221 protein-coding genes, 1 other RNA gene and 2 pseudogenes (1 of these 224 running past the window's edge) are annotated in these 225186 nt (G+C 47.7%); 137 read left to right on the forward strand and 87 right to left on the reverse strand.

Annotation, left to right across the window (positions count from 1 at the left end; genetic code table 11):
• The 9 genes from metG to OEZ43_04270 all read left to right on the forward strand — a co-directional run.
• A protein-coding gene (metG, locus tag OEZ43_04230; GenBank protein ID MDH5544775.1) for a methionine--tRNA ligase crosses the window boundary here: on the forward strand, window positions 1-127 show its 3' portion. 1919 nt of this gene lie to the left of the window's left edge; 127 of the gene's 2046 nt are visible here — the last part of the coding sequence; its start codon lies off the left edge, out of view; its stop codon occupies window positions 125-127.
• A gap of 35 nt (window positions 128-162) precedes the next feature.
• Complete coding sequence (rsxA, locus tag OEZ43_04235; protein ID MDH5544776.1) at window positions 163-744, forward strand: electron transport complex subunit RsxA; 582 nt, start codon at window positions 163-165, stop codon at window positions 742-744.
• A 2-nt stretch (window positions 745-746) separates the two neighbouring features.
• Window positions 747-1310 (forward strand): electron transport complex subunit RsxB, encoded by a 564-nt coding sequence (gene rsxB / locus OEZ43_04240; protein MDH5544777.1) that lies wholly within the window; start codon window positions 747-749, stop codon window positions 1308-1310.
• The gene (gene rsxC / locus OEZ43_04245) at window positions 1310-2959 is read left to right on the forward strand and encodes an electron transport complex subunit RsxC (GenBank protein MDH5544778.1); all 1650 of its coding nucleotides are present in this window, start codon (window positions 1310-1312) and stop codon (window positions 2957-2959) included. The genes rsxB and rsxC overlap by 1 nt, the downstream gene beginning before the upstream one ends.
• Before the next feature lie 41 nt (window positions 2960-3000).
• Window positions 3001-4017, forward strand: a complete 1017-nt coding sequence (gene rsxD, locus OEZ43_04250; GenBank protein MDH5544779.1) for an electron transport complex subunit RsxD — start codon at window positions 3001-3003, stop codon at window positions 4015-4017.
• Window positions 4010-4675 carry an electron transport complex subunit RsxG gene (gene rsxG, locus OEZ43_04255; GenBank protein ID MDH5544780.1) on the forward strand — a complete coding sequence of 222 codons (666 nt, stop codon included), beginning with the start codon at window positions 4010-4012 and terminating at the stop codon, window positions 4673-4675. Before rsxD ends, rsxG begins: the two co-directional genes overlap by 8 nt.
• Entirely contained in the window at window positions 4672-5364 is a 693-nt protein-coding gene (locus tag OEZ43_04260; GenBank protein ID MDH5544781.1) for an electron transport complex subunit E, read from the forward strand. The genes rsxG and OEZ43_04260 overlap by 4 nt, the downstream gene beginning before the upstream one ends.
• 62 nt (window positions 5365-5426) lie before the next feature.
• Window positions 5427-6062, forward strand: coding sequence for an endonuclease III (gene nth, locus OEZ43_04265; GenBank protein MDH5544782.1), 636 nt, complete (start codon window positions 5427-5429; stop codon window positions 6060-6062).
• Window positions 6063-6065: 3 nt separating this feature from the next.
• A complete protein-coding gene (locus OEZ43_04270) occupies window positions 6066-6494 on the forward strand; it encodes a DUF1841 family protein (GenBank protein ID MDH5544783.1) in 429 nt (142 codons plus the stop codon).
• 55 nt (window positions 6495-6549) lie between these two features.
• Here OEZ43_04270 and OEZ43_04275 read toward each other — a convergent pair whose 3' ends face one another.
• Window positions 6550-6789, reverse strand: coding sequence for a hypothetical protein (locus tag OEZ43_04275; protein ID MDH5544784.1), 240 nt, complete (start codon window positions 6787-6789; stop codon window positions 6550-6552).
• Between the two features lie 200 nt (window positions 6790-6989).
• Between OEZ43_04275 and recG the strand changes: the two genes are divergently transcribed.
• The 22 genes from recG (at window position 6990) to OEZ43_04385 (ending at window position 24894) form a co-directional block, all read left to right on the forward strand.
• The gene (gene recG, locus OEZ43_04280; protein MDH5544785.1) at window positions 6990-9113 is read left to right on the forward strand and encodes an ATP-dependent DNA helicase RecG; all 2124 of its coding nucleotides are present in this window, start codon (window positions 6990-6992) and stop codon (window positions 9111-9113) included.
• A 16-nt stretch (window positions 9114-9129) separates the two neighbouring features.
• Window positions 9130-9690, forward strand: a complete 561-nt coding sequence (locus OEZ43_04285) for a chorismate lyase (GenBank protein ID MDH5544786.1) — start codon at window positions 9130-9132, stop codon at window positions 9688-9690.
• A 32-nt stretch (window positions 9691-9722) separates the two neighbouring features.
• Window positions 9723-10583: a 4-hydroxybenzoate octaprenyltransferase gene (ubiA, locus tag OEZ43_04290; GenBank protein ID MDH5544787.1), complete on the forward strand. Its 861-nt coding sequence runs from the start codon at window positions 9723-9725 to the stop codon at window positions 10581-10583.
• Window positions 10584-10600: 17 nt separating this feature from the next.
• On the forward strand, window positions 10601-11578 hold the full coding sequence (locus OEZ43_04295; GenBank protein ID MDH5544788.1) for a calcium/sodium antiporter: 978 nt from the start codon (window positions 10601-10603) through the stop codon (window positions 11576-11578).
• A gap of 59 nt (window positions 11579-11637) precedes the next feature.
• Window positions 11638-12585: a KpsF/GutQ family sugar-phosphate isomerase gene (locus OEZ43_04300; GenBank protein MDH5544789.1), complete on the forward strand. Its 948-nt coding sequence runs from the start codon at window positions 11638-11640 to the stop codon at window positions 12583-12585.
• A 27-nt stretch (window positions 12586-12612) separates the two neighbouring features.
• Window positions 12613-13134 (forward strand): 3-deoxy-manno-octulosonate-8-phosphatase KdsC, encoded by a 522-nt coding sequence (gene kdsC / locus OEZ43_04305; protein MDH5544790.1) that lies wholly within the window; start codon window positions 12613-12615, stop codon window positions 13132-13134.
• Window positions 13135-13137: 3 nt separating this feature from the next.
• A complete protein-coding gene (gene lptC / locus OEZ43_04310; protein MDH5544791.1) occupies window positions 13138-13710 on the forward strand; it encodes an LPS export ABC transporter periplasmic protein LptC in 573 nt (190 codons plus the stop codon).
• Window positions 13697-14182 (forward strand): lipopolysaccharide transport periplasmic protein LptA, encoded by a 486-nt coding sequence (gene lptA / locus OEZ43_04315; protein ID MDH5544792.1) that lies wholly within the window; start codon window positions 13697-13699, stop codon window positions 14180-14182. The genes lptC and lptA overlap by 14 nt, the downstream gene beginning before the upstream one ends.
• Window positions 14183-14197: 15 nt before the next feature.
• Entirely contained in the window at window positions 14198-14923 is a 726-nt protein-coding gene (gene lptB / locus OEZ43_04320) for an LPS export ABC transporter ATP-binding protein (protein MDH5544793.1), read from the forward strand.
• A 108-nt stretch (window positions 14924-15031) separates the two neighbouring features.
• Window positions 15032-16519: an RNA polymerase factor sigma-54 gene (locus tag OEZ43_04325; GenBank protein MDH5544794.1), complete on the forward strand. Its 1488-nt coding sequence runs from the start codon at window positions 15032-15034 to the stop codon at window positions 16517-16519.
• Window positions 16520-16539: 20 nt separating this feature from the next.
• Window positions 16540-16833 carry a ribosome-associated translation inhibitor RaiA gene (gene raiA / locus OEZ43_04330; protein ID MDH5544795.1) on the forward strand — a complete coding sequence of 98 codons (294 nt, stop codon included), beginning with the start codon at window positions 16540-16542 and terminating at the stop codon, window positions 16831-16833.
• Window positions 16834-16900: 67 nt separating this feature from the next.
• Window positions 16901-17362, forward strand: coding sequence for a PTS IIA-like nitrogen regulatory protein PtsN (gene ptsN / locus OEZ43_04335; GenBank protein MDH5544796.1), 462 nt, complete (start codon window positions 16901-16903; stop codon window positions 17360-17362).
• 15 nt (window positions 17363-17377) lie between these two features.
• Window positions 17378-18136: a hypothetical protein gene (locus tag OEZ43_04340; GenBank protein MDH5544797.1), complete on the forward strand. Its 759-nt coding sequence runs from the start codon at window positions 17378-17380 to the stop codon at window positions 18134-18136.
• Entirely contained in the window at window positions 18133-18987 is an 855-nt protein-coding gene (rapZ, locus tag OEZ43_04345) for an RNase adapter RapZ (protein ID MDH5544798.1), read from the forward strand. The genes OEZ43_04340 and rapZ overlap by 4 nt, the downstream gene beginning before the upstream one ends.
• Entirely contained in the window at window positions 18984-19382 is a 399-nt protein-coding gene (locus OEZ43_04350; protein MDH5544799.1) for a PTS fructose transporter subunit IIA, read from the forward strand. The genes rapZ and OEZ43_04350 overlap by 4 nt, the downstream gene beginning before the upstream one ends.
• Before the next feature lie 12 nt (window positions 19383-19394).
• The gene (locus OEZ43_04355) at window positions 19395-19664 is read left to right on the forward strand and encodes an HPr family phosphocarrier protein (GenBank protein ID MDH5544800.1); all 270 of its coding nucleotides are present in this window, start codon (window positions 19395-19397) and stop codon (window positions 19662-19664) included.
• An 86-nt stretch (window positions 19665-19750) separates the two neighbouring features.
• Window positions 19751-21106, forward strand: a complete 1356-nt coding sequence (gene mgtE, locus OEZ43_04360) for a magnesium transporter (GenBank protein ID MDH5544801.1) — start codon at window positions 19751-19753, stop codon at window positions 21104-21106.
• A 129-nt stretch (window positions 21107-21235) separates the two neighbouring features.
• Window positions 21236-21529, forward strand: a complete 294-nt coding sequence (locus tag OEZ43_04365) for a DUF3047 domain-containing protein (protein ID MDH5544802.1) — start codon at window positions 21236-21238, stop codon at window positions 21527-21529.
• Window positions 21530-21631: 102 nt separating this feature from the next.
• Window positions 21632-22204: a cupin domain-containing protein gene (locus OEZ43_04370; GenBank protein MDH5544803.1), complete on the forward strand. Its 573-nt coding sequence runs from the start codon at window positions 21632-21634 to the stop codon at window positions 22202-22204.
• 149 nt (window positions 22205-22353) lie between these two features.
• Window positions 22354-22980 carry a methylthioribulose 1-phosphate dehydratase gene (mtnB, locus tag OEZ43_04375; protein ID MDH5544804.1) on the forward strand — a complete coding sequence of 209 codons (627 nt, stop codon included), beginning with the start codon at window positions 22354-22356 and terminating at the stop codon, window positions 22978-22980.
• Window positions 22981-22988: 8 nt separating this feature from the next.
• Complete coding sequence (locus OEZ43_04380; GenBank protein MDH5544805.1) at window positions 22989-23519, forward strand: TRAP transporter small permease subunit; 531 nt, start codon at window positions 22989-22991, stop codon at window positions 23517-23519.
• Complete coding sequence (locus OEZ43_04385) at window positions 23512-24894, forward strand: TRAP transporter large permease subunit (protein MDH5544806.1); 1383 nt, start codon at window positions 23512-23514, stop codon at window positions 24892-24894. The genes OEZ43_04380 and OEZ43_04385 overlap by 8 nt, the downstream gene beginning before the upstream one ends.
• Window positions 24895-24900: 6 nt before the next feature.
• Here OEZ43_04385 and OEZ43_04390 read toward each other — a convergent pair whose 3' ends face one another.
• Both OEZ43_04390 and OEZ43_04395 read right to left on the reverse strand, forming a co-directional pair.
• Window positions 24901-26550, reverse strand: coding sequence for a FapA family protein (locus OEZ43_04390; GenBank protein MDH5544807.1), 1650 nt, complete (start codon window positions 26548-26550; stop codon window positions 24901-24903).
• A gap of 79 nt (window positions 26551-26629) precedes the next feature.
• Window positions 26630-27505, reverse strand: coding sequence for an SDR family oxidoreductase (locus OEZ43_04395; GenBank protein MDH5544808.1), 876 nt, complete (start codon window positions 27503-27505; stop codon window positions 26630-26632).
• Window positions 27506-27544: 39 nt separating this feature from the next.
• Here OEZ43_04395 and OEZ43_04400 point away from each other — a divergent pair, with 39 nt between their 5' ends.
• On the forward strand, window positions 27545-28570 hold the full coding sequence (locus tag OEZ43_04400) for a CDP-6-deoxy-delta-3,4-glucoseen reductase (protein ID MDH5544809.1): 1026 nt from the start codon (window positions 27545-27547) through the stop codon (window positions 28568-28570).
• 7 nt (window positions 28571-28577) lie between these two features.
• Here the strand turns inward: OEZ43_04400 and OEZ43_04405 are convergent, their stop codons facing one another.
• Complete coding sequence (locus OEZ43_04405; GenBank protein ID MDH5544810.1) at window positions 28578-29561, reverse strand: TIGR00341 family protein; 984 nt, start codon at window positions 29559-29561, stop codon at window positions 28578-28580.
• Between the two features lie 173 nt (window positions 29562-29734).
• Here OEZ43_04405 and glcD point away from each other — a divergent pair, with 173 nt between their 5' ends.
• From glcD to OEZ43_04445, 8 genes are all read left to right on the forward strand, one after another.
• Window positions 29735-31192 (forward strand): glycolate oxidase subunit GlcD, encoded by a 1458-nt coding sequence (glcD, locus tag OEZ43_04410; GenBank protein MDH5544811.1) that lies wholly within the window; start codon window positions 29735-29737, stop codon window positions 31190-31192.
• A 38-nt stretch (window positions 31193-31230) separates the two neighbouring features.
• Window positions 31231-32292 (forward strand): glycolate oxidase subunit GlcE, encoded by a 1062-nt coding sequence (gene glcE / locus OEZ43_04415; GenBank protein MDH5544812.1) that lies wholly within the window; start codon window positions 31231-31233, stop codon window positions 32290-32292.
• 137 nt (window positions 32293-32429) lie between these two features.
• Window positions 32430-32690 (forward strand): hypothetical protein, encoded by a 261-nt coding sequence (locus OEZ43_04420; protein MDH5544813.1) that lies wholly within the window; start codon window positions 32430-32432, stop codon window positions 32688-32690.
• Between the two features lie 75 nt (window positions 32691-32765).
• Complete coding sequence (locus OEZ43_04425; protein ID MDH5544814.1) at window positions 32766-34043, forward strand: citrate synthase; 1278 nt, start codon at window positions 32766-32768, stop codon at window positions 34041-34043.
• Between the two features lie 86 nt (window positions 34044-34129).
• On the forward strand, window positions 34130-34726 hold the full coding sequence (locus OEZ43_04430) for a glutathione S-transferase family protein (protein ID MDH5544815.1): 597 nt from the start codon (window positions 34130-34132) through the stop codon (window positions 34724-34726).
• Between the two features lie 143 nt (window positions 34727-34869).
• On the forward strand, window positions 34870-35658 hold the full coding sequence (locus OEZ43_04435) for a hypothetical protein (protein MDH5544816.1): 789 nt from the start codon (window positions 34870-34872) through the stop codon (window positions 35656-35658).
• Window positions 35659-35737: 79 nt separating this feature from the next.
• Window positions 35738-36529 carry a dioxygenase gene (locus OEZ43_04440; protein MDH5544817.1) on the forward strand — a complete coding sequence of 264 codons (792 nt, stop codon included), beginning with the start codon at window positions 35738-35740 and terminating at the stop codon, window positions 36527-36529.
• A gap of 85 nt (window positions 36530-36614) precedes the next feature.
• Complete coding sequence (locus tag OEZ43_04445; protein ID MDH5544818.1) at window positions 36615-37034, forward strand: hypothetical protein; 420 nt, start codon at window positions 36615-36617, stop codon at window positions 37032-37034.
• A gap of 46 nt (window positions 37035-37080) precedes the next feature.
• Here the strand turns inward: OEZ43_04445 and OEZ43_04450 are convergent, their stop codons facing one another.
• The gene (locus OEZ43_04450; protein ID MDH5544819.1) at window positions 37081-37989 is read right to left on the reverse strand and encodes a delta-class carbonic anhydrase; all 909 of its coding nucleotides are present in this window, start codon (window positions 37987-37989) and stop codon (window positions 37081-37083) included.
• Window positions 37990-38303: 314 nt separating this feature from the next.
• Here OEZ43_04450 and OEZ43_04455 point away from each other — a divergent pair, with 314 nt between their 5' ends.
• The 5 genes from OEZ43_04455 to OEZ43_04475 all read left to right on the forward strand — a co-directional run bounded on the left by OEZ43_04455 (window position 38304) and on the right by OEZ43_04475 (window position 50084).
• Entirely contained in the window at window positions 38304-39068 is a 765-nt protein-coding gene (locus OEZ43_04455) for an N-acetylmuramoyl-L-alanine amidase (protein MDH5544820.1), read from the forward strand.
• Window positions 39069-39489: 421 nt separating this feature from the next.
• Complete coding sequence (locus OEZ43_04460; GenBank protein MDH5544821.1) at window positions 39490-42822, forward strand: PQQ-binding-like beta-propeller repeat protein; 3333 nt, start codon at window positions 39490-39492, stop codon at window positions 42820-42822.
• A 64-nt stretch (window positions 42823-42886) separates the two neighbouring features.
• Window positions 42887-44776, forward strand: a complete 1890-nt coding sequence (locus OEZ43_04465) for an ATP-binding cassette domain-containing protein (protein ID MDH5544822.1) — start codon at window positions 42887-42889, stop codon at window positions 44774-44776.
• A gap of 327 nt (window positions 44777-45103) precedes the next feature.
• The gene (locus OEZ43_04470; GenBank protein MDH5544823.1) at window positions 45104-47224 is read left to right on the forward strand and encodes a carboxy terminal-processing peptidase; all 2121 of its coding nucleotides are present in this window, start codon (window positions 45104-45106) and stop codon (window positions 47222-47224) included.
• A gap of 157 nt (window positions 47225-47381) precedes the next feature.
• Complete coding sequence (locus OEZ43_04475) at window positions 47382-50084, forward strand: hypothetical protein (protein ID MDH5544824.1); 2703 nt, start codon at window positions 47382-47384, stop codon at window positions 50082-50084.
• Between the two features lie 66 nt (window positions 50085-50150).
• On the opposite strand, the gene OEZ43_04480 is transcribed toward OEZ43_04475, so the two are convergent.
• The 5 genes from OEZ43_04480 to hemC form a co-directional block, all read right to left on the reverse strand.
• Complete coding sequence (locus OEZ43_04480) at window positions 50151-51635, reverse strand: hypothetical protein (GenBank protein ID MDH5544825.1); 1485 nt, start codon at window positions 51633-51635, stop codon at window positions 50151-50153.
• A gap of 218 nt (window positions 51636-51853) precedes the next feature.
• Entirely contained in the window at window positions 51854-53056 is a 1203-nt protein-coding gene (locus OEZ43_04485) for a tetratricopeptide repeat protein (protein ID MDH5544826.1), read from the reverse strand.
• A complete protein-coding gene (locus OEZ43_04490; protein MDH5544827.1) occupies window positions 53056-54261 on the reverse strand; it encodes a uroporphyrinogen-III C-methyltransferase in 1206 nt (401 codons plus the stop codon). The genes OEZ43_04485 and OEZ43_04490 overlap by 1 nt, the downstream gene beginning before the upstream one ends.
• A 4-nt stretch (window positions 54262-54265) precedes the next feature.
• Window positions 54266-55063, reverse strand: a complete 798-nt coding sequence (locus tag OEZ43_04495) for a uroporphyrinogen-III synthase (protein ID MDH5544828.1) — start codon at window positions 55061-55063, stop codon at window positions 54266-54268.
• The gene (gene hemC / locus OEZ43_04500; GenBank protein MDH5544829.1) at window positions 55056-55988 is read right to left on the reverse strand and encodes a hydroxymethylbilane synthase; all 933 of its coding nucleotides are present in this window, start codon (window positions 55986-55988) and stop codon (window positions 55056-55058) included. Before hemC ends, OEZ43_04495 begins: the two co-directional genes overlap by 8 nt.
• A gap of 346 nt (window positions 55989-56334) precedes the next feature.
• Between hemC and OEZ43_04505 the strand changes: the two genes are divergently transcribed.
• The 11 genes and pseudogenes from OEZ43_04505 to argH all read left to right on the forward strand — a co-directional run bounded on the left by OEZ43_04505 (window position 56335) and on the right by argH (window position 66190).
• Window positions 56335-56799, forward strand: coding sequence for a hypothetical protein (locus tag OEZ43_04505; protein ID MDH5544830.1), 465 nt, complete (start codon window positions 56335-56337; stop codon window positions 56797-56799).
• Window positions 56800-57193: 394 nt separating this feature from the next.
• Complete coding sequence (gene sat, locus OEZ43_04510) at window positions 57194-58411, forward strand: sulfate adenylyltransferase (GenBank protein ID MDH5544831.1); 1218 nt, start codon at window positions 57194-57196, stop codon at window positions 58409-58411.
• 86 nt (window positions 58412-58497) lie between these two features.
• Window positions 58498-59321 (forward strand): annotated as a pseudogene (locus OEZ43_04515) (adenylyl-sulfate reductase).
• Window positions 59322-59364: 43 nt separating this feature from the next.
• On the forward strand, window positions 59365-59847 hold the full coding sequence (gene aprB, locus OEZ43_04520; GenBank protein ID MDH5544832.1) for an adenylyl-sulfate reductase subunit beta: 483 nt from the start codon (window positions 59365-59367) through the stop codon (window positions 59845-59847).
• Window positions 59847-61712 carry an adenylyl-sulfate reductase subunit alpha gene (gene aprA / locus OEZ43_04525; protein ID MDH5544833.1) on the forward strand — a complete coding sequence of 622 codons (1866 nt, stop codon included), beginning with the start codon at window positions 59847-59849 and terminating at the stop codon, window positions 61710-61712. The genes aprB and aprA overlap by 1 nt, the downstream gene beginning before the upstream one ends.
• Window positions 61713-61877: 165 nt before the next feature.
• Window positions 61878-62246, forward strand: coding sequence for a hypothetical protein (locus tag OEZ43_04530; protein ID MDH5544834.1), 369 nt, complete (start codon window positions 61878-61880; stop codon window positions 62244-62246).
• 73 nt (window positions 62247-62319) lie between these two features.
• A complete protein-coding gene (locus tag OEZ43_04535) occupies window positions 62320-62832 on the forward strand; it encodes a peptidylprolyl isomerase (GenBank protein MDH5544835.1) in 513 nt (170 codons plus the stop codon).
• A 12-nt stretch (window positions 62833-62844) separates the two neighbouring features.
• Window positions 62845-63258, forward strand: coding sequence for an HIT family protein (locus OEZ43_04540; GenBank protein MDH5544836.1), 414 nt, complete (start codon window positions 62845-62847; stop codon window positions 63256-63258).
• 82 nt (window positions 63259-63340) lie between these two features.
• Window positions 63341-63502, forward strand: coding sequence for a hypothetical protein (locus tag OEZ43_04545; protein ID MDH5544837.1), 162 nt, complete (start codon window positions 63341-63343; stop codon window positions 63500-63502).
• Between the two features lie 147 nt (window positions 63503-63649).
• Entirely contained in the window at window positions 63650-64726 is a 1077-nt protein-coding gene (locus tag OEZ43_04550) for a DUF4931 domain-containing protein (GenBank protein MDH5544838.1), read from the forward strand.
• Window positions 64727-64798: 72 nt separating this feature from the next.
• On the forward strand, window positions 64799-66190 hold the full coding sequence (argH, locus tag OEZ43_04555) for an argininosuccinate lyase (protein MDH5544839.1): 1392 nt from the start codon (window positions 64799-64801) through the stop codon (window positions 66188-66190).
• 36 nt (window positions 66191-66226) lie between these two features.
• Here argH and OEZ43_04560 read toward each other — a convergent pair whose 3' ends face one another.
• A complete protein-coding gene (locus tag OEZ43_04560) occupies window positions 66227-67057 on the reverse strand; it encodes a diguanylate cyclase (GenBank protein ID MDH5544840.1) in 831 nt (276 codons plus the stop codon).
• Window positions 67058-67347: 290 nt separating this feature from the next.
• Here OEZ43_04560 and OEZ43_04565 point away from each other — a divergent pair, with 290 nt between their 5' ends.
• Window positions 67348-70161, forward strand: coding sequence for a class I adenylate cyclase (locus OEZ43_04565; GenBank protein MDH5544841.1), 2814 nt, complete (start codon window positions 67348-67350; stop codon window positions 70159-70161).
• Between the two features lie 146 nt (window positions 70162-70307).
• Here the strand turns inward: OEZ43_04565 and OEZ43_04570 are convergent, their stop codons facing one another.
• Window positions 70308-70835 (reverse strand): alpha/beta hydrolase, encoded by a 528-nt coding sequence (locus tag OEZ43_04570; protein ID MDH5544842.1) that lies wholly within the window; start codon window positions 70833-70835, stop codon window positions 70308-70310.
• An 89-nt stretch (window positions 70836-70924) separates the two neighbouring features.
• Here OEZ43_04570 and OEZ43_04575 point away from each other — a divergent pair, with 89 nt between their 5' ends.
• Together OEZ43_04575 and lysA are read left to right on the forward strand one after the other, a co-directional pair.
• The gene (locus OEZ43_04575) at window positions 70925-71068 is read left to right on the forward strand and encodes a lipopeptide precursor (protein MDH5544843.1); all 144 of its coding nucleotides are present in this window, start codon (window positions 70925-70927) and stop codon (window positions 71066-71068) included.
• A 4-nt stretch (window positions 71069-71072) separates the two neighbouring features.
• The gene (gene lysA / locus OEZ43_04580) at window positions 71073-72323 is read left to right on the forward strand and encodes a diaminopimelate decarboxylase (GenBank protein ID MDH5544844.1); all 1251 of its coding nucleotides are present in this window, start codon (window positions 71073-71075) and stop codon (window positions 72321-72323) included.
• A gap of 3 nt (window positions 72324-72326) precedes the next feature.
• Here the strand turns inward: lysA and OEZ43_04585 are convergent, their stop codons facing one another.
• From OEZ43_04585 to purM, 5 genes are all read right to left on the reverse strand, one after another.
• Window positions 72327-74192, reverse strand: a complete 1866-nt coding sequence (locus OEZ43_04585) for a methyl-accepting chemotaxis protein (GenBank protein ID MDH5544845.1) — start codon at window positions 74190-74192, stop codon at window positions 72327-72329.
• 64 nt (window positions 74193-74256) lie between these two features.
• Window positions 74257-74688 carry a rhodanese-like domain-containing protein gene (locus OEZ43_04590; GenBank protein MDH5544846.1) on the reverse strand — a complete coding sequence of 144 codons (432 nt, stop codon included), beginning with the start codon at window positions 74686-74688 and terminating at the stop codon, window positions 74257-74259.
• 134 nt (window positions 74689-74822) lie between these two features.
• Window positions 74823-75575: a DUF3108 domain-containing protein gene (locus tag OEZ43_04595; GenBank protein MDH5544847.1), complete on the reverse strand. Its 753-nt coding sequence runs from the start codon at window positions 75573-75575 to the stop codon at window positions 74823-74825.
• Entirely contained in the window at window positions 75496-76191 is a 696-nt protein-coding gene (purN, locus tag OEZ43_04600; GenBank protein MDH5544848.1) for a phosphoribosylglycinamide formyltransferase, read from the reverse strand. The genes OEZ43_04595 and purN overlap by 80 nt, the downstream gene beginning before the upstream one ends.
• 6 nt (window positions 76192-76197) lie before the next feature.
• A complete protein-coding gene (purM, locus tag OEZ43_04605; protein ID MDH5544849.1) occupies window positions 76198-77238 on the reverse strand; it encodes a phosphoribosylformylglycinamidine cyclo-ligase in 1041 nt (346 codons plus the stop codon).
• Between the two features lie 36 nt (window positions 77239-77274).
• Between purM and OEZ43_04610 the strand changes: the two genes are divergently transcribed.
• The 4 genes from OEZ43_04610 to hda are packed head-to-tail and all read left to right on the forward strand — an operon-like array spanning window position 77275 to window position 80786.
• Window positions 77275-78447, forward strand: coding sequence for a DUF2066 domain-containing protein (locus tag OEZ43_04610; GenBank protein ID MDH5544850.1), 1173 nt, complete (start codon window positions 77275-77277; stop codon window positions 78445-78447).
• Window positions 78444-79004, forward strand: a complete 561-nt coding sequence (locus tag OEZ43_04615; protein MDH5544851.1) for a CDP-alcohol phosphatidyltransferase family protein — start codon at window positions 78444-78446, stop codon at window positions 79002-79004. The genes OEZ43_04610 and OEZ43_04615 overlap by 4 nt, the downstream gene beginning before the upstream one ends.
• The gene (locus OEZ43_04620; protein MDH5544852.1) at window positions 78991-80052 is read left to right on the forward strand and encodes an AI-2E family transporter; all 1062 of its coding nucleotides are present in this window, start codon (window positions 78991-78993) and stop codon (window positions 80050-80052) included. The genes OEZ43_04615 and OEZ43_04620 overlap by 14 nt, the downstream gene beginning before the upstream one ends.
• The gene (gene hda, locus OEZ43_04625) at window positions 80052-80786 is read left to right on the forward strand and encodes a DnaA regulatory inactivator Hda (protein MDH5544853.1); all 735 of its coding nucleotides are present in this window, start codon (window positions 80052-80054) and stop codon (window positions 80784-80786) included. The genes OEZ43_04620 and hda overlap by 1 nt, the downstream gene beginning before the upstream one ends.
• Here the strand turns inward: hda and wrbA are convergent.
• The gene (gene wrbA, locus OEZ43_04630) at window positions 80783-81373 is read right to left on the reverse strand and encodes an NAD(P)H:quinone oxidoreductase (GenBank protein MDH5544854.1); all 591 of its coding nucleotides are present in this window, start codon (window positions 81371-81373) and stop codon (window positions 80783-80785) included. The two genes, hda and wrbA, sit on opposite strands and share 4 nt — an antisense overlap.
• Before the next feature lie 86 nt (window positions 81374-81459).
• Here wrbA and OEZ43_04635 point away from each other — a divergent pair, with 86 nt between their 5' ends.
• Together OEZ43_04635 and OEZ43_04640 are read left to right on the forward strand one after the other, a co-directional pair.
• Entirely contained in the window at window positions 81460-81987 is a 528-nt protein-coding gene (locus OEZ43_04635; protein MDH5544855.1) for a YqhA family protein, read from the forward strand.
• Window positions 81984-82430, forward strand: a complete 447-nt coding sequence (locus OEZ43_04640) for a hypothetical protein (GenBank protein MDH5544856.1) — start codon at window positions 81984-81986, stop codon at window positions 82428-82430. The genes OEZ43_04635 and OEZ43_04640 overlap by 4 nt, the downstream gene beginning before the upstream one ends.
• Before the next feature lie 9 nt (window positions 82431-82439).
• Here the strand turns inward: OEZ43_04640 and OEZ43_04645 are convergent, their stop codons facing one another.
• The 13 genes from OEZ43_04645 to OEZ43_04705 all read right to left on the reverse strand — a co-directional run bounded on the left by OEZ43_04645 (window position 82440) and on the right by OEZ43_04705 (window position 93635).
• Window positions 82440-82787: a DUF6488 family protein gene (locus tag OEZ43_04645; protein MDH5544857.1), complete on the reverse strand. Its 348-nt coding sequence runs from the start codon at window positions 82785-82787 to the stop codon at window positions 82440-82442.
• A gap of 43 nt (window positions 82788-82830) precedes the next feature.
• Window positions 82831-83310, reverse strand: coding sequence for a hypothetical protein (locus OEZ43_04650; protein ID MDH5544858.1), 480 nt, complete (start codon window positions 83308-83310; stop codon window positions 82831-82833).
• Entirely contained in the window at window positions 83307-84029 is a 723-nt protein-coding gene (tsaA, locus tag OEZ43_04655; protein MDH5544859.1) for a tRNA (N6-threonylcarbamoyladenosine(37)-N6)-methyltransferase TrmO, read from the reverse strand. Before tsaA ends, OEZ43_04650 begins: the two co-directional genes overlap by 4 nt.
• Window positions 84030-84038: 9 nt before the next feature.
• Window positions 84039-85421, reverse strand: a complete 1383-nt coding sequence (locus OEZ43_04660) for an SPOR domain-containing protein (GenBank protein ID MDH5544860.1) — start codon at window positions 85419-85421, stop codon at window positions 84039-84041.
• Between the two features lie 17 nt (window positions 85422-85438).
• A complete protein-coding gene (locus OEZ43_04665; GenBank protein MDH5544861.1) occupies window positions 85439-85681 on the reverse strand; it encodes a WGR domain-containing protein in 243 nt (80 codons plus the stop codon).
• Window positions 85682-85703: 22 nt separating this feature from the next.
• The gene (locus tag OEZ43_04670; protein ID MDH5544862.1) at window positions 85704-86855 is read right to left on the reverse strand and encodes a deoxyguanosinetriphosphate triphosphohydrolase; all 1152 of its coding nucleotides are present in this window, start codon (window positions 86853-86855) and stop codon (window positions 85704-85706) included.
• 10 nt (window positions 86856-86865) lie between these two features.
• Entirely contained in the window at window positions 86866-87957 is a 1092-nt protein-coding gene (aroB, locus tag OEZ43_04675) for a 3-dehydroquinate synthase (protein ID MDH5544863.1), read from the reverse strand.
• Window positions 87958-88033: 76 nt separating this feature from the next.
• Complete coding sequence (aroK, locus tag OEZ43_04680) at window positions 88034-88576, reverse strand: shikimate kinase AroK (GenBank protein ID MDH5544864.1); 543 nt, start codon at window positions 88574-88576, stop codon at window positions 88034-88036.
• 45 nt (window positions 88577-88621) lie between these two features.
• Window positions 88622-90775 carry a type IV pilus secretin PilQ gene (locus OEZ43_04685; GenBank protein ID MDH5544865.1) on the reverse strand — a complete coding sequence of 718 codons (2154 nt, stop codon included), beginning with the start codon at window positions 90773-90775 and terminating at the stop codon, window positions 88622-88624.
• Between the two features lie 61 nt (window positions 90776-90836).
• Window positions 90837-91388: a pilus assembly protein PilP gene (locus OEZ43_04690; GenBank protein ID MDH5544866.1), complete on the reverse strand. Its 552-nt coding sequence runs from the start codon at window positions 91386-91388 to the stop codon at window positions 90837-90839.
• A 2-nt stretch (window positions 91389-91390) separates the two neighbouring features.
• Window positions 91391-92017, reverse strand: coding sequence for a type 4a pilus biogenesis protein PilO (pilO, locus tag OEZ43_04695; protein MDH5544867.1), 627 nt, complete (start codon window positions 92015-92017; stop codon window positions 91391-91393).
• On the reverse strand, window positions 92014-92574 hold the full coding sequence (locus tag OEZ43_04700; protein ID MDH5544868.1) for a PilN domain-containing protein: 561 nt from the start codon (window positions 92572-92574) through the stop codon (window positions 92014-92016). The genes pilO and OEZ43_04700 overlap by 4 nt, the downstream gene beginning before the upstream one ends.
• Window positions 92574-93635, reverse strand: coding sequence for a pilus assembly protein PilM (locus tag OEZ43_04705; protein MDH5544869.1), 1062 nt, complete (start codon window positions 93633-93635; stop codon window positions 92574-92576). The genes OEZ43_04700 and OEZ43_04705 overlap by 1 nt, the downstream gene beginning before the upstream one ends.
• Before the next feature lie 330 nt (window positions 93636-93965).
• Here OEZ43_04705 and OEZ43_04710 point away from each other — a divergent pair, with 330 nt between their 5' ends.
• Window positions 93966-96470, forward strand: coding sequence for a penicillin-binding protein 1A (locus OEZ43_04710; GenBank protein MDH5544870.1), 2505 nt, complete (start codon window positions 93966-93968; stop codon window positions 96468-96470).
• Between the two features lie 85 nt (window positions 96471-96555).
• Entirely contained in the window at window positions 96556-97164 is a 609-nt protein-coding gene (locus tag OEZ43_04715; GenBank protein MDH5544871.1) for a hypothetical protein, read from the forward strand.
• A gap of 4 nt (window positions 97165-97168) precedes the next feature.
• On the opposite strand, the gene OEZ43_04720 is transcribed toward OEZ43_04715, so the two are convergent.
• The 3 genes from OEZ43_04720 to rpmE form a co-directional block, all read right to left on the reverse strand.
• Window positions 97169-98419: a malate dehydrogenase gene (locus OEZ43_04720; protein ID MDH5544872.1), complete on the reverse strand. Its 1251-nt coding sequence runs from the start codon at window positions 98417-98419 to the stop codon at window positions 97169-97171.
• A 63-nt stretch (window positions 98420-98482) separates the two neighbouring features.
• A complete protein-coding gene (locus tag OEZ43_04725; protein ID MDH5544873.1) occupies window positions 98483-99304 on the reverse strand; it encodes a thermonuclease family protein in 822 nt (273 codons plus the stop codon).
• A complete protein-coding gene (gene rpmE / locus OEZ43_04730; protein ID MDH5544874.1) occupies window positions 99267-99470 on the reverse strand; it encodes a 50S ribosomal protein L31 in 204 nt (67 codons plus the stop codon). Before rpmE ends, OEZ43_04725 begins: the two co-directional genes overlap by 38 nt.
• Before the next feature lie 226 nt (window positions 99471-99696).
• Between rpmE and OEZ43_04735 the strand changes: the two genes are divergently transcribed.
• Together OEZ43_04735 and OEZ43_04740 are read left to right on the forward strand one after the other, a co-directional pair.
• Window positions 99697-100215 carry a cbb3-type cytochrome c oxidase subunit I gene (locus OEZ43_04735; protein ID MDH5544875.1) on the forward strand — a complete coding sequence of 173 codons (519 nt, stop codon included), beginning with the start codon at window positions 99697-99699 and terminating at the stop codon, window positions 100213-100215.
• The gene (locus tag OEZ43_04740) at window positions 100202-100741 is read left to right on the forward strand and encodes a hypothetical protein (protein ID MDH5544876.1); all 540 of its coding nucleotides are present in this window, start codon (window positions 100202-100204) and stop codon (window positions 100739-100741) included. Before OEZ43_04735 ends, OEZ43_04740 begins: the two co-directional genes overlap by 14 nt.
• Here the strand turns inward: OEZ43_04740 and OEZ43_04745 are convergent.
• Entirely contained in the window at window positions 100730-102061 is a 1332-nt protein-coding gene (locus OEZ43_04745) for a DEAD/DEAH box helicase (protein MDH5544877.1), read from the reverse strand. The two genes, OEZ43_04740 and OEZ43_04745, sit on opposite strands and share 12 nt — an antisense overlap.
• A 280-nt stretch (window positions 102062-102341) precedes the next feature.
• On the opposite strand from OEZ43_04745, the gene trxA reads away from it, so the two are divergent.
• From trxA to OEZ43_04780, 7 genes are all read left to right on the forward strand, one after another.
• Entirely contained in the window at window positions 102342-102668 is a 327-nt protein-coding gene (trxA, locus tag OEZ43_04750) for a thioredoxin TrxA (GenBank protein ID MDH5544878.1), read from the forward strand.
• A gap of 183 nt (window positions 102669-102851) precedes the next feature.
• Entirely contained in the window at window positions 102852-104108 is a 1257-nt protein-coding gene (gene rho / locus OEZ43_04755; protein MDH5544879.1) for a transcription termination factor Rho, read from the forward strand.
• Between the two features lie 87 nt (window positions 104109-104195).
• Window positions 104196-104933 (forward strand): 16S rRNA (uracil(1498)-N(3))-methyltransferase, encoded by a 738-nt coding sequence (locus OEZ43_04760; GenBank protein ID MDH5544880.1) that lies wholly within the window; start codon window positions 104196-104198, stop codon window positions 104931-104933.
• Window positions 104934-105234: 301 nt separating this feature from the next.
• The gene (locus OEZ43_04765) at window positions 105235-105690 is read left to right on the forward strand and encodes an Rrf2 family transcriptional regulator (GenBank protein MDH5544881.1); all 456 of its coding nucleotides are present in this window, start codon (window positions 105235-105237) and stop codon (window positions 105688-105690) included.
• A 60-nt stretch (window positions 105691-105750) separates the two neighbouring features.
• A complete protein-coding gene (gene iscU / locus OEZ43_04770; protein MDH5544882.1) occupies window positions 105751-106152 on the forward strand; it encodes a Fe-S cluster assembly scaffold IscU in 402 nt (133 codons plus the stop codon).
• 205 nt (window positions 106153-106357) lie between these two features.
• Window positions 106358-107083, forward strand: coding sequence for a hypothetical protein (locus OEZ43_04775; GenBank protein MDH5544883.1), 726 nt, complete (start codon window positions 106358-106360; stop codon window positions 107081-107083).
• A gap of 115 nt (window positions 107084-107198) precedes the next feature.
• Window positions 107199-108248, forward strand: coding sequence for a porin (locus OEZ43_04780; GenBank protein ID MDH5544884.1), 1050 nt, complete (start codon window positions 107199-107201; stop codon window positions 108246-108248).
• A gap of 11 nt (window positions 108249-108259) precedes the next feature.
• Here OEZ43_04780 and OEZ43_04785 read toward each other — a convergent pair whose 3' ends face one another.
• Window positions 108260-108742, reverse strand: coding sequence for a DsrE family protein (locus tag OEZ43_04785; GenBank protein ID MDH5544885.1), 483 nt, complete (start codon window positions 108740-108742; stop codon window positions 108260-108262).
• A 41-nt stretch (window positions 108743-108783) separates the two neighbouring features.
• Here OEZ43_04785 and OEZ43_04790 point away from each other — a divergent pair, with 41 nt between their 5' ends.
• The 3 genes from OEZ43_04790 to OEZ43_04800 all read left to right on the forward strand — a co-directional run bounded on the left by OEZ43_04790 (window position 108784) and on the right by OEZ43_04800 (window position 111048).
• Window positions 108784-109233, forward strand: a complete 450-nt coding sequence (locus tag OEZ43_04790) for a DUF1499 domain-containing protein (GenBank protein ID MDH5544886.1) — start codon at window positions 108784-108786, stop codon at window positions 109231-109233.
• Window positions 109234-109360: 127 nt separating this feature from the next.
• Entirely contained in the window at window positions 109361-110542 is a 1182-nt protein-coding gene (locus OEZ43_04795) for an alanine--glyoxylate aminotransferase family protein (GenBank protein ID MDH5544887.1), read from the forward strand.
• 137 nt (window positions 110543-110679) lie between these two features.
• Complete coding sequence (locus OEZ43_04800) at window positions 110680-111048, forward strand: DUF3135 domain-containing protein (protein MDH5544888.1); 369 nt, start codon at window positions 110680-110682, stop codon at window positions 111046-111048.
• 203 nt (window positions 111049-111251) lie between these two features.
• Here the strand turns inward: OEZ43_04800 and OEZ43_04805 are convergent, their stop codons facing one another.
• Window positions 111252-111728 carry a GNAT family N-acetyltransferase gene (locus OEZ43_04805; protein ID MDH5544889.1) on the reverse strand — a complete coding sequence of 159 codons (477 nt, stop codon included), beginning with the start codon at window positions 111726-111728 and terminating at the stop codon, window positions 111252-111254.
• A 109-nt stretch (window positions 111729-111837) separates the two neighbouring features.
• On the opposite strand from OEZ43_04805, the gene OEZ43_04810 reads away from it, so the two are divergent.
• From OEZ43_04810 to OEZ43_04825, 4 genes are all read left to right on the forward strand, one after another.
• Entirely contained in the window at window positions 111838-113178 is a 1341-nt protein-coding gene (locus tag OEZ43_04810; protein MDH5544890.1) for an MATE family efflux transporter, read from the forward strand.
• A gap of 61 nt (window positions 113179-113239) precedes the next feature.
• Window positions 113240-115207, forward strand: coding sequence for a bifunctional aldolase/short-chain dehydrogenase (locus OEZ43_04815; protein ID MDH5544891.1), 1968 nt, complete (start codon window positions 113240-113242; stop codon window positions 115205-115207).
• Window positions 115191-115994: a glycerophosphodiester phosphodiesterase family protein gene (locus OEZ43_04820; GenBank protein ID MDH5544892.1), complete on the forward strand. Its 804-nt coding sequence runs from the start codon at window positions 115191-115193 to the stop codon at window positions 115992-115994. Before OEZ43_04815 ends, OEZ43_04820 begins: the two co-directional genes overlap by 17 nt.
• On the forward strand, window positions 115985-117160 hold the full coding sequence (locus OEZ43_04825; protein MDH5544893.1) for a glycerol-3-phosphate dehydrogenase/oxidase: 1176 nt from the start codon (window positions 115985-115987) through the stop codon (window positions 117158-117160). The genes OEZ43_04820 and OEZ43_04825 overlap by 10 nt, the downstream gene beginning before the upstream one ends.
• Window positions 117161-117173: 13 nt before the next feature.
• On the opposite strand, the gene OEZ43_04830 is transcribed toward OEZ43_04825, so the two are convergent.
• A complete protein-coding gene (locus tag OEZ43_04830; GenBank protein ID MDH5544894.1) occupies window positions 117174-118109 on the reverse strand; it encodes a CPBP family intramembrane metalloprotease in 936 nt (311 codons plus the stop codon).
• Window positions 118097-119470 (reverse strand): NAD-dependent succinate-semialdehyde dehydrogenase, encoded by a 1374-nt coding sequence (locus OEZ43_04835; GenBank protein ID MDH5544895.1) that lies wholly within the window; start codon window positions 119468-119470, stop codon window positions 118097-118099. Before OEZ43_04835 ends, OEZ43_04830 begins: the two co-directional genes overlap by 13 nt.
• 33 nt (window positions 119471-119503) lie before the next feature.
• Between OEZ43_04835 and OEZ43_04840 the strand changes: the two genes are divergently transcribed.
• Both OEZ43_04840 and OEZ43_04845 read left to right on the forward strand, forming a co-directional pair.
• Window positions 119504-121462 (forward strand): transglycosylase SLT domain-containing protein, encoded by a 1959-nt coding sequence (locus OEZ43_04840; GenBank protein ID MDH5544896.1) that lies wholly within the window; start codon window positions 119504-119506, stop codon window positions 121460-121462.
• Between the two features lie 59 nt (window positions 121463-121521).
• Window positions 121522-122028, forward strand: coding sequence for a heme-binding protein (locus tag OEZ43_04845; protein ID MDH5544897.1), 507 nt, complete (start codon window positions 121522-121524; stop codon window positions 122026-122028).
• A 274-nt stretch (window positions 122029-122302) separates the two neighbouring features.
• Here OEZ43_04845 and OEZ43_04850 read toward each other — a convergent pair whose 3' ends face one another.
• From OEZ43_04850 to OEZ43_04885, 8 genes are all read right to left on the reverse strand, one after another.
• Window positions 122303-123955 (reverse strand): response regulator, encoded by a 1653-nt coding sequence (locus tag OEZ43_04850; protein MDH5544898.1) that lies wholly within the window; start codon window positions 123953-123955, stop codon window positions 122303-122305.
• Complete coding sequence (locus tag OEZ43_04855; protein ID MDH5544899.1) at window positions 123952-124317, reverse strand: response regulator; 366 nt, start codon at window positions 124315-124317, stop codon at window positions 123952-123954. Before OEZ43_04855 ends, OEZ43_04850 begins: the two co-directional genes overlap by 4 nt.
• Window positions 124318-124419: 102 nt before the next feature.
• On the reverse strand, window positions 124420-124797 hold the full coding sequence (locus OEZ43_04860; protein ID MDH5544900.1) for a response regulator: 378 nt from the start codon (window positions 124795-124797) through the stop codon (window positions 124420-124422).
• Complete coding sequence (locus tag OEZ43_04865) at window positions 124794-126755, reverse strand: GAF domain-containing sensor histidine kinase (GenBank protein ID MDH5544901.1); 1962 nt, start codon at window positions 126753-126755, stop codon at window positions 124794-124796. Before OEZ43_04865 ends, OEZ43_04860 begins: the two co-directional genes overlap by 4 nt.
• Window positions 126756-126887: 132 nt before the next feature.
• Window positions 126888-128297 carry an FAD-binding protein gene (locus OEZ43_04870; protein MDH5544902.1) on the reverse strand — a complete coding sequence of 470 codons (1410 nt, stop codon included), beginning with the start codon at window positions 128295-128297 and terminating at the stop codon, window positions 126888-126890.
• Window positions 128272-128946: a BON domain-containing protein gene (locus OEZ43_04875; protein MDH5544903.1), complete on the reverse strand. Its 675-nt coding sequence runs from the start codon at window positions 128944-128946 to the stop codon at window positions 128272-128274. Before OEZ43_04875 ends, OEZ43_04870 begins: the two co-directional genes overlap by 26 nt.
• Window positions 128947-129026: 80 nt before the next feature.
• Entirely contained in the window at window positions 129027-129392 is a 366-nt protein-coding gene (locus OEZ43_04880; protein ID MDH5544904.1) for a YraN family protein, read from the reverse strand.
• 4 nt (window positions 129393-129396) lie between these two features.
• Window positions 129397-131319 (reverse strand): penicillin-binding protein activator, encoded by a 1923-nt coding sequence (locus OEZ43_04885; GenBank protein MDH5544905.1) that lies wholly within the window; start codon window positions 131317-131319, stop codon window positions 129397-129399.
• A gap of 44 nt (window positions 131320-131363) precedes the next feature.
• Here OEZ43_04885 and rsmI point away from each other — a divergent pair, with 44 nt between their 5' ends.
• Entirely contained in the window at window positions 131364-132209 is an 846-nt protein-coding gene (rsmI, locus tag OEZ43_04890; GenBank protein MDH5544906.1) for a 16S rRNA (cytidine(1402)-2'-O)-methyltransferase, read from the forward strand.
• A gap of 668 nt (window positions 132210-132877) precedes the next feature.
• Here the strand turns inward: rsmI and OEZ43_04895 are convergent.
• Complete coding sequence (locus tag OEZ43_04895) at window positions 132878-133171, reverse strand: YcgL domain-containing protein (protein MDH5544907.1); 294 nt, start codon at window positions 133169-133171, stop codon at window positions 132878-132880.
• Between the two features lie 116 nt (window positions 133172-133287).
• On the opposite strand from OEZ43_04895, the gene rnpB reads away from it, so the two are divergent.
• Window positions 133288-133630: RNase P RNA component class A (gene rnpB / locus OEZ43_04900), an RNA gene on the forward strand.
• Window positions 133631-133839: 209 nt separating this feature from the next.
• The gene (locus tag OEZ43_04905) at window positions 133840-134436 is read left to right on the forward strand and encodes an OmpA family protein (GenBank protein MDH5544908.1); all 597 of its coding nucleotides are present in this window, start codon (window positions 133840-133842) and stop codon (window positions 134434-134436) included.
• Between the two features lie 50 nt (window positions 134437-134486).
• Here the strand turns inward: OEZ43_04905 and yeiP are convergent, their stop codons facing one another.
• On the reverse strand, window positions 134487-135050 hold the full coding sequence (gene yeiP, locus OEZ43_04910; protein MDH5544909.1) for an elongation factor P-like protein YeiP: 564 nt from the start codon (window positions 135048-135050) through the stop codon (window positions 134487-134489).
• Window positions 135051-135412: 362 nt separating this feature from the next.
• Between yeiP and mraZ the strand changes: the two genes are divergently transcribed.
• From mraZ to lpxC, 17 genes are all read left to right on the forward strand, one after another.
• Window positions 135413-135865: a division/cell wall cluster transcriptional repressor MraZ gene (gene mraZ, locus OEZ43_04915; GenBank protein ID MDH5544910.1), complete on the forward strand. Its 453-nt coding sequence runs from the start codon at window positions 135413-135415 to the stop codon at window positions 135863-135865.
• 4 nt (window positions 135866-135869) lie between these two features.
• Window positions 135870-136799 carry a 16S rRNA (cytosine(1402)-N(4))-methyltransferase RsmH gene (gene rsmH / locus OEZ43_04920; protein MDH5544911.1) on the forward strand — a complete coding sequence of 310 codons (930 nt, stop codon included), beginning with the start codon at window positions 135870-135872 and terminating at the stop codon, window positions 136797-136799.
• Entirely contained in the window at window positions 136799-137092 is a 294-nt protein-coding gene (ftsL, locus tag OEZ43_04925; GenBank protein MDH5544912.1) for a cell division protein FtsL, read from the forward strand. The genes rsmH and ftsL overlap by 1 nt, the downstream gene beginning before the upstream one ends.
• On the forward strand, window positions 137089-138801 hold the full coding sequence (locus tag OEZ43_04930) for a penicillin-binding transpeptidase domain-containing protein (GenBank protein MDH5544913.1): 1713 nt from the start codon (window positions 137089-137091) through the stop codon (window positions 138799-138801). The genes ftsL and OEZ43_04930 overlap by 4 nt, the downstream gene beginning before the upstream one ends.
• Window positions 138798-140327, forward strand: a complete 1530-nt coding sequence (locus tag OEZ43_04935) for a UDP-N-acetylmuramoyl-L-alanyl-D-glutamate--2,6-diaminopimelate ligase (GenBank protein MDH5544914.1) — start codon at window positions 138798-138800, stop codon at window positions 140325-140327. Before OEZ43_04930 ends, OEZ43_04935 begins: the two co-directional genes overlap by 4 nt.
• Window positions 140327-141691 carry a UDP-N-acetylmuramoyl-tripeptide--D-alanyl-D-alanine ligase gene (locus OEZ43_04940; protein MDH5544915.1) on the forward strand — a complete coding sequence of 455 codons (1365 nt, stop codon included), beginning with the start codon at window positions 140327-140329 and terminating at the stop codon, window positions 141689-141691. The genes OEZ43_04935 and OEZ43_04940 overlap by 1 nt, the downstream gene beginning before the upstream one ends.
• A gap of 3 nt (window positions 141692-141694) precedes the next feature.
• Complete coding sequence (gene mraY, locus OEZ43_04945; GenBank protein MDH5544916.1) at window positions 141695-142783, forward strand: phospho-N-acetylmuramoyl-pentapeptide-transferase; 1089 nt, start codon at window positions 141695-141697, stop codon at window positions 142781-142783.
• A 7-nt stretch (window positions 142784-142790) separates the two neighbouring features.
• On the forward strand, window positions 142791-144149 hold the full coding sequence (murD, locus tag OEZ43_04950) for a UDP-N-acetylmuramoyl-L-alanine--D-glutamate ligase (GenBank protein ID MDH5544917.1): 1359 nt from the start codon (window positions 142791-142793) through the stop codon (window positions 144147-144149).
• Entirely contained in the window at window positions 144146-145342 is a 1197-nt protein-coding gene (gene ftsW / locus OEZ43_04955) for a putative lipid II flippase FtsW (GenBank protein ID MDH5544918.1), read from the forward strand. The genes murD and ftsW overlap by 4 nt, the downstream gene beginning before the upstream one ends.
• Window positions 145339-146409 (forward strand): undecaprenyldiphospho-muramoylpentapeptide beta-N-acetylglucosaminyltransferase, encoded by a 1071-nt coding sequence (gene murG / locus OEZ43_04960; GenBank protein MDH5544919.1) that lies wholly within the window; start codon window positions 145339-145341, stop codon window positions 146407-146409. The genes ftsW and murG overlap by 4 nt, the downstream gene beginning before the upstream one ends.
• Entirely contained in the window at window positions 146402-147877 is a 1476-nt protein-coding gene (gene murC, locus OEZ43_04965) for a UDP-N-acetylmuramate--L-alanine ligase (protein ID MDH5544920.1), read from the forward strand. Before murG ends, murC begins: the two co-directional genes overlap by 8 nt.
• A gap of 26 nt (window positions 147878-147903) precedes the next feature.
• A complete protein-coding gene (gene murB / locus OEZ43_04970) occupies window positions 147904-148836 on the forward strand; it encodes a UDP-N-acetylmuramate dehydrogenase (protein ID MDH5544921.1) in 933 nt (310 codons plus the stop codon).
• Between the two features lie 9 nt (window positions 148837-148845).
• Window positions 148846-149799 (forward strand): D-alanine--D-alanine ligase, encoded by a 954-nt coding sequence (locus OEZ43_04975; protein MDH5544922.1) that lies wholly within the window; start codon window positions 148846-148848, stop codon window positions 149797-149799.
• Window positions 149789-150553, forward strand: coding sequence for a cell division protein FtsQ/DivIB (locus OEZ43_04980; protein MDH5544923.1), 765 nt, complete (start codon window positions 149789-149791; stop codon window positions 150551-150553). Before OEZ43_04975 ends, OEZ43_04980 begins: the two co-directional genes overlap by 11 nt.
• On the forward strand, window positions 150553-151794 hold the full coding sequence (ftsA, locus tag OEZ43_04985; GenBank protein ID MDH5544924.1) for a cell division protein FtsA: 1242 nt from the start codon (window positions 150553-150555) through the stop codon (window positions 151792-151794). The genes OEZ43_04980 and ftsA overlap by 1 nt, the downstream gene beginning before the upstream one ends.
• 25 nt (window positions 151795-151819) lie before the next feature.
• On the forward strand, window positions 151820-152971 hold the full coding sequence (gene ftsZ, locus OEZ43_04990; GenBank protein MDH5544925.1) for a cell division protein FtsZ: 1152 nt from the start codon (window positions 151820-151822) through the stop codon (window positions 152969-152971).
• A 124-nt stretch (window positions 152972-153095) separates the two neighbouring features.
• On the forward strand, window positions 153096-154010 hold the full coding sequence (gene lpxC / locus OEZ43_04995; protein ID MDH5544926.1) for a UDP-3-O-acyl-N-acetylglucosamine deacetylase: 915 nt from the start codon (window positions 153096-153098) through the stop codon (window positions 154008-154010).
• Between the two features lie 21 nt (window positions 154011-154031).
• Here the strand turns inward: lpxC and OEZ43_05000 are convergent, their stop codons facing one another.
• Entirely contained in the window at window positions 154032-154484 is a 453-nt protein-coding gene (locus OEZ43_05000; GenBank protein MDH5544927.1) for a DUF721 domain-containing protein, read from the reverse strand.
• A gap of 107 nt (window positions 154485-154591) precedes the next feature.
• Here OEZ43_05000 and OEZ43_05005 point away from each other — a divergent pair, with 107 nt between their 5' ends.
• Both OEZ43_05005 and secA read left to right on the forward strand, forming a co-directional pair.
• On the forward strand, window positions 154592-155515 hold the full coding sequence (locus tag OEZ43_05005; GenBank protein MDH5544928.1) for a M23 family metallopeptidase: 924 nt from the start codon (window positions 154592-154594) through the stop codon (window positions 155513-155515).
• A 176-nt stretch (window positions 155516-155691) separates the two neighbouring features.
• Complete coding sequence (gene secA, locus OEZ43_05010; GenBank protein MDH5544929.1) at window positions 155692-158412, forward strand: preprotein translocase subunit SecA; 2721 nt, start codon at window positions 155692-155694, stop codon at window positions 158410-158412.
• 94 nt (window positions 158413-158506) lie between these two features.
• Here the strand turns inward: secA and OEZ43_05015 are convergent, their stop codons facing one another.
• The 5 genes from OEZ43_05015 to OEZ43_05035 form a co-directional block, all read right to left on the reverse strand.
• Window positions 158507-158902: a cytochrome c gene (locus OEZ43_05015; GenBank protein MDH5544930.1), complete on the reverse strand. Its 396-nt coding sequence runs from the start codon at window positions 158900-158902 to the stop codon at window positions 158507-158509.
• 326 nt (window positions 158903-159228) lie between these two features.
• Window positions 159229-160401, reverse strand: coding sequence for a hypothetical protein (locus tag OEZ43_05020; GenBank protein ID MDH5544931.1), 1173 nt, complete (start codon window positions 160399-160401; stop codon window positions 159229-159231).
• Between the two features lie 13 nt (window positions 160402-160414).
• The gene (locus tag OEZ43_05025; GenBank protein ID MDH5544932.1) at window positions 160415-161704 is read right to left on the reverse strand and encodes a multicopper oxidase domain-containing protein; all 1290 of its coding nucleotides are present in this window, start codon (window positions 161702-161704) and stop codon (window positions 160415-160417) included.
• A 160-nt stretch (window positions 161705-161864) separates the two neighbouring features.
• The gene (locus tag OEZ43_05030; protein ID MDH5544933.1) at window positions 161865-162752 is read right to left on the reverse strand and encodes a tetratricopeptide repeat protein; all 888 of its coding nucleotides are present in this window, start codon (window positions 162750-162752) and stop codon (window positions 161865-161867) included.
• A gap of 284 nt (window positions 162753-163036) precedes the next feature.
• Entirely contained in the window at window positions 163037-164095 is a 1059-nt protein-coding gene (locus OEZ43_05035; protein MDH5544934.1) for a porin, read from the reverse strand.
• Between the two features lie 441 nt (window positions 164096-164536).
• On the opposite strand from OEZ43_05035, the gene OEZ43_05040 reads away from it, so the two are divergent.
• The 11 genes and pseudogenes from OEZ43_05040 to OEZ43_05090 all read left to right on the forward strand — a co-directional run bounded on the left by OEZ43_05040 (window position 164537) and on the right by OEZ43_05090 (window position 176662).
• Window positions 164537-164743: a cold-shock protein gene (locus tag OEZ43_05040; GenBank protein ID MDH5544935.1), complete on the forward strand. Its 207-nt coding sequence runs from the start codon at window positions 164537-164539 to the stop codon at window positions 164741-164743.
• Between the two features lie 477 nt (window positions 164744-165220).
• The gene (locus tag OEZ43_05045) at window positions 165221-166429 is read left to right on the forward strand and encodes an outer membrane beta-barrel protein (GenBank protein ID MDH5544936.1); all 1209 of its coding nucleotides are present in this window, start codon (window positions 165221-165223) and stop codon (window positions 166427-166429) included.
• On the forward strand, window positions 166426-167217 hold the full coding sequence (locus tag OEZ43_05050; protein MDH5544937.1) for an SLBB domain-containing protein: 792 nt from the start codon (window positions 166426-166428) through the stop codon (window positions 167215-167217). Before OEZ43_05045 ends, OEZ43_05050 begins: the two co-directional genes overlap by 4 nt.
• Window positions 167217-169364, forward strand: a complete 2148-nt coding sequence (locus tag OEZ43_05055; protein MDH5544938.1) for a polysaccharide biosynthesis tyrosine autokinase — start codon at window positions 167217-167219, stop codon at window positions 169362-169364. The genes OEZ43_05050 and OEZ43_05055 overlap by 1 nt, the downstream gene beginning before the upstream one ends.
• A complete protein-coding gene (locus OEZ43_05060; GenBank protein ID MDH5544939.1) occupies window positions 169351-169986 on the forward strand; it encodes a hypothetical protein in 636 nt (211 codons plus the stop codon). Before OEZ43_05055 ends, OEZ43_05060 begins: the two co-directional genes overlap by 14 nt.
• A gap of 311 nt (window positions 169987-170297) precedes the next feature.
• Entirely contained in the window at window positions 170298-171488 is a 1191-nt protein-coding gene (locus OEZ43_05065; GenBank protein ID MDH5544940.1) for an O-antigen ligase family protein, read from the forward strand.
• Window positions 171485-172117: a hypothetical protein gene (locus OEZ43_05070; GenBank protein ID MDH5544941.1), complete on the forward strand. Its 633-nt coding sequence runs from the start codon at window positions 171485-171487 to the stop codon at window positions 172115-172117. The genes OEZ43_05065 and OEZ43_05070 overlap by 4 nt, the downstream gene beginning before the upstream one ends.
• Before the next feature lie 157 nt (window positions 172118-172274).
• Window positions 172275-174701 (forward strand): MMPL family transporter, encoded by a 2427-nt coding sequence (locus tag OEZ43_05075; protein ID MDH5544942.1) that lies wholly within the window; start codon window positions 172275-172277, stop codon window positions 174699-174701.
• Window positions 174702-174956: 255 nt separating this feature from the next.
• Entirely contained in the window at window positions 174957-175853 is an 897-nt protein-coding gene (locus tag OEZ43_05080) for a DMT family transporter (protein MDH5544943.1), read from the forward strand.
• 79 nt (window positions 175854-175932) lie between these two features.
• Window positions 175933-176154 (forward strand): annotated as a pseudogene (locus OEZ43_05085) (ester cyclase).
• Between the two features lie 217 nt (window positions 176155-176371).
• Window positions 176372-176662, forward strand: coding sequence for an EF-hand domain-containing protein (locus OEZ43_05090; protein MDH5544944.1), 291 nt, complete (start codon window positions 176372-176374; stop codon window positions 176660-176662).
• Window positions 176663-176679: 17 nt separating this feature from the next.
• On the opposite strand, the gene OEZ43_05095 is transcribed toward OEZ43_05090, so the two are convergent.
• The gene (locus OEZ43_05095) at window positions 176680-177150 is read right to left on the reverse strand and encodes a retroviral-like aspartic protease family protein (protein ID MDH5544945.1); all 471 of its coding nucleotides are present in this window, start codon (window positions 177148-177150) and stop codon (window positions 176680-176682) included.
• 96 nt (window positions 177151-177246) lie between these two features.
• Window positions 177247-178098, reverse strand: coding sequence for a DUF4382 domain-containing protein (locus OEZ43_05100; GenBank protein ID MDH5544946.1), 852 nt, complete (start codon window positions 178096-178098; stop codon window positions 177247-177249).
• Window positions 178099-178399: 301 nt separating this feature from the next.
• Here OEZ43_05100 and OEZ43_05105 point away from each other — a divergent pair, with 301 nt between their 5' ends.
• The 7 genes from OEZ43_05105 (at window position 178400) to msrA (ending at window position 185429) form a co-directional block, all read left to right on the forward strand.
• Window positions 178400-180211, forward strand: coding sequence for a hypothetical protein (locus OEZ43_05105; GenBank protein MDH5544947.1), 1812 nt, complete (start codon window positions 178400-178402; stop codon window positions 180209-180211).
• Window positions 180212-180216: 5 nt separating this feature from the next.
• The gene (locus tag OEZ43_05110; GenBank protein MDH5544948.1) at window positions 180217-181419 is read left to right on the forward strand and encodes a DUF6175 family protein; all 1203 of its coding nucleotides are present in this window, start codon (window positions 180217-180219) and stop codon (window positions 181417-181419) included.
• Window positions 181420-181473: 54 nt separating this feature from the next.
• Window positions 181474-182055 carry an LPP20 family lipoprotein gene (locus OEZ43_05115; GenBank protein MDH5544949.1) on the forward strand — a complete coding sequence of 194 codons (582 nt, stop codon included), beginning with the start codon at window positions 181474-181476 and terminating at the stop codon, window positions 182053-182055.
• Window positions 182056-182082: 27 nt separating this feature from the next.
• Window positions 182083-183189 (forward strand): hypothetical protein, encoded by a 1107-nt coding sequence (locus OEZ43_05120; GenBank protein MDH5544950.1) that lies wholly within the window; start codon window positions 182083-182085, stop codon window positions 183187-183189.
• A gap of 101 nt (window positions 183190-183290) precedes the next feature.
• Window positions 183291-183995 (forward strand): type 1 glutamine amidotransferase, encoded by a 705-nt coding sequence (locus OEZ43_05125; protein ID MDH5544951.1) that lies wholly within the window; start codon window positions 183291-183293, stop codon window positions 183993-183995.
• A 9-nt stretch (window positions 183996-184004) separates the two neighbouring features.
• The gene (locus tag OEZ43_05130; GenBank protein ID MDH5544952.1) at window positions 184005-184781 is read left to right on the forward strand and encodes a methyltransferase domain-containing protein; all 777 of its coding nucleotides are present in this window, start codon (window positions 184005-184007) and stop codon (window positions 184779-184781) included.
• Between the two features lie 15 nt (window positions 184782-184796).
• The gene (gene msrA, locus OEZ43_05135; protein ID MDH5544953.1) at window positions 184797-185429 is read left to right on the forward strand and encodes a peptide-methionine (S)-S-oxide reductase MsrA; all 633 of its coding nucleotides are present in this window, start codon (window positions 184797-184799) and stop codon (window positions 185427-185429) included.
• Here the strand turns inward: msrA and OEZ43_05140 are convergent.
• Window positions 185426-186421, reverse strand: a complete 996-nt coding sequence (locus OEZ43_05140) for an HD-GYP domain-containing protein (protein ID MDH5544954.1) — start codon at window positions 186419-186421, stop codon at window positions 185426-185428. The genes msrA and OEZ43_05140 overlap by 4 nt on opposite strands.
• A 182-nt stretch (window positions 186422-186603) precedes the next feature.
• Window positions 186604-187413, reverse strand: coding sequence for a phosphatase PAP2 family protein (locus OEZ43_05145; protein MDH5544955.1), 810 nt, complete (start codon window positions 187411-187413; stop codon window positions 186604-186606).
• A 132-nt stretch (window positions 187414-187545) separates the two neighbouring features.
• On the opposite strand from OEZ43_05145, the gene OEZ43_05150 reads away from it, so the two are divergent.
• The gene (locus OEZ43_05150; GenBank protein MDH5544956.1) at window positions 187546-187854 is read left to right on the forward strand and encodes a PilZ domain-containing protein; all 309 of its coding nucleotides are present in this window, start codon (window positions 187546-187548) and stop codon (window positions 187852-187854) included.
• 21 nt (window positions 187855-187875) lie between these two features.
• Here OEZ43_05150 and OEZ43_05155 read toward each other — a convergent pair whose 3' ends face one another.
• Both OEZ43_05155 and OEZ43_05160 read right to left on the reverse strand, forming a co-directional pair.
• Entirely contained in the window at window positions 187876-189027 is a 1152-nt protein-coding gene (locus OEZ43_05155; GenBank protein ID MDH5544957.1) for a flagellar assembly protein FlgT, read from the reverse strand.
• A gap of 8 nt (window positions 189028-189035) precedes the next feature.
• Complete coding sequence (locus OEZ43_05160) at window positions 189036-189755, reverse strand: LPP20 family lipoprotein (GenBank protein MDH5544958.1); 720 nt, start codon at window positions 189753-189755, stop codon at window positions 189036-189038.
• A 288-nt stretch (window positions 189756-190043) separates the two neighbouring features.
• On the opposite strand from OEZ43_05160, the gene OEZ43_05165 reads away from it, so the two are divergent.
• The gene (locus OEZ43_05165) at window positions 190044-190880 is read left to right on the forward strand and encodes a hypothetical protein (protein ID MDH5544959.1); all 837 of its coding nucleotides are present in this window, start codon (window positions 190044-190046) and stop codon (window positions 190878-190880) included.
• A 7-nt stretch (window positions 190881-190887) separates the two neighbouring features.
• Here OEZ43_05165 and OEZ43_05170 read toward each other — a convergent pair whose 3' ends face one another.
• On the reverse strand, window positions 190888-191826 hold the full coding sequence (locus tag OEZ43_05170; protein ID MDH5544960.1) for a bile acid:sodium symporter family protein: 939 nt from the start codon (window positions 191824-191826) through the stop codon (window positions 190888-190890).
• Between the two features lie 35 nt (window positions 191827-191861).
• On the opposite strand from OEZ43_05170, the gene OEZ43_05175 reads away from it, so the two are divergent.
• Both OEZ43_05175 and uvrD read left to right on the forward strand, forming a co-directional pair.
• Window positions 191862-192755, forward strand: a complete 894-nt coding sequence (locus OEZ43_05175; protein MDH5544961.1) for a hypothetical protein — start codon at window positions 191862-191864, stop codon at window positions 192753-192755.
• Window positions 192756-192795: 40 nt separating this feature from the next.
• On the forward strand, window positions 192796-194994 hold the full coding sequence (uvrD, locus tag OEZ43_05180) for a DNA helicase II (protein MDH5544962.1): 2199 nt from the start codon (window positions 192796-192798) through the stop codon (window positions 194992-194994).
• A 6-nt stretch (window positions 194995-195000) separates the two neighbouring features.
• Here uvrD and OEZ43_05185 read toward each other — a convergent pair whose 3' ends face one another.
• A complete protein-coding gene (locus OEZ43_05185; GenBank protein MDH5544963.1) occupies window positions 195001-195741 on the reverse strand; it encodes a DUF2236 domain-containing protein in 741 nt (246 codons plus the stop codon).
• A gap of 150 nt (window positions 195742-195891) precedes the next feature.
• Between OEZ43_05185 and tssH the strand changes: the two genes are divergently transcribed.
• Window positions 195892-198642 (forward strand): type VI secretion system ATPase TssH, encoded by a 2751-nt coding sequence (tssH, locus tag OEZ43_05190; protein MDH5544964.1) that lies wholly within the window; start codon window positions 195892-195894, stop codon window positions 198640-198642.
• Here tssH and OEZ43_05195 read toward each other — a convergent pair whose 3' ends face one another.
• Window positions 198643-198897 (reverse strand): hypothetical protein, encoded by a 255-nt coding sequence (locus OEZ43_05195; GenBank protein ID MDH5544965.1) that lies wholly within the window; start codon window positions 198895-198897, stop codon window positions 198643-198645.
• A gap of 111 nt (window positions 198898-199008) precedes the next feature.
• Complete coding sequence (locus OEZ43_05200) at window positions 199009-200052, reverse strand: hypothetical protein (GenBank protein ID MDH5544966.1); 1044 nt, start codon at window positions 200050-200052, stop codon at window positions 199009-199011.
• Between the two features lie 443 nt (window positions 200053-200495).
• Between OEZ43_05200 and OEZ43_05205 the strand changes: the two genes are divergently transcribed.
• From OEZ43_05205 to OEZ43_05215, 3 genes are all read left to right on the forward strand, one after another.
• Entirely contained in the window at window positions 200496-201527 is a 1032-nt protein-coding gene (locus OEZ43_05205) for a hypothetical protein (protein ID MDH5544967.1), read from the forward strand.
• Window positions 201528-201655: 128 nt separating this feature from the next.
• Complete coding sequence (locus tag OEZ43_05210; protein MDH5544968.1) at window positions 201656-202684, forward strand: acetylserotonin O-methyltransferase; 1029 nt, start codon at window positions 201656-201658, stop codon at window positions 202682-202684.
• A 125-nt stretch (window positions 202685-202809) separates the two neighbouring features.
• Complete coding sequence (locus OEZ43_05215) at window positions 202810-204111, forward strand: hypothetical protein (protein MDH5544969.1); 1302 nt, start codon at window positions 202810-202812, stop codon at window positions 204109-204111.
• Between the two features lie 104 nt (window positions 204112-204215).
• Here OEZ43_05215 and OEZ43_05220 read toward each other — a convergent pair whose 3' ends face one another.
• From OEZ43_05220 to imuA, 4 genes are all read right to left on the reverse strand, one after another.
• The gene (locus OEZ43_05220) at window positions 204216-205853 is read right to left on the reverse strand and encodes a methyl-accepting chemotaxis protein (GenBank protein MDH5544970.1); all 1638 of its coding nucleotides are present in this window, start codon (window positions 205851-205853) and stop codon (window positions 204216-204218) included.
• Window positions 205854-205936: 83 nt separating this feature from the next.
• Window positions 205937-206497 (reverse strand): hypothetical protein, encoded by a 561-nt coding sequence (locus OEZ43_05225; GenBank protein MDH5544971.1) that lies wholly within the window; start codon window positions 206495-206497, stop codon window positions 205937-205939.
• 334 nt (window positions 206498-206831) lie between these two features.
• Window positions 206832-208277: a DNA polymerase Y family protein gene (locus OEZ43_05230; GenBank protein ID MDH5544972.1), complete on the reverse strand. Its 1446-nt coding sequence runs from the start codon at window positions 208275-208277 to the stop codon at window positions 206832-206834.
• The gene (gene imuA / locus OEZ43_05235; GenBank protein ID MDH5544973.1) at window positions 208213-208884 is read right to left on the reverse strand and encodes a translesion DNA synthesis-associated protein ImuA; all 672 of its coding nucleotides are present in this window, start codon (window positions 208882-208884) and stop codon (window positions 208213-208215) included. The genes OEZ43_05230 and imuA overlap by 65 nt, the downstream gene beginning before the upstream one ends.
• 413 nt (window positions 208885-209297) lie before the next feature.
• On the opposite strand from imuA, the gene OEZ43_05240 reads away from it, so the two are divergent.
• From OEZ43_05240 to OEZ43_05255, 4 genes are read left to right on the forward strand one after another with little or no spacing between them, the layout of a single operon-like run.
• Window positions 209298-209963 (forward strand): NUDIX hydrolase, encoded by a 666-nt coding sequence (locus OEZ43_05240; protein ID MDH5544974.1) that lies wholly within the window; start codon window positions 209298-209300, stop codon window positions 209961-209963.
• A gap of 15 nt (window positions 209964-209978) precedes the next feature.
• Window positions 209979-210911: a quinolinate synthase NadA gene (nadA, locus tag OEZ43_05245; protein MDH5544975.1), complete on the forward strand. Its 933-nt coding sequence runs from the start codon at window positions 209979-209981 to the stop codon at window positions 210909-210911.
• 47 nt (window positions 210912-210958) lie between these two features.
• Window positions 210959-211837: an SPFH domain-containing protein gene (locus tag OEZ43_05250; protein ID MDH5544976.1), complete on the forward strand. Its 879-nt coding sequence runs from the start codon at window positions 210959-210961 to the stop codon at window positions 211835-211837.
• The gene (locus OEZ43_05255) at window positions 211834-212805 is read left to right on the forward strand and encodes a hypothetical protein (GenBank protein MDH5544977.1); all 972 of its coding nucleotides are present in this window, start codon (window positions 211834-211836) and stop codon (window positions 212803-212805) included. Before OEZ43_05250 ends, OEZ43_05255 begins: the two co-directional genes overlap by 4 nt.
• A 236-nt stretch (window positions 212806-213041) precedes the next feature.
• Here the strand turns inward: OEZ43_05255 and OEZ43_05260 are convergent, their stop codons facing one another.
• The 18 genes from OEZ43_05260 to OEZ43_05345 form a co-directional block, all read right to left on the reverse strand.
• Window positions 213042-213353 carry an antibiotic biosynthesis monooxygenase gene (locus OEZ43_05260; GenBank protein ID MDH5544978.1) on the reverse strand — a complete coding sequence of 104 codons (312 nt, stop codon included), beginning with the start codon at window positions 213351-213353 and terminating at the stop codon, window positions 213042-213044.
• A 27-nt stretch (window positions 213354-213380) separates the two neighbouring features.
• Entirely contained in the window at window positions 213381-213755 is a 375-nt protein-coding gene (locus OEZ43_05265; GenBank protein MDH5544979.1) for a VOC family protein, read from the reverse strand.
• Window positions 213756-214130: 375 nt separating this feature from the next.
• On the reverse strand, window positions 214131-214562 hold the full coding sequence (locus OEZ43_05270) for a hypothetical protein (protein ID MDH5544980.1): 432 nt from the start codon (window positions 214560-214562) through the stop codon (window positions 214131-214133).
• Window positions 214563-214732: 170 nt separating this feature from the next.
• Complete coding sequence (locus OEZ43_05275; GenBank protein ID MDH5544981.1) at window positions 214733-215887, reverse strand: hypothetical protein; 1155 nt, start codon at window positions 215885-215887, stop codon at window positions 214733-214735.
• A gap of 326 nt (window positions 215888-216213) precedes the next feature.
• Entirely contained in the window at window positions 216214-217563 is a 1350-nt protein-coding gene (gene chrA / locus OEZ43_05280) for a chromate efflux transporter (GenBank protein MDH5544982.1), read from the reverse strand.
• A gap of 93 nt (window positions 217564-217656) precedes the next feature.
• Window positions 217657-217884, reverse strand: a complete 228-nt coding sequence (locus OEZ43_05285) for a class I SAM-dependent methyltransferase (GenBank protein MDH5544983.1) — start codon at window positions 217882-217884, stop codon at window positions 217657-217659.
• Between the two features lie 59 nt (window positions 217885-217943).
• Complete coding sequence (locus OEZ43_05290; protein MDH5544984.1) at window positions 217944-218300, reverse strand: hypothetical protein; 357 nt, start codon at window positions 218298-218300, stop codon at window positions 217944-217946.
• A 208-nt stretch (window positions 218301-218508) separates the two neighbouring features.
• Window positions 218509-219036 (reverse strand): hypothetical protein, encoded by a 528-nt coding sequence (locus tag OEZ43_05295; GenBank protein MDH5544985.1) that lies wholly within the window; start codon window positions 219034-219036, stop codon window positions 218509-218511.
• Between the two features lie 740 nt (window positions 219037-219776).
• Window positions 219777-219980, reverse strand: coding sequence for a cold-shock protein (locus OEZ43_05300; protein ID MDH5544986.1), 204 nt, complete (start codon window positions 219978-219980; stop codon window positions 219777-219779).
• A 202-nt stretch (window positions 219981-220182) separates the two neighbouring features.
• Window positions 220183-220314 carry a hypothetical protein gene (locus OEZ43_05305; protein ID MDH5544987.1) on the reverse strand — a complete coding sequence of 44 codons (132 nt, stop codon included), beginning with the start codon at window positions 220312-220314 and terminating at the stop codon, window positions 220183-220185.
• Window positions 220315-220378: 64 nt separating this feature from the next.
• The gene (locus OEZ43_05310) at window positions 220379-220963 is read right to left on the reverse strand and encodes an FMN-binding negative transcriptional regulator (protein MDH5544988.1); all 585 of its coding nucleotides are present in this window, start codon (window positions 220961-220963) and stop codon (window positions 220379-220381) included.
• 116 nt (window positions 220964-221079) lie between these two features.
• Complete coding sequence (locus OEZ43_05315; GenBank protein ID MDH5544989.1) at window positions 221080-221418, reverse strand: hypothetical protein; 339 nt, start codon at window positions 221416-221418, stop codon at window positions 221080-221082.
• A 79-nt stretch (window positions 221419-221497) separates the two neighbouring features.
• Window positions 221498-222223 carry an alpha/beta hydrolase gene (locus OEZ43_05320; GenBank protein ID MDH5544990.1) on the reverse strand — a complete coding sequence of 242 codons (726 nt, stop codon included), beginning with the start codon at window positions 222221-222223 and terminating at the stop codon, window positions 221498-221500.
• Window positions 222224-222322: 99 nt separating this feature from the next.
• Window positions 222323-222838 carry an ATP-binding protein gene (locus tag OEZ43_05325; GenBank protein MDH5544991.1) on the reverse strand — a complete coding sequence of 172 codons (516 nt, stop codon included), beginning with the start codon at window positions 222836-222838 and terminating at the stop codon, window positions 222323-222325.
• A 252-nt stretch (window positions 222839-223090) separates the two neighbouring features.
• A complete protein-coding gene (locus OEZ43_05330) occupies window positions 223091-223651 on the reverse strand; it encodes a hypothetical protein (GenBank protein MDH5544992.1) in 561 nt (186 codons plus the stop codon).
• Window positions 223652-223755: 104 nt separating this feature from the next.
• Window positions 223756-224097, reverse strand: coding sequence for a hypothetical protein (locus OEZ43_05335; GenBank protein ID MDH5544993.1), 342 nt, complete (start codon window positions 224095-224097; stop codon window positions 223756-223758).
• A 77-nt stretch (window positions 224098-224174) separates the two neighbouring features.
• Entirely contained in the window at window positions 224175-224882 is a 708-nt protein-coding gene (locus tag OEZ43_05340; protein ID MDH5544994.1) for a DUF2971 domain-containing protein, read from the reverse strand.
• Between the two features lie 168 nt (window positions 224883-225050).
• Window positions 225051-225186: transposase (locus tag OEZ43_05345; protein ID MDH5544995.1), on the reverse strand; the 136-nt coding region annotated here is incomplete at its 5' end.

The raw sequence follows: 225186 nt of genomic DNA on the forward strand, positions 1-225186 counted from the left end.
TCTGGCGCCACGTAAAATGCGTTTTGGTATGTCGGAAGGCATGGTGCTTGCGGCGGGACCAGGGGGCAAAGACTTATGGATACTTGAGCCTCATGAAGGCGCGCAACCGGGTATGCGTGTTAAATAGCTCAATCCTGATGTGTGATTCTTGATGGAGAGTCGATGACGGAAATATTCCTTTTGCTGGTTGGCACCGTGTTGGTCAACAACTTCGTGTTGGTGAAGTTTCTTGGTCTGTGTCCCTTTATGGGTGTATCGCGAAAACACGAGACGGCGGTAGGGATGGCCCTGGCGACAACGTTTGTTCTGACCTTGTCGTCCGTGTGTAGTTATCTGGTGAATACCTACTTGCTGCAACCCTTCGACCTGGAATTCTTGCGCACGATCACCTTTATCCTGGTGATCGCAGCGGTTGTTCAGTTGACCGAGATGGTGGTGCATAAAACCAGTCCGCTGCTTTACCGCGTCTTGGGTATATATCTGCCTCTGATTACAACAAACTGTGCGGTGTTAGGTGTGGCCTTGCTCAATGTGCAACAGGAATTCGGATTTATTGAGTCGGCGGTTTATGGCTTCGGCGCCTCAGTTGGATTTTCTCTGGTACTCATTTTGTTCTCTTCGATTCGTGAACGCTTAATTGTGGCCGATGTGCCGGTGGCGTTTCGCGGTTCGGCAATTGCCCTGATCACGGCTGGTTTGATGTCAGTTGCATTTATGGGTTTTGCCGGCCTGGTAAAAGGTTGACGATGCTGACCCCTGTAATCGTCATCGGATTGTTAGCATTGGTGTTTGGCCTGGGTCTTGGCTATGCGGCGGTACGTTTTCGCGTCGAAGGTGATCCCCTTGTTGAAAAAATCGACTCGATATTGCCACAGACGCAATGTGGTCAGTGTGGTTATCCCGGATGTAAACCCTACGCAACAGCGATAGCCCATGAAGAGGCAGAAATTAATCGCTGTCCGCCCGGAGGCGAGGCAACAATACACGCACTTGCAGATTTATTGGATCGCGATTTTGTTCCACTCGATGCTGAAGTTGGCGAAGAGAAGCCAAAAGAAGTCGCCATTATTCGCGAGGCTGAATGTATTGGCTGTACCTTATGCATACAGGCCTGTCCTGTCGATGCGATACTCGGCGCGGCCAAGCAAATGCATACGGTGATTGAATCAGAGTGTACGGGTTGCGTGCTGTGCGTGCCGCCTTGTCCGGTTGACTGCATCGACATGGTGCCATTGATTCAGGATATAACCAACTGGCGTTGGCCATCACCGACAGATAAGAAAGCGCCTAAAACATTGGAGGCCGGTTGATGCGTAGTTTGAGCCGGTTTCTCGGTGGAGTGAAGCTTCCGGGGCAGAAGCAGATGTCAACGCAGTTGCCGGTTGAGAAAGCCGCTGTGCCGCGAGAGCTAGTGTTGCCCATGCAGCAACATATCGGCAAACCTGCCGAGCCAATAGTTGCTGTTGGAGACAAGGTGCTCAAAGGGCAGAAAATCGCACGTGCTGTTGACTATATTTCTGCGCCGATACATGCACCGACCTCTGGTGTTGTGATAGCGATCGAAGCTCGTAGCGTACCGCATCCATCTGGAATGACAGCCTTGTGTATCGTTATCGAAAGCGATGGTGAAGATCGTTGGTGCGAATTAACGCCACACGAGCAGGATTTTCGAAATCTTGATCCTAGCGCGTTGCGTAATTTAGTGCGTGAAGCAGGAATTGTGGGTCTCGGCGGAGCGGGATTTCCCAGTTATGTAAAACTCAATCCGGGACCGGATCGGGTAATAGAGACGCTCATCATTAATGGCGCTGAGTGCGAACCTTATATTACTTGCGACGACATGTTGATGCGTGAACGTGCGGACGAAGTCATTGCCGGCATTGGCATTATTCGCCATGCAGTCCAGGCACGAGAAGTGGTAATTGCGATTGAAGATAACAAGCCGCAGGCACGCGAAGCGATCGAAAAAGCCATTGCGACTGCCAACGTATCATTTGATGTCGTCAGTGTGCCAACGATTTATCCAGCAGGTGGAGAAAAACAACTCATACACACTGTTACCGGCAAAGTGGTGCCCGCAAATGGATTGCCTGCGCATGTCGGTGTGGTCTGTCAAAACGTAGGAACTTCGGCCGCAATCTATCGCGCAATTATGCTTGGCGAACCACTGATAAGTCGGTATGTAACTGTGGCTGGTGATGTCACTCAGCCAAGGAATCTTGAAGTGTTGTTTGGAACTCCGCTTAAAGACCTAATCTCTCAGGCAGGAGATGCGACCGACAATTTAAGACGCCTCATCGTCGGTGGCCCAATGATGGGGTTCGCGATGCATAGTGATCTCGTGCCGGTAATCAAGACATCGAATTGCTTGTTGGTAGACTGCGGCAAAACGCAGGTGCTTTCTGAGAGCGCCTATGTGATGCCCTGTATACGTTGCGGAAACTGCGCCGAAGTTTGTCCAGTGAATCTGTTGCCACAACAGCTTTACTGGTATTCGCGTGGCGAAGAATACGAACGCTTACTGGAGTTCGATCTGTTTGACTGTATTGAATGTGGCTGTTGTGACTATGTTTGTCCCAGCCGGATTCCTCTGGTCCAGTATTTTCGTTTTGCTAAGGCAGAAGTATGGCATCGTGAAGGCGAACGCAAGAAATCGGATATCGCACGTCAACGACATGAGTTTCGGCAGTTGCGTCTCGAACGTGAGAAGCTTGAACGTTCCGCAAAGCACAAAAAACGTATGGCGGCATTAAAAACTGACGAGCCTAAGGCGGAACAGGAAAAGACTGCTGAAGATCCGAAGAAGGCGGCGATCCTCGCTGCGATGGAGCGTGTAAAAGCGAAGAAAGCCGCGCAAAGCGTAATGCCAAAAAATACTGAAAATCTTACTGATGCGCAGCAGCGGCAGATTGCCGAAGCAGAACAACGGCGCACGCAGGCAGAATCGGAAAAGGATTAAACACTGAACAACAAAAACACCAATCAAGCGGTAAGTGGCACGTGTTAACGCCGAGCTCTCCGCATATTCATGGAGGCAATAGTGTAAGCAAGATCATGCTTACCGTTGTCGCCGCGCTAATTCCAGGTATCGTGTTGGAGACCTATCTGTTTGGATGGGGCGTGATATTTAATGTCTTCTTGGCGAATGTTACGGCACTGGTTTGCGAGGCGATAATGTTGCGTGTGCGCAAACGCCCACTCTGGCCATTTCTTAGTGATGGCAGCGCGATAGTTACCGCGACTTTGTTAGCGATTTCGATTCCGCCGATCGTTCCCTGGTGGGTAGTGGTTGTGGGAATGGTGTTTGCCATTGTTGTTGCCAAACATCTGTATGGTGGTCTGGGTTACAACCCGTTTAATCCCGCCATGGTTGCCTATGCCGTATTGCTGATTTCCTTTCCCAGGGAAATGAGTACCTGGCTGCTCCCTACGACGCTGCGCGATGCAACTATCACATTTCAGGATTTTACCCGTATGAATTTTGGGTCGGGCCTGCCGAATATGGATGGCGTTTCCGGGGCAACTCCCCTCGACTATCTCAAAACGCAGTTGGGGCTCGGTCAAACGGTGGATGGCGTCATGCGTGACAATCCCTTGTTCGGAATGTTGGCTGCAAATGGTATTGAGTGGCTGAACGTTGCGTTTCTTGTGGGCGGTTTATGGTTGTTATATAAGCGCGTCATATCGTGGCATATCCCGGTTGCCAGCCTGCTTTCTCTGGTGTTCATTGCAGGTTTCTTCTATTTGCTCGACGCCCAATCCTTTGCCTCACCGCTATTCCATTTGTTCACTGGCGGTACGATGCTGTGCGCCTTTTTTATCGCGACTGACCCGGTGAGTGCGTCCACTACTCTGAAGGGCAAGATCTACTACGGTATAGGCATTGGTCTGCTTATTTACATCATCCGAACCTGGGGAGGCTATCCGGATGCCATTGCTTTTGCAGTCCTGTTGATGAATCTCACTGCGCCAACAATAGACTACTACGTGAGAACCAAGGTGGTTGGGCGTGGCTGAAAAGATTGGAATGGGGCGGAGTATTTTGATCGGGGGCGGCGTGTTGTGGATGTTTGCCATCGTCGCTACGGCAATTGTGGCTTTTATCTACGACGGTACGGCAGAACGGATTGCAAAAAACGAAAAAGCAGCTCTGTTAAGAGGGTTAAATCAATTGGTTCCGCGGGAAAGATACGACAACGACATACTGTCGGACTATATTTATGTGAATGCCCCCGGGCTTGAGAAAAAAGACAAACCGATTTTGATCTATCGTGTTCGTCGTCAGCAGGAACCAGTAGCGGCTATATTACAGGTGATCGCCAGCGATGGTTACGGCGGTCCGATCAAAATGCTGGTGGCAATAGATGCTGACGAACGGCTTGCTGGTGTGCGAGTTATCGCACATCGTGAGACCCCGGGTTTGGGAGATGGAGTTGAAATTGATCGCTCCAGATGGATATTGAGCTTTGATGGTAAATCTCTGGACAATACCGGCGAGGAGCGGTGGCGCGTGATTAAAGACGGCGGAATATTTGATCAATTCACCGGTGCGACAATTACGCCACGCGCAGTAGTAAAAACAGTACATATGACCTTGCGGTTTTTTCGTGAAAACAAACGTGATTTGTTCACGATGCCGGCATTTCTTTCGGACGAGACGAGGATTAGGAAATGATTAGTGCGCGTATTCGCCAACTTACTGCCGACGGTCTCTGGCACAATAATCCTGGACTGGTTCAGTTGCTGGGTTTGTGTCCCCTTCTCGCCGTATCATCGACATTTGTGAACGCATTAGGCTTGGGCTTGGCAACTATCCTGGTTATGGTCGGTTCCAATATGACGGTTTCGATGATTCGTAATTGGGTCGGCAAAGATTTGCGTATCCCGGTTTTCGTGATGGTAATTGCATCGTTTGTCACTGTGGTTGAGCTGTTGATGAGCGCCTATTATCACGAGCTGTATAAAATTCTGGGGATATTTATTCCACTCATCGTAACCAATTGCATCATCATCGGTAGAGCAGAAGCATTCGCATCTAAGAACAATGTTGTCCATTCTGCTTATGACGGTTTTATTATGGGTGCCGGATTTACCCTGGTGTTGCTGGTTGTAGGGAGTATTCGAGAGATTATTGGTCAGGGCACTTTGTTTACCGGTGTGCATTTGATGTTTGGTCCTGCGTTTGAGGGTTTGAAGATCACTTTGATCGAAGACTATCGTGGATTTCTGCTTGTGGTTTTGCCGCCTGGAGCTTTTATAGTGCTAGGGCTTTTAATAGCGCTGAAAAATATCATTGATGATCGACTGAAAAAGCCAATAACGAAATCAGTGACGGTTGCCGAGCCTGTCGTCGAACAGCAATAAACATTTTAGAACGGGATAAGTGTCACTGCACTGTTAGTGCAGAGTGGATTTTTATTTGAAAAATGAATAAACACAAAAGAACTGAAATTTTTACGCGTCTACGTGCCGAAAATCCCAAACCGACAACGGAATTAAACTACTCAACCCCTTTCGAGTTGTTGATAGCGGTAGTGTTGTCGGCACAAGCGACGGATAAAGGGGTGAACAAGGCAACGGCGATATTATTTCCCGTCGCAAACACGCCGCAGGCGATACTCGATCTCGGCCTTGATGGCTTGAAGGAATACATAAAAACTATAGGCCTATTTAATAGCAAGGCGGAAAATGTCATCAAGACCTGTCGGCAATTATTGGATAAGCATAACGGCGAAGTGCCGTGTGCGCGGGAGGCGCTTGAGGCCTTGCCTGGGGTTGGTCGAAAGACGGCGAATGTTGTCTTGAATACCGCTTTTGGTGAACCAACCATTGCGGTTGATACGCATATTTTTCGCGTATCCAATCGAACTGGTATCGCGCCGGGAAAAAACGTGGATGAAGTTGAGCGTAAACTGATGAAATTCGTGCCTGAGGAGTTTCGGCTCGATGCACACCACTGGTTGATTCTTCACGGGCGTTATACCTGTATTGCGCGTAAACCCCGCTGCGGTTCCTGCTTAATTGAAGATCTGTGCGAATTTAAACAAAAGACGGAAGAATAGAAGATGTTATTTACCCAAGACCGCGACAAGCTGCGTCAGTTTTATATCGATGCCTGGAACAAAGCACAGGCGAAACAAGCTATGGAGCCCTTGGAGGAAATGGTCGCACAGGTAGTTGCTATGCATCCGGAGTTTCATGCCTTTTTGCAGAAAGGCAATGCCGCGCTAGCGCGTGAGTTCATGCCCGAACAGGGAGAAACGAATCCGTTCCTGCATATGGGTTTGCACCTGGGCATCCGTGAACAGTTATCGACTCAAAGACCCGACGGTATCGCTGGAATCTACCAGAAACTTGTGAAGAAACTCGGCGACGCCCACGACGCGGAACACCGATTGATGGAATGTCTTACAGAGATGATTTGGACGGCACAAACAAACAATACCATGCCGGACGAAGCGCAATATTTGGAGTGCATCAAGCGCTTGATCTAGTCACAGGGCATACGCGCCTGTGACAAGAGACCTTATGCGATAACTCCTGGGCGAATCAGAAACTGTATTCCTGATTGGACTGGCCAGAACGATGCGCGTAAGAATGTCTAACCAGCTTGAGGCATTCCCATTCATGCATGTTAATGGTCTGACACGTGCCATTAACATATTCGATCATGATGTGAGAAATGCGTGCATCGCTATACAGAATGAATCTCACTTTGAATAGTTGGCCTGTCAGATTGGTATACCAGGCATTTACCAGAGGTTTTTGATTTTTTGCAGCTTCCACCATTTCCTCCCATATCTAATATAGATTCTTTCTGTGAGTTTTTCGGTCATCCTAGGCCTGACAGATTAATCGCTGATTAACCCGAAAAAATGAGGACGAGTGGTCATTTGGTAATCAGCTTTGGTCAACAGCATAGCAGACAGATACTAGCAAAATAATTTCACGGCGTGTTTGCTTTTTATTGTGAGCTGGTTCGTGATGTAATGCGTCTACGTACAAAACGGGTTAGAAAATTGGTGGGGACTACTGAAGAAAAAGCGCTTTTCGGTCTAGAGCGGATAGACGTTGCGCAACTGAAAGGCGTGGGCAGCAAGCTTGCGGAAAAGCTGGCTTCAATAGATATCCGATCACTCCAGGATTTGTTATTTCACCTGCCTCTACGCTATCAGGATCGTACACGATTTCATGCCATTGGGAGTTTGCGCCCGGGAAGCGAGGGCTTAGTCCAGGGCGAGATTTTGTTGTCCCAGGTCAAATTTGGTCGGCGCCGGAGTCTACTGGTACGAGTTTCCGATGGAACCGGTACGCTCACGCTACGGTTTTTTCACTTTTCGCGTACCCAGGAACAGGGTTTTCGTCGCGGTATGTTTGTCCGTTGTTACGGCGAGGCGAGGCGTGGGCCGGACAGTCTGGAAATCGTCCACCCGGAATACACCGTAGGTGAGACACCGTTTACCGATGCACTGGAAACAACACTGACGGCGGTCTATCCCACCATTGAAGGTATCGGCCAAAAGGTTTGGCGTAGTCTGATCCATCAGGCACTGGTACACCTGCAACAGGCGCCAAATATGTTAAGAGACCTGTTGCCTCAGGATATTGGTAATACAGTACAAATGGCGTCTCTTGAAGCCGCCGTATACCAGTTACACTCACCAGGTGAGGTCGACGCTCGTTTGCTGGCGCGGGCGCGCAGTCGCCTCGCCTTCGAGGAATTGCTGGCACATCATTTGAGTTTACGTCGACTGCGTGTGCGTAATGCGCGGCGACAAGCCCCGGTATTGTCAACAAACCAATCACTTAGGGAAGGTTTTATGGCTGGCCTGGCGTTTGAGTTGACCGCCGCCCAAGTGCGTGTGTTGAGCGAAATTGAGACGGATCTCCGTGCCGGTTTTCCAATGATGCGTCTGGTGCAGGGCGATGTGGGTAGTGGCAAGACCGTTGTTGCGGCGATTGCTGCCCTGGCTGCCGTATCTCAGGGATTTCAGGTGGCGATTATGGCACCGACCGAAATTCTGGCAGAACAACACTATCGCAATTTTGCGCACTGGATGCAGCCGTTAGCCCTGGAGGTGGCCTGGTTGGCCGGATCTCAGAATGCTGCAGATCGCAGAGCTGCTCTGGCTGCGATCGCTGGTGACGCTCAAATAATTGTCGGCACCCATGCTCTTTTTCAGGATGGCGTGGATTTTCGTCAGCTCGGTCTGGTCATTGTGGACGAGCAGCACCGGTTTGGCGTTCATCAGCGGCTGGCACTGCGCAATAAGGGGCACAAGAACGGTCTTTTTCCCCATCAACTGGTCATGACGGCCACGCCTATACCGCGCACGCTTGCGATGACAGCCTATGCGGATCTGGAGGTGTCTATCATTGATGAATTGCCCAAGGGTCGACAGGCGATAAACACCGTTGTCGTTTCCCAGCAGCGCCGCCCAGACGTAATGGCGCGGGTATATCAGGCCTGCGGCGAGGGGCGTCAGGTCTATTGGGTATGTCCCTTGATCGAGGAATCAGATCTGCTGGAGGCGCAAGCGGCTCAGGAGACATATGCCACTTTCCGTGAGGCCTACCCCGAAATCCCTGTGGGACTTGTCCATGGCCGGATGAAATCTGTAGAAAAAGAACAGGTTATGTCGGAGTTTAAGTCCGGTGAGATACACTTGCTGGTGGCAACCACGGTGATTGAAGTTGGCGTAGATGTCCCGAATGCCTCACTGATGGTCATTGAGAACGCCGAGCGCCTGGGGCTTTCACAACTGCATCAGCTGCGTGGGCGCGTGGGCCGTGGTGCGGTGAAGAGTGATTGCGTACTGCTGTATAAAGCCCCGCTTTCGAAACAAGGTAAGGAGCGTCTGGCCACTATGCGTGAAACCCAGGACGGCTTTCGTATCGCAGAAAAAGATCTGGAGTTGCGCGGCCCTGGGGAATTGCTTGGGACTCGTCAAACCGGCATGCTTAATTTTCGGATCGCCGATCTCGAAAAAGATAAACACTTGCTGGATAAAGTCGACCTCGCCGCCAATTTACTCTTGAATAAATATCCGGAAAACACAGCGCCATTGTTACGACGGTGGCTGGGCCAGGGTATGAAATATTCGGACGCGTGATATCAATAGGAATGTTATGTATTTAAAAGCCTGGCAGCGCCGGGATGTGGAATGGAAATTAGCCACCCCGATGGAAAAAAACACGACTCCGAAGGCTCTGCGCCGGTGGCTGTACGATGTGGGATCGCTAACACGTCAGCTCAGAATGTACTGTCATAAAGATTTCTCTGTGCGCCTGATTTCACAAACCTGGGAAACACCGCTACCCAGTGAAGCAAAAGCCTTGAACATTCCACAAGGCCACTATGCATTTGTACGACAAGTACACCTGCTGTGCGGTGGACACGCCCGAGTCTACGCGCGCACAATTATCCCGGTGCCAGTGGCCATGGGGCGTTTACGTGGGCTGACTCACTTGGGGACTCGGCCACTCGGGGAAGTTTTGTTCAGCAATCGGACCATGCAGCGTGGCCCCATAGAGGTGGCGAAAATTGCCAGTTGCAGAGAATTGAATCGCCTAGCGCATGGGGCAGCTGGTGATAGCACCGGTACAATTTGGGGCAGACGTTCTGTGTTTCATCTGTATAATCTGCCCTTACTGGTTAGTGAAATCTTTTTATCTGATTTTCCCGCGTAGGATATTTCTTGGAGACTATACAAACACCGACGCTGACATGGCGACAACGTTTGCGCGAATACGGTTTGTTAATGCGCATCGATCGGCCGATCGGAATTTTACTGTTGTTATGGCCGACTCTGTGGGCATTGTTTATCGCTGCCCGTGGTATGCCGGATTTATTGGTGTTGTTTGTGTTTTCGACGGGCGTGTTTCTGATGCGTTCGGCAGGATGCGTCATAAACGATTATGCAGATCGTGATATCGACGGTCACGTAGAGCGCACGCGAAATCGGCCGTTGGCGCAAAAACGGGTTTCCACGAAAGAGGCGATACTCCTGTTCGTGGTGTTGTCACTGACGGCGTTTGCGCTGGTACTGAGCATGAATACGCTCACCATCATGATGTCTTTCGTCGGCGCTGCCCTGGCCGCCAGTTATCCTTTCATGAAACGCTTTACTCATTTGCCACAGATTCATCTCGGCGCGGCATTCGGTTGGTCGGTGCCTATGGCCTACGCCGCACAGGCGGAAGCGGTACCGGTCGAGGCATGGCTGCTGTTTTTAGTCACCCTGTTGTGGACCACCGCCTACGACACGATGTACGCCATGGTAGACCGAGAAGACGATCTTAAGATCGGCGTGAAATCCACTGCTATTCTGTTTGGCGAGGCGGACCGCGTCATTATCGGTGCGCTACAGTTTCTGGTTTTGCTTGGGCTTGCATTGATTGGTTACCGTATCGGTGCGGGTATTGCCTTCTATTGTGGTCTGGTGGTTGCGGCAGGTTTCGTTATCTATCAACTTATTCTTATCAAGGACCGTGATCGCGGACTTTGTTTCAAGGCCTTTTTGAATAATAACTGGTTTGGAATGGCTGTGTTCGGCGGGATTTTTGTCAATTTTCTTTTTTAACTTAGGTCAATAATTTTATGGCTGTCTCATGGGTGGAAATCTGCGCGGTGATTGGCGGTTTTGCCTTGCTGGTATGGTCGGCAGATAAATTTGTGCTCGGGGCGGCGGGCTTGGCGAGAGTTTTAGGTGTGCCCTCGCTGATCGTTGGCCTGGTAGTTGTTGGCTTCGGTACTTCCGCGCCAGAAATGTTGGTTAGCGCCTTGGCGGCAGTGGATGGCAATCCTGCCCTGGGAGTTGGTAATGCCATTGGATCGAATATCACTAATATTGGTTTGGTGCTCGGTGCAACGGCGATATTCGCGCCCCTAACCGTTCATTCAAAAACCCTGCGACGGGAGTTTCCGGTATTGTTCCTCGTTATGGCGGTGGTGTTAGGTTTGTTGTATGACAATAACTTCAGTCGTGTCGATGGAACGATTTTATTGCTGGGGCTGTTTGCTTTCGTTGTGTGGATGGCGCATCTCGCCCTCAATAGCCGTAAGAGTGATCCTTTGGCGCAGGAAGTCATAGAAGAGTTGCCAGAAAAAGTTTCACTGTCTGCCGCGATCATGTGGCTAATAGTCGGTTTGTTGGTATTGCTCGTCGGTGCAAAACTGGTGGTGTGGGGTGCGGTAGGCATTGCCCAGGCCATGGGCGTAAGTGATCTGGTGATAGGTCTTACAATCGTTGCCGTCGGGACCAGTCTGCCAGAACTGGCAGCGAGTATTGCAGGTGCCCGTCACGGTGAGCACGATCTGGTTATCGGCAACATCATCGGTTCCAACTTGTTTAACTGTCTTGGCGTACTGGGTTTGCCGGCACTTATTCACCCCGCGACATTAGAGTCGTTTGTGCTCTATCGGGACTACCCAGTGATGTTATTGCTTACCATTGCGCTATTCCTTATGGCGAGGGGGTTTCACGGGGAGTTTGGAAAAGTTACACGTGTTGAAGGCGGAGTGCTTGTGGTAGCCTACTTCGGATATCTGGCTACATTGTATGTAACAACTGTTTGAATCAGAACTGGGAATACATGGAGTATACGCGCGAAATCAGTGATCAGGCCCTGGTTGAGATGGGGAAGGCAGTCATCAATACCGAATCGGCTGCGGTCCACGCCTTATTGTCAAAAATCGATCAATCCTTTGTTGCCGCCTGTCGTTTTATGCTCGCCTGCGAAGGACGAATAGTGGTAACTGGCATGGGAAAGTCGGGTCATATTGGCGGCAAAATTGCCGCTACATTGGCCAGCACCGGTAGTCCTGCATTTTTTGTTCATCCTGGAGAGGCCAGTCATGGTGATCTGGGAATGATTACACCTCGCGATGTTGTGATCGCAATTTCCTATTCCGGTGAAACCGATGAATTGCTAACCATCGTACCTCTCTTAAAACGTCAGAATGTTCCGTTGATTGCAATGACGAGCAACGCAAAATCCACATTGGCTCGACATGCCAATGTCTTTATCGACATCAGTGTTGCCAAAGAAGCGTGTCCGCTAGGATTGGCCCCGACCGCGAGCACTACTGCTACGTTGGTGATGGGTGATGCATTAGCCGTCGCTCTGCTGGAAGCACGCGGATTCACAGAAGAGGACTTTGCCTATTCCCATCCCGGTGGCTCACTGGGGCGCCGATTGCTCTTACGCGTGGATGAACTCATGCACAAAGGGATGGATATGCCTATGGTGCCTGAAACCGCAAGCGTGGGAGAGGCTTTGGGTGAAATGACACGCGCGCGACTTGGATTTACCAGTGTCGTGGATCTGCAGCAAAAAGTTGTTGGCATCTTTACTGATGGGGATTTGCGTAGATTGTTGAGTGAGCCGAAAAACATTCACGGCATCCCAATTACTGATGTCATGATTAGTGGTTGTGCGACACTTCGAGCAGGGGTTCTGGCGGCAGAGGCCTTACAGATAATGGAACAGAAAAAAATCAGCGCGCTCCCTGTTGTAGATGAACACGGCGTATTAGTCGGTGCGCTGAATATGCACGATTTGTTGCGTGCCGGAGTGGTGTAGTACGCGAGTTGAATTTAGGGAGAGTTTATGCAGGATATTCTCGAGCGGGCAGCTAAAATAGAGCTGGTGATTTTTGATGTGGATGGCGTGTTAACAGATGGGCGTCTCTATGTCACCGACAGTGGCGAAGAGATAAAAGCTTTTCATTCCCGTGACGGCCACGGCCTAAAAATGTTGCAGCAAAGTGGCGTCACGGTTGGCATCATCACCGGTCGTACTTCCAATATTGTGACTCACCGTATGAGCGAGCTCGGCGTCGAACATGTTTTCCAGGGGCAGCGTGACAAGATTCCTGCTTTTGAGAAGATGATCGCAAATCTTTCATTGCAGCCAGAACAGGTTGCTTATGTCGGCGATGATGTTGTTGATTTGCCAGTGATGCGCCGTGTCGGTCTGGCGATAGCTGTTCAGGACGCGCACCCGTTTGTCAAACAGCACGCGCATTGGCAAACGCCAAACTGTGGTGGGCGCGGCGCGGCGAGAGATGTGTGTGAGTTACTAATCGAAGCGCATGGGAAGTTAGAAACCATGTTGGCTGAATATTTGTAAATAATGAATACGGCAACAGCGGGCGACAGAATTCCGTTACCTTTCCTTTTTTTTCTCGGAATTTTATTGCTTGCCTCGTTGTTGTATTGGCTGGTTTCCGAAGTTGCGGACAGGCCTGTTAGCAAAGAAATCAGGCCAAATAATTCTCCTGATGTTGAATTTCAGAATTTGAATATGGTGTTGTTATCAAAAGATGGCACTCAATTTTATATCGAAGCAAAAGGTCTGAGCCACTTTGAGCGTGAAGTCTCTACGCTTGTACATCCGAAGCTCAGTTTTCGGATAGGTAGCTCCCAATGGCAAATTGACGCTGATTCGGGAGCTTTAGGCGCTGAACAAAAGCTGTACTTCAATGGCGAAGTGCAGATCCAGCAGTACGACACCTTCGATGGTCATCGAAAATTACAGGCCGCGAAGGCCGAAATTGATTTACAGCGGCAAATTCTCAATGGGGAAGGTGATGTTAAGGTCACGATGGATGGGCTGGATGTGGTAGCGGCCTCGATCACCGTAGATTTGCTTCACGATAAGTTGGCCTTGGAGGGGAATGTGCGAGGCGTATATGTGCTCGACTAAGGTATTGAAGGCTCTGCTGCTGATATTAATGTTTGTGAATGTCGAGATAGCATGGGCGGACAAGCGTCTCCAAATAGAGGCGGACCGTGTGGAATATGATCAAGCGGGTAAATTGAGTCAGTACACCGGTAATGTCCGCGTGATCGCCGCAAGACTGGAATTAATGGCAGATAATATTCGTGTTACCCATCTCGAGAAATCCATTACCACTATCCAGGCCTGGGGAGCACCGGCTGTTTTCAAGCGTACATTGCTCAGTAATCGCGTGAACCGGGCCAGCGCAAAAGAGATAGTGTATGACGTCAGCCAACAACAGGTGTTTTTTGTCGGCGAAGTTGAGGCCGAATACGACGGTAGCAGTCTGCGTGGTGAGCGTCTACGCTATGAGTTGGTAACAGATCGTATGCGGGTAGAAGGCTCTGGCATTGGTGCGCCGGTGCGTATCGAAATCGATGCTGAAACGGCGCCATAGTTTTTGTAGCTATTTATGACCAAGCTTATCGCAAACAATCTGGCCAAACGATATAAACAACGACAAGTCGTTCGCAATGTGTCGCTGGAGGTGAATTCAGGCGAAATTGTTGGTTTGCTCGGTCCGAATGGGGCAGGTAAAACAACCAGTTTCTACATGATTGTCGGCTTGGTGTCGTGCGACGAAGGCAAGATTATGATCGATGATCATGATGTGTCGCGTTTCCCCCTGCACCAGCGCGCCCGTCTGGGACTAGGGTATTTACCACAGGAAGCCTCGGTATTTCGTAAATTGTCGGTGAATGACAATATTCTGGCTATACTTCAAGCACGAGGCGGAATGAGTAAGTCTCAGCAACAGCAACGCGTCGACCAGCTGCTGGAAGAGTTTAATATCGAACACATCCGTGACAGTATTGGAATGAGTCTGTCAGGTGGCGAGCGGCGTCGGGTTGAAATTGCTCGCGCTCTGGCGGTTGAGCCCAGATTTATTCTGCTTGACGAGCCTTTTGCTGGAGTTGATCCGATTTCAGTGACCGATATCCAGCAAATTATTGAACAGCTGAGAAGTAAAGATATTGGCGTATTAATAACCGATCATAACGTTAGGGAAACCTTGGGCATCTGCCAACGTGCGTACATCATCAGCGAAGGAGATGTCATTGCGCAGGGAAGTTCGGTAGAAGTGCTGGAGAACCAGATGGTTCGAGAAGTGTATCTGGGTGAGGGATTTCGGCTGTAGATGAAAATATTTGTGCCGAATTTGGCATGGATGTGGCAAATGGACTATGTTTTTTTTCGGAAAACGGCTTAAAATAACAGTCAGTTAAAGCAGGGTAGAGAAAATAGCGTGAAACAGTCTTTACAGCTAAGGCTAGGACAGCATTTAACCATGACCCCTCAGTTGCAGCAGGCGATTCGTCTGTTACAGCTGTCGACACTGGAATTGCAAACAGAAATCCAGCAGGCGCTGGAAAGCAATCCCATGCTCGAGGTGAATGAGGACGGTGATGCCACTGAGCATGATGAAGCGGTGGAATCTCAGGAAGCTGCGGCCGCAGCGGAAACAGCCATAGAAACTGACTTTGACCGGGAGTCCTCGGAAAGCATCAGTAATGATTCCCTGCCCGATGATCTACCCACCGATAGTAACTGGGAAGACACCTATGATCTGACCAGTTCCTATACTTCTACCGGCTCAGGGGTTTCCAGCGATGATCTCCCCGATATCGAAAACCGCAATAGTGAAGAGGAAACTCTTCAGGATCACCTCGTCTGGCAGGCGCAGTTAACGCCGTTTAGCGAGACCGATTTTGCCATCGCCATGGCTATCATCGACTCTATTGATGATGATGGATATCTGAAAACCTCAGTCGAGGAAATTTGGGAACAATTAAAAGACGAGCTGGAAATCGAAACCGATGAAGTGGAAGCGGTATTGCGACGCATCCAGACGTTTGACCCTGTTGGCGTAGGTGCGCGCGATTTACAAGAGTGTCTTAGTATTCAACTGCGTCATATTGATGCTTCTGTGCCCTGGTATGACGAAGCGCGTCGCCTGATTGATGACTATTTCAGTTTGCTTGCCGGCCGTGACTACAATCAGCTCATGCGCCGTATGAAGTTAAGTGATGAGCAGTTGCGCGAAGTTGTAAAACTCGTCCATACACTGTCACCTCGCCCCGGCAGTCTTGTTTCCTCTGGGCAGGCTGAATATATCGTTCCTGACGTGTTCGTGCGCAAAGTCAGTGGCAGGTGGCAGGTCTATCTCAACGGCGATGCCATTCCAAAACTCAATATTAATTCCTTTTACGCCAGTATGATCCAACGCGCCGATAAAAGCGCGGACAACACCTATATGCAGGGCCAGTTGCAGGAAGCCCGTTGGTTGATCAAGAGTCTCAATAGTCGCAACGATACCTTGCTCAAAGTGGCAACCTGTATCGTGGATAGGCAAAAAGATTTTCTCGAACTGGGCGAAGAGGCAATGAAGGCCCTGGTGCTGCACGATGTGGCCGAGGAAGTCGGCATGCACGAATCCACAATATCGCGTATTACCAATAAAAAATATATGCATACTCCTCGCGGTATTTTTGAATTAAAATACTTTTTCTCCAGCCATGTTAGTACGGCCAATGGTGGAGAATGTTCTTCGACAGCGATTCGCGCTTTGATCAAGAAACTGGTGTCTGCGGAAGATGCTCGCAAGCCCTTGAGCGACAGCAAGATCGCCAAGATACTGTCGGAACAGGGTATAAATGTCGCAAGACGTACGGTGGCCAAATATCGTGATGCGTTGGCAATTCCGCCTTCTAATGAGCGCAAGCGCATCGCATAGTAGATTTACTGGAGAAATTTATGCAGGTAGACATTACTGGGCATCATGTAGACCTAACGGATTCTATGCAGGCCTATGTCAATGAAAAAATGGAACGCGTTACGCGTCATTTCGATCATGTAACCGATATTCATGTGATTTTGAGTGTCGAGAAACAATCGCAAAAAGCCGAGGCTACGTTGCAACTTAAGGGTAGTAAGATTTTTGCCGATGCGGTAGATGAAGATATGTATGCTGCGATCGACGCACTGGTGGATAAGCTGGATCGCCAGGTGTTAAAGCACAAGGGTAAGCTGAAAGACCACCGTAGCTAATGTGCGCGGTGGGATGGCAGTTTGAAGTTGTAATCGAGACTTTTTAACAATAACAAGCCTGGTTCCTATGTCACTATCCAGCCTGCTCGATCAGGAACACGTTGCCAGTCATGTACAGTCCGCCAGTAAAAAGCGGGCCCTGGAAGAACTTAGTCAGCTCATTGTCAAAGGCGAGCCTGGCCTGAGCCAGACCGAAGTGTTTGAATGTTTAATTGCTCGCGAACGTTTAGGCAGTACGGGGTTGGGGAAGGGCGTCGCCATACCACATGGTCGCCTGAAGAGTGGCGAGAAAGTTATTGCCGCCTTCGTCCAATTGGCAGATGGTGTGGACTTTGATTCACCCGACGGTCAACCTGTTGATCTGTTATGCGCATTGATGGTTCCGCCTGATTCCACTGATGAACACCTGCAGACGCTTGCCGCACTTTCCGAAATGTTTCGCAATGAACAACTGCGCGACGCTTTACGAGGTGCGAATAATGACGAGTCGCTTTTCCAGGTGCTTCAAGAGTGGCTGCCTAAGAATTGACGGGCATCAGTGGTTGTGAAATGTCACCGGGCGCAAAAGTTGGAGTGGGCACTGGGGGCAGAAATAGTTGTTGACTTCCCCTTCCACGTCTTTCCCCACGCGATTACTGTTATAGCCAATAATTGCTATCAGAATTTTGTTTCTCCGGGGATTCGAACGACGAAGAGTCCGGTGTTGATATTACAATGTGAAGTCGAAGATAGCGTCCCTGCGATTCCTGTCCTCCAAACCTCTACCAGCCTGTGGCGAAGCGCGTGCTCAAGCGACCAGGTGATCGACATTTTACAAAATCAATTTCATTATCATGCCGAAGTCGTGGAGAATTGCCACGCCTGTATGGTTGTTGTTGATGATGTAGGTGTGTTGATTTGCGGAGATGCGGGCGCCGGTAAGTCATATTTGGCTAAGCAAATTCTTAATGATGGGCATCAGTTGGTGAGTGACGACGTCGTGGAACTTTTTACCGCCAAAGAAGGCCAATTGTGTGGTAAGGCACCGCTCACACTGTATGACATGATTCATTTGGACGGTGTGGAGTTTGCTCAGGTGTCGCTCAAATGGGGGCGATCTTCGCTGGCAGCGAGCGCGACTGTTGATCTGGTAGTGGAAAAAGTTGGCCACACAAGCCCGGTTGAATTGCCTGCAATTTCCAAGTGTATAGGTAGTCGGTCATTTATTTGTCCGCGGATACGAAATTCAGATGATGTTTACCAGATTGTCAGAAACTATCGAATATCTTGTGGACGTACGAAAATCGGGAAGAAGGTTGGATGAAACTGTTCATCGTAAGCGGATTGTCGGGTTCGGGAAAAAGTACGGTATTGCATGTGCTGGAGGATCTGGGCTTTTATTGCATCGATAATCTTCCCTTAGGTTTACTCGCCAATTTTGCGGCACATATGGCGAGTACGCCGGAGAAATCCTATGAGAACGCAGCCGTCGGTATCGACGCGCGTAATCGCTCCGGCGATCTGCGACGATTCCCTTCCATATTGGCGGGTTTGAGAGAATCCAAACTCGAGTGTGAAGTCATCTTCCTGGACGCGGATGATCACATACTGATAAAGCGCTATAGCGAAACGCGTCGTCGTCATCCGCTTTCCTCTAAGGCAACTTCACTTGCCGAGGCAATCGGCAAGGAACGCGAACTACTGGAGCCGGTAATACGGCAGCGTGATTTGTACATCGACACAAGTCACACCAATCTGCACCAGCTACGTGATTTGGTGCGTGAGCGGATTGCACACCGAGGGCAGCAAACTTTATCACTGATGTTCCAATCTTTTGGCTTTAAGCATGGTGTGCCGGTGGATGCGGATTTCGTGTTTGATGTGCGATGTTTGCCTAATCCCTATTGGGATCAGCAATTGCGCGAATATACAGGGCGCGATAAGCCGGTGATTGAGTTTCTGGAAGATCACGATGTGGTGGACGAGATGTATCAGGATATCGTGAAATTTATTACAAACTGGGTACCAAGATTTCGTGCTGCGGACAGAACCTATGTTACGATTGCAGTAGGTTGTACCGGCGGGCAACATAGGTCGGTTTACTTTGCAGAGAAGTTAGCGCAGCATTTCAGCACGGACTATGAAGTACTTGCGCGTCACAGAGAGTTGGCATGAGTGTAGGCCTGTTAATAATAAGCCACGAAAAACTGGGCCAGGTTTTGCTTGAAATAGCAGTTAACGCAATTGGCAAAAACCCAATGAGAACCGAATGCGTTTCGGTTACTGCTGCATCGGCGCCAGAAAGATTGACGCAGTTGGCGCATGAAAAGGCTGATTCGCTGGATCAGGGGCAAGGAATACTGGTACTAACGGATTTGTATGGTTCTACGCCAGGTAACATCGCATGCACCCTGATGAAACGTCACCGGACGTCGGTAGTGTCCGGTATCAATTTACCTATGCTGTTGCGTGTGCTCAATTATCCTCAGCTTCGTTTGGAAGAACTGGCAGACAAGGCTGTTAGCGGCGGCAAAGAAGGTATCATGGATTGCCGTGCACACGTTTTTTAATGGGATAATAAAGTGCTGACAAAAGACGTTACCATTATTAATTTATTGGGTTTACATGCGCGCGCGGCGGCAAAGTTTGCGACACTGGCGAATAATTTTTCGGCCGACATCAAGGTCGTGCGTGGATCACGTGAGGTTAACGGTAAAAGCATAATGGGTTTGATGATGTTAGCAGCCAGCAAAGGTACGCAACTCACGCTCATTATTGATGGTGATGACGAACAACAAATGCAGGAAGCTATCTGCACTCTGATCAATAACCGTTTTGAAGAAGACGAGTAGTCCTGACTCACGCCTGATATAATCGCCCATCCGTTGCCGACGTGAATTGTGTTCGGCTTGTATACGGCATTCATCACAGATGGCACATGAATCAGGAATCAACAGAACCCAAGACCGAATTTCGTGATGAGCTGAATCACCTGCTTGGGCAGCGTGATGAGGCGGGTATTGCGCGTCTGATTGCTGATTTACACCCTGCCCAGCTTGCTGATTTACTTGAGTCACTCCCGCACGATGAGCGCGCCCAGGTTTGGGATCTGACCGATCCGGATAAATTCGGCGATGTACTCCTTTTCGTTAACGATGCCGTTCGCTCTGGTCTGATCGAGCGACTGGACGAGCATGCGCTAATCGCTGCTACCGGTAATCTCGAAGCAGACGATCTTGCTGACATTCTGCCAGATCTCCCTGGGTCGGTTATCAGCGAAATCCTGCAATCGATGGATGAGCAGGATCGCCAACGCCTCGAGACAGTTCTCAAGTATCCGGAGGATACCGCTGGCGGTCTGATGAATGTGGATACGGTAACCGTCAGACCAGATGTTTCGTTGGAAGTCGTTTTGCGATATTTGCGATATCGAGCCAGTTTGCCTGATATGACCGACAAATTATTCGTGGTGAATCGCCAGGATATCTATCAGGGCTATCTTAGTCTCGCGGATTTGGTATCCAAAGACCCCGAATTGACGGTTGCCGACGTGTTGAGCAATAGCATCGACCCGATTACCGTTGATACAGAAGATGGAAAAGTTGCGCACTTATTCGAAAAACTGGATCTGGTGTCCGCACCTGTTGTGGATACTGATGGTAAGTTGCTTGGTCGTATCACCATCGATGACGTGGTCGACGTAATCCGCGAAGAGGCCGACCATACCATTATGAGTCGTGCCGGTCTGGATGAAGAGGACGACATGTTTGCGCCAGTGGTGCGTAGTACCCAGCGGCGCACTGTCTGGTTAGGTGTAAACCTTTTGACGGCCTTGCTTGCGTCCTGGGTAATCGGCTTGTTCGATGCCACGATTGAGCAACTGGTAGCCTTGGCAGTATTAATGCCCGTCGTGGCCAGCATGGGAGGCATTGCGGGAAGCCAGACGCTGACGCTGGTAATCCGTGGTCTGGCTTTGGGCAAAATCGGCACGACTAACCAGAATTTACTGCTTAAGAAAGAACTGTCAGTTGGCGCACTCAATGGCGTCATGTGGGCGACAGTGATTGGTTTTGTCGCCTATGTCTGGTTTGAAAGCGTGGGCCTGGGCATCATTATTGGTTTGGCGATTCTGGCAAATCTTATTGTTGCTGCGTTTTCTGGAGCGACCATTCCCTTGCTGCTCAAGCGGTTTGGCGCCGACCCGGCGCTTGCAGGTAGCGTCGTGCTAACCACCGTGACTGATGTGGTTGGTTTTTTCGTCTTTCTTGGTCTGGCCGCGGTGTTCCTGGTGTAACCAAGCCCCATTCCGCTGCGGTTATCCTCTTCGCCACAATTAACGTGTCGTATCGTGATGAAATAGAAGATGTGGTGACGTGCGGCGGTATCGTTCGCTTATGGCATTTCCCACGCTTTGCTGATATCCATGAGGGTTGTTTGTGCTGCAGATCTCAATAGTTGCCCCAATATCCTGTTGACGCCTATGGATTTTGCCGAAGGTGACACGTATTCTTTTAAAAGCAAAACTCTCTATAAGATTACTCAGATCGACGGTCCCATGGCCCTTTTTGCCAAAAAACACAATGTGGGTATAAACCTGAAGACTGCGTTTGCTGAGGAATTTACGCATATCAACGGTATTGCTGTATGGAGCGACACCGATAATTCGGGCTCTTACACCCTTGGCTACTATGGCAATCTGATGTTTTCTGGCGAATAATATGCCTCTTTCAGGAAGTCTCCGAATAGGTCAGATTAGCGACGAGGGCATATTCAGAGGCTCGCTGGCCACCAGGACAGGAACACAAGGGGAGAAAAGATTATGGCACGTATTATTTTTGCGGACGGCAGACAGGAAACCGATATGGCTGTCATAGAGCCGATACTCGCAAATATCGGTGTTGCACTCAAACAGTGGCCGACGCCTGAGGCTGATGATATTCAAGACCTGTTAGAGAGCAAGGCGCTTGATGATGGGCAAAAAGAAGCCGTGTTGAAATCAGTCGACAACCGATTCGAGACTCTGAAGCAGGAATATGGCTATACCACTCGCGATATGATTGTGTTGCACGAAGATATTCCAGGTTTGGGCGAAATTCTCGCTAAATTTGAATCCATTCATTATCACACGGATGACGAAGTACGCTACATCGTTGGAGGTAAGGGCTATTTCGGATTTGTAGACGGCGAGGGTACCCAAATGTTAGTTGAGGTGGTTGCCGGTGATTACATCAATGTGCCCGCCAATGCCGAACACTGGTTTACGTTAGGCGATTCCAGACGTATAAAAGCCGTGCGTTATTTTATAGATACCAGTGGCTGGACGCCGGTTTATACCGAGCGCCCCTTGCAGTTCGATGAGTCTAATCTGCCTTGGAGTGTCACAACAGCCTAAGACCGTTGAGGTGTTCCAACTTAGGTCGCCTTGCGCGGATTGATAGCGTAGATATTCACTCGAAACGATATTTACTTCTCTTTCGGTGTTGGTGACCGTTTTTGTCTTGTTTTTGTCACAGGTGTTGGCAAGTCAGAGGATGCACATAAATGACGCAAAAACTCAATTCACTGAGTCCTTGTGAAGGGCTCACCTGCGCCGCCCGTGATTTTCATCAACGTGGTTGGATGGCTGGTACCGCCGGTAATATGAGTGTACGCGTAGATGAAAACAGTTTTTGGCTTACCGCCAGTGGTAAGCCCAAAGGTAGCCTGGATCAGAAAGACTTTGTTAAGGTCTCGCTGAATGGCGATCTTATTGAGGAAGTAGCCGTAGGCAATAAGCCTTCAGCAGAATCAAGCATACATCAGGTGGTGTACCGTCTTTTCCCAGATGCAGGGGCCTGTTTGCATGTACATAGTGTTGACGCCTATATTGCTACGCGTCGATTCTGTACTGAAAATCTTCAGATGATGTTGCCAGATATCGAAATGATCAAAGGATTCGATGTGTGGGAACAAAACCCAGGCATTCTTCTTGATGTTTTTGAGAATCATCGGGACGTAAAAAAAATTGCCGCAGACATTGAGGCGCGTTATCGGCAAACCAGCCCGCGTATCACTGCCTTGATGATACGAGACCATGGTGTTACGGTGTGGGCACCGGATCTGCAAACGGCCTACAATCGTGTCGAGATACTGGAATTTATCATGTCGTTTATGGCCAGATCGGCCTGACTATATTCATGCTGGATAGACTGAGACAATTCGCTTCCATAGTTGAACAAATCACCGAATGGACGGGACGGCTGATTTCATGGCTGGTTTTGTTTATGGTGGTGGTGATGTTCATCGTTGTGGTACTCCGCTACATGTTTAATGTGGGTTGGATTGCCATGCAGGAGTCCGTGACCTATGCCCATGTTCTGGTGTTTATGTTGGGTACGGCATTCGCCATGAAACACAATCAGCATGTCAGGGTGGATATTTTCTATCAACGCTATTCTCCTAGTGGACGAGCTTGGATCAATATTTTTGGTAGTGTATTTCTATTGCTGCCGGTAGCTGTCTACATTTTTTCCAGCTCTTATGAATATGTTTTGGATTCTATTTCACTTAAAGAGTCTTCCCGTGAAGCAGGGGGCTTGCCTTTCGTCTATTTATTGAAGTTACAGATGCTTATTATGGCTGGCCTGCTGGTGTTGCAGGCACTAGCAGAAATCATTCGTAATGCATTCATTGTTGTCGGCATCGAACAGGAAGGCGAGCATGGCTGAGTATATTCCACTCGTCATGTTTGCCGTTGTCTGTCTGGTGTTGCTACTCGGTTACCCAGTCGCATTTACTTTGGCAGGTACTGCTTTAGGTTTTGCATGGTTCGGTACTACCTTGGGCATGTTTGACGCAGCATTTCTCGACGCCTTGCCCAATCGTCTGTTTGGGATTATGACGAATGAAACGTTGATTGCAGTTCCTTTGTTTGTTTTTATGGGCGTAATGCTTGAGAAATCCCGTGTAGCCGAATCTTTGCTCGATAATATGGCTTCACTTTTTGGTAACGTACGAGGCGGCCTGGGATATTCTGTTGTGCTAGTGGGTATGTTGCTCGCTGCGAGTACCGGGATTGTCGGTGCAACTGTCGTTACCATGGGTTTGCTGGCATTGCCGACGATGTTGAAGCGTGGTTATGATCCTGCGCTTTCATCTGGTGCCATATGCGCTTCCGGCACATTAGGTCAGATTATTCCGCCATCGATTGTCTTGGTCTTGTTAGGAGATGTGATGTCGTCTGCCTATCAGCAGGCGCAATTGGATATGGGGATTTTTTCGCCTGATACAGTCTCTGTGGGTGACTTGTTTGCAGGTGCGTTAATTCCCGGATTGTTATTGGTCGCCTTTTATATACTTTACTTGGTGATCATTGCCTTCATCCGTCCAGATAAAATGCCGCGTCCTGAAGCGGTATCTGCGACAGACAATAGTGCGGCGTGGCGTCATCTCCTTAGAGGCCTGTTGCCGCCTTTGTTGCTTATGGTTGCGGTTCTCGGTTCGATTTTAGGCGGTATCGCAACACCGACAGAGGCTGCATCGGTAGGCGCGGTTGGTGCGATCTTGTTGGCGCAATCACGTAAACAGCTTAACTGGAAGGTGCTTTTCGAAGTCGGGCGGCAAACGACGCTGGTGAGTAGTATGGTGTTTATGATACTCATCGGCGCGTCGATTTTCTCGCTGGTGTTTAGAGGTTTCGGTGGTGATGAGCTGGTAAAAGATTTATTGAGTGACTTGCCTGGCGGCGCGTTCGGCGCGATGTTGATCGTTATGCTGATTATGTTTTTGCTCGGTTTCGTTCTCGACTTTATCGAAATCATTTTTGTGGTGGTGCCTATCGTCGGGCCTGTGTTGCTGGCGATGGATCTTGATCCAGTATGGCTGGGTGTCATGATTGCGTTAAATCTACAGACATCATTTTTAACGCCGCCTTTTGGATTCGCTCTTTTCTACTTGAGAGGCGTTGCCCCGGCAGCGGTTACAACACTGCATATCTATCGAGGTGTCATTCCATTTATTGTGATTCAGCTATTCACGCTGATGATGGTTGCCTGGTGGGGAGATTTGGCAACTTGGTTGCCGAGATGGTTGTATGGGGATTAGCGCAAACTACATAAACGTGAGCTTGCCATCACGAATGCGGAATGTTCGCGTGGTCGCCATTTCTCGGAATTCCTTTTTTAATTTTCCAATTTGAATAGTGCATGCCGGATGGATCTGTCGGCCGATGACGATACGGCCGTTGACGAGTCTTCGTAGCTCTAAGCGCAGCAATTCCTTCTTGTATTTTAGTCGATCGAGTTCATCTTCCATGATGCGTACTTCTCTTCTCGCTTCGTTGTAATCGCCTGGATTGAATGAGGCTAGATCCTGGTTCTGCATGTTGAGCTTTTTGGTGCGCATAAAAATCTGAGATTGGTTTTCTTCTATCTGACGATTTAGCTGTTCGATATTCTTGTGTATCTTCTCGTCTGCGGAAACTTCGATATGGGTTTTTGCTCCAGCAGGAGAGCCAAATGTGTTTGCTCTAACCAATATGCCAGAGCGTATGTGGCCACCTATGATGTGCCCGGATTTTGCCGACTTGCTTCCAACGATGATTTCATTGGTGGCGTATAATTCACTTCGGATGGATTGTTCACGTATCATGATGCAATCACCGGCAACTAGCTTTATGTTTTCCACATAGTTGGCGAGTATGCTTCCTTCCGCTGTCAGAATGCTAATGTCGGGTTTTAACTGTCCTTGTTGATCATATATATCGCCATGCCCTATTACCGATTGAGCGATTTGAATGTTTCCACCAGCAACTAATGTGGCGGCCTCGACGATGCCAGCGACGATGATATCGCCGGTGACCTCGATTTTCATGCCTGGCGCCACATCCCCGTTTACGACAACGCTACCGTCAAATACGACATTTCCGATAGACATATCGATTTTATCGTAGGTGATGATTTTCTCTACGACGACACCGTCTTCGACTTGAATGGGCTGTCCAGTATCGAGAGCGATAAGCAGATTCGCGTCATTAGTGTGCGTTTGTACGCCATAGAGTTTGTTGGAATAGAAACTGTCTATCCCATCTCTAGGCGATATGACATTGCCAAAAATATCCTTGCCGTCTTCGCCTTTGGTTGCAGGTATGCGGCGCATGAGTTGCGTACCCGCTTGCACAACCTGAATGTCTCCAAGGTCTCGAAAATCGATCATGCCGTCTTCCCGGATTTGCGGCATCCGAGATTTTGTCTCAGGAATAAGTGAAACGAACATGGCGTTTTCGCCAGGTTTGGGCAAGGTTCCCTTCGCTACAACGACATTTTTGCCTTCGCCCTTAGCGATAAGCTTAGCCACGGTTTGTTTGTTAATGCCGTGGATGATGCTCCGTTCAACGAGCATGCGATAAATATCGTTTTCGGTGACGTGTTTGCCGCCGTAAGCACGAGTTAGATGGACAACAGCGGACATATGGTCGTCGGTGACTTCGACCTCCGCAACAGCATCGCGTTTTTCCGCAATGGGAATGAGGCGCTTGCTATGCACATGGTGATTGTATAGTTCAACCAATTTTTCAATGGATTCATCGAGTGGAAATAGATATTCGAATCGCTTACGGGCGATTTGCCTTTTTACCCAATCAGTATCGATATGAGCGTCCTGCTCATATTGATCAGGCAATAGGGCAACCAAGTATTGTTGGTCTTTGGTTAAACCAATTCTCAACATATTGGTGTTGGGCTTGGGAGCTGGAGCTTCCATTCAAAGAGATCCGTTCGATTTTTGACTAGTCAAGATCATATATCGACAATTTGCCCCAAAAATTCAGGACAGAAGCGCACTAAATCGACAGTTTTAGGCCTGTTTCCAAATCAGTGGCTTGGAGGGTGAATCCGAGATACCTTACAAGTTTATCACTCTTGATTCTTTTGTTTTCAACAAGATAGGAAATCATCTCAGGTGACATGGTGCGCCTGGCCTGTTCCCAGTCGACTCTCTCAGGAGCCGGGAGCCCGGCGAGTTGAGCGATTCGGCTAAAGTAATCCGTCATTGTTGTGGGTTTATTGTCGGAGAGGTTATAAATTTCATTAGGCTGGCTGTTTCTTAGCGCAAACAGGCTGGCTCGAGCCAGATCCTGTGAAAATATGCGGTTACTTGCTGGCGCAAGATCCTCGCGCAAGACCGTCATGCCTTTTCTGATTCGTTCCAAGGGTAATTTCCCTGGGCCATATATGCCGGTGACACGAAAAATTATCCACGGGCAGGCACTGGATTCGCACCAGTTACGGACTTGTTCCTCAGCATCGTAGCGGCGTTTCCCGCGGTCTGTTTGTGGTGCGGCGGGGGTGTTTTCGTCTATCCACTCCCCATTGCTGTCGGCATACACTGCCGTCGTACTGAAATACAACACTTGTGATGGGCGTATGTGTTGTTGCGACATATGAGCGAGGAATCGTTCTACTCTCGAGTCACGCAGGGAATTTGATGGTGGTGGCGCAAGATAGATAATTTGCGCGGCAGACATATTTGGCACAGACTGCAAGGATTCCGCTTGATCGATGTCGCAAACATGGTGAATAAATCCATCATGAGCAATGACACGACTCGCTGTGCGGGATAAAGCATGAACACGTCTGCCCTCCGCCAGGGCATGTTGCGCGATCAACTGTCCAACATAGCCATAACCTATGATATAAATGTCTGCATCTTGCTTCATGTGAATACTTCCAATCTGTCATCATCAAACGGTAGTTTTATGAAATATACAATAAAGGTTGAACCCAGCGGTCATGTTTTTGAGGTCAATGAGGGTGAAAAGATACTTGACGCTGCATTGCGCCAGGGTTTTGCATTTCCCTATAGCTGTCGTGGTGGTGCCTGTGGTTCCTGCAAGGGAAAAATAGTTGAAGGTGATGTGGAATATGTAGATAGAGAGCCGCGTGCTTTATCTGAATACGACAAACAGACCGGCATGGCGTTGTTTTGTCAGGCGCGACCGACGGCTGATATGGTAATTGAAATGCGTGAAATTAGCGCAGCGAAAGATATCCAGATAAAAATACTGCCCTGCCGTGTATCGAAAATGGAACGGCTTGCGCATGATGTCATGCGACTCTATTTGAAACTTCCACAGGTTGAACGCGTGCAATTTCTTGCCGGCCAATATCTCGATATTTTACTTCCTGGTGGTAGACGGCGAAGTTTTTCTCTGGCCAATCCTCCGCACGATGATGAATTGTTGGAATTGCACATACGACGTGTCGAAGGTGGTGAATACACGCAACATATTTTTGAAAAAATGAAAGAAAAGGATTTATTGCGCATCGAGTTACCGCTTGGAAATTTTTATCTGCGCGAGGATTCAGGTAGACCGATTATTCTAATGGCGGGTGGAACGGGTTTTGCGCCAATTAAGGCGATTATTGAACATGCCATCGCGGAGAAGACCTCACGCAAGATTTTTCTGTATTGGGGCGTGCGCGATAAAGCGTCATTATATCTGCCGGATTTGCCGCAGCAATGGGCAGCTCAGCACGATAATATCTCTTTTATTCCAGTATTGTCGGAACCGAAACCGGAGGATAGTTGGCAAGGAAGAACGGGCTATGTACACCAGGCCATTGCCGAGGACTTTTCGGATTTATCTGATTACGAGATATATGCCTGTGGGCCACCGGTGATGATTGAGTCTGGGCAGACGACGTTCGCTGGGATGGGTTTGAAAGATGATAATTTTTATTCGGATGCATTTAATTATGCAGGAGACACACCTACTGCATAGCGTTTGACTATTGTAGGGTGCGCAGATAAATAACACCGATTAACAGACCTAGAGATAACAACCATACAATTATATATAACCACATGGATTGCCGAGCGCGCCGCTTTTCCAGCCAGGTGCGTGGTCGTATTCCGCGATAAAGAAAAACCAGTTTGGCGGAAAGGTTAACGCAAACGATGTTTACTGCTAGCAGTATCAAAGCCCCTAATGCTTGATCCCATTGCTGGCTACCTACCATCAGACCAAAAGTCGCTGTTGGTGGTAATAGAGCCACCGCAACCATTACACCTACAAGAACGCTGGATAGTCCGGTAGTTAAAGATAATACAGCGGCGGCACCAGATGCCAATGCCAGAGCAACTGAGTCCAAGCCTACAACAGTTCGTGCGTGCAATTCGCTGCTCTCTAAATCAACCGGCCAGAGCAAGGCAATGCTGATCGACAACAGTGTGGCCACAGTCAAACCACCGAGATTGGTGACGAGGGCCTTGCGTATTAATTCTCCATCGCCTAGCGCTGTGCCTAACGCAAGCGCGAGGTTAGGCCCAAGCAATGGTGCGATAACCATCGCACCGATGACAACCGCAACATTGTCTTCGATTAATCCGATCGCTGCGACGATGGTAGAGAAGAATACGAGAATAAGAAAATTGCTATCGAGTCGCGCATTTTTTTCAACGTTGTTATACAACTCTTCGCGCGACGTGGAAGTACCTTTTGGAGACGGCTCGGCGTCCTCGTCTTTCTTTCGTCGAGGTAGGCTGACTTCTGGCTGTATGATCACAATGCGATAGTCTTCGCTCTTGGCCAGTAAACCCTGCAAGGCATCGAGTACGGGCTGTGCATTTTCTGCTTCAACAAGAATACGACAGGCGCGACGGTCATCTTTTCCTATTGGACCTTGCCAATAATCCACTACGTGAAAGTGCTCGGCAATACCGGTAATGGCGATGTTGTAACTTTCATTGGCGACGACTTCAATTATCTTCATGCGACAAGGTCTGTTTGGATTTAATAGAAAGCCATTTTAACGACTTTTTAGCAGACTTTCCTCCTGCTATTTCCCTTAAGAGCTATGTGCATGAACTGGTCGTGGATCAAGACGACAGAACCAGAATCGGCTACAATAAACAGCCTTTTTAAGAACAATTCAACCTACGCAGCATGATTGATAAATCGACGTTGATAGCCGAACTGCAGCGCATTGTTGCCTGGGATGCGGTGTTATATGAAGCAGAGGACTTGCGTCCCTACGAATGTGATGGTTTATCGGCCTATCGCAAATTGCCTATGGTCGTTGTTCTGCCTGAAAAGATAGAGCAGGTGCAGGCTATCATGCGTTTATGTCACCAGCACGAGGTGCCTGTGGTCGCGCGTGGAGCGGGAACAGGTCTTTCAGGTGGGGCCTTACCGCATGAACAAGGTGTTTTACTCAGCCTGTCCAAATTCAAAAATATTCTTGCTCTTGATCCGGTGAAACGTACCGCTGTTGTGCAGCCAGGTGTGCGCAATCTCGCGATCTCACAGGCAGCGAACATTCATGGGCTCTACTATGCTCCCGACCCGTCGTCACAAATTGCCTGCACCATCGGCGGTAACGTTGCCGAAAACTCTGGTGGCGTGCATTGTTTGAAGTACGGATTAACAGTGCACAATATTCTGCAACTCAAAATAGTTGCCGTCGACGGCGAGTTGTTGAACATCGGCGGTAGCGGTCTCGATTCACCCGGGTATGATTTGCTGGCGTTGATGACAGGCTCCGAGGGAATGTTGGGCATTATCGTCGAAGTCACAGTAAAACTTTTGCCAGTACCGGAGCGCGCCCAGGTGTTGCTCGCAGCATTTGATGATGTGGTTAAGGCTGGTGAAGCAGTTGGCAATATTATCGCTGCCGGTATTATCCCCGGTGGCCTGGAGATGATGGACAAACTGGCGATTAAGGCAGCTGAGGATTTTGTGCACGCGGGTTACCCTGTCGATGCTGAAGCGATTTTGTTGTGCGAGCTAGATGGGACGAATGAAGAAGTCTCGCAACAGATATATGTCGTACGCGATGTGCTCAAAAACAGCGGTGCAACAGAAGTGCGAACCGCCAAAGATGAGCATGAGCGCATGATATTTTGGAAAGGGCGCAAAGCCGCCTTTCCCGCAGTTGGACGCATCTCTCCCGACTATTACTGTATGGACGGCACTATTCCACGCAAACAATTGCCTCGTGTCCTCAAAGAAATCGCGGGCTTGTCTGAACACTATAATTTGCCCGTCGCAAATGTATTTCACGCGGGTGACGGCAATCTGCACCCGTTGATTCTTTACGATGCAAACAATCCTGGCGAGTTGGAACGCACTGAGGAATTTGGCGGCAAGATTCTCGAGTTGTGCGTAGAGGTCGGAGGAACCATTACGGGTGAACACGGCGTGGGCATGGAAAAGATAGATCAGATGTGTGTGCAGTTTGCGCCCCAGGAGCTGGAACAATTTCATGCGGTAAAGGCGGCATTTGATCCGCAGGGTCTATTGAATCCAGGTAAGGCGGTACCGACTTTACATCGTTGCGCAGAATTTGGCGCGATGCACGTACACAAGGGTGAATTGAAATTTCCGGAACTGGAGCGATTTTAGTGGAGCGGAATGTCTGCGCGAATTTTTAAATTATGAATATGAACACAGATCATAGCCAGGTATTGCAGCAACAGGTTCAGGATGCATTTGAACGAGGCGCGGCGCTTAAGATTGTTGGCGGCAATACAAAGACATTTTACGCACGGCAGATAGAAGGTGAAGTGCTTTCCACATCGTCGCATAGTGGAATTATTTCCTATGAGCCGACGGAATTGGTGATTACCGCGCGCGCGGGCACTTTACTGCAGGAGCTCACTAATACGCTGGACGAGAAACACCAGATGCTCGGATTCGAACCACCCGCATTTGGTGAACTGGCAAGCCTGGGCGGAACCGTTGCCTGCAATTTTTCGGGACCACGTCGCGCCTATATGGGGGCGGCGCGCGATTTCGTACTGGGTTGTCGCATCATCAACGGTAAGGGTGACATTCTTTCCTTTGGCGGTGAGGTGATGAAAAATGTTGCAGGTTACGATGTTTCCAGACTGATGGCCGGCGCGATGGGGACGCTCGGGGTGTTGCTCGAAATATCGCTCAAGGTCTTACCGAAACCTGAGCGAGAAGTGACGCAAGTCCTGGAGTGCGATGCACCCTCTGCATTGGAAAAAATGCATTCCTGGGCTCGGCAACCGTTGCCAATTTCGGCGACCTGCTTTGCTGATGGTCAGCTTTTGGTGCGGCTATCAGGTTCGGTGAATGCTGTTGATGTCGCAGCGAAACGTCTCGGCGGCGATACCCTGGCTGGTGGGCGCGAATTTTGGCGCCTATTACGTGAACAACAACTGGCTTTTTTCAAAACAGATCAGCCGATCTGGCGACTGTCACTGGCATCTGACGCCCCCCCGTTGTCGATAGAAGGGGATCAGCTTTATGAATGGGGAGGCGCCTTACGTTGGATACGCACGAGTGCAGGCGCGGAAGTAGTGCGTAGCAGTGCGTCGGAATTTGGAGGCCATGCGAGCGTTTTTCGAAACGCATCAATCGAGGCGGATGTTTTTCATCCTTTGTCTGCTGGACTTGTACAAATCCATAAAAATCTGAAACAGGCCTTCGATCCCGGTGGAATACTAAATCCAGGCAGGATGTACCCAGGGCTGTAGTCTCTCATGCAGACTACCATCGAAAAAATTCTAACATCATGCTAAAGATGAAACTGCTGCAATTGCAACAGCAGAAAAAAGTAGATGTTTTTCACAGAAACGAAAAATGCTGACCTTACAGGGTAGCGAGAAATCGCTTGTTGCGGCGCAGTGAGTTATCACATGTCGGTTATCAATTGGCAGAAGTTAAGGAAGCGCCTCTCTGTTTTGGTTCGGTAGGTACTTATTCGCTACTACAGGCGAAACTGTCTCAGGAACTGTTGTCAAATAAACGGGAATCCCTGCTGGCTGATAAGCCTCAGTTGATTGCAATAGTCAATATTGGTTGTCAGATGCATATGGCGAGCAAGGCCGATGTCCCGGTAAAGCATTGGATAGAACTGCTGGATATCGAGTAGTGCCGTCGTTAGACGGTACAAACCTTGAATAGTTGTCAGGATTAATCTCAACCTATTCATGTCAAAGGGACTTTTATGGATAAGACAGTTACCTTCACCGACAACAGTACCGGTAAATCTGTTGATCTACCCGTGTATAGCGGTTCTCACGGCCCGGATGTGGTTGATATCACCAGTTTGTACAAGCAAACCGGGATGTTTACGTTTGATCCTGGGTTTCAATCTACGGCGAGCTGTCGAAGTTCAGTAACCTATATTGATGGTGACAAGGGCGAATTGCTTTATCGTGGTTATCCGGTAGAACAATTGGCGGAAAAGAGTAGTTTTCTGCGTGTGGCCTATTTGTTGATGTATGGCGACCTGCCGACCAAGCAAGAGCATGAGTCGTTTATCTACGAGATTGGTCAACACAATATGATCAAGGAAAGCCTCAAGCGTTTTTATGATGGCTTTTATCATGATGCCCATCCTATGGCGATTATGGTCGGAGTTGTCGGTTCACTTTCAGCTTTCTATCATGACTCTCTCGATATCTACGACCCCGAGCATCGTCGCACAGCAGCCTATCGTTTAATTGCGAAAATGCCTACGATTGCCGCTGCGTGTTATAAGCACAGCATTAACGAACCTTTCGTTTACCCGCGCAACAATATGAGTTACGCCGGGAATCTGTTGAATATGATGTTTTCCGTACCGACAGAAGATTATGAAATGGATGCGGTGGCCGAGAAGGCGCTGGACCGCATATTTATATTGCATGCCGATCATGAACAAAACGCGAGTACCTCGACGGTGAGGTTGGCAGGTAGCTCTCAAGCCAACCCATTTGCCTGTATTGCTTCAGGTATTGCAGCCTTGTGGGGACCGGCCCATGGTGGGGCGAATGAGGCAGCACTCGATATGCTGGAAGAGATCGGTGATGTTAAAAGTATTCCCAAATTTCTGGCTAGGGCGAAAGACAAAAATGATCCATTTCGCTTAATGGGCTTTGGTCATCGTGTATATAAAAATTATGATCCTCGGGCAAAAATTATTCGTGAAACTTGCCACGAGGTATTGAGTAAGCTCAACTGTAATGATGATCCACTCTTTGAAGTCGCATTGCGTCTGGAAGAAACGGCTTTAAAAGAGGATTACTTTATCGAACGTAAGCTATATCCAAATGTGGACTTCTATTCTGGTTTGATCTACAAGGCGATTGGCATCCCAACCAATATGTTTACCGTTATGTTTGCAATTGCGCGGACTGTTGGCTGGATTGCTCAATGGATGGAGATGATCGCTGAGCCTGATCAGCGCATCGGCCGTCCACGACAGCTGTACACTGGCAGCAAGCGTCGCGACCATCCATAAAAGCTGAAGCAGTTTTTTACGCTAGAACCTTTTGTTTCGAGCTAGCATAATAACGTCGTTATTATGATGATACGAAAGGTGTAACCATGATTGTTTACGGCGATATCTTATCTGGCAACTGTTACAAGGTTAAACTGGTCTGCGCGCTATTGGACCTTCCTCATCAATGGGTCCATGTGAGTATTCTGGCAAAGGAAACCAGGACCGATGAATTTTTAGCAAAAAATCCCGCCGGCCAGATTCCCCTATTAGAAACTGACGATGGAAAGTTTCTGGCTGAATCAAACGCAATCTTACACTTTCTTGCCGAAGGCAGTAGTTTGTTGCCTAAGGATAGGTTCCAGAAGGCCAAAGTGTTGGAATGGCAATTTTTCGAACAATATAGCCACGAACCTTATATTGCCGTTGCGCGATATATCGCCAAGTATCTGGGTTTGCCACAAGAGCGCCAAGCAGAATATGACGCAAAGCAATCTGGTGGGCACAAAGCCTTACAGATTATGGAGCAGCAATTAGTGTGCACGCCATATCTCCTTGGTGAGCAACTCACTCTCGCCGATATTTCTCTGTTTGCATACACCCATGTCGCCGACGAAGGGGGTTTTGATCTGAGTCGATATCACGCGATTACTGAGTGGGTTAAGCGAATAAAGAGCGAGCCCAAGTTTATTGCTATGGCGTAATCAAAGCTGGATTGCGGGACGGTGTTTCGCGCTGCGCCTGACGTTGAATCGCCTGTAAACGCCTTGTAAGAGTATCCACGTAGCATTGATAAAAAATCTCATTTTTGAATAACGAAAAATGATATTGAGAGGCTTTGGGGCTTATGCTGAAAAAAATATACATCTACTTTCTCATTACAGCGGTAATGCTGGCTTGTACGCCTACCTATAATGTGTCCGACATAAAACTGAATACAGCGCTTCTCGATCGATACAATAGCCTTTCTATAGAAGACAAATTTCTTCGTTTTGAACAGGGAGGGTTTGAATTTGCCTGGAGAATAATGAATCAATCCACGAATGATATCTATATCGATATGGCAGAGTTTGAATGCGTGAATTCTCAGAATGAAAACGCGATAAGCAAAGTGGCGTTTGTTCCCGGTCGAACGCCATCGCAGTTTTCCGATGATGCCTACTATATCGATAAAACGGTAGGAACCGTCGTGGCAGTGTTGGGCGTGATCCTTATCATTGGTGTGTTAGCTGCGATTTTCTCTGATGACGACCAGGATGATGCGCCGGTACAAGAACACCAGAGTCATCAATATGCCAACCATGAAAGTCATAGGCATCACTATGATCACAGTTCGGTTGAAGTGAATATCATCAACAGCGCAGCGGTTACTGTCGTCGATTCCTATGGTGACCAGGGGCGAAGTATGACTGTAAATGATGATTACGGTCGAGTAGATGATAGTGTCTATTTTGTAGATGATTCCAAAACGCTGAAATCCGGCGTTAGCGGTGTTTTTAGAATACGTTGCCCCATAATCCCCTATGTCGGAGAATCGAATTTGGTGGTGAAAGCAAAGTTGGGTGATGAAATGGTTAAGAGAAATTATCAAGTATTACGTAAAGACATTCAATCTGAAGAATGGGATGAAATCTGATTCGTGTTTCAAAAACATTTATGCTAAAAATAATTGCGAGACGCGTTGGTTTATACTGAATCCTTAGTGAGGTAGATAGTTGCCACGAAAAGCATTATTTGTTTCCCATGGTGGTGGTCCCCTACCTTTATTAGGGGATGTTGGACACCAGGATCTCGTCAGCTGCCTGAAACGTATTGCCGGTCAGATAGATAAACCGTCGTTGATTGTTGTGGTCAGTGCGCACTGGGAAACTGCTGTACCGCATATGACCGCAGCACCACAGCCACCTCTGCTATATGATTATTACGGTTTTCCTGAGGCGTCTTATCGCATCACTTACCCGTGTCCGGGTAGTCCGGCTTTAGTCGATGCGCTCCAAGCCATGTTGTCAAAAAATGGGTTTGAGTCGATTGCAGACAGGGAGCGCGGATTTGATCACGGGCTGTTTGTACCGTTGAAGATTATGTATCCGGAAGCGGACATTCCCTGTGTTCAGCTATCACTTTTTGAAGACCTGGACGCCGAAAAACATATCCGGCTGGGCAAGGCCTTGCAGCAGATTACGGACGATAACATTCTACTGCTGGGTTCGGGTTTTTCATTCCACAATATGAAAGCATTTTTCGCCTCCACATCTCCTGAGACAGAGAATATGAACAAGGTTTTTGAGCGTTGGTTAATCGAAACCATGTCGAGTAAAGACATTAGTGAGTCAGAGCGGCGCAAACGACTTGTGCAGTGGGATGAAGCACCGCACGCGCGTTATTGTCACCCCAGAGAGGACCATCTCCTACCGTTACATGTGTGTTACGGGTTTATGGAACGTCCGTGTTTGCAGGCCTATGAGATATCTGTGCTGAACAAAAGAGCGAGTATGTATCTTTGGTAGCCTATCGTGAATGTTTTTTGTTATGGCTAGTCGTTCGCCTCAAATCATGGTTGAGGGCTTGGATTAAATATCGTGGTGCATGTTTGTGAAAAAACTGGAAACAGATTTTGGTAAGTTTACATTCCTGGATGAATATATCGTCGTTGCCGAGGCATATTCTGGTGTCAATATTGATGCTTCGAAAGTCAGCCGAGCAATTGCGTTAATTGAAAACGAAATCAACGGCGACTACGCCATGATCCTCGATCGAAAATCCGATTATTCGGTTGTCCCTATTGAGGTGTATAACTATTTTGCCAGTGTAAAGCGTTTAAAGATGATCGCGATAGTAAGTTATCGTTCCCCCGATTTTCTGCCCAATAATATGGAAAATCGGATTTACAAGGGACGCATGAAAAAGTTTGCGAGTATCGGTGAGGCTCACAGCTGGATTAAAAAGTGTCTCGCAGATTTAACGCCAGAAAACTTGGTAACAACGCCTAATGACACAAAAGAGTGCGTCTAAGCCTTTTGCTATCGCTCGTCATTTTTCAATGACCAATAGTTGATTGCTAATGTATTGTTGATAGTAACTTCGGGTTTGTCACCAGCTCACGCACGCCATGCGCGTGGTCCTCTTTGAACACGTTCCCTTTACACCACTCCCCAACACTATTGATGTCTAGTTTTGCGCACTCTGGTCTAACACTCCAGGTAACCTGGTAAGGTGAGCATGATTGTTCAGAATATTTGGGGCCGGTCGTGGAGCCGAGAAATTCAACCGGCCTTCCAGTATTGGAAGGAATATTCTTGGCTTGATGCAAGCCTCTGCGTTTAAAGCCGCCATAAGTTAGATCGAGGAAATCCAAAGCCTTGTGATCATTTACCAGGGTAAATACCTGGGTCTCGACGCGAAGACTGGGATTGGAGCAGGTGTCGGTAACGCAAGCGCCTAATGTTGGGCCTGGTTTCACGTCACAAGAAGTATGCACCCAATGCACTTCGATGGTATCGCCGGGCTGCAGATCTCCATGTGCTCCGTTGCAAATGGCTTGTAGGGGAGAGCGCAATTCTTCTTTGCTTAGTTGTTTGCTGATACCGCATTGGTAACCACTGCCATATCCATCATGTCCATCTCCGGCATAAATAGAAAACGCGGCAGCTCTGTGTTCTGCGCTTTCATGAAAATGAATATTGCAAAGGTTTAATTTTTCTCGCGGTGGTGCGACTGGAAACACGGCGGGATTTAAACCTGCGCGTATGTCGATATCACGAGGAGTTTGCGGTCCAAATCCTTCACAGGCGGGACCAGTATTTCGATGTTTTTTTTCAGGTGCTTCGACGGTATGTGTTACGGCAGTCTGATGTGTATTTGGTTCGGCGTGTCCAGGTGAAGGATGATTTTCAGCAGCGTTGCAATTTACCGTATAAATCGCCAAAACAATAGAAATTGAAAGGCTTCCAAGTGTGGCGTAGTTCATCCTCTATCCTCGTAAAACAGTGCAAACACAGTATATTTCCTGGAATAGTAAACACCTTTTCTTGATTATGCAAAGGCATTGTAACGCCCTAATACAGGCAGTTTTCCTAGTAGTCGCGTTATTTAGGGGATATGTTGTCAGTTACAATTCCGCAAATCAGTCTGGAAGCGTCCAAGGAATGATTCGAAAGGCACGATTGTAAGCCTGATGTGATTTTTTACACTTTTCCTTTGTTGTTTAGCCGATAGTATGTGGTTAAATCCAAAGGGGATGACTATTGTTCACTTATTCGCGCTCGAATCTGAGAGGCAATCATGGATATCAAAGTTCCTGGTGTTACATTGCGCGATAGACGCGTTGCTGCGGCGGATGAATTTCAAACTCGCGATGGCCGCGTTATTTATCGGAGTCACTTGCGTCGAGGAAGTGCAACAGGAGATTCCCGACGGCCCGATGCGCGCAGCGGGTTTGATGCCAGAAGTCGAGACGCGCGTACTGGGCTAACCGCTAGCGGGAGGCGCGATCCGGGTTCAATAACGCGTATTATTCTTCACCAGATGGGTATTTCGTCTTCAGAAGACTTTCCTGAAGCTTCGGATCCTGAGGATTTTCGACGAGACGATCATCGTCTTGATGTTGTTATTGCACACTTCGTTATTCGTCAAAACGGCGTTATCGGCTATACGCATGATGTAGAGACCTTGCTGAATGGTACGGCAGGCCTGCGTGATGCTATCGAAATTGAATTTGAAGGACACTACAATCATAGACGACGTGATCGTCCCCGCGGTCCTCGCGTTCCTGAGGCGGCATTGCGCGCAGGCAGATTGCTAGTTCAAGCCTTGGTCTATCACCCACTTTTATATATTCACTCTATACACCCTCATCAACAATATAGCCCGTCCAGCCGCCCCAATTGTCCTGGTCCAGATATCTGGGTGAATGTTGGTGAGTGGGCTGTAAACACGCTACGCTTGAGCACTAATGCGGGAAGAGCCAGTCGACAAATATCGGATTACATGTCAGATCAATCGTATAGCATCGACATGTCGCCGCTGGCGAGTGCAGCCACGCTTTAATACACCTAGGTGCGGTGGTGTGATGATTTTGCTAGTCAGCACCGTTTCATACGCGACGAATTGACAGGTACCATCTCTATCCATATATCTTCGTAAGAATGTCGTGAGCGGTAAATCGACTTTTGTATCCAGTTAAAACGACTGTTGTTAGTGCTGTTTACGTGAGTGGATGAGCGGTCACTCGAAACATGCTGGTTTTGAGGATAGGCATCGGAACGGGCAGGGTCTAGTAACGTGTAGCGTAGTAAATCCCTTCTTGTTTAGTGTTTGAAATTTAACATGCTGATGTATATGGGAATTATTGCAGGGATTGCGTGATGGCTGTAAGGACTGAAGTTTTGATATCATAGCGCTCTCGTCCACACATGGCGATCTGACTGCAACGGCCAGGTCTATAACAAAAAAGCAGAGGGAGTTGTTCATGTCATCACTGCGTCGTCCATACTTATGGCTGTTTGCCATTTCTCTTTTCTTGTCAAATTTCTTGCTGGGATGTTCTAGCGAATACTCAGGTTTTGTGTACAAGAATTCTGACAATCCTACGGTTTCTGAGAACCAAAACACCGAAGTACAAACAGATGACTCGACGCGCTTACATGGCCAGGTTGTCGCCGGACGGAATGAAAGACGTGAGTATCAATTGTATGTTGTTGACTCCGGCAGTTTGTTTCGAATGGGAAGGAAGCTGGCTTCAGGTACCACCGACAGTTGGGGGAAATTTGAAACCGACGGATTAGAGAAAATTGTCGACAATTGGTTTCTTCTTCAAGTCGATCGGATGGGACCGACGAACAAAAGCATCTATGATATCGCGAACCGCGTGACGCCCTTGTTTACTGTTGTTTCAAAGGAGCAGTTGGAGAAGAATACAGTTGTGTATGCGACACCGCTCAGTACCTTGGCATACTTTGTCGCAGATAATTTGTACACGGACGACGCAAACTTTCAAGAGATCTTAAATCAGGCCAGTGCACTGGTGATTTCTCAAATCGGATTTGGTCTGGACAAAACCACCGATCTTTTTACCTCGCCGCCAGTTTTGCTTGGCGTTGATGATCAGGATTTCGTTACATCGATCAAGCTACGTAAGGCCAATGAAGCGCTCGCAGCTTTAGCGTCAAGCATCTCAGCTGAACAAAAGTTAAGTTTTTTCGAAGTGTTGCGTGAATTGGCAAAAGATATCAGCGACGGCGAAATGAATGGGCGAAATTCTGTCGGAACGCCATATACGATGATGCCGGTTGACGACTTCGAGCAAGTGGTTCTTGGCGTGGAGTTGAATGCCTTAAATCTCGTCCAACGCCCAGAGTATAAAATTTACGATGTACGGAAGTTGATGTATGACGAGGCCATAGAACAAAATTTGCCAATCAGCGAATTGTTTATCAGCGTGCCAAACTCTGCAGTGCAATTAAATGCCTTGTCACCTGATAGTGATCGAGATGGTGTGGCAGACATTCGAGACAAAGACGATGACCAGGATGGTGTGTTTGATGAGCTGGATGCATTTCCCTTGGACCCGACCGAATTTTCTGATCTGGATAAAGACGGCGTCGGAGACAATAAGGATAACGATGCAGACGGTGACGGCCTTACACGGGAAGAAGAAATTGCACAGGGTACCAGTGACCTAGATGCTGACAGCGACGGTGATGGTCTACTAGATGGACAAGAAGTAATTGACTTCAAAACGAATCCTCTCAGTCCCGATAGTGATGCGGACGGCATGTCGGACCACTGGGAGCTTGTCTACGCGCTGAATCCGACAGACAAGAACGACGCAGCGCAAGATAGCGACGGGGACGGTTTTAGTAACAAAGAGGAATACTTTCTGGGTGGCAATCCTCTCGATAAAGACGTTATCCCTCAAGTTGGAGAATGGTCCACTTATCAAGGTGGAATCAAACACACAGGTATGTTGGCATACACAGTGGACGACGACGCTGTTTCGTCGCGTTGGACGGCTTCACCATTTGTGAGTGAAAGTTTGAGTAATGCGGTTGCAGCAGAGGGTCGCGTGTATTTGTCGCGGCAGTCTGGTATTGATGGGCGCTCTCTCGTTGCAATCGATGCAGTAAACGGCAGAAAAATTTGGGAGAAGCGTTATCCAAAAGATGTATACATGGGAGCGCCTTCCTATAGTAATGGTCGTGTAATGGTTGTGACCTCCACCAACTCAAATGATTATCTAAAAGTATTTGATGCGGCAGACGGAAGTTTGCTTAAGAAAATTACCTTGTCTGAGAAAGCATCGTATGGAACTCGTTCGGTGCAAGTTGTGCCTGCAGTTGATGAGTATTTCTTTACCGATCGGAGTGGTTCAGTAGTTTATGCTTCGTCTATGGATAAGATTGAATCGGATTGGGTTCACCGATTCGACGAGACCACGGTTTCAATGCCAACACTCGACAGAGATTATCTGTATTTTTTTGCTAATGGCGTTCTCCCAAAAGTGGTGGTGATGAGTCGGACGTCAGGTGAAGTTCTTTATTCAACTGGTGACTGGACGAATGCAAAAGAAAAGTGGGATCAAAGTCTGGCGCCAGTGCTGGGACCGATGAATAATATTCTGGGAATACTAGACGGTGATCTGGTCAACTTTGATTTTCTGACGCAGAAAACAAGATGGCGTGTCAGCGGTAGTTTTAGTCGTAGCATTGTGTTGGTCAACGGGCTGGTCTTTGCAATTGACTCGGATGCCCTGCGCGTGATTGATGAGCTGACAGGGGATACGTTGTGGTACTGGGAGCCGGATAGCGGCTTGCCGTTGATTGGGAATGTGGCCGCTGCACGCAATGTGCTGTTTGTTCAGGACAGCGGTCAGACTTATATGTTGGATATAGAGAAGCGCGATGCAATATGGCAATACCCAGCGTCGGGCAAACTGTCGATGGATGCCGCTGGAAGTTTATATATCGCATCGGACGATGGTGCCTTGCATGCAGTCAACCTGATTGGTGATCATGACGGGGACGGCATTCCGGCATGGTGGGAGTCGATGACAGGATTGAGTGACTCAAATGCTGATGACGCGGCAGAAGATCTGGACCAGGATGGTTTGGATAATCATCAGGAGTTTACTCTGGGAACGCTACCCTATAGCGCCGATATTGATGGCGATAATCTATCGGATGCGGAAGAGCTTCTGGAGTTTTTCACCAGTCCGTTTAACGCAGACAGCGATCTGGATGGGCTGGGTGATGGCGAAGAAGTGTTACTTACGCTGACCAATCCGCTGTTGAAGGATAGTGATGGCGACGGTGTTGGCGATATGGACGAACATTCTATTTTTGATACAGATCCCAATGACCCATTGTCCCTACCTGATGCGATTTCGACCTGGATGGAAAATTTTGAGGGCGAGACCTTGCCTGCTACCTGGTCCCAGCCGATAGTGAGTCAGGCAGGTTGGCGTGTAGAAAGTGGCGGCGGTGCAGGTGCAGGTGCGAATAGTCTGCGAGCTGTTGATGTGTTCGAAGACGGGGATTCAGCCATTCAATTCAAAGGATTGTTTCTTGCTGGTGAAATGACCTTTTATTACAAATTGATCAACGATAAATGCTGCGCCTTGTTGAAGGTTTTCGTTGACGGTGTTCAGGTTGGAACAGCAAATAAAACCTCGTATTGGTCGTTTTTAAAGTTTCCAATAAAGGCGGGCTATCATACTATCGAATGGCGTTTCTCAAGATTGGGCTCGGCAGTGACTGAAAGTTCGCAGGCCTGGCTTGATAATATTTCATTCGACGCTTATTAATTCTATGCATTGCCAGGATAACGATTTTGTCCTGGCGGTACGAAAACAGGAGCCAATTTTTTAGATGTTAAAGCTGGATCAGGTAAGTCTGCGTCGAGGCGTGCGTGAATTGCTGACCGGGGCGACTGTAAGCATACACGCCGGACAGCGTGTTGGCGTTACCGGTGCCAATGGTGTAGGTAAATCCAGTTTGTTTGCGCTTGTACGGGGCGAGCTTCATGCAGACATGGGTGAAGTGTATATCCCTTCAGCAACAGTAATTGCTCATGTTGCGCAAGAAACGCCTCCAGAAGTAAAACCCGCTATCGAGTATGTCATTGATGGCGACCTGCCTTTACGAAAGCTACAAGTTAGACTGCAAGAAGCGGAAGCATCCGATAATGGAGGCTTGATCGCACAACTACATGCAGATCTCGAAGCTGCTGAGGCCTATACCGCGAACTCGCGCGCTGCAAAGTTGCTTACCGGTTTGGGGTTCTCCACTGATCAGCAATCCATGCCGGTAAAACAGTTTTCCGGTGGCTGGCGCATGCGTTTGAATCTGGCGCAAGCCCTGATGTGTCGATCCGACATGTTGTTGCTTGATGAGCCAACCAATCACCTCGACATGGAAACTGTGATCTGGCTTGAAGACTGGTTGCGTGCTTATTCGGGAACCTTATTGCTAATTTCCCATGATAGGGACTTTCTGGATCGAGTGGTGACGCATATTGCGCATATCGAAAACGGCGAATTGCGACTGTATACCGGTAATTATTCTGACTTCGAAACCGCGCGTGCGGTGCAATTGTCGCAACAACAGGCTGCATATCAGAAGCAGCAAAGCGAAATAGCGCATATGCGTAAGTTTATCGACAGATTCGGCGCGAAGGCGACTAAGGCTAGACAGGCGCAAAGTCGTATGAAGGCCTTGGAACGTATGGCGACGATAGCACCGGCGCATGTTGATTCGCCTTTTCAGTTTACTTTTCATTCAGCGGACAATGTGCCGAATCCGCTATTGGTTCTTGATGAAGTTCAAGCGGGCTATGGCGCAAACACAATTTTACGCGAAGTGAGATCATCGATTCGTGCGGGAGATCGTATCGGTCTGCTCGGAAGTAACGGCGCAGGGAAATCTACGCTGATTAAATTGCTCGCGGGAGAACTTGCCCCATTGCAAGGCAAACGAACTGGTGCAGCTGATTTACGGATAGGTTACTTTGCTCAGCATCAACTAGAGCAACTGGATGCTGAGGCCAGTCCCATGTTGCACTTGCAAAGGCTAGATCCCAAGGCCAGTGAAAAAACTCTTCGTTCCTTTCTTGGAGGCTTTGCCTTTTCCGGAGATATGGCAACGGCATCGGTGGGGAATTTCTCCGGCGGCGAAAAGGCGCGTCTAGTCCTGGCCATGATTGTCTATCAACGACCCAATCTGTTACTTCTCGATGAACCGACCAACCATCTTGATCTGGAAATGAGGCTGGCATTGACGGTTGCCCTGCAGGAATTTGAGGGCGCTATGATCATCGTCTCCCACGACAGACATTTGCTGAGAACCGTGGCCGACACTTTATGGCTGGTTGCTGGCGGGAAGGTGACAGATTTTGACGGAGATCTGGAGGACTATCGACTTTGGGTCCAGGAGCAGCAGCGTCTCGATTCTGGCCTACTATCTGATGCACCGGCTTCGTCAAACAAAAAGCAGCAGCGTCAACAGGCAGCCGAACAGCGCAAAAAGACGCAACCTTTACGTAACAAATTAAAATCATTAGAGAAAACTATGGCCGAGCAACAGCAGCGTCTGACCGAATTGGAATTAGTACTTGGCGATGGTTCGTTATACGACGCAAGTAATAAGAGTCGGCTGCAGTCTCTTATGGAAGAACAGCGTCAAGTGCAGTCACGTCTTTCAGACGCTGAAATGGATTGGTTAGACACAACCGAGGCGCTGGAAGCCCTGGAAAGAGAATAATATCTTTAGAACCGGGACAAAATTTACTTTAATTTCATCTGCTTTCAGGTAAATTGAATCGGCGCCAGTTTTGCCTTTTTAGAGTCCTACAATCGGGCAGGTAACTTGCTTTAGCCCTTTTGGCGGGACTGACGGTGACAAACCTCGACTATGTGTCATCTATAGGCCTAACGTTTTCACGCCAAAGAACGATGAGGTCTAATAGGGCGCCAAGCGAGCAATGTTGCGAGGGAAACTCTCTCAAGTGTTGGTGTTCTAATCTTCATGGACCTCGCCTGAATTCGAGGTAACGGGAAATATTTCTTCCACAAACAAAGAGTTGGATGAATGATGCATAAACGAATATCAAATTTGTTAGTCCAGGGTTTTTCTTTATATATAGGGCTTATCGCGGTCTCATTTGCATCCGAGCAAGAGCTAAAACCCAGTCGCGAACATGTTTTGGCCACGCGCCTGATAACCCAATTTATAGAACAATTCCACTATAAGTCGAAAGAGCTGGACGACAGTCAGTCCATGTCTATTCTGACCCAATACTATAAATCACTGGACCCGAATCGCAGTTTCTTCACCCAGGAAGATATCGAGACCTTTAACACCTACGAAAAGCGCCTTGACGACGCGCTATTGCGTGGCGATGTTGAACCGGCCTTTAAGATTTTCCGCACATTTAATGATAGACGCATTGAACGGGCTGAGTATGCGTTGAAATTGCTGGACAAGAAGTTTGATTTTAACCTCAACGAAAACTTCGTATTCGATAGAACGGAATTGCCGTGGGCGAAAGATCTCCAAGAACTCGATGAAATTTGGCGCAAGCGTGTAAAAAATGATGTGTTAACCCTTCGCCTGACGAAAAAATCCGACAAAGAACTGAAAAAGACACTGACTAAACGCTATCAACGTATTATTACGCAGGCCAACCAAATCAAGTCAGAAGATACCTACGAGATTTTTATCAATACCTATCTGGCGACACTTGATCCGCATACCAGTTATTTCTCGCCGAGAACATCTGAGAACTTCAAGATCAATATGAGCCTGTCGCTTGAGGGTATCGGCGCCGCTTTGCGTACCGTGGATGAATATACCGTGGTGCAACGTATTATTACTGGCGGACCTGCAGATCTTTCCGGACTGCTACATGAGGATGACAAGATTATTGGCGTTGCTCAAGGCAAGAAAGGCGAGATGGAGGATGTTATAGGCTGGCGTATTGATGACGTGGTGGATTTGATACGTGGTCCGAAGGATTCCGTGGTGCGCTTGCAAGTTCTTGAAAAAGGCGGTGTTGACGGGCCGGTGAAAGAAATTCTTTTGGTGCGCAACAAAGTCAAGCTGGAAGAGCAGCAAGCGAAAAAAGCCATTATCGAAATTCCAGATGGTGACAAGAAACAACGTATCGGTGTGATTACCTTGCCGATGTTCTATATGGATTTTGAAGCCTATTCGCGCGGCGACAAAGATTTTCGTAGCACCACTCGCGATACCAAGGAATTGATTGATCAATTAGTAGCCGAAAGCGTCGATGGCATTGTGATTGATCTGCGTGGAAACGGAGGGGGGTCTTTATCGGAAGCGGTGTCGCTGACCGGGCTGTTTATCAAAACCGGTCCTATTGTTCAGGTTAGGGAAAAGTCGGGCAAGCTGGAGTTAAATAACGATACCGATCCGGAGATCGCCTATAGCGGTCCTTTGGCAGTACTGGTAAATCGCTTTAGCGCTTCTGCGTCAGAAATTTTCGCCGGAGCGATACAAGATTATGGGCGTGGAATTATTCTCGGTGAGCCGACGTTTGGAAAAGGCACTGTGCAGTCAGTTGTCGATTTGAACCGTTATGTGAGCAATCCAAATGTTGATCTTGGCAAACTGAAACTGACTATCGCGCAGTTCTTCCGTGTAAACGGTGATAGCACCCAGCACCGTGGCGTGGTACCGGACATTGTCTTTCCGACTGCGGGAGGAGGGGATGATCAGGGTGAGCGATCATTGGACAATGCATTGCCTTGGGCAAATATCGTGGCGGCCAAGTTCACGCCTTTTTCGGGTGATAAAAACAGTCTGAGTGAAATCGAAAAACGTCATCAACAGCGGGTGCAAGCAGATGAGGGATTCGAGTTTCTCGTTGCTCAGGCTAAGGATAGGCGGGATACCATGAGCAAAAAAGAAGTTACCCTATTGCTAAATCAGCGAAAAACTGAACGTGAAGCGCAGGAAGACACCCGTAATAAACGCCTCAACAAGTTTCGTTTATCTCGTGGTATGAAGCCTGTTGATAACGAAGAAGCCAATTCTTCCGATGATGAGGACGACAAGCCGGATGAGAAATTGACCGAAGCTGTCGAAAAAATTGAACTACAGGAAGCGGCCAATATACTCATCGACTATATGGGCCTAGCGAAAAAACATATAAAACAGGCGCAGCGCCAGGCTTCGCATAAGCTCTGATCCGAATACGTACACGCCCCGTACTGTGGTATAGTTGCTCGTGCCTAGTGCATGACTACCTGTCACAACCACGGCGGCGTTTGTATGTGGGTCGCTAAAAGAGTTGTGGCACGGGTTTAGAAAATTAATTCGAAAAACTAACCTGGTCCATATGGATATGAAAACGATAAAAACGATTACGCTTCTTACAGGCCTGTCGATAACGCTTTCCGCATGCAATCTTGAAAATTTTTTAGTAACAATTGAGTACACGGATACAGAAGAACAGCAGGAAATAGTATCGAATACCGTCGTTGGCGATGACCGCGAAGTAGAATCGAGCTCTGATCAAGAGACTGGTTCGGATGAAAATCAAGAACACAGTCCTCTTCTAGGTACCGTCTCGTACACTTTTCCAGGACCGATAGATTCCGTAGGCCAGAACGAAGTTACCGCTGTTCTCCAAATTCAGGAACTCCTCACTGAGACCCCTCTGGCGACGCTGGATGAAATTTCCCACCAACAGTTTGCCGATTTAGGCGATTCAAACGGGGTATTCTCACCGATCTCCTACCCGACGATATCTCGTTTTCTGAATATTGCCGCCGGAAGGACACTGGCCTCTTTCGATACCTTAGGGGCGGACTGGGGAAATCCGACGTCGACGGGTTTGCCTTTGACCTATACAAACCGCATCTGGGCACAAAAAGCGTACCTATTTGCCGAAACATTCCAGGCGTCGATGATTTCGGACCTTTCGACTCAGTGGCAGGAGACGGATTTTCTCCTTGGCGCGCGTCCAGACGTGTTAGATATTGCGATGAGCTGGAAAACCCGTGTGGTGTTTCAAAATGAAATCGGTTTGCATGCCCAATGGGATGTGCCCGTGTCGGAAATAAGGGAGTTTGACGGGTTATGGCAGGACGGTAGTTCCTACCAGGAGCGGGTGCCAATGATCGGCTGGCTGGGTAATTATCCGCGTTACGATCAGGATGGATTTAAAGCCGTGAAGCTGCCTTTGAAAGACGATCAGTTTCAAATGATTGTTGTTATGCCTGACGCCGCGTCTTGGTCAGAGACGCAAAGTAATATCGTTCAAATTCTTGGCGATTTCGACAGTCTGGCTACGGAACAGGAAACCCATTTCACATTACCTGTGTTTACTACTTCGACGGATTACCAAATAACGCCGTGGATAGATGCCACCGAAAACTTCGCTGGAGTCAATGGTGAAGGGCATCTGAAGCTAAATTCGTTGCGTAATACGTCAGTGATGGGTGTTGGCGCGTCTGGTGTCTCGGCAAGTACGACTACTACGGTAACGCTAGAGGGAGATGATTCGGAGACGGCCGCTCAATTCTACGGATACTATCAGGATACTTATGCCGCGGTGTCTGCAATATATGATCTGTACATTTGGGATGCCAGCGGAGGCGGTGGAGTTTCGATCTATCCGACAAACATCTGCTCATTGGTAAAAGAAAATCTCAGTTCCAACCAAGCACTACCGTTTATCTTCGTTGTGCAAGAAAAGCAAACAGGCGCTATTGTTAATCTTGGAAGAATCAAATCTCTAGAGGGTGAAGAGGTCTATCGCGAGGTGTGCTCTGGCGAAAAACGCCAATACCAGGACAATATCTGGGGGGCAGCAGGCGATGTGGACCACACCAACACAAGTGATTATCTTTTTGTCACCCAAGACGAAAATACAGCGAACACAGACGAAACGCCAGACGTTTTTAAACAATATGCACTCGCGGTTCTTGCATCGACAGAAGGTAATAGTCTGATCTCGCCCTATTTGGATCTTCAATCCAAGTTGCTAATAAATGCAGCGCTGCCAGATGAGGATAGAGCGGCGTTTCTCTCTGATCTGTCACTAACAGACGTTACTCCTGACCTGTTTAATTCGATACGCCCATTGGACGGGATTGGTAGCGCACGTGTGTTAGTACAGTCGGACTATGAGTTGAAGAACGAATACCTTGAGTTGATCGCCAATAGCTGGCAGAGCGCGCCGCTTGTGCGCGATTTTCGTGAATCTCCGACGCAAGCGCAAGATGAGACAGCGGAATGGTTGTTAACGCACTCGCATCAAGAGATGGCTACCCCTGGTTCTATTGGTATGCGTACTCGTGTGCTGTATAACGCCGCATTTAGTTCTTCGATTAACCTTACTGGCACATTGACTACGGGTAGCTTTGCGAATGCCGATAGTATTGTTTTCAACGTGCCTATGGTCGCGTTTGAAGGCGTGTTTCCTGCCTATGCGGCAGAGAACTACGACGCGGTTGAAATAGCAACCAAAGAAGCTAGTCTTGATGTGTTGTTCGTGACGCCTCATCAGGGTAAGTTTGCGGAGATCAAAGCGAATCTGGCGCAGGTGCTGGCAGATATCGAATCGGGGAAGACCGAACAGGCGATTTCAAGAAAGTTCCCCCAGTTTAGCGCGGAGCTAAACATGCGCGTCCCCGCTGCTGAGTCTACCGATCTGAAATTTACAAACGCGAGTGGAGTGCGCGGTTTGTATAGTGGTGCCTCATCACAAAAGGCCCAATTTTCGCTCGGTCAAGACGGCGTGGCAGTTGGATCGCATGCCTGGGCTACACTTAATGCCGCGCCTGATTTTTCCTATTTCGGTTATTTGTCTTTTGACAATATAGTTAGCGACGCTCAAATATTGTATTCCTGTTCGGTCGACATGCCGAGTTCAGCTGCAGATACGGCACCGTTTTTCTACTTTTTGCGCGACCGGTCAAGCGGTGTGATTTTACTGGCAGGTCAATACCTAAGAGTTCAGGGCGGCGATCAGAGCTCGTGTTTCGAACCGCAGCCGGGTGCTTTTGACCCTATCATCTCCCCCGTTCCCTCTGGTGATTAATCAGGGTTGTTGTACGAGGCGTTATACTTACGGCTCACTCGCGGCTCGACTTAGCGCTGAGGACATTTACCAGAATCGAAACCCCATCCCGAGCGAAAACGTATTCTCCTGGTTGATGTACAGGTTCTTGCCGTAAATTGCACTAAAGGTGAATCCGCTATTGAAGGTGGTATCAACGCCAATCGATGGTCTCATCACGACAATTTTCTTGAAATCTCTATCCATTCGATCAATATCAATCGTTGAGAAGTTCTTACTGTTGCCGATTTTTCGGTAACTGATGCCAGCCTCAATTCCGATGTGGGGTATAAATACGAACGAGCCCAGATGCAGTACCGATGTCGCGTTCTTGAAATCCAGCAGTTGCAGGCGAAAACTAGCACTATAATCAATCATGTAACTACCATTCTTTCCGGAGACGTAAGCGAATTGCCAGCCTTTTCTGAAGTAGTCATTGAGCGTGTGACGTGAGATTCGTACGCCTTCATAGCGCCTGATCCCTAGCGTCGATTTTGCTGGCAAATAGTTTTCATAGTGTACTAACCAGTAGCTGCCGCGTTTGTACTTATCGACGAGCCCGATAATCTGTTTCGAGGAGAAGCCGCGATATATCTTTTGTCGCATACCGGGTTTCAATTTAACCTGACCAGTTTTTGTCACCTCCTGATAGGTGTATGCATAGGCAACCGTGCCCTCGCAACGATTGATAACTTTGTATGTTCCAACGCTTTCCTTTTTGCCATCAACCATAAGCTCTATGTCGGCGAGATTGGATTGAAAAGACAGTTCGGGAAATCGAAAGCCGTCCAGGTCGTGACTGACTTCATGTTTGTTTAGAGAATGTAATTCGAATTCTCCGTCTATGGGGCAATGGCCTATGCTTTCTATTCGATAGCTATGTTTTCCGTTTTCGAGCGCTACATCGCGACCGATGGGAATCTTTGTATCATTGTCCACAGTTATGGTAGCTTCACCGCCCTTCACATTGAATCGAACAAACTGGGTGTGTAGCTCCTGCATTAGCGCCTTCTCTATCGAAATTAATTGATGCAGTCTTTCAATTCCCAGGTGTACTTGGCCTACAACCGTATACAATCCCCTGGACTGATTGATGTCGTCCATCCACTGTTGCGCAAGTGTTAGGCGAGCCGTAGATGCGTCAGGCAAATTAGTGGTCGAATATCGCAATTGCTGATCGAGTTTTTTTTGTGCGCATTCCTGCAATTCTTCCATGCCGACTTTTGCGCAATATCGGCCATCCACTTCCTGTTCTGTTTTGGTGTTACAAAGAAAAATATTAGAGGTTTGCTTGTGCTGTACCGATGTGTGGGTCGAAAAGAAATCGAATATCCCATTTTCAGCAGTATTAGTTTGACGTTGAAAGCGAGTTTCGACGCCAACAATGAGATTTTTTCCTAACTCGGCCCGGGCCTCATCGGCATCGGCGCCACAGGCAGTAAACTCGGCCGAATCATTTGCAAGTGCTGACTTCGTGGCCAAGGTACAAAACATGGCCAATGCCAGGAGAAGTGTCTTTGAATTTGTACCCATATTGCAGTTCATGTGCGTAGATGATGGGGGCGGACTATATTAGGATAAAAGCGGCAGAAACTTCCATTTCTTTAGCAGGAAGCAGCGTCGCGCAGACAGCTGATGTGAGCGCGAGATAACTTTACCCTGTCAATTGTGGTGAAGTGCGGCGAGAGAATTTAAACGGATTGAATTGTGTAGCAACAATCTTCATTTAGAATATCTATCTGTATTGTTTGTTAGGCTGCCGTATATTGAGATGTCTGAGACGCCAGCATCAAGCCCTTGCGATAAAACTCATTAGCCTTATTGCCTTCGTTAATTCGTTCAAGTAACTGCGCTAATACGTAGTATGTTTCAGGAGTAGGTTCTACGCCCAGGCTTGCATCCAAATAACTCCGCGCCTTTCCCCATAGTTGTTTCTGAATATTCAAGCGCGCCAGAGTTAGTAACAATACGGCATCTTTTTCGTGTCCATAGAGCCAGCGTTCGGCGTGCTGGATCTGTTTGCCAAGGTTGACGTCTTTAATTAATCCGTAAAGATAAACCAGCTTTGGCTGCCATTCTTTTTCTATGGCTTGGCGCAATAGCGGTTCGGTGATGCTGGACTCATTGAGTTCGATGAGTCCCTGTGCGTAGGCATATAGCAATTCACTATCTTGCTGTAGTTGTTTCGGTAAACGAGACCATGCCTGGCGTATGCGCTGGCTGTCCTTTGATGCCATAGCCTGTTCGATTAAACCCATGTAAGTCTCGTGCTCTAGTGCCAGATAGCTGTCAAGATCTAACGCATGGTGCTTGCGTATATCGGGAATTATGTCGATGATTTTGTCCCATTCACCTCGTTGTTTAAAGGCCTGGGCCATCAGATCCAGTACACGGGTGCTCTTGGGTTTTTGTTTGCGCAATTGTTGAAGTATCTCCAGTGCCGAATCTGTATTGTTCTTATTGAGTAATAATTCGACGCGGGTTAATTCAATCGCGATATCTTTTCTGGGCGCAGCCGTTTGGGCCAGTTTGAGATATCGTTCGGCTCTGTCGCTCGCACCTTGTGCGGTAGCAGCCTTGGCGGCCTCAAGATAATTGATTACGGGTTGTTTGCTGTTCTCTGCCTTTTTAACAAGCGCGCGTTCCGCCTTATTCCACTGACCTTCGGATTGCGCAAGCAGCCCCTTACTCAGGTCCTCGCTGGCGCTAGAAGCAAGCTTGTTTACACGCCATTTACGATAGATTCTTCTGCCACGCATGATGCTGCTTAGTGTTCGCAGCAGGTAGTAACTTATGCCAATTGCGACAAAGCCTAATAAGCAAAACAGTACAAAAGACATCTCAACTGTCCAGTGTCCCATGCCCATAAGTACGTAACCCGTGTCCTCACGTAAAACTTGCGCTAGCCATACGCCAGCTGCCAGGGTGAGCGCAGACAGTATGATGAGTCGCATCAGGGCTTCCCTCCCTGCTTATCCTCTTCAAGATCAAGTTGAAGACGTCGTGCCATGTTTTTTAGTTCACGTAGGGAGGTGGATATGTCGGGAAGATCTGGTTTTACATTCAGTTCACGCAATGTCTTTAGCTGTGCAATAGTCAGCGTGACCGACTCGTTTTGTATTTGATAAAACTGTTCCAGCCAGGCGACCGCTTTGTCCAGATTGTCATTATAAATTTTTTGGTCACCTTGTAAGATCGCGAGGCGAGCCTGTTCGAGTTTGATTTGCACGTTCTCATTGAGATTGGATGCCTGAGTTGGGGTCAGTAGAGGTTCAATTGGTCTATCGTTATAACGAATAGTGACCAGACCCTTGAGAGAGTTCCACATAGCGCTGGGAAGATTTTCAACAGCATTGCTGGAATCACTGCTATTTTCTGGTGTTGCGGTTCTTGATCCAATTTGTTGCACACGTACTTGCAGTGGCAATTTGCTGACTTCGTCAGCAATTGATGAGAGCTTAAGTGACGCGCCAGTAGTATCAGGCTGCGCGAAGGTCTCTAGGGACGTGATCTCTTTGGCGATGACTTCTCTAACCTTGAGCAGGGCAGGTTCGCCAGTCGAGCGTATGCGCGCATCGGCAAGTTTCAAAGCGGCAATCGATGTTGGTACGTCTCTCTGAAGTTGTAGTTTGTGGTTGGCTATTTCAAGCAGGTATTTCGCCTCGGCGACTTTCCAGTCGCGTGAGGAGTTTCCTATGCTGGTGAGTAAATTCTTGAGTTGCGTCTCCACTCCCTGTTGCTGTTGAGTGATTGACTGTAGATCACTGTTGAGTTGTTCGCTCTGTGCGCGATTATTGTTCTCTATTGAATTTTTTGTTTGTTCCATACTGGAGCGTAGTTCAGCGGCGAGTTGTTGGTTATAGTCCAACGCGTTATCCAGCTGTTGCCATAACCAATATCCGCCGCCCAAGGCAGCGATAGAGAGAAGAAAGCCTAATGTGCCGGTAAAGCTTCCACTACTGGATTGTTTTTCGGGTTTTGGCTTTTTTGCTTTATCAGATTTTTTTGAGTCGTTTTTGTTGGAGTTGGTGGATTTACCGGCGGTGCTGTTGGTATGGGATTCGGAATGCTTATCGGCTTCCGTTTTTGCGGACGTTGGACCCGAGCTCTTATGTTTGTCAGCGTCATTGTCTTTTTCGATGGTGGCCTCAGTTTTCATATCACTATTTCCGCTGTTGTGCTTGTTCATGCCATTTAATGATGCTTTCGACTATGGCGTCATCACTCGCCTGTGGGGCTATTATAATGTCGCTTTTGAATCCAAGTTCTTTAGCAAGAACCTCAGCCCGCTCACTCACGACGACAAGAGGTGTTTTCTGTAGCCAATGGCGTCCAAGTTGTCCCACCATGTCGTACAGATTGCTGAGGCCTTCATTGCTGGTAACTGTAATGATGTCGATGCCGCCTCTTGCCCACGCGCGCATCAGTGCCGAAACATCGCCCTTTGGTTTGCCGCGTTTGTAGCACTCCGCATAGATCACTTCCGCGCCACGACTTTTCAAGGTTTCAGCGAGAAGCTCACGGCCGCCTTCTCCTCTGAATATTACAATCTTTTTCCCCGCCACGTCTTGCATTTGTGGCATTTCCAGTAATGCCTCGCTGTTGAATTTCGTGCTGGGGAAAATGTCAGGCAGTATGCCAAGATTTTTCAATGTCCGCGCGCTGCCTTTTCCAACGGCGGCGACGGACAGCGTCTTGGGCCATTGACGTGTTTTGCGGACTAGATTGAGTGCTTTTTCGGCGGCATTAGGGCTGATGAATATAGCGATATCGAATTTATCGAGTTGCCGGATGGTATCCTGTATCGGGCCAAGATCGTCTGGGTCAACTATTTCCAGTACAGGAAACAATATGCTTTTTCCTCCGACAATCTCTATAAGCGCGCGCATGGCGCTGGCCTGGTGTTCTGGTCTTGTAACCAGAACACTAAGACCAGTCAATGGCGCTACGGTATCAGGCATTTCGATAAATTTCGTCCAAAATTTCTTTAGCGCCACGTGAAAGCAGATCATCTGCCAATACACGACCTAGTTCTTCAGCATCCTCGGGTCGCCCGCTGATATCGCCACGAATAATCTCGCTACCATCGGGGCGACCTACAAGCCCGCGCAATACAATAACGCCGTGGTCGAGTTCGGCATAACCGCCAATTGGTACTTGGCAGCCGCCTTCAAGCCGATTGTTCATTGCGCGTTCGGCTCGAACACGGATAGACGTTTTTTCATGGTTGAGAGGGGCTAACAAGGTGTTGATGTACTCGTCATCGCTACGACACTCGATGCCGACAGCGCCTTGACCTATTGCAGGCAGGCTCTTCAGGGGATCAATACACTCTTTGATCCGGTCGTTAAACCCCAGGCGCTTTAGGCCGGCAGCAGCGAGAATGATGGCGTCATACTCGCCATCATCTAATTTTTGTAGACGGGTATTTACGTTGCCACGCAAGGTGACAATCTCAAGATCGGGACGGAGTGCCATGATTTGGCACTGGCGACGCAAGCTGGAAGTGCCAACGCGGGCACCGTGAGGTAATTCGTCGAAGCTACTGAAAGTGTTTGATACGAAAGCATCACGGGGATCTTCTCTTTCGCATATCGTGGCCAGGTGCAGTCCATCAGGAAATTCTACGGGCACGTCTTTCATGGAATGTACGGCGATATCGGCGTTGCCCTCAAGCATTCCTACTTCGAGTTCCTTGACGAAAAGACCTTTGCCACCCACTTTGGCTAGGGGTGCATCTAGGATTTTGTCCCCTTGAGTAACCATTTTTACCAGTTCCACCTGTACGCCGGGATGAAAGTGCTCCAGGCGAGCCTTGACGAATTCTGCCTGCCACAGGGCGAGCGGACTTTTACGGGTTGCGATGCGGATTGTCTTTTCAGTCATATTTTTGCTTCATAGTCGTGTGTTCAGGAAGCCGCATAGCATACCACTGATGGGATATTGGCCCTAGCCCCCTTTGGAAAACGCGGCGTGTACGCGTTAATTCTGCTTTCAATACTGTTTCTAACCTACTGCAAAATAACATTAAATCAAGAAGATAAAGGTGCTAATGAGACCCGGAATAACCTAGGAATTTCCTAATATATTCAAGCATTTACTCATCAAATAAATTAATTGAATGACATAATAAAATACAATGGCCAAAGTGTTTAACTTTTAAGGATACTGGCCTATATTACTTATGAAATTGAAGGTCTTATATAAGTGAGTGTTAATTTAGGAGTTGGCGATGGACTTATGTGTGCTCGAAGAAGAAATGTTTAAATCCTTGTCCATGACTGATGATGCGAAGAAGGCGTTAGCGCAAGTCATACACATCAGTGCTTATCAGGGTGAGGAGTCGCAGGTACGGGATTCTGGTAAAGACGAAGTAGAAATCAAGCTATATCTAAAAGATAAAAATCTTTTTGGCCGTACATTTCCTTACTATTGCTTCTGCTTTGGCAGCGTTGCTGGAAAAGGTGTCAGCGAATGTATTGAAATTCCTGCCGCTAGATTTCTGTTGGCCTTGCAGCGTATGGTTCATACCTATGCGTCAGATCGCTTGTCAGCAGATGAAAGTTTCTCCAGTTGGGGCGCGCGCAAGGGAACACCGTTTTTCACAGAGCTATTGGAAGGTATCGTGCTTGTAGGCCCTGAGGATATGCATGAACTGATCGAGCACTTGCAGGAAAATCTGCAGCTGATTTCCTGATAACGTTACCACACACAAGTTTTTCTGCCTTGTTGAGTATCGTGTCAACAAGGCAGCGAAGGCAGTTTCTTCCTCAAAAAAATCCCGATAGCATCAAATTTATTATTACAGCCGCGCTTTCATCGCTAGTTTCTCGTGCGTGAGTTTCCTTTATTTGCGTAGCTTATGAGTTGGCGCAAATTGGGGTTCCGCTGGAGTTAGCTATACTGACCGCCAGCGTGTTAATGATTACTTATATTAATTCAGCTTATTCTGATCAAAATATTTATTTCTTTTTTTATAAAAAGAAAACAGTTATCGTAGCGCACCATATGACGGGGTAACCCGTTAGAATTTTCGGGTTAGGACAACCGAGTCTGGCAGTAAATTCCAATTCTTATATGGATGGGGCGGTATGACAAAATTGGTAGAGCCGCATGGTGGAACGGAATTAAAGCCACTTCTTCTTACCGGTGATGCACTGGCGAAGGAGAAGGATAGGGCGCAAGGCCTTATGCAGGTTCCTGTTTCATCGCGTGAGGTTGGCGACCTCATTATGATGGGTATAGGCGGTTTCACGCCGCTGGATGGATTTATGACACATGCCGATTGGCAAGGCGTGTGCGACGGAATGCGAACAACAAGTGGCCTATTCTGGCCCATTCCTATCACATTATCTGTAGATGCAAATACGGCATCGTCTATCTCCGAAGGCATGGATATCGCGCTGGTTGATCCAGAGCGCAATGAAATCATGGCCACGATGTCGGTGACTGAAAAATATACTATCGATAAATTTCACGAAGCCATGCAGGTTTATAAGACGACGGATATAGAGCATCCCGGCGTCAAAATGGTGATGGAGCAAGGTGAGTTTAATCTTGCTGGTCCGGTGAAGGTTTTATCGCAAGGTGAATTTCCAGAGAAATATGGTGATCAATTTTTGACGCCACAACAGACCCGTGATTTGTTTCAGTCAAAGGGTTGGTCGACAATTGCGGCATTTCAAACGCGAAATCCCATGCATCGTTCTCACGAATATCTAGCCAAGATTGCGATTGAAACCTGCGATGGTGTTTTAATCCATTCTTTATTAGGTAAGCTCAAGCCAGGCGATATTCCTGCCGAAGTGCGTGCCGATGCAATTGAAACCCTAATCGAGAACTATTTTGTCAAAGACACCGTGGTTCAGGCGGGTTATCCGCTGGACATGCGTTATGCAGGGCCACGCGAAGCGTTATTGCATGCGTTATTTAGACAGAATTACGGATGTTCTCATCTGATAGTCGGGCGTGACCACGCCGGTGTTGGTGATTACTACGGGCCTTTCGATGCTCATCATATCTTCGATGAAATTCCGGCTGATGCCTTATTAACTAAGCCGTTAAAAATTGACTGGACATTCTGGTGTGACAAATGTGGTGGTATGGCTTCTATGCGTACCTGTCCTCATAGTGCCGAGGATCGTCTTCTTCTTTCAGGTACAAAGTTACGTAAGGCTTTGTCTGAGGGAACTGAGGTGCCAGAAAATTTCAGTCGACCTGAGGTTTTGCAAATTCTTCGCAAATACTATGGTAGCTTGGCCGACGACGAAAAAGTGGAAGTCAAGTTGTCGGGACATTCTGCAAAATAAGTTTTTTGATAACGGTACACAGGTGATTTAATGCGCCTGTGCGCCGGTTAATAATGACGGTAATCAATTAGGAGAGAGTATCCGAAATGCTGACCACCAACCCATTCACAGAGTTGTTCACCGTAATCTCACCAACAGTAATGCAAATATTCCTATTAGTAATGGTTGCATTTGTTGTGCTTGGGACGATCTTCGATATTGTGCATAAGCAAAGCGCAAAATATTTCTTCGAAAACGCCAAAAAGGCGGAAGCTAGCCGTAAGCGAACGGTGAGCAGTGGGGAAAAAATGGGTCTTGCTGTTGCAACGATTGCGAACGAAGTACTGACCTCAGGAGAATTCTGCAATCCCAAGCGTCGCTTGTCTCACCTGATGCTTATGTACGGTACTATCATTTTCATCGTGTCGACAGTTGCCCTGGTCTTTGCTTTCCCTGCATCCAAAGCCCCAGATATATGGCCCATGCTATGGCACGCAGGTGCTATCTCTGTAATGGTGGGTGCTACTGGTTCTGGTTTTCAATCCGTGTAGACGTCTCAGCTGAAGGTGCTAAGTGGTATCAGCTAAAGCGCGCAGATTTGTTCATTGTTTCACTGTTGGGCACTACGACGTTCGCCATTGCATGGTCGGCTACAGGCTCAATGGTACTTTTCGGTCTGTTTATTCTTTCAGCGATCGTCTTGTTCGGCGGCGTTCCCTGGTCTAAGTTCGCGCATATGTTTTTCAAACCTGCTGCGGCTCTTCAGAAGCGCGTTACCAAAGCAGATGGTTCAAGAGAAAATCTTCCTGCAGATTATGATTTGTCAGATCCACAAGTGCATGCGAGATACCCGGACGTCCCAACCTATATGGGTAAGAATCCTCCCAATATGGGCCTTGGTATAAAGCGCGAGCAGCCCAAACACTACTAAATCTTTAGTAGATAACCGAATTCGATATTAGAGGGGAATTACTATGCCTACCTTTGTATATATGACACGCTGTGATGGTTGCGGCCATTGTGTTGACATCTGTCCTTCGGACATCATGCACATAGATAAAACGACACGTCGCGCATACAACATTGAACCTAACATGTGTTGGGAATGTTATTCATGTGTTAAAGCCTGTCCACATCATGCGATTGACGTGCGCGGCTATGCTGACTTCGCGCCACTGGGACACTCGGTTCGCGTAAAGCGCGACGAAGAGAAAGGTGTTATTGCGTGGCGTATCAAGTTCCGCAATGGCAAGAAAGATATGGACCTTTTGGCGCCGATTACTACCAAGCCATGGGGTAAGCATATTCCACAACTTAAGCAGGTGCAGGGCCCAAGTCAGGAAATGAGAGACAGCCAGTTGTTGTATAACGAGCCTAAGTACATCCGCATGGATGATGGTGATATACACACGCTCAAGTCTAACGGCCTGAAAATGAAATTAGGGGTGCACTACTAATGGCTAAAACTATCGTTGAAGACAATATTGATATCCTGGTGTGCGGCGCGGGCCTCGGTGGAACCGGCGCAGCGTTCGAAGCCAGATATTGGGGGCAAAACAAAAAGATTGTTATTGCTGAAAAAGCAAACATCGACCGTTCTGGTGCGGTAGCACAAGGTTTGTACGCGATTAACTGTTACATGGGTACGCGCTTTGGCGAAAACAATCCAGAAGATCACGTCCGTTATGCACGTATCGACTTGATGGGCATGGTGCGTGAAGACTTGTTGTTTGACATGGCACGCCACGTTGACTCTGCTGTTCACCAATTCGAAGAGTGGGGCTTACCGCTGATGAGAGACCCTAAGAAGGGTTCTTATCTTCGTGAAGGTCGTTGGCAGATCATGATTCACGGTGAGTCTTACAAACCTATCGTAGCAGAAGCGGCCAAGAAATCTGCGGACAAGGTATTTAACCGTATCTGTGTTACGCACCTTTTGATGGACGAGTCCAAGGAAAACCGCGTTGCAGGTGCTGTTGGATTTAACGTTCGTACAGGTGACTATCACGTATTCAAATCCAAGGCGGTTATCGTTGCCGCTGGTGGTGCGTCGAATATCTTTAAACCACGTTCAGTAGGTGAAGGTGCAGGTCGTGTATGGTACGCACCTTGGTCATCTGGTTCTGCCTACGGTCTATTGATCGGCGCAGGCGCAAAAATGACTCAGATGGAAAACCGTATCGTACTGGCTCGTTTTAAAGATGGTTATGGTCCAGTCGGTGCCTACTTCCTCCATCTCAAGACCTATACGCAAAACGCCTACGGCGAAGAGTATGAGTCCAAGTGGTTCCCTGAGCTACAAAAGATGGTGGGTAAGGAATATCTGGATCCGGAAGTTTCTCACAGAACACATCGTCCAATACCAACCTGTCTGCGTAACCACGCGTTGATCAATGAGGTCAATGCAGGTCGCGGTCCTATACACATGGTTACTATGGAGGCGTTCCAGGATCCGCATCTCGAAGAGATCGGCTGGCACAACTTCTTGGGTATGACGGTTGGTCAGGCTGTTCTTTGGGCGGCTACCGATGTGGATCCGAAGAACGAAAATCCAGAACTGACAACATCTGAGCCTTATGTTATGGGTTCACACGCCACGGGTTGTGGAGCCTGGTGTTCAGGTCCAGAAGACTTATCTCCACCGGAATACTATTGGGGCTATAACCGTATGACTACGGTTGAAGGTCTATTCGGTGCCGGTGATGCGGTAGGTGGTACGCCACACGCATTCTCTTCCGGTTCATTTACTGAAGGTCGTATTGCAGCGAAAGCCGCATGTAAATACATCGACGACGGTAAGGCCGAAGGCATTGTGGTATCCAGCAAGCAGATCAACGCCCGTAAGGAAGAGATCTTTAAGCCCATGGATCACTACAAAACCTACCGCAACGAGATTACTGCCGGTTCGGTCAGTCCTAACTACATCAATCCACGCCAGGGCCTGGATAGACTTCAGAAGTTGATGGATGAGTACTGTGGTGGCCAAACGGTTAACTACATGACTAACGACAAACTTCTGAATATGGGTCTGAAGAAGATGACCATCCTGGAAGAAGATTTGGAGAAACTCGCGGCAGCTGACGTACATGAACTGATGCGCGCTTGGGAACTTAAGCACCGTCACCGTACTTCTGAAGCTGTTTTCCATCATACCCTGTTCCGTGAGGAAACACGTTGGCCGGGTTATTACTACCGTGGGGACGTGTTGAAGGTTGATGATGAAAACTGGCACGTGTTGACCGTTTCCCGTCGTGATCCAAAGACTGGTGAGTACGTTATGGAGAAAGCTCCGTTGTACCACATCGTCGAGGAAAACGAATAAGCGATGTCCTGATACACTAGAGCACCAGCAACCTTTTGACACTTGTGAGGTTGCTGGTGTTTTTAGCTTTAAGCGTAATTGATTATATAAAGTAGTAAACAAATTATGGAAACAACAGTAGAAGTCCCTGTATCGAAAAAATCTAAGGCAGACAAAGCGGTCGTTATGGCAAAACAGACCACGTCAAATATCATCGATTTGCCTGATGAAGAGTTATTGCCTATCGCGCATGAAATGTGGGGTGAGTTGGTTAAGTACTCGAACAAAGGTCAATATGGCAAATTTGTACGCCGGTTTTCCTACAACCTGCTTTTCGGGCTCAATGAAGTTGAAATGGGAAAACAATTTGCTCAAAGCGAATTGACGCGCAGTCTCGACTCTAATTTTGATTTTCTTGGAACGATACGTCGCGGTGAGCATGTAACCGTTTTGTATCGGGTGCGCAGCACGAAGAAAGAAGGTGAGTGGCTGGGCCGTATGGTTATCGGCTACGAAGAAGGTGAAGTCAGAATTTTTGGTGCATCAGTTTTCTGATCGATATCGTAATTCGTGATGTTCTATTTTTCATTTTTTAGTATTGAAATCGAAGTATAAAATGACGCAGTTAATTACAGAAGTTATAGGTAATCACAAGTACGTTGAATTGATGTACAAAGTTATCGATAAAAAATCCGCATCGGTACTTACCGAAGTGGAATTTCCCATTGGTTATGTCCATGGAGTTACGGAAGCGCTTGCGCCTGCGGTGACCGCCGAACTGGAAGGTAAGTGCGCGGGAGATACGATAGAGGTACCGATAGACTGTAATGATTTATATGGTCCACGAGATGAAAATCTGGTGCTTGTTGAAGCCATAGAGAACGTTCCGGAAGAATATCGTGAAGTGGGTATGTCTATCCTGATGGAAAACGAAAGCGGCGTTACCAAAACCTTTATTGTGACCAGGGTGGACGATCGATCTGTCACCATTGATGGTAATAATCCGTTGTGTGGTCGTGAAGTTATCTTTAGCCTGGAAATCAAAACAGTTCGTGACGCTACGGAAGAAGAAATCGAATATGGCGGTAAGGTAGAAGAAGTGCCAGACGTTAAAGGCACCGTCAAAGTGCCTATGCAGTAATTGGTAAGTACGATGTCAGGCGAAGAGCAAGCACCGAAGAAAAGAGACCCAAACAATCCTTGTCTTTTTTGCAAGGATCCCCGTGGGGTAACACTCGAAAATGAATTGGCCTATAGCGCTCGTGATAGTTTTGCGGTAAGTCCTGGGCATACGCTGGTGATTCCTCGCCGACACGTCGCCAGTTTTTTTGAGCTTACGCCTGACGAAATCAATGCATGCATGGATTTAATTGCGCGGGAACGTGAGTCGATAGATAAAGAGTTTAAGCCCGATGGCTACAATATTGGTGTCAATATTGGTCAGGCCGCAGGACAGAGTATTTTTCACGTGCATATTCACATCATTCCTCGATACAAGGGAGATGTTGAAAATCCACAGGGTGGAGTAAGGCACGTGATACCGAAAAATGCGCATTACACGCGCTAACTAGAGATTATTGGTCAGCGAATCGGGAGCGGCTGACAAACTATTATGAGTTCTCCCGTTCAACTATTGAGGAGTGATAATTATGAGCGACGCACCTAAAGGCAGACCTAAAGTTCCTGATGGTCACGCACGTTTTGTGACTACCCGTCAAAAAGCGCCCAACGCCAAGGGCTTTGTCGGCTATGACACAACCTGGGAACCACGCCAGAAAACTGTTGAATATACAACGCCAAAAAAACCATAACTTAAGTAGCCGCGTAACTTATTTGTTGCGCGGCTATTTATGTTTCCATCTTTAAACTGCCTTTTTAGTCGTGGCGGTTTCTGTTCCTCTCCCTTTCTGTATACTTGGTAAATTACGAATCATTTCTCAATACACGGGAGTATTGTGATGACCCAGGCAAGTGAAGACGAAGTTCGCGAAATCCGTATCAATCCAATCGTTCCAACAGAATCAGTTCTGGTATCTACAGCCAGAGGCATGCGACCTAAAAAAGCCGAAGAACTCTATCAACCAGATAAACGCGAACTGGTCGAAACCTGTCCATTTTGTCGAGGCAATGAACATAAGACCCCCCCGCAGATTACTGCGTATCCTGAAAAAGGGAATTGGGATATTCGAATAGTTGAAAATTTATTTCCAGTGCTTGCGGATAAGGGTGCAAAGCCAAATTTCAGTTTTGGATTGCAGCAGGCGATCGACGGCTATGGACGCCACGAAGTGGTCATCGATCACCATAACCATGGTATTGCCGTACACGAAATGTCCATCGAACATTTGAGCCAAATGTTCTGTCTCTATCAACGACGGATACGCGAGCTTTACGCATCAGATGAAAGACTGCGTTGTGTACTGCTTTTTAAAAACTATGGTCCTGCTGCCGGCGGCAGTATTCCGCATACTCATAGCCAGATTATTGCTATGCCTGTAGTGCCGCAAAATATTGAAGCGGAAGTTACACATAGTGCACAACATTACCAAAAGCATCACCAATGTATATTTTGTACTCTGATCGACGAAGCTTTGAGTTATGAAGCCACGATTTATGACAAGAGTTCAGGTGAAGTGCGTCGTAAGATTAATGTCGGTCAATACGTTGTCGAGCGAGGTGAACACTTTATTGCGATTAAGCCCTTTGCGAGTCGATACGAGTGGGAAGTCCACATATTACCGCTCGTTCATCAGGCAGATTTTTTAGATGCTGACGCGGCTCTGCTCAAGGACTTTGCTGAGGTATTGAAAAATACCATGACGCGGCTGGATAAAGTGGTTGGCGGGGTTCAATACAATTTCTTTCTTCATAGCCTGCCAAGAATTTCCGATGACAAGGACTTTCATCAGAGCTATCACTGGCATCTGGAAATTTGTCCGCGTACTTCGATACCGACCGGATTTGAATTGGGGTCAGGTTTATTCGTCAACACCATCGCACCCGAAATTGCCGCAAAGGCGCTGCGTGGAGCATAGGGCTGTTTCCTTGCTTTGCCCGAAATGGGGTATACTCCGCCGCTTTAGTGTCAATTCACGGATATTCTGTTAATGAGCGATAAAACACCGGTTGCCAAGCCCTGGGGAGGCCGATTTACCGAGCCTACTGACGTTTTCGTCGAGGCATTTACTGCCTCGGTTACCTTTGATCAGCGTATGTACGCTCAGGATATTGCGGGATCAATCGCACACGCTACGATGCTGGCCAAGGTTGGTGTGTTGACAGGTGAAGAACGTGACGCCATCGTTTCGGGCCTGAAAGAGATTGAACAAGAGATCGAACGAGGCGAATTTACCTGGTCAGTCAGCCTGGAAGATGTACATATGAATATCGAGGCCCGTTTGACGACGAAAATCGGTAATGCCGGAAAGAAACTTCATACAGGGCGCTCTCGCAATGACCAGGTAGCAACCGATATGCGCCTGTATTTGCGCGATGAGATCGACGAGATTGTAAAGCAATTGTCGCGTCTTCAATCGACATTGGTAGATATCGCGGAACGGGAAGCTGATACCATTTTGCCTGGTTTTACCCATCTACAGGTCGCTCAACCGATCAGCTTTGGTCATCATATGTTGGCCTGGTTCGAGATGCTGGTCCGTGATGCTGAGCGATTGCAGGACTGCCGCAAGCGTGTAAATGTCATGCCACTGGGTGCCGCTGCGCTGGCGGGGACGACTTATCCGATTGATCGCCACTATACAGCTCAGTTACTGGGCTTTGACTGTCCGACCGAAAACTCGCTCGACTCGGTCAGTGACCGGGATTTTATAATTGAATTTAATTTTGTATCCACATTGATAATGACCCATCTCTCCCGCTTTTCTGAGGAGTTGATCATATGGGTTTCGCAACAGTTTGATTTTATTGAGCTTGGCGACCGTTTCTGTACTGGTTCGTCTATCATGCCCCAAAAGAAAAATCCGGATGTCCCCGAGTTGATTCGCGGTAAAAGTGGACGTGTGGTTGGTAATCTCATCAGCTTGATTACGTTGATGAAGGGGCAGCCACTGGCATATAACAAAGACAATCAGGAAGACAAGGAGCCGTTGTTCGACAGTATAGACACGCTTAAAGCTTCACTACGGGTGTTTGCTGACATGATGGGCAGTCTCAAAGTCAAAAAAGAAAATATGCTCAAGGCGGCCAAGGCCGGTTTTTCAACGGCCACCGATCTTGCTGACTATTTAGTTCGCAAAGGAGTCCCTTTTCGTGATGCACATGAGGTCGTCGGAAAAGCCGTACGCCTGGGTGTAGACACACGTCGAGATCTAGCGGAAATGAAGTTGGAAGAACTTCAGAAATTCAGTAAGTTGATTGAACAAGATGTGTTTACTGTGTTGGCGCCGTCTGGGTCGGCTGCAGCCCGTGACCATTTCGGTGGTACTGCGCCGTCACAGGTTCGCCAGGCAGTTCAACGAGCACGTAAGCGCTTGGCGTAATATCTCTGTTTTAGTCTTCCCCAGCAGAGTAGATGCCTAGGCAGTCGCCACCCTACCGTCGGCGGCATCCTGTGCCTTTTCAATTAACCGGTTGATATCGTCGCCTTTTTCCCATTCAACTATGCCTATCTTGGCGTCAACCTTTACCGTTAAATTGGGCGTGTCCGGGAGGCTGAGCTGTTGCAGGCGGGCCAATATCTTTCTGGCAATACTTTGCGCGTCGTCTAAACCGGTTTCGGGTAAAACAAGGGTGAACTCCCGGGTATTTGTGCGACCAACAAGGTCTACCCAACGTAATTGGTCACGTAAATAGTAACCAACACCTTTTAATACATGCTCTGTTACCGCGGAAACGGTTCTGTCCGATGAGGCGAATTTTTCTATCTCAAGAACAATAAGTGCCAATGGATTCCCATAGCGCCGGCTGCGCGAAACTTGTGGTTCTAATCCCTGCAGCAGCGCGCGACGATTTAAGACTCCTGTAATCGGATCGCTGGTGGAAGTGTTGTCTAACTGATCGGAGAGCGATTTGTTAGCCGCCTTTAGCTGGACCAATTCACTGCTGTCTGAGAAATAATGCGCAGTAAATCCGGGGGATAGCTCCTGTTGTACCTGAATAAGCCAGCGTTCACTGTCTTGTAAAGGTTGAGGAATTCGCCAGACGTGTCGTGTGTTAGATGATGGAATTAAAAAATCAGCCTCTATGCTTGAGAATTCCTGTCCAATCAATCTGTCTCCGTCGACACTTAAAAAACCCTGCATAGTCTTATTGATCCAGAATATGCGGTTATCTGTATCCGTGATGATGACACCAGACGGCAATAATTCTAAAGCTGTAGTTGATAAAGACGGCTCGAGCGATTTCATAAGACCTTCTTTTAACTTGCTGTAATCTATTCGTGGAAATTTTATAGTTTTCATTGGTGTAATGCACTTACAGTGCCAGTATTATTTGTCGTGGTTTTTACTACCGGCCTTGAGCGCTGTTTTACTAAAGATTTCAGCCTTAAAAAACGATAGCTTATAGGGACCTGGAACACCCGAATTTTCTCTTTTTTTCGCTTATATGCACATTAAAGCAAGGTGTATAGGCGCAGGTTTGTATTGCCACAAAATCGTGGTTAGACGCCAAATGTTTATGGAGAATCGACAAGAACATGTCGCAGGATGCACAGTGGATTAACGATGTACGACAACGTTTCGTATCGCTAAACCAACAGCGAATAGAACGTTGCATATCCATTATGCAGCCTAAACAAAAAGATTTTCTGGAACTACTCCCCCTTCTCTTTCACATAAACAACATTTCTTTACCAGGATATGTCGGTCCCGACACGCCTCATGGTGTTTCAGCCTATGCTTTAGAAGAAAAAACATTGGTTCTTGCCAGACGTTTGTGGCGAGGTTTTGATGTGCAAAAACGGGCGCAATGGTCTTTTGCGATTGATTCGATTTTCTTGATGGGTAGCGTGGGTAGTATCGCGTTTTCCAACAAGAGCGATTTTGATGTCTGGCTTTGCTACAACCCCGCAATAAAAGAAAACAAACTTGATAGTCTGCAGAAAAAGGCGACTGCTATCGAAAACTGGGCCGAAGAGCTTGGGCTTGAAGTGCATTTCTTTCTGATGAATGCGAATGAGTTTAAAGAGGGAAAGCTAGTTGATCTTTCCACCGAAAGTAGTGGAAGTGCGCAACACAGACTACTGTTGGATGAATTTTATCGAACCGGCGTGTGGGTTGCGGGCAAGCATCCGTTTTGGTGGTTTATCCCAGTTGAAAACGAGCATGATTATGAATCTCTAAAAGCCAAATATCTAAAAGATGAATTGCTTGATGAACAGGAATGTGTTGATTTCGGAGGGCTACCAAATATCCCAGCAGAAGAATTTTTAGGTGCCGCTGTTTGGCAGCTTAACAAAGCTATCGATTCTCCTTACAAATCATTGTTGAAAATTACTCTAATGGAAGCGTATGCCAGTGACTACCCAAATGGCGCTACGTTATCGTCCTTGTTTAAGCGAGAAGTTCATAATGGGAATACTGACCTGAATACGCTTGATCCGTATATTATGTTGATGCGTTATCTTGAACAATATATTGGTCGGGAAAATGAAAAAGGCAGACTGGAGCTTGTTAGGATAAGTTTTTATTTTAAAGTCGGAATTGCGCTATCGCAGATGTCGACGCAGATGAAAAAAGATTGGCGCGAAAAAATGCTGCGTGAAACTACCTTCTCGTGGGGATGGACTGACGTGATTTGTCATCGTCTGGACACGTACAAAGATTGGCGTATCGATGATGTGATAAAAGCGCGCCAGCCATTGGTTGACAATTTGACCAAAAGTTATATGTTGCTGTCTGACTTTGCACGAAAAATGAACAAAGAGTCCTTGATCAAGCAGCGTGATCTGACCATTCTTGGGCGTAAGCTTTACGCGGTCTATGATAAAAAGCCTGGAAAGATTGAAATTGTTAGTCACGGGTTTAAGACGAATATTAGTGAAGAGTTGGTTACTTTTCTTCAAGCGAAAGGAAAGAGCGGCGATCGTTGGCTGCTCTATCGTGGAAAGGTAACAGGTGCAGATTTCAAGGATTTTAAGCCATTGAAGACGACTTCGTGCTTAGTGGAATTGATGGTCTGGGCCTACTTTAACAGAGTTGTGAATCTTGAAACCCGAAAGATGTTGTATGCGCCAGGTTGCGATATGAAGAATTCCGTATTGCATACGCTACTCGAAGACATTAGCCACTTATGCAAGAATCCACAAAACTTTTCCGCTGACAGCGACGTGTTGAAATATTCCCCCTACGTTAAGGAGACACGGTTCTATATCAATATTGGGCGTATTCCGCGCATGGTCGGAGAGAAAATAGAAAAGGAAATAATATCCGGGGGATTGGATGTGCTCAAATACGGATCTATGGATGACAGTCTCGTGTCCTCCATGGAGTTTGTCTATACGACAAGTTGGAACGAAGTCTATGTAATGCAGTATGAGGAGATGGAAGGGATTTTTCATTTCTTCTGTGATTTTCTAAATTTCTGCCTGGATAAGGACGGCAATAAGAGTCGTCACCCTTTGTCGATTCCTGAGTTTTGTACGGTAGCCTCTCATTTCGGTCACATCATTAACCGTCGTGTAGAGAGTCTGGTGCGGCATGCCTATGAGTTTTTCTTTGAAAAAGATAACAATGAGCGTGGGATATTTGTGACTGAAGCGGCGAAAAATATCTTTGTAGTTGAACGCAAGGAGAAAAAATTCACCGCGCAGCGCTTTAGCTCGCTATCGCAGTTGGTGGCCTTTATGAGTATGCCGGTAAACCACTTTCGCGGGGCATGCATAGACGAGCAGTCGTTGAATTCGCAGCCTTTGCGCAGTATTCTCGAAATGAACGAGCCTGGAAAAGTGCAAGTTTTCTATGAGAAAGGTAAGAAGGGGAGTGCGGTGTGGATACTTGACGAAAACGGCGCACTTTCGGTGCAGCAGTATGAGGGAGTAGATACCTTTGGATTGTTGCATGACTATTACCAATTTATTGCCGATTCACTAAAGCACTACGCGTGTAAAAATGATGAAGAAAGCGAAATAGAGCGAGAATTTCTGCATCGAGAAAATGAGCTTCTTGGCTTCTATAATATGAAAAAAGAAGGATTAAAATTCAAAATTACTGAAATGGATTTGATGAACCTGCGGCATGCCCAAATACCGTATGATCTGCTTGCTCATGGAGATTTGAGAAAAGGAAAAACGGTTTTCAAATTTACGTTCAAAGGGCAGGAACTGAGCTCGGCAGAATTAGGCTCAAAAGTATTTGACGAAGTACGCAAGCAAGTCGGCGTCGAAGGAAAGATATCTATTACGCGCATGGTATTAAGTCCAGAATTAATGAATCTGAAGAAAGGCCAGAAACCAAGTATTCAACATCTCTTGAACTACAAGAAGCGCATTGAAGAAAAACTAAATAAATAGATTTCACTTGAATTCTATTGTTTCAGTATCTTTTTTAGCCAATCACGAATATCGTTAATCTGTTGCGTATGTATGCTATGAGGCATAGGGTACTCGCGCCATTCCACCGAATAGCCGGCCGCCGTTAGCGAGCTTTGTGATTGTTTTCAAAGCGCCAACGGTACTACAGGATCGTATACGCCGTGCATTAACATTATCGGGGTGTTGCGGTTGGCGGGATGACCGAAGTTCCCGGATTCCTGGCGCGCCAGGTAAGAGGATAGGACAAGTATGCCTTTAAGTGTCTTACCGTAATGCAGCCCGGTTTGTAGTGCGATTACGCCTCCCTGCGAGAATCCCGCGAGTACCACCGATCTGTTTTGAGAAAGCTCCTTGTCGACAAGGCCATTGATTCTTTCGGCGCTTTCCTTGATTCCCGCTAAATCCTGGTAGCGTCCCAGATCCGGATTGTCTATGTCGTACCATCCGCGCATGACCATGCCATTGTTAATGGTAATTGGGCGTCGCGGTGCATGAGGGAAAACAAATCGTACGCCGAGGGTCTTATCCAGTCCAAGTTCTTCGGCGATCGGAACAAAATCGTTACCATCGGCCCCCAGTCCATGTAGCCAGATAATACTGGTTTGGACGTTTGCAGCGGTATCGATGGTGATGGCTTCCATTAGTTCGGACATGTTCGATTTCTGACCTATCGTTAAATTGCGGCTATTGTTAAACTATCGCCCCTTGAATTCAAGCCAGACAAGCTGGTCGAGAAATAGTGGTGAGCAAACTGTTAAAAATGCTAGTGCTGATTTTGTTGTTTGCGCTGACAAGCAATGCCTGCGGACATAAAGGCGAATTGTATTTACCGGCCTCGGCAGAAAAGCAAAACACGACGAAACAGAAAAAATTACATCAGGAATAGTAGTATGGATCATTTTGAATATCGTGACGGTGAGTTGTATGCGGAATCGGTGAAAGTGGCCGATATAGCCCGTAATGTGGGGACTCCTTGCTATATTTATTCTCGCGCGACATTTGAACGACACTGGCATGCGTTTAGTGACAGCCTCAAACGACATCGCCACCTGGTGTGTTATGCCGTAAAAGCCAACTCTAATCTGGCCGTGTTGAACCTGTTGGCTCGCCTGGGCTCCGGCTTTGATATCGTGTCCGGCGGTGAATTGTTTCGCGTCATCAAAGCGGGCGGTGATCCCGGGAAAACGGTTTTTTCTGGTGTTGGTAAAACGGCTCAGGAAATGCGCTATGCCCTCGAACAGGGTATCCATTGTTTCAATCTTGAATCGATAGACGAGCTGAATCGTCTGGATGCGGTAGCGGCTGAGTTAGGTGTTAAAGCACCGGTTGCCGTTCGAGTGAATCCTGATGTCGATGCCAAGACTCATCCATATATTTCTACAGGCCTGAAAGAAAACAAATTTGGTATTGATATCAAACGCGCGGTGGACGTGTATAGACGTGCAGCGGCTAGCGAACATCTGTCGATCAAAGGCGTTGCCTGTCATATCGGTTCACAATTGACCACACTTAGCCCCTTTCTTGATGCGCTTGATCGGGTGTTGGCATTGATCGATGAATTGAAGGCACAAGGTATCACTATCCAGCACATCGATCTGGGCGGCGGCCTGGGTGTGCGCTATCGCGATGAAAAACCACCCTTACCGTCCGAATATGCCGATGCCATCGATCAGCGTCTGGGGGATAGAAAGTTATCTATACATATCGAGCCTGGACGTGCGATAGCGGCGAATGCGGGAATTCTCGTGACAAATGTGGAGTTTCTTAAGCATGGTTCGGATAAGAATTTCGCCGTTATAGACGCTGCAATGAACGATTTAATGCGTCCGTCCTTATACGGTGCCTGGCAGGAAATTATCCCCGTAGTGCAAAGCTCAGCGCATGAGAAGCAGACATATGACGTGGTTGGTCCCGTCTGCGAAACGGGCGATTTCCTGGGTAAGGATCGCTTGCTTGGCATTGCGCCTGGTGATTTGCTTGCAGTGCGTTCTGCCGGCGCATATGGGTTTAGCATGAGTTCGAATTACAACTCTCGCCCACGTGTTGCTGAGGTTATGGTTGACGGCGCAGGGTTTCATATTATCCGCCAACGCGAAACGCTGGAAGACATCGTTAAAGGCGAGGCCTTGTTGCCCGAATAGATGTTAGTTGACACGGAAGCGGGTGACGACGGACTGCAGTTTGGTAGCAAGCTCCTTGAGTGCCTCACTCGAACCTGCCGTCCTGCTTGCACCCTGTGAGGTGGTTTCGGCTATTTTGCTGATATTGACGATGCTGTTGTTGATCTCATCCGCGACGGCGGTCTGCTCTTCCGCCGCACTGGCAATTTGGGTGTTCATTTCATTAATGCTGCTAACGGCGCTGGCAATAGTCTGTAAGGATGTACCGGCCTTGGCCGCCTGTTCAACGGTTTCCCGCGCACGTTCCTGGCTTTCGTTCATAACATTTACGGCGTCTTTGGCACCGCTTTGCAGGCGCTCAATCATCTCATGAATCTCTCGAGTGGATTCCTGTGTGCGGCTGGCGAGTACCCTGACCTCGTCGGCGACGACGGCAAATCCTCGTCCCTGTTCACCAGCGCGAGCCGCTTCAATAGCGGCATTCAGTGCCAGCAGATTCGTTTGTTCAGCGATTCCGCGAATTACGTCCATAACCGAGCCGATATTTTCGCTATCGGATTCTAACTTGTTTATTACGGTAGTCGCCCGCTCGATCTCGCGCGCTAGCGCATCGATATCGGTCATAGTTTGCGAAACCACTTTTTGACCGGTACGTGTTTCCGTATCAGCATTGCGTGCGGCTTCAGCGGCGGCTTCAGCGTTACGCGCAACTTCCTGCACTGTTGCAGACATTTCGTTGATGGCTGTTGCCACCTGGTCTGTTTCTTTCTGTTGTTCCTGTACGCCACCATTGGTCTGACCGGTGACGATGGCCAATTCTTCAGCCGCACTGGACAAATGTCCCGCGTGGGTGTGTATTTGCGTGACCTGCGAACTAAGACTCTGAACCAGACTTTTCAAGGACCGGCCAAGGCGATGGGTTTCTTTCAGTCCATTGGCTTCGACTTTTATGGTTAAGTTGCCATCCTCAACCTGTTCCATGTTGGTAATCAGGTCATTCATGGGTGAGAGTAGAAACTTACGCATAGCAATGACGGTTGCCACTACCCCGATGACGATTAACACAAGCATTGTGCCTACAGACAGAAGCTGTGTTTTGAAGAAACTGCTGTTGAATTTCTCGAGGTTTTCCACAATATCCACAACGAGCAATGTCTTGCCAGCGGCGTCGGCTAATTCATACGGAACAACCAGACTATTGGCATCAAGTGTTGAGGGCCAGTTGTCGGTTTTAAATGTTTCTTCCGAATGAATGCTTTTAATGCGCACGGCCGTGTTTAAAACTTCTTCGAGTTTGCGTAGATTGAAAGCCGGGTCAACCACTACTTCCAAATAACCAGAAAGACGCAGGCCTCCAACCGGCACTAGCACAGAATGCATCGGGCCGTGGTCAGAAATCCAAAGTTCGGATAGCGCCTTGAAGCGATCACCGCCTTTACGCACTTTGGCCGTTTCATAAAGATTTGTCGGCAGTTTGCGAGGGAGTCCACTAATACCTTCGCTACTCTCTAACGTAAAACGTAATTCCTGATCGTATAAACGCAGCTTATTTAGTTTCAATAAGCCCGAAGTTACGAAGCGTTGAGCAAATTGTTCATTGAGATGATTTACGACGAATTCACTGTTTTCCGGCTCATCGAGCTGAGTGTATGCATTGCGGAATTCGGAAGACTTACCCGCTGTTGTTCCCAGGTCCTGCGCGATTAGTGCAAGCTCCTTGATAATTTCCTGGCTCGAGACCTGTGTAATGCGTGACAAAATACGGACTTCTTCGCTCTCTGCCGCATTTTTGAATAGACTGGCGGAGAAAAAGGAAAGTGTCACCGCAATGGTTCCAATTCCAATAACGGAACCTAAGGTTAACAGCCTGAGTGAAACACGATTAATCATAATAATAGTTATATTCGGTTAGCGTAGGAGGGGTTGTATCACCCCTCCTTGCTAGAGCGAGTAATTACGGATGAACGACGGGTAAGCCTTTCGCTTCCCATTCTTCCATTCCGCCGCGGAACCAGTAGACCTTTTTGTAACCAGCGGCTAGCGCAACCTTAGCAGACTTAACGCTGCGTCCGCATTTAACACCGTTACAGTAGAAAACAATAGGTGTGGTTTTGGACTTGACATGCTTGGCCAAAGAATCTTTTGTTGTCTCTGTATTAGGCAGGCTAATCGCACCTTCGATAAAACCTTTTTGAAAATCGCTTTTCTTGCGTGCGTCGAGGATGACGAGTTGAGGTGAACCTTCAACCAGTTCAATTAAATCCTCGGCAGATACGCGAGTCGTACCATCGATAAATGGAGGAACCTCTTTTTTTTCCGCGAAACTTGTTCCGGAAACGAGCAGGGTTCCGAGTAATACCAGTAAGGTGGCTCTCAACGCTTTCATAAAATATTCTCTCCAGTGGTTTGCAAACTAATCTAACTATTATTTTATGGTATATAGACTTAGGTAGTTCTCCTGCCCCCGTATATATGATTTCGTCCTTTTTCGAGTAAGACTTTAGTTGTAAAGACCGATGTTTAGTCAATATTTCCGGATGGTAACAATGGAAAAGCGCCTTCCAGTCGGGTGAGGTAGGCGGTAAAGGTTAATCCTGATTCGGCGTATTGTATTTGAACGGGCAAGTACTGGAGTGAAGGGGCGCACCAGAGGCTGGTGCTAAAAAACTCGGTGTCAGCATGGACCACCAGCGTGTCGAGTCGGCCAAGATAGGTGTCTATTGCCTCTTTCTTTTGGAGCTTGATGTGAAAGTCCTTTAACTTTTTGTTTTCTGTGATGTGATACATCATCTCCTTTTTACCTTGAGCTAGGTCTTGCATGATTTGTAGGGGGTAAACGTTTTGATCGAGACTGCCTTTTTCTAGCGGATAGGTTCGTTTGGTTACACCTATCGTTGAGTGGGCGGTATCTGTGTGCCAGTCGAATTGTTGAGCAACGACGTTTCCCTTGTTATCGGAATAGGCGTAATCCAATGGTCTCAGTAGACGATTATGGATGTCGAAATGTGTGACTCGCGTCTCAGACTTTTTGAGCAGGTAGCCGGCAAAACCGGTGGTTTTTAACGTAGACGTATATTCATGCGGTGTGGATGAATTCCAGGTCAGGATGCGTGTGGCTTCGCCAACTTTCAGGGGGCCGATTTTGACATCGTAATAGGCTGAGAAGGCTGGAGGGAGTCCAGGGGCTGGCGCTTCAGTGTGGTTGTTCTGGGCTCTGCAAGGAAAGGCTGGCAGGCCAGCCAGTATCACCAGAGTATATAACAGGCGTTTCAAGCACTTTTCCATCGAGATAGACCTTGTCCTTGCGCATGATTAAACGATTTTCGGCAAACCATTTGACAGCTTCAGGATAAATGATGTGCTCCACTTCCTGTACGCGTTTGGCCAGATTTGCCGCAGCGTCATTTTCAAATATCTTGACCCTGGCCTGAACAATTAATGGTCCACCGTCGAGTTCGAGTGTAACAAAGTGGACAGTCGCCCCATGATATTTTTCCCCAGCGGCCAGCGCACGCTGGTGTGTATTCAATCCTCGATAACTGGGTAGCAAGGAGGGGTGGATGTTGAGTAGCTTGCCTTCATAGTGCGCAACAAATTCCGGGGTCAGGATGCGCATAAAGCCGGCCAGTACCACGAGCTGGGGACGGTAACGGTCGATCGTTTCGATCAATTGCAGATCAAACGACTCTCGATCGGCAAACTGTTGGTGGTTGATAACCTGTGTTTCGATATTGGCGTTTGCGGCTCGTGTCAGACCGTAGGCATTTGGGCGGTTAGAGATGACCGCAGCGATCTTTATCGGCAAAGTACCGGATTGCTGACCATCGATTAGGGCTTGCAGATTGGAACCATTACCTGAAATCAGTACGACGACTTTTGTGTTGTACATGACAAATTAACGTGTCACGCGAACGACGGGTTCCTCGTCGTCAGAGTGTGTGATCTCGCCGATCAACCATGCTTGCTCACCGGTGGTTTCCAATTCTGCAATAGCCTGGTCCGCTTCTTCTGCGCTGACGATAACAACCATACCGATGCCGCAATTAAAGGTGCGTAACATCTCCTTAGTTTCAATATTCGCCTGTTTCTGTAACCAATCGAACACAGGAGGCATGGACCAACTGTTGCCGTCGATCATTGCGCAGGTATTTTGCGGCATCACCCGTGGAAGATTTTCCAGCAAGCCACCGCCAGTTATATGCGCCAGTGCTTTGATGGAAACTTTTTGTTTGAGCGAAAGTATGGATTTGACATAGATACGCGTAGGTGTCAGCAGCGTTTCGCCCAATGTGCTCCCTTCAAAAGGGGACGCCAGGTCTGCCTGGCTGAGTTCCAGGACTTTGCGAATTAATGAATAGCCATTGGAGTGCGGACCACTTGAGGCCAGGCCAATCAATTTGTCACCGGTTTTAACTGTGCTGCCATCAATGATCTCATCTTTCTCGACGATACCGACGCAAAATCCGGCCAGATCGTAGTCGCCAGGACTGTACATGCCAGGCATTTCCGCGGTTTCGCCCCCGGTCAGGGCGGCACCGGACTGTGTGCATCCCTCTGCGATCCCTTTGATGACATCTGCGGCCACATCGGTGTCCAGGTGGCCGGTTGCATAGTAATCCAGGAAATAAAGCGGCTCGGCACCTGTCACAATGATATCGTTAACGCACATGGCGACCAGGTCGATGCCTATAGTGTCGTGCTTACCCATTTGGTGAGCGAGCTTGAGCTTGGTACCCACGCCGTCGGTACCTGAGACCAACACCGGTTTTCGATAGCGATCGACCGGAATCTCAAATAGAGCGCCAAAACCACCAAGTCCACCAAGTACTCCAGGCCTATTGGTTGCAGCAGTAAAAGGTTTGATTCTTTCGACAAGCTTGTTACCGGCATCAATATTTACGCCAGCGTCTTGGTAACTAAGGGATTTTTCGTTCACGGTGGTTTGGGTCTCGCTGTAGAATGGTCGGAACTGATGTATCCGAAAAAGGACGAATTATCTGATAATATGGTGGCAATTCAAAGAGGAAGATATAAGTCATTGAAGATTAAACATTGTTCTAAGGTGTTTTGTGGGCAAACGACTCAGATGTTGGTGCTGTTTGCGCTGTTGTTTGCCGGGAAGGCCATGGCTGTTAACGTTGACGGTCTCTACAAGGTGGAAATTCCAGTGGAATCCCAGCGCAATGAGGAACGGGAGGCTGCCATCCAGAAGGCCATGGAGCTGATGTTGATAAGGGTGACTGGAAACAGCCAGGTAATGTTGCTGCCGGAGATCCCCAATTTGCTGGCTGAAACGCGCAAATATATCCGCCAATTCCGCTACGCCCGCGCCTCAGAAAGCGGAATTCCCGCATTCGGTGCTAACGCGAGCGATCAGGTGCTGCGCGTGGTTTTTGACGAAAAATCGGTAAAAGAGGCCTTGTGGAAGGCTGGCTTACCGGTGTGGAGTAATGCTCGCCCAGCTACTCTGGTGTGGATAGCTATACAAGATACGGATCGTCGCTATCTACTCGATGCAAATGAGGGTAGAGAAATCGTGGCGGTAATCGACACGCAGGCAAAGAATCGCGGGATCCCCTTACTTTATCCTTTACTCGACCTCGAAGATCAGGTGAATATCAAGGTATCCGATGTGTGGGGCGGATTTAGTGAAAATATCGTGCGTGCTTCGGGCCGCTATCCGGCAGAGGAAATATTTTATGGCAGAATATTTCTCGATCCGTTTGGTAACTGGCAGGCCCGTTGGACCTTGGTTCATGGTGAACAAACAAAGACCTGGGAGTCGACAGGGGTCGATATGTCTCAGGTGCTGGAAGAAGGTGTTTGGGGCTTAGCCGACAATATCGCTGCCCGTTACACCAGCTCGTCAGTGGCTGGCGCCGATCAGGGGGTTTTGCGGATGCGCGTGGGACAAGTGAAGAATATACGGGATCTGGTTAGAGCGACTCGGTATCTGGAATCGCTGGCGCAGATTTCTCGTATGCAATTGTCACGTGTCGAGGCTGATCAAGTGACTTATCAGATCGAATTGCGTAGTGATCAACAGGCGCTTTCACGAGCGATTTCTTTGGGACAGGTGCTGGCAGAGGACGGCGGCGCTATTAGTGGAGAAGGGACAAGCCTGGCTTATCGTTTGATGCAATGAGGCATATACCTAATGCTTTGACCATCATGCGGATCATATTGGTCGCGCCAATATGTTATCTGCTTTATGTTGGTGACTACGAAACGGCGCTTGCGGTGTTTTTTGTCGCGGCGGCTTCGGATGCCATTGACGGCGTAATCGCTCGCCATTTTGGCTGGCAGAGTCGCCTGGGTTCGATACTCGACCCCCTGGCCGACAAGATCATGATGGTCTGTTCCTACCTGACCCTCGGCTTGATAGGGTTGCTACCCGCGTGGATCATCGCTCTGGTGTTATTGCGTGATGCGTTAATAGTCTCAGGTGGAGTGGCCTATCATTATTCCTTTGGGCGCTTCCGTATGGAGCCCAGTAACATCAGCAAAGTGAATACCTTTTTTCAGAGCCTGTTAGCTTTTGTGGTTGTGTCTGCGGAAGTTTATTTACCAATCGAGGCGGCATATCTGGCACTTCTCGTTTATATTACGGCAGTTACCACCGTCGTCAGCGGCGCAGCATATGTGAGAATCTGGTCGTTGCGGGCCCTGCAATCAAAAAGAAAACTGAATGTACATGAATGACTCCCGTCGATGGTTTGTGTTCGCCCTCGTGGCGGCATGCGTATTCTTACTTTACTTGTTATCTCCGGTACTGACGCCTTTTATTGTGGCTGCCACGCTGGCCTATATGGGTGATCCACTAGTTGACAGGCTGGAGCGTAAGCTCTCCCGTTCGGTGTCAGTATTGATTGTGTTCGCGCTAATTATTAGCGTGATACTGTTATTGCTTTTGATACTGCTTCCCATGCTGGAAGGGCAGATCAGTGTGCTGATAAAGAAACTCCCCGTTTATCTTGATCGACTGCAACATATCTTTTTGCCCTGGTTACAACAGCAGTTAGGCCAATTCGATCCTTCCGTCAATTTTGAAAGTCTCAAGCAAGCGGTGTTGCAGGCATTTTCTGGTGTCGGTGGGGTGGTGAAAGGTGTGGCGTCTACGCTGTCGTCCTCAGGGCTGGCAGTTATTGGCTTTTTTGCCAATATCGTATTGATTCCGGTGCTAACGTTTTATCTCTTGCGTGACTGGGATATTCTGGTCGAGCGCGTGCATGAGCTAATCCCTCGTCGTTTTGAGGCGACCACAGTTAGGCTGGCACAAGAGTCTGACGAAGTATTGGGCGCTTTTGTGCGTGGTCAGGTGTCGGTGATGGCTGCGTTGGGGACAATTTATAGCATAGGGTTGTGGATAGTCGGTCTTGATCTGGCCTTGCTCATTGGTATGATGGCCGGCGCTGTCAGTTTTGTGCCCTACCTCGGATTTATTGTCGGCATCGTGATTGCGGGCGCTGCGGCTATGCTGCAGTTTCAGGACGTTATCTATCTGGTTTATATAGGTCTTGTTTTCGGCGTTGGGCAGGTTTTGGAAAGTTTTCTATTAACTCCTTTTCTGGTTGGTGACCGCATCGGTCTGCATCCGGTAGCTGTTATATTTGCGGTTATGGCGGGCGGACAATTATTCGGATTCTTTGGCATCTTGCTGGCTTTGCCGGTCGCGGCAGTTTTGATGGTGATATTGCGTCACGCCCATGAGCGGTATGTTCAAAGTCAGTTGTATGGGGGTGGTCGTTAATGCAGGGTTCTGCGCAACTAGCCTTGGCAATGCGTATTCGCGATGACGCCGCTTTCAGTAATTATTTTGCTGGTCCGAATCAAGAAATAGTCGATCACCTGCAAAAGGCTTCGCAAGGAAAGCCTTCGGACGGGACAATTTACTTGTCGGGTGCGGACGGGGTGGGAAAAACCCATTTGTTACAGGCGGCCTGCCGTCAGGCAGAAAAGCATCAGGGCGCTGCGGTCTATCTGCCCTTGGCTGAATTGCGAGAAGAAGACACTGGAGTTCTGGATGGCCTGGAAACCTTGTCACTAATCTGCATAGACGACGTGCACGAGATTGAGGGTCATACTCAATGGGAAGCCGCGTTGTTTCACTTGTACAACCGCGCGTTTGATACAGGGGCACAAATCATTTTTGCCGCGGATCGTAGCGTGGCGGCACTAGGGATACAGTTACCGGATTTACATTCGCGACTTGCCTGGGGTTTTGTCTATAAACTGTTGGCTTTGAGCGATGAGGAGAAAGTGCTGGTATTGCAGGCGCGTGCGCGATTACGCGGCTTTGCATTGCCCGAAGATGTTGGCCGATATTTGCTAAGGCGCTTTCCACGCGATATGGCTGCCTTGCAGCAAATGCTTGATGAGTTGGATCAGGTGAGTCTGGCTGCGCAACGGGGAAAGATTACCATCCCTTTCGTGCGATCCTGGTTAGAGCATCGGGAACAGTCAACACAGGTCCAACTTTTTTAGCTGAAAAGTCTATGCGCGAGTGTTGCCACACGGTTGCCAAGCGCGCGACACAATTCTTTTTCTTCCTTACTGATTCCATTTTCGTTATTTGTTCCGGCAAAGTGACTGGCGCCATACGGTGAGCCGCCACTAGTAGAGCTGTGCAGAGATTTTTCCGTATAGGGGATGCCACTGATTAGCATGCCGTGATGTAACAAGGGTAGCATCATCGAAAGCAAGGCGGTTTCGTGTCCACCGTGGATAGTAGATACTGAGGTGAATACGCCGGCAGGTTTGCCGGCAAGATTGCCAGAGAGCCAGAGACTACTGGTGTTGTCGATGAAATGTTTGAGTGGCGCGGCCATGTTGCCAAAATAGGCGGGACTGCCAAGTATCAGACCCGCGCAGTTTTTCAATTCTTCCAGGCTGACATAGGGTGGCCCTTTATCTGGAATACTGTCAGCTACTGACTCGCATACCGCAGAAACTTCAGGAACGGTTCTTACAATAGCCGTACAGCGCTGGGTTTCTTCGACGCCTCTTGCCACAAGATTGGCCATTTCGGCAGTTTTACCCCCGCGACTATAGTACAGAACCAGGATGTTCATTTGAAAAGAGCCCCTATCAATTGCGCTTGCAAAGTCCTACAAGCTTGCTTACTTTATCAGAGCTAACCCTGAATTTGGAAACCTGAATGTTTGAAAAAGCTCTTTGGCGAAGCCGTTTTGTGGTGCTGGCTGCAGTAGTGGCTAGTCTTTTAACCAGTTTTGCTATGTTTTATATCGCAACGGTTGATGCATTTTATATGATGGCTCATCTTCTCGAGTACGCATCGCCCGATTTGACACTGGAACAACGAAACCATCTACGTAGCTCCACGGTGACACATGTGGTCGAAATCGTTGATGGTTACTTGCTGGCGACTGTGTTGTTGATCTTTGCGCTAGGCTTGTACGAGTTGTTTATCAGCAAGATTGATAGTGCGGAAGAGGAAGATGAAAAGGTTTCTGGAAATGTGTTGGTTATTGAAAGTCTGGATGATCTGAAAAATCGCCTGGCGAAAGTGATTTTGATGATACTGGTAGTGAAGTTTTTCGAGCACGCAATCGGAATGAACTATGACAGTCCCATCAGTCTGCTGTATCTCGCCGGAGGAATTGCGTTGATCGGGCTGGCTTTGTACCTAACCCACGCCAGTGAGCCACATAAGGCCGAAGGATGAGCGAAACGGCTTCGCACCCGTTTGTCGCGGCTTTCCGCGGGAGTTTCATTGGCATTTTGCGTTGGCCTCAGTTGGCTGCCTTGTGGGAAACGGTTGCGCAAGATGCAGCGGCTGACTGGTATATCTATGCTGTTGGTGAAGCGCCTCCTGACGAACCGGCATCGAGTGAACAGGTACTCACATTTATACGGCACATGGATACACTGCTACGTACCGAACATGACTACGATTACTGCGGTATAGTCTATGTCGACAGTCGCGAACACCCAGGCTATATCAAGATTTTTGATCCCAATAACCTGGGCGTGTCATGTGGATACAGTGATAATCCACCGCTTCCAGGCTGGATTATGTCGAAGTTGAAACCGACCAATCTTGTTGAGGCATTGCCACAACCAGGCAATCGAAAGCGATGGTGGCAAAAATTGTTTTCGACCAACTAGGTCTCGCGTTTATTTGCCAGTGAAATTTGCCGCTACATATTTACCTTCGGTCGTAAGAAAAATATATAACGTGCTTTTGGCGGGATCTTTTTCCTGGGCATTGTTGAAGGTAACTAACCACTCGGTGTTTGCGCCAACGGTTTTCTTTTCTGCGTTTCCTGGTTTCGCATCTTTCCATGAGGAATCAATTTTATTTCTGTTTACCAGGGTGTTGAGTACGGAAAGCGCTGCTTTTTGCGCACCAGCGGCATCTACGTCATGAGAATGTGTGTGATCTGCATGGCCGGGACCGGCAAATACGGGTTGGATAAGAAACAGGCTGAATATCAATAACAGGATGATTTGTCCGGATTTCATGTGAATTTACTCCCTCTCTACGTTGTTGTCGATTATAAATTTCTTATTTGAACTGATAGCGCACACCCAAGCCAATACTAAGATCTGGCGATGTCGATGGAAAGATACGCATTACGGGTGCAATTTCCAAAAACGCATCGAATGGTTCGTTTTGCACCAGATAATTAATTCCGATGGGAATACGTACGCCCAGATGTTGGTCTCTTCCCGTGACAGCGCGAACGCCCAATCCATAGTAGAACAGCGCCTTGCCAACTTCTACCGGTATTAGATCCGGTTTGTGCACGACATAATCGGCTTTTAGTTGTATATCGACATTGTTCCTGCCGATATTCCAGCCAGCGCCAATGTCGTACGCGTGGTTTTGCCCCGATCGCGCACCCTTGCCAGTCCAGTATTTAAAACTGATACCAGTCAGGTCGCCAACGACAATGCCGAGACTTTTGTTGAAAGACGCAGCAAATGCGTTGGAACTAGCGGCAAGCAATAAAACAGCGCAGGCCACAATATGGTGTGTTTTCAATAGTCGCTTCCTATGCCTGGAGTGTCGTTTGGAGATATCGACAAAACAGTTACAGTCTCTTCGGAAAAACGAAACTTTACCTCAAAGTTGAGTATTTTCATACCATAGGCTTTTTCTTCCTGTGTATGTTGATGGTATGCGGGACGAGGATCTAGGGCGAGGGTTTCAACTATCAGGTTTTTTAACGTCGGATTCTCGGCAAGAGCCTGATGGCTATCTGTGGAAAACACAATATTGAGTTTGTTGTTTGGCGGGTGCTGCGCATAGGCGCTCTTCGCATCTGGCAAGCTGTCTGCGTAGCGAATATAGGGCTTAATATCGATTACGGGCGTACCGTCGACAAGATCATGTCCGGATACCAAGAGATTCACGCCCTGGTCAAATTCGATATCTATCAACTTTACTGCTGACATGCCGATGGGATTTGGTCGAAAACTTGAACGTGTGGCAAACACGCCAACAGATTCATTGCCCCCTAGTCGTGGAGGGCGAACACGGGGTTTCCAGTTTGCGTCCAGGTGTTTGTGAAATACAAATACAATCCAGATATGAGAGAAATCCTTCAGTCCCAACACTGCTTCGGGATTGTTAAATGGCGGTAACAGTTCCACACGTGCATGTGCTGAAGGGGTTAGCCCGGGTTGTCGTGGAACCCCGAATTTTTCCTTAAAGCACGAATGCACTATTCCTATCGTTTCAAAAGGAAAAGTTTGCTTCACGTGCACTTCTTACTTAAGCGTCTTGTGAATGCTGGCAAAGGTTCTAATCCAAGGTTGTTTTAAGGATAAAGATTTGGAAAGAGAATCAGCTGCCTGTTTAGCTTCACTCTGTGAAGAAAAATCGCCATGTACCACCGAATATAAGGTTCTATTTCCCTTTTGGATTTTGAATATCGCACTGTGTTGTTGAAGTCGGTTTTCCGCAATAAAATTTAAAGCAGCTTTTTCATTGCTGACCGCCAGTAGCTGCAGTGTATAGTGTTGCGGATTGCGTGATCGCAGCCATGTTGTTTCACCGCTTGTAGTGTTATCGTCTGCTTGCGAATTGGTTTGCGGAGATAAACGATTTGTTTGTGTTTGTGTTTGTGTTTGTGTTTGTGTTTGTGTTTGTGTTTGTGTTGTGGATGGTTCCGGTAATTCCGCAGTTTCAGGAATAATCGCTGGCGGAGGTGACTTAGGTAATTCCGGTGGAGGTTCTGGGATATCGAGCGCTTGAACCTCTTGGGTCTCGATTTTTGCATTCTGTTTGGTTTGGAGCAAAACAAGCGACACGACTATGGAAACCGAAAGTGCTAAAGCGACAAGCTTTAATTTTTGCTGGCTTCTTTTTTTGTCTGATCGTGTTTGCTGGGGGCTGGTTTTTTCATGCTCTTTGCCGCTGCTAAGTATGCTGAATGCCAATGCATTGATATGTCCCGGCTGGCCATGAGATTGTTGGTGAATTCTCGCCAATACGGGTTCACTGAACACGCTATGTTGGTTTGAGCCGGCGGAGGATAAACGATGTTGGATATATATAGCCGTTTGTTCTTCGCTAAAGACCGGAACTTCCAGTTGTAATAATTCTTGGGGTGGTGTGCACTGTTGTATAAGACGACTCAATGTATCGGGAATAAATTTGCCCAATAGTAAAATGCGCAGTACCGGTCGTCCGCCTATCGCAATCGTACTAATGGAGACGAGTAGTCGAAGTATGGTGTGATCTAGTTGTTCGGCATCATCAATAATGAGCACGGGCATCATGTTCTGTTCGCGAGCCTCAGTCAATTGATCAGCGAGCTTGCCGAGGATTTTCTCGGGTTCACTTTCATCTATCCGAAATTTTCTCGACATGATCGCGAGTAGCGAGTTGACCGAATTCGCCTCTTTGGCATCGGTCAGGCAGGTATACCACTCGTCTTGTTTTTCACTGATTAATTGATGCGCCAGTGTTGTTTTGCCTGATTCGCGCTCATTGTGCAGATAAATAATCTCACTTCCGAACTCGAGCAAATGTACGACTTTTTGCCGAAGCTCTGACCGTTCAATGTCTTCAAAAAAATTCCGCTCATTGACTTCATCCGCGAAGGGATTGCTAGTCATAATTGCTGTGATGTCTGCGGTGACGGCCATGTTTATTTCCTCCCAGGCTAGCCGGGAAATCGCTCCCCTTGTACAAAAACAACGCGATAACCCCGTTTGATCTGGCTGTCGCGACTTTCCAGAGCGGCCTTTTCGGCTTCATCTTTGCTGGTGTAGTGTTCCCTTTTCACGCGCCCAGGCGAACCCTGATGTCCCCATTCCTTGACAACCAGCCATCCCTCTAACAAATCCTGTTCGAGATGAATTTGATAAAAGCGTGGCAACTGGTTTTCTACAGTTGCAGATTGCATATAGATACGCATGAACTAGGGCCTAAGTCAGTTGTATCGGCTCAAAAAGCCGTTTGTGCTCCATGATTGCGAAACGGTCTGTCATACCCGCGATATAGTCAGCAACGCAACGCGCACGTCCGCTATCGCCTTGCTCTCTCTCCAACTCTCTTGCTTTCAATGAATGTTTGTCCGGGAGCAGTCGTATATCGTCTATAAACGCCTCGAACAGATTGCGTATTACCAGGCGTGCCTTGTTCGTCATACGATAAACACGATAGTGAGTGTACAGTTCTCGTCGCAGAAATTGTTTCAACTCCAGGTTGAGTTCGCGCATCTCATCGCTAAAACCGATCAGTGGCTGGTCCTGGCCACGTACATCGTCGATATTGTGTGGAGCTATTCTTTGGAGAACATCGCGGGTATTGGCAAGTAAATCCGACACCAGGCAATTTATCATGCGTCGTACGATCTCGTGTATGGCTCGTCGCCCCCCCAATTCTGGATAGAGTCGTTTGACCTCATCGTATTGCTGACGAAACAGACGAACAGATTGCAGTTGTTCGATGCTGATAAACTCTGCGCGCAGACCGTCATCGACGTCATGATTGTTATAGGCGATCTCGTCTGCGACGTTGGCAAGTTGTGCTTCTAAGGAGGGTTGTTTTTTTTCGAGAAATCGTTGACCCAACTCGCCGAGCAAATGCGCATTGGTCAGAGAGCAGTGCTTGAGGATGCCCTCGCGGGTCTCAAAGGTCAGGTTGAGTCCTTCGAATTCAGCGTATTTTTCTTCGAGACTATCCACCACCCGCAGAGATTGCAGGTTATGTTCAAACCCGCCGTAGTTTTCCATGCACTCATTGAGTTCGTCCTGTCCTGCGTGACCAAATGGCGTGTGGCCGAGGTCATGGGCAAGAGAGATAGCTTCGGTTAAATCTTCATTGAGGTTGAGTGTGCGGGCCATCGCCCTGCCAATTTGCGCGACTTCTATGGAGTGAGTGAGTCGTGTGCGAAACAGATCGCCTTCATGATTGACGAAAACCTGGGTTTTGTATTCGAGTCGACGAAAGGCGGTGCTATGAACGATGCGATCGCGATCACGCTGATATTCACTGCGATAACCCGGAGGAGGCTCTGGAAAGCGACGGCCTCGAGAGTTGGAATCCTGTGCTGCGTAGGGCGCAAGTGTCAGCATGAAGCTCCCGTCAATTACTGGTAATGGCGTGATGTTCGTCCAGCGCCTTTCGTAGTAAGGCTGGATCGTAGTCAGCAGTTACCACGGCATTTCCAATTGCCTTGAGCAAAACCAAACGAATGGTGCCGTGAAGTGCCTTCTTGTCTCTAGCCATGAGTTCGAGAAAGTGATCCGTCGTCAATTTGGCAGGTGCGCGAGTCGGTAGACAGGCACGGTCGATGATATTGTCGATGCGATGAACATCGTCCTGGTTTAACCAGCCCATGCGCGCCGATAAGTCGGCCGCGAGCAACATGCCTGTCGCCACCGCTTCCCCATGTAACCAGGAGCCGTAACCCATGCCGGTTTCAATAGCGTGACCGAAGGTGTGGCCTAAATTCAGTAATGCTCTTTGTCCAGCTTCTCTCTCGTCACTGGCGACGACATCGGCCTTGTTACGGCAGGAGCGTTCGATGGCATAGATAAGTTTGTCCGGCGCCCTTTCCATTAGCGCAGGAATATTTTCTTCCAACCACTCGAAGAATTCCCTGTCGCCGATCAGTCCATATTTGATGACTTCAGCCAGGCCAGCACTCAATTCTCTGTCTTCCAGCGAATTTAATGTGTTGGTGTCGATGATAACGGCATTGGGTTGATGGAATGCGCCTATCATATTTTTTCCCAGGGGATGGTTCACGCCGGTTTTGCCACCAACAGAGGAATCCACCTGGGCAAGCAAGGTAGTGGGTATCTGTATGAAATCCACGCCTCGCTGATAGCAAGCAGCGGCAAAGCCTGTCATATCGCCAACAACACCGCCGCCAAGCGCTACCAGCGTGCAGCTGCGATCAAAGGGTACGCCCAGGAGTGCATCGAAGATTAAATCTAGTGTTTTGATATCTTTGTATTTTTCGCCATCTGGCAATATAACGGTGGAGGTCTGATAATCTCTCAGCATAGCTAATGTTGCTTCAAGATAGAGTGGCGCGACGGTTTCATTGCTGACAACTAAAACCTGCTTGCCGCGGATATGTGGCTTAATCCACTGAGGATCCCCCAGGAGCTGTTGACCGATATAAATAGGGTAGCTGCGGTCGCCAAGATTGACTGTAAGAGTTTTCATAATGGTTTCCTGGTAAAAATTCCTAGAAGAATATGCTTTATAGGCATTGCTCGCAAGTGATGGGATTGGCAATGCCTCAGGCGGAAAGCCTGGATTTCAATAGTTTGCAGATTCTGTCAACGACAGATTTGACGCTGTTGTCTCCAGTTTTAACGACCAGATCGGCAATAGCTTCGTAAAGCGGTTCGCGTTGATGCAGAATTTCGGTCAGTTTGCGTTTGGGATCGTCGGTTTGCAGTAGCGGTCTGCTTTTGTCTTTGCTGGTACGCTCAAATAGTTGCTCTACGTCAGATTTGAGATAGATCACCAGACCACCCCGGGATAAAGCCTCGCGATTTTCCTGTCGTAATACGGCACCGCCACCTGTCGCCAATACGATATTTTGCATTTGCACCAATTCGCTGATAACCGACGCTTCGCGTTTGCGAAAACCCTCTTCGCCCTCAAGTTCGAAAATCAGGGGAATGGTGGCCCCCGTGCGTTTTTCGATTTCCCTGTCACTGTCGATGAATTCACGATCCAGTTGTTTAGCGAGCTGAATGCCAATAGTGGTTTTGCCAGCACCCATAGGGCCGACCAGGATGATGTTTTTTTTCGGGGAGGATGATGCCGAGGGCATAACGTATCCTGTGTCAAACTGCGTTGACACAGGATATCACGTTAACTATTGAAGCTTGAACTGTTCCTTGAGGATTTTCGGCGTGACGAAAATCAATAGCTCTCGTTTATTATTTATTTCACTCTTGGAGCGAAATAACCAGCCTAGCATTGGTATGTCGCCGAGAAATGGCACCTTAGACATAGTGACTGTTTTGTTTTGTTCATAGATGCCACCAAGAACGACTGTTTCCCCGTTGTCGACGAGTACTTGAGTAATAACTTCGTTGGTATCGATGGCCGGAGCGCCGCCTTCGCCTTTGACTTCACTGCTGACGCTGTCCTTGCTAACGCGCACATCAAGTATGATGCGATCATCAGGCGTGATCTGCGGCGTGACCTCCAGGCTCATTACTGCTTTACGGAAACTGGTTGTGGTGGCGCCGCTCGAGCTTGATTCGCGATAGGGGATCTCCGTACCTTGCTCGATAACCGCCTTGCGTTGATTTGAGGTGATGACCCGAGGACTGGATACCAGTTCTCCACGACCTTCGGCCTGTAATGCTGATAATTCGAGGTCGAGTAATTTGGTGCCACTGAGCAGGCCTAACGCGAAAGACGCGGGCGTTCCTTTGGAAACGACTGCGGGTAAATTGACATTAAAATGCGAATCGTTCGCCAGATTGTTTCCGGGTGAAGGTATAAAGTCACTGGCGCCCGTACCTGGGTTCAGGCCGAGGCTTTCCGTACTACCACCGAGCATGACTCTGTCACCGCCGTTGCCTAGTCCTTGATTGACGCGAGTCCCGAAACGAGTACCCAGGTCTCTGGCAAATTTGTCGTCGGCAATGACTATGCGTGATTCAATCAAGACCTGACGAATAGGGATATCAAGACTGCTGACTAACTTGCGTATCTCATCGATATGTTCGACCGTGTCGCGAACCAGAAGCGTGTTGGTGCGTTCATCGACGGTGATATTACCGCGATCGGAGAGAAGTGTATTCTTGTCGGATTTAATGATGTCGGCTAGCTCACTACCCTTGGCGTAGTTAATCTGTATCAGCTCTGAGCGCAATGGAGCCAATTCCGTGATTTGTTTTTGAGCTTCGAGTTCCAGTCGCTCACGCTCAGATATTTCCTCGCCTGGCGCAACGAGAATGACATTACCGTTTTGGCGCATTGCGAGCGCTTTAGTTTTTAGGATAATGTCAAGCGCCTGGTCCCATGGAGTGTTCTTCAGGCGGAGCGTAATATTGCCCTGAACGCTGTCACTGACGACGATATTAAGGCCGGAGAAGTCAGCCAAAAGTTGCAATACCGCGCGTACCTCAATGTCCTGGAAGTTCAATGAAAGCTTTTCGCCTTTGTATTCGGTTTGTCGACGTTCTCCCGTTTGAGTTACCTCGACAGGTTTTATGTCTATGGTTAGTGTGTTGTCCGATTGGTAGGCCAGGTGTTCAAATTCGCCAGTCGGCGCAACAACCATACGCACATTGCCTTCTTCGCTAAAGGTGTCTATGGTCTGTACAGGAGTTGCAAAGTCTACAACATCGAGTCGTTGATGTAGTTCTTCGGGAAGACGTGTATTCATAAAGTGAACAACGATTTTTCCACCTTCCTGGCGCACATCGATAACGATATTCGGGTCGCTAAACGTTACAAAAATTCGCCCTTCGCCTTTTTCTCCGCGACGGAAATCTACCTGTTGTATGCTCGGCATACCGGGGTTGCCGATGCTAGACAAGGTGCTCTGTGAAATGCGGTTCGAGTTGCTGGTAGCGGTTGTTTGCCGTGTTTCTGTTTTTGTATCGGACTCCTGTACTGTTGACTCCGCTTCGCCGCCCAGCGTCAGCACTATCTGGTGTCCTTGCTGTTTGACGGTGTAGGCAGTTTGTTTTACAAGATTGATAACCACTCTTGTACGCGCACCCGCTTCGATTGCGGATACTGATTTGACCGGCCCGCTGGCTATTCGGCGAGAACGCCACGGTAATGCGCTTTTCGTATTTGCCAGGTCAAGTGCAATACGAGGGGGTTCATCGACATTAAAGCTATTGGGTTGTTCGACAGGGCCAGAGAAGACCAGGTTTACCTGCATCTTGTCGCCAGGTAGTGAAGTAAAGCTCATGTCCTGCAAGGTGACTGGATTTGCTGCTAGAGCCGCACCCGGTGCTAAAAACAGAAGAGACAGCAGGGATCGCCGAACGCGTCCGGACATCCATTTCCTGCTCTGTTGTTTGATCAGTTTAGTTAGCGCACACATGTTGTTTACCCACGTCTTATTCACTTAATGTCAATGTGTTTGGTCGTTCAACCCAGCCGCCTGAGCCATCGGAAACGATTTCCTGCAATTTTATTTCCGTATCCCTGATTCGCGTGATGCGTCCGTGATTGTGGCCCATATAATTACCCTTTCTCACGCGATAAATCGTATTATCCGGGGCCTTAATGATTCCCCATATCAATCCCTGGTTATGCATAACGCCGACCATGGTCAGGGATTCGAGGGCGTATTTTTCCAGCTCCTCTCTTGCACGCTTGGCATCCGGACTCACACCGTTACGACTAGTGATGGAAATGGTTTTCACCAGCGAAACGGAAGGCTTAAAGGGGTCACGCAACTGCGCCCCGTGATATTTGTACGACTCGTAGGGCATGAAAGCTGGCAGTGGTTCGATAGTGCCCTGGTATTTGGATTTGGTACTTTCAACATAACCTTGCAGATCGCTAAGATCTTCGTCGGCACAACTACTCAGTGTCAGCACTAATGCCAGCACAGCGATAGCCAGGGCTCTCGTTATACGTTGCTTGTCTGAGTTTAATTCGTTCACGTCTATTTACCATTCATTTTAAATTGTTCAACTTCTTTCTCGTCGAGGTATCGATAGGTTTTGGCTGTTGCTTCCATCAACAGTTGGTCTTTTGAACCTTTTTGTTCCATCGTCGAAATTTTGAAGTCGTGTATTGTTACGATGCGTGGTAGTGCTGCGAGTCCTGCCATGAACTTCCCAAACTCGTGATAGCGTCCTCTGACTTTTATCTCGATTGGGAGTTCGACATAGAATTCAGCAGGAATCTCGGGCATAGGTTTAAATAGCTCGAACTCCAGTCCTGAAGATATCCCCGTTTGTGTGATGTCGGTGAGCAACTCAGCCACCTCTGTTTTGCTCGGTAACTGTTTGAGTAATGAACCGAAGGAGCGCTGTATATCTGCCATTTGTGCCTGGTAGGCCACTAGATTAGCTGCTTTGGCTGCCTTGATATCAATCAGTTGCTTTAAGTCTCTTTCTTTTAATTTTGATGCCTCGAGAGCATCCAACTGCGGTTGGGTGTCAATAAGATAACCAAGAATTGAAATCGCTACGCATGCCACAATCACAGCAAGTACCTTGGCGCTGCTAGGCCAGGCGCCAATATTGTTAAAATCCAGATCGCTGAGACTAAAGCGCTTCATTTTCATAAATTATTCGCTACTCCAGGGCGGGTACGCTTAACCTGCATGGAAAACCAGCTTGAATTAGGGTGTTCCCGCGTATCCGAATTGATAACGATGAGTTGTGGTTCTGTTAACCAGTCTGATCGATCCATATTGCGCAGTAGCGACGAAATTCGCGAATTCGATTCGGCAATACCCTCAATGCTGAGAGTGTTGTTATTTTGTGTAACCTTTAGCAGTTGAACGCCGTCAGGTAGAGTCGTGATGAGCTCTTCAAATAGGTGGACAACTTCCGGACGACTGTATTGCAGTTTCTGTATGACAGTCATACGATTTAACAAGCGTGTCTTTTCTACTTCAAGGCTTTTGATATTGGAAATCTCACCATCCAGTTGCGCGATTGCCTGGGTCAGCACGCTATTACGCGATTCTTGCAAGCCGGTGAGTGAGGAGATAACGATGTGAAATACCACGCCTACCACGAGCGCAAGTCCGCAAAAAAAGCCAAGTAACACGTAAAACTGTTGTTCACGCTCCTTGCGTAACTTTTCTCTCCACGGTAAAAGATTGATGCCGGCCATTAATCGAAACTCCTCAAGGCCAGACCACAGGCAATCATAAAAGCAGGTGCATCTTCTGACAGTGCCTGAGTGTCAATCTTTGGTGAAACCGTCATTGCAATAAACGGGTTAGCAATACTCGTATTTACGCCGACCTTCTCTTGTACGATTTCGTCTATCCCCGGAATCGATGCGCATCCACCTGCAAGTACAAGGTGATCGATGGAATTGTAGCGACTGGATGAAAAGAAAAACTGTATAGAGCGGCTAACCTGTTGCGCAATAGCTTCTTTAAAAGGTTCAAGTACGTCCAAACTATAATCATCCGGTAGCCCACCCTGACGTTTTGCCATACCGGCTTCTTCGTAAGTCAGGCCATAGCGGCGTTGAATCTCTTCGGTCAGTTGCTTTCCACCAAAAACTTGCTCACGCGTATAGATGATGTTGTGATCGAAGATGACGTTTAATGTGGTCATGGTCGCCCCAACATCAGCAACCGCGATGATTTTACCGAAACCTGCTTCTGGTAACTGAGAAGAGATCAGAACCAGGGCGCTTTCGAGAGCATATGCCTCTACATCGACGATCTCAGCAGTAAGTCCACCGAGATCAACGGTTGCAACGCGAGCATCGACAGTTTCCGAGCGACACGCGGCCAATAGCACATCGTTCATGTCGGGGTTGTTTTCCGATGGGCCAATGATATCGAAGTCTAATGCGACCTCTTCAAGTGGATAAGGTATATGTTGTTCGGCTTCGAGCTGAATCTGACCTTCTAGCTCTTCATCGTCTAACGATGCAGGCATGGCGATACGCTTGGTGATAACGGCAGAGCCGGCGACAGCGACAGCCGCTTGAGTAAGTTTGGTGCCGGATCGTTGAACCGCGCGGCGTATAGTTTCCCCGACAGATTCCACGTCAACAATAGTCTTTTCCACCACGGAATTGGGTGGCAATGGTTCGACGGCGTAGGCCTCGACCCGGAAGCGGTTGTCATGTTCACTCAGTTCCAGGAGTTTTACCGCAGACGAACTAATGTCCAGCCCCAGATAAACCTGGTGTTTGCGTGAAAATGGTAGCAATCTAGCGAGTTTCAATCCGTTGTATTCCTGTACAAATAAAACAGAACCTCATTGGCGTAACACAGTCATACGCCAATACCCCGGTGTCGCGGATAAAAACCCTCCGTTTTACGGAGTTGTGATAGAGTTCTGGTTAACACTATCAACATATTGTTATTATTAGGTTTAATTATCCTGACTGACCAGGTGTTTACCCGCTACCCACACATGTTATAGCGCCCAATTTTATGGGCTAAAGTGTATGTCGGCGAGAAAACTTATTTATTTAATCTATTTAATAAATTAGCGACTCGTGGGAACGGCCCGATTTTTGAATTCTACGCAAACTACATGAAATCAACTCACAAGAAATTTGCCAGATACACCCTGTACTCAGGGCTCGGAATGATGCTCGCCGGGCTGCTTATCACTCTGGGGTTGTATTTATATATCGCCCCAAATCTGCCCTCTATAGAGAGCCTGAAGGACGTAAAGTTTCAGGTTCCCTTGCGCATCTTTACCGCCGATGGGGAATTAATCGGAGAATTTGGTGAAAAGCGCCGCAGCCCGTTGCTTTACGAAGAGATGCCGGAACAACTTATCCAGGCAGTGCTCAGTGCAGAGGATGACCGCTTTTTTGAGCACCCCGGAATAGATGCTCTTGGTTTGTTACGCGCGGTTGGAAAGCTTATCACCACCGGTAAGAAGGTTCAGGGTGGTGGCACCATTACTATGCAGGTGGCAAGAAACTTTTTCTTAAGTCGAGAAAAGACCTTTCTTCGCAAGTTTACGGAAATCTTACTGGCATTCAAAATAGAACACGAGCTGGATAAGAAGAAAATTCTGGAGCTCTATCTGAACAAGATCTATTTCGGTAAACGTGCCTACGGCGTTGGCGCGGCCGCGTTGACCTACTATGGAAAAGATATTCGTGAGCTGTCGTTAGCCGAATACGCCATGATTGCCGGTTTGCCCAAGGCGCCTTCCCGTTACAACCCCATTGTAAATCCTAAGCGCGCGCTGTTACGTCGCAACTATGTGTTACGGCGTATGAATGAGCTTGGGTATATCGATGAAGAGGCGTACAAGGAAGCGGTACTTAGCGAAGTGACTGCGGAAGACCACGGGCATTCCATTGATTTGGAAGCGCCATATATCGCGGAGATGGTGCGTCAGGAACTGGTCGATCGATATGGTAACGATGTGTATACCGAGGGATACCAGGTTTACACCACTGTTGAGTCCCGTTTACAGAAGAAAGCGAATCATGCGTTACGTACAGCTTTGCTGGATTATGAGACGCGTCACGGATATCGTGGCCCAGTTCATTCCTATGGCGAGATGGAAAGAACGGATCCAGTGGAATGGTCGCAGGCATTTGACGAGGTAGCGCCCGATCCCGTGATGAAGCGAGGGTTTGTCTTCGAGGTAAATGAAAAAGATGCCTTGGTCTATCTCGAAGATGACCGAGTTGTGAATTTATGTTGGGACGGAATTAAGTGGGCGGCTCCCTACCAGGACGGAAACTGGACTGGGCCCGAGCCAACGAAAGCTAGCGACGTGGTGCGCGTGGGTCATGTGGTGTATCTGAGGCCAATCGGAAACCAATGGGAAGTTGGTCAAGTGCCCAAAGTTCAGGGAGCGATTGTTTCCCTGCGTTCTAGAGACGGCGCGATCCAGGCTGTCATGGGCGGCTATGACTTTAATGCCAGTAAATTTAATCGCGTTATCCAGGCCAAGCGTCAACCTGGCTCAAATTTTAAACCTTTTGTTTATTCTGCGGCATTGGAAAAAGGCTATACCGCTGCAACGCTCATTAACGATGCACCGGTAGTGTTTGATGATCCGGGTCTCGAAGATACCTGGCGTCCGGAAAACTACAGTGGGAAGTTCTTTGGTCCAACGCGTTTTCGCGAAGCCTTGGTTAAGTCGCGTAATCTGGTTTCGATACGGATATTGCGTTCCATCGGAATCAGCTACGCGCTCGATTATGTAAAGAAGTTTGGATTCGACCCGGCGGAATTGCCGAGAGACTTGTCGCTTGCTCTTGGTAGCGCCACTGTTACCCCTTTGTCGATTGCGCGTGGTTATGCAACGTTTTCCAATGGTGGATTTCGAGTAGACCCTTACATCATTCAGCGAATTGTGGGTAACAATGGGGAGCTGTTGTTTAAGGCCAATCCGGCGGTCGTATGTGGAACATGCAGCGAGTCACGACAGGTAGAGGAGCTGGTTCCCGATATTTCCGCAGAGGAAAACGAGGAACAGGTTTTACTGGATACAGGCTTTCTCGCGCTGGATAGTTCTTTGTTGGAAGGAATCAAATTGGGCGAGGAATCGGTGGTGAATCTCGCGCCCAGGGTTTTAAGCTCTCAGAATGTCTACATCATGACTTCAGTCATGCGTGACATCATCAATCGCGGTACCGGACGACGCGCAAAAGTCTTGGGTCGCAACGATCTTGCGGGCAAAACAGGTACGACGAATGATCAGCAAGATGCCTGGTTTTCCGGTTTTAATGGCGAAGTTGTGACCACTGCGTGGGTAGGCTTTGACGACCCCCATCCGCTGGGTGACTCCGAGTCTGGTGCGCGTGCAGCGTTGCCAATGTGGATTAGCTTTATGCGAGAAGCGCTTCGCGCAAAACCTGAAACGCGGTTTGTTCAGCCGCCGGGTATTGTGACGGTCAAGATTGACCCGAATACTGGCATGCTTGCCGGCCCTGCTACACAAGATGCGATTTTTGAGTATTTTCCGGAAGACAAGGTACCCACTAGTACCTCAGAGGTCACGATGGAAAACTCGGGAGGGGAATCCGAAGGTGGTGGTGGAAGCATATCAGAGCAACTTTTTTAATTATTTTTTCGTTGCTTTGGTTTGAAATGCCTGAGGAAGTTCTCGCTTGGATAGTGGCTATGTATAGGTTGTGAAAGGGGCAGTTATGTCACGTCAAAGTAGCCCTTGGGGTAAACACACCCGGCAAAGAATCGCAGTGGAAGCGGCGCGTATAATGTCGCAGGACAGTATTAGTGACTTCGAGACCGCCAGACGAAAAGCGGCAGATCGGCTTGGTATTAAACAGCGCCGCGATCTCCCTAATAATCAAGAAATAGAACAGGAGTTGCTGGCCTATCGTGCGATGTTTTCATCCAATGAGCCAAGCTCTGATCTACAAAAATTACGAAAAACGGCGCTTGAAGGCATGTCGTTTCTAGCTCCTTTCAATCCACGCCTGGTTGGTTCTGTTTTGGATGGAACAGCGGCGGCATATGACGCAGTGCAGCTGCATGTGTTTGCTGAAAATCCCGATGATATTGTGCATTTCTTGATGGAAAAAAATATCGACTTCGATCAGCGAAGCGGCAAAGTTCGCTATCGTTCCGGAAAAATCCGCGAGGTTCCTTGTTTGAGATTTGAAGCGGGCGAAACAACGGTAGAACTCTATGTTTTTGCTCTGGTTGATATCAGACATCCACCGTTAAGTAATACCGATGGACAAACGATGAAACGTGCCGATGCCAACAAGGTAAAAACCTTGCTGGCGGGATGAAGCATTAATCAACGGTCGGATAGCTGGCGGGATAGGCTTTGCGTGCAATGCCTGATTCGACCGCTGCCTTTGCAACGGCTGACGACACGTATTGTGACAAGCGTGGATCAAATGGCTTCGGAATGAAATAGTCTTTACCGTAGGACAGGCTGTCGATGTTGTAGGCGACAAGAATTTCCTTAGGTACAGGCTCCTTAGTGAGTTTGCTCAGGGCGTGTACTGCCGCGATCATCATTTCCTGGTTTACGCCCGTAGCCTGTACATCTAGCGCGCCTCTGAATATGTACGGAAATCCGAGAACATTGTTGACCTGATTGGGGTAGTCGCTTCGTCCCGTAGCCATGATTAAGTCGTCTCTAACCGTGTGAGCAACTTCAGGGCGAATTTCAGGATCGGGATTGGATAGGGCGAATACAACCGGGTTTGGGGCCATTGAAGCCAGCATTTCTTCGCTAACTAGATTCGGTCCTGATACGCCGATGAACACATCGGCTCCTGTCATCGCGTCTGTAAGAGTACGCTCATCGGTTTTTACCGCGAACTGTTTCTTGAATTCATTAAGATCACTACGTCCGTCGTGTATGACGCCCTGGCGATCTATGAGTCGAATGTTTTCTTTATTTGCGCCGAGAGCAATGAGCAGGTTCATAGATGCGAAACCGGCGGCACCCGCACCAAGACAAATAATTTTCGCTTCGCTTAATTTCTTCTTGGCGATTTCAAGAGCATTGATTAGACCAGCGGAAATAATGATGGCCGTTCCGTGCTGATCATCGTGAAATACAGGAATATTTACACGCGACTGGATTTCCTGTTCGATTCGAAAACAGTGAGGCGCTGCTATATCCTCCAGGTTGATGCCGCCAAAAGTAGTCGCGATGCGCACAACGGTATCGATAAATTCGTCTGGGTCTTGTGTATCGACTTCGATATCGAACACATCAATTCCGGCAAAGCGCTTAAATAGCACCGCCTTTCCTTCCATAACAGGCTTGCTTGCAAGAGCGCCAACGTTGCCGAGTCCTAACACGGCTGTACCGTTTGAGATCACCGCAACGAGATTGCCTTTCGCAGTATAAGAATAGGCCAGTTCCGCATCACGGGCGATTTCCCTAACCGGTTCGGCAACACCAGGTGTATATGCGAGGGACAATTCGTATTGACTGGTGCAAGGCTTGGTAACCTCAATAGCAAGTTTTCCTGGAATGGGCCGGCGGTGATAGTCCAACGCGGCCTGTTTGATGTCTTTGCTCATGTCGTGTCCTTGTTTGCCTATGGATGCTGGAGTAATACGCTGCAGGAAATCTATTGTGGCAGTTTAATCCAGTATCTCAATATTTTTTGGATGAAGTATGCGCATATTGAGTCCTGAATTGTACGGAAAAATCCAACCTCCTACCCGAACTGTATGGGTGCGCAGGGTTTCAGGCTTTTGTTTCTTAAAATATTTGAGATCCTCGTTTTCAATGCGAAATGCGAACCGGTCAGTAACAACAAGCCATGTTGAGTGACGACTAGTAGTGATTTCGCGAATTCGTCCAGTAATAGTGTAGTAACCAAGATGTCGCAAAGTGAGCACCTCAGCGTCATGATCCTGGAAACGGGGGTGTGACCAAATTCCTGTGGAGGCCGTCATTGCCTCTGCCTGACTTCTTCGGTAACAGTCAAAGAATTTTTCATTTGGTGGCATGAAAACGTGTACCCCCATGCCTACGCGCAACATTTCGCTCTGGAGGTTGGTGCCGTTGGGTAAAAATGCGTGCGCCAATATACGCTGATAGCGATCTCTTTTCTCTTGGTCTCGGATGAGTCCAATACTACCGATGTTTTTTAGAAGATTTTGAAGCGTGATTTTGGCCTGGTCTGCAAACGGTTCTGCAGGGGGATGCTCTTCGTTTAGTTCTGGTGAATTAATGCCGATTAGTCGAACAAGGCGTTCATCTTCGAGTAGCAGTGTGTCGCCGTCGATAATCGATTTAATGCGCGTGATTTCGTCAAACTGGTTGGTATTACAGTCTGTATCGCCAAAAGCGTTGGCTGTAAATAAGAGCGACGCAGTGAACAGGGCACGGATAATCCGCGCCCCGAGCAATATGTGGGATTTACTTGAGTCCGTATTTTTGGCGGAATTTGTCCACACGACCGGCGGTGTCCACTATCTTTTGCGTCCCTGTATAAAAGGGGTGGCAAGCGGAACAAACATCAAGATGTAGTTCGCTTTTGCGAGTAGATCTTGTCTTAAATGTATTGCCACAGCTGCATGTAACAGCAATTTCTTTGTATTCCGGATGGATATCAGCTTTCATTCTTAAACCTCTGGTTTCCTGTATGCGCCGCCACCGAGTCATTATTGCACGGCACCGCGCGAGCGAAGGGGCGAAAGTATAGTGGAACTAAACAGTGCGAGCAAGAGATATCACCCAGGTTCGGGTTTCCTTGATTGTAGGGCATGGGGTAGAATGCGGCGGCGGCTCGTCACTAGAAAGCTGTTTCCGTTAGTGAATCGCGTATGTGGGGTAACTGGTTGTATTTATGAGTAATACTGAGATTGGCTCGGAAGACGGGCGCTTGATGAAGTTTCTGGTCACGTCCGTGGCCTTTTTTATGGTTGGTACAGTTCATGGCGTGTTACAGGTCCAAAAACCTATTCGCGCATGGCTGGATTCCATAGGAAGTCCCTATGGAGGCCCTGGCCATATGATAGATCCGTTGGCACACGCACATATCAATGTCATAGGCGGTGTAGTGATATTGTTAATGGCTGTGAGCTACTATTTATTGCCAAGAATCAGCAAGCGGCCATTGTATTCATACCGCCTGGTAGAGCACACCTATTGGTGGACAACCATCGGACTTATCGGGTTCTATTCCACATTGTTATTATTTGGTTACTGGGAGGGGAGTTTGTTGCTCGAAGGCAAGACTCAGGAGATGCACGATGTACACTCCATCTACAGACCGGTAATTGCGGTGGTATCGACGGTAATGGGTGTCGGCTTTTGGATCTGGTTCGCAAATATTTTTATAACGTATCGTCATGTCAGAAAATAGCAAAGAACAGGTTTGTCGTTGCCCCGATCATTGGCCCGACTGGGATGGTGCCGAACTGTCTTTGTCGGGGCGTTGCGTGCATCGGATGTCGATACCCAGCTTTTTCCATATGCCCCTAGCCTTTGATATGTATGTAGGAAAGCAGGCGGAAAATATTGAACAATTAGATTTGAAACCGGTGTGGCCAGGTCTAGTGTTTTCGCGCACAGGCATGTGGGGAGGTGAATTGATTTGTCTCATCGAAGACGCCGAGTCACCCTCGCGTCTAGTTCAATATTTGCCGCCACCTTTTGACGTCCATTTCATGCTTCACCATGGCGGAATAGGAACAATTCAGAAAACGCTAAGAGAGCAGCAGATGAGGTTGACCGACGCCGGCAAAGTGCCGGGTGATCTCTATATGGGACATTTGACCTGCCCTGTGTGCGAAGAGCGCAAGGGTGGCGAGAAAATTCTCATGATGAGGCGCTGGAAATCGAGTAAACGCCTGCAAGGCAAAATCAGTAATCGTGCCTCAACTGTTTGATCCGCTTGTTTTGGCTCCCTGATTTGGTCGACGGGACCGGCCTGATCTGTTGCGGTTGTTCTGTTGATTGCCGGGACGTTTGCTATTTGAGCCTCCCTTGTTGAAAGGTTTGACCCTCTCCATTTTTAGTTTTGCTGGCGGTTGCAGTTCAGGCAATTCAAAAGGATCATAGACTTTCTTTTCAATTTTCTTTTGAATGCGCTCTTCTATTTCAGGAAGATGGAATGCGTAATTTTCACAGGCCAGACTTACGGCAATACCCTTGTTTCCTGCGCGGCCGGTTCGACCGATGCGGTGTACGTAGTCCTCCGCTTCATTAGGTAAGTCATAATTAAAAACATGAGTAACGTCTGAAACGTGTATGCCACGAGCGGCGATATCGGTAGCAACCAATACCTCAAATTCACCTTTCTCGAAATCGATTACCAGGCGCTGTCGTTTTTTCTGCGGTACATCGCCAGAGAGTAAGCCCGTGCGAATCTGATTTCCCGTCAGTGAAGCTACAAGGCGCTCGGCTTCAATTTTGGTGTTTACAAAGACTATGCTGCGTTTGACATCGTCCTCTTTGAGTAAGGATATTAGTAAAGCGGTTTTGTCTTCGTTTGCGACGTAGTAGACATATTGCGCAACGTTTTCGGTGGTAACTGTTTCGGGTTCAACCTCAACCAACTCTGGGTTGTTCATATGTTCGTAGGCGAGTTCGGTAACGCGATACGATAGTGTTGCTGAAAACAGCATGCTGAGTCGTCTTTCCACTGGAGGTAGGCGGCGCAGAATGAAACGGATATCTTTGATAAAGCCGAGATCGAACATGCGGTCTGCTTCATCGATGATGATGATATCCATGTCTTTAAGTTTGAAGACCCCTTGTTTGGCGTAGTCGATGATGCGCCCCGGCGTACCAATCAAAATGTCGGTGCCATTTTCGATGGCCTTGCGTTGTTTGTCATAGTCTGTACCGCCATAGACGGCAGTTATAGAGAATAGCGATTCACCGATTAGTATGGCGTCTTTGTGGATCTGGATCGCCAGCTCCCGGGACGGCGCCAGTATCAAAGCCCGAGGTTTCTTCTTGCCCTCAGATGTGACAGGATTGCTCAACATGCGTTGAAATGTCGCAATGAGGAAGGCCAGAGTTTTGCCTGTCCCTGTTTGAGCCTGTGCCATTACATCTTTGCCGCTTAGGCTAATTGGCAGACTTTGTGCCTGAACGGGAGTACATAGCTCAAATCCGGCGGCAGAGAGCTTGGAAACAATTCTGTCATCGATTGGAAGCGAAGAAAATGTCGTATTGGTAAGGTGCTTGGGGTTGTTTTCCATATTTTTAGGGATTGAAAATCAAAAAATTATAATTTAGGACTTGAAAAATTGTTCGGATTGGGCTGAAATTAGCACATTACGCATTATGTTGATAGGTATTTACCATAATTCTCCAAAGAACCATTGAGTCTTGGAGCTCCGCATCAGCAACAAGAATTTTAACGAACCCCCTACGGATTGAGCCAAAAGGAAAGTCAGTGCGCTGATAACGGCATAAATCTTGGATTTAGGATGACCAGTTCAAACCAATTCCCAATAACCCGATTGGAGGCACAATAAGGTGAGTGATCGTATAGTCCATTTGTCTGATGATTCGTTTGAACAAGAAGTACTGAAGGATGATGGACCCGTATTGGTTGATTATTGGGCCGAATGGTGTGGTCCTTGTAAAATGATAGCGCCCATTCTTGATGAGATTGCCAAAGAATACGATGGCAAGATCAAGGTGGCGAAATTAAATATCGATGAAAATCCGTCTACGCCTCCAAAGTATGGTATACGAGGTATTCCGACGTTGATGTTGTTCAAGAACGGAAACGTCGAAGCCACCAAGGTTGGTGCAGTATCCAAGTCCCAATTAACGGCCTTCATCGATAGTAACCTTTAAGGTAAAGAATAACTAAGGTATATGTCGTCGACGTTGCTGGAACTGGCGTTGCGCCATATTCAATGTGGTAACCTACCGGTTACCACTGACTCACCTTGAAAATTGTTTCTTACTAAGTGTCTGCGGTACTTATTAGCAGGCAGTCGATCTTTTCATCTAATCTTATATATGTAAAATTTGCCTATGAACTTCTCAGAGTTGAAACAAAAATCAGCAGCCGATCTGCTGGAACTTGCCCAGTCCATGAATATCGAGGGAATGTCGCGAGCACGAAAGCAGGACGTCGTTTTCGCTGTTTTAAAAGCCCACGCTAAAAAGGGCGAGGACATTTATGGTGACGGGGTACTTGAAATTCTTCAGGATGGCTTCGGGTTTTTGCGCTCCAGTGACGGATCGTATCTCGCTGGACCTGACGACATCTATGTGTCACCAAGTCAGATTAGACGATTTGGTCTACGTACAGGCGATACGGTCTCGGGCAAGATCCGACCTCCAAAAGAAGGGGAGCGTTATTTTGCGCTACTCAAGGTAAATGAAATTAATCATGAGCCCCCCGAAAATGCACGTACAAAAATTCTTTTCGAAAATCTCACGCCGCTTTTTGCTAAAGAGCGCCTGCGTATGGGGATCGGTAATGGTAGTACGGAAGATTTGACAGCCCGTATTATCGATATCGTTTCACCAATCGGTAAAGGTCAACGTGGGTTAATCGTGTCCCCGCCTAAAGCGGGTAAAACGATGATGCTGCAAAACATAGCACATTCGATTTCAACGAATCATCCCGAGTGTATGCTGATCGTTTTGCTTATCGACGAGCGTCCTGAAGAAGTTACAGAGATGCAGCGTTCTGTTCGCGGTGAAGTGGTTTCCAGTACCTTTGATGAGCCAGCCAGTCGCCACGTTCAAGTTGCAGAGATGGTTATCGAAAAAGCCAAGCGACTGGTTGAGCATAAAAAAGATGTTGTTATATTGCTGGATTCGATTACGCGTCTGGCGCGCGCCTACAATACAGTTATTCCGTCTTCGGGCAAGGTATTGACCGGTGGTGTTGACGCCAACGCATTACAGCGTCCAAAGCGTTTCTTTGGTGCAGCACGTAAGGCAGAGGAAGGCGGTAGTCTTACCATACTGGCAACAGCATTGATAGATACGGGTTCGCGCATGGACGAGGTCATCTTCGAAGAGTTCAAGGGAACCGGCAATATGGAACTCCACCTGGATAGAAAGATTGCTGAAAAGCGTATTTATCCTGCAATCAATATCAATCGCTCAGGTACGCGCAGAGAGGAATACTTAACTACTCAGGATGAATTACAAAAAATGTGGATCCTGCGTAAAATACTTCATCCCATGGAAGAGCTTCAGGCAATGGAGTTCCTGCTAGATAAGTTGAAGGATACCAAAACCAATGACGAGTTCTTCGACTCAATGAAGCGATAATTCTTGTCGAGCGCAAAACTGGCGCTTGGAATTGAATAGTAGGGCGAACGCATTGTTCGCCCTTTTTTTTTTAGGCACAATGCGCCTATGCGACTATCCCGAATTTATATTGAGCAAACGCTGTCATCTGACGCGACTATTAGCGTCCAGGGTGACGAATACAACTATATAAAAAATGTACTGCGCCTTGGCGTCGGAGCCGAATTGGTGTTGTTTAATGGTGAAGGTGGAGACTACGCTGCGCAAATTGAAAGCGTCTCCAAGCGTAGCGTGGAGATTAAGATTGGGGAGTTTAGTCGTACAGAAAATGAATCGGGTTTGTACATTCATTTAGTTCAGGCGATTACAAAAGGTGATCGCATGGATTTTAGTATTCAGAAGGCGGTGGAGTTAGGTGTAAAGGAGATTACGCCTGTATTTACTCGCTATAGCGCAGTTTCATTGGATGACAAACGGCGCGAAAAGAAGCACGAGCATTGGCGGCGCGTAGTGATATCTGCTTCTGAGCAATGTGGTCGAAGCGTGATTACAAAGGTTCATCCACCTGTCACTTTGGAGCAGTGGCTACAAAGTTCCTGTAGCAACGCCGTGACCCATATCGTTATGGTGCCACAAGGTCAGAATCGGTTCGGGTTGCTCGAGGCTATTGCATCGCCTTGCGTTTTGCTAATTGGGCCAGAAGGGGGGTTTAGTGACGAAGAGGTGGAGAAATTCACCAGTCTTGGGTTTTCTGCCGTGTCACTAGGTCCAAGAATTCTGCGCGCGGAAACCGCAACTATCACCGCAATTAGTATATTACAGAGCCGCTGGGGTGATTTAGGTTAGATCGAATCTAAATTTGAATGGTTTCTTATTACCTCCGCAAGTGCTGGATAAGTTTCCCAGTTTGATACAATTGTAAACATTTCGATTTAGTAAGAGATATTTTTTGAGTTGCAAAACAACCGCTTGAGTCATTTCCCCTTTAAAATGTAACCTGATTTGTAAATAACTGTAAATTCCCAGGTTTTTATCTTCACTTTGTACATAGAGGTCCGCTACATTTATTGATACAGAATTACTGAGGAAACAACTCAGAAATGTTGAGTTCATGGATGTTAAACTTTAGAATACGAGGTGAAGCGCGATGAAAATCCCTACCAAAGGACGTTACGCAGTAGCTGCAATGATGGATTTAGCGATGAGTGAGAGCCAAGGCCCTCTGACAATTGCGGACATTGCAGAAAAGCAAAATATTTCACTGTCTTATCTCGAGCAATTATTTGCCGATTTAAGGAAAAATGGATTAGTGAAAGGGACTAGGGGGCCTGGTGGTGGATATCGCCTGGCAAAACCCGCGCAATATATTAGTATTGCGCAAATTATTCTGGCGGTGGACGAAAAGGCCGTTCAAACTAGCCGGGAGAACGAACATTATATGCCTTATGTGTTCTGGGCTAATCTTAGCCAGCGCATGTATGGGTTTTTAAACAATATTACGCTGGCGGAGTGTATAGAAAATCCTCCAGCAGCCGAAGTCTTCAAAGGAGATTCCGGCGAGCAGCAGTATCCACAGGATAACTCTGGTAAGGCGGCAGCCTAATTGTCATCTGCGTGGATAATGTTGTTTTCCTGGTTTTATTAATTAACAAGGAGATCAACCATGGCCTACAGTGACAAGGTAATTGATCACTATGAAAATCCACGCAACGTTGGCAGTTTTGATAAAGCTGATACCAGTATCGGTACCGGGATGGTCGGAGCTCCTGCGTGTGGTGATGTAATGCGCCTGCAAATCAGAGTCAACGATGCTGGCGTTATTGAAGACGCACGTTTTAAGACCTACGGTTGTGGCTCAGCGATAGCTTCCAGCTCATTGCTCACCGAGTGGGTGAAAGGCAAGACTCTGGATGAGGCACAACAGATTAAGAACACACAGATAGCAGAAGAGCTCGCTCTTCCACCTGTTAAAGTGCATTGTTCAGTATTAGCCGAAGACGCAATCAAGGCTGCAATTGAAGATTTTCGTGCCAAGCAGGGAACGCAAAAAACTGGCACTGATTGATTGCGAGCGCTTCAACTCTCATTTTTAAGACCCGGGATCTCCCGGGTTTTTTTATGTGTCTATGTTTGTAATTTCCGGAATGGACTATGCTTTCTGCTACAACATCGAAAACTACACGTGTGTGGAAATGCAATATTCAGGGGAAAGCATCTTATTTCGGGGTAGGGACGCATTCGGAGAACTGGTCGTAACTGAAGGGGCGTTAGTGAGAACGCTTTACTTTGGAAATGAAAAGCGTCAAAGCGCCATGTTTCTTCAGCACGCGGGCTTGCTTGTGCTTGAATATACCCAGGTGATGATGTTGTCACTTATTTTTAATCGCCAACCGCATCGAGTTTTTTGTCTTGGCCTGGGTGGTGGATCGATACCTAAATTTTTACTTAGAGCCTGTCATGTTTCGCAAGTCGATGTGGTCGAGTTGAGACAGGCCGTAATTCAAGTTGCATATCGATTTTTCGATGTGCCGGAAAATAGTTCACGCCTGAACATTGAGTGTGCAGACGGGGCTAGCTACTTTGATGGCGTTGCTCAACACAAATCATACGACCTTATGTTTATTGATGGCTTTGATCGAGATGGGCCAGTGGATGCGGTGTCCAATATTCCTTATCTTGCGAAGTGCGCAAGCCACTTATCGGCAAATGGGATACTGTGTATCAATCTCTGGAATCGTCGAAAAGACGATTTTCAACAACGATTAAAAGAGATTCGAGCTCTCTTCGATGGTGGGGTGTTGCTGTACCAATTGGGTAAACTAAATAGTAATGTTGTTTTATTCTGCTTTCGGAACCGCAGCCAGGCCTTGCAAATTAAACGTTATGAGCATGCTTCCAGGCAACTGCAAAGAGAATTTGGTATCAACTTTCGAAAGTATTTTTCCCGGCTGTATAAACAGAACGTGCCGATGTATCAGCGCCTTATGCGTGCATAATTCTGGAGCATCCGGCATTTAACCGACACTTTCACTTTTATGCGGGCTTATCCGCTATTCTTTCACCGGTTATAGGCGATATAATACCCGGCTAGTTAAACTCTGTGTCTTACCTATGGCTGTTCTTTTTAGAAAATCCTTTTGTTTCATTGGCTTGTTTCTGTTTTTGGGTGTTGCCAAAGCGGACTACCAGCTTTACGGGCAGCTGCATCTGTCATCCGATGCGGTAAGAACCGGTGGTGCCAATGTGTTCACTATATCGAGTAATGCCACTCGATTCGGTTTTAAGGGGTCTCAAGTTTTAGGAAGTAGCTCGCTACAAGCTGTATGGAAGATAGAGTCTGAGGTTGATGCCACCGGCGAAGCGGATCGACTAAAAGGCAGGAACCGCTACTTAGGAATTGCAAGTGGACTTGGGACTATTGTCGCCGGATATCAGGATTCACCATTCAGAACCTTAGGTAGCAAGGTTGATATGCTCCCTGAAACTATCGCGGACTTCAGAAGCATTATGGGCGCGGTTCGCGACCAATTTGACCCTATTACAGTTGATACTTTTAATTTGCGGGCAAAGCGTTCGGTAATGTATGTCTCCCCGAGAATTGCCGGGCTTCAGGTGCGCTGGATGAGGGCGCTAAGACAGTTTGGGCATTACAAGCTGGATTACAGTTCGCTTTCATCTGAAGCGATCTGGAGTTACAGCGGAGTATATAAAACAAAGTTTTTCTATCTTGGCGCTGCGCGGGAAACGCACGAGAATATTCTTGATTCGGCTGTGAATCGAGTCGCTGGCGGGCTCACAATGGATGAGACCGAGATCAATTTTATTTACGAGGTCATGGAGTCGGGCATTGATACTACTCTTAGTCGTGAGAGCTACGGAGTGAGTTTTCGTCGTCGTATCGAAGATACCGCCATCGTGTTGCAGGCTTTTGCCGCGGAAAACGATTATTGGATAAAAAATTCAGAGGGTTTTTTGTACGCGGCTTCCGTGCAACAGCGAATGTCTAAAGAGGTGGAACTCTATATTGTTGCAGCGTATGTGGATAACGCAGACGCTGCCAGTTTTCGCCTAGGTGCTGTTGATCATGGGGAATACTACGCGCCACCCGCGCAGGGTGGAAATGTCTATGGGGTTTCCATGGGAGTAACCTACGTGTTCTAGGCTGTGGGTGGCTACGGCTTTTCCATTTCCACCAAGGCATACCCCCTACGCTGATATTCCGAGACTTTTTCGGGACCTGCTGGCACTACATCCACATATTCCGGAAAGTCGCTTTCTTCCTTGTGATACCAGGACGCATGCGTTCCACAAACGTGTACCGGTACATTTTCACTGACCAGGCTTTTGACTCGTTGGTGAGCATCAGGCATGCTTTTCTGGTTTTCAGTCAGAAGGCCGAATTGTTCACTGCCATGGCTGACGACGGCAATTTTGATTCCCGGATGTTGTTTGCGTAACTTTTCGCCGTATTCCTGGATTTTGGGCAAGGCCCAATTCAACGCCTCTTGCTTGCCCTCTACGATCTCGAATACCACACCTGCCGGAGGATTCTTCGCCTTCAGAATAAACCTGATATCATCTTCCATTCCGGCCCATAATGGCGTCGAAGTGATGAGTAATGATAGAAAAATAGCTGGAGCGAAAATTTTTCGCATGATTGTCCCCTTTGTGTCTAACAAGTGTGCGTAATGTGAAAATGATACTAATAGCAATTGTCGTTTTTGTTCCCTTGAGCATGTTAACCCCGATTCTACTCAACGGGGTGTCTGTTTTTGAAGCGCCAGGTCCCATAGACAGGCTAAAAATCTATTGGACTCAAAATGTTGCGGAAACCAGACAAGATCATCGCTTCCCTGAGCTTCGGCTACCGGTATATGACGTTCCAGCTCAGAATTTGTTTCAAAGGATTGAATCCGTCCTGCACGAGCAGGGATGGTCGATTGCCTCCGTGAATCAAGATGCGTTGACAGTTTCTGCGGTTGTCATTTCACCTCTATGGGGGTTTAAGGACGATATTCAGGTGCGAGTTACGCCGGTGGATGCACAGCATAGTGTGCTTGTTATACGTTCGGCATCGAGAATCGGTAGAGGCGATTTTGGGGCAAATCTGGCTCATATTCGACGAGTGATTAAGGCCTTGGGTTAGGAAGAGGTTTTTATTACCTTATAAATATTGTAAGGTATAAGCAGTTCCAGTGCTGTACTGAGCATACGGCAAATTGTCTGGATCTAGGTAATAGATCAAATAACCAAAGTTAGAGAGAAGACAGAAAATGGCAAGTTCCTTTATTCCTCCGGTTCGTACCCTGATGGGGCCCGGGCCATCCGATGTGCATCCACGTGTTTTGAGTGCTATGGCAAGACCGACAATTGGCCACCTCGACCCGGCGTTTGTGGGCATGATGGACGACATGAAATCTCTGCTCCAATATGTTTTTCAGACGAAAAATGAGTTGACCATTCCCGTATCTGCTCCTGGGTCTGCTGGTATGGAAACGTGTTTCGTCAACCTGGTAGAACCAGGTGACAAAGTCATTGTTTGCCAAAATGGTGTTTTCGGCGGGCGCATGAAAGAGAATGTGGAAAGAGCGGGTGGCGTAGCCGTCATGGTTGAAGATGAGTGGGGAAGTGCCGTAAACCCCAACAAACTCGAATCCGCCTTAAAGGCAAATCCTGACGCAAAAGTTGTCGCTTTTGTGCATGCCGAAACCTCGACTGGTGCGCAATCGGATGCCAAAACCTTGGTGGAAATTGCCCACAAACACGACTGTGTCGCCATTGTTGATGCGGTGACTTCATTGGCAGGTACTCCGGTACTGGTCGATGAGTGGGGTATTGATGCTATCTATTCCGGTACTCAAAAATGCCTATCCTGTACTCCTGGCTTGTCGCCTGTGAGTTTTAGCGAACGTGCAATTGAAAAAATAAAGTCACGCTCGAGTAAAGTGCAAAGCTGGTTTCTGGATCTGAATCTGGTTATGGGCTATTGGGGGGCTGGTACAAAGCGCGCATACCACCACACCGCACCAATAAACCCGCTTTATGCGCTGCATGAGGCATTGGTCATGGTGAAGGAAGAAGGACTTGAAAATGCCTGGGCTCGCCATAAGCGTATGCATGAATCGCTCAAGGCTGGATTGGAGGCTATGGGCATTCGATTTGTCGTTGAAGCAAATGCCCGCCTTCCTCAGCTGAATGCGATTTATATCCCCGATGGTGTTGATGATGCTGCTGTAAGGTCTCGATTACTTAAAGACTACAATCTTGAGATTGGTGCAGGTCTGGGCAATCTTGCAGGTAAGGTGTGGCGCATTGGTCTAATGGGTTATTCTGCTAACCTCAATAACGTCATATTGTGCCTTTCGGCCTTAGAATCTGTGCTGACTGACGTGGGGGCGCCAATTAACAAGGGCTTTGCGGTTGCTGCTGCGCATGAGGCGTTGAAGAATCAATAGTCTTTGAAAAGCCAGAAGGGGCCAAAATTTGGCCCCTTTTTACATTCTAGCTTAAGAAAACAATAAAGAACCCAGGGTAGTATCAATGCGTAACAGCCAATAGAAGCTGCATCGCACGATAGATTGAGGAGGGTGACATGAAAAAAGACAAACCATTCGATTTTGAGTATTGGATGAAGCTCGCAAAAAATGATCCGGAAGCGTTTGAAAAGCAACGCTCAAGCATGATCGACGCTTTTATCTCCGACGTTCCCAATCCTGTTCAACGAGATCGCCTCGGAAAATTGCAGTGGCGTGTTGAGCGCGAGCGAGAACTCGCCAAGAATCCCATGGATGCGGCCATTCGTATTTATGACATGATGTGGGAATCCTTAGGTAAGAACATTGAGGCATTCCAGGAGCTTGCCGATACGTTGGCCGGTGACTTGTTAAAACAAAAAATTCCAGCGCGACAAATTAAAGAAGAAGCGCGAATTTTGCCATTTAGAAGCCGCATCGGTAGCTAAAATAATTTAACAAGCATCATCGCTAATCTATTAGTCCATATTTGAACGCATAGTTTTTTGAGATTTCGTTCAGGTTTATTGTAAAGCCCGTACTTGCACTGCAATGCGGGCTATTTTTTTTGCGTTCCGGTCATGTTTAACGTTTGATTGTAGAACGGGATGGGATTTAAAAAACTGCTTAAATAAATATCTCAATACGGGGTTTAGTTCTTGCTTAGTTTAGGTGGGTACGCCCCTGTTTCGGACCCTTCAATAAGCTGGGCATCTACAGCGTGTACATAATAGCTTTCTTGTCCGTCGCACCCACCAATGATCGCATACCTAAAGCCTTGCGTAAAAAGTGCATGCAGGCAACTAAGTAAAAGTGCATAGCCAATACCTTTGCCGCGCTGTTCGTTCTGAACGCCTAGTGGGCCAAAATAATTTGGAAATGTGCAATCGTAGCACGCGAACCCAACTAGCTTTGATTTCCTGACGGCTACAAAGCATTTTATTGGGGTTTGTGTAAATGCAATGCTGCATTCATCGGCCCATGCTCCTGAAAAATGCGTGGCGATCCACTGAACTACCGCAGATTTTTCATATGCCATCGCTGGGCGGATGTCGACGTCCGATTTTTGAGCCTTCACCAATGCTTCATTGAGCGGGGGGAGATTGTAGAGTCTAACTAATGCATCCATTGTGAACTCCTTTGGCCTTGTACGTTATGATACGTGATGAAGGCTAAGAATATCAGGGATAATAGACTCGGCTATGCTGTTGTCTAAACGATTTATTTGGGGCGGTTAAATGAAAAAGCGTGCATGGCAGACCGACCTCCTGGATTTCGCCAGTCATAAGAAAGTTTTTATGATAGTTGTACCGATGGTGCTCTCTGGCGTGAGTACGCCGCTTTTAGGTATGGTTGATACCGCACTAATGGGGCATCTCGATCAACCATACTATCTCGGTGCTGTGGCAGTTGGGGCGCTGGCGTTTAGTTTCCTGTATTGGGGATTTGGTTTCTTGCGCATGAGTGTTACCGGTCTGACAGCGCAAGCGTTAGGCGCAAGTGACACAGAAGTTATTGTTGGAACACTCGTACGGGGACTGTTGTTTGCGGCAGTCATCGGCATTTTTCTACTCCTGGCGCAAGGCCTGGTGATTCGCGCTACCATGTGGTTAGTCGATACCAGTGCCAATGTTGAAAATGGGCTTTCTTTATACTTGGCGATACGGCTTTGGTCTGCACCCGCGGCTTTCATTAACTATGTATTGGTGGGCTGGTTTCTGGGAGTGCAGCGACCTGCGTATACCTTGTATTTGCTACTGCTCGTCAATCTGACAAATATTGTGCTCGATATTGTTTTTGTGTACGTCTGGTCGTGGGATATTTCGGGCGTTGCCTGGGCGAGTGTGTTTGCTGAGTATCTGGGATGTATTTTCGGTTTGTTTTTAACGAAACGAATTGTAAGCAAGCGCGGTTGGGTGTTGACGTGGCGAAATCATATTCAAGCCCAAAAATTTCGCAGTTTGTTTCAATTGAGTGGAAATATATTTATTCGCACCCTGTGTCTCATTGGCAGCTTCGCTTTTTTTACGATCCAAGGTGCGCGCTATGGCGAGATTGTTCTCGCTGCTAACGCTATACTCATGAATCTGCAAACCTTTATGGCATATGCGCTCGATGGTTTTGCTCACGCGGCAGAAGCATTGGTTGGCAAGTCTATCGGTGAACGTGACTATGCTGCGACACGGCGGAGTATTGTTATTTGCGTCTTTTGGTCGGCGTTGATCGCTGCCAGTTTTGTTTTAGCTTATGCCTTGTTCGGTCCATCAATCATTAATTTGCTTACCGATTTACCTGAGGTCCGTGAAGCTGCTCTAATCTATTTGCCTTGGGCAATCATTGCTCCTCTGCTGTCGGTATGGAGTTATGTATTAGATGGTATATTTGTTGGCGCAGCCTGGTCTGTGTTGATGCGTAATACGATGGTGGTGTCAACATTGATTTTCCTTGTGACATGGTATGTGTTGCAGGAGTGGGGTAACCACGGATTGTGGTTGGCATTTATGGTCTTTATGAGTGCGCGAGGCATGACTATGGCCTGGGTATTCTTCCAACGCAAGCACCAGCTACAAGTTATGTGACCGTTGGGAGCTTGCCGGTTTTCCGCTAAAATAGGCCAACGCGAAATAAGTGGGTGAGACTATGCAAAGCTTGTGGACAGACGCCGAGGCGTCACAATACAAAAACGATCTGGAAATGCGGGTCTATACCTCGCGCCTTCTTGGGCGTGATCCGTCACTGGTGCTTCATGGCGGCGGCAATACTTCGGTTAAGATTCGTGAAACAAATATCCTCGGCAAAGAAGAAGACATTCTCTATGTGAAGGGTAGTGGCTGGGATTTAGCTACAATAGAAGCCCCAGGTTTTTCTCCAGTTCGGATGCAGCATCTGATAGAGCTTGCTGAATTGACTAAGCTGACAGACCCTGAGATGGTCAATGAACTGAAAACTCACATGACTAAGGCTTCTGCGCCTACGCCCTCAGTGGAAGCAATTTTACACGCGACGTTGCCGTACAAATTTGTAGATCACACCCATGCTGATGCCATTGTAACCGTTACCAATAATCCTAATGGCAGGCGTTATATCGAGGAGATCTATGGCGATAGCGTGGTCGTTATAGATTACATCATGCCGGGATTTGATCTTGCGCGGCAGTGCGCAAAGCAATTTGCTCAGCAGGCTCATGCCGGCACTCTGGGTATGGTGTTAATGAACCACGGTATATTTTCATTTGCCGAAACTGCACGCGAATCCTATGAGCGTATGATTGCGTTGGTGAAAAAAGCGGAGGAGTTTATCCAGCGCCACAATGCCTGGGAATTGACATTTTCTGCCAGGCCATTGGTGGTTGAAGGACTACAGATCGCTGCACTGCGAAAAGATTTGTCGGAAGCAGCCGGTTTTGCTGTTGTTCTTTTTCGAGATAACGGCGATAAAGCTACGGCATTTTCACAGCGAGGTGATCTTGCGCAAATTTCGCAACAGGGACCAGCTACGCCGGATCATGTGATTCGCACTAAGCCAGTTCCGATGCTAGGAAATAATGTCCAGTCCTTTGTTGAAAAATACCGAACCTATTTTAACGCCAATGAACCTAATGCACGTGATCGCAAAACTATATTGGATGTTGCGCCAAGAGTTGTGATTGATCCGCAACTTGGCTTGTTGACGATAGGTAAGAACGCCAAAGAGGCGGCAATTGTTCGCGATATCTATGATCACACTATCGATATCATCCTGCGCGCAGAAAAACTCGGGGGATATCGCGCATTGCCGGAGCAGGATATATTCGACATGGAATACTGGGACCTGGAACAGGCTAAGCTGCGCGCGGGTGGAAAAGCGCCGATGTTTACTGGTGAAGTGGCCTTGGTGACTGGCGCTGCATCAGGGATCGGCAAGGCATGTGTTGACTCCTTGTTGTCGCGTGGCGCTGCGGTCATTGCATTGGATATCAATGATAAAATTGTTTCTTTATATCAGCGTGCAGATTTTCTGGGACTGGTCTGCGATGTTAGTGATGAGACGCAGCTTTCGCGAATGATAGAAGAGGCCGTAAAGCGATTTGGTGGCATAGACATGCTGGTGTTGAATGCAGGTGTTTTTCCTGGCGGCAAGAAAATTTCTGAATTAGGTCAGGAAGAATTCCAAAGGGTAATGCGTATCAATCTGGATGCCAATGTCAGCCTTCTACATCGTTGTTACCCTTATCTGAAACTCGCGCCGAATGGCGGGCGAGTGGTATTGATGGGATCAAAAAATGTCCCTGCCCCTGGGCCAGGAGCCGCGGCCTATTCTGCATCGAAAGCCGCGCTGACCCAGATTGGACGCATAGCGGCAATGGAGTGGGGGGCGGACAACATCCGCGTCAATATGCTGCACCCTGATGCGGTTTTCGATACCGGGATTTGGACAGAAGAGGTGCTTGCGGCACGTGCTAAACATTATGGTTTGAGTGTGGAGCAATACAAGCGTAAAAACGTTCTTAGAACCGAAGTAAGCAGTCGCGATGTTGCTGAGCTGGTTGCAGAAATGTGTGGACCGTTGTTTGCAAAAACAACGGCAGCGCAATTGCCTGTCGATGGAGGCAATGACAGAGTCATTTAATTGCGCGTGGAATATTCAGTTGGTGCAAGGACGACCCGATAACCCCGATATGAAAAACTTTACTATTGTTGCCCACCGCGGATTCGCCGGTAAATACCCCGAGAACACCATGGCTGCAATGCGTGCAGCCACTGAGGCGGGGATTCATCATCTGGAACTTGATATTCAACTTACCAGAGATGGCGTGCCGGTCTTGTTGCATGATGATACCCTGGATCGAACCACCAATTCGACGGGTTCCATTTTTGAATATGACTTAGATGATTTAGCCGGCGTCAGCAATGGCGAGCCTGCACGTCTCGGTAACACATTTTCCGGTGAACGTATCGTGACACTGGAAACGTTTATCAACTGGTTAGCCAAAGATTCGCAGAGACACGTCTATGTCGAAGTCAAAGATGAGTGCCTGGATCATTTTGGTTTCGATTATGTTATCGACAAGGTATTGCAGATTATTGGTAAAGATAACACTCAAGTAACCATAATCGGCTATGACCTGAATTTCTTGTTAGCTGTTCGTCAACGAGGCTGGCAAGGCATAGGTTGGGTGTTGACAGCATTTAACGAAGAAGAAAAAAGACTGGCAGAACAGCATCAACCTGATGTGATAATTTGCAATTACAAAAAAGTAAACACAGCGCTTTGGCAAGGGCAGTGGCAATGGATGTTTTATGAAATTACCGAGGCCGCGCTTGCGCGTCATTGGGTGGAACAGGGCGCAAGCTTTATTGAAACGATGGAAGTGGCCAATTTGACCGCAGGCCTGGAGCAGTCAGAATGGCAGTGAGCTATGACCTTGTGGTCATTGGCGGTGGCATTCACGGTGTGGGCGTTGCTCAGGCAGCCGCAGTTAAGGGGTATCGTGTTGCCCTCATCGAAAAAAACAGCCTGGCCTATGGCACGTCAAGTCGATCCAGCAAGCTGATTCATGGTGGCCTGCGTTATCTGGAGAGTGCACAGTTTCACCTCGTCAGAGAGTGTCTAAATGAGCGACAGGTGTTACTGAACATCGCGCCGCACTTAGTCAAACTACAGCGTTTCTATATTCCTGTATACGATGACACCACGCGCCATGCCCTGACGCTTCACCTCGGACTGATGTTGTATGGCGTGTTTACCGGCGCAAGAAAGTCTGCACGATATCGAAAAATCCCCAGACAACAGTGGAGCAAGTTGGACGGCCTTCGAACTGAAAATCTTCAGCACGTTTTTCAATATTGGGATGCGCAAACTGACGATCGACTGTTGACACAGGCAGTCATGAGATCTGCGCAACAATACGATGCAGAGTTGATGGAAGGTTGCGAGTTATTGTCGGGAACCAAGATGGATGAAGGTTGGAGTTTACACCTGGAACAACAAGGTATCGCAAAGGAAATTAAAGCGAAGGTTATCGTCAACGCTGCGGGCCCCTGGGTTAATCTTGTACTTGAGCGCCTGGCGTTTCCGCACACACCAGAAGCGGTTGATCTTGTTCAGGGGACGCATATTATTCTGGATCATCGTGTAGAATGCGGCATTTATTATGTTGAGGCGCCAGCAGATAAACGTGCTGTTTTTGTCATGCCCTGGTACGACAAGATGATGGTGGGTACAACAGAAACAGTGTTTACCGGTTCGCCAGACAGCGTTGAACCATTGGTCAGTGAACGGCGCTATCTGCTGGATACCCTGGCCCATTATTTTCCCCAATACGAAAATATTACGGTTTCTGATATCAGTTCGGAATTTGCGGGTTTGCGTGTATTGCCTAAAGGTGATGATGCATTTTCCCGTCCGAGAGAAACGATTTTTCGTTGCGATAACGAAAAAAAGCCGAGTCTGCTTTCAATCTACGGCGGCAAACTGACGGCCTATCGTGCCACAGCGACAAATGTGTTGGAGCGTCTCGCCGGTGTATTGCCTGAAGCGCGTTTGCAAGGCGATACATCAACAATCATGTTGCCCGAATAGTGTCATGTAACACCTATTGCGTAGTTGGAGTCCAATACGGATAAGTGAAAAAAGTAAAGTGGATACCGTTGAAGGCAAAGTGCGCAACAATCGCCGCTTCAAGACGCTGGGTTTTCATATAAGCATATCCATAACCCAATCCTGCCAGTGTTGCGCCAATAAATAATCCGATGCCTCCCCACAAGTGGGCTAAGCCAAATAACACCGATGTAACACCAAGCGCTAGATAATCCCCATTTTTTTTCTCCACCCAGCGACGGGACAAGCCTCTCTGTATCCAGCCACGAAAGATGGCTTCTTCTGCGACACTGGTGACGAGTAAATTTGCGAGCAAAAAAGCGAAGAAGTAGGAAGAAAACACGGGATCAAAAGTGACATAGCCAAACAGTCGTCCAATGATGAAGGCGCCGGCGATGGACCCCGCAACAACCAACGCAGTTTGTTTTAAGGTGTTTGCCCATTCTTTAAGGCCGCGGATAAGGGTGACGCAAAATACCAGATAAAAGAAACCGATCACGGCTTTATCAAAATGGAAGCGTATGCCGGTTTCCGGTGCTTCCTGATGGAGTTGCAGGCCGCGAACCACTGAATAACTATCAAAGCCGGGGAGTTTGTGTGAGCCCAGGCCAATAGCCAGTGCGATAAAACTGATGTTAGCAAAAACAGTTAAAGACCTGGCGAGGCGTGGACGCGAGTTACAAAGTTGTTGGTAGTGTTTGCCTTCGAATAAACGTTGTCCTAACCAAAAACATGTCAGACCGGCCCAGAGAATAAAAGGTATTGCAGGCCAGTGCAGAAAGCTCTCGGCAAATCCCGCAATTAATGCGGTTGCGAATAGAGCGCTCCAGGCTTGCCAAAATGGAATCAACCACAGACTGATAATGCTGGCAAATAAAAACCAGAAACTTATGGGGACAGCGGCCAGGTCAAAACCGTTCAACGTATCCACACGGTCTTGGTGTTCATAAACTCGCGCATGCCCTGGACGGATAGTTCGCGACCGTATCCCGACTCTTTCACGCCGCCAAAGGGAAGTCTGGCGTCACTTTTCACCAGGCCGTTGACAAAGACACTTCCGCATTCAAGTCGCAGTGCGACACGTTCACCGCGTTCATTGTCCCGGGTCCATACACTACCACCGAGACCGAATGGCGTATCGTTGGCAATTCTGACGGCGTCTTCTTCGTTCTTTGCGCGTAACACCAGAGCGACAGGTCCAAAGAGTTCTTCGTGATAGGCGGGAATGGCTGGCGTGATATTGTCGAGCACGGTCGGCGCATAAAAGGCACCTTCGCCTGGTATCGGCTCACCGCCGGTCAAGATTTTTGCGCCAACGCTAACGCTCTTTAATACTTGTTGATGCAATTCTTCACGTAAGTCATGTCTCGCCATGGGCGCAAGCGTTGTGTCTGCTTGCAAGGGGCTGCCAGTTTTTAACGAGGCCACTGCTTTTACAAATCGCGAAACAAACTCATCGGCGACACCTGGCGTGATGATAAAACGTTTTGCCGCGATGCAACTTTGTCCTGCGTTCATAAAGCGTGATTGCACTGCAACCGGTATAGTCAAATCAAGATCTGCATCGTCTAGTACAACAAAGGGATCTGAGCCTCCCAGCTCCAGCACCAGTTTTTTGAGATGGCTGCCCGCTACGCTGGCGACTTTGCGTCCAGCTTCACAACTGCCGGTGAGCGTTACTGCGGCAATACGGGGATCGGCGATCAACTTTTCTGTTTGGCTGGCGCTGATCATCAATGTACGGAATACGTTTTCGGGAAAGCCGGCCTCTTTTACCAGTGATTCGATGGCAAGGGCGCATTGGGGGACGTTAGAAGCATGTTTTAATACGCCTGTATTCCCCGCCATTAACGTGGGAATGACAAAGCGCATGACCTGCCACAACGGGAAATTCCAGGGCATGATCGCAAGCACCGTCCCAAGCGGTTGATAGGTCACATAACTTTTTCCAGCATCGGATTTTGTGACGTGCTTGGTAAGGATTTGCTCTGCATTGTCCGCATAATACTCACAGGTCAGCGCCGATTTTTCCACTTCGGCCCTGGATTCTGAGAGTAATTTTCCCATTTCTTCCGTAATGATATGCGCAAGCTCGTCCTGGCGGTTCCGTAGTACAATAGCCAGCGTCCGCATGGAACTTGCACGTGAAGACAGACTGGATTGGGACCAACTCTGATGGGCTTGATGAACTTTAGCGACAGTCCCCTCAATTTCGGTATCCGACCAGCATGAAAATGTCTTAAAGACTAAACCTGTGGCGGGATTTGTCGATCTAAGTATATGGGTAGACAAAATCCAGTGTCCTTCTTGAACGCAACCAGTACAATGACCAAAATTATGACATGCAAACAATGGAATGTCCTATTGATTACCGGTTTGAGCCTGCTTCTAGGCTTGAGTCCAGTTTTTGCCTCCGAAATTTCCATAGAGAAACAGCGCGAGATTTACGTTGAGGCCAAGAATGTATTAGCAAAGCGCCATATGCGCACATATGTCAGGTTAGCCAGTCAGCTGGAAGATTACCCTCTCTATCCCTATCTCCAATACCGTTATACGCGCATGAATATGAGTCATTTGCCTGACGATGAAATCCGTAAATTTCTCGAGGCAAATGAGGGCGCACCTGTTGGTGAGAAAATGCGTTTTGTTTGGCTGCGTCATCTCGCCATGCGTGGGCGATGGCACACATTTTTAGAAGAGTTCAGAGATGGCGGCGGCGAGCGTATGGAATGTTCACGTGCACTGGCGTTATTTAAGACGCAACAATACGATTTGGCAATGGATAGTGCCGATAAATTGTGGCTGACAGGTGACTCGAAACCCAGCTCTTGTGATCCCGTGTTCAAAGCCTGGAAAGATCGTGGAGGAATGACTGCGGAGATGGTGTGGGGCCGGATTCGGCTGGCGATGGAAAATGGTCGGGTGAGCCTGGTGCGTTTCCTGGCCAAGAGCCTCCCTGACGAAGAGCGGCCCTGGGTAAATCGTTGGATCGATATGCGTCACAATCCTGCAAAGAGCCTGCACCGCGTGGTCTATCAGGAAGAAAAACCGATAGCCAGAGAGATTGTACGCTATGGTATACGGCGTTTGGCTCGACGAGATGCGGGTGCTGCCGCAGATGCCTGGGTGAGATTTCGTGATAGCCATTTAGCGAGTTCTGCTGAGGATGTTGTTGCCGTTGATACCTATATTGCGTTGCAGTCGGCTTACCAGAAACACCCTAAGGCGCTTGAATGGTTAGGCGCGGTTGATAGTGGTAATCATAAAGTGCGGGACTGGCGGGTTCGTACTGCGATTGAGCAGGAAGACTGGTGGTCTGCATTGACCTGGATCGAAGCGCTCCCACCGGAAGAGCGCAAAGAGGAAAACTGGCAGTACTGGCGCGCACGCATACTGGAGATGCAGAGCATGTCCTTGCCTGTGTTACGCACAGCTGCGGAACGTATCTATACCGAACTATCTCAGAACAGAAGTTACCATGGATTTTTGGCTGCTGACCGTATCGGGCGTGAGTACATGCTGGACTCGGACAGGCTGGAGTTTGAAGAATCTGCCTTAGATAACATTGCAAAAATTCCAGGCATTAGCCGAGCCTATGAATTACTACAAATCGGAAGACAGGCCGATGCACGCCGTGAATGGATTTATGCGATCAGGGGCATGGACGAGCAGACCTTGCGCATGGCTTCGGTATTGGCAAGTCGCTGGGGTTGGTATGACCGGGCGATTCAGACAGTAGCCAGGTCGGATCACTTTGATGATCTTGAACTCCGTTTCCCAATGGCCTTCAAGGATCTGGTCATGGAAAACGCAGATATGCAAAAAATCGATCCTGCATGGGTATATGGCGTACTACGTCAGGAAAGTGGTTTTATGCCAGATGCTCGTTCTCACGCAGGCGCATTGGGTTTGATGCAGATTATGCCGCGTACAGGTCGCATTACAGCACGCGCAACCAATACCCGATTGCGTTCGAGTCGAGAGCTACTGGATGTGAAAAAGAATATCCGCCTGGGTGCAGCTTACTTGCGCCGATTGCTAGATCGAACCCAGGGGCATAGTGCGCTTGCGACAGCTTCTTATAATGCTGGTCCGCACCGTGTCAAAAGCTGGATGCCGGAAAAACGTATCCCAGCCGATCAGTGGGTGGAGAGCATTCCGTTTGAAGAGACACGAAATTATGTTCGTCGTGTAATGGCGTATACCGTTATTTATGATCACCGACTTGATGGTAATATTGAGCAAATCCGTAAACGCATGCCGATAATTCAGCCTCGCAGCTGATAAGCACGCGGTATCAGGCGGTTCCACAATTTCGGTTATCTGTAAGAGGGAGTGCCATCATGCGCAGGTCTATGCTGTCTTTTCCAGCTTTAATACTGTTGTCCAGTTTGTTTTCACCATCAATTTTCGCACAAGAGCCACTGACGATTTCGGTCAAACGGATTAGCATGGAAGTGGCGATGAAGATCGCACAAGCGGCAATAGATACGTGCCGTAAAGAACGAATCCAGATCGCCGTCACGGTGGTCGACCGTGTGGGAACGCCCCAGGTGATGTTGCGCGACGTCCTGACCCCCGACCTCGCTATACGCGTGTCTGAACAGAAGGCATATACCGCTACTGTCTTCAATATGGCGACGTCCGACATGGAAAAACGTTTTACCGGAGCATACTCGGTACCCAAAGATCCCCGTTTGATTGTAGCTGGTGGTGGTCTGCCCTTAACGGCTGGTGGACGGATTCTCGGCGGGGTTGGTGTCAGTGGCGCGCCGTCTGGAACACAGGATGAAAAATGTGCCAAAGCCGGGGTGGCTGCCGTTCAGGAAGATCTGGATATGGAAGAATAGGGAAAAACCTGAATTGGAAGGTAAATTTTGTGAAGCCTCTCACGCAGCTCGCGACGGAATTTAACGATAATTTACATAGCGAATACGTAAATTATTGAGAGTGATTATCTGAGAGGTTTCTATGCAGTACTACAAGCAACACCGCAGTCAACGGCCTAACTTTCTGATCGTCGTAGGTATATTTGTTACGCTGGGGATAGTGGTGACCTCGACCTTCCCTACGCTCGGGTTCTGAAAATCCACATATGGCCAGGATCACTGGCCATAAGAATTCCTAGATTACCTTTTCAGCCGTATTGTCGTCGTCCATCTCGACTTGTAGTTCGTCCTCATCAGCCGCTTCTGGAAAAAAGATTCGAAAACACGCGCCTTCTCCAGGCTGACTCTCTACAATGATATGCCCGCCAAATTCATGCACGATTCCGTGCACCATCGAGAGTCCCATTCCTGTTCCTTCACCAGGTTGTTTGGTGGTGTAAAAAGGTTCGAACATTCGAGGCAAGACTTCGCTAGGGATGCCAGGTCCGTTGTCTTTAACCATTATCTCCGCATAGTTGCCATGAATCTCGCACATACAAGATGTGCATACGACTCTCTTCAGTGTAGACCTATGCGCGCTGATCTTGAGTTTTCCCGTTCCCTTCATTGCATCTCTAGCATTTATACATAGGTTCATGATGACTTGAACGAGCTGTGTATCGTTTGCGTGGATATTGATGGGGGGTTCCGTAGTGACTAGAGAAATGGGTACCGTTGAGGAAATAACGGGTTTGAGTAATTTTATAATGTCGTTTAGCTCGGCATTCAAATTGATAAGACTGCTGCTATAACCGGAGCCTCGACAAAACGCGAGGAGTTGCGCCACGATTTCCTTGCCACGTGTTCCCGCGCGTTCGACTTGCTTTAAATAATCTGTCAGCGTTTGGTCCCTGTTTTTCTCCAAATAGGCGAGGCTCAAACCTGTAAAGCCCAAGACGCTGGTTAACAGATTATTGAAATCGTGCGCGATGCCACCGGTTACCTGGCCAATAAGTTCCAGTTTTTGCGCATGTTCCAGTCTTTTGCGCAGTAGTTCTTTCTCTAGATCGGCCTGGCGTTTCTCTGTGATATCGGTGACGATAGAATAAACGCCGTTGACATTTCCCTTGTTGTCATACTCCGGGAAGTACTGTGTTTGCGCATAGCGTATTTCGCCGCTTGGAGAGGTGACTTGTTGTTCATAAAACACCTTCTGTCCTTGAAGGGCTTGTGCCAAATGTGTACTCAGCTCCACATATGCCTGCTCTCCCGCTAGCGCTTTTACGCTCTGACCGATGATTGATGATCGGGGCTGTTGATACCAGAGTTCGTATGCGGCGTTTACGTATTTATAGTAGCCTTGGGCATCAATTTCAGCGATGAGCACGGGCAGCGAATCGGTGACAGTTTCAAATTGCCCTTTGAGGCGCTTTGAATATTCGCGTTGCTGACTTAGTTCGTCGACTTTCTTTTCCAGCTTTCTACCGAGTACCTCAGCATGTTGATTGTGGAATTGTCGCTCGTCTATTTCGATATCCGATTTTTCCTGTGTTGCCGTCTGATTTAAGATGACTAGTAGCTCTTCCATATCGAGTGGTTTGATGAGAAAGTGCGAAGCACCCAAAGACAAGCCAAGTCTTTTGTCTCGTTCTTCGGTATAAGTTGCGGTATAAAAAACAATAGGGATGTGTTTTGTGCTGACGTTGCTTTTCAGGTTTTTACACAATTCATAGCCATCCATTACGGGCATGAGGACATCACTAATAATAATGTCGACTTGCTGTTCGCTAGCGATTGCAAGCGCCTCCTCGCCGTTGGCGGCGTCGAAAACTTCATATCCGTTACCTTCCAGAAAATCTTGCAATAGCACGCGAGAGTCTTCAGTATCTTCAACAATAAGTACCCTCAAGCGTAATCTCCGAGATAATGTTCGATTTGGCTGATTACGCGATTGGGGTCTATCGGTTTTTCAATATAACCGGTGCATCCAGCTTCGATGAGTTTTTCACGGTCGCCGGCCATGGCGTACGATGTCATGGCGATGATAGGGATGTCATGAATTTTTTCCCGAATTCGGCGCAATACTTCGGTTCCGTCTATATCAGGAAGCTGTATGTCCAAAATGATTAATTCTGGTGAAGAACTGAATGCAAGCTCACAACCTAACAATCCTGTTTCTGCTCTTATAGTTTTGTAACCATGAGCCTCAAGGATGAAGGTAATTAACTCCATGTTATTATCATTGTCTTCGATGATGAGGATATTCCTCATTGGTTTCCTCCAGAACGGTTGCTCCATTTTTTGTATATATAAATACCTCAAATCAGTCGACAATCCATCTGCTTTGAGTTCCCAAGTGTTAGTGTGTAATAGTTATGTTGTTGCCAGGTTGTTTACTACACCATTAATTTTACCCATAAAGGTCGACGGGTCTATGGGCTTTTCTATGTAGCCACTACATCCGGCCTCAATTAATCTTCTGTGTTCTCCCGATAAGGCGTAAGACGATACGGCGATGATAGGCGTATTCGGCGTGCCTTCCAGGCTTCTCAATATTCTGAGTACTTCTATTCCATCAATGTCCGGTAGCTGTATATCTAGCAAAACCAAGTCCGGTGTCGTTGTCATAAAGGACTCAACGCCGTCCATGCCTTGAGTGGCGCGGTGAGTTTGAAAACCATGGCGTTCAAGAATAAAAGTAATCAGTTCCATATTGTTTGCATTGTCTTCTATAACCAGGGCGGTTTTCATATTGCTTCCTTGATGTCAGGGTGGAGCTCCCTTATGTCATTACTGATCAATAGCGAAAAGCAGCTCCCTTCGCCGGGAACACTGTTTACTTCGATACAACCACCGAGAATTTCTGTTACCAGTTTTCGAGTAAGATACAAGCCTAGCCCTGTTCCTCCAGCTTTAACTTTAAGGTGTGAGGAAAGTCGTTCGAATGCCTCGAAACATTCTTCAATCTGATCCTTTGGAATTCCTATTCCCGTATCAGTTACGCTAATTCTTGTAAAGCGGTTACCGCTGTGTACGTCGATCGCTATGCGTCCATTTTCTGTATATTTGACGGCATTGGAAACGATATTGGAAATTGCCTGTGAAAGCCGTTTATTGTCAGAGTATAGTGTGACATCGGAAAGATTGTTTATCTCCAGACGCAGTCCTTTCTTGGTGATATTTTCCATCTGACTGCTAAGTACGTCTTCGATAATGTTCTTCAATCGACACTCCTGAGGGTAAACGTCGATACGATGCCCCTCCAACTTGGCTATGTCGATGACATTGACAATTAATTCCAATAGATGTCGCGCTGAATTATTAACGCGCTCCAATTGTGATTGTTGTTTGTTGTTTAGATCGCCGGACATGCCTTGCAAAATAATGCCGGTAAATCCGATGATAGAGTTTAATGGCGTTCTCAATTCGTGTGACATCGAAGCGATAAACAAAGATTTTAGCTTGTCCAATTCCAGTAGGCGTTGGTTGGCGATCTCCAGGTTGTGTGTTCGTTCTGTGACTTTTTGTTCTAGCTGCTGATTAATATCCTGTAGTTCTTCGATGAGTTCGTCTCGTTCATTGCGTACTCTTAGCGAGTCAATGCCATAGGAAAGATCGTTGGCCAATTCCTCTAGCATTTGTATTTCGTCATAACTTGCGTTGCTGCCTGTCTCGCTATAGATATTTATGACGCCAAGGCTTGTATCTCCCACTTTGAGTGGAAGTGAAATAGTCGAATTGAATTGTAAGGTCTTTGCATCTGGCCAGCAGGTTTTGCATGCAAGTTTATTGGGAATGTTATTGTTAATGAGCGTAATTCCATTATCGATAGCCTTGCTGACACTGGCGCAATTAAATCTATGATCGGAACAATTAAGAGCAATATGAGTTTCGTAATTTTGTTCTTTCCCGGCATGTGCGATTATCTGGAGTTTGTTGTCGCTGCTGTCGGTGATTAAACCAACCCATACCTGCCGATAATGTTTCTGCTCCACAAGTATATCGCATATGGCCTGGCACAACTCCTCCTCGGAACGGGCGCCTGTTAGTGCATGGTTTCCCGCGCTAACCATCATGAGACTTCTATTGATAACCGCGTGCACTTGCTCTAATTCTCGTCGTTTCAATAATTCAAACCGAAAGTTAGAATTTATTCTTTCCAGGGTGCTTTCTTTCTGTTCCAGTTCCTTTTTCAAGATGACGGTTGTGTCTTGCAAAGCAGAAATCAATGCCTGCTCGTCAACTGGGCGATGAGTAAGCTTGTATATGCTCAACAGCTTCGCAATTAATTGATGTTCATTGGCAGGAATTGTTACGCACTCGATAAAACCGGCTTTGTAACTTGCGGCGAAATCTGTTTTAGCGTCGCCGGAAAACGTGATGACGGGGGTGTGTTGCATGTCTATCATACTGGAAAGCACATGCATGGCTTCGATATTTGAATCTAGTGAATCTTCGACATATATAACGACAATATCAGGCCTGGCGATCTCCATGGTACGAATCGCTGTTTCAATATTTGCGCAAAAGACAACAGAAAACGCATCTGCAAAGGCCTTGCTTGTTAAAAATGCTATGTCGTTTGCACGGCCAACACAAAGTATCAGTGGTTTACCTTGATTAATATCAGGTTTATAAGATAGTTCGCGGTTTTGCTTTTGAGGAGTAGGAGTGGGGTTACTTAATAGGCTTTCATGCGTCTCATACATTGCCGTCTATAATCCATTTTAATTTTGTCCATAAGCTTACTGAAAATATATACGTGTCCGAGGGAAAGTCAACTTGTTCTCTGGGAAATTTGCCGCGAGTGAGTGCTTAGCTGTAGCTGTATGAGGAATGTTCTATTTGTCGTTTGTCGATGGTTGCGGCAAGGTTTTACCAGGATTGAGTATGTTCTTGGGGTCGAATAGTTTTTTGATGTCATGCATTAATGCTAGTGCATTTGGCTCCAGTTCTCTATCTACAAAGTCGCGTTTTTCCAGACCGACGCCGTGTTCCCCTGAAAGGCTGCCATTAAGTTGCAGCACAAGGGCGAAGACCGCATCAAGGCACTTTTCAGCATTACGCATTTGCTGAGGATCATCGGGATCAACCAGGAGATTGACATGGATATTGCCGTTTCCGGCATGACCGAAGTTAACGATTTTGACGTCGTATATCCCGCTAAGTGATTCGAGGCCTTCGATCAGATCAGGAATTCGCGAAACAGGTACAACGACATCTTCATTGATTTTCTTTGGTGCCACTTTGCGCAATGCGGGGGAAAGTGCTTTACGCGTTCTCCACAAGGCAGCTTCCTGTTCTTGTGTGTTTGCGATGGTGAGTGACATTAATCCTGAATTGGATGCAGAATTTTTTACCTGATTCACAGCGTCGTCGATACCGGCGATAGGCCCGTCCACTTCTATCATCAACATTGCACCGGCATCTGCAGGCAAATCCGCGTTTGAATAGTGGCGTATCATGTCGATGGCAGCGCCATCGATGAATTCGAGAGCGCAAGGTGTAATTGGCTGCGCCATTATTGAAGATACAGCACGCGCTGCGCTGTGCATGTCGGAATATAGCGCTTGCATGACGCGTCTTGTTTCAGCTAGAGGCGTCAACTTTAAAGTGGCTTCCGTGATGATTGCCAGTTGTCCTTCTGAGCCTATCAAAAGACGGGTTAAGTCATAGCCGACGACACCCTTGGTTGTATATGTCCCGGTCTTGATGGCTTTGCCGCTACCAGTGATCGCTCGTAAGCCCAGAGTATTTTCCCGCGGTGTGCCGTATTTTACGGCGCGTGGCCCGGCCGAGTTGTAGGCGAGGTTGCCACCTATTGTGCAAAACGCGCTACTGGTGGGGTCTGGCGGCCAAAAAAAACCTTCAGCTGACGCGGCTTTTTGCAGTGCGTCATTGGTTACGCCAGGTTGAACAGTCGCTACGCGATTATCCCGATCCACACTAATGATACTGTCCATCTGTTCCAGGGATAAGACTACACCACCGCTTATGGGCACGGTGGCTCCGGTGGTGCCAGTCCCTCGTCCACGAGGAATAAGTGGAATAGTGAATTCATTGCAGAGAAGAACGAGTTGTTGTATCTGCTCACTGTTTTGAGCGAACACCACGGCATCGGGCAAGGCGTGACGACGGCTATTGTCGAACCCGTAAGCCCAGCAGTCTTCGGGACTGGTTAATAGTTTTTCGTTGCCAAACAATTCCGCAAGTCTGGATAGAAAATTATTTGGCAGAGGTGTTTTCGCCATCGGTGAGCTGTATTGGGGTCTGTTCCTTAAAGGGAATGACGGTTAGTTCCTTGTCATCTGATGTGCGTACATCTCCGTCAGACGGAGTCGTATTGGCCTGTCTTATCGACTTGGACGAGTTTCGCAACACATCACTGATATCCGACGGAAGAGGCTCAAACAGCGCAACGGTAGACGTAATGCCTTTAATCTTATTTACTTTATCTTTGATCTGGTCGGCTTCTTCGGGAGAGACTAGTCCCATTAAATAAACAACTCCATCGGACGTTACCACCCGCGCACGAGTGAGCAAGCCGCGATTGGCAATTAAAATACTTTTCACTTTGGCGTTTAGCCATGTATCCGCTGCGCGTTGTTCAACGCTGATTGGCTTTTTGATTTGCACTTCATTGTATATTTCCCGCACATTACGCATGGAGTAGACGACATTTCCCGCGTGGACGCGCATATCAGCACTTGGTGCTTCGCCGGTTAAAAGCACAATGCCGTTAAAGCTGGTGATATTGATGCGGACATGCTTGCCAATTACCTTGTCGGAGTAAATGGCATCGGTGGCTCGGAGTTCGACGATCTCGTCTTCAATAATGCTTTCCAGGGGGCGCCGGTCGTTGACTACGGTAACGCCCGCACCTGCTACGGTGCCTGCCACGAGAAAGGGTGTGCACCCACTCAAACCCAGCTGTGCTACCAAAGCGATAAGGAAAAAATGTCTTTTAGTGAACATGTATTCTAAAAACCGTCTGCTGTAATCGCGTTTTTGAGCCATTGTATCTCAAACTGCTCCTCATTGGGTTGAATCGCAACCACATCGAATCGCATCGGGATCTTATCGTATAGGCCGTGCACCTGTGCATAGTTAACAGCCGTACGTATTAATTTGCGCTGTTTTGAATAACTTACCTGCGCAACCGATTCCCCGTGTGATGGCGTACTACGGTATTTGACCTCGACAAAGACAAGAGTTTCCTGATGACGGCAGACTAGATCAATTTCACCCATCTTGCAGAAATAGTTCCGTGTTATGACGTCTAGCCCCTGATTTTGCAGATAGGTCTCCGCCATGCGTTCAAACTTCTCGCCAGTGGAGCGGGACATAGGCCTAAAAGCTGGATAGGGTCGGAGTAAGTGCTAATACTTCTGGTTTTCCGCTGGTAAAACGTGCCCACGTCAGGTCTCGTTCCAGCCGGTTATTCAGTGCCATGTGGATAATTCCGGTTGCACCATTGAGTCGCGCACTGGTGTTTCCGCGTAACCAGTTGATGTAGTACAAAACATTATAAGCATCTACGCCGAGGGCGTAGAGACGGCCAAGTTGCTGGGCGTTTTTCCTGAAGGTTCGATAAACTTCACCGCGTACAGGCGAAGCGTTGTTGCCGACCAACGTCCATGGCATATCACCAATCAAAACCCCATTCATATCGCGATCAGCGCCGCGATCAATTTTACCGCTGAAGGCATGAGAGGTTGTATAGATTGGCAGATCACCCGCGTTAAAGAACTTCAATTGCGGCGGTATCAAGCGTGCCTGTCTTGGAAATGCGCCCATGAATATAAAGTCGATATCCTGTCTGCGTCGTGCTTCGAAGGCCAGTTTTGCGCCGAGTAATCCCGAGAGATTTTTTTTGCGCTGTTCGCTTTGATCTATGTTCAACATCTTGGTAATAGATGTTGAAAAATCATTATTCTTCGAAGGGTAACGTTCCTCGGTCACAACCACACCGCCAAGTTGCTCCCAGCGTTGGCGAAATGCGATGACAACACGGTCGCCCCATGAACCTTCTGGAACAATGATGGCGGCCTCGTTATGGCCATCGAACCACGCGCGTTGTGCCACCTGCGTGGCCTCGTCTTCCGGTGATAGGCCAAACTGGTAGAGATTTGGCGCAAAAAAGTTTTCATCCTCAACGTGATTGAGAGCAAGAACGGGTATGGATAGCTGCGCGTTTGCAGCTAGCTCGGTAATGTTCTTCTTGTCGAGAGGGCCGACAACTATCGTCGCACCACCTGCGACGGCTTCGTTGTAAAGCTCTTGTATGGGTTTAGTACCGGCAGTGTTGTGGAGGCTGATGACTGGTTTGTCATTCGTGTCTTTCGCGTGATAAAAAGCCGACAGAAACCCGTCGCGAATCGCTTGCGCAGCGCTGGCAAACGGGCCCTCGGTAGGCAATAAAATCGCAATATGGCTGAGATTGGGAGGAGTATTATCTACTGGCGGCGCCAGACCCGCCAGTAAGGTCTCACTGGCTGGGTGGTTGCTATAACGTATACGCCAGTTTCTAATAACGCCTGATAAGCGCAACGGGTCTTTTGTTTCCTGTAAATGCAAGCTTAGCTGCATCCAGCCCTTGCCAACAACCGACGGCGTTTTGTCCATCAGCTCGCGAAGTTCTTTAGCTGGCAGTAGTGCAAGGTTTTCAATTATCGCTTGCTCATTTGCCTGACGTTGTTCGTCGGTAGTCAGTAAATTGTGCAGATTCATGTGTTGAATCGCCGCTTCTGTATAATTCTGCTTTAGTTTCAGCGCAGAAATACGTGTTTGCAGAAATTCCACCAGCAATTCAGTAGGCGTTTTCTCTTCTATCGAACCAAGTATAAATAGCGCAGGGTCTGCCTGGCGTTCAACGACGCGTATGCGTGCCTGCAAAATAGCCGCTTCTGCAAATTCTGCTTGTTCCGGTTGTATATCCATGTCAATTAAAATACGAGTGGCCTGAGCGGTGTTGCCAGAGTTTATCATTAATCTGACGGCCTTGAACTTGAGTTGTTCCCTATGTGGACTCGACTTAGTATCGGCAATGCTGTTATACAGCAGGGCAGCCTCGGCTAATTGCCCATTTTCAACTAAGGCCTGCGCCTGATCTTCGTTGACGTCATTCTGGTCCTTGATTTCAATCTTGGGTTTCATTGCGCCGGGAGCCGTGGGCTTGCTAGGCCCGGAAGAACATGAGGCCATGAAAATGATCACGGCAAACGCCAGTGTTGCGCCTAACAGTCGTTGAAAACCCAAAGTTATTCTCGCCATATACTTAGTGTGGTGGATGTAAAGTATTGTCATAAGGGGGTTAAGTGTCAAATTCCAGTGGTATTCTCTATATCGTCGCGACCCCGATCGGCAACTTGCAAGATTTGTCCCCACATGCGATCACCGTGTTAAAAGAGGTGGGTTTGATCTGGGCGGAGGACACGCGTCATACGCGAAAACTATTAACTCACTTTGCGATCGATACGCCGACGAAAGCATTGCACGAGCATAATGAATCCGATATTAGTGCACAGGTGTGTGACATATTGGAATCGGGGCAGAGTTGTGCGCTCGTTTCCGATGCAGGTACACCTCTTATTAGTGATCCCGGTTTTGTTTTAGTTCGCGAGGCGCATCGCCGTGGTATACGGGTTTCGCCTATACCCGGGCCGAGTGCGGTGATTGCGGCCTTGAGTGCGTCTGGTTTGCCTTCAGATCGTTTTGTGTTTGAGGGATTTCTTCCACATAAGTCTCATGCGCGACAGGAGAAGTTGAAAAAGTTACAACGGGAAACGGGCACACTGGTTTTCTATGAGTCGCCTCGTCGTTTGAAAGAGTGTGTTGACGATATGTGTTCGGTGTTTGGCGCTGAGCGGCGTGTGGTGTTGGCGCGCGAGCTCACCAAGATTTATGAAACCATTCATCAGTCGAGTGTTGGGGAGATGCAACAGTTTTTGGCTGAGGATGATGATCAGAGTCGAGGTGAGGCGGTGTTGTTGGTGGAGGGTTGTAAAGACGCACCGTCTGATGAGGTAAATGTCATGCTCGAAGATCTGTTGCAGGTGCTCGGTGATGAGTTACCGGTGAAACAGGCGGCGGGTATTGCAGCGAAGCTGAGTGGTCGCAAGAAGAATGAGCTTTATCAGGAGTTGTTACGGCTTAAGGGTTGAATGTTGGGAGCTGTTTTGCCGGGGTTTCCGCTGAGTGTGGTCTAGACGCTTGGCGTTTTGATTTATGTGACTGCGTCAGGCATTGTGGCGGGGCTTTTCGCAAAACTCGCTGTGAATCCTTTCCAGCTTCGCTGAAAAGTCCAGGGCACACATCCGTGTGTGCCCGTTCGTTTCGGGAACACCGAAACTCACCCCTGTACGCTCGACGGCCGCGTCCATGCGGCCGTCGGTTTTGCGAAAAGCCCCGCCACAACACCCTCCTTGCACATCAAAACGCCAAGCGTCTAGACCACACTCAGCTATTTGGGTGGACGAATTATTTTCTACTAGGTTTCTATGCGGCTTGCCTGTTCAAACTGGAACTTCTTGTTTCAATTAAACCAAACAATTTTGTTGGTGTTGAGAATGTTTTTCCAAAGCCACCACCTAGCTAGCATTGTGACTGAGGCGTGGGTAGTAAATTGGCGGTGCAAGGAGGGTATTGAGGGCGTTTGTCTTGCAAAACCGTCGGCCGCATGGACGCGGCCGTCGAGCTCCCATGGATGGGTTCACAGCGTGTTTTGCAAGACAAACGCCCTCAATATCCGACGCCGTACCAAAGACAATTTACTACCCACGCCTCAGTCACAATGCGACAACCCCGCCCTAAAACTAAAAGTCAGAAAAACTCAAAACCCATCAGACGAGTTATTCAACATGCTGTCATCGGCACGAAATTCGTCATTCGGTGGCATTTGCAGATAGAAACCCTTCTCGGACAGGCTTTGCAACACATCGCCGCTATTCGCGCGCGCCAATTTGCGATCTGGGGTGATATCAAGATCCATGGCCTTGATCAGGCGACCGGTGATTTGGGTAAGGCCTACAGGTAATGTGCTGACGGCCTGATCTTCATCCTCATGATGAGGGACATAGAGATACATTCCCTCTTTTTTAGAGCACCGGAAAATCAGACACTTCATCACATCACCTCACTTACTAACTCAGAAAAACTCAAAACTGCGCTGTTATAACAGAATCGTCCCTCCACCTCTAATCCATCGACACAGAACTGCCCCTGCGAGGGTATAATAGCCGCCGAGTTGGCCAGACAGTCGCTGTTGCCTTTGGCAATGGAGGAAAGTCCGGGCTCCACAGGGCAGAGTGCCAGCTAACGGCTGGGAGGCGTGAGCCTACGGAAAGTGCAACAGAAAGGATACCGCCTGCCTCGGCAGGTAAGGGTGAAATGGTGCGGTAAGAGCGCACCGCGTCGGTGGCAACACTCGGCGGCGATGGTAAACCCCACTCGGAGCAAGACCAAATAGGGGAACAATGGCGTGGCCCGCGCTGTTCCCGGGTAGGTTGCTTGAGGTGCATGGTGACATGCATCCCAGATGAATGACTGTCCGCGACAGAACCCGGCTTATCGGCCAACTCTTTTTTTAAAATAATTGAATTTCACGTTCTACGCTGTTTGTGTTTATATGAAACGCATTCAGCGAATTTCGTGAAAAATCACCGCAAAACCATGCATGTGTCGCAACTCAATGACAGTTGTTTTCAACAGCTGGTGATCTATAGGATAGTGGATGGATCTGTTAGACAGGATCCTCAGGCCAGATACTATCCATACAAGGAGGTTTATATCCTCATGAAAAATTCTTCGTTTATTCGATATATATTGGTTGTTGCTATTTTGGCCCTCAGTGCGTGTGCAACCACGCCAGAGCCAGTAGTGGTTGAAGAAAAGCCAGCTGAAATCGTGGTAGAGCAAGCAGCAGTCGCGCCCGAGCCTGAACCTGCGCCAGCGGTAACCCAGGTGGAAGTGGCACCGGAACCAGAGCCTGTCGTTCCGCCTTCATCACGGGAGATACGCTTTGAGTATGATTCGAGTGATATCAGTGCCGAGTTTGCAGCGCTGATTGATGAACATGCGGCTTTTCTCAGCCAACATGCTGATCAATCATTAACACTGGTAGGTCATGCTGATGAGCGTGGTTCCGATGAGTATAACCAGTCGCTCGGTCAGCAGCGTGCCGATGCTATCCGTGAAGCTTTGGTTGCCCGTGGCGTGCGTGCCGAGCAATTAGTGACTCAAAGCCTGGGTGAAAAGCAGCCCAAAGTGAAGGCGAGTGGCGAAGAGGCATGGAAGGCCAATCGCAGAACTGCATTTGTCTACAGCGAACAATCGAGTGGTGTCGCTGAAAATCAGGACGCATCGAAACAGATGTTTGTTTCCGACAACTAGTTATCCGCGGCCAAGTAAGAAGGAGCCCCGTCTCACAACGGGGCTTTTTTTTATGCGCGGGAAATATAGTCGCCGCTTTCGGTGTTGATCTTGATAACTTCACCAGGTTCGAGATATTCCGGGACTTGCACTACGAGTCCGGTAGGCATGGTGGCGGGCTTGGTGCGGGCGGAAGCGGACGCGCCCTTGATGCCTGGTGAGCATTCGCTTATCGGCATCACGACGGTAGCGGGTAATTCTATGCCGATGATATTGTCGTCGGCGATTAAGGCATAAATGCCTTCAAGTCCATCGACGATAAAAGGGAGTTCTTCATAAAGCGTTTCTTCCGCGAGGGTAAATTGCTCATACGACTCATTGTCCATAAAGGTGCAGCCATCGGCGTCGCGAAACAATAATTGCACCGGGCGGCGCGCGAAATCCACAAGATCGATGTGTTCATCGCCCTTGTAACTGCGCTCATATTTTTGCCGGGTCACAATATTGTGGCCGCGTGTCTTATAGAGTGTGTTACCGCTTCGGGAAGACGGTGACTGCACCGTAACGTTCTTGACCAGAATATTCTGCCCATCAACCTGGATGACCATGCCTTTCTTCAATTCTTGCGCTTTCATGCCTGTTTAGCTCTTTGTGTAAAAGTGGGAGACGGAAAAATAAATCATGTGCGACATCTTTTCAAAAACTCCTTTCAATTAGTTGGTGCCAACTAACTTTTCTGTTGATTGTGTCCGAAGGTGCAGTAGTCCGGAAAAAATAGCTTGCTATAGTGCCGCAACAATTGACCTATAGAAATTCATTTTTGTATCGATAGTACGCGCTAACTCCTTCTGTATGAAGGAGTTGTTTGTGAGAAAAAGTTGCCAATTTTTCGTCGTTTTCCTTGAAAGCACTTGCACCGGGGGCTATAGTGTAACGAAGTGGGATATTGTGCAATAATGTGGGATGAAGTGGCACAAAGTGTGTTGGAGAAGCGTATTTGTTCCGCGGCGTAAGTTCTTTAAGTCTCGACAGTAAAGGTCGAATGGTGATGCCTAGCCGCTATCGGCAGAAGTTGCAGGAGATGTGCGACGGACAGCTGATAGTGACGGTTGATCTCGACCATTGTCTGATGATTTACCCCTTGCCCGAATGGGATCGAATTGAAGCCGAAATCTCGGCCCTTCCCAGCCTGAATCCTCAAGCAAAAAAATTGAAACGTTTGATTGTTGGTCACGCGACTGATGTTGAAATGGATGGTAGCGGACGCCTGTTGATTCCGCCACCTCTGCGTGGATTCGCAGAACTGGACAAGCATGTCGTATTAATTGGCCAAGGCGCGAAGTTTGAGCTTTGGGACGAATCACTTTGGAGTGAAAAGCGCGATACCTGGATGGATGAAGATATAGATTTAAGCAATCTACCATCGAACATGGAAAATCTGTCGTTCTGATTTCATGGGCGAAGGCAAACATCTATCGGTACTGTTAAACGAGGCGCTTGATGCATTAGCCATAGTTCCTGATGGAACGTATGTCGATGGCACGTTTGGTCGGGGCGGTCACGCCAGGGCAATACTGAAAAGGCTGGGAGAAAGCGGCCGATTGTATGCGCTGGACAAGGACCCGGACGCCCTGAAGTTTGCGCAGGAAGTGCTGGAGGCAGATGGTAGGTTTGTAATCGTGCAAAGCAGTTTTGCCGAACTTGGTGGGCGAGTGCAGCAGTGGGGATTGCAGGGCAAGGTCAATGGCGTATTGCTGGATCTTGGCGTGTCGTCGCCGCAGTTAGATGAAGCGCATCGCGGATTCAGTTTTCGGCACGATGGTCCCCTGGACATGCGCATGAATCCAGATGAAGGAATAGGCGCAGCGCAGTGGCTACAAAAAGTAAAAGAAGCCGAACTTGCTGACATTATAAAACGCTATGGCGAGGAGCGTTACGCAAAACGAATCGCCAGGGCAATAGTAAAAGCACGTGAAGAGCGGAGTATTCAAACAACAAAACAATTGGCGGACATTGTAGCGGCAGCACATCCCGCATGGGAAAAAGGTAAGCACCCTGCAACCCGTACATTTCAAGCAATAAGAATTCATATTAACCGCGAGCTGGAGGATTTGGAGAGAGGGCTGGAACAGGCGCTGGAGGCGCTGGCGCCCGGTGGGCGTCTTGTTGTAATCAGTTTTCACTCTCTGGAGGATCGCATGGTAAAGCGATTTATGCAGAAGCACAGTCAGGGGCCACAAGTGCCGCCTGGTTTGGCTGTGCGCGAAAGTGATATGCATCGGTCATTAAAGCGAATCGGAAAAATGCTTACACCAGGTGACGAGGAGCTGAATACCAATCCTCGCGCCAGAAGTTCGCGTATGCGCGTTGCGGAGAAGTTGTAATGACGACGGCAACATCTAAAACGAAAGGATTGACGACATGGGTAAACATGATCGTCGTTGCCTGCGTTTTGTCGTCGGCGCTGGCCCTGGTTTATGCGAAGCATGTTAATCGCAATCTGTTTATAGAATTACAGGAGACGATGAGTCAGCGAAACGACCTGAATGTTGAGTGGGGTCGTCTGCAACTCGAACAGAGCACTTTTACAACACACAGTTATATAGAAAACAGGGCGAGACAGGAGCTCGGTATGGTATTGCCGCAGCAAAACGAAATCGTAATGGTGAGACCATGAAGAAGCAGCAGACGGTGGATCAATTCGTCTGGCGGCGTCGCTTGGGATTTGCTGCTGTTTTTGCGTCCGCGCTTTATCTCTCCTGGCATGCCTTCAATATTCAGGTGCTCAATAACGACTTTTTGCGTACCCAGGGTGATATGCGTCATTTGCGCACGGAAAGTATCAATGCAACGCGTGGCATGATTCTCGATCGCAACGGTGAGGCGCTAGCGGTAAGTACGCCGGTTGCCTCTGTTTGGGCCAACCCGGAAAAGTTTGCGCCTACGCCTGCACAATGGTCACGTCTCTCAGAAATGCTCAATCGGCCGGTTGCCGAATTAAAACGGCAAGTAGAAAAACGCAGCAATAAGGAATTCGTTTATTTAAAGCGCCATATCGATCCCGATCTTGCCAATCAAATAGACGCGTTGAAGATCGCGGGCGTAGATTTGCAAACCGAGTATCGCCGTTATTATCCTTCAGGCGAAGTCGCAGGACATTTGATCGGCTTTACTAATGTCGATGATAAAGGTCAGGAAGGCCTGGAGTTGGCCTTCGAAGAAAGACTCGCCGCAAGTACCGGCAAGCGCAGAGTCATTCGCGATAACCAGGCCAATACCATACGTACCCTGGAAATGATTAAGGCAGCGAGTCCGGGCCATGATGTTTATCTAAGTATTGATCGACGTCTGCAATACATTGCCTACCGTGAATTGAAGAAGGCGGTCGTTGCTAATAACGCGAGCTCAGGAAGTCTGGTGATGTTGGACACCGTCACCGGTGAAGTGATCGCGCAGGTCAATCAGCCTGCCTTCAATCCCAATAACCGTTCGCAATTTCAGACAGAAAATTATCGCAATCGCTCTGTTGTGGACGTGTTCGAGCCGGGTTCAACCATTAAGCCTTTTACTATCGTTGCTGCATTGAAGGCCGGCAGTATCGCAACAGATACGATGGTCGATACCTCGCCAGGTTATCTGCGTGTCGATGACAGCACTATAAAAGATGTGCGCAATTTCGGCATGCTTGATGTGCCGGGAATCATTCAGAAATCCAGCAATGTTGGCGTAACGCAGATCGCCTTGCGTGTACCTAAGGAGTCCATGTGGGAAACTTTGTCTGATTTTGGTTTTGGTGATTTGACTGCCAGTGGCTTTCCTGGTGAGAGTGCCGGTGTGTTGCCGTTCTTCGGTACCTGGAATCGGGTTGAGCAAGCGACACTATCCTATGGATATGGGCTTTCGGTTACTGCCCTGCAGTTAGCGCAAGCCTATTCGGTACTTGCTAATGGCGGCGTGATGAAGCCGATTTCCTACGAAAAAGTTAATGAAGCACCAAAGGGAAAGCGCGTCATAGAAGAAAGTATCGCACGCAATGTGGTGAAAATGATGGAAGGCGTTGTATCGCGTGAAGGCACGGCATACAAAGCGGCGATTGAAGGCTATCGCGTGGCGGGTAAAACCGGCACGGTAAAGAAGTTGGGTGCGGATGGTTATACAGAAGACAAATATTTAGCAACCTTTGCAGGAATCGCCCCTGCAAGTTCACCAAGATTGGCAGTGGTGGTCACCATCGATAATCCAGGCAATGGGGACTATTACGGAGGAAAAATTGCCGCGCCGATTTTTTCGAACGTAGTGTCTGAAGCGCTGCGGATTATGAATGTGCCACCGGATAATGTGTATACCGAGCCACTACGTATGACACAGGCAGGGAGACATTTATGATTTCTGCGCGAAAATTGACGACTTCCCTGTCCCGCCTTATGGCGGATTTTGCGCATATTGAGGAAGCTCAAGATTGTGATGTGTCCGGCGTCGCCATGGACAGTCGTGCAGTGAAAAGTGGAGATATCTTTCTCGCGTGCCGTGGTGCTAATGGCGCAACACATGGTGTTGAGTTCTGCGATATGGCAATTGCGAAAGGGGCAATCGCAATTGCGGTCGACGATGAAGGCAGCGAGCAAAGTAAAGCCATTTCTGAATTGCGTGCGAAATATGATCTACCGATATTTCCCGTACGCGGATTGAATCAAAAAGCTGGTTTGATCGCGGCACGTTTCTTTGGTCAGCCTTCGCAAGCGCTGAATGTGTTCGGTATAACCGGCACAAACGGTAAAACATCGGTATCGCAATTCCTTGCGCAGTGTTTTACGTCACTGGGACGGCCATGTGGTGTTATTGGCACTTTGGGCTCAGGTATGTGGGGGAGTCTTCATGATTCCGGTCATACCACGCCAAGTGCAGTTGCTGTACAGCAAACGATTTACGACATGTCGCAACAACAGGCAAGCGAGCTGGTAATGGAAGTGTCGTCTCACGGGCTTGAACAGGGCCGAGTGAATGGCGTGGAATTTAATGTAGCCGTACTGACAAATCTCAGTCGAGACCATCTCGATTATCACGGCACAATGGAAAACTATGCTTTGGCAAAAGCACTGCTGTTTAAGCAAAGCCAATTAACTGCAGCCGTTTTGAATCTCGACGACGCCTTTGGTCGCAACTTGTGCAGGCAAACACCTGATGGTGTGGAGCGAGTCGGCTACAGCCTGGAACTGGATTCGTCTGAACTGGTTGATAAGTTGGTCAGTGGGCGCATTGCATCGCTTGGTCATACAGGAATAGTCATGGATGTCACGTCACCGTGGGGGGGCGGCGAAATCCGATCCAGCTTGCTTGGTCGATTTAATGCGCAAAATATATTAGCCGTACTCTGTTCGCTGCTGGTGAGTGGTGTTTCATTCAAACAGGCTGCGAATCTGCTTGCCGAGATCAAGGCGCCCCCTGGGCGTATGGAAACATTTCAGGTCGAAAATGCACCGCTCGTTGTTGTTGACTACGCCCATACGCCTGACGCACTCGAAAACGTTCTGGCTACCTTGCGTGAACATTGTCAGGGCGAGGTTTGGGTTGTGTTTGGCTGCGGTGGTAATCGCGATCGTGGCAAACGTCCCCAGATGGGGGCGATTGCTGAGACGTTTGCCAATCGGGTTATCGTTACGGATGACAATCCCCGTCGTGAAAATGCCCAACAAATCGTGGACGATATTTTGTCTGGAATAAGAAATATTGGAGCTATTCGCGTCGAACACGACCGAGAGCAGGCGATTATGATGGCGATTCAACAGGCCGCGACGCAGGATATGGTATTGATAGCCGGCAAGGGCCACGAGGATTATCAGATCGTCGGCGATGAAGTGCGACATTTTAGTGATAAAGAAGTGGTTGAGCGCGTATTGGGGGTGGCAGCCTGATGCAAGTGCTGAATGAATGGACATTGCAATCTGCGGCTCAAGTTCTGGGATGTGAGGCGCCAGCTAATGACGCAAAATTTAGTGGCGTGAGTACGGACACTCGCACGATCAAGCCGGGTGATTTGTTTTTTGCCATTACAGGCGAAAATTTTGATGGCCACGAGTATGTTGGCAAAGCGGCAGAGCAAGGCGCGGTGGCGGCAGTCGTCAGTCGAGAAACAGTAGTTTCGATTCCTCAACTGAAAGTTGACGATACACGTATCGCCCTGGGTGCGCTGGCAGCCGCGCATCGCAAGAAATTTAAAAAGCCAGTTATCGGATTGACCGGTAGCAATGGAAAGACCACTGTTAAAGAATTGCTTAGCGCGATTCTAGCGCGCTGTGGAAAAGTTCTGGCGACGGCAGGAAATTTTAATAACGATATCGGATTGCCTCATACACTATTTCGCCTGCAGTTGGATGAAGACTTTGCAGTGCTTGAAATGGGGGCAAATCATCCCGGCGAGATCGCTTATTTGAGCGCGATTGCGAGTCCTGATGTAGCGATACTCAATAATGCCGGCGCGGCGCATCTTGAAGGTTTTGGTTCGCTACAGGGCGTAGCCAAGGCAAAAGGTGAAATTTTTGAAAACCTATCGAGTAAAGCTGTCGCTGTAATTAATCGCGACGATGACTTCGCAGATTATTGGCTCGGCATTACACGCCATTGTAAACGCATCGGGTTTGGTATCGAGAACACGACAGCGGAAGTACGCGCGAGTGATTTGTTGCACAGCAATGAGGGAGTTGCTTTTCGCCTGCACATTGCTCAACAGAGCCTGGAAGTCAATCTAGCTTTATTTGGTCGGCACAACGTCATGAATGCATTGGCTGCAGCGGCAGCGGCACATGTTCTTGGCGTGTCTATCGAAGACATTCGAACGGCATTGAACAGTTTTCAGGCAGTCAAGGGACGGCTTAAAGCCATGACGGCAGAAAACGGTTGCATGGTATTCGATGACACCTATAACGCCAATCCTAATTCACTATATGCAGGAATTGACGTGTTAGTCGCCTTGCCTGGGACACACGTGCTGGTCATGGGCGATATGCTTGAAGTGGGGAAAGATACGGCGACAGTTCACTTTCAAGCAGGCGAATATGCCAAACAGCAAGGTGTAGATAGATTGTTCGCGTATGGGCCACAAAGTGTACAGGCAGTAAAGGCCTTCGGGGACAGGGCCCAACATTTTGCTACGCACGACGACCTGGCAAAGGCGCTGAAGGAAATTCTCGATGCCGATGTAAAAGTTCTGGTCAAAGGTTCTCGGGGAATGCAGATGGAAAAAATTGTTAATTCACTCAAATCCGCTAGTGAGGTTTAAATCGTGCTGTTAATACTGACAGAGTATCTGGCGCAATTTCATTCGGGGTTTAATGTTTTTCAATACCTCACCCTGCGTGCCATCCTGGGTGTGTTAACTGCGCTGGTCATCGCCTTTCTTGTCGGTCCGCGTATGATACGCCGTCTCAGCTTTAAGCAGAAAAAAGGACAGCCGATTCGCAGCGATGGGCCACAAAGTCATCTTGCCAAGGCAGGCACGCCAACCATGGGTGGATTATTGATACTGGTGGCGATGGTGGTGAGCACTGTTTTGTGGTCGGATCTGAGTAATCGTTATGTCTGGGTCGTGCTCGGCGTAACCATTTTGTTTGGAATAATTGGTTATATCGACGACTACAAAAAACTCATCAAAAAAGACCCTAAGGGTCTGAGTGCCAGACACAAGTATTCCATGCAGTCGCTGGGCGCCTTAGGCGCTGCGTACTTTTTGTACGTTACAGCAACGTCCAGTGTCGAGACGACCTTGATCGTGCCCTTCATGAAAGATTTCGGGATTCAAATGGGGCTCGTGACCTTCGTCATTTTTTCCTATTTCGTTATTGTTGGTTCGAGCAACGGTGTGAACCTAACTGACGGACTGGATGGCCTGGCGATCATGCCGACGGTACTGGTGGGTGGTGCGCTGGGAATATTTGCATACGTCGCAGGTCACTCCAAGTTTGCTGAGTATTTAACGATTCCCTACGTCGCTGGCGCGGGTGAAGTGACTATCTTCTGCGGCGCTATCGTGGGTGCAGGTCTCGGTTTTCTGTGGTTTAACGCCTATCCCGCGCAAGTGTTTATGGGAGATATTGGCGCGCTGGCCTTAGGCGCGGCGCTCGGTGTGGTCGCCATCATCGTGCGTCAGGAATTGGTGTTATTCATTATGGGTGGCGTGTTTGTCGTGGAGACACTATCGGTGGCGATTCAAGTGCTCTCCTACAAAATGACGGGAAAACGCGTTTTTCGCATGGCGCCGCTCCATCATCACTATGAACTAAAAGGATGGCCGGAGCCGCGAATAATCGTGCGATTTTGGATAATTACGGTGATTCTGGTGTTGTTCGGTTTGGCGACCTTGAAGATTCGATAGATAAGCTATGGGTGCATTGGCATACATGAGTGACTACAAAAACAAAAAAATTGCGGTGATCGGACTGGGGAGTACTGGTCGCTCTTGCGTGAAGTGGTTGGTGAGCAAGGGTTATGAAGTCAAGGTGTTTGATACACGTGAAAGTGTGGCAGGGGTCGACGCTTTCAGGCTTGAATATCCACAAGTGGAAGTAAAGTTTGGTGCGCTAATGTTAGACGATTTTTCAGATATCGATATGCTGGTTTGCAGCCCAGGCGTGTCTGTGAAAGAACGGGTGTTGCAGCAATTGCTCAACAATGACGTTGAACTTGTCGGCGACATAGAACTGTTTGCGCGAGAAGTGAAACAGCCCATTATCGCCATTACCGGCTCAAACGGAAAAAGTACCGTTACCACTTTGGTCGGTGAAATGGCGCGTGCTTCCGGACTGGATGCAGTTATTGCGGGGAATATCGGGACGCCGGTGCTCGATTTGCTCGCTGACGACCCAAAAGAATTGTATGTGTTGGAGTTGTCCAGTTTTCAACTGGAAACTACCTACGGTTTGCGACCCAATGTGGCAGTTGTTCTAAATATCAGTCCCGACCATATGGATCGCTATGATGATCTCGAAGAATATGCTGAAGCAAAAGCTCGAATCTATAACGACGCCAATATATGCATAATCAACCGCGATGATCCCGCTGTCGTGGCAATGGTGCATGGTGACAACATCGTCGGCTTTACACTGGGAGAACCGGCTAGCGAAAAAGATTTTGGATTGCGCAACTTCGAAGGCAATGAATGGATCTGCAAGGGTAAAGAAAAAATCATGCCCGTGAAGGAACTCAGTCTCGCGGGTAGACACAACGTCGCCAATGCACTTGCGGCACTGGCCATCTGTGAAGCACAAAAGCTTGATCGCCTCGCCTGTGTACAGGTATTGAAAAATTTTCAGGGTTTGCCGCATCGCTCTCAACGTGTCGCAGTCATAAATGGCGTGCAGTGGATTAACGACTCAAAGGGTACCAACGTAGGTGCGACAATGGCAGCGGTGGCTGGTATGGATGGACCGGTATGGCTTATTGCCGGAGGTCAATCCAAAGATCAGGATTTTTCTGCACTTGCGCCAGTCGTAGCAGAAAAGGCAAAGGCCGTGCTTCTGTATGGCGAAGATGCAGGCATTATAGAACAGGCGATTGAGGGCAGTGCGCCCATTATTCGCGTACAAAATCTCAAGGAAGCGGTTGATGTGGCATACGCGCGCGCTGAAGAAGGTGACAGTGTGTTGTTATCGCCTGCGTGTGCAAGTTTCGACATGTTTCGTAACTACGTTGAGCGTGGCGAAGTTTTTATTCAGTTAGTTGAGGATCTACAACACCCATGAGAGCGCAAAGCATCTCTTATGCTGGCAGAGACGCCTACCATGACAGGCGGCAGAAAAATATTGCCGGTGTCGATGTTGCGCTGTTGTTGATAGTGCTCGCCATCATGAGTCTGGGTCTGGTAATGGTGACATCTGCATCGATAACTGTCGCCAACGAACAATATGGCGACGCGTTCTATTTTCTGTATCGGCAGGGTGCGTATTTAATTACCGGTATTTCTCTCGCTGCTGTGATCTGGCGTTTACCATTAAAAGTTTGGGAAGTGATTGGCCCCTATGCTTTGATGGCCACGTTAATTTTACTTGTTTTAGTGTTAGTGCCGGGCATAGGCAAGAGCATTAACGGCAGTACGCGTTGGTTAGGCGCGGGTGGGCTTACGTTTCAGGTTTCGGAGTTGGCGAAATTGTTTGTGATCGTCTATCTCGCCGGATATTTAACGCGTCATGCGGAGCGTGTTACAACCCGGATACGGGGTTTTCTGATGCCTTTGCTAGTGCTTGCGGCGGTTGCGTTTCTGCTGCTTAAAGAGCCGGACTTTGGCGCAACTGTCGTGGTGACTGCTACAGGATTGTTTCTGCTGTTCATCGGTGGCGTGAAGTTATGGCAATTTTCAATGATTGCTCTGGTGGCTGGTGGCGCATTGGTGACGCTGGCATTTTCCGATGATTACCGCCTAAAGCGTTTGATCAGCTTTCGTGATCCTTGGGCAGATCAGTTCGATACGGGGTATCAGTTAACGCAGGCGCTTATCGCGTTTGGTCGTGGAGAGCTAAGTGGCGTAGGCCTTGGCAGCAGTGTGCAAAAACTTTTTTATCTGCCGGAGGCGCACACGGATTTTCTGATGGCCATTGTGGCGGAAGAGCTAGGCTATCTCGGAGTCTTAAGCATAATCCTGTTGTTTGCGCTACTTGCGTGGCGAGCAATTGTGATCGGACAACGTGCGTTACTTAGCGAAAATCGCTTCGGCGCTTATATCGCGCATGGCATAGGTTTCTGGTTGGTGCTGCAGGCATTAATCAATATAGGCGTAAACATGGGCGCCTTACCAACAAAAGGAATTACCTTGCCGCTCATGAGCTATGGGGGAAGTAGCGTCATCGTCTCCTGTATCGCTGTGGCGTTATTGCTCCGCGTAGATCTGGAAACACGTTTCCATGGTCGCAAACCGGGACAGGATCGCCGTAGGTCATGACGATGCATGTAGTAATTATGGCGGGTGGTACTGGTGGGCATGTATTTCCCGCGCTTGCGGTAGCAGATGAATTGCGTTCGAGAGGTGTATCAGTATCGTGGATAGGAACGCAACGCGGTTTGGAAGCGGACGTGATTCCTGCGGCGGGGATCGAAATAGATTGGATTAGCATTTCAGCGGTTAGAGGAAAGGGATTGAGTGGTTGGTTAAGCGCACCATTTAGGATACTTAAGGCAGTGAGTGAAGCAAAAGCGATTATGAAAAGACGCCAACCTAGCCTGGTGCTGGGTATGGGCGGCTTTGTCGCCGGTCCTGGTGGGCTTGCTGCGTGGTTAAGTGGAGTACCCTTGTTGATACACGAACAAAACTCTATCGCCGGAATGACGAATCGACAGTTGTCGCGTTTTGCAAAGAAGGTAATGGTTGCATTTCCTAATGCGTTTAGCGGAAGTAAAGTGGTGAATGTAGGTAACCCACTGCGTGGGCCTATCATCAATGTCGAAGCGCCCGAAAAACGTTTTGCTGGACGTAATACTGGATTGAGAATTTTGGTTATCGGCGGCAGCTTGGGCGCCGCTGCCTTGAATGAAACCGTTCCACAGGCCTTGAAATCATTAGCACTAGCATACGAAGTTTGGCATCAGACAGGAAAACGCAATCTCGAAGAAACCAAAACATGGTATGCGCAGGCTGGCGTTTCTGGACGCGTGGTCCCTTTTATTGAAGACATGGCAGAAGCTTATGCATGGGCGGATATCGTGATATGCAGAGCTGGTGCGTTGACTGTAGGCGAATTGGCCGCTGTGGGTGTTGGATCGATACTCGTACCGTTTCCGCACGCCGTTGATGACCATCAAACAACAAACGCGCAATATCTGGTTGAGAACGGCGCAGCGATTTGCATCCAGCAAGCTGAACTCGAGGCTGGCAAATTGTCGCAGTTGCTGGAAACCTACACGCGTGATCGCCAAAAACTCTTAAGTATGGCTATCGCCGCACGTGCCTTGGGTCGACCTCGTGCGACTAAAGATGTTGCAGATTTGTGTATGGAGTACGCCCATGTTTGATCGAATTTATACTGGCGCAAACGCTACCCGAAATATGGGGCGCATTAAGCAGATACACTTTGTTGGTATCGGTGGCGTCGGTATGTGCGGTATCGCTGAGGTATACGCGAATCTAGGTTTTTCCGTTAGTGGGTCAGATCTCAAACAGACAGCAACGACTCGACGTCTTGAAGACATGGGTATACGCATTGCCATAGGGCATGCAGCGGAAAATGTACAGGACGCGGATGTTGTTGTTATCTCCAGTGCAGTAGGTAAGGAAAATCCCGAAGTAAGGGAAGCTCGCGAGTTAATGATCCCGGTGGTGCGTCGGGCCGAAATGCTTGCTGAGTTGATGCGTTTTCGTTTTGGCATCGCCGTTGCCGGAACTCATGGTAAGACCACAACTACCAGTCTGGTGTCCAGCCTGTTGGCAGAAGGCGACCTTGATCCGACTTTTGTCATCGGCGGCAAGCTCAATAGCCTGGGTGTCAATGCCCGTTTAGGTGAAGGTTCATATCTGGTTGCCGAAGCGGATGAAAGCGATGCGTCATTTCTACATCTGCAACCCATGATGACAATCGTCACCAATATCGATGCCGATCACATGAGTACCTACGACGGTGATTTCTCAAAGTTGCGACGGACGTTTATTGAATTTTTACATCACTTGCCATTTTACGGATTGGCGGTGATGTGTATTGATGATCCACAAATTGCCGATGTGTTGAAGGAGATTGCGCGACCGGTTTTGACATATGGACTGAGTGAAGAGGCAGATTTACGTGCCAGCAATATCGAACAGCGGGGAATGCAAACACATTTTACGGTTTCGACTCGCGAAAACCCCGAGTGGTTGCAAGTGACCTTGAATTTGCCTGGAACCCACAATGTGCAAAACGCACTTGCCGCGATTGCGGTAGCAAACCAGCTTGGTGTTGCGGATAAGGCAATTTTAAAAGCGCTGTCGTCTTTCGAGGGCATCGGAAGGCGTTTTCAAGTTCATGGCGATATCGCTTTGCCCAACGGTAAAGTGACCTTGGTTGATGACTATGGTCATCATCCCCGTGAAGTACAAGCGACTCTCGATGCAATTAATAAAGTATGGCCAGATCGCCGCATTGTCGTTGCGTTTCAGCCACACCGTTATTCGCGTACGCGTGATTTGTTTGAAGATTTTGTGCAGGTTTTGTCTCAGCCTGAAGTTTTGCTGCTATTGGAAGTATATGCCGCTGGCGAGGAGCCAGTGACAGGTGCGGATAGTCGTTCCCTGATGAGGGCGATCCGCATGCGTGCGAGCAATGATCCAGTTTTTATTGAAACGATACAAGAACTAAAAGATTTGGTGCCCAAGGTGTTACAGGACAATGATGTGTTGTTAACACTTGGGGCGGGGGATATAGGAAGTGTGCCGGGTGAACTGTTCAAAACATATTCTGATGAAAAAGAAGTAGCATTGCCAGCAAACGGAGGTGCTCGCGAATGTTGAATACCTTGTCAGCAAAGAGGCAGTTTATGGCTTTTAACCAGACATTAGGCAGCACAATGGATCATGAGTTAAATATACGTGGGACTGTGAGTTTTAACGAACCGATGTCCAAGCATACCTCTTGGAGGGTGGGTGGACCGGCGGAGAAGTTTTTCAAGCCGGCAGATATAGACGATGTGTCCGCTTATCTGAAAAGTATTGACCCAAATGAACCCATTCTATTTGTTGGATTGGGTAGCAACCTGCTCGTGAGAGACGGTGGAATTAGCGGAACAGTGATCTTAACCAATGGATTGCTCAACGGTCTGGAGATGATTTCACCGACGCAAATTCGCGCCGAAGCGGGTGTTGCTTGCGGTAAAGTCGCGAGATTTGCTGCAAAAAACAGTCTTACAGGAATCGAATTTCTTGCCGGGATCCCGGGTAGCATGGGCGGTGCGCTACGCATGAATGCGGGTGCCTTTGGCGGAGAAACCTGGGACTGGGTGAGTGCTGTTGAAACCATGGATAGAAATGGCGAACGTCATTTGCGAATACCACAAGAATTTGAAGTTGGATATCGGACGGTAAAAGGCCGAGAAGATGAATGGTTTGTTGCTGCCCACTTGTCATTACAAAAAGGTGATGGCGAAGCAGCGTTATCAAGAATTAAGCAACTGTTGGCGCGCAGAAATGAATCGCAACCGACAAATCTGCCAAATTGTGGTTCGGTATTCCGTAATCCTGAAGACGATTTCTCCGCGAGATTAATTGAATCCGCGGGTTTGAAGGGATTGTGTATAGGCGGTGCCTGTGTCTCGGAAAAACACGCCAATTTTATTATCAACTCGGGAAATGCGCGGGCAATGGAAATAGAACAACTTATCGAAAAAGTCGCAGCGACCGTCGAACAAATCCACGGGATACGTCTAGTGAGAGAAGTTCATATTGTTGGAAATGCCGCCGAGGCAGGAGAGTGATCGAACATGATGACATTTCGTAGCGTCGAAGAATACGGAAAAGTAGCGGTGCTGATGGGTGGTACCTCGGCCGAACGTGAGATCTCTTTGAAAAGCGGCCAGGCGGTACTCGAGGCCTTGCTTAGAAAAGGTGTCGATGCACATAAAGTCGACGCTGCGGATAGCGTAATCGCGGCCCTGCAAAACGGTGGCTATAGCCGGGTATTCAATATGCTGCATGGGCGCATGGGTGAAGATGGGATTATGCAAGGCGCGCTTGAGTTACTCGGTTTGCCGTACACCGGGAGCGGCGTTTTGGGTTCGGCCCTGGGTATGAACAAGCTTCGTACAAAAGAAGTATGGATTGCCAATGATCTACCCACACCGCCCTATGTTGTTATGCGCAGTCGCGCCGATGTCCCGGTTGCGATTGAAAAACTGAAGTTGCCGATATTTGTGAAGCCTGCGCACGAAGGCTCTAGCATCGGCATAACAAAAGCCGGTGACGAGGCGGCTCTGGAAAAAGCCTGGATGACGGCGAATGATATTGACGACACGGTTATCGCGGAAGGATTTATCAAAGGCGCAGAATACACCTGTGCGATTTTAGGGCGCGATGTCTTGCCCCTGATTCGTCTTGAAACGCCACATGAGTTTTACGATTTTCATGCAAAATATGTAGCGAATACCACTAAGTATCATTGTCCTTGTGGGCTCGATGAAGAAACTGAAAAGTCGCTGCAAGCGCTTGCGCTCCGTGCCTTCGATGTGGCTGATGCGCGTGGCTGGGGACGTGTCGATATGATGGTGGCTGAAAATGGCAAGCCCTACTTGATCGAAATTAACACGCTTCCCGGAATGACTGACCACAGTTTAGTCCCGATGGCGGCTAAACAAGCGGGAATCGAATTTGATGACCTCGTATTGCGCATACTCGAATCGAGTATGACCGGTGCGAGTGAAGGAGGATTTGGTGGTTGCTAAGGCAAAACCACAAGTAGAGTTAGAACCGGCTTCGTTTTCGGTGCGCACATTCGCCTATTTGTTGGCGGTGTTGTTGCTGGCTGCGATTCTGGTTTATGCAGTGCAGCAGCTGAGTCGCAGTGATGTTCTGCCTATTACCGAGTTGAGAATCAGTGGCGAATTCAAATACCAGGACGCAGCTGAGCTGAAAGACGTCGTGTCGTCTGCGATGCAAGGCAATTTTTTTACGATTGATGTTGAATCGATTCATCAAAAAGTCGTGCAGCTCCCATGGGTGGACTTTGCATGGGTCGATAGAATCTGGCCAAACGTGTTGCAGGTACGCGTGGTTGAGGAAAAACCTCTCGCGTTATTGCTTGGACATGGATTGATTAATCGTCACGGTATGGTGTTTACATCTGACGTGCCACCGCAGTTGTCTGCAACTGTTCCGAGTCTGGACGGACCAGAAGAGTTGAAACTGAAAATGGTGGAAGAGTTTCAACGTTTGAGTGTGCAGCTACAACAAATAGACGTGGGTATCGCGAGTCTGAGCCTGGATACTCGAGGTTCATGGCGCATGACCTTGAGCAACAATATAGAAGTTGTACTTGGGCAGCAGGGTATGGCGATGCGGCTGCAAAGATTCTTGCGCATATATGGCGATCGCCTGGTGAATGACAAAGATATCAAGCGTATTGATTTGCGTTACGCCAATGGTTTTGTCATCGGTGCTCTTGAAATAGATGTAAATGAAAACGGCTGGGAAAGCTGATGGGAAAGAAACCGGAAAAACAATTATTGGTAGGCTTGGACATTGGAACGTCCAAGGTTGTTGCCATCGTTTGCGAAATTACACCGGAAGGTGATATCGACATCATCGGTCTCGGTTCGCACCCTTCTCGCGGTCTGAAAAAGGGCGTGGTAGTCAATATCGAATCGACGGTGCAGTCTATTCAACGCGCGGTGGAAGAAGCGGAGCTGATGGCAGGTTGTCAGATCCATTCGGTATATACCGGCATTGCAGGCAGCCATATTCGCAGCTTGAATTCGCATGGCATCGTTGCCATACGCGACAAGGAAGTTAACCAGGGCGATGTGGAAAGGGTAATCGATGCGGCACGCGCGGTTGCTATACCCGCAGATCAAAAAATACTACACGTGTTGCCGCAAGAATTTGTTATCGATGAGCAAGACGGCGTACGCGAACCCGTAGGTATGTCAGGCGTACGTTTAGAGGCTAAGGTACATATGGTTACCGGCGCAGTGAGTGCCGCGCAAAACATTATTAAATGCGTTAAGCGTTGTGGTCTGGATGTGGACGACATCATACTCGAACAATTGGCATCGAGTTACGCCGTGCTCACAGAAGATGAAAAAGAACTGGGCGTGTGCCTGGTTGACATCGGAGGTGGAACTACCGATATCGCAGTATTTACCGATGGCGCGATTCGTCACACTGCGGTCATTCCCATTGCCGGTGATCAGGTGACGAGCGATATAGCCGTCGCATTGCGTACGCCAACACATCATGCGGAAGAAATTAAAGTGAGATATGGCTGTGCACTGACGCAGATGGCGAGCCCCGATGAGACCATCGAGGTTCCCAGTGTCGGCGATCGGCCATCGCGACGTCTTGCAAGACAGACACTCGCAGAGGTTATTGAGCCTCGTTATGAAGAATTATTCACTCTGGTGCAGGCGGAATTGCGACGCAGCGGTATGGAAGACATGATCGCTGCGGGCATCGTACTCACCGGAGGTAGCGCAAAGATGGAAGGCGCGATTGAACTGGCAGAGGAAGTTTTTCACATGCCGGTTCGTCTCGGTTTGCCACAAGGCGTGACAGGATTAGTGGACGTGATTCGCAACCCGATTCACTCCACAGGGGTTGGCTTGCTGTTATACGGATTCAAACATCAACATTCGCCGCGTCGTGGACAGGGGTACGGCATGAGCGAAGAAAGCGAAGGTGTGTGGTCGCGTATGAAGTCTTGGTTTCAAAACAATTTTTGATTTGTTGGAGTAAGGAGATAAGGCGATGTTCGAAATAATGGACGCATACTCACAAAACGCCGTCATTAAAGTTGTAGGCGTGGGAGGGGGTGGAGGTAATGCGGTCGAGCATATGTTGTCGGCAAATATCGAAGGGGTAGACTTTATTGCCGCCAATACGGATGCACAGGCCCTAAAAAATTCTTCCGCCAGAACAATTGTGCAGTTGGGTGCGAATGTAACGCGCGGTCTTGGTGCAGGTGCAAACCCTGAAATTGGTCGACAGGCAGCTTTGGAAGACAAAGACAGACTGGCCGATGAACTTCAAGGCGCAGATATGATCTTTATCACCGCGGGTATGGGCGGCGGCACGGGAACAGGCGCGGCGCCTATCGTTGCACAAGTTGCAAGAGATCTTGGAATACTCACGGTTGCCGTCGTTACCAAGCCGTTTCCTTTCGAAGGGCGTAAACGCATGGCCTATGCTGAGCATGGTATGGCTGAATTGGCACAATATGTGGATTCACTAATAACGATTCCCAATGAAAAGCTACTGTCAGTGTTGGGGAAAAACATCAGTTTGCTGGACGCATTTAAAGCGGCAAATGATGTATTGCTCAACGCGGTGCAAGGCATTGCCGAATTAATCACTCGTCCGGGTCTGATTAATGTGGATTTCGCAGACGTTCGCACGGTGATGTCGGAAATGGGCATGGCGATGATGGGCTCTGGTCGTGCCCGTGGTGAAGACCGTGCTCGAGTGGCGGCAGAAACAGCAATCGCAAGTCCGTTGCTTGAAGATGTTCAACTGTCGGGCGCACGCGGCATACTCGTGAATGTGACCGCTGGACTGGATATGTCTATTGGCGAATTTGAAATTGTGGGAAATACGGTTAAAGAGTTTGCATCAGACAACGCGACCGTGGTTGTGGGCACTGTTATCGATCCTGACATGCAGGAAGAATTGCGAGTGACGGTTGTTGCAACCGGCATTGGCGGTGCGGAAAGCACAGAAAAAGTAACGGAAACCGAGCCTATGAAATTGATAAAGAATCGCGATGGAGATGTCGACTATAAGAAGCTCAATCGACCAACAGTTATTCGTCGAAAAAACGCTGAAGAAAGTGCGCGTTCGACGTCACCTGACGATCTCGAGTATCTCGACATACCGGCGTTTTTGCGTCGACAGGCCGACTAAAAGTGTCGTGTTGATGAGACTGTGCGCTAGCGCACAGCTTAATGATTGAATTCTGGCTGCTGGCAGGTTGATGTGCTAACATCGACCGCCTTGCAATTATTGGTTTTGCATCAGGTACCGGTGGATGGTTAGGCAAAGAACGCTGAAAAATGTGATACGAGCAACCGGTATTGGTTTGCACACAGGGAAGAAGGTTTACCTTACCTTACGCCCTGCGGCACCTGATAGCGGCATAACCTTTCGTCGTGTCGATCTCGATCCTGTCGTTAGTATAAAAGCTACTGCTGAAAGCGTAGTGGACACTCGCTTGTCTACAACGCTAGGGCATGACGGTGTTACCGTTTCGACAGTCGAGCACCTGTTGTCAGCCTTTGCCGGTTTGGGTATCGACAATGCTAGCGTTGATGTCAGTGCCGAAGAAGTGCCTATCATGGATGGCAGCGCCGGCCCCTTTGTTTTCCTGATTCAATCCGCAGGAATTTCTGAACAACCCGCGCTAAAGCGTTATGTGAAAATAAAAAAACCTATCTTGGTAGAGCAAGGTGATAAGTGGGCGCGTTTCGACCCGTTTGACGGTTTTAAGGTTTCTTTTTCCATCGATTTCGAGCATCCGGTCATCAAAAAGAGCGGAAATCATTCACAAGTGAATTTTTCAACCACGTCCTTCGTGCGTGAAGTCAGTCGCGCCCGGACGTTTGGTTTTACCCGCGACATAGAAATGCTCCGTTCCAACAATCTTGCGCTAGGCGGAAGTATGGATAACGCCGTCGTGGTAGATGACTATCGCGTACTCAATGCGGACGGACTTCGCTATGAAGACGAATTTGTAAGACACAAGATTTTAGACGCAATCGGCGACCTCTATTTATTAGGGCATAGCCTGATTGGCGAATTTAGTGGCTATAAATCAGGGCATGCGCTGAATAACCAGTTATTGCGCAAACTCATCGAACAAAAGGACGCCTGGGAGGTGATCACCTTTGAAGATGAAGAATCCGCTCCGATTTCCTATGTTCATGCCATCACGTCAAGTGGCTGATTTGCAGTAGCAAGAGTTTTATCAGGTCTTTTTTAGGGTCTGAGAAAGACGGGCGAATGCTCTTTTGAGGTCGGAATCTTCCAGTTCCTCGGAAAATTCGTCTATCGCTGTCAAGGCAGTTGTCCCAGGATTTCTGGGAATGCGTTGATGTTGATTTTTGTTTGTAGATTCATGCGGTGCAATTTTTACCCGAATACTCGAGATCTGAGCATATTCGGGGATCACTGCCAGCCGAGACAGTAGTTGACGCTGTTCATGGTGAAGATGGGTGGCCCAACTAGCTGAATTACAAGTAAAAATAATTTGATTGTCACGGATGTTGGCGACCTGGCACTTACCTTTCAAATGGGGGGGAAGTAATTCGTCAACCTGCTTGCTGAGGCGGGACAGGGCGTCTGCGCGACGAATTAATGCGCCGAAATGGCCCTCTTTTTGACTGAGGATGCTTGTGACTGATTTTGATGAGTTTTTCATGGATAAAATTGTGGACAATATCTCAGTCCAGTGTTTAAGTTATCGTCATTCAAGGACGATAAGAGTTTACAATATATTAGTATGTTGAGTGAGGGAAACAGACTGATATGAGTTTGATTCTTGTTACAAATAAACGTGGCGGTACGGCTCGAGTCCATCTTGGCGGTTTCGTCGGCCTATTGTTGGTTCTGGTTTTGGGATTGCTCATAACCGGATCTGTCTATGTAGGCTCCTGGCTAGAGCGCGATAATGTTGCTCCAGACTCTATGGTTCGTGTGCTGCAGACTGAACTTGCCGTGCAAAAACATGATCTGGCGGCGGTGACGCAATCAGCGGAAGAGAACATGAACGCCCTGGCGATGCGTCTCGGGCAGCTTAAAGCGCATATCGTTCGCCTTGATGCTCTTGGGCAACGTCTGATCGACAAAGCTGAGCTGGATAAAGGCGAATTTGATTTTGAGAGTCCTCCCGCAGTCGGTGGTCCTGCGAATGCAGCCGGTGAACGCGGCAAGGCCATGTCAGTTCCTGACTTTCTTACCGAACTAGACAACTTGTCAGGCCAGGTAGAGCACCGTTCTCTGCAGTTAGGCGTGTTGGAAACCATGCTCATGAACCGTGAGCTTCAGGACGAAGTCTATCCTGCGGGACGACCAGTTAAGCGCGGATGGGTTTCTTCCTATTACGGCTACCGTACTGACCCATTCAATGGACGTATCGCTCACCATGACGGTATCGACATCGCTGGTAAGCATGGCTCGGATATTATTTCCGTCGCTGCTGGTGTGGTGACCTGGTCCGGTAAGCGTTATGGCTACGGTAATCTGGTCGAAATCAACCACGGCAATGGCTATGTTACCCGTTATGGGCATTGCGAGAAGGTATTGGTGAAAGTGGGTCAGATGGTGAAGAAGGGCGAAGAAGTTGCGGAGATGGGTTCTTCAGGCCGCTCCACCGGACCGCACGTTCACTTCGAGGTTATCAAGAATGGCCGAGTGGTCGATCCTATACGCTATGTTCGAGCCTCGCGCTAAATAACAATTATCGGGAAAAAGACCGCCGACAGGCGGTTTCTTTTTTTTGCGCCGTTGAAAATCTCACAAATTGTCGCCATCTCACGCGTATTGCCTGTATCAGCCTATGCACCCGTGCTCAATAACTACTATAATGTCAGGCCTTTAATCCTTAGAACCCGTATTTTGGAACCAACATGCTCAATGTCTTTAAAAAGGTATTTGGAAGCCGTAATGAACGCGAAGTAAAGCGATTCGGCAAGACAGTGGCGAGAATTAATGCCCTGGAGGCCACCATCAGCGCCCTCTCAGACGAGGAGCTCAGGGGTAAGACGGAAGAATTCAAGCAACGCTACCAAAATGGTGAATCCCTGGATGCCTTGTTGCCAGAGGCGTTTGCGGTTGTTCGTGAAGGTGGTAAGCGAGCACTTAAAATGCGCCATTTTGACGTACAGTTGATCGGTGGCATGGTAATGCACGATGGCCGTATTGCAGAAATGCGTACCGGTGAGGGTAAAACCCTGGTGGCGACACTGGCTGCTTATTTGAATGCGCTGTCAGGGAAAGGTGTGCATGTCATCACTGTGAATGACTATCTTGCTACCCGTGACTCTGAGTGGATGGGCAAGTTATATAAATTTCTGGGTTTGAGTGTCGGGGTTATTGTCTCCGGCCAGGATGGCGATACCAAGCGTAAGGCATACGCTGCAGATATTACCTATGGCACCAATAACGAATACGGGTTTGACTATCTGCGCGACAATATGGCCTTTCGCGGCTCCGACCGCATGCAGCGTGGACTGAACTTTGCCATTGTTGACGAAGTTGACTCGATACTCATAGATGAAGCACGCACGCCGCTCATCATCTCCGGTCCTGCGGAAGACAGTTCCGAGATGTACACCAAGATCAATAAACTCATACCGAGCCTGGTTCGCCAGGAAGGTGAAGAAGGCAATGATGGCGATTACTATGTCGATGAAAAAGCCCGACAAGTCTATCTAACAGAGCGTGGTCATGAGACATGTGAAAACATGTTGTATGAAACCGGTTTGTTGCCAGAGGGTGAAAGCCTTTACGACCCGCAAAATATCAGCATGATGCATCACCTCAATGCCGCCTTGCGCGCGCATGCCCTGTTCCAGAAAAACGTCGATTACATCGTCAAGAACAATGAAATCGTGATTGTCGATGAGTTTACCGGTCGCACCATGCCCGGGCGTCGCTGGTCTGAGGGTTTACATCAGGCGGTAGAGGCGAAGGAAGGCGTACACATCCAGCAGGAAAATCAGACCCTGGCTTCCATCACTTTCCAGAATTACTTCCGCATGTATAACAAGCTTTCTGGTATGACCGGAACTGCTGACACAGAAGCCTTCGAATTCCAGCAAATATACGGCCTGGAAGTTACTGTTATTCCAACTAACCGAACAGTTGCGCGGAAAGATCTTGGTGATCTCGTCTATCTCAGTACTCGTGAGAAATTCGACGCGATCATTGAAGATATCAAAGACTGTAATAAACGAGGTCAACCGGTGCTTGTCGGTACGACATCGATAGATGCCTCGGAGTTGTTGTCACAAGCGCTGACGAAATCCAAAGTCACACACGAAGTATTGAACGCAAAACAACACGAACGGGAAGCAGACATCATTGCCCAGGCAGGTAAGCCAGGCTCGGTAACGATTGCCACCAATATGGCTGGTCGTGGAACCGATATCGTGCTCGGTGGGAATCTCGATTCTGAACTTGCCGCGATGGGTGAAAATCCCTCTGAGCAAGAAGTGGAAAGCCGCAAGACTGCCTGGGAAGAACGCCATAAAGCGGTTCTTGAGGCAGGTGGCTTACACGTGATTGGTACGGAACGACATGAATCCCGTCGTATAGATAATCAGCTTAGAGGTCGAAGCGGTCGCCAGGGTGATCCGGGCTCTACACGTTTTTATCTCTCACTTGAAGACAACTTGATGCGTATATTTGCGTCTGATCGCGTTGCGGGGATGATGCAGAAATTAGGCATGGAAAAAGGCGAGGCTATCGAGCATCCGTGGGTGTCCAAAGCCATTGAAAATGCTCAACGTAAAGTTGAAGGCAGAAATTTCGATATTCGTAAACAGTTATTAGAATACGACGACGTTGCAAATGAACAACGTAAAGTCGTTTATTCACAGCGTAACGATCTGATGGACCTGGAAGATATTTATGGGACTATCGAAGAGGTCCGCGGTGAAGTTTTTAATGAAGTGATAAATCAATACATTCCGCCTGAGAGTCTCGACGAACTTTGGGATGTGCCAGGGCTGGAAGATGCGCTGGCACGAGAGTTTGGCAAACAGTTACCTATTGCAAAATGGCTGGAAGAAGATAGCGAACTGTACGAGGAAACGCTTAGGCAGCGTATTGTCGATAGTTTTGTTGAAGAATACGCAGCTAAAGAAGCGCAGGTTGGTGCGGAAAGTATGCGTCAGTTTGAAAAAGCCGTCATGCTTCAGGTACTGGATAATCTTTGGAAAGAACACCTCTCGGCGATGGATTACCTACGCCAGGGCATTCACCTGCGTGGCTATGCGCAGAAAAATCCCAAGCAGGAATATAAGCGTGAGGCGTTTGAACTATTCATACGCATGCTAGACAGGGTGAAGCACGAAGTAATCTCTATGCTGTCGCGCGTGCAAATTTCCTCTGCGCAACACGATATGGAACGATTGCAAGAGCAGCAGGAAAAACCCAGAGAGATGGACTTCAAACATCCCAGTGCACAAACTCCAGTTGGTGCCATGCCTCAAGGCGGGGGTGACGATGCAGGTGATGATAATGCTCAGCCATTTGTTCGTGATGGGCGCAAGGTCGGCCGTAACGAACCATGTCCGTGTGGCTCAGGTAAGAAATTCAAGCAGTGCCACGGTAAGTTAGCCTAATGTAAAAAAAGGCCAGGAAACCTTTCATGGATTTTCTGGCCTTTTTTCTATATCCGAATTGTGTAGCTATAGCGGCTCTATTGATCCCTCAAATCTATTTGATGCCTGCCTTCCGCTGCTCTTGTCTTACGTACGCGATGACATGACCTACATCCTCTGGTGTCGCAGATGGAATAGCAGGCATATCGCCGAAATGCCAATGGTGTGAACGTACGCCGTTTCTTGCCGCCATATAGAACGCCATGTCGCCATGATGTGATGGTTCGTAGAATTTGTGTACGAGCGGCGGCCCAGTGGGACTTCCAAGTGCGTTTTCTCCGTGGCAGCGCTGACAAAGTCGGTTATACACCGCTTTTCCGGTCCCTGGGCTGCCAGTAAAATCGGCTGCGGGAACTGCGGAATGTGAATTTCTGCCGGGTTCACAAGCTGTAAATATTGCGAAACCAAATGCTGTGATCATTAGCAGTAAAAGTTTTTGTTGATAGTTCATTGTGAGCTCTTGGTTGTTAGTTGTGATGGTGATGCATACTAGGTATTTCGGTATTCTGCACTTTACTACAATTCAGTTTCGACGCTGCATCTATCATCAATATTCCCTGTGATGCCAACTTACACTTTTCATTTTGTGTTAAATTGATGGATGTTGAGGGCATTGTGTAATGTCCGTTGTAACCACCTTCTCGCGCTCGTCCGCTGCCGCCGCTAACCATTGTGTTTCTTATATCATTCGGTGTTGTATTTGATAGGCTCATGCATGCGCTACACACGGTTGCTGCAAATACAATTATGATAATTTGTTTCAGGCACATCTTCTCGTTATTGCAATCCATTGCCGTGTTCCAGATTCAGTATAGAATCCCGCTTTCCAATACTATTATTGAGTACTGTGTCCAGATAAAATACGATTCCCATGTTGATCTCGAATACCGTCTGGTGTTTACCTATTGCAGCGTCGTAACGAGAAACACTACCTTGCGCACTGATATCTACACCTTGGCCAATTCGATAGCGAATATTAGGTACCACGCTCCACTGAAGCGCATCGCCTATATCAGGAAAATATTTCGCGCCCGCTGTTATGCTTAGCAACCACCGGGTTAACAATAGCGGACGTTGTGTATAGCGCAATGAGGCGACTAAACTGAAATAATCGACTTGCGCCATATCAGAATAGAACTCGAGTTCTCCGGTGTTGTTTTGCAAGCTTCCCTTATTGGCGATGGCCTGAAATGCACTTGACCAATTGTGTTCGGGATTACGCGTCAGGTTAAATTCCACGCCACTGATCAGCGATAGATTCCAACGACTATTATGAGCGATATTTTGTGCATCTATCATTACCCCGGCTTGTCGTACAAAACCCGAGTAAATCATGTCTACAGAACGCGAATACAGATAGCCGCCGCCTACTGTGTTGTAGTCGCCGTGTCCGGACCGTTCACTCGACCAGATGCCAAATCGTTGCTCAGCGCCAAGTGGATAAAGATCTAAAATGACGCTGGTCGCGTAGAGTTGATCGTTATCATTATTCGTGATGTTTACACCGCCGCTACCGTGGTTTCCATCCTCTCCATTGAGCACGTGGGTGTACTGCAACAAATCGTCATCGCGCATGGTTGGAAACTCGATGAGTGTATTGCGCAATCGGGTGCGCCCCAGTGTGAGTTCAAAATTTCGCGACCACCAGCTTGTGTGTAGCTGATGTACTATCAGACCATGATGCGACTCCTTTATTCCAATTGTCGCTCCGGCAACACCGCCCGTATATAAGTGTTTATCAAAGCCGAGCAGAAACGCAGAATCATCCACCGCTACGCCGGCGAGTTTGCTATCGACATCCCACTTCTGTGTGTAATAAGAGGTAGTAATCACTTTGCCGCCAAGTAACATTCGTGGTAAAACTTCGCGGTCAATTTCCAGTGCGTGGATCGCACTGCTCGAAATCGATAAATAGGTAATGGCCAGGTAAGCTAACGGTCGAAGTTGCAATGTTAGTCTCCCATTATTGGTCTATCGAAAGTGAAGGCGTGTAACTTGGCGTGAAGTCCTCGTATACCAGCATTGTTAGCATGCCGCCGGGATATATTCCGTTGTTTCGCACGTGCGTGGTTGTATGATCATGCCAGGTCCAAAAGCCTGGGTTATCACCAAATACAATAACATCATATGTACCACCTGGCTCAACGTGTAATGTATTTAGTCGCCGATGCTGTTGAAGTTCATTTCCGTCCTGAGCCACCCACCAGAAGTCATGTCCGTGTAAATGCATATGGTGGCTGATGCCGCTCGCATTAATCATTCTGACCCGTATCCACTCGCCGTGTTTGATGCCTATGCGTTGCGTGGCAGGATAGGCCTTTCCGTTTATCGCAAAAAAATTGGGCTCAATTTTTTTTCCTGATGAGCGACTTTGTAAATAGGGTGGTACGTAACGTCCATCATCAAAAGCCTGCTTAAATTCAGTATAATTTCGAAAAAATCCATGGGTCGCCGGGTCAAGTTTTCCTTCGGCCATGAGGTGATTAACCTGTTTCATGCCCTCAAGCAGTCCATTCATCTCCTCGCGAATAAAGTCCGTATCCCAGGCCTCTAGCATCAGCGTGTAGTCACGTGTGTAAGGGTAGCGTTCCTTTATGGTGTCTTTTTCGGGGTGAATGACAAACGCGCCGTGCATCGCGGAAGCTGCATGCAAGGGTGTATTCCAGTGACAGTGATACCAACGGGTGCCTGCAGGCTTTGCCTGAAAACGATAGACAAATGTTTCGCCGGGGTGTACGGGATCCTGCGTAACCATCGGAACGCCATCCATCGTATAAGGCAGTACCAGGCCGTGCCAATGTATGGTGTGCATTTCTTCAGTGTGATTTGTAAAATTGACCTGTATCCATTCTCCTTCGGTTACATGAAATTCAGGACCAGGCACTTGTCCGTTAAATGCGAATACATGTGTTTTTATGCCGGGTAGAATCTCATGTTCGACGATGCGCACTTCCACGTTGTAAACTTTGTAATCGACTTCTTCAGGCGGGGGAGATCCTGGTGGGATAATGGTTCTTCCCGGCTGCATCTGATGTTTTTCAAACATCATGCTGCTGTACTCTGCCATTTGATGTCCGGCATGGTCGCCAGTGTGTTTATGTGCGTCGTGTGAGTTTTCTGCGTAGGTAGTGGAAGCAGAGCTGGCTATAAGAGTGCCGCTGGTAAAGGTTGCCGCCTTTTTAAGAAAATCCCGTCTTTCTATTCGCGTTGGCGTTGTAGGATCGTGTGACTTTGAAGGCGGTGTTTTCGACATTTCATTCTCCGCAGTTCGATTATATGCCGATAATGCTAAAACATTCTTCTGTAGTATTGTATAGACATTTGAACTGAGCCGTTAATTCTGTGTGCAAACGACATAAAAAAACCTCCGCATGTTGCGGAGGTTTTGTTTTACTGCACGTAGCGCGTAAGAATTACTTGCTTAGTGCTTTGTACTCTGCGAGGCGATTGGTGCAAGCTGCGCGTGTAGTAGCGTAAAAACCCTTGCCGCCAAGATTAATTGCCTTGTCATACAAGGTTAGCGCCTTGTCATAGTTAGCCATTGCATCATGCATTACAGCAAGGTTGTACACAACATCAGGACGGTTGGGCTGTGAGGCCATCATAGATTCCAACTTATCAGCCGCCTGAGCATATGAACGCTTCTTGATGATCTCGACAACCGGGCCTAGGTCTTTGGACTCGTCATCAACCTTTACGGACTCATTGATAAAGCGAGGCGTGATGTCGGCCAGGAATTTGGATACCGCATTGTCAATCGCGGCTTGTTTGGCGGCATCTTTGTCACCTTTATTTTCAGGGATTTTGGCTTCGCCACTGTATTCTTTCTCAGAAAGGCGTGCACGACCGCTGGCGTCAAGTGTGGTTACCCCGATGCTGGCAGCTCCAACAAACACATTGCTGCGCTTGGTGATTGTTTGCCCTTTGCTGTTCTTGAATTGCTCAACAACCTGGTCTTTGTTTGCGTCGGCCTCATAGACATCTACGCGTACAAAAACCTCTCCATCCTTAGGGCCAGTTGGGCGGGCAGAGGCGCTATCGCCTTTAGGTACGATTTCAATGCCTTTGGACATCTTGTCTTCGAACTGCCACCAGTTAGACTGGCGAGCCTTTACGCTCAGGCTTTCCATCAACTGTTCGCGCAAGCTGCGCTTACCTGACATCTGCACCATTACCAAGCTCTTGGATGCCCCAAGGTTATAGGCCGCAGGAGAAGGACGTTGGATAACGGCGTTGGTTCCACAACCCTGTGCAATCAAGATAAAAGCTGCTAAAGCCACAAGGATTAAACTTCTTTTCATAGAGTAATTCACCTGTCTTTCCTCACTAATGAATGTTTTTAAAATACGCGGGCACATGACATTTGGTACCCAAATTGACCGTTTGTAAGTTAGAACCGAGCCTATGATTTTTACGAGGCGCGGAACCGGCACTCCGGGAGATTATTCGACAGGAAGGCTGACAAACTTAAGGTGTATTTGCGTCTGATTTAGCGTTTGATTAACGGGAAGAACTAAGGCGTTAGGACTGGCGCCTTCTGAAGCGACTAAGGGTTTCTCTTAGATGTTCAGAAAGCGCTTTTGGACTAAAACTTATATCCAGTCTGTAATGCAAAAGACATTTTCATTGATTCACTAGGCGGGAAAGATTTGTCGGTGAATATTTTTGCATCGGTGCCTATCAATGCCAGGTCAGCGCGTACATAGGTTTCCTTACTGAAGTTGTAAGTCGGCGTCACCGTGATTGAATAGGCACTGGTGCCAATGCCGCCGCCGTTATATCCATATACGGTGTTCCCTGTGCCGCTGTTCGCGTACTCGAGTCTCACAGGCACCGATATATCATCGAAACGTGCATTAGCGTAGAGAGCAAGTCCGAAGACGCTTGAAGACGCGCCAACCTGCGGAGACTCAACAATAAACAAATCCAAATTTGCACCTACATCAATGCTCTTGTCTATTTTCATAGTGAAGATGACATCAAAGATATTGTTGCCACCGTCGCCGTAAAGAAAGGTACCGCCCACCTTCATGTCGTCTATTTTCGCGTCGGCTCCTAATGCAAAAGATTTGCTAGAACCCTGACTCGCATCGTTGTTGAATTCCACGAATACCTTGATGTCGTCGATGCTGTAGTTTGCGCGCAATCCTCGATAATAACCTGGCTGTGCATTCCAAATGACGCCACGCAAAATATTGCCATTTGCATAACTGACGCCTTGCTCAAGTCCAATCGTCGTAGGGATTACACCGATATCGATCGCTAAATCTTTCATAGGCGCGACAGAAAGCCAGCCGTGATTAAAGCCTCTTGGCGTGTCGCTAAACAAAGGTATTTGCGTGGTGTCTGTGATAAAGCCAGGCATCATGCCGCCATCGTAAAGTGTGCTTGGCGTATATCCACCGAGTCCTATGGTAAAACCTACGCCGGTTTTTTTTATTTTCCCGGTTTTGAGTTCAAGCATGATGTCCGAAATCTGCAAATTGTCGTGAACCTTTGATCCCGTATTGTTTGATGTAAAAAAAGAACCGCTAACACCACCTGACAGGTCCAAATCGACGCTCTCTGTCTTAATGCTGCCAGCATGTAAATTAGTCGTAATAAGCATCAATCCCGTTGCTAAATATCCTAAATGTTTTTTCATTTGGTAACCTCTGGTCGAAATGAAAACAAATTTTACAAACAAACTTCATACCAGATTAGTCAACACTTTGGAAATTACAAGTCCAATGAAAGTTCATATCACTGAAAATAGTTGAAAATACGTCCTCGGCAGACTCTTTATGGTTCAACCAAAAAGGCAGACTTCAAAGAGAATTTATGCTTGCCTGAATCAACAAACGAAATGTTTGGACCAGGCATTCTATTCGTCATTTGGCCTTGGATGTGCGGATACGAGAAGAAATTTACTGTATGGTGTCGTGCAACTTTTTTTGCTGGTTTCGCACCAGAATTTGTGCTCTACTTCTATCCCGACGAAAACTCAGGGGTTTTCTTACCGGCAAGCGATAAATTCGGTGACTGGTCATTAGCTTGTTTTCGTTCTTTTGGTTATTTTTATCAACATGTTAAAGAGGTTATTTATATGAATACAGGAACCGTTAAATGGTTTAACGAGTCCAAAGGATTTGGTTTTATCACGCCTAACGATGGTGGTGCGGACGTATTTGTTCACTACTCGTCCATCCAGGGGAATGGTTTCCGATCTTTGAACGAAGGTCAGAAAGTTTCCTTCCAAGTTGAGAAAGGTGCCAAAGGGCCACAGGCTACTCAAGTACAATTGCAGAACTAATAACAAATTTTTTCACGCATCCTCAACGAAACTAAATTTCTGAGAATTGGATTACCAGGGCCTGTGTATTCAGTACACGGGCCCTTTCCGCTATGAAACATCGATAATTGACATAACGCCACTCTCATCATTTTCGCTAATATTCTGTAATTTCACGCGTTTTAACCAGTATTTGGACCAGCTTTGCGCTTTGCCTTTTGTGATGGGCGTCGCGGTGAAACCCTGCATGATGGTGTAATCTATCTTATTGTTTTTTTTGGTTTTTATCGCTATCCACTTGCGCTAAGCAGGGCCTGACAGCTTCATGGCTCATCCGCAGCTACCTTTAAGGCATTCATTTTTTTGACGTTTATGTCCATACGGGTCTCTATATTGCTTACATAGGCTTAAATAACGCGAACTTAGAGGCGTTTAATCTGAACAGTGAAATAAATTTATGTTGAAAACACACACGACAAAAGCAAGCCAGGGTTGATCTTGACTGCCAGGAACCTGCTAAAGGCAGTCTGTCTTACCGTGATTTCGTGGAGCGCATGTTTCTTCAATATCGGTGTAAATGCAGAAGAGGCAGACAAAGGACTTGCATACGGAAAACTCTTGGTAGAGCCCATATTCTCAGCGGAGCTGACCTACGATGACAATGTTTTTCGACAACAGACATCTCCGACATCTGCACTTTTGTCCACGCTGAATTCGCAATTGAAGTTGTCCGTTAATAATGAAATGAATCGTAGTAGTGTTGGGTATCAAGGTAGTTACGTCGATGTTCAGCAAAGCCCGGCCGACAACTATATGGACCATATGGTATTCGGTCGTTTGCAACATGCCTTATTGAGAAACTTGAGTTTTGTGTTCAGTGGCGCATATCAATTGGCCCATGAAAAAAGAGGGGAGACGTATATTGTGGATACGGTCTCCAATTTCGATGTGCCAGACGCCTTCGTGTTGAAACAAATCAAAGCCAATATGGTTTTGGGAAGCGAGCAGTCGCAAGGGCGTCTGCAGTTGGAAGGTGAGAAGCGTACGAAACTGTTTACTACGCGACTAGATGTGACAGGACGTAGAAGTCACGAGTTGCAAGTGGCAAACCTGGTTTTAACCCGGCGGATCTCGCCAAAAACTGCGTTTCTATTGAAGGGTGGCTATTCTCAGTATGACTATACAAACGAAGATAGTTTGCTCGCCAGTCGTGATAGTGCGGACCTGACAGTCGGATTAGGTGCTCAATGGGAATTCACGCGTTTGACTAAAGGCGAATTTGTTTTCGGCTTGCACAATAAAAATTTCACAGATGCCAGCAAACCGCAGGTCACAGGTAAAGAGTGGTTGTTAGCAATGACATGGTCTCCCCTAGAGGACCTGGAATTCGAATTAACGTCTGGAGGAACACTGGAGGAATCTACTACGACAGGAAACTATACGGATTCGAAGCGAGTTTCCATTGGTGCGCAATATAGTTTTTTTGACAAGCTTCTTTTAAAGCCTCAGGCTTGGGTGAACTCCGCTGAGTACCCACCAGAATTAGGGCGAGATATAGCGCTTGGAGGTGAGTTTGCGGCCGTGGTAAACACAGCTAAGTGGGTACAAATCGGCGCAGCTCTGCGCTACTTGCGACAATATTCGTTTCGAGATGGTTTTAGCTATCGTGAAAAAATGTTAATCGGACGTATCTTAATACGACCATGAAAGCGACTACGCAGATAAATAACGTTCACATCAAACCGATACGGCTGCAAGGTGCGTTGTGGTTGTTGCTACTGATTGCCTGCACCAGCTCATTTGCGCTTGATCAATCCGCATACCAGCTTTCCACAGGTGATGTGATCGATATTCAGGTGTTTGGTGAAAAAGAATTGAGCGTGAAAAAAGCCATAGATGATACCGGCAAAGTGTCCTATCCCTTATTAGGAGATTTGAAGGCAGCTGGGCGTACGCTGCGTGAAATGGAACACGTTATCGTTGAGGGGCTCCAGGGGCGATATCTAATTTCGCCGAGAGTGAATGTTACGATCGAAAATTACCGACAATTTTTTGTGAATGGCGAAGTCAACCGGCCTGGAGGTTATGCATTTCTTCCAGGTCTATCCCTGCGCAAAGCAATTGCCGTTGCAGGTGGGCTAACCTCCCGTGCTTCATCTGAGCGTATCTTTGTTATTCGCGATTCCGATGAGAGTAAAACGCCGAGCAAAACTGACATGGAAGCGGAAGTTAGCCCCGGAGACATCATTACGGTCTATGAATATCGACAGGTGTTTATCTCTGGCGAGGTTCAGCGTCCCGGTAACTACGACTATCAACCGGAATTAACGATGCGAAAGCTGGTTGCGTTGGCTGGTGGATTTACAGCGAGGGCATCGAGTGGAAAAATTTGGCTGATTCGTGAAAAAGGCGGTACTAAGACGGAGCAGGACGCTGCGCTGGACGATATGGTGAAACCCGGCGATATTGTCACGGTAGGGGAGCGTTTCTTCTGATGCTAAACGAAAGCAAGCTGAAACGACGGCTGAAAGGTTTATATGAATATGGCGATAGCCATGTTGCGAGTAACGTCGACCAGATCATAGCGGCTATTGCCCAATATAAATGGTCTATACTGGCATTAGCCTCAATTGTCGCATTTATTTCGTTGCTCATTTCCCTTTCGATGCCGTCTATCTATCAGGCTAGCGCGGTGATATTGATTGAGCCGCCAAAATCAAACATCAAAACGCTTGATGATATTTATGGGATAGATCATCGAAATGGAGATTTCTTCCTAACGCAAGTGGAGCTTTTGCGTTCCAGGGATCTGGTTGCGCGTGTGATACATGATATGGAGTTGCAAAAGGAACCGGAATTTTATATCGCACCAAACGCCGAAGATGCTGAGTCGAAGTCGGCGATTTCAAGTGACCAGATCATGCGAGTTCTCGCGAACAAATTTCTCGATCGCTTAAGTCTACGACCGGTCCAACGTACCCATTTAGTTGAAATACGTTTTGAGTCGACTAGCCCGGAGCTAAGCGCAAAAGTTGCAAACCATTTGGTTAAGGCCTACCTGACTAGTAGTCTGGAAAATCAACTGCGCATGGCGTCAGACTCGTCCGGCTGGTTAGCAGACAAGCTGGGGCCACTGAAAACTGAACTGGCGAGTGCAGAAGGTCGTCTGCAAGACTACCTGGAAAAAGAAAATCTTGCGGATATACAAGGTGTGCGGACACTTATTGCGTCGGAACTTGAACGCATAACTCACCACCTTGTCGAAGGACGCGCCAAGCGAGTCGAAGTGGAAAACCTGCTTTCGCAACTTAAGTCTGTGAAAGATTGGCCAAGTACTCCTGCCATTATTAATCACGAACTTGTTCGTGGTGCTTACGTACAGAAGCAAAAAGCGATGAGTAAAGTCGCCGAATTGTCCGAGCGTTACGGGCCGGAATATCCGAGCATGGTCAGCGCCAGATCGGAATTGGAGATTGCGGAAAAAAATCTGATGGCTCAAATGAAGCTGGTTGTAGAGAGTTTCAATAGACAGTATGAAGTTGAGTTGAAAAACGAGCAATCTTTAAATGGCAGCCTGGAAAACGCCAAAAAAGAATTGCTTGGAATTAATCGCAAAGAGTTTCAGCTCAAGGAGCTACAACGGGAGGTGGATACCCGTCGTCGTCTATACGATGCATTTATCAATCAAATTCAGGAAACGAATGCGATAAAGGACTTTGAACCAGTGAATGCGCGGATGATAGAGCACGCCTCGGTGCCTATCTCTCCTTATAAGCCGGCCAGGACAAAGATAGTTTCGTTCTCATTCATTATCGCCTTGCTCTCGGCCATCGCCCTGGCAATTGCACTTGAATACCTGAAAAGTACATTCAAGGTGGCAGAGGACGTTACGCGGTTTCTCGAAATGCCTTTTCTGGGTTACGTGCCGTACATCAAGAATGATGGTAGCGATCGCCTGACGGTTGAAAAGGTATTCTCCGGTGAAGGTGTATCTGAGGCGCAGGAATTCATTAACACGATACGTACGGCCTTGTTGTTAAATGATCCGGATAGCAGGAACCGAATAACGATAGTGACATCCAGTGTGCCGGAGGAAGGCAAGTCGATTGTATCCGGATGTATTGCTGCCGGACTCGCGCAATTAAATCGGGTGTTGTTGATAGATGCTGACATGCGGCGTCCCTGTGTGCACAAGCTATTTAATGGCTTACATCGAAAAACGGGAATTGCCGAGGTCTTGGTTGGTGAGTCAACAATAGAAGAGGCCTTGCAACATGTTGATGAATACCATCTGGATGTGCTGCCGGTGGGAATGATTCCACCGCGACCGTTAGATCTGCTTTCCTCTGAACGTTTTCAATCTCTGCTTTCTGAGCTGATTACCCGTTACGACCACATTATTATTGATACGCCACCCGTGCACGCGGTCAGCGATGCCTTGGTTTTGTCCAGACGAGTTCACGATGTTGTCTTTGTGACGCGGTATGACTCCACATCGCATTTCACCGCTCGCAAGGCACTGGCGCAATTGACAGAAGCTAGAGCAAAAATTGCCGGGGTCGTGCTGAACCAGTTTGTTCCACCAACGGCCTCCGGTTCATATGAACTCTATCAGTACATGTATAAGTATGGAACAGAATAGCCAAGGAAAGGAAAATAGAAGATTCGCCATATTGCCGCTAGCTTTTATGGTATTGGCGAGCGGCTATTGCCTGTTGCAGGTGGTGACAGAATGGTATCTGCAACCGGTTGAGCAGGTAATTTCTACGAATGTTGGGTGGACGGAACACGAACGCGTCGCCACTCTGCGTGAACTTGGTTTCGTTAGCAGGCTTAGTCCTGGCAATGTACGAATTTATGAATATAGAGTTCTACTGCGTGACGAAAGACTGCTTTTTGGTAAAAGCGATGAGTCACGCGGCTATACCGCACTGCTAGCGCAAAGGCCAACCTGGATTCCTCTGTGGATAAATGCACTAAACCAATTCGCGTCACGTGGAGAGTTTAATCAGCAATTCAATAGGGCATTGTTATACGCCCTCGATCTCACAAAAAACAATCACCAATACGCCTCGCGATTAGTTGAATTGAGCTTGAGACATTGGACACATCTGGATTGGCATACACGTGACGAATTAGCGAACAAGCTGTCGGAATACAATCTAACGCCTCTTTTACTGAAACTGGCTAAGGAAAAAGCAATGTTGAACTTTGTATGCGCAACGGTCGGGCAGACTGACGTAATGAGTCTGTGCGAGCCTTAATCCGCTGAGGGGTGCTTTTAGTGGAATTATCCAACGATAACTTTCTAGCAACTACGCGTTCAACAATGGTCGCCTTCGTAAGTAGGTATCCTCTGTTCTCGACCTTGCTCGTCCTGCTATTTTGGTTGCCACTACCTTTAGGTTCAAATAGAGGCTGGTCGTCATCATTGTTTGAAGCGGTTGTATTTTGCCTTTTTGCTATTTGGATATTGGGCTATTTAAAAGGTCGATACAAAACAAGTGTAGCCTTTGTTCGCGCCAGACCTGTGATATACCTGTTGTCGTGTGTTTGTGTCTGGCCGATTTTTCAAATGATACCTTTGTCAGCATCGGTGCTTGAACTGTTATCGCCGAATGCATTGATCCACTATCAGGCGGTTTCGGGCCTTTCCGCTAATGCAGCGTATTCAGTGAGTCTAGATCCCTATGCCAGTTGGGAGAGATTTCTTCTTAACTTATCCTTGTTAAGCCTGTTTATGCTTGTCTTGCTAACAACACGTACACGCCAGCATCTATACTTTTTGTTGTATACGATGGTGTTGGCCGGGTTATGTCAAGCGATATGGGGCAGTCTTAAATTACTATTTGTCGAAGATGTTCATTATGCGACAGGTACATTCGTCAATCGAAATCATCTTGCGGGGTTTTTTGAATTGACGCTCGCAGCCGGTACGGGTCTGTTGTTGGCTATAACTTCACACCGCCATTCGCGAAGTTGGCGGCAAGCACTGGTGTACTGGATCAGTCTGATTTTTAGTAAGAAGCTGCGACTTCGACTATATCTGATGATAATCGTTATTGGGCTTATTCTTACGCATTCGCGTATGGGGAATTTTGCCTTTTTTACTAGCCTAACGTTCGCTGCGCTTATATTCATGTTGACGACCAAAAATCAGCAATACGCACATAAGTCATGGTGGAGGGCGATAGCACCAGCGCTTTTCCTGCTATCCAGTCTCGTAGTTATTGACTTTCTGATTGTCGGGAATTGGCTTGGTGTTGACCAGGTCGTCGACAATATTCAAAAAACGCAAGTAGAGACGGAATCGAGAAGCCTGCTATTTAGCGATGCTCTATCGTTGACGAAGGAATTTTGGTTGTCCGGGATTGGTGCCGGTGCCTTCTCCAGTGTTTTCCCAGTTTATCAATCAAGGCCATACTTCGAAGTGTACGACCATGTGCATAATGACTTTCTGGAAATTGCAATGGAGTACGGACTACCCGTCTTTGTTCTATTTTCGGCGGCAATAGTTTGGTGTTTTCTGTCTGCGGTGAAAGCACTATTTATCAATGAATCCCAATTCCATCGGGGTGTCGCTTTTGCGTGTGTGATGGGCATATCCGCTTTGTTGCTGCATGGGCTTGTAGATTTCAATTTTCATATACCTGTTAACGCCGCCTATATTTCTGTTTTATTGGCATTGACTCAGGTTGCTGGACATCGGAAGTCTTTGAGTATGCAAGGGAGCGGTAACGACGATAACGGTGGAGGTCCAATATGAGCCTATATCGGCTGCTAGATATTATTTTTCAAGCGCTACTCATACTGATATTGAGTACATCGTTGGTCGTAGCAGGAGTGTCAGAGGACATCGCCGCAGGGAAGTCTCTTGAGCAGGTTTTCGTCAACAATGTAAATAGAGGCACTAAGGTTGAAGATGTCATGCGGCAAGCGATGAGAGTTTTAAAGAGTCGTAAACCGCAAGTATTGGCTGCTGCCCTGATGACCCAGCCGTCCGCAGCACCGAGTTTGGTCGAAATCGCATTAGCAAACGGCCTGGCGCCAGAAGAGGTTATGCAGATGGCATTGAGAGTTGCACCCAAATATGCGGATGAAATTCTACGCATGGGAATATCCGCAAATGAAGAAGCCGCGCCGGATTTGTTGAAACAGGCAATTCGCGCAGGCATCGCTCCTAATGTTATTACCCCGTTGATTAATGAGTTCGTCCTGAAATCCATGCAAGGCTTAGATGGGTTATCTGAACAGGACAAAAGAATACGCATGTTAACGGCAGAGGAAATCTTGTCCACGCAATACGATTTGCCTACTGATATGCAGCGCCCCGTACCTGTCATGGATATACCTCCCAGAAATGGGGGGAGCGATCGTCTGGCCAGTCCAAACTGAGGTGACTCATTCTTAACATCTGTGAATTCTATTGATAGTCTTTCTCCCTATGGCATAAACTTACGCCTTCTTTTCGACTTTCGACCTGTGCACACAGAATCTGTTGTATAGGATTAGCACTGAATCGTAGATATGTGGAATTAAGGGATAGGTTTTTATGTCATGGATTAGTCGCTTGTTTGACTCGCATTCACAATTCATCGTTCGATATCCTTGGCCGATTATTCTTCTCACCCTGGGGGCTTCAATTGGACTCGTCAGTCAACTTCCAGGACTCGTAGTCGATACGTCCCCCTACGCCTTTTTTGAGCCAGATGATCCGATAGTAACGAAGTATGACCAGTTTCTTAAAGACTATGATCGGGACGAAGTCGGTGTTATCACAATTAAGACTGAAAACGTTTTCGATCGCTCTTTTTTGCAGACGCTGCAAAACATCCATCATGATTTGGAACAAAAAGTACCTTATCTCGACGAAGTGCTTAGTCTGATCAATGCGACGTCGATTAAAGGTAAGAATGATGAGCTTATCGTAAAAGATCTCCTGGAGACCATGCCCGCAGACGATGCAGAGCTTGATCGATTCAAGCAAGACGTACTGACTCACCCCCTATATCCCAGCCTGCTAATATCTTCAAACGCGCAGTACACATCGATAATTGTTCGTCCAAATGCGTATCAGGTGGAAACGACAGGCGCCGCTAATTTGATGGAGGGATTTGATGATGCTCCAGTGAATGATGATGTAGGTGCCGATTTATCACCTCCACGTCTGACGCCGAAACAGATTGGTGAATTCAGTGCTGCCATATTCGATACCCTGAAGCCGTATCAAGGCAACGGTATTGAGTTTTTGGTCGCAGGGCTAGCGGTTGTTAATAATGAAATACTGGTTAAGCTCAACAAGGAAGTTCCACTATTTACGGGTGTGGCCCTGCTACTAATTGCCGTGTTGTTGTTTTTTCTGTTTCGGCGCTTTAGCGGGGTGGTTTTGCCCATTGTCGTCGTGTTGCTGGCCTTATTGGTTACGCTCAGTCTGATGGCAATTTCAGGCAAACCTTTTAATGTTTTCACGCAAATACTTCCCTCCTTTCTTTTGGCTGTTGGCGTGGGCGACGCTGTGCATCTTCTGACCATTTTTTACAGAGAGTACGCACGAGGTGGTGATAAACGCCAGGCGCTTCGATTTGCGGTAGCGCATACGGGCCTGCCTATGCTTATGACAAGTCTGACCACGGCCGCAGGACTGCTTTCGTTTTCTGTTTCGGAAATAGCCGCCATTGGATATTTGGGAATATTTTCGGCTAGCGGTGTATTGATTGCCTTTGTTTTTTCTATGACCTTATTGCCGGCGCTTATCGTAGTCTTGCCTATAAAGCATCTTTCGGAAAATAAAGACGGAAAGGTTCAAAGTCTCATAGAGGGATTTCTACGGACGATATCAACCATAGCGACGCGTCATTACGGTAAAGTCATTCTGGCTTCTTCTGTAATTGCGCTTGTTGCATTATACGGCGCCTTTCAGTTGAGGTTCTATTACAACGCTGTTGACTGGTTTCCCAAAGACGATCAAATACGAGTAGCCAGCGAGATATCGAATAAAGTAATGGACGGCAATATGTTTGTCGAAGTGCTAATCGATACGGGCGAGCTTGATGGGGTGAAAAAGTCAGAATTCTTGCAACGTCTTGAAGTGCTGCAAACAAAGATTATGACTCTTCGGGGCGAGGCCGATATGGTCGCGGCCAAGACGATTTCCATCGTTGACACCGTAAAGCTTATACATCAGGCGTTACACAATAACGATGCACACTATCATAAGGTGCCTGATAATGACGATTTGGTTTCGCAGGAGATTCTCCTATTTGAAAATAGTGGCGCCGATGATTTGCGTTCACTGGTAAGCGACGATTTTTCCAAGGCTCGTTTGTCGATCAAGCTGCCCTGGACAAACGCGGGCGCCTATGAATCTTATTTGCTTGATATTAGAAATCTAGTTGAGGCAGCGTTTGAGCACCGCAACGAGGTGACGCTTACCGGGATGATTTCTCTTCTAACGGAAACGTCGAGCCAGGCCATACGCAGCATGACTGAGAGTTATATACTCGCCGCCTTCGTCATCGGCATGATGATGATGCTTTTGTTGCGAAGCGCTCGCGTTGGTTTGATTGCTATGATACCGAATCTCTTTCCTATCCTGGTTGCCCTGGGCTTCATGGGTTTACTTGGATTCCCTCTGGATCTGTCATCCATACTGGTGGGTAGTATCGCTATAGGGTTGAGCGTCGATGACACGATTTATTTTATGCATCATTTTAAGCGCTATTTTTCAAAAAGCGGGGACGTTGTCGATGCTGTTGACCATACCCTGCATACCGCAGGACGGGCGATGCTGGTTACTACTATCGTACTATCCATTGGTTTTTTCGTATTTGGAATGTCCGATATGACCAATCTCGTTTCATTTGGCCTGGTAACCGGCGTCGCGATTATCATGGCGCTTATTGCTGATATCGTTCTTGCCCCGGCGTTAATGGCCTATGCCGTGAAGAGTCCCTCCTTAAGTCGGTCACTGATGCGATAAAAAAATGTAAATTTTGGCTTGACGTATCCAAACTTAGTTGCCAGACTTTCGAGCATGATGACTCAAATTATTACCTGCGTGCGATTTTCCTGTGTGATGAAGCCAATGTGGCTACACCAATATGGGTCTGCGTGCCAAGAGGTAGTAATTTAAGAGTAGTTTTAGAAAACGCCAAAAAGCCGCAGATCCGACAGGACTGCGGCTTTTTTCGTTTATGGCCTTTAACAAATTGCTAATCATAATAAGGAGAAAACAGTGTCTATTCCTTTGGCGTATCTTGGCGTGGTTTTGATATGGACGACTACCCCTATCACTATCAAATGGAGCGGTGTAGATGTCGGATTTCTATTCGGCATTTCTTCGCGCATGCTGATTGCGAGTGTTGTTGGAATAGCACTCGTGGCGCTAATGCGTAAACGCTTGCCACTACATCGCAGTGCACTGCATGCCTATATCGCAGTAGGAATACCACTGTATACCGCAATGATGGCCGTTTACTGGGGGGCTCAGTTTATCCCGTCGGGACTAATTGCTGTGATTTTTGGTTTAACGCCATTGGTTACCGGCTTGTTTGCTGTCTATTTTCTGCAAGAAAAAAGTTTTACGCCTTTTCGCGTGCTGGGCATTTTGTTAGGGGTTGGTGGTCTGGCAATAATCTTTAGCGACAGTCTGGCCTTGGGTGTTAACGCCTGGATGGGATTGGTGGGTGTCTTGATTGCCGTCGTGTTTCATTCTCTTGGAACGGTATGGATAAAAAAAGTCAGCACTGATATTTCATTGCTGAGTATGAACACCGGAGGAACAACCTTGGCGACGCTATTGTTTTCGCTTACCTGGTTGTTCAGTGGCGCGAGTTTGCCCTTACATGTTCCCACGCAGGCCGCCGTTTCGATTGTCTATCTTGGCGTTGTGGGTTCGGTTTTTGGCGCAATACTTTTTTATTACGCTTTACGACATGTTGATACCGGAAAAATGGCGATGTTGACGCTGATTACACCGGTGACGGCTTTGCTAGTCGGCAATCTGTTTAATGGCGAAGTGCTTGCGCCAACGACACTCTACGGCACCGCATTGGTGGTGTCGGGGCTGGCGATTTACCAATGGGCTTCTGAAATTCTGCGTTACCTTAACAGTAGAGTGTTACCCCAATGAATCCGAGTCAGTATTGTAATCGGAATGGTTTAGACCTCGAACTTGCATAGGAGTGTTTTAAGCAAATGTTGAAGTCTTAGGTCAATATCAGCAGGAAAGTGTCGTCATTACCCTGATAAGAGCGCGAGCCACTCACGCGGGTGAGTGGCTCGGCATACGGCCCACCGTGAAGAAAATATGTATCGATGGCGTGAATATTGACACAATTAGCAGTGGAAAAATTATTCACCACAAAGGCTTTGCAAATACTTTCGAGGGGCTTGTTCGTATTGGCGCACTTCCTGGTGTGGGTGAGCGCTGAATTACACGATGACGAAAAATATGTCGTCTTTTTGAGAGTCTTGACAGGGCAATTGGACAGGCTAGAGTGTTTAGATAAGTAACAGACTAGCGGTTTGGATGCACGCTTTCGCGGTGCTCATGTATGGGGGCGCTATAGACGGTTGCTTATTTTTCGATGTTGAAAAGGAAAACAATATCAGTTTCGCTCAATAGATGATTCGTTTACAGGAGGTTTTATGCGGATAAGGTTTATTTTTTTAGTCGTGTTGTTATCGATTTCATTCGGTTCCTGGGCTGGCGGATTGAATAAGGCCGCATTGTTTGAGGATGTCGATACCGATGGTGATAAAACCATTAGCAAAGCCGAGGCAAATGACAGGGATGACTTGAAGGAAAACTTTGCCAAAATCGACGCGAATAAGGACGGAAAACTCGACATATCAGAGTTTAGCGCGTTTGAAACGGCAGGAAGTACATCCGTACCCGAGTCAGATCAGCCTGAACCAGGCGCGGCACCAACTCGTTGAGTTTTGAACTTTGGATGTCAGCTTTGGGCGGGTGTGTTATTGCACCCGCTCAATACTAATTCGGGTGGCTCAATTGAAAAGATAAATGGCGCTGCTTTTTGAAGAGCGCTTAGTCCGAGAATTTGTCTTGTGTTGCCAGGGAAGATGGCGGCTTCTACATTTCTTAGTACACAGGTCTCTCCAATCTTTATGGACGATATCTGATATACATCGACTGTCTTTTGAGTGCCGTCGGCCATGATGCCTTGCAACTGTCGCAAATAAGCGGCATGTCCTTTGCGCTTTAGCGAGTGAAGTGTCGTTTCATTTAACACCAGGTAGCCTGAACCGGTATCAACCATTAACTCTGTTGCGCCTGATCCAGCGATATTTGCATTGATGTAAAACGCCTGCGTATGCTTTTGATCCATCGGAATGCTGGTATCAAATTGGCTGGCATAGAGTCCATTGCTAAGCGTAAGGCTTATGATAAGTAGAAATATTTTCATGTGATACTGTCAGCAATTAGGATGCCAGAAAGCTGGGCGCCGTTTTATGGACGGCGCCGCTATCAAAGCTTGCTGAGAGAGGTGAAAGATATCATCTTAAAAATCTTGTATTGTGGTTTTTTTCGCTTCCGCCAGGACGTTATTTTGCGCAATAAAGTTGAGACTATCTCCCTGCTCCGGATTGTCCAGGTTTGCTTCGCATGTTAGTGCAAGCGTATAGCTTCCGGATGGAAGAAAACCGACTTCATAGTGGTAGGTGTTGTTAATGACATCCAGTGCGAGAGAGGCGCTTGTCAACACTGCGGTAATACTTCCACTGCTGTCCATATCGCTTGGTGTTGCATTCTCTCCCTGGAAAACATATATCGCGTTTCCGCTATCGCCGCATCCATTGCTCGATAGCGTTGTGCCATCAACATTGCCCTTAATATGTCCAACTTCGACATTGTCTATCAATCGTAATGCGGGTTTCAATTTATAACCCTGATTGCTCAAGACGACCGACTTACGCAAGTCGAAATCGACAGTGAAATCTGCGCTACCAATCACTGGTACTGTAAAGCCTCTCACCATTTTTAGACCGCTCTCTGAGCCGCTAGGTATTTCTAAAGAATACTCCGCGCCGTTTACAACGATTGTAGAGGTGTTTGGAGAGGAGTCTACTTTTAAGGTGATGGATTGATAGTCTCCGGGTGATAACACTTGCCCTTGCAGTAGTGGCTCAGAATTCTCACCTTGCAGGGCGAGTAAGTCGATACGTTTAGCTTGTTCGAAATCAACGACAACGTCCTCGTTTTTCGCTGACTTTAGTTCGATGCCGGTAAATTGGACATAAACATTTGACGCGCCATCAACAGGCGCATCTGTTATCGACAGACTGAAATTACCCTGACCGCAACCGGTTGCCAATAGTAGCGCAATAACCTCAATTCGGACCAAGTTATGCATGAGCCTTCTCCTCGAATTTATCTGAAATAACTTATCGGCGATTTTATCTGAAGGCCTAGTGCGAAAAAGTGACGGGGCGCGCATATTGGGAAAAATAGACCAATAAATGCTTATCTTACTGTTTTAAAACGAATTATCCTTTCTGCCTCAGCTGTTGGAGTGGTCTTGATACTGCAAAAAAATCAATGAGATAGCGGTGTATTCACATGACGACATTCTTTTCATCACCATCGTGATTGTGCTTTAATTGACCCTGGTCGAATTGTGTATGTTTTGGCGCCTATAGGGAAAGGAACATAAAATGGAAGTTGGTTTGGTAAAGTCTTTTCTAGGTGTTCTAGCAACCCTGTTGATAGTCACATTCAATATTGCGGGTGCCGCAGAGGAGACGTTTTCTGCATCAGATGATTCGCAAAAGAAATATGAGCGCAAGGTTCTTCTTCAAATCCGGGATATTGGTCTCCAGCAAAAACATTTTTCCGTACCCGTAACCTTCTGTCCTTACAAAAAATCCTGCGTGCCGTTTGCGACCTGGGGGCTTGATGTCGATGACAATCTCGAGATCGCCGCTGCGGGGCAGGTCATTGAGCGCATGTCTGGTAATCGATATGACAATATCAGCATACAGTCGGGTAAGCTGGTAATGACAACGTTGAACGAAACCCTTGAAATGGATGCAGACCTGGGACAGTTCAATTTTGATGTCGGGCCATATTATGAGTTTGTCACGAAGTCCACCGAATATCTAAACACGAAGTTCGCGCCTTTCATGGGTGAGTTGCTTATTAAAGCTAAAGATGCCCGGTATCAGGAATTGGCCGACCGCGAAAAAGAGACTTTTCTTGCAGAGATAGCCAAAGAGCGTAGCGTGCCGGTAGCTTTTCTTCAGCGCTTATTGAATTCCGCCTTTGTCTTCGCCACCTATCTTGAGACTCCACGCGGGAAAATCAGCATCAGCCAACAAAAAAGCAAAAAGTCTTTCAATTTCAGTGTAGGTGTTGATATCGATTTGCCTATGCGGATGGTGATTTTTCGATTTGACTCAGAGAAAAAACAATTCGAAATCTATAAGGAGTTAAGTGCTCACTCCGGGTATGTATCAGATAGTGCGCAAGTGTTTCCATCAAGACCGGAAAATGTTGAGCTTTTGGCGAATTTGTATCGGAGAAGTTTTGTTGTTGCTGCCCGGGCCGCCGGGATAGCCCTCAATACCAATCTGAAAGAAGACGACGCATTCGCCATCTTTGCTACGGTCGATGCGGTTGATGAAGGTTTCTTTTTGACGCGAATCGAGTCTGCGATTGGTCAGGCGGAGGATTTACGTATAGACGCACCCTACCGTCTTAAGCAAATGATAGATGGAAAAATTGTTAATCGAGGTTGGATTAAGGCGCGTTCGGTAGCGAGAAAGTCCTTATTAGATGATGGCGCACAAGGACAATACCTTTCTTCATTTTCTGTTATCAAAGGCAGTGCCGAATTTAAAGATCAGGTGAGAGAGCATCCCTGGACTGGAGTTCTTGGCGCGCTAACCGTTGTCAATACACATCAGACGGTGGAGAAACTTTCCGGATTAACTGCCAGTGGTGGCGGTGACTTTTTGGGCTTGGGTCTTGGTTTTAAGGCGGATTTGGGTTACTTGTTTAACTCATCAGGATACTCTGAGTCATGGTTAGAAATAGTCGGACAATTTGGTCTTGGTGGCGAAAGCATAGTCCAGTCTTCTTCTATATATACAACTCCAGTACTAGGTGTTGTCCGTATGGACTATGTGAAGCGAGGTCATCTGGGGGCGAGTGGACTCTTTGTCGCGTATAAGTTTGGCCTCGCTGCGAGTCAAATGCGTGGGCAAGGGCCTAATGTTGACTCTGCAAACGATGACATAGAGATAACTTCATTCGGCCTGGGCGCGGGTCTGCAATTGGGTTATCTATTTTCACCCGATACGGAGTTGGTGGTAAACGCACAAGGGTATTTTCCCATAAGCTCTCAATACAGAATCGGCGAATCTGAGACGTATGATGACGCCAATATGTCTGTGGTCTATGGTATTAATGTTGGCTTATCGTTTCATATGAAATCGTTAGGCGGACTCGCATCACTGATGAGGTAAGAAAGATGAGAGGCAGAATTGCACTCCTAATATTATTGGTCGCTATGCTTGCCGCGTGCGGCGGGAAAAAAGTCGTAAAGTCTGATGACCCTTTGCCGCAAAGTCGACAGGTTACCGAAGTCGAAAGCACCAGTTCAGCAGAAACACTGGTGCGAGCTACCGGCAAGGCCGGTTCAGTCGAAGACGCTATTGTTGATGCACAGCGAGCCGCACTTTGGTTTCTTTTGCATGCGGGTTCGAAGCCGGTATTGAAAACTGCAGCTGAAAAACAGGCATTCGCGGCAATTGAGCGAGACTTCTACAGCGCCCATTCACAATTCGTGCGTTATACCAGTGATCTGAAATCCAAACAGAAAAATGGAAACACCGTCAGCGTTGATGTGCTGGTGCGTATTGATATGAATATGTTACGTGAACATCTGGTCAGCAATAACGTGATCAAGTCGACGACAGATATGCTTGCCGAGGCAGGCTTGCCCTCTATCTCGATCGTAGCGGCTGAAACCACTGACGATACCGATCTTGCGCGGAATGTATTGGGTGAATACCTGACCGATCGAAATTACGAAGTGAACGTGGTCTCGCAGAGTGGAAAGCTGTCAGCCGTGGTCAACAAGTTGGCGCGCCTGGGTGGCAATACGGACCCCTCTTACAACTGGGCTCTGGAAGCGGGTAGCGACGTTTATATAGAAGTGAAAGTCAATACGGAGAAGGGTAAGGTCAGCGGTGTTGATACGCGTAAAGCCTCGGTCACAGCCAAAGCGTTTGAAACGTCGACCGGTATTCAGCTTGGTTCAAGTACCGGGAATTCTTCGGAAAGAGCGGCATCTGGTTTCGACGCTCTGATACAGGAAGCAGCGAATGCGGTAGCCGACAAGTTGATCTCCCAGATCCGTAAGAAGTGGAGCGGTGGGACCAAGGCATTCAAATTGGTTGTCTTCACAACGGAAGATCAAGGTGATCGCGTCGATCAATCCATATACAAGGCGTTAAAATTGCTTTCTAAGCAGCCGGTAAAAAGGGTCGCCGCGGGAAAGAGTACGTTTGACTACGTTGTGCGTACCGAAGGCCTGGCTAATGCGTTTGAATTTATGATGGCGCTGCAACAGCGTTATGGTGGACCGGGAACCATCACGCGTGAAATGGAAAACGGTGCCTTGCTGGTAGTGCGCGCCGGAGCTGGCGACGTTGATATTCAGTTTGACTAAACTCGTGAAGATTTGTGTTTGGGAATTTTAATTCAGTAAAAGGAAGGTGAATCGATGAAATTGAAACAGCTTGTAGTGTTGTCTGTCGTGGGCGTGGCCTTGTCTGCTTGCGGTGGAAAAAATGTGAAGCAGGAAGTTGCGGATTGTGTGTTTCCGAATACCGAGACTGCTGCACCGGGTTGGATTTGTGATGAACCGGTACCGGGCCTGGATGTTCAAGCCGTGGGCATCTCTGAAAAATCCGGTGCGGGCATGAGCTTCATGAAAGATATCGCTGCCGCAGATGCGCGTGGTCGTTTGGCCGAGCAGGTTAAGGTCAAGGTCAACAAGATGGTCAAGAACTACATGGGCACCACTGGACGTGGCGATTCGGAAACCGTTGATGCTGCTGCCAGCAGCACCTTAAAGACCATCTCGTCCGAAAACCTGGTGGGCTCAAAAGTATACAAGTCACGCACTGGCCCGAACGGCAGATTGTTTGTTCTTGTTGGTATAGACGAAAATGCAGCCAAGAAGATTGCTGAAACTGCATTGAAAACGAGCATGAACAATGAGAAGGCATTGTGGCAGCAATTCGTCGCGCAAAAATCACACGATGAAATGGCGGCGGAAATTGCCAAGGAATATGGTCGTTAATCGAACCGGCTTGCAGGGAATTAAACCATGGTCAGAGTCTTACTGACATTATTCGTGTTTGTGTCTGCGGGTGCGGGTGTCCTGAATGCTCAGGATGCCCGCGCTGCCGGGTATATACTTTCAGCGGAAGGGAGTGGTCCATCGCTGGATGAGGCAAAAGCCGCCGCGGTTACCGAATTGGGAAAAAGCATTATTGCGAAAGTTGAGTCTACCTTTCGTAGTGATGTGAAAGTGAACAACGATCAAGTCAATCGGGACATGCAGTCGATCAAGCAAGTGCGTTCCGATCAGCTGCTTAAAGGCGTGCGCTATAGTGGAGAACGTCAGGATGGCGAAGGCTATCATATTACTGCTGGTCTGGATCAAAGCGGCGTAAATGACACGGTTAACTATATGCGCGAGCAGCTCGACGGTGATCTGAGTGTTCGCAATCGTGAGCAGCTGGGCGCGGCATTGAAAATTGTCGATCATATGCAGGCGTTCATTTCGACTGTTCCAAAAATTGCCTTGTCTTCATTTCCTGATATCGACAAGTGGTTGGCGGATCGTCGGCACGAAATTCTGCAGCGTATGAATCAAGGGCGCGTCGAGTTTATCAGTCCTGTGCCAGAATACACTATTTCGATAGATGGTAAATCTGCGGTTTCCGGACAATATTTTCCGCCTGGACACTACCAGTTTTCTGCTAGTGCAGAAGGCTATCGCAGCTTTAATGGCACGTTCTCAGTGAGTGAGGGGGAGATTGCAAAGGTCAATCTTCCGTTTGTTAAAGTTATGGATAACAAGTCTGTGAGCCTACAGATTAGCGACGGATTTGAATTCCTGCACGATAGCCTGAAAACCATACTTGAAGATATGGGGGTAGCGATTTCCTCGGGTAGTAAACATGAAGTGAAAGTCACCATCGACGATGAAGTAAAAGACGTGGATGGTTTTTCTTCTCATAGCATTAAGGTGCAGATCGTCGCGATGAAAAACGGTAAACGGGTAAACCGGGTGCGTTTTTCAAAGAACATGACGGCGGAAAGTGGCGACCAGATCAAATTGCGTAAGACACTACAGCCGCTGGTGGAGAAGGGTATGATAGGTTTGTTCTCACGCATGGAAGTGGAAGAGTACTTTTCCGGCAAGTAAGTGGTCTGCCTTTGTTCTAATTCTACGATATCAAGACTCTGTGCCTGCTTTGAAAGGCCAGAGTCTTTGATCTCCCAATTATAAACACGCATAATCCTCCAATGAAACCAATACGTATTTTTCGACACGTAGATTGTGAAGGTCCAGGATTCTTGCAGGATTTTCTCGATGTGCAAGGCGTTCCTAGTGAATTAGTTAAGATAGACGAAGGCATGCCGGTGCCAATGACTATCGATGACGTTTCCGGTTTGGTTTTTATGGGCGGTTCGATGAGCGTTAATGACGATTTGCCCTGGATCGTGCAGGAATTGGATTTGATTCGCCGCGCCGCAAATTCAAAGTTGCCAGTACTGGGTCATTGTCTTGGTGGCCAATTGATCGCAAAGGCATTAGGTGGTCAGGTGACAGCCAATCAGGTCAAAGAAATAGGCTGGTTTGAAGTGACTCGCAGCTCAACAGCAGCCGCGCAGCAGTGGCTGGCCGATATGCCGGAGACGATGACTGTTTATCACTGGCATGGCGAAATGTTTAGCTTGCCACCGGGCGCGCAACTCATACTGGAAAACCTGAATTGCCCACACCAGGCCTTTGTCGTCGGGAATATGTTGGCCATGCAGTGTCATGTTGAAATGACTGTCGATCTGGTAAGAGAATGGGCGTCGCGGTTTGAAGATCAACTGCGCCCAGGAAGTGAAACTGTGCAAACACCAGAGCAAATGTTGGCAGGACTGGAGATGAAAGTCGAGAATCTTCAAAACTATGCCAGGCATATTTACTCACACTGGTTATCACGTGTTGCTACCTGACGTAACAATATGTCCGATATAAACTTCGATCAATTGGCTGAGCGTTTTCAGCGAAATATCTATGGTACTACCAAGGGTCGCATTCGACTGGAAATTCTCAGACGCGATTTGACCGAGGTGTTAGCTAGTGCGCGCAATTTTGAAAATGTGAAAATATTAGACGCTGGTTGTGGCATGGCTCAGATAAGCACCCATTTGGCAGAGCAAGGCCATCATGTCGTTTTGAACGATGTTTCGAAAATAATGTTGGATGCAGCACAGAAGAGTTTCGAACAAAAAGGAATGTCGCAACAATATCGACTTGTTTGTGGACCGCTACAGGATTTGCGAGCGCAACATGATGCATTCTTCGATTTGATAATGAATCATGCTGTTCTGGAGTGGACGGAGTCTCCTAAGCAGGCGCTCGACGATTTAGTCTACATGCTTAAACCCGGCGGCTACTTATCGCTAATGTTTTACAATATTCACTCGTTGGTGTTTCGTAATCTCGTGCGTGGCAATCTGTACAAAGTCGATCGCTCTGACTGGGCGGGCACGGGAGAGGGAAGTTTGACGCCAATCAACCCACTTGATCCAGATGAGGTATTCAATTGGCTGGAGCAGCATAATATGAAAATTTTATGCAAATCCGGTGTGCGGGTATTTCAAGACTACATGTCACGGCACAATCGTGAACATGTCAGTGACGATGACATCGTTGCGACAGAATTGAAATATAGTCGACAGGAGCCGTATCTGCATCTCGGTCGTTATATTCACGTCGTTTGCCAGAAATTTTCGTGAGGGGAGCCAAAAACAATGTTCGGATTTGTAAAGAAAGTTGAGATGCCTACCCGCGAGTCCGCTTTGCCTGGGAGACAAAATCCCGTTGTGGTATCGGGAACACACTTCGTTAACGGTAACAACGTGGTCATGCCTTTTCCAGAAAATATGCAAATGGCATTGTTTGGTCTCGGCTGTTTTTGGGGGGCGGAAAAGGCCTTTTGGCAACTACCCGGTGTTTTCTCAACGATGGTGGGCTATGCCGCCGGCTTTACGCCAAATGCGACTTATGAAGAAGTATGTTCTGGCATGACCGGGCACAATGAAGTGGTGCGCGTGGTATTTGATCCGAGGCAAATTAGTTATATTCAACTACTCCGTGTTTTTTGGGAGTCACATAATCCTACTCAGGGTATGCGTCAGGGAAATGATGTCGGTACCCAGTATCGATCAGGAATTTATTGTTACGATGAGGAGCAGCGATCGCTGGCGACAGACAGTAAAACCCATTATCAACAACGACTGTCAGCAAATGGACTTGGTGATATAACTACTGAAATCCTGGCGGCACCAACGTTTTATTACGCGGAAGACTATCATCAGCAATATCTTGCCAAGAATCCTAATGGCTATTGTGGGCTAGGTGGGACGCGGATTGCCTACGATTAGGCAATAGCTGAAAGCGGATTAAAAGAGAATTTGTTAACGGGTACGTGGCAAAGTATTCGGATTCCTTCCTCTTGCGACACGGCAGACAAATCGACGTCAATAAGAGGATTTAACATACGTTTTGCCTTCAGGTTATAAATCTGGCGTACCATAGGCGTCTTGACTTTTTCACTGTTCTGTTGAAACACAACACCGACGTTGCCATTGTTCAGCGCTACGAGCGTGCCCACCGGGTATAGGCCGATACAGTGTATAAATTGATTGATCAAATCCTTCGAAAAACTTCTATCTTTTTCGGCATGAATTAAAAGTAAGGCATCTGTCGCGGGACGGGCTTCTCGGTAAAGTTTGTGAGAAGTGATGGCGTCATAGGTGTCGGCAATGGCTGATATTTGTCCTGCAAGACTGATTTGTTTGTCTTTTAAACCGTTTGGGTAACCACTACCGTTGAAACGTTCGTGATGCTGCGCAACCGCCAGAACTACTTCTTCGTCAAAGTCCTCGCATGCAGATAAAATTTTCTGGGCTTTGTCGCTGTGTAGGCGAACCAGAGAAAACTCTTCATCTGTTAATCTGCCTTGTTTATACAAAATATTCGAAGGTATGAATACTTTACCCAGGTCATTCAATAAGGCGCCAACAGCAATACTTCTTACACGTGATGCGTCAAGTCCAAGAAATATGGAAAAGCGCGCGGCAATCACGGATGCGCTAATCGCATGTTTGAGCAGGTAATCATCTTTGCTCTTATTCAGGCAAAAACACACCAAGGCATCTGGGTTACGTTGGATCGATTCGATGAAGCTGTCAACAACGGGAAACAATGATTGAAAATCTGCCGGTTTACCTTTTTTGGTAACTGCAAAGACGTTGTGCACTATCGTCCAGGCCTGTTTATAAATGCCGATGGACTTACGCAATTCCTGCTCGATTGGAACGACGGACGCTCCTTGAGCGATACTTTCGAGTACTTCTTTTTGTATGACGCCCACGTTTTCCTCGCAAGACTATCTTAGAGTAGGTATAGATTTCTTGTGGATGGATCAATTGCACAAGTTAAGCATGGTTTGTTTGTGAGGAATAGCCTGCTCTGGCGTTTCTGAGAAGGACTTGGCGCAAAAGGTCGCGCCCGGGTAAGTATTGCAATTCTAATAATTTTTTGTTTAAAACAGGGCTAAAATTGTTGAGAGAAATTCAACCCAAAAACGTCTGATGAACGAAAGGGCGTAAGCTGTATCGGCGTCTCTTTAGTGCGATGTAATCTGGGAATATTGTAGCCTACGGTAGTTCCCCAGAGGATGCCGGTGATAACGTCGCTTAGAAAGTGTTTTCCCCCTTCGACTCGCAACCAGGAACCTGCGGCTATACCGATAATGGCACCTCCCCAGACCAGCTTTTTGTTCTGAGACTGAGGATAATAGTCGCTAAACACCGTTGCGCTGAATATCAGGCTGGCAGAAATTGTTGCCGCATGACCGGAAAAAAAAGAACGGGTGGCATCAGCATCCAATTTGGCCGTAAGAGGCGCCTCGCTACCGTAGGTAAAAGGTCGGTAGCGAATGATATTGCCCTTGGCGACCGAGGTGCCACCGAGAGTTAAAGCGAGGGTCTCGGCATACATTAGGCCTAAAGTCAGAAAGTCCTCTTTTTCTTTAAATAAAAAAACCGTTGGTGTAAGCATGCTCACGCCGAGGACAGCATCGCTGATATGTTGCGCCGTAGGATTCCAGAAGCCAGTATTGTATCGGTCTAACCAGGGTATGCTGTGTTTGTCGAGCGCGCTTAAGGATTGCGGCGTCGGTGTTTCCTTATTCATATCTGCAAAAAGTCCGGCGATACCTAAGGCGCTGGCACCGACGAGCAAGTGAATTTCTGAACGCTTGTCGAGTTTATATGGCGATGCCTGCACTACTGATATGTCGACAAAAACAGACATGATCACGAAAAGGAAAATTCTTGACGTCCGCCAAACACGACTTTTCATTGATAAGACTCGCTGTATTATTCGATTGTTTTAGAATGATACCGCAGTCGATATCTTTCCATAAAGAGAGTATTTGAATCCGGCACGAAAATTGGTTCGTCCAGCCTTTAAGTTATCGTCTGGGGGATGATTATGTACGATAGTTCGGTTAGGGAAAAGCGAAACTATTTTCGCATTCAGCTAAATTGTCCGGTGAAATTATGGAAGACAGAGTCGGCAGCGCGATTTAGCGGCGTCTGCATTAATATGAGCATTAAAGGCATACTCATCGAATTGGATCAACCGGTTCGCCAGGGGGATAAGTTACACATATTGATTGAGCCGGGTCTTGATATTTCACCACCCTTAACCGGAATAGTGGACGTTTTGCGTGTCGAACGAGACTGCTTGCGAAATCGCTATAAGATTGCCGGAACGCTGGAAACTGAGGTGGTTGTATAAGTCGTCGATTAGGGTGTTATATCAGCGACCAAATCGGATGATATCGCCTGGAAAGAGTTGCGCTTTATCGATTTCGAGACGACCTACTGAGAATAATGGTTGTACCTGTTCAACGGCTAGCGTTGCTACAGGGGTCTCGCGTCGACCTAAAAAGAATTCCTTTTGGGTGAAACGTATAGGGTCAGGCGATAGTCGGTAAGTCATCAGGGTATCGCCAACCTCGACTAACGATGTGGCTCCTGCATTGAAGATAATCTCGTTACCGGAAATTTGTACGATGCGCGCGGTGAAAGGGATCATTTGCAAATTATTGCGTATCATTTCTACATGTCTATTCATGATTTCACTCATGGCTTTGCCGTAAGCGCTATGCATAAACGTCTTGTTTGTAATCCATGCCCGGGCGTCTGATAAAAGGCTAACACCTTCAACTGTTTTACTGAATCGATGGTTGGCGATACGCGCGCCTGAGACGCCATCATGAATAAACAGCTCTATGTCGATATCGCGTTGATCAAACACCAGACCATCACGTTTTTCCATGCTGTGAATTACACCGCTTACAATGATCTGCACGTCTAATTTGTCGGCTAGAACGGCGTAAGTCTCTGGGTCATCAAATTTGTAACCGGGATTGTCTCGCGAAATCAGATATTGCGTGCCATCTTCACCGAGAAAGGAACCGCTACTTTCCAGTCTACCTAGCAACTCCCTCGGCCAATCCTGTTCTATGCCTGGAAAGTCGATCACGTGTTGTTTTTTGATAATATCGAATTGCAGTATGGCAACTTTTTTTCGATATCGTGCGGCAGGCGAAGAAGGTCGCGAGCCATCGCGGGGAATCTTTGCTCGAATATGTACGTGATACACATCCTTCTCTGCCCATTCCTGTAATACCTTAACATCTTCAACGCGACTGGCTGCATTGACGCGTGTGCTTTCGATTAGCAATACACTGGACGATGTTAAGGTGGTGCTGTCTATTTCAGATTTGAATTGCGTGGCCGCCTGACGCATCGCATTTTTAATAGCCTGCTCTCTAGCCATTCCCACAGCGCCATCCTTGATGACTGCGCTGCCTTGTGCCTCCACGATCGTATCCGCTGAAACACTAAACGCCAATATCAAATTGGCGATCAGGCAGAAAATGATTTGCGAGACTATCGTCGGCATTTAGCGTGTTACTCTGATTGATAGTAGAAATTCTTGGTCGCAATATGATTTGCACTGTTTCCGCTTGCTGGTGCTGGCATATTGCTACTCATAATGAATTCGGCCTGCTGCGCGTTGTCTTTTGGTTGGTTTGCGGCATCAGTACATTCGTCGTCTCTTGAATTAGGAAGCGTTGCGGTCAACAGTCGTTGATCGACGTTGACTTCAACAGTTGTTTCATAACTGCCGTCTTCATGTGGATTTTCTGCGATAACTCTGGCGCCTTGCAGAGTCGTATCAATGTAGACTCTGAAACGGTCTTTTTCGACGACCATATCGCCCAAAGTGGTTCCGCCCCAGATCTGAACACCACGTATACGTTCAGCCAGGCTTCGGTAGGCATCAACTTTTGCCGCACGCATCGCCATCAGTCTGCGTTGCGGATCGGAATAAAAACTTTTGGGAGGTGCGCCGTATCCAGTTGCTCTGACTCGAACACTAGGAACCTTTCTACCATTTAGATTGATGTAGTGACCATCTGCGGTACAGTTGACTTCGGCCATTTTTGCCGCGGCAGATGCGTTATCCTGCATGGAGACAGCCACGGGAGATTTCTCCTTCGCTGAAGTTAGTTCCTTGCCTTGCGCTACTTGCTTCTCCTTGGGATCGTCGGGAAGTGTATAGTGTGTGCAAGCGGCAAAGAGTGTCGCTAGCGTGAACAAACCTGCCGTTTTAATAACCGAGTGCATTGATGGTACTCCCTCAAAATGTGTGAAAAGCGCCTGGTTCATGCTTTTCACGGAATCGATATAACGCTCAAACATAAAATTGCAAAGTGCATACCAAGGGTGTTAGGAAAGTGTAACAAGGTGTTTACGACAGCGCTTAACGCAAACATTGCGCCGTTTTAGTTTTGACTTGGCTCGGTTTTTGTAAATATTTTTACCGAAGGATTTATGGGAAAGGATTCCAATTCCAGTTAATGAGTACTTAGTTACCTGTATAAGTACACGCAATTTCGGGAAATGAAACAATACATGAAAGCACTACTACGGTATCGCCTGCAAAAACACTTTCTGATCGCCAGTTTATCTGTCATGTCTGGTTCTGCACTGGCAGATAGTTGTTATAGCGCAATCGACTATATCAAGCCAGAAGCGATAAAAGCCAAGCGTGCGCTGTACTTGTTAGTTGACCAAACAACGCCGCTAAGTGGCGAGATGCGGCAAAATGTTACCGATCTGCTGAAAAGTTGGGGTAAGCCAGGTGATGTCGTTAAGGTGGGCGTTTTTTCGGCCAACATGCAAGGGCGCTTTCCCAAGGTTACGTTTGATCGTAGGGCAGACAATCCACCGAGTGAAAAATATTTGTGGCAGCTGCGTTGGCAGGACAAAAAGGATTTGCTCGCCTGTTTGGAACAGCAGCAGTCTAATTTTCAGGACGAGGTGAAAAACGCCATTTCCGAAGCGGTGGAAAAATCCAATTCCACTATTCCGAAAACGGAATTGCTGTTTAGTTTGAAGCGACTTTCCCGTGCAATGATAGTGAAAGAGGAAGCCGAGCATCCCGTTGTCTTTCTTGTGAGCAACGGCATGGAAAATAGTACTGACTTTTCTTTTTATCGTGGCACTGTGATTAATAAGCTACCGACGTTGCAAATCATTTCCAAGATACGTCGCAAGGGACTCATGGGTTTTTGGCGTGGTGCCGATGTCTATATATACGGACTTGGCGTTATTGAAAATAGGAAAGCCTATATCAAAGGAAATCAGCTCAAAGATCTTGAAGATTTCTGGGAGCGCTATTTCGTCGAAGGCGGTGGCAAAGTAAAAGCCATAGGTTTGCCCGAGTTGCTTATTTCCTCTATCGAATAGACCATACTTAATCAAACGCGGCAAATTCGCGTTTCATTTTTCCCCGTCGAAGAAAGGCCGTCATCCCCGCTGCAGTGATGATGCACCACACGGCGAATATTGCCCCCGGTAAAGCGGTTTCCGGTTCGAAATGCTTTAACGCCAGTGCAACTCCTAGCCCGGCATTCTGCATTCCAATTTCTATCGACAAGGCGATCTTGTGTCGACGATTGAAGCGAAATAAGCGAGCCAATTGCCAACCGACTATATAGCCCCAGGCATTAACAATAATGACGGTAATTAACAAAGTAGGGCCAAGTTCTACCAGGCGAGTTTGATTTGCGGCAACGGCGTAGCTGCAAATGACAACAATAGCAAGAACCGCAATAGCTGGCGCTGCATTGACCACTGGTTGTGCCTTATCGCCCAGAACATGTTTCAAACTGATACCGGTGAGTAAGGGTAGCAATACAGTAAGCAATATGGTTTTCATCATCGGCCAGAACTCAATCGGCAAAAATGCGCCGCCGAGCCATTGCACTAAAGCCGGTGTGAGTATCGGAGACAACATGGTTGCAACCGTAGTCAAGGCGATTGAATATGCGAGCGCGCCACCGGCAAGATACACCACAACATTGCTGGCCATAGCGCCCGGCGCACAGGCAACAATAATCAGACCTATCGCGACTTGAGGTTCAAGCTGGCTGAACCAGGCTGCTGCAAATCCGAGAGCCGGCATGATGGTGTATTGTGCAAGAAGTCCAAGCGAAATTTTCCCCGGTTCTTTTACCGTAGTCTTGAGGTCGTCCAGCTCCAGGACCATGCCTAGAGAAAACATCGTCGCGGCAAACATCCACAGAAATACATCTTTAAAGATCAAAAAACTGGGGGGATAGATAAAGGCGATGACTGCGCCTGCTGCAGTAAGCGGTGCCAGCTGATTGCTAATGCTCTGTAGTATTTTCAATTCCCTGTCCTTGATAATCAAAAAGAACAATGACGATGAATAAGCGAGTGATACGCAATCTCATTTTCCTGGCCATAATGTTGTCATCTAGTATGCCCCATGCCGGCATACTCGACAAACGCGATCTCTGTCAGCGCGCCATTCAGATGCAGTGTTTATTTCCGGATAGCCTGCATTTAATCACAGAAATTCCCGGCGATTTGTTTGCTACCGCTATCTATCCCTTTAGTCACGAACGTATCTACCGCACCGGATTTGATTTCGCCTCGACACTGGCGCTGATGCCTGCGGATGAACCGCTGACACGCGGTATTTGGCGTATCCGTGATTGGGGAGGCGAGTGGGGTTTACGGCCAAAGACGCATCAAGACTGGTACATCCCCGGTTTTCTTTTTTATGATTCCATCATGACGTATGCCTTGCCGGCGATGTATGTGGGTGCAGCACTGGCGAATAATCGGCGCCTGTATCGCGCATCGTATTTTGGTATGAAGGTATGGGCCTATACTATTGCTGTACCGTTGCCGTTCCGTTACGCGGTGCAACGCTCTTATCCCAGTGCAAGTGACGGGGGCTGGAATAGTCCGTTTGAATTTCACTCCCGCGATGCCTACGACAGGAATCAGGCGGTAATCGATGGCCTGGGGGCGTTTCCCTCGTTTCGCGCGGCAATGTGGTTTGGTCTGGCCGATGTCTTTGCATCCGAATATCAACACGCTTGGGCCTGGTATAGTGCCGCAACCGCATTGACCTTGCTCGCCGATCATGGCCACTGGGCGACCGATCTGCTGTTTGGCGCATATATTGGGTTGAGCGTCTCGCAAAGTGTACGCACCCGATACCGTTACAACGAAGGCGGTTTTTTCGAAATACGCCCGTTTTTCGCCGGTGGCACAGCGGGCGTGCGTATGGAATGGCTATACGATTAGGCGCCTGAACCCGCGCCGACTTCTGGTACAATACCGCCCCATGGATGTTTCCCACATACTCGATCCCCTTAATGATGAACAGCGCGACGCGGTAACCACCCCGCCGGGTAACGTGCTGGTGCTCGCTGGCGCGGGTAGCGGCAAAACCCGAGTGTTAGTACATAGAATCGCCTGGAATATCGTGACCGAGGGGGTTTCCCCCTATAGCATTCTGGCTGTGACCTTTACCAATAAGGCCGCCGCCGAGATGCGTGGGCGTATTGAAAGATTGCTGGATATTCCGGCGGGCGGGATGTGGGTCGGTACCTTTCACGGACTAGCCCATCGTCTGTTACGCGCGCATTTCGAAGAAGCCGGTCTACCCAAAGGATTTCAGATTCTCGATTCCGATGACCAACACCGATTGGTCAAGCGCGTATTACGTTCCCTGGAACTGGACGAGGCCAAATGGCCTGCGCGGCAACTACAGTGGTATATCAACGGCAAGAAAGACGAAGGTATCCGGCCCGAGCACATCGATGGCCGTGGCGATCCGGTCGAGGCCACATATCAAAAAGTCTATCAGGAATACGAACAACGCTGTGCCGCTGGTGGCATGGTCGATTTTGCCGAATTGCTCTTGCGCGCCCACGAGTTATGGCTCAAACGCCCCGATGTACTGGATCACTATCGCAAGCGTTTTCGCTGCATTCTTGTCGACGAGTTTCAGGACACCAACACAATTCAATACGCCTGGCTGCAATTACTCGCCGGTAAGCAGGGCAATATCTTTGTCGTTGGCGACGACGATCAATCTATCTATGGTTGGCGCGGCGCAAAGGTAGAAAACATTCATCGCTTTCAACGAGATTTTCCCGATGTGCGGGTTATTCGTCTTGAACAAAACTATCGTTCCACCGGGCATATACTGAATGCCGCCAATAAATTGATAGCGAATAATGCGGATCGCATGGGTAAAAATCTATGGACAGAGAGTGGCGAAGGGGAGCCGATACGCTTTTATTCTGCCTACAATGAGCAGGACGAAGCACGTTTCGTAGTGGATACGATTCAGCAATGGGTACGTGATGGCAATATGCGTAAGGAAACGGCTATTTTGTACCGTTCCAATGCGCAGTCACGTGTGCTTGAAGAAGCCTTGTTAATGCAAGGCGTTCCGTATCGTGTGTACGGTGGCATGCGGTTTTTCGAACGCATGGAGATCAAGGATGCATTGGCTTATTTGCGCCTGGTATCCAATCGTCACGATGATGCGGCTGTGGATCGCGTGATCAACGTACCACCGCGTGGCATAGGTGAACGCACAGTGCAGATGATACGAGATCGGGCGCGTGAATCTCATATGAGTATGTGGGCAGCGGCGGAATCCATCGTGCAAAACAAAGAAGTGCCTGCGCGTGCGCTCAATGCCTTGAATACCTTTCTCGAACTCATTGTAGAGCTGGATAATGATGTCAACGAATTGCTTATCGGCGATATGCTGGAACACATTGTCGACTATACCGGCCTGCTTGATCACTATAAAAAAGAAAAAGGTGAAAAAGGTCGTGCGCGTATAGAAAATATCGAGGAATTGGTCAATGCCGCGAGGCAGTTTGAAGATGACTTTCTGGAAGAGGAAGTCGATGATGAAACAGGCGAGGCTGCGCTAGATCCCTTGCTGGAGTTTTTGTCCTATACCGCATTGGAAGCTGGAGAAAGCCAGGCAGGTCCGGGGGATGACTGCGTGCAACTGATGACGCTGCATTCGGCTAAGGGACTGGAATTTCCAATGGTCTTTTTAGTTGGTATGGAAGAAGGACTTTTTCCCCATGAACTGTCTATAGAAGAACCCGGTCGACTCGAAGAAGAGCGACGTCTGTGTTATGTCGGCATTACCCGTGCTGAGCAACAGTTATATATTACGGCTGCCGAGCATCGACGTTTGTATGGGCGCGACAGTTACAACCTGCCTTCACGTTTCGTCAATGAAATTCCACGCGACAGCATCGTTGACATTCGACCTAAGGCACAGGTAACGCGCCCTATGAGCGCTTCATCCTTTACCTCGCGTCTTGATGATCTCGATCAGAGTATTAACGGATTTCATATTGGTCAGCGAGTTATGCATCCAAAATTTGGCGAAGGTATTCTGGTTAATTGTGAAGGCAATGGGCAACACGCCAGAGTGCAGGTGAATTTCGAGGAAGTTGGGCAGAAGTGGCTGGTTTTGGCCTATGCGAATTTGCAGGCGTCCTGATTAATTTCATGCGGCCTTGATAGTGGTTTGTTTTTTCTTTTCTCTCGCCAGCATCGTGAGCGCAGGTAGGAATTTTACCAATAAGATTGAGGTGCTTGACGGGGCTTGCAGGCGCAGTGTACGCCGAATGTTTTCATCAAATGTCGCGCGCAACACCTGGCGTACGAGGTGGCTCGCAATTGGTGGAAACGCCAGTCTGGGTGTTTCATTGAGTGACAGTTGAGCCAGTTTCCGTCCCTGTTCGCTGTAACGCATAAAACGGTGTTCGTAGTCCTGCTGAAAGCCAAGCCATTCTTCTTCATTGCGGCATAACTGACTAAGCCCCATGCGCCGGCCAATTTCATTCCAGAAATCAATCACGGATTGCTTGTTGTCTGCAGAGATTTGCGTTTTTTCATAGCGCATATTCCAACGAAAAGGCTCAAGAAAAAAACAACACAATACGTAACGATAGGCATCGTTATCGGCGTCCACTTTCGAGTGTGACACGTTGATATGTCTTATCGCCTTTTGGCCCTGCTCACTATTTATGCCGTACCAAATCAAATCACGAATCAATAATCGCGTTCGTTGCAGGCGCTGAAACGTATGATGTCGCAGATCTGAAAAGTCATAAAGTTTCTCGACGAGATGGGCAATAGCCATAGGACGAAAAAGCGCAAGATAGCTGCCAAAACGAAACGCCAGCGGATGCCGGCAATAATAGAGTGAATAAATCAGGTTTTCCTCGACAGCGGATTTGCTCACAAATCCCTCTCCTGCGCATCTAAGTAACGAATACAGATATAAATAAGTTACAACCTGGTGCAGGCATCATAGCAAATTTGTATGGGTGCTTGTTTCGTTTCTTTCACAGGCGTAGCATGAAATAAAAGGTACAGTGGAAGGAGCCCCTATATGTCAGCACTCGATTTGCGCGCCCTGATTAGCAAACTCAATCCGTATACACGTAAGACAGTGGAAGCAGCGCTTGGTGTCTGTGTTTCGCGCAATCATTATGAAGTATTGATCGAACACTATCTCGCGCAATGCCTGGATGATGATAATAGCGACATCACCTTGTTACTCCGTCATTATGATGTTGATCTCAGTACCTTCAAGCGCGGTATCACGCACATACTGGAAAAACAAAAAAGTGAAAACCGCAGTCAGCCGGTTTTTTCCCGTCTATTTGTCGAGTTATTGCAGGAAGCATGGCTTATGGCGTCAGTGGAAAAAACCGCCACGCAGTTGCGTGGTGCGGCAATTTTCGCGGCCCTGGTATTGAACGCTGATCGGTACGCGCCGGATGCCTATTACGACATACTCAAACAAATTCCTGTGGATGATTTGCGACGGCACTATCTGGATTATGTTGGCGCCTCCAAAGAGGGTGGTGGTGCAGTGCGTGGCGAATCTGGTGCGCCGATGCCTGAGGGCGGCGGTGCGGCGATGCAGCAGTTTGCGATCAATTTTACCCAACAGGCACGAGATGGAAAGATAGATCCTGTATTCGGGCGTGAAGTCGAAATTCGCCAGATGATAGACATACTCAGTCGCCGCCGCAAAAACAATCCAATCGTTGTCGGAGAAGCCGGTGTGGGTAAAACGGCAGTGGTCGAGGGTCTTGCGCTGAAGATAGTAAACGGTGATGTTCCTGAGGTTTTACGCAATGTCGAAATCTATGGTCTTGATATTGGGCTGTTGCAGGCCGGTGCGAGTGTAAAAGGTGCGTTCGAAGAAAGACTCAAGGCGTTTATTGATGAAGTGAAATCATCTGCTGTACCGGTTATAACTTTCATCGACGAGGCGCATACCTTGATCGGTGCCGGTGGTCCGTCTGGCGGTAGTGACGCCGCAAATCTACTAAAGCCCGCTCTGGCCCGTGGCGAACTGCGTACCATCGCCGCGACGACGTGGTCGGAATATAAAAAATATTTCGAGAAAGATGCGGCACTGGCGCGACGTTTCCAGGTTGTTCGCGTAGAAGAACCGGATATCGATGGGGCCACTCTGATTATGCGCGGACTACGCGCGAACTACGAAAAGGCGCATGGTGTTTACGTGCGTGATGATGCCGTGGTGGCGACCGCAGAATTGGCTGCCCGCTATATCTCAGGACGCCAGTTGCCGGACAAATCGGTAGATCTTTTGGATACGGCGTGCGCGAGGGTAAAGATCAGTATTAGTGCTCGTCCGGAACAGCTCGACGATCTTTACAAGGAAAAAGAGGCCTTGCTGCGCGAAATAAATGCGTTAAAACGAGACACTGAAAACGATCAGCAAGTCTCGACAAGTTCATTGAATAGCGCACAAGAGCAACTCGCCACCATTGATGACGGAATTGCCTCTCTGGAAGACAGGTGGCAAAAGGAAAAGGCGCAGGTTTCCGAAATTATTAATTTGCGCCAACAGATTTCCGCTTTGCAGAAAACACCAGTAGCGGATTCGAACCAGAAAGGTGAGGCGTCAACGCAAACGGAAGTTGCTCAAACATCATCCTCTGACCAGCGCGATGTACAACAGTTACGAAAAGCGTTGGTGGAAAAAGAAGCCGCCTTGCGTCAATTGCAAGGTCAACATCCTCTTATTCACTACCAGGTAACACCGGCCGTAGTCGAGCGCGTGGTGTCGGACTGGACAGGTATTCCTGTCGGCAATATGGTACAGGATGAAGCCAAGGCGATATTGGAGCTGGATGCCCGATTGCAGCAACGAATCAAGGGACAGGACCACGCGCTGGCGCGAATTGCTGAAGCGATACGTGCCTCGAAATCCGGATTGGCAAATCCGAAAACGCCTATCGGTGTGTTTCTGCTAGTCGGTCCGAGTGGTGTGGGTAAAACGGAAACCGGATTGGCGATAGCGGAACAGCTGTTTGGTGGTGAACGGTTTACCGTATCGGTGAATATGTCGGAGTTTCAGGAGAAACACACCGTCTCTCGCTTGATCGGATCGCCGCCGGGTTATGTTGGATACGGAGAGGGTGGCGTTTTGACCGAGGCTGTGCGCCAACGTCCCTATAGCGTGGTGTTACTTGACGAGGTTGAGAAGGCCGATCCGGAAGTCATGAATCTTTTCTATCAGGTTTTTGATAAAGGCGTATTGTCTGATGGTGAAGGACGCGTAATAGATTTTAAGAACACGATTATTCTGCTCACCAGCAATCTCGCTACCGATGAGATTATGGAAATGACAGACCCGGAATTGCCACCACCTTATGAAACAGTAATGGAAAACATAAGGCCAACGCTGAGCAAGCATTTCAAACCAGCGCTGTTGGCGCGTATGGATGTCATACCGTACTTCCCTATCGGGCGCGACGCTATGCGAGACATCGTTGCGATAAAATTGAACGTGTTGAAAAAACGGTTGCAAAACACAAGGCAAATTAAACTGGATTATCACGATCGCGTTCTGGATCAAATCGTTCAGCGTTGCACCGAGGTAGATACCGGGGCGCGCAATATTGACTACATCGTCAATCACAATTTAATGCCGCGTATTTCGACTCAGATTCTGCAACAGTTTGCCGGTGGTGGCAGTGTGTCACGTTTACAAATCGACGTAGATAAAAAAGGCGATTTTAGTTTGTCGTTTCTGGATGAGAGCAAACCAGGAAAGAGAAAATCTCAGAAGAAAAAAGAGGCTGCACCGGAGTTGGCATGACTACGCCCAGTCATCAATCGTCCGCCCTTTTGCAGGCTCGGCATCGTTTACAGCGAGTTTGGCCGCTCTGACTACGAAGTCGCGCCCTTGCTGCTGATCGTAGTCGCCATGTCGCGCCAGACTCTCCGCGTGACCGTGCTGCGTGATCTGATTACGCAGTGCGCTCATATAGGCATTGGGGCGCGAAGTATACCCGGGCATTTGTGAGACATGCATGCCTGGGAGTACAACATTGAAATTTGTAAACATGGCCATTCTATGAGCATACCGGAAATGGCTTTCTTAAGGCGTGACAAGTTTCTCAGACCATCGGCTTGATACAATCTGAAAAAACCGGCAATTATTGATATTTTGCGAAAGTGCGAGCTATTTCGCTAAACTGGATTTCAATTTTTCCAGCTCATCTTCGACTTCGTCAGGCAGAAATTCCCCACCAGAGCCGGTATAGGAAAACAACAAATATTCCCGGTATTCCTGATAGCAGCGTTTCGCGTAAGGGTGTTTCTGATGGTTCAACATGCATTCCATCAAATACATATCGGCCAGAGAAAAGAAGTAGGCGTAGTCCAGTGAGCGATCTGACACTGCCAGCCAAAAGAGAATTTTGGGTAGTTCCGGCGAATCCGGGTGGTCGTTCAAAAAGTGATAAAGCTGGCCTCGCAACCAAACCCTTGAGACTTCCTCTTCCGGGCGAAGAATCAAATCCGACAAGGGTTGATCGAGTTTACCCAGGTAGAGGTTAACGTATTTTTGCAAGGTATCGAAATCGGCGCGGTTGACTTTGCTCAGCCCATTTTGTTCGAGTGACTGCAAGCCATAAATCATAGCGACAAGTTGATCTTTCGTGTCCGAGGCTGGTTTTAGCGTTTTGAGATAGGCTTGTAGGCGATTTGCTCCTTCACCCGGACGATTGTAAATCTGAGCATAAATGGTTACCAGGCGTCGATACGAGGTTAGCAAAGCGGTTTCAGAATGTTTATTACCGCTTTTTAAGAAGGCATCGTAATATTGTTCTGCCAGTTCGTAATTGCGCGTGAAATAGTTGAACTCCGCGTAAGCCAGATCATCAGGAAAGCTCTGGCGTTCTGCGCCTGAAAACAAGGTCCGTAGCGCACTATCCTGTGTGTGGCAAGAAGTGCATACCTCACCAAGAGAGGCTAGTCGGTTAGTGGCGTATTCCCAGTTTTGACGGCTAATCGCAGACTGCGTCTTCTCCAGATAATCGAGTATCAGGGAATATGAAAGCTTGTATGTGGTGGATTTTTGATTCAAATGAGGACCGGCTTCACGAAAATAACGCAACATATTCGCAGTGCCTTTTTCCAGATTTTGCTTATGAGTCGCTGTGAGCTTGTCGCGTTGCAAAGCGTCTGGATAAAGCTTAATCATCTCTTTGCCTATGGCACTCATGCTCTCGTTTAAGGAGGAGGATGCATGAACAATAGAAACTGTTGTGAGGGACAGACAACATAGGCCAAAGACTAAGATGTTGTAAACGCGGTTCATGAGCTAGTCCTAATACTAAGTTTAATCACCTGCGGGTATTCACAAACCCCGCAGCCCTTTTATGTTCCCGTCTGCAGCTGCTGAAAGGCGTAATATTGTCGAAAGCCTTACCAAGTTAAGATGTGCCAGACAGTTCGAATTACTAAAGCAAGGAACGAACCTGTTGGCGGGGCTTTTGCAACACCCAATGTTCGCAAATTTTGCTGCTTCGGGCCGAAAATTTCAGTCTCAGTTTAGCGGCAATTTGCAAAATATTCACGGACTTTCAACAGGTTAAATGCGTCTGATTTTCGAGCTTTGTGAGGTTTTTCTTAAAATCCGGCACGATATAGGCCGACACTATAGTTATGAAGAAAATGATTTTGGCAGTCTTGCTACCCGTACTGCCACTTACAGCATACGCTGATGCAAACGTTAATACCGATGCAGGAAGCAGCATGCCCGCGCTAACCGCCCTGGTAGATGAAACCCACGACTTCGTGAGCAATCAGATTACCGATTGGATAGACAATGTCGATCAGTTTTTTGGCGAGGAAAAATTTCTGGATCGGGAGAACGGTTCACAGTTATTGGTCCGCTATCAGGCAACATATGATAATGCCAGTATGTTGTATGAGCCCAAGCTACGTATACGTATTGATCTCCCGCGAACTAAGCAAAAACTGCGCTTGATGATTGAAACCAGAGAGGCTGATCAAGGTGGCGCGTCAGTCGATGATAATGCATCCGGGTTGTCGAGTGGCACAAATAGTTCTGAACCTGATTTCTTTTCCACGGCGCTACAACTGGTTATTACTATGAGTGATGATGTGCAGTTAAATGCACGTACAGGTATCGCATTTCGAGATGGCCTTGACCCTTTTGGACTGCTGAGCGGTTACGCAAGAAAATCCCTGGGTGCGTGGAACGTTCGCGCTTCTCAATACATTTATCAGTACGCCAGAGCAGGTTTTGGAGAAGAGACAATTTTTGATGTTGACCGAAAGCTTTTCGACAATATGTTGTTGCGCTTTAGTAGTAATCTCAATTGGTGGTATTTAGCTCGACAATTTGAGGCGTCACAGTCAGCGTCTTTGATTACCAGTTTTACGCCTAGCTTTGCTGTGTCATTCAACGCTGTATCAGAGCAAGCATCATCTGGCGGTTGGCATAATAGCAACAATTTCATTTTTACATCTGCAAGGTGGCGGTTTTACAAGAAGTGGGCTTTTCTGCAATTGACGCCACAACTAACATTTCGCCCGGAAGACTATAAACCCGATCCCAGTATAACGCTGGGTTTAGAGATGTTGTTTGGTCGCAGTGTCGACAGACAGAACTTTCCTCACAGGCCTAAAAAAATGGAAACCCTGGAAGGCCCTCAACGCCGATATCACTAACGTTCGTTGGTAGATCTTAAGCAAAAACTCATGGATTAATCATATGCTTAGCACATGTGCTGGCTGGACAAAACAGCGTCTGTGTAGCATACTTGGCGCGAAAATTTGTCATCTGAAGGTGTGTAAACATGTCTGATAATAATGCAAATGACAGTTGGGGATTACCGGAAGGAATGGACCCGATGCGTGTTATGCAAGTGGCTTCCGGATACTGGAATTCCTGCGTATTACACGCGGCAAATAGACTTGATATATTTAATCTGCTTGATGGCCAGTCGAAAGATCTCGATACTCTGACCAATGAAACTCAGTCTGATCGCCGCTGTTTAAGTGCATTATTGTCGGCGCTCGTGTCGATGGATTTTCTCGATCGCGATGGCGACGTGTTCATGAATAACCAGTTCTCCAATACCTTTCTTGTTAGCTCAAGCAAATTTTATCAGGGTGGTATCGTCTACATGTTTGAAAACTGGTATGAGGCCTGGGGTGGTTTGTATAACACCGTCAAAACAGGTACGCCATCAGCGTTAATGCATCAGGAATACAGTGACGAAGAAACGCGTAATTACATGATGGGCATGCACAATCGCGCCCTATCTCAGTCAGATGTTCTGACAGCAATGTTTGATCTCAGCGGAAAGAAAAAACTTATGGATGTTGGCTGCGGTCCCGCAACGTTCTCCGTTAAGTTTTGTGAAAAGTATGAAGGGCTGAATGCTGTTGCAATGGATCGCGAACAGAATTTGAAAATCGCGGGGGAAATCGTCGATATGTATGGCATGCAGGATCGTGTTCAATTGCTGCCAGGAGACTACAATACTGATAGCCTGGGAAGCGGTAACGACGCCATGCTATTGTCATCGATGACAAATCAGGAATCGCCGGAGAATATTCGCAAGTTATTGAAAAAGTGTTATGACTCGATGAACGACGACGGCGTGATCATGATACAGGAACAGCTGCTTCATGCGGATAAAAAAGGGCCGCAGCTTGCGGCGTTAATCGGCGTGAATCAAATCATTAATACGGTTTCAGGTTGTTCATACTCTACTGCGGAAATGGAAGAAATATTGCGTGATGTCGGGTTTGTTGATATCACATCCAAGCAAATGGCACCACCTAGTCCATTTATTATGGTGTCAGGGTATAAGCGATAATTTGCATATAGAATAAAACCCGCATTCGGTGCAACGAATGCGGGTTTTTTTTTGAACTCGTCTCTTACGGAGGCGTCTCAAATCACTTGGATAGAATAAATAAAAACGCTTAAAGGGAAGGGGATATGAAGAAAAAAGTTTATGTGTCATTACTGTCTGGTCTATTCGTCGCCTGTAGTCCTTCACCATCAACGATTGATGAGCCTATTGCTACGACGCAAAACGTCGGCAAGGTTTTAGATGTTGGTTATGTTTACCATGGGATTGATGGTAATCGTCTGGTAACAGGAACGGCTAATCTTTCGACCACAACACCGATAGACATTGATCTTCCTGCGAGAGCTAACTGGCTTGCTGCCGTACACAGTGGGAACGACAGTTATTGGGTTGCGGTGCTGGAAAATGGCGAGGCAAAAGCCTATAAGTTGAGTGGTAGTGTAGCCACAGAAGTATCACTTACTCCAGCGCGTGTGAACAAAGAAACTCAACCGGTGCCAGTGCTGCAGGAAGATGGAACGCTTGCATTGGCGAATGTTTTTGCAGGTGCGTCGACATACACCAGTCCGGTCATACTCGATTACGCCACCGGAAAGCGAGCCTATATTGCAGACAATGGTGACCTGGTCGTAAATGACGGAGGAAATCTACAACGACTGGCGATTAACGCACTAGGCTATGCTCGAATACTCGTCGACGAAGATCAGCGTGTTGCCGTGTTGACTGGGCCCACCTTGCGTTATGCCCATCAGGTGTTAGGGAATGAACACGAAAATGCCGCTTCTATCACCATCGTTGAGACTTCGCCGGCGTTAAAAGTGTTGTCAAAAATTGATGTGCCAAGTAACGATGTGATTGAGGGCAATCCCTTGATATGGGTCGATGTTGACGGGGATGGCCAGCGCGAACTTGTCACTACCGTGTCTAACATTACGCAGGGGGCCAGAGTAGTGGTGTACAAAGAAGACGGGACGGTCTTGTCACAAAGTGCACCTATAGGTAGCGCCTATCGCTGGCGGCATCAGGTGGCTGTGGCGCCTTTTGGTGGTGGAACTGAACAACAGTTGGTGTCGGTCTATATTCCGCATCTTGGGCCCGTATTGGAATACATCGACATGACTAACGGTAGTCGTAATACGAGCAACTCAACGTTGAATTATTCGTCTCATCTACAGATCTCCTTGAATCTGGATAAGTCGCTGACAGGTGATTTTGATGGGGATGGTAAGCTGGAGATTCTTTTACTCAATCGTAGCTCAAGAGCAGAGTTGGCCGCATTTGAACTGGGTGAGAACGGCGTTGCTAAAGATTGGGCGCTGGCCTTAAATGACGAGTTCACCAGCAACCTGGCCGCTGTGCAATTGGATAACGGCGCTATCGTACTCGGCGCAGGGCAAAACAGACAATTACTGCTTTGGCCCTCGGAATAAGAAATTCGAATTCAAAAGCGAGAACGGTATTTCAGAGTGTTCTTTGGTCGTATGGAGAAAGTATGTGGCGACGTTAGGGGCATCGCCATTTGAAAGTGTATGAATTATTGCGCTAGTTTGAATTGTTCTACCAACTCACACAATTGTGCGGCTGCATTCGTCATCTCGTCAGCTGAATTATGAATCTGGTCTATGCTGGCACGGTTGTGTTCAGCCGTGATACTCAGCTTTTCCATATGTTCTGTTGTTTCGTTGTGTGCAACAGCCTGTTCGCGTGTGGCACATGCTATTTGATGTGCCAGTTCGGTCGTTGTCGAAGACGATTGCGCGATTTCAGTCAGGCCACCAGCGACAGAGTGATTCAAATCGACACCGGCGCTGACCTGTTCCTTGACCTGGTTCATTGAAGAAACCACGATGAGTGTCTTGTCACGAATCTGATTGATTATCATTGCGATATCAGCGGTGCTTTGCGCCGTGCGCTGAGCGAGTACGCGAACTTCATCCGCAACCACCGAAAATCCTCGACCTTGTTCACCCGCCCGCGCGGATTCGATTGCTGCGTTAAGTGCCAGCAGGTTGGTTTGGCCGGCGATTCCGTTGATAACCTCTGTTATTTCTGTAATTTGCTGGACCGAGGTGCTTAACTCCTGTATTGCCTCGCCAGAGGATGTCACCGTTTTGACGATCAATTCGTTTGCACTGATATTGCTCGACATGTGGCTGGTGCTTTCAGTTACATGTGTTTGTGTTGCATCTGCGGCCTCTAAAACGCTCTTGGCGTCATTGGATATTTCGGCCACTGAAGCGTTGATTTCTTCCATTGCAGCACTAACAGCCATGATGATTTCTGACTGCTCCTGTACCCGCGCATTAACGTCGTTTGTCGATTTGGAAAGCGTCTTCGCATGTTTATCAACGCTATTAGCATTTTTCTGTATGCTGCGAATGATCGCGGAAAGTTGCATATTCATATCTCTTAACGCAAGCAGCAACTGTCCCAATTCGTCTGCGCTGGAGGCGTCAATTTCGTTGCGTAGATCACCAATCGCGATTCGTTTTGCGGTTTCAACAGCCTTATGTAATGGCTTAGTAATACTTCTGGTGATCATAAAGGCCAGAAATATCTGCATGGCAATGGCAAACAGCGCAAGAATGGAAATAATCACAACGGAGCGATTAAAGATCACATCCGATTCAGTCACAGCTTCTTTGGCGTGACTTTCAAAATTCGATAGTAGCTTTTCTAGGTTGGCGATAAGTTCCAGTTGCGCTGGACGGGCGGCGTCTCGGATATTTGCCGCAGCTTCCTCGTTTTCTTCATTTAATGACAGGTCCAATACCTTATCGGCCATTTCCTTAGCGGTGTCCTGAAATTTCTCTATTTCGGCGAGAATTCCCAGTACTTCTTTTTCGGAGACACGAGCGGTAAGTTTTTCTGCAGCTTCAGTATAAATCGCGGTCGCATCGCGAAAGCGTTTTAGCTCGGATTTCTTAAATGAAAAATCCTCCTGCATAACGATGTCGCGCATAGCGATGGACTGAAAACGCACGGAGTCACGCATCTTATTAAGAAGTTCAATATTGGTATAGTCTTTGTCTACGATAGTCCGCATGTTCTCGCGCACCATAGACAATTGGCTGACGCCGACTACTGCAACGGTTACCAATAGTATGGTTGTTGCAAAGAAGGTTATTGCCAGGCGTAGCCCGACTTTCATATTTTTAAATATGCCCAACATAACTCTCACTCCAACACATTTTACTTTTCTTGACTCTTATTAATAGGCGCCTGTATCGAATTCGATACAGGCGCGATTACAACTTACTTTCTATGCTTAACAGCGGTATGCAGTACGCCGATTACCTTGCCTTTTTCCATTACTGGAACAGAGACTTGTACGCTCAAGTCACCAGTAGATGGATCGGGTTTGGCCTTAGGCGCATGCCACGGCTTTCCTTTCTGTGCGTTTTTGAAAGGAGGACGAGCCTTGATGTTGTAGATCAGAGGCTTGCTTGGTCCTGCGACCAGATCACCGCGGGAATCACGCAAGAACAACTTAGCCAAGTCCTTTGTTTGCCACTTGTCCATTTTTTGCGCGGCTTTGGTCTTTTGGAACTGGGTAACCTTTGAATCATTGGCTGGCAGTTCATCCCATTTGATGTTTGTCATTCCTTTTATAATCCCGCCCTTTGAGTTTGCGCTCTTAACAGCGCTGACGACATCAGGGTCGGAAGCCCATTTGGCCAGCATGTCTTCGTATTTTTTTACCTTGGCCTCAAGTTCTGGTGGAATTCCCTCTGCATTGGCTGTAGCGCCAGTTATGGCAGCGACGAACAGAACGGAAAAAAACATCCTGACGAATTTATTGAGTGTGAGTGACATAGTATTACGCTCCAAATTTCTTCAGTATCAGTTTCAGTTTCAGGTTTACTTCACTTCATTTCTTTTCAACGGAAAAAAACCATATCTTCAATCGGTTAATGCGTTAATTAAAGACTTAAGAGTCTCCGTGATGTACTTTGTATCGGTATCTGATACAAATCCTGGAGGTTTGGTAATACTTTTCCGCAGAATTGTTCACGCTTTCACTAAGTTTTACTTGGCGAGTGAAAACAAACGGTTGTAGATTTTGAATTGGCCCTGGACCAAGAAAAGCTTTATAAATTATCGGGTTTGGATATGGTTGAAATGTAACAGGCAAGCGAACGTTTGGGATTTAAAAAATACCGTGCACGAACCAGGCTCGTAGGCCTTCCACTTCTCTATATATCCAATAACGCTGTCCCTGAGGATTTTGTGCAATGAAATAGTCCCGCTGCACATCGTTCCCGTCCCACCAGCCGCTTTGAATTCGCTCTGGGCCTGACATAAGTTGCAGATATCCATGACGAAAAAGCTGACGCTGGCGTATTTCCAGGCGCTGGGGCTGTTCCAGCAGCCACAGTGGCCGTAGGGCGTAATCGGCGCATGGGCCAGCTTCACCGGGTGCGCAATAACGCCAGCTACGTTCGGGGCGGTGGTCGGGGTGCGCTTGTATGCCGGAAACGGATTCTTCCCCCATGCGCGAGCACAAGCGTTCCACTAATTGCTGCCAGGTGTCTGTCCCCGTTTTATTTTCTGGTGTATCGATGAGTGCCTGGCTTCGTTCAACCAATGTCTGAACATCAGTCACACGCAACGCCATCTCATGAACGGTGGCTGGTAGTGACAGTCTTTCCAGGCGCTCTTTCAGCAAACTTACCAGATGCGCTGCGTCCCGGCTTACCTCTACCAGGGTGATATCGAAGTGGGTGCGGGCGCTATGCTCGTGAAAAAGCGTCCAGTGCAGGGTTTGTGTGCCGCCGCCGCGGGCGCGCAAAAAACCACTAAGAGCCAGCAACAGTCTTTGTCCGACGAAGAGTAGGGGTTCTGTTTTGTCTACAGGGAAGGGGATCTCCACGCGCTGTTCAAACACCTCTGGTGCTATAAACAGGGGGCGAGGGTCGGCCGCTTGGCCGAGCAGGCGATCGAGGTAATTCACAAAGGCCTGGCCGAAACGCTTGTTAAGCCCTGCCCTGGGGAGGCGCAATACATCACGTACATGACGCAAACCCAGACTAATCAGTGCCTCGTGAATAGATTCTTCAACTTCGAGAAACTGTACCCTACATGCGGCAACGGCAGATTGGAGATGATGGTCCTGCAGTAGCGCATATTCCTGACCACTACGCGCCAAAAGTTCGGCTGCCGCAGGCGTCTGCGCTACTGCTTGTTGTGCGATATAGCCTAGCTCCTCCAGCCCATGCTGTATCTTGCTAAGCAGGGTCGTAATACCCCCAAACAACATGCTGCTACCTTGAATTTCCAGTAGCAGGGTAAATGGAGGCTTGAGTTGTATACGTGAAGTGAACTGACCGGCCCAGACCGCTAATTGTTCCAGGGCCTGGTATTCCGCCTCGGTATTACGTGTTTTTACCAGTAATTCGCCACTGAGCGCATAAGCAGCCGAAAGACGCATGCCCGGCGTGACGCCCAGGTGAAGAGCGCTCGGGTTGCAGCTGACTACGTGCTGCTGATTGCCTTGCCCTTCAATAATGGCAAGTGGCTGTTGCGCAAGACTAGTTCGCGTATAGACGTTGAGCGGTAGCTGTGGCAGGTAAAGGCATAGCCACATATCCTTCATGATCCCAGTCCAGATGTATAGGGCCGGTTGGCCAAGCGCCCCGGCGTTTGTGAATATTTACCTCCATGCCCCATTCGTTGGTGCTGACTTCCATGCGCAAAGCGGCGGGTGAGGATTGTACTTGGGGTGCTTGCTTGTAAAAGAGCACGCCAATACAGTTGCCTTCCTCGGTCGCCAGTTGCAGGCGTCGCAACTGGCGCTCGTTAATGCTCCCCGGCCAACACAATACCGCGCCGCAAGTGCCGGCGCGCAGGGCCTGTTCCATGGCCCAAAGCGTGTCATCCTTGTCCGGGTGCACCAGCAAAACCTTGGATATATCGATGCCATAGCGGCTTAGCGTCGGTGCATAGGGAATATGCGGTGGCGCCACCATCGCAATCCAGCGCCCCTGGTGACTCAACTGCGCCAGCGCCGGAATCATGAGTTGCAGACTGCTATTGCCATCCGCGTTGGTCAGTAGCTCGGTCAGCGCGCCCTGTGGAAAACCGCCACCAGGCAACACCTGATCTAGAGCCTTAAAGCCGCTGGAAACCGTCGCTTGCTGATAATGCTCCCATTGATTGGCCCGCCACACGCCGGCTTCATACATCAGATTTTCCAAACTCATATCGTGTTCTCCTTGAGGCTACTCTCAAACCAGTCCCAGGCAAAAAAAAGGTGGGTCGTATCCCTTGTGCGTTGGAGTAAGTGGGATATGGCGGGATACGACCTTAAAGCTGTATGCGTTACCAGTGCTGTAAGTATATACAGTGAATTTACTGGATGGCAAGGTGTAATTGAAAATTTACCCCTAAGCCGGCCAAGTGGCCTTTTACGGCTTTCTGTTCAAGACGGGTCAAATACAACGTTTCTCTAATATTCGTGAAAAGAGGTATCTGACCCGTCTTAGTTCTTGGTCACGAACTAAGATTTATGAACTGTAAATACAGTCACTTACAAGAAGCAGAAAAAATCTATTGACTTAGTGTCGCTGTCACACTATCTTCCTTAGTGTATTATCAACACTAAGGAAGATCGCTCATGTATTCATACGAATACCCACATCCCGCGGTGACCACTGACATCGTGATATTCACGATTCGTGATGAACAGTTAAAAGTGCTGTTGATAAAGCGCAAAGGTGAGCCATTCAAAGGCAAGTGGGCTTTGCCCGGTGGTTTTGTGCAAATGGATGAAAGCCTGGAAGAAAGCGCGCGCCGAGAACTAGAAGAAGAAACCGGAGTGAGTGGGGTCTACCTGGAGCAGCTATATACGTTTGGGCAACCGGAGCGCGACCCGCGAGAACGGGTTATTACCGTCGCGTATTACGCGCTAATTCCTTCCGACAAGATTCAAATACGGGCTGCTACCGACGCTGAAGCCGTGGGTTGGTTTGCCATGGATGACATACCGCCGCTCGCCTTTGATCATCAAAACATTGTCGATATCGCCCATAACCGATTGGTGGCTAAATTGGATTACTCAACAATCGCCTTTGCGTTTATGCCGGCGGAATTCACCCTGGCTGAATTGCAGGCGGTATACGAAATTATTTTGCAAGAGGAGATGGATAAACGGAATTTTCGCAAATGGGTGTTAGCCATGGAAAAAATCGAAGAAACAGGCGGCGCGAAGCGCGACGGTGCTCATCGTCCCGCGCGTTTGTATCGCGTGAAAAACCCAGGCCAGGTGGACATTATTAAATAAGTGTGGAGGTGACATATGAAAAACGCACTACTGTTAGCCCATTATTACACCACGCCAGATGTGCAAGCGATGGCGGATTACGTTGGCGACTCCTTAGAGCTTGCCATGATTGCGCAACGTGAAAAGGCCGAACGCATAGTATTTGCCGGTGTAAAGTTTATGGCCGAAACGGCCAAGATTCTAAACCCGGCAGCCGAGGTGATACTGCCAGACGCGCGCTCCACGTGTTCACTCGTGACCCAAACCGATACGCGATTGCTCAAGTGCTGGCGTGAACGATACGCCGATCACGTGCATGTTACTTATATCAACTCGGACGTTGAAACCAAAACCCTGGCGGATTGGGTCGTCACGTCGCGCAATGTCGACGACATTGTCGCTCACCTCATCTCGTCGGGACGTAAAGTAATTTTCTCACCCGATCGCAACATGGGCGCCTATCTCAATTACCAATACGGTTATGACATGCCGTTGTGGAGCGCTGTCTGCGAGGTGCACGACCAATTCAACGCCGAACGTATTGAGCAAATGTTGCAGGCAGTAAAAAGCGGTGATGCTGAACCACTACTCATTTCCCATCCCGAATCGCCGTTGCCCGTGCTTAAACAGTCCGATTTCGTTGGGTCGACAAAGCAGATGCTGCAATGGATAGCCAAACTCGAAGACGCAACGCGTTCTGTATTCGTTGCGACGGAAGAAGGCCTGCTACACAACATGCGCCAAACAAGACCCGATCTCGATATTCGACAAGCGCCTATCTATGCAGGTTGTCAATGTAACGCGTGTCCGTATATGAAACGAAACACAGTTGAAAAGATTAGCGACGCGATGCGAGGAGTGGGTTTGAAAATTGACTATCTCGATGCATTCCAGATGGAACGTGCCCGCAAGCCCATCGAACGAATGTTAGCGTTTGATAGTAGTCAAACGGCGGGGCACGCTGCGTAAGCGCGTTCTTCGAAAGTAATAGAGGCTATTTGTCCAGGAGGTGATTTATGATCCTTAACTACTTTAAAGGTGAGCCTAGTCAACATGTAATTCGCTACCGTAATGGTGAAGTGGTAGCGCATGGCGCTGGACGCGCATTCTGGTATTTAAGACACAACACGTCGATTGCCTGTGTACCGTTAGGAAGCCAGGAGGCGCCATTTGTATTCAAAGAAACGACAAGAAATTTCCAGGAAATTGCGATTCAAGGCCAATTGACCTATCGCCTGACCAAACCCCTGGAGGTTGCGGCATTGCTCGATTTTACGGTCGACACAAAAACAGGACGATATCTGTCAGATGATCCTGAAAAATTGATGCAACGAGTAGTGAACGCTATCCAAGCTTTGACACGTACAGGTGTAAATCAAATGAGCTTAGAAGATGCGCTGATTCGAGTCAAAGACCTTGGAGGGCAAGTGTTACTGGATATTCACGACGATGTCGCGTTGCAAACAATGGGAGTTTTGGTCGAAAGCCTACACGTCACCTCAGTAACGGCTACACCTGAGATGCATAAAGCCTTGGAAGCCGATTATCGCGAAAGTTTGCAACGTCGGGCGGACCAGGCAATCTACGCGCGTCGGGCCGCTGCCGTGGTAGAAGAGGTTAAACTAAAACATTCCGCAATGGACGCTGATATTGTCCTGGAAGAAAAACGCAAAACCCTAGTCGAAACACAGGCGCAAAATCAATTGACATTGGCAGAATCTGAAGCGCGCGCCGAAGAGATGAAGCTTAACCCCTATGGCAATTTGCCGCCACAGGCGCTGATTGGCTTGGCGCTGAAAGAATGGGCCGCAAATGCTGGAAAGATCGGTAATCTCAACATTACGCCGGATCTGCTTGGGCAATTGGTGACGTATGTTGGGAGTGTACGCAAATGAATGTTCCTCTGTATCAGGAATATGCTTCTAGTACCGTGCTATTCGAGACCGTGGTGATTGTCACCAAAGCCACGGTTCTCGAAGAGCTAGTTAAACGTTTTAACACTCAGGCGCAGGCGAAGTTCTATCTTGAACATGCTGGGCAGGACTTTGAGGCGATACGTGGCAAGCATGAAGAATATACGCAAATCGTCACACAGGTACGTAACGCTATTCCGCGCGGTTTTCGAGTTCAAGTATTGGATCGTAGTCTGTTACCACAATACGTATTTACTAAGTCCGATTTGATTGTGGTGATCGGGCCTGACGGTCTAGTGGTCAACACGGCTAAATACGTAAACGAAAATCAGCCGATTGTCGCAGTAAACCCTGACACAACAGCTATTGATGGTGTTTTGTTGCCTTTTACAAGGGAATCAATCTTCAACGGTTTGGAAAAAACATTGTTAGGTAAGTTTCGAGTTAAAGAAATCACAATGGCAGAGGTAAGGCTTAATGATGGTCAAACCTTGTTGGCATTCAACGATCTATTTATTGGCGCACAATCCCACGTGTCTGCGCGCTATGACATTCGGCAGGGCGAAAAATTCGAGCATCATTCATCCAGTGGTGTGATCGTGTCAACAGGGGCTGGTTCTACTGGGTGGCTACGCTCTGTCTATGCGGGAGCCACAGCAATTGTGGAGGCGCTTGGCGGGAAAGTAACGCCACCGCCAAACAACGGATCAATCCCTTGGGATAGTGAATATCTTATCTATAGCGTACGTGAACCGTTTCCAAGCAAATCAACGCAAGCACAAATGGTCTATGGAGTGATAACACAAGATAAGCCACTTATCGTCACCTCTAATATGGCCTCGGGAGGAACAATTTTTAGCGACGGTGTGGAAGCAGATCGTGTTGAGTTTAACGCCGGTATCATAGCAAATATTGGACTAGCAAAGCAGAGAACACATCTTGTTGTGTGAATAGGTTTCGCCCAATTGGATAAATAACGATGAAAGAGGTGTGTCAAATACAACCTATTAGGAACTGAAACGGTAACACGTAAACGAGACATTCCTGCAAATATAGATATACAAGATACCGTCATTTTCAAATGCGGCAAATCGATTTCGCCCTCAAAGCTGGACGTGGTGGGTATACCCAGATGATTGTATTTCATTGTTGAATTCTCCAACGCGTTTAGACGAGTTGTCGGGTCTTAGACAGGAATCGCGTCCGATAAGATATCGTAGGAATTAAACACGCGTTCCGATAGTCCATATTTTCTTGCCTGCTCTCTCCATGGTTCTATATGTGGAGCGATTAAATGCTTCTCCAGGCTTGCTCTATCTGGCCATAACTCGGAAAAACGTATCAGGCCCTTATCAAAAGGATCTTCGGCGACTTCATACAATATACAACCATCTAGTTCCTGGGTGGCCTTCACGAATTCCCGAAGATGAGGGAGCACATCATTGATGTTCTCGGGCGGGAATCTCAAGATTCCAAATACGGCTACTGTTGCCTTCATTGTTCCTTCCTTGTACAAATTCCGTTACTAGCGCAATCTCCATGGCGGATATCTTCGATTTACACCGGCAGTATAAAGACAAATTAAATTCCCACTAGGATCTCGTAATCGCGCCTCAGTCCAAAGCCACTCTTCCGCTTTTGGAATAGTGCCGAAGTAATAACCTTTCTTCACAAGGTCCGCATGTACTTCCGATAGATTATCGACCTCAAAATATATGACGGCGCCGGGTGAGGATGTTTTAGATTCTACTTTATCTAGCGAAAAAGTTGCGTCGCCTGCAGGACATTCGAATCGGGTATACGTGTCAGTGGACACGATTTTTCGAAACCCCATGCCTTCATAGAAGGCGTTCGATGCTTCGATATTTTGTGCAGGTAGCGTGACTTGATTAAGATTCATAGCATTGTCACAAATGATCCTGGTTTCTATCATCAACAGGCGGTTCCTTACGCAAACAAATTCACTAACAAGCTACTTTTCCTCATAATGCGTAGTATATCTTCCCTGCCGAAATCTCTTGCCGCCTCGTATGCGTCTTTGTCTTCCATCAGTGTCTTAATCGCCGGGTCTGCGTCCTACTCTAGCAAAAGTCGTACGACTTCAATATGCCCGCTTTTTGTACTCACGAATAGGGGAGTCGCCACAATTTCTGGGTGTTGATAATTAGGATTTACGCCGTTCTATAGATAGCGCAGAATTAGCCTAATATCTCCTCTTACCGCCGTGCGATACATCGTTTTCCTGTGGCACGAATCTGTCACCACCATACAAAAATTATCGCTCGGACTCAAGACAGGACATGTTTTTACTGAACTGCTTTGAAATAAAGTCTGGTGAGAAGCGCCAGGTTTGTGTTTTGCCTGGTGTCTCAAGTGGATCGACAAAAGTAAGCACCGCATTGTCTGAAGGAGGAACAAATTTTAGTTTATGAAAGTGAGCTTCTGCCTCGATAAATCCATCAGTGCGTGTCTTGATAGTGATGCCGCGCAGGCGAGTCAAGCGTCCCCATAGTTCCTCGTTTTCAGTGACGCTTTCATCGCAAGGATTAATGCATTTTAGTATACCTTCTGAAATCTCTCCCTTATTGTTGGTTGTGCTCACCACCAAACGCGGTGGTGTGATACAGGTGCTTTGATCTGCCAGAATGTCCTGGATATGTGGAGGGTTCAATGAAACATAGGTAGTGGTTCCGAAATGTTTCCCCAAATGCTTTTTTACCCACGGTTGTGGAAGCTGGTAGACTGCCCAAACCCCATTTTGATTAGGCTCTACGAGTGTCCCTTCAGCATGTGCGCAGCTAAAAAAAACAGTTATTGAGACGAATGCAAATACGCAACTAACCAGTCGTCGTGGAAAAGAAATAAACGAATAAACGATCATGGAGTGTCTCCATATGCCCGTGTTATCTTTGCTGCCCAGTAGGGTTTGCTGGTGCTAAATGGATAATCCTTTATGTCCAGGGTGTGCACGTAACCGTTATTAGTGCCTCGATTCGTAAATTCATGAACGTGTCTGTCTACTACGAGAACGACATGCCCTTCATTCCACATGACATAGGTGCCGGTTTTATGATCATCGAAAAACTTGATGATGTCATCCTTCTTCTTGGCATCAATATCGAATGGTCGAGTGGCGCCAAGGTGTTCAGCTAGCTGAGTGCCATAACCACTCATTCCTTTTTTGCTTGCATCACAAGCGAAAATTCCGCCAACGTAGGTTGTGCAGTCGAATCCTCGTTTGTCGTTGTCTATTACCGGTAAATTGTTATATACAAAATAGTAGTCACCATCTATAGCTTCGTGATGAAGTATTCTGCCCGTGCCATTCCCGGTGTATTTCAATGCTGGGCCGGTATCTCCTTCACCCATAGCCGGGCTTAGAGGGCCGCTAATGGGTTTTACAGGGCAAGTTAAAAATTCGACATTTGAAATGGAAACTGGCCAGTTCTCACGTGCTACATATAGTGCGCAAGGTATCTTTTTCCCCCAAAGATTCTGCTTCTTAATTAACGCCAGCAATTGGGGTAGGTTCTCGGACGAAAATAGATCTTTTGAGGATCTATCGGTAACGTCTATGACCTGAGTGGGGTCGATTTGGGCATTCACGATCGCTAACAAAGGCGGTGATGCTGCGATTCGAAACAAGATTCGATAGGGCTTTGGTGGCTTAGTTCCGGTGTATGAAATCTTGTAAGCTCCATTGTTAAATCGCTCAAGGGTTGGAGTTTTGAGCTTGAGAGGAGTATTTAAACTGACCAGCCGATTAAATGTCGTCTTGTTTGGCTCTATTAATCCATCGTCTTTCCCATAAAGTTTTTGAAAACCACGTATGGCGTTTATAGTGTCATAAGATATGCGAAGAGGCGGAGTCGCCAAAAGTTTGCCAGGGGTATTGGTAGTAAAAGGTAGACGAGGAATTTTCTCACCAGTCCAAACGACTCTGGCCTGTTCTAAAAGATTCTCAACGATTGCCACGTCGCGCGGATTGTTTACTCCATTTTCTCCAACTGAATTTACTATTTTTTCGGTCATAGTCGGTTCCAGTGCTTGTTCGTAAAAAACCAATTAAGATGTCTTTTTTCAGCTATGTGAGGCAAAGAATAACACTCGAATACCTAATAAGAATTATAAGGTATTCGTGTTGTTATCTCCTTCTCAATAGTATATCCAGCCTGAACGAAAAATGCGTTATCAGAATTAGTTAATCCGCCAGTGGACTCATGAAGTGGAAAATATAAGAAATATGATAGAGTCGTGTTCTGCGTTGTTGGTAAAAGTTGGGTCAGATACAACTTTTCAATTTTTCTGAATGCTGAGCGTGCGACATTAATTAGATTCATTAATCATAACGATTGTATTCATAGTAGCGTTGAGTAAAGTAGCCCAAACGTCGCACACGCACCGATAACTGAAATTATTCCGATCTTATATCTAAACAATGCAATAAATGCGGCTAGCCCTATAAACAAGGAAAACCAATCAAATACGCCGCTAAAACCCTGCGGCCAAAGCACGTGATAGGCAAAGAAGACAGCAAGATTGAGCACAACGCCTACGACCGCCGCAGTTATACCAACTAAGGGCGCTGTAAATTTTATATCGTGTCGAGTGGCCTCGACCGATGGTCCTCCCAGCAGAATAAACAAAAAAGAGGGTAGAAAAGTGAAAAAGGTGGCGATACTCGCCCCGACAATGCCAGCCAGTGGTAACAATTCCGGCCCGAATAATTCCTTGGTCCAACCACCAACAAACCCTACAAATGCCACAACCATAATTAGCGGACCCGGTGTGGTTTCACCCAGGGCCAATCCGTCTATCATTTGCGTTGCACTCAACCAGGCATACTGCTCGACGCCGCCTTGATAAACATAGGGCAGCACCGCATACGCACCGCCAAATGTCAGTAGCGCTGCTTTCGTAAAAAACCAGGCCATCTGTGTTTGTGTGCCTTCCCATGTATAGAAATTATTGAGTAGGAATATGGCAATAATCCAGATTGAAACGCCAATCACGCCAAAAACAATTAATCTGGACCATTTGAAGCGCGCGTGTTTTGGTAAGGGAGTGTCATCGTCAATAAGCGCCGGGCCTGAGGACTTGCCGGAGCCGGCGTGATGTCCTCCGGTACGGAACTGATCTGGTGCGAACTTTGAACCTGCGTAACCCAAAAGTCCGGCGATCAGCACGATATAAGGGAAGGGAACCTCGAGCGCAAAGATCGCGACAAAAGCGAGTATGGCGATGACGCGAAGCGTATTGTTTCTCAGTGCTTTTGAGCCGATGCGATATGCGGCAAACACAACAATCGCTGTTACTGCCGGTTTGATTCCGTGTAAGATTCCCTCTATGGCGGGCACATTGCCATAAGCCAGATAAACCCAGGTGAGCGCGATTAGAATAAACAGTGAGGGCAAAACGAATAAAACGCCGGCCGTGATTCCGCCCCACACGCCGTGCATTAACCAGCCGATATACGTGGCAAGTTGTTGCGCCTCAGGACCGGGTAATATCATGGTGTAATTGAGTGCATGTAGAAAACGATGCTCGGATATCCAGCGACGCTTTTCCACCAACTCCTGGTGCATCATGCTGATTTGGCCAGCGGGGCCTCCAAAACTGATGAAGCCCAATTTCAGCCAATACAAAAAGGCCTCAAAGAATCGGACTGCGGGAAATGCTTCTGTCGGTCTCTTTTGATTGTCTGACATTGGTCCTTTTGTTAACACTCCGTAAAAGAATACTATTCGTTAATCCATGAGCGCGATCTTTTGCCACTATAGTGCGCAGCTACTTCTGGCACGTCACCCATTCTGCGAAAAGTCGACACCGGTAACCTCCCAGTCCCGTCCAATAAACGAGCGTGCTAAAGGAACGCCTGCGCCACATCCGAGGTCGAGTAATTTGCCAGTTTGAGAGGCAAGTTTTGAATGAAATCCATTGATGATGTGATCGATATTAAACGCATCGCGATTTTCATCATACGATGCCGCAAACTTATCATATATTTCCGAAAGGTGTTCAGTCTCCACGGGTCAGCCTCCTTGCTACAGCGAATTGCGACGAATAGAGTGAAGTGTGTATTTGCTAACTATATGTAGTCTTTAGACTCGTAATAGTGGTAGCCTGCTTGGGTTAATTCTTGAATTTCACTAAGCTGCTCTGCGTCTATAGACTTAAAATTAAAACAGGATTTTCCGTGCATGTGTTTTCTCAATTCAACTGACACGCTTACCAATAAACTCGGTTCTACATAAACTGGCATCAGATGATAACTGACGTAGTTCTTGTTGATTTGTACACTGCCAAAAAACAGTGGCTTTCCGTTCTTCATGATATGCCGGGTGTTTAGAGAGTAGCATTCCATGTCGTCACTACTGCACACAAGTTTCTTGTCATGTTGCACTAGTATGCGTTTAAGTTCACCGAAAATCGTTCCAAAGTCCACCTTGTTGTCCTTCTCGCTGTCATAGAGCGTAATATAAGTGTTCGTGCTCGAGCGAATCCAATACTAGTGTAAAAAATAAATCAATCATAGCGCCGCGAGCAAGTACATAGCCGACAGATGCGACGAAGTATAAGTCTTTCTGTCTCAACATATTCAGGTGCCTTCATTTCTCTCAAAAACTCCGCTAAAAAGTAGTGATTCTGCTGGTTTAAAATTGAAGCCCAATATGGATAGTTGGGAAAAATATATATTTTGGAACATTGTAAGTCTCGTTCAATACTAGCTCTACTGGGCTAATATCAGAAAGATTTCGTTTGATCGCCATCCAGGGAGTGATGTATCCATGTTTACCGACTAAATATTTGTATCCGACACGTAGTCCAACTAAATCTGCAGCACGAGCTTGATGAGCAACATTGTCGCCATATGTGTATTCTATAATTGTCGCTTCGTATTCAATGCCACCAAATAGTCCCCTGTTACTCTCTCGTGAATAGTCAAATTTAAAACCGACGCCGTTTTGCTTGACGGCGTAATTGCTATTGTCACGCATGAAATCCGGAAACTGAGCGCCAAATACGCCAATTTGAAATCGCAATCTATCCTGTTCGATACCAGCGTGCGCCGAATAGCCGCTAAAAAGAAAAGCAAGCGGGTCCGTCTCGACAAAGTACTTAGTCTCCGCGGGTAAATGCAAAGGTAAGGCAAACAAAAAAATAAAAAAAACGTTTCTCATAAAACGTAACGTTTCCCTTTTAAGAGTTTAATATGCCGCTTGTGTACATTCACAAGACCTGTCTGGCACAAATCGGTGCTTCTGACGTGAACGCCATATCGCGGTCACGAACCATTTGGAACGTCAAACGTAAGAATGCCAATACCGATTATGGTCAAAGGCAATATTACGAAATATGCCAGAGCCATCGTTCGCCCGCTATAAAAATGTCGTGTTATGCCCTGAGGGGTAACCCTTGTGCCCAGCCACGTGACATGGCATTGGCTATGTTGGAAAAATCCGTTCTCTTGCTGTTTTCATTTCGAGACGGGCAGAAATTCCTGATTTGTTTGAAATACATACCCATGATTGGCTTGCATAAATGTTGAAGCTGCTGATGCGCAGCGTTGGCTATCCCAGCCGTAACGCGGCGAAGCGTTCGAAGGAGCGCTTTGTGTATGTCCGGCATAGGCATGAATTAATGAGGAAAAAGTCGAACAATTCTGTTCATCAAAGGACGCTACGTAGGCATGATAATCCCTGTTATCGAAAGTATGTCTAAAGCCCCGGTAGATATTGCTAACAGGAGACTGCTTGAATTCGCCTACCCAACAACTTTTAACTACTACACAACGTCGCCATCAGCGGACCACCAAAGTGGAGGACTAAATGTGGCATAAGCGAAGTGACCACATTTTGGCCGGAACAGAGGTGGGTCCGCTACATGGCTTAGTTATGTGTGCAGTCTCAGAAAAAACCACTTAAAGTGGTTTGACGTTAGTCGCACAAGGTCCTTTTTGACCTTGCCCCACTACATATTCAACTTTCTGACCGTCTTTAAGCGATTTACGACCGCTAGCCTGTATTTCGGAGTGATGAACGAACAAATCCTTGCTGCCATCATCTGGTGTAATAAATCCAAATCCTTTGTCATCATTGAACCACTTAACTGTACCTTTACTCATGCTTTCTATCTTCTCTATTTCGGTGAGTTGTAAGTTACTAATATCGCTATCACCATTACGAAACTAGTCTTTTGTGTCGATTCCAATTTATCTCTGGCACATAATAGTTTGATTGTGTGTGATATGTCTAGATCTCACAAATTATCTAATTCACCTGCCGCAGCTGGCGACATTTTGGCGAACTATCCGGCGTCTACGGACCTTAGCTCGACAGAGGCGCCAAATTTTTATCAGTAGCCTTAACCATCATAGAAGACTCCGGTTCTATCCACAAATAGACATTACCCTTCCAATCGTCGAGCTGACTCATACTTTTTGGCTTTTGCTTATCCATAATAGCTTTTACACATAAAACTGCCAAAAACGGTGCGATGTCAGGAGCAAAATGAATGTCCCTCTTATAACTCATTGCGTTCCATAGCCTCAGCCAGCCTATTTGACCCTCGTGCCTTTAACTGCCTAATTACCTGCGCCCTATCTTGTAACGAACGATTTTGACTGAGTTTATATTTGCACTGAATATTTGTGATCGTGACCTCGAAGCCAAGAATAGCACCTAGCATGGATGATTTATATTGTGGTAGCCACGGGATTTCAAAGGTGGATTCATATTTTGAAGTCAGATCGTTGACTATTTCTTCAAAGTCTTCGGGATTTCGGAGTACCTTGCACTGCCCATAAATATGAACTGCCTGATAATTCCAGGTGGGCACGCCTGGGGAATTATACCAGGAAGGCGAAATGTAATCGTGAGCACCCACGATGGTAATCAGGACTTCCTGTCCATCGACTTCAGTGTGTTGCGGGTTTTCTCGAGCAAAATGACCGAGCACTTTAGATTTGTCTTTAGAAAGTAAAAATGGCAGATGCGTAGAGAAGAGTTTGCCACCAACACTTGAGATAAGCTGGCCGAAGGAATTTGCTTCGACAAAAGCATATATTTCATTTTCGTCGGTGAATTCAAAATGTTTGGGGATATACATAATCTTTCCTTGAATTACAACGCCCAGCCGAGGCGCGAAGAGCGCAGCGACGTGTCACGTGAGCAAAGCAAACAAACTCGGGCTTATGGTTAGGCGCCTAAATGAAATATGGCACATTAGTCAAAAAGATCCATATTGGCATTCACGTACTCCATAACTTCATCATATTTGAATTCGTCAATCTTCTCATGTACTACATAGCAATATAGGAACGAAGAAACCAGATGAAACTTATAATAACCCCTGGACTCTTCATCTAGGGAAACATCTGTTTCATATTGTTCTTGGTTTAATTCCCCCATTTTCTGAAGAAGCGAAACATCATTTAGATCATACCTCTCTGCGTATAAAAGTGGTGCCAATAGGTAAATATCCTCTAATGAGAACGATTTTTCTCTTGCAATTTCTAACGCTCTTTTTAAAGCTTCTTCTGATGCTTCAAGCCAGTGTTTCATAGTAGACTCTCATTTTTGTGCGCATAAGGTTGAAAATAGCCGGTGCGCAGCGGAAAACCTGTCCGCCAAAATGCGCTTGTTATAACTCATTTTCCTTTTTGAATTTTCCGTTTTTCAGAAAATACACTGTCTGCTCAATTACCGCCTCATTATTCATGAGAAATGGGTGTGTCGCCGGAAGGACAATGAAATCCTCCATCCCTTCGACTTTCGTTGCTTCGACCGAAACCTTTCCGTCATCCGGGTTCGGCAGAAACGCAGACAGAATGAGATTAATGCTTTGCGTGCCAGCAATCACCCCCAGTTCAAAGTTTACCGGACCAAGCGATTTGGGAACGTCATTCTCGCCTGTTCCGAGTTGCATACCGGCCGGGCCGTTGAGGAGCTCAAAGCCAGGTGCATTCTTCAAATTGTCGACAACTTCGCTGCCCTTGTTGGGAGGTCCAAGCATGACCACCCGACCAATATCTTCTCTTTCGTGCTTTTTGAGATAGACTCGGACGAGAATTCCTCCCAGTGAGTGGGTTACAAAGTTAATCTTTGTCGTTGCGTTCGACTCACATTTGTTGATTCCTTCCCCAACCGCAATTTCTGCGAGTTCGTCAACCGTATGTTTGCGCGACGGGTAGTCGATGTTTTGGACAATAAAGGCTTCCGCGGATAGCCGCGCTTCCATCGTTTTCATCGAATCGGCCGTACGGGCCAGTCCGTGCAAAAGTACGACACATTCACTCGCAAAAGATGGGATGCAAATCAGCAGCAGTGCGAATGCTGCGACACAATGTCGCACTAGTAATGAGCGCATGAGTTATAACGCGGCAATAGCCCGCAAAAGTATGGTGCCGTAAAATGGCGCAGAACGTTGGTCGGCGCGAGCGAAGCGAGTGGTTCTCTAGTTGCCATGTTAGCCGCCGTTTTTAGAGCTAGAAACAAATTCAATTTGGAACTCGCTCTGTTCGCAGTCATCGGGCGGCTCCCAAAGTTTACTCGCAATTTCGAATATGTGATCAGGAACCACCATTGAGAACGTGGCACCTCTTTCAAGATTGCGACGTCGAACACGCTCCCGGCGCTCGCTGTGAGGAGCATCGAGAATGTAAACAATGAGAGGTAGTCCGTCGTTTTGCACTTGGTGGCAGAAATCAATGCGACCTTGACGTTGAATAAGCCCGAGCTCGAGAATCACGTCTTTACCTGACACAAGAAGGCGAAGACTATGAGTCCATATAAGATTAAGAAGCCTTTCCTTTCTTTCTAGGTACCAAGAAGCAAAGTCACCCGCAGGGCGATCGGGGCTAAATAAATTCGCAAACCATTCGTCTAGGGCAATGTGAACACCGCCATTACTCGCCGCTAGTTGAACAGCGAAAGTAGACTTACCCGCACCAACTGGACCTTCAATCAAATGAACAATGGGCATAATTAACTCGCTACGTATACGATTACTAGAGGCTAACGAGGCCGTAGATATACCCTGGCACGATTTAAAGAAAAACCGACCTCCTGAGAAGCCATGTGTTCGACGATCGCAACCTCAGGAATGGTTTTGCTACCCCATAATTCTAAAATATTATTATACATTCGAGTTTTCCTACAGCCTCAATATTCTGACCAGGGACGCTGAGCTTGCGAAGCGTCCCAGTGAGCGCAGCGAACAATCTGGGTCTTATTGTTAGTTTTCTTGCTTAATAAATACAGAATCATCTATTCCATCCGCAATTTCTATTGGTCTAGCCTCTGGTGTTGAGGCATCGTATAGATCTGTAGTTTTACCAAAAAATAAGTTTCCATCGACGATCTTGTATATATCATATCTCATACGAAATTCTCGTAGACCTGAATATTTTTCAGTTACATCCACTTCCTCGCCAAGGGTGATACTAATTTCAAGGTAGGTCTCTAGCTGTTCTTTCTCTTCGACGCTGTATGGAGTAATAGTTGCGGACACAGCTTGAAAGTCTATATTTCCTTCGCCGTTACTGCCATCTACCTTTAAATCAAATTTTGCTGTTCGCGTATAACTGGGATCAGAACATTCTGAGTCCAAGAAATATCTATCGGAGTAATACATAGCATCACTGGTGAATTCAATAACATCTTGCGCAGAACCTCCTGAATTGCTCGTATCACACTCTGTAGCCCAAATACCTAATAGTTCCGAATCAATATTTGACTCAGAATTGGCGCAACTGAAAAGCGCCAAACAACTTAATACTGTAAATATTTTTCTCATTCTATTCCTCGTAAAACTAACGTTTGAGTTAAAGGGCCGCGCGCTGTTTGCGCGGTCCAAGCAGGGCTGCTTTTTACCCTGCGGTTTTAAACGATTTGTTATGTTTAACCATGACTTAAATAGTACCCTAAGGAAAATGACGCATTATTCAGACAACTAAGGATATTTTGATTAGAGTCTGGGTCTAACGCCTGATCAAGAAATTTAGATGCTTCTTGAAGCGCAGGAAGATAGCTAGTTGTTTCTATATCGATATCCGTACCATCATTTTTATGTGCTCTATCTTTTTCTGATTCTATTTCTTTGTAGACTTTTTCAATAGACAACATTAATTCTTCTTTTCTATCGTAGGTGGCCGATTCAAAATTCTCCGATATTGCTTCAATACTGTCACGGTAACTAGACAGTCTCTTTTTTACTCGTGTAATTGTGAATTCATTTTCCATTTATTTTTTAAACATAACGACCAAGCTGTGCGTTGCAAACGAAGCGCAGCGCAGTTTGCATCCGAACGAGCGCCTTGTTATCCATCGATCTCGAATTTTTCGCTTCGGTCATTTTGACCTTTCACCTTGTGTAATGGATCAACGGTTAACACCTCTTGATCTTGCTTTTTGACCATGTCAAAACTTTGAAATGCTGCCCGAACTTTAAATATCTTTACTACATCTGTATTTGCAAACACCTGCTTCCTTATTTTAGTAAGTTTTCGTTGGCAGCGAGCTCCTAATATAATTTCTCGCAATTCAAAGTCTGGAGAAATTTCCTCATAATACAGTCCCGTCTCAGGATCTACATACTCTAAATTTTTAACGTATCTCCATTCACGTTCATAGGACCAATCACTAAACTTCGTGGTTACAATCTTCTTAAAAACTTCATCATCAAAAGCCATATTATTTGGGCTGCTACTTAACAAAGAGTCGAGGCGATCTTTGTGATAATCAACTTTCCATACACGATTCTCAGGAACATCCAAACCAAGGCATACGCCTGTATGATTTCTAGCGTAATGACCCCACATCAATGGGCTTTTCCAGTTATCGGTAAAACTAATAAATCCATATAAAGAAGCCCAATGCTTATAAAGCCTATCGAAGTGGCGACGCGCTTTCTTTCCTTCCTGTCGAATTCCTAAGAGCTCAAAGGGATCGTTTACTGTATCGAAGGTTGACAGTCGAATACGCTGCTCAGGAAGAATATATTGCTCTAACGTTTCTAGCGTAGTCATGTAGTAAAGTCGCACGATACCTCTCTTCAGATCCTAGATGGATAACGAGACTGTAGAAAAACCCGCAACTGACACCGACAATCTCGCCCGTCAGTCTGAACAATATCCAGTGAATTTTTCATGCCCCAAACATTATTCATTTGCATCAATTTGATTGAACCTGTCGTTTTACGCTGTTAATCCACCATAATTGGCCAACTTCTCTATGTTATGCACCATACAGCAAAGCTGCCATTGGCTTTGCACCTTCTTTTTACCTCGCAAACTAAAACGGTTCAACCGCTTATTCGTGCCTATGTTTGCA

Source organism: Gammaproteobacteria bacterium, from assembly GCA_029881255.1.
Classification (GTDB): Bacteria; Pseudomonadota; Gammaproteobacteria; order S012-40; family S012-40; genus JAOUMY01.

Bases quoted from the DNA above. Each gene is read 5' to 3' on its own strand.
- rsxA (MDH5544776.1), top strand. From the start codon at position 163: ATGACGGAAATATTCCTTTTGCTGGTTGGCACCGTGTTGGTCAACAAC.
- rsxB (MDH5544777.1), top strand. From the start codon at position 747: ATGCTGACCCCTGTAATCGTCATCGGATTGTTAGCATTGGTGTTTGGC.
- rsxC (MDH5544778.1), top strand. From the start codon at position 1,310: ATGCGTAGTTTGAGCCGGTTTCTCGGTGGAGTGAAGCTTCCGGGGCAG.
- OEZ43_04260 (MDH5544781.1), top strand. From the start codon at position 4,672: ATGATTAGTGCGCGTATTCGCCAACTTACTGCCGACGGTCTCTGGCAC.
- nth (MDH5544782.1), top strand. From the start codon at position 5,427: ATGAATAAACACAAAAGAACTGAAATTTTTACGCGTCTACGTGCCGAA.
- OEZ43_04270 (MDH5544783.1), top strand. From the start codon at position 6,066: ATGTTATTTACCCAAGACCGCGACAAGCTGCGTCAGTTTTATATCGAT.
- OEZ43_04275 (MDH5544784.1), bottom strand. From the start codon at position 6,789: ATGGTGGAAGCTGCAAAAAATCAAAAACCTCTGGTAAATGCCTGGTAT.
- recG (MDH5544785.1), top strand. From the start codon at position 6,990: ATGCGTCTACGTACAAAACGGGTTAGAAAATTGGTGGGGACTACTGAA.
- OEZ43_04285 (MDH5544786.1), top strand. From the start codon at position 9,130: ATGTATTTAAAAGCCTGGCAGCGCCGGGATGTGGAATGGAAATTAGCC.
- OEZ43_04295 (MDH5544788.1), top strand. From the start codon at position 10,601: ATGGCTGTCTCATGGGTGGAAATCTGCGCGGTGATTGGCGGTTTTGCC.
- OEZ43_04300 (MDH5544789.1), top strand. From the start codon at position 11,638: ATGGGGAAGGCAGTCATCAATACCGAATCGGCTGCGGTCCACGCCTTA.
- kdsC (MDH5544790.1), top strand. From the start codon at position 12,613: ATGCAGGATATTCTCGAGCGGGCAGCTAAAATAGAGCTGGTGATTTTT.
- lptC (MDH5544791.1), top strand. From the start codon at position 13,138: ATGAATACGGCAACAGCGGGCGACAGAATTCCGTTACCTTTCCTTTTT.
- lptA (MDH5544792.1), top strand. From the start codon at position 13,697: ATGTGCTCGACTAAGGTATTGAAGGCTCTGCTGCTGATATTAATGTTT.
- lptB (MDH5544793.1), top strand. From the start codon at position 14,198: ATGACCAAGCTTATCGCAAACAATCTGGCCAAACGATATAAACAACGA.
- raiA (MDH5544795.1), top strand. From the start codon at position 16,540: ATGCAGGTAGACATTACTGGGCATCATGTAGACCTAACGGATTCTATG.
- ptsN (MDH5544796.1), top strand. From the start codon at position 16,901: ATGTCACTATCCAGCCTGCTCGATCAGGAACACGTTGCCAGTCATGTA.
- rapZ (MDH5544798.1), top strand. From the start codon at position 18,133: ATGAAACTGTTCATCGTAAGCGGATTGTCGGGTTCGGGAAAAAGTACG.
- OEZ43_04350 (MDH5544799.1), top strand. From the start codon at position 18,984: ATGAGTGTAGGCCTGTTAATAATAAGCCACGAAAAACTGGGCCAGGTT.
- mgtE (MDH5544801.1), top strand. From the start codon at position 19,751: ATGAATCAGGAATCAACAGAACCCAAGACCGAATTTCGTGATGAGCTG.
- OEZ43_04365 (MDH5544802.1), top strand. From the start codon at position 21,236: ATGAGGGTTGTTTGTGCTGCAGATCTCAATAGTTGCCCCAATATCCTG.
- OEZ43_04370 (MDH5544803.1), top strand. From the start codon at position 21,632: ATGGCACGTATTATTTTTGCGGACGGCAGACAGGAAACCGATATGGCT.
- mtnB (MDH5544804.1), top strand. From the start codon at position 22,354: ATGACGCAAAAACTCAATTCACTGAGTCCTTGTGAAGGGCTCACCTGC.
- OEZ43_04380 (MDH5544805.1), top strand. From the start codon at position 22,989: ATGCTGGATAGACTGAGACAATTCGCTTCCATAGTTGAACAAATCACC.
- OEZ43_04385 (MDH5544806.1), top strand. From the start codon at position 23,512: ATGGCTGAGTATATTCCACTCGTCATGTTTGCCGTTGTCTGTCTGGTG.
- OEZ43_04390 (MDH5544807.1), bottom strand. From the start codon at position 26,550: ATGGAAGCTCCAGCTCCCAAGCCCAACACCAATATGTTGAGAATTGGT.
- OEZ43_04395 (MDH5544808.1), bottom strand. From the start codon at position 27,505: ATGAAGCAAGATGCAGACATTTATATCATAGGTTATGGCTATGTTGGA.
- OEZ43_04400 (MDH5544809.1), top strand. From the start codon at position 27,545: ATGAAATATACAATAAAGGTTGAACCCAGCGGTCATGTTTTTGAGGTC.
- OEZ43_04405 (MDH5544810.1), bottom strand. From the start codon at position 29,561: ATGAAGATAATTGAAGTCGTCGCCAATGAAAGTTACAACATCGCCATT.
- glcD (MDH5544811.1), top strand. From the start codon at position 29,735: ATGATTGATAAATCGACGTTGATAGCCGAACTGCAGCGCATTGTTGCC.
- glcE (MDH5544812.1), top strand. From the start codon at position 31,231: ATGAACACAGATCATAGCCAGGTATTGCAGCAACAGGTTCAGGATGCA.
- OEZ43_04425 (MDH5544814.1), top strand. From the start codon at position 32,766: ATGGATAAGACAGTTACCTTCACCGACAACAGTACCGGTAAATCTGTT.
- OEZ43_04430 (MDH5544815.1), top strand. From the start codon at position 34,130: ATGATTGTTTACGGCGATATCTTATCTGGCAACTGTTACAAGGTTAAA.
- OEZ43_04435 (MDH5544816.1), top strand. From the start codon at position 34,870: ATGCTGAAAAAAATATACATCTACTTTCTCATTACAGCGGTAATGCTG.
- OEZ43_04450 (MDH5544819.1), bottom strand. From the start codon at position 37,989: ATGAACTACGCCACACTTGGAAGCCTTTCAATTTCTATTGTTTTGGCG.
- OEZ43_04455 (MDH5544820.1), top strand. From the start codon at position 38,304: ATGGATATCAAAGTTCCTGGTGTTACATTGCGCGATAGACGCGTTGCT.
- OEZ43_04460 (MDH5544821.1), top strand. From the start codon at position 39,490: ATGTCATCACTGCGTCGTCCATACTTATGGCTGTTTGCCATTTCTCTT.
- OEZ43_04465 (MDH5544822.1), top strand. From the start codon at position 42,887: ATGTTAAAGCTGGATCAGGTAAGTCTGCGTCGAGGCGTGCGTGAATTG.
- OEZ43_04470 (MDH5544823.1), top strand. From the start codon at position 45,104: ATGATGCATAAACGAATATCAAATTTGTTAGTCCAGGGTTTTTCTTTA.
- OEZ43_04475 (MDH5544824.1), top strand. From the start codon at position 47,382: ATGAAAACGATAAAAACGATTACGCTTCTTACAGGCCTGTCGATAACG.
- OEZ43_04480 (MDH5544825.1), bottom strand. From the start codon at position 51,635: ATGGGTACAAATTCAAAGACACTTCTCCTGGCATTGGCCATGTTTTGT.
- OEZ43_04485 (MDH5544826.1), bottom strand. From the start codon at position 53,056: ATGCGACTCATCATACTGTCTGCGCTCACCCTGGCAGCTGGCGTATGG.
- OEZ43_04490 (MDH5544827.1), bottom strand. From the start codon at position 54,261: ATGAAAACTGAGGCCACCATCGAAAAAGACAATGACGCTGACAAACAT.
- OEZ43_04495 (MDH5544828.1), bottom strand. From the start codon at position 55,063: ATGCCTGATACCGTAGCGCCATTGACTGGTCTTAGTGTTCTGGTTACA.
- hemC (MDH5544829.1), bottom strand. From the start codon at position 55,988: ATGACTGAAAAGACAATCCGCATCGCAACCCGTAAAAGTCCGCTCGCC.
- OEZ43_04505 (MDH5544830.1), top strand. From the start codon at position 56,335: ATGGACTTATGTGTGCTCGAAGAAGAAATGTTTAAATCCTTGTCCATG.
- sat (MDH5544831.1), top strand. From the start codon at position 57,194: ATGACAAAATTGGTAGAGCCGCATGGTGGAACGGAATTAAAGCCACTT.
- aprB (MDH5544832.1), top strand. From the start codon at position 59,365: ATGCCTACCTTTGTATATATGACACGCTGTGATGGTTGCGGCCATTGT.
- aprA (MDH5544833.1), top strand. From the start codon at position 59,847: ATGGCTAAAACTATCGTTGAAGACAATATTGATATCCTGGTGTGCGGC.
- OEZ43_04530 (MDH5544834.1), top strand. From the start codon at position 61,878: ATGGCAAAACAGACCACGTCAAATATCATCGATTTGCCTGATGAAGAG.
- OEZ43_04540 (MDH5544836.1), top strand. From the start codon at position 62,845: ATGTCAGGCGAAGAGCAAGCACCGAAGAAAAGAGACCCAAACAATCCT.
- OEZ43_04545 (MDH5544837.1), top strand. From the start codon at position 63,341: ATGAGCGACGCACCTAAAGGCAGACCTAAAGTTCCTGATGGTCACGCA.
- OEZ43_04550 (MDH5544838.1), top strand. From the start codon at position 63,650: ATGACCCAGGCAAGTGAAGACGAAGTTCGCGAAATCCGTATCAATCCA.
- argH (MDH5544839.1), top strand. From the start codon at position 64,799: ATGAGCGATAAAACACCGGTTGCCAAGCCCTGGGGAGGCCGATTTACC.
- OEZ43_04560 (MDH5544840.1), bottom strand. From the start codon at position 67,057: ATGAAATCGCTCGAGCCGTCTTTATCAACTACAGCTTTAGAATTATTG.
- OEZ43_04565 (MDH5544841.1), top strand. From the start codon at position 67,348: ATGTCGCAGGATGCACAGTGGATTAACGATGTACGACAACGTTTCGTA.
- OEZ43_04570 (MDH5544842.1), bottom strand. From the start codon at position 70,835: ATGTCCGAACTAATGGAAGCCATCACCATCGATACCGCTGCAAACGTC.
- lysA (MDH5544844.1), top strand. From the start codon at position 71,073: ATGGATCATTTTGAATATCGTGACGGTGAGTTGTATGCGGAATCGGTG.
- OEZ43_04585 (MDH5544845.1), bottom strand. From the start codon at position 74,192: ATGATTAATCGTGTTTCACTCAGGCTGTTAACCTTAGGTTCCGTTATT.
- OEZ43_04590 (MDH5544846.1), bottom strand. From the start codon at position 74,688: ATGAAAGCGTTGAGAGCCACCTTACTGGTATTACTCGGAACCCTGCTC.
- purN (MDH5544848.1), bottom strand. From the start codon at position 76,191: ATGTACAACACAAAAGTCGTCGTACTGATTTCAGGTAATGGTTCCAAT.
- OEZ43_04610 (MDH5544850.1), top strand. From the start codon at position 77,275: ATGTATCCGAAAAAGGACGAATTATCTGATAATATGGTGGCAATTCAA.
- OEZ43_04615 (MDH5544851.1), top strand. From the start codon at position 78,444: ATGAGGCATATACCTAATGCTTTGACCATCATGCGGATCATATTGGTC.
- OEZ43_04620 (MDH5544852.1), top strand. From the start codon at position 78,991: ATGTACATGAATGACTCCCGTCGATGGTTTGTGTTCGCCCTCGTGGCG.
- hda (MDH5544853.1), top strand. From the start codon at position 80,052: ATGCAGGGTTCTGCGCAACTAGCCTTGGCAATGCGTATTCGCGATGAC.
- wrbA (MDH5544854.1), bottom strand. From the start codon at position 81,373: ATGAACATCCTGGTTCTGTACTATAGTCGCGGGGGTAAAACTGCCGAA.
- OEZ43_04635 (MDH5544855.1), top strand. From the start codon at position 81,460: ATGTTTGAAAAAGCTCTTTGGCGAAGCCGTTTTGTGGTGCTGGCTGCA.
- OEZ43_04640 (MDH5544856.1), top strand. From the start codon at position 81,984: ATGAGCGAAACGGCTTCGCACCCGTTTGTCGCGGCTTTCCGCGGGAGT.
- OEZ43_04645 (MDH5544857.1), bottom strand. From the start codon at position 82,787: ATGAAATCCGGACAAATCATCCTGTTATTGATATTCAGCCTGTTTCTT.
- OEZ43_04660 (MDH5544860.1), bottom strand. From the start codon at position 85,421: ATGGCCGTCACCGCAGACATCACAGCAATTATGACTAGCAATCCCTTC.
- OEZ43_04665 (MDH5544861.1), bottom strand. From the start codon at position 85,681: ATGCAATCTGCAACTGTAGAAAACCAGTTGCCACGCTTTTATCAAATT.
- OEZ43_04670 (MDH5544862.1), bottom strand. From the start codon at position 86,855: ATGCTGACACTTGCGCCCTACGCAGCACAGGATTCCAACTCTCGAGGC.
- aroB (MDH5544863.1), bottom strand. From the start codon at position 87,957: ATGAAAACTCTTACAGTCAATCTTGGCGACCGCAGCTACCCTATTTAT.
- aroK (MDH5544864.1), bottom strand. From the start codon at position 88,576: ATGCCCTCGGCATCATCCTCCCCGAAAAAAAACATCATCCTGGTCGGC.
- OEZ43_04685 (MDH5544865.1), bottom strand. From the start codon at position 90,775: ATGTCCGGACGCGTTCGGCGATCCCTGCTGTCTCTTCTGTTTTTAGCA.
- pilO (MDH5544867.1), bottom strand. From the start codon at position 92,017: ATGAAAATGAAGCGCTTTAGTCTCAGCGATCTGGATTTTAACAATATT.
- OEZ43_04700 (MDH5544868.1), bottom strand. From the start codon at position 92,574: ATGGCCGGCATCAATCTTTTACCGTGGAGAGAAAAGTTACGCAAGGAG.
- OEZ43_04710 (MDH5544870.1), top strand. From the start codon at position 93,966: ATGAAATCAACTCACAAGAAATTTGCCAGATACACCCTGTACTCAGGG.
- OEZ43_04715 (MDH5544871.1), top strand. From the start codon at position 96,556: ATGTCACGTCAAAGTAGCCCTTGGGGTAAACACACCCGGCAAAGAATC.
- OEZ43_04720 (MDH5544872.1), bottom strand. From the start codon at position 98,419: ATGAGCAAAGACATCAAACAGGCCGCGTTGGACTATCACCGCCGGCCC.
- rpmE (MDH5544874.1), bottom strand. From the start codon at position 99,470: ATGAAAGCTGATATCCATCCGGAATACAAAGAAATTGCTGTTACATGC.
- OEZ43_04735 (MDH5544875.1), top strand. From the start codon at position 99,697: ATGAGTAATACTGAGATTGGCTCGGAAGACGGGCGCTTGATGAAGTTT.
- OEZ43_04740 (MDH5544876.1), top strand. From the start codon at position 100,202: ATGTCAGAAAATAGCAAAGAACAGGTTTGTCGTTGCCCCGATCATTGG.
- OEZ43_04745 (MDH5544877.1), bottom strand. From the start codon at position 102,061: ATGGAAAACAACCCCAAGCACCTTACCAATACGACATTTTCTTCGCTT.
- rho (MDH5544879.1), top strand. From the start codon at position 102,852: ATGAACTTCTCAGAGTTGAAACAAAAATCAGCAGCCGATCTGCTGGAA.
- OEZ43_04760 (MDH5544880.1), top strand. From the start codon at position 104,196: ATGCGACTATCCCGAATTTATATTGAGCAAACGCTGTCATCTGACGCG.
- OEZ43_04765 (MDH5544881.1), top strand. From the start codon at position 105,235: ATGAAAATCCCTACCAAAGGACGTTACGCAGTAGCTGCAATGATGGAT.
- iscU (MDH5544882.1), top strand. From the start codon at position 105,751: ATGGCCTACAGTGACAAGGTAATTGATCACTATGAAAATCCACGCAAC.
- OEZ43_04780 (MDH5544884.1), top strand. From the start codon at position 107,199: ATGGCTGTTCTTTTTAGAAAATCCTTTTGTTTCATTGGCTTGTTTCTG.
- OEZ43_04785 (MDH5544885.1), bottom strand. From the start codon at position 108,742: ATGCGAAAAATTTTCGCTCCAGCTATTTTTCTATCATTACTCATCACT.
- OEZ43_04790 (MDH5544886.1), top strand. From the start codon at position 108,784: ATGATACTAATAGCAATTGTCGTTTTTGTTCCCTTGAGCATGTTAACC.
- OEZ43_04795 (MDH5544887.1), top strand. From the start codon at position 109,361: ATGGCAAGTTCCTTTATTCCTCCGGTTCGTACCCTGATGGGGCCCGGG.
- OEZ43_04800 (MDH5544888.1), top strand. From the start codon at position 110,680: ATGAAAAAAGACAAACCATTCGATTTTGAGTATTGGATGAAGCTCGCA.
- OEZ43_04805 (MDH5544889.1), bottom strand. From the start codon at position 111,728: ATGGATGCATTAGTTAGACTCTACAATCTCCCCCCGCTCAATGAAGCA.
- OEZ43_04810 (MDH5544890.1), top strand. From the start codon at position 111,838: ATGAAAAAGCGTGCATGGCAGACCGACCTCCTGGATTTCGCCAGTCAT.
- OEZ43_04815 (MDH5544891.1), top strand. From the start codon at position 113,240: ATGCAAAGCTTGTGGACAGACGCCGAGGCGTCACAATACAAAAACGAT.
- OEZ43_04820 (MDH5544892.1), top strand. From the start codon at position 115,191: ATGACAGAGTCATTTAATTGCGCGTGGAATATTCAGTTGGTGCAAGGA.
- OEZ43_04825 (MDH5544893.1), top strand. From the start codon at position 115,985: ATGGCAGTGAGCTATGACCTTGTGGTCATTGGCGGTGGCATTCACGGT.
- OEZ43_04840 (MDH5544896.1), top strand. From the start codon at position 119,504: ATGACCAAAATTATGACATGCAAACAATGGAATGTCCTATTGATTACC.
- OEZ43_04845 (MDH5544897.1), top strand. From the start codon at position 121,522: ATGCGCAGGTCTATGCTGTCTTTTCCAGCTTTAATACTGTTGTCCAGT.
- OEZ43_04855 (MDH5544899.1), bottom strand. From the start codon at position 124,317: ATGAGGAATATCCTCATCATCGAAGACAATGATAATAACATGGAGTTA.
- OEZ43_04860 (MDH5544900.1), bottom strand. From the start codon at position 124,797: ATGAAAACCGCCCTGGTTATAGAAGACAATGCAAACAATATGGAACTG.
- OEZ43_04865 (MDH5544901.1), bottom strand. From the start codon at position 126,755: ATGTATGAGACGCATGAAAGCCTATTAAGTAACCCCACTCCTACTCCT.
- OEZ43_04870 (MDH5544902.1), bottom strand. From the start codon at position 128,297: ATGGCGAAAACACCTCTGCCAAATAATTTTCTATCCAGACTTGCGGAA.
- OEZ43_04880 (MDH5544904.1), bottom strand. From the start codon at position 129,392: ATGTCCCGCTCCACTGGCGAGAAGTTTGAACGCATGGCGGAGACCTAT.
- OEZ43_04885 (MDH5544905.1), bottom strand. From the start codon at position 131,319: ATGGCGAGAATAACTTTGGGTTTTCAACGACTGTTAGGCGCAACACTG.
- OEZ43_04895 (MDH5544907.1), bottom strand. From the start codon at position 133,171: ATGAAGTGTCTGATTTTCCGGTGCTCTAAAAAAGAGGGAATGTATCTC.
- OEZ43_04905 (MDH5544908.1), top strand. From the start codon at position 133,840: ATGAAAAATTCTTCGTTTATTCGATATATATTGGTTGTTGCTATTTTG.
- yeiP (MDH5544909.1), bottom strand. From the start codon at position 135,050: ATGAAAGCGCAAGAATTGAAGAAAGGCATGGTCATCCAGGTTGATGGG.
- rsmH (MDH5544911.1), top strand. From the start codon at position 135,870: ATGGGCGAAGGCAAACATCTATCGGTACTGTTAAACGAGGCGCTTGAT.
- ftsL (MDH5544912.1), top strand. From the start codon at position 136,799: ATGACGACGGCAACATCTAAAACGAAAGGATTGACGACATGGGTAAAC.
- OEZ43_04930 (MDH5544913.1), top strand. From the start codon at position 137,089: ATGAAGAAGCAGCAGACGGTGGATCAATTCGTCTGGCGGCGTCGCTTG.
- OEZ43_04935 (MDH5544914.1), top strand. From the start codon at position 138,798: ATGATTTCTGCGCGAAAATTGACGACTTCCCTGTCCCGCCTTATGGCG.
- OEZ43_04940 (MDH5544915.1), top strand. From the start codon at position 140,327: ATGCAAGTGCTGAATGAATGGACATTGCAATCTGCGGCTCAAGTTCTG.
- murD (MDH5544917.1), top strand. From the start codon at position 142,791: ATGGGTGCATTGGCATACATGAGTGACTACAAAAACAAAAAAATTGCG.
- ftsW (MDH5544918.1), top strand. From the start codon at position 144,146: ATGAGAGCGCAAAGCATCTCTTATGCTGGCAGAGACGCCTACCATGAC.
- murG (MDH5544919.1), top strand. From the start codon at position 145,339: ATGACGATGCATGTAGTAATTATGGCGGGTGGTACTGGTGGGCATGTA.
- murC (MDH5544920.1), top strand. From the start codon at position 146,402: ATGTTTGATCGAATTTATACTGGCGCAAACGCTACCCGAAATATGGGG.
- murB (MDH5544921.1), top strand. From the start codon at position 147,904: ATGGCTTTTAACCAGACATTAGGCAGCACAATGGATCATGAGTTAAAT.
- OEZ43_04975 (MDH5544922.1), top strand. From the start codon at position 148,846: ATGACATTTCGTAGCGTCGAAGAATACGGAAAAGTAGCGGTGCTGATG.
- ftsA (MDH5544924.1), top strand. From the start codon at position 150,553: ATGGGAAAGAAACCGGAAAAACAATTATTGGTAGGCTTGGACATTGGA.
- ftsZ (MDH5544925.1), top strand. From the start codon at position 151,820: ATGTTCGAAATAATGGACGCATACTCACAAAACGCCGTCATTAAAGTT.
- lpxC (MDH5544926.1), top strand. From the start codon at position 153,096: ATGGTTAGGCAAAGAACGCTGAAAAATGTGATACGAGCAACCGGTATT.
- OEZ43_05000 (MDH5544927.1), bottom strand. From the start codon at position 154,484: ATGAAAAACTCATCAAAATCAGTCACAAGCATCCTCAGTCAAAAAGAG.
- OEZ43_05005 (MDH5544928.1), top strand. From the start codon at position 154,592: ATGAGTTTGATTCTTGTTACAAATAAACGTGGCGGTACGGCTCGAGTC.
- secA (MDH5544929.1), top strand. From the start codon at position 155,692: ATGCTCAATGTCTTTAAAAAGGTATTTGGAAGCCGTAATGAACGCGAA.
- OEZ43_05015 (MDH5544930.1), bottom strand. From the start codon at position 158,902: ATGAACTATCAACAAAAACTTTTACTGCTAATGATCACAGCATTTGGT.
- OEZ43_05025 (MDH5544932.1), bottom strand. From the start codon at position 161,704: ATGTCGAAAACACCGCCTTCAAAGTCACACGATCCTACAACGCCAACG.
- OEZ43_05030 (MDH5544933.1), bottom strand. From the start codon at position 162,752: ATGAAAAGAAGTTTAATCCTTGTGGCTTTAGCAGCTTTTATCTTGATT.
- OEZ43_05035 (MDH5544934.1), bottom strand. From the start codon at position 164,095: ATGAAAAAACATTTAGGATATTTAGCAACGGGATTGATGCTTATTACG.
- OEZ43_05040 (MDH5544935.1), top strand. From the start codon at position 164,537: ATGAATACAGGAACCGTTAAATGGTTTAACGAGTCCAAAGGATTTGGT.
- OEZ43_05050 (MDH5544937.1), top strand. From the start codon at position 166,426: ATGAAAGCGACTACGCAGATAAATAACGTTCACATCAAACCGATACGG.
- OEZ43_05055 (MDH5544938.1), top strand. From the start codon at position 167,217: ATGCTAAACGAAAGCAAGCTGAAACGACGGCTGAAAGGTTTATATGAA.
- OEZ43_05060 (MDH5544939.1), top strand. From the start codon at position 169,351: ATGGAACAGAATAGCCAAGGAAAGGAAAATAGAAGATTCGCCATATTG.
- OEZ43_05065 (MDH5544940.1), top strand. From the start codon at position 170,298: ATGATACCTTTGTCAGCATCGGTGCTTGAACTGTTATCGCCGAATGCA.
- OEZ43_05070 (MDH5544941.1), top strand. From the start codon at position 171,485: ATGAGCCTATATCGGCTGCTAGATATTATTTTTCAAGCGCTACTCATA.
- OEZ43_05075 (MDH5544942.1), top strand. From the start codon at position 172,275: ATGTCATGGATTAGTCGCTTGTTTGACTCGCATTCACAATTCATCGTT.
- OEZ43_05090 (MDH5544944.1), top strand. From the start codon at position 176,372: ATGCGGATAAGGTTTATTTTTTTAGTCGTGTTGTTATCGATTTCATTC.
- OEZ43_05095 (MDH5544945.1), bottom strand. From the start codon at position 177,150: ATGAAAATATTTCTACTTATCATAAGCCTTACGCTTAGCAATGGACTC.
- OEZ43_05100 (MDH5544946.1), bottom strand. From the start codon at position 178,098: ATGCATAACTTGGTCCGAATTGAGGTTATTGCGCTACTATTGGCAACC.
- OEZ43_05105 (MDH5544947.1), top strand. From the start codon at position 178,400: ATGGAAGTTGGTTTGGTAAAGTCTTTTCTAGGTGTTCTAGCAACCCTG.
- OEZ43_05110 (MDH5544948.1), top strand. From the start codon at position 180,217: ATGAGAGGCAGAATTGCACTCCTAATATTATTGGTCGCTATGCTTGCC.
- OEZ43_05115 (MDH5544949.1), top strand. From the start codon at position 181,474: ATGAAATTGAAACAGCTTGTAGTGTTGTCTGTCGTGGGCGTGGCCTTG.
- OEZ43_05120 (MDH5544950.1), top strand. From the start codon at position 182,083: ATGGTCAGAGTCTTACTGACATTATTCGTGTTTGTGTCTGCGGGTGCG.
- OEZ43_05125 (MDH5544951.1), top strand. From the start codon at position 183,291: ATGAAACCAATACGTATTTTTCGACACGTAGATTGTGAAGGTCCAGGA.
- OEZ43_05130 (MDH5544952.1), top strand. From the start codon at position 184,005: ATGTCCGATATAAACTTCGATCAATTGGCTGAGCGTTTTCAGCGAAAT.
- msrA (MDH5544953.1), top strand. From the start codon at position 184,797: ATGTTCGGATTTGTAAAGAAAGTTGAGATGCCTACCCGCGAGTCCGCT.
- OEZ43_05145 (MDH5544955.1), bottom strand. From the start codon at position 187,413: ATGAAAAGTCGTGTTTGGCGGACGTCAAGAATTTTCCTTTTCGTGATC.
- OEZ43_05150 (MDH5544956.1), top strand. From the start codon at position 187,546: ATGTACGATAGTTCGGTTAGGGAAAAGCGAAACTATTTTCGCATTCAG.
- OEZ43_05155 (MDH5544957.1), bottom strand. From the start codon at position 189,027: ATGCCGACGATAGTCTCGCAAATCATTTTCTGCCTGATCGCCAATTTG.
- OEZ43_05160 (MDH5544958.1), bottom strand. From the start codon at position 189,755: ATGCACTCGGTTATTAAAACGGCAGGTTTGTTCACGCTAGCGACACTC.
- OEZ43_05165 (MDH5544959.1), top strand. From the start codon at position 190,044: ATGAAAGCACTACTACGGTATCGCCTGCAAAAACACTTTCTGATCGCC.
- OEZ43_05175 (MDH5544961.1), top strand. From the start codon at position 191,862: ATGAATAAGCGAGTGATACGCAATCTCATTTTCCTGGCCATAATGTTG.
- uvrD (MDH5544962.1), top strand. From the start codon at position 192,796: ATGGATGTTTCCCACATACTCGATCCCCTTAATGATGAACAGCGCGAC.
- tssH (MDH5544964.1), top strand. From the start codon at position 195,892: ATGTCAGCACTCGATTTGCGCGCCCTGATTAGCAAACTCAATCCGTAT.
- OEZ43_05195 (MDH5544965.1), bottom strand. From the start codon at position 198,897: ATGGCCATGTTTACAAATTTCAATGTTGTACTCCCAGGCATGCATGTC.
- OEZ43_05200 (MDH5544966.1), bottom strand. From the start codon at position 200,052: ATGAGTGCCATAGGCAAAGAGATGATTAAGCTTTATCCAGACGCTTTG.
- OEZ43_05205 (MDH5544967.1), top strand. From the start codon at position 200,496: ATGAAGAAAATGATTTTGGCAGTCTTGCTACCCGTACTGCCACTTACA.
- OEZ43_05210 (MDH5544968.1), top strand. From the start codon at position 201,656: ATGTCTGATAATAATGCAAATGACAGTTGGGGATTACCGGAAGGAATG.
- OEZ43_05215 (MDH5544969.1), top strand. From the start codon at position 202,810: ATGAAGAAAAAAGTTTATGTGTCATTACTGTCTGGTCTATTCGTCGCC.
- OEZ43_05220 (MDH5544970.1), bottom strand. From the start codon at position 205,853: ATGTTGGGCATATTTAAAAATATGAAAGTCGGGCTACGCCTGGCAATA.
- OEZ43_05225 (MDH5544971.1), bottom strand. From the start codon at position 206,497: ATGTCACTCACACTCAATAAATTCGTCAGGATGTTTTTTTCCGTTCTG.
- OEZ43_05230 (MDH5544972.1), bottom strand. From the start codon at position 208,277: ATGAAGGATATGTGGCTATGCCTTTACCTGCCACAGCTACCGCTCAAC.
- imuA (MDH5544973.1), bottom strand. From the start codon at position 208,884: ATGAGTTTGGAAAATCTGATGTATGAAGCCGGCGTGTGGCGGGCCAAT.
- OEZ43_05240 (MDH5544974.1), top strand. From the start codon at position 209,298: ATGTATTCATACGAATACCCACATCCCGCGGTGACCACTGACATCGTG.
- nadA (MDH5544975.1), top strand. From the start codon at position 209,979: ATGAAAAACGCACTACTGTTAGCCCATTATTACACCACGCCAGATGTG.
- OEZ43_05250 (MDH5544976.1), top strand. From the start codon at position 210,959: ATGATCCTTAACTACTTTAAAGGTGAGCCTAGTCAACATGTAATTCGC.
- OEZ43_05255 (MDH5544977.1), top strand. From the start codon at position 211,834: ATGAATGTTCCTCTGTATCAGGAATATGCTTCTAGTACCGTGCTATTC.
- OEZ43_05260 (MDH5544978.1), bottom strand. From the start codon at position 213,353: ATGAAGGCAACAGTAGCCGTATTTGGAATCTTGAGATTCCCGCCCGAG.
- OEZ43_05265 (MDH5544979.1), bottom strand. From the start codon at position 213,755: ATGAATCTTAATCAAGTCACGCTACCTGCACAAAATATCGAAGCATCG.
- OEZ43_05275 (MDH5544981.1), bottom strand. From the start codon at position 215,887: ATGACCGAAAAAATAGTAAATTCAGTTGGAGAAAATGGAGTAAACAAT.
- chrA (MDH5544982.1), bottom strand. From the start codon at position 217,563: ATGTCAGACAATCAAAAGAGACCGACAGAAGCATTTCCCGCAGTCCGA.
- OEZ43_05295 (MDH5544985.1), bottom strand. From the start codon at position 219,036: ATGAGAAACGTTTTTTTTATTTTTTTGTTTGCCTTACCTTTGCATTTA.
- OEZ43_05300 (MDH5544986.1), bottom strand. From the start codon at position 219,980: ATGAGTAAAGGTACAGTTAAGTGGTTCAATGATGACAAAGGATTTGGA.
- OEZ43_05305 (MDH5544987.1), bottom strand. From the start codon at position 220,314: ATGGATAAGCAAAAGCCAAAAAGTATGAGTCAGCTCGACGATTGGAAG.
- OEZ43_05310 (MDH5544988.1), bottom strand. From the start codon at position 220,963: ATGTATATCCCCAAACATTTTGAATTCACCGACGAAAATGAAATATAT.
- OEZ43_05315 (MDH5544989.1), bottom strand. From the start codon at position 221,418: ATGAAACACTGGCTTGAAGCATCAGAAGAAGCTTTAAAAAGAGCGTTA.
- OEZ43_05320 (MDH5544990.1), bottom strand. From the start codon at position 222,223: ATGCGCTCATTACTAGTGCGACATTGTGTCGCAGCATTCGCACTGCTG.
- OEZ43_05325 (MDH5544991.1), bottom strand. From the start codon at position 222,838: ATGCCCATTGTTCATTTGATTGAAGGTCCAGTTGGTGCGGGTAAGTCT.
- OEZ43_05330 (MDH5544992.1), bottom strand. From the start codon at position 223,651: ATGAGAAAAATATTTACAGTATTAAGTTGTTTGGCGCTTTTCAGTTGC.
- OEZ43_05335 (MDH5544993.1), bottom strand. From the start codon at position 224,097: ATGGAAAATGAATTCACAATTACACGAGTAAAAAAGAGACTGTCTAGT.
- OEZ43_05340 (MDH5544994.1), bottom strand. From the start codon at position 224,882: ATGACTACGCTAGAAACGTTAGAGCAATATATTCTTCCTGAGCAGCGT.